Origin of the sequence: Allobosea sp. UNC402CLCol (assembly GCF_000745475.1) — a bacterium.
Lineage (GTDB): Bacteria > Pseudomonadota > Alphaproteobacteria > Rhizobiales > Beijerinckiaceae > Allobosea > Allobosea spartocytisi.
In genome coordinates this window covers 224,528-450,838 of sequence record NZ_JQJJ01000010.1, presented here as the reverse complement: position 1 = coordinate 450,838, position 226,311 = coordinate 224,528, and the positions used below count along the sequence as shown (strand labels likewise).

Here is a 226,311-nt window from a genome sequence, read left to right as displayed (position 1 = left end):
CGCCGTATCCCGGTAGAGGCCATAGGTGATCCCCTCGCCGCCCTTGACCATGCGCCGCAGCGTCGGATTGGTGGCGCCCGACAGGCCGCCATCGAGTCCGATCTGATAGGCGGTTCCGTTCGTGCAGGTCGGCGCCAGGCTGGTGAAGGCATCATGGGGCGCGGTCAGGACGCCGACCGGCCCGAAATTCAGGTCGCTGGTCGTGACCCTGCAGGTCGGCGGCACGTTCGCCGTGACGTTGAAGCTCCCAGACTGGGTGACCGTCAGCAGATTGCATCCGAGCAGGAAGGAGAGGAGCCCATAGCGGATCTGCGCATCGGCGCCGGAAAAACTGCTGCTGTAAGGCACCGGCGCAGCCGTGGCCTGGCCGCTATAGACGCGGCCATAGATCGTGACGCTGCGGCTGCCGGTGCCGCCGGGCATGGACAGATTGAAGCCGACGGGCGATGCGCCTCCTGCCGCCCACGCCCCCGATCCCCAGGGGACACTCGCCGCCGCATCGGAGAACAGGCCGTAACGGAGCTGGTTGGCGCCGTTGACGAGGGTGCGATTCGCCGCATTCGTGCCGCCGCCGCTGCCGGGCCCCAGCTCTATGCAGACTCCCACCGGCAAGATTGTACCCGAGCAGGAGACCGTGGCCGTGGCGGTTCCGTTCACCTGTGCATTGGCCGTGACGTCGACATCGCCGAAGGCCAGGGGCGTGATGCTCAAGGAGCAGGATTGGGCGCTCGCCGGCCGGGCCGCCGGCAGCATCCCTGCCGCCGCGAGCATGGTCCAGAGGCACAGCCACAGCAGACCGCGCGCTATTGGCATCGGACCGGTCCGATCGAGACTTGCGCCTTGTCCCGGGGCGCGAAGGGAAACCGCGCATGGCAGGATCCCGCCTCGAGCCGCACGACCACCTCGTTATCCGCCGACAGGTTCTCGATGAAGGCCCGGCCGTCATAGCCGACCGTGAATTCCGGCGCGGCGGCACTCGTCCCCCTGAGACCGGGTTGAAGCGCGCCCGTCGCCCCAACGCGCAAGGGGCGCCCCGCCGCGTCCTGAAGGATGACGATCGCCGCGTTGCTCATCGACCTGACGCCGAAATCGACGATCACGCCGGCCCGATCCGACGGGGCGCGCAATTCGACCGTGGTCTCCGAGGACGCATCGACCGGCAGGTCGCGGGGGTCGATCGAAATCCTGTTGGCCTGATAGGATCGCAGCGTCGGGATGAGCGCGCTGCCGGATGCGTCGGTGCGGGCGACCACCCGGTTCTCGAACAGCACGTCCACGCCCGGGACGCCGACCTTCGCCACGGCGAACGCATCGTCGATCCGGTTGCCGGCGAAGACGCTGCCCCCCGCGATCGCCACCGAGCCGTCGAGCTGCATCGTCCCGGTGAAGCCTCCGTCGCCCTGCGCCACGCCGGCCTCGATCTGGCCGGCGGCGCCGCGATAGGCGACGGACGCCGCCCGCCGCGTCTGTCCGGAGGGCCCTTCGACATCGCGGATGCGCCAGCCGACGCTTCCGATCTCCTGGCCGATGGGCTTGTTGACGTCGGCCGCGAGCGACCAGGTCGAGCCCGTGCGGCTGGCGCCCGCCGAGGAGGTGATGTCGCTCCCGAACGGAAACGACAGCCCGGCGAAAACGCCAGCGGAACTGCGATCCGCCAGATCGGTGTAGAAGGTGGCGTAGAATGAGCCGCCACCCCAGAGCGGCCGCGTATAGCTCGCATTCACGATGCGGTTGGCGCGCCCCAGCGCCGGCTTCACATGGGCGAAGCCGAGGCTGACCGCTCCGCCCAGCAGCGGCACCGGCACGCCGATCGAGACCCTGTCGAGCGCGCGCGGCGGCAGAAGCATCCGCTCCCATCTGTCGCCGCTCAGCGTCGGCGAGCCCGCCGTCGCGACATAATCGGTGACGCCGCCGCCCAACCCCGGGAACGGAACGCCGCTGACCGCGGCCAGATCCCTGTAGGCTCCGAAGGTCCTCTGGGACGCGGCCATGAAGGACACCCCCCAAAGCTGCGTCTCGAACGAAACATAGGACTGGCCGCCGATGCGGCCATCGTTCCAACTGCCGGCGCCCGCCGCGGTCAGCACGCCGTAGCGACCGAGGCCGAAGACGCCGCCGACGCTGCCCGTGCCGAGCCCGCGCGTCCCCTCGCCATGCGCGACCACCGTGACGGTGTCGGTGATGCCATAGCGCGCGCTTGCCGATCCCGCGACATCGTCGCCATAGAGGCTGGACCGCAGGCCGTATTGCAGCCGTGGCCGGCCGAGCTCGGCGGAAAAATCGAACAGGCCCGGCCGGAGCAGATTGCTGGACACGACGAAGGGCAGGCTCGACTCACTCTGCCGGCCCGAGGCGTCGCGCACGACCACGCTGGCATTGCCGTTGCCGGTGAGGATGGGGATGTTGGTGATGCGGAACGGGCCGCTGCCGACATCCTGTGAAATGGCCTTCGCGCCGTTGACGAACACGTCGACCGTCGACGGCACCGCCGCGGAACCCGTGACGCTGGGCAGCGGCAGCGTGATCAGGTCGGGGCGCAGCCCGAAATTCCGCTGGAACTGTAGGCCGCCCAGGCGGACGGGGCGGGTCCATGCCAAGCCGCTCGAGATCAGGTCGCCGGCACGATAGGTCAGCAGGGTCTCCGGGTCGGAATAGGTCCAGCTCGTCTCCAGCCGGAGCGCTTCGGTCGATCCCCCCGCAAGCGACCGGTCGCTCAGGATCCCGGTCTGCGAGACCACGCCGATGGGGCTGAACAGCCGCGCGTCGAGCGTCGCGGACAGGGTGGGGTAGCGCCAGAAGCTGCTCAATTGCTTGTCCTCGGATGTTCCGAAGAGCGTGTAGTTGAGGACGGCACCGGTGCTGCCGCGCTCGGGCTTCGGCGCGGGCGTGGCGCTGGACGGTTGCGCGTCGTAGGTCTTGGGCAGGCGCCCCTCCGGCGGCAGCCTGATGTCGATCCGCTGTGCCGCCTCGTCATAGCGGAAGGTCAGGCCGGGAATGGCGAGCAGGGCGACCTCGTCCGCCGCCTTGAAGGCACCGGGGACCTTGACGCCGAGCTCCTCCAGCTCCTTGCGAAGCGCCAGGATGTCACCGCGAGGATTTTGACGAAAGGCGCCGATCAGGCCGATCGCCTGGCCGTCGAGAAGAACATCGAGATGCAGCTCGCGGCCGGCTCCGTCCTCGCCTCGAGCGGGGTTCGCAGCCCAGCACGCCGATCCAAGCACCAGCATCGCCATGGCTGCGAACCTAGCGGCTGGCGGACACCGGCAGCGGCGCATTGAACGAGCCAATGTCGGTCATGCCGGAAATCGTGAACCGCGCGCCCGACCTCGCTGACGGCGACGAGGGAAGGACCCATTGCATCGACGAACCGCCGAGCGAATAGCCGAGAAGCCCCTTCGTCTCGGACACCACCTTTCCGGAAGCGTCGCGGATCGTGATCGCGGCGAAGCGTGCGCGCCTTTCTCCGCTGTTCACCGCGCTCAGGGTCAAGCCCTTGTCATGGCGGCTGACCGACCAGGCGACCGAGGCGGGCGAAGCGGATTTCCGGCTGAAGAAGACGGGCACCACATGGCGCATGACCAGAGCCACGGTTCCGGGCGTGCGGTTCGGCTTGGGCAATTCGTCGATGACCAGCCGATACGCCTCCTCTCGCGCGACGGGCTGCCCCGTCACCCGGACGATCCGGACCGTGTAATCCTGACGGGAGCGCAGCTGGACGACCGGCGGGCTGGCCACGACGTCGTCCACGGGCTCAAGCCGTTCGGCTCCGTCGCGCTGGATCCAGCGAAAGACGCGGATCTGGGCGGTGATCGGTTCGACATCCGTGTTGCGCAAGGTGATCGTCGCCGTGTTTCCGGGCGCCGCGAGGTCCAGCAGCACGGGGGCGACCTGCAGGGAAGCCGCATCCGCCGCTCCGGCGAGGAGGCTTGCAAAACCAATTCCGATGACCGCGCTCTTCATGCGGGTTTCCTTCTGTTCCGGCACAGCGGCAGGGATCGGCGCTGCGCATGCAGCTCCGTCGCGCCTCCTTCGGTTAGGCCTGGTCGATCGTCGGCGGCAGGCGAGCGCAATTGCGCCGGTCAGTACGTCACCGTCACCGTGATGGTGTCGGTGTAGAGCGCCGGCGCGGGGGTGGTTTGGGGCGGAACCCGGCCGTAGACGGTATAGTTCTGCGCCGCGCCGCTCCCGATCCCGGCAACGGTATCCGTCGCGATGGTCGATCCCCAGTTCTGGGTTCGGCCGGCGTCACGGAAAAGCGCGTAATTGATCAGGCCGCCGGCCCCCGCCATTTGGCGCGTCGTGACGGAGCCACCATTCACGCCCTGGTTGAGCCCGATGGAATAAGGCGTCGTGGCTGTGCACTGGACGCTGATAGTACTCGTCGAATCGACATTCGCCGAAAGGACGCCGGCGTTGCCGAAGTTAAGATCCGAGGCACTGACAACAATGCAGGTAGCCTGGATATTGATCTGAACCTGGAAATTGCCCGTAGCCGTGGCCGCATTCGAGGCACTTGACACAAGGGAAGCTATCAGTACTGCGGAAACGAAATGTATTCTTGCCATAATAAAAACATCCATTGTCAGGAATTTAGGCAAGTCGATACAATAGGAGTATTGGGCCAGCTTGGTTAATGGATGCTTAACACCGCAACCTGAGCGTGCTAGCGCCGGCATCCGTTCACGCACCTCACATGGCCTGCAATCCTCGGCACGAGGCCGGCAGCGCTGCAGCGCCTCTTGCCGGCGCAAGCCGCTCCCGACCACCTCGACGCCCTGCTTTTCTGAAGCGAAACCGGTCCGCCGCCGGCTCCCGCGATCAGCTCCCGATGGACAGGCCATCCATGCCGGCGAGCGCATCGAGCTCTTTCGCGATCCCAGCCTGGAGCCAGAGAGCGATCTCGACGACGACGGGGCTCAGGGGCTTGGACCGGGGCGCGACCAGGCTATGGTGCTGGCCGGTGCGGATGACGAGATCCGAGGCAGGCACCAGCATGCCCTTCAGCAGCATGCTCGCGATGACGCTGACCCAGCCGAGCGCGATGCCCTCGCCGTTGAGAGCGGCCTGGAGAATGACGGAGTAATCCGTGAATTCGTGCCAGACGCCGCGGGACGTGCCGCGATGGGCGACGTTGCCCCATTCCTTGGCCCATTTGGGGGTCGCATGGTCCGTCAGCCACAGGAACACATGTCCGGCCCCATCGCCCTTATGGTCGAGCGGGCCGCGGGCGCTGAGATAGGCCGGGCTGCACACCGGGAAAATGATCTCGGGCGCGAAAGACCAGCGATGAAAGCTTTCATCGTCGGCGGCGACGATGCGCGTGGCGAGATCGACATTGTCCGGGATGCCGCGCAGGACGCCCGGAACCAGATCGAAGCGGATATCGACCTGCGGGAATGCCGCATTGAACTCACCGAGACGCGGCAGCAGCCAATGGGCCACGAAAGAGCTCGACATCGAAAGCGTGACGACAGGTTTCGTCGAACTCTTGCGACGCTGGATCGCCTCGATGGTCTCGGCAATACGGGTGACGGCCTCACCGAGGACGTCATGGAGCGCGCGCCCATCGATGGTCAGCTCGATTCCACGCGCGCGGCGTTCGAAGAGCTTGACCCCGATGGCCGCCTCCAGCTCGGCGACGCTGCGGCTGATCGAGGGCTGGGTGACATTGAACTCGACCGCCGTCGCCGTGAAGCTGCCGGTGCGTGCCGCGGCCTCGAAGATCAGCAGCCCGCGCGCCGACGGAACCAGGCGAGGAAGAAGAGCCATACTCTCAGCGTATCCCTCGCCAAGCTTTTTTCAATCTACTCCGCTTCCGGCATCTGCCGCAGGATCGCAGGGGGATCAGCCATATGACAGCGCCTGCGCAGCTTCGCAGCTGCCATCACGCATGCGTATAGGCTTTGGCTTTGGCGAGGACAATTCGGTGAGTGCAGCACAGCTAACCGCCGCTCCCGCGCCCGATGCAAGCCTCGACCCGCTTCTCGAGGCGTTCGCGATCAAGAAACTGCGTTTCCGAAATCGCATCGTCAGCACCAGCCACGCCTCCATGCTCGACGATGGCGGGCTGCCGCTGGAGCGCTATCAGCGCTACCATGAGGAGAAGGCCCGCGGCGGGCTCGCCATGACGATGATCGGCGGCTCGGCGATGACCTCCCCCGACTCCAGCTGGGGCGGCGGCCAGCTCGATCTCTCCAGCGACCGCATCATTCCGCATCTGTCGCAATTATCGGCGCGCATCCACCGCCATGGCGCGGCGGTGATGTGCCAGGTCTCGCATCTCGGTCGCCGCGCCACCTCCTATGGCTGGAACTGGCTGCCGGTGCTGGCGCCGTCGCGCGTGCGGGAGACGCGCAACCGCAACTTTCCCAAGGAAATGGATGAGGCGGATATCGCGCGGATCATCCGGGATTACGCCGATGCGGCGCTGCGTTGCATGGAGGGCGGGCTCGACGGCGTCGAGACCGTGACGGGAGGCCATCTCATCGGCCAGTTCCTGTCGCCGCTCACCAACAAGCGCAGGGATCGCTTCGGCGGCTCGCCCGAGAACCGCGCCCGCTTCGGCCTGATGGTCCATGAGGCCATTCGCAAGCGCGTCGGTGACGACGCCGTGGTCGGCATCCGCTTCGTGATCGACGAAGGCGTCGCCGATGGATCGGGGTTCGAGGATTGCCTGCAGCTCGCCCGCATCTTCGAGCGCGAGGGGCACATCGATTACTTCAACTGCATCTACGGCCGCATGGACACCGATCTGGCGCTGGCGGAAGACAACATGCCCGGCCTGTTCCAGCGCAGCGCGCCCTATCTCGACAAGGTCACGCAATTCCGCCGCGAGACGAAGCTGCCGCTGATCCATGCCGGCGGCATCCGCGATATCGCAACGGCCCGCCATACGATCCGCGAGGGCATCGTCGACCTGATCGGCATGACGCGCGCCCACATTGCCGACCCGCATATCGTCAACAAGCTCATCCGGGGCGATGAGGAGCGGATCAGGCCCTGCGTGGGCGCCTCCTACTGCCTCTACAAGAAGGTCAACTGCATCCATAACCCGGCCAGCGGACGCGAGACCGTGCTCGGTCACGAGGTGAAGCCGGCCTCGCGGCGGCTGAAGGCCGTCGTCGTCGGCGGCGGCCCCGCAGGCCTCGAAGCCGCCCGCGTCTGCGCCGAGCGCGGCCATTCCGTCATCCTGTTCGAGGCGGCGCCCAGGCTCGGCGGCCAGCTGCTCGTGGCAACGGCCGCGGCCGAACGGCGCGATCTGATCGGCATCGTCGACTGGCGGATCGGCGAATTGGAACGTCTCGGCGTCGATATCCGCACGAACTGCTATGTCGAGGCCGACGCGGTGCGCGCCGAGGAGCCCGACCTCGTCATCATCGCCACGGGCGGCGTTCCCGACACCGACTGGCTGGAGGGCGCCGAGCTCTGCGACACAGTCTGGGACGTGCTGACCGGAACGGTGCCGGGCAAGGACGATGTGCTCGTCTATGATGGAACCGGGCGGCAGGCGGCGGCGTCCTGCGCCCTGCATCTCGCCCAGCAGGGCAAGACGGTCTCGATCGCCACGCCGGACGACGCGCTTGCCGTCGAGATGTCCTATATCGACAGATCCGGCTTCAGGAAACGCTTTGCGGAGCTTGGCATCCGCTCCTTCACCGAGGTCAGGCTGGAGAAGGTCGAACGCCGGGGCAACACCCTTCAGGCCAGCTTCCGCCACGAGCTGACCGGTGCGCAAAACCGGATCGAAGCGAGCCAGATCATCGTCGAGCACGGCACATTGCCCGCCGCCGAGATCTATCACGCGCTGAGAGCGCTCTCGGCCAATGACGGTGTCACCGATACCGCTTTCATGGTCGGCGATGCGGAGGCTGAAGCGCCTCCGGCCGGCAGCTTCCTACTGCATCGCATCGGCGACGCGGTGTCGAGCCGGGACATCTATTCATCGATCTACGAGGCCTACCGGCTCTGCTCGAAGCTTTGAGCGGGGCGCGCCCGGACGATGGGCATGGCATCGTCGCGTGGACCTTGCGAAGCTTCGCAGGGGAAGCACTGTTCACGCCGTCGGAAAGTAAATCGTCGCCGTAATTTAGAATATTTATAATGTTTTGGCCTCAGCTAGCCCTTTTCTCGCAGGGCCGTTAAGAGGTCGCCCCACAGACAACTTTCCTTGGACATGACGCGTGGGCAGCTTCAAATCGCTTTTGATCGCGGCCGGGCTTTGCGTCGCCGGCGGCATCGCGACCCCGGTTGCCGCAGCTCCGAACAGCTACCCGCTGACGCTCGACAATTGCGGCGTGAAGGTCACCTTCCAGAAGGCTCCGCAGCGGGCCATCGGCCTCGGCCAGAACAGCGCCGAGATCATGCTGCTGCTCGGGCTCCAGGACAGGATGGTGGGCACCGCCTTCTGGCCAAGCAAGGTCCTGCCGCAGCTTGCCGAAGCCAATGCCAGGGTGAAGCTCCTGACCGTGGAGTTCCCGACCTTCGAGAGCATGCTCGCCGAGAGGCCGGATTTCGTCGCAGCCGCCCTTCCCACGCTGCTCGGTCCGAGCAGCAAGGTCGCGAAGCGCGAGGATTTCGAGCGTGTCGGCATTCCCAGCTATCTGTCCCCCAGCACCTGTCTCGATACGAAGGGCAGCAAGGACGCCTATGGCAGCCGCGCCCAGCTCTGGAGCACGGATGCGCTCTATCAGGAGATCGACGAGCTCTCGCGGATCTTCGACGTCGCCGATCGCGGCCAGGCCCTGATCGCTGATTTCAAGGCGCGTGAGGCGGCGCTGCGCGCCAGCGTGACGCCGGGCGACCAGAAACTCTCCTACGTCTTCTGGTTCTCCAGCCCGTCTCCCTCCGCCGACGCCTATCTCGGCGGCAAGAACGGCGCGTCCGGCTTCATCGCCGACCTGCTCGGCGGTCGCAACGCCATCCAGACCGAGGCCGAATGGCCGACCCTTGGGTGGGAAGGCATCATCGCAGCCAAGCCCGACGTCATCGTCGTCGCCAACCTCGACCGCAACCGCTGGGAGCTCGACAAGCCGGAGGCCAAGATCAAGTTCCTGACCACGGACCCGGCGGTCAGCCAGCTTGCGGCCGTCAGGAACAAGGCCATCGTGGTCATGGATGGCCAAGCGATGAACCCGACCGTCCGGACGATCTACGGCGCCGAACAAGTGGCGCAGCAGTTGAAAGCGCTCGGCCTGCTGAAGTGAACGGGGAATACGGCGCCCTCCAGGGCAAGGCGGCCCTGGCCGGCCTGCTGCTGGGATCGCTGGCGGCGATCGGGCTCGCCATCGGTCTCAGCGTCGGCATCGGCGACCTGCCGATCCCGCTCGGCACGACGCTCGCCGCCGTCACCAACCGGCTGGGCTGGACGACGGTCGAGATCGATCGCGTCTACGAGACGGTGATCTGGGATTACCGCTTGAGCCGCGCTCTGGTCGCAGCCTTCTGTGGCGCCGGCCTCGCGCTCTCCGGCGCGATCATGCAGTCGCTGCTGCGCAACCCGCTCGCGGAACCCTATGTGCTCGGCATCTCGGCGGGCGCATCGACCGGCGCGGTCGCGATCATCATCCTGGGCCTGGGCGGCGGCGTTCTCTCGCTGTCCGGCGGCGCGTTCCTCGGCGCCTTCGCCGCCTTCTGCTTCGTCGCCCTGCTCTCGAACGGCACGCGCGGCGGCGCCGACCGCACCATCCTGGCGGGCGTAGCGGCTTCGCAGCTCTTCAATGCCGCGACCTCCTATATCGTCACCACCTCCGGCAACGCCCAGCAGGCCCGCGACGTCATGTTCTGGCTTCTCGGCAGCTTCGGCGGCGTGCGCTGGCCGGAGTTCATGCTGGTTTCGGTGGTCGTCAGCCTCGGGCTCGTCGCCTGCCTCTGCTATGCGCGGACGCTCGACACCTTCGCCTTCGGCGACGAGACCGCCGCCTCCCTCGGCGTCAATGTCGGCCGGGCCCGGATCGTCCTCTTCGCCCTCACTGCCATGATGACCGCGACCATCGTCAGCATGGTCGGCTCCATCGGCTTTGTCGGCTTGATCGTGCCCCATACCGCCCGGGCCCTGATCGGCCCCCTCCATGTCCGGCTCCTGCCGGCCTGCGTGCTGATCGGCGCGGTTTTCATGGTCTTGGCGGATGTCGCTTCGCGTGCCCTGATCCCGCAACAGGTGCTCCCGATCGGCGTCGTCACCGCTCTCGTCGGCGTGCCGTTCTTCTCGATCATCCTCTACCGGCTGCAGCGTGCCTCATGAGCATCACGGCAGAGAATCTGGTCTGGCGGATCGGAAGCAGGACGATCGTCGACGGCGTCTCCTTTGCCGCCGAGCCCGGCCGGATGCTGGGATTGCTCGGCCCCAACGGCTCCGGCAAGACCTCGCTCCTGCGCCTTTTGACCGGTCTGAAGCGGCCGCAATCGGGCCGCGTGCTGCTGGATGGAAGCGATCTCGCATCGCTGGGTGCCCGAACGGTGGCGCGTCGCGTCGCCTTCGTCGAGCAGCATGCGACCACCAGCGCCAATCTCCGTGTCGTCGATGTCGTCCGGCTCGGACGATTTCCGCATCGCTCCTGGATGTCCCGCTGGACCCATGCGGACGACCGTGCCGTGGACGAGGCGCTCCAGCGCGCCGGCATGCAGGACCGGCGCAACGAGCGCTGGCAGAGCCTGTCGGGCGGCGAGAAGCAGCGCACGCATATCGCCAGAGCCCTCGCTCAGACGCCGACCGAACTCGTTCTCGACGAGCCGACCAACCATCTCGACATCCAGCACCAGATCGGCGTGCTGAAGCTCGTCGCGAGCCTGCCGATCACCAGCGTCGTCGCCCTGCACGACCTCAACCACGCCGCCATGTTCTGCGACCGGGTGATCGTCATGCAGCAAGGCCGGATCGTGGCGTCCGGACCGCCGGACGCGGTGATCAGCGAAACGCTCCTGCGGGAGGTCTTTTCAGTCGAGGCGCGCGTCGAGGCATCTCCTCACCATCACAGGCCGCATATCCACTATCTGCGGTGACCGCAGCGCGCCCTGCTGCGGGGTGAGGCTGCCGCGAGCAACTCGGCGTTTTTTTTTGCCGCCGCCATTTCCTTCAGAACCGCGCCAGTCGGCGATCGATCGCGTCCTGCAGATGGTACCAGCCGCTGACGATGGGCAGGAACCAGGGGCGGCCATCGTAGAGCGGCACCGGAATTTCGGGGAAGGCAGGGTCGTCGAAGGCGCTCCTGCGGTTCTGCTTCCCGAGCAGCTTCAGCGCCGATTGGTGGCCGAGATAGGTCATCAGCGCGACACCGTTGCCATTGCAGCCGACGGCGAAGTCGATGCCGCCGAGCTTGCCCATATGCGCGATCTTGTCGGCGGTCATGCCGACCTTGCCGCTCCAGCAATGCGTGACCTTATAGCCCGCAAGCTGCGGCCAGACCTTCAGCATCATGGCGTGAAGGCGCGGCGCCGCCTCGCGTTCCGGCACGTTGAGCATGCCGGGCCTGCTGCCGAACAGGATGCGCGTGCCGTCCGGAGACGGGCGGGTATAGATCAGCTCGCGCTTGGAATCGGTGATCATGCGCCGGCCGGGATTGATCTCGGCCATCAGCTCCGGCGGCAGCGGCTCGGTCGCGATCTGGTAGCTGCGCACGCCGACGATCCGCTTGTGCAGGAAGCCGCTCGCCTTGTCACTGTAGCCGTTGGTGCCGAAGAAGACATGGCGCGCGCGAACCATGCCGCGACCGGTCTCGACCGCGTGGAAGCCGTTCGCCAGCGGGCCGACCTTGAGGACCGGGGCATGCGAGCGCAGCTTTGCGCCATTGGCCTGCGCGAGGCGGCGCAAGGCCCGGTGATACTTCGCCGGATGGAGGCCGCCATAATCGTCGATGACGATGCCGCCATGGTAGAAATCCGTCTTCGTGATCTCGTGCTGCCGCGATTTCGGAATCTCGTGGACGGTGACGCCGGTGTGCTTCGCCAGCAATTCGCCATGGCGGCGCAGCCGGTCGTAATGACCAGGCACATGGGCGCCGAAATAGCGGCCGAAGACGCCGAGATCGGCATCGAGCTCCTTCTCGCGGATCAGGCTCTTGAGGTGCTCGTAGGATGACAGCGAATCCTCCAGAAGCCGTTCCATGCGCGCGGCATCGACGCCCTTGATCGCGCCGCCGATGACGAGCTTCTGGCCGCTCGAGACCATGCCGCCGGAGCGCGTCGAGGCGCCGGCGCCGAGTTCCTCCGCGTCGACGACCGTGACGTCGACACCATTGCGAGCCAGTTCGGCCGCAGCCGAGAGGCCGCAATAGCCTGAGCCGACGACAAGGATATCGGTCTCCTCCGGCAGCGGGTCACGTGCGGTCTCGGGCGGGGCCGCGTCCCACCAGTACGGATCGGTTGTGAAGTTCGGCGCCAGAACGCCGGTCGGCTCAGCCATGGGCGGCCTCTCCGAAGGATCTGATGTTGGACAGGAAAGTGCGGGTGCGCTCGTGCCGTGGCGCGCCGAAGAAGGCATCCGGCGGCCCCTCCTCGACGATCTGCCCCTCCGCCATGAACACCACGCGATCGGCGACCTCGCGGGCAAAGCCCATCTCGTGCGTGACGACGACCATGGTCGTGCCCTCCCGGGCAAGATCCTTCATCACGTCGAGGACGCTGCCGATCGTCTCGGGATCGAGCGCCGATGTCGGCTCGTCGAAGAGGATGGCCTTCGGCCGCATGGCGAGCGCGCGGACGATGGCGACGCGCTGCTGTTGCCCGCCGGACAGGGCGGACGGATAATCCAGCGCCTTGTGGGCAAGCCCGACGCGCGCCAGCAGCGCCCGCGCCTCCTCCTCGGCCTTGGCGCGCGGCACGCCCCGGCGGCGCTCCGGCGTGATCGTCATGTTGCGCAGTACGCTCAGATGCGGGAACAGCGCGTAGTCCTGGAAGACCATGCCGACCTCGGTCCGCATCTGCTGCCAGGCGCTCTCGTGGTGGATATCGACCGGTTTTCCGGCGATGTGGAGCGTGCCTTCGTCGGGCCGGACGAGGCCGTTGATGCAGCGGATCAGCGTGCTTTTGCCGGAGCCGCTCGGCCCGATCAGGACCACGACGCTACCCGCCTCGACATCGAGATCGATGCCGCTGAGCGCCCGATGCGCACCGAAGCGCTTGCCGATGCCGCGCAAGCTGATCAGCGGCCGGGCGCTCATGCGGCGAGCTCCCGCATGGCCCGTTTCAGCTCCTCGCGCGCGCCCTGCAGATCCCCGCGCTTGCGTGCCAGAACGCCACGGCGATTTTCGAGCCGCGCCTGCGCCGCCTCCACCGCCTGCGCGACCGCATCCGGGGCCGGCCCGCCGGGAACGAGGCGCGCAGCGACGCTGGCCGCCGGGTCGAGGCTCTCGCGGACGCGATCCGCCGGCAGGCCGAGCGACCGGCCAAGCTGATCCTGGGCTGCCGCATCGACCATCCCGATGGTGATGCCGTCGGCGGCGAGGCCGGCATCCATCGCCGCGCGGACGACCCCGCCAACGACGTGATGCGCCTCGCGGAACGAGAGATCGGCCTCCCGCACCATCAGGTCGGCAAGATCGGTCGCGGAGGCGAAATCCTCGGTGACGCGGCGCTTCATCAAGGCCGCGTTCGGCCGGGCCGTGGCGATGATCAGATCGAAGAGCGAGAGGCAGCGCAGCGTCTCCTCGCCCGCCTCCCAGACGCCGCGCATCCCCTCGCGATTGCCGTCGATGGTGTTGGTGAAATGCGTACCCTTCACCGCCGTCGCGGAGGCGACGTAGAGGCCGAGCAGATGGCCGGCCTTGCCCTTGAGATGTTCGAGCACCACCGGGTTCTTCTTCTGCGGCATGATGCTCGACGTGCCGGTCACCCGATCCGGGAACTCGATCGTCTGGAATTCGTGCGAGACCATCACGTGATAGTCCTGCGCCACGCGGCTCCACCCCAACGCGATCTGGGTCAGCGCCGACAGGATCTCGAGCCCGAAATCCCGTGTCGCGACGGCATCGAGGGCATTTTCCACCAGCCCCTGGAAGCCGAGTGAGCGTGCGACCGCCTCCCGGTCGATCGCGAAGGTCGTGCCGGCAAGCGCGCCTGCTCCGAGCGGACTGATATTGGTGCGCGCCCAGGCATCCGTCAGGCGGCCGTGGTCACGTTCGAGCGACTGCGCGACGCCGGCGAGATAGAAGCCGTAGGTGATGGGCTGCGCCGGCTGGAGATGAGTGTAGCCCGGCATCACCACCTCCCGGAAGCGGAAGGCTCCGTCGAGCGCGTGCTCCTCGACCGAGAGCAGGGCCTGGCTCGCGTCGAGCAGCAGGTCGCGGGCGCGTAGCCGGTCGATTCCCGAGGTCAGGTCATTGCGGCTGCGGGCGATATGCATCCGTCCGCCGGCCTCGGTCCCGATCAGCTTGATCAGATGCGCTTCGAAATTGAAGTAGGAATCCTCGCGTTGCGGGTCGAGTTCGACGACCTCGGGCCCGTCCGTCTCCATGCGCAGGAGCCCGGCGGCAAGCGCTTTCGCAGCCTGCGGTGAGATCAGCCCGCAGCGCGCGAGCATCAGCACATGGGCCTGGTTGAGGTCGCTCATATAGCCGAAGACGGTGCGGAAATCCCGCGCGAGCCGCGGCGCGTAGATGTGTTCGCAGACCTCCTCGGCGACCTTCTCGGTCAGGCGGCGGCTGACTTTCGATTCCATGACGGCTTCCCCAGTATCCAGGTGAGTTTGCGAAGATCAGGGCAGTTGCGCTGCCGGCGCGGCCGAGGCGATGGCCTCCGGACGGGCTTGCGGGCGGTCGCGCTTCAGCCGGCGCTCCAGCCAGCGGCCGAACCAGGTCAGCGTCGAGCAGATGACGAAATAGGTGAGCAGGACCGCGGCATAGACGGTGAAGGCCGGATTCCAGCCCTCCATCATCGTCGTGCGCTCGACGATGATCTGCCCGACCTTGAAGAACTCGTTGACCCCGACGAGCGCGCCGAGCGACGTCGCCTGCACGAGCAGCGTCAAGAGCCCGACGAAGGGCGGCAGGATCGCGCGCAGGGCCTGCGGGCCGGTGATGAAGAGATAGATTTCCCAGGTCTTCAGCCCGAGCGCGGCGGCGCTCTGCCATTGATGCCTCGGCACCGCATTGAAGCCGCCGCGGACGATCTCGATGCCGTTGGCGCTGCCCCAGACCGAAAGCCCCACCGTCACGGCCGCGAAGGGCGACAGCTCCAGCCCGAAGAGCGGCGCGACGAAGAACACGAAGAAGATGTTCACGATCAGCGGGATGTCGCGGAAGAGCTCGACATAGATCTTCACCAGCACGCGCAGCCAGCCGAAGCGCAGCGTCGCCAGCGTGCCGAGCACGAAGGAGATGATCGTCGCGAAGAACAGCGTCGCCAGCGCGAGGCCCAGCGTCATGGCGAGGCCTTGCAGGATGAAGGGAAAATTGCGGATCAGCAGCTCCATCAGCGCCCCCTCAATGCCTGAACGGCGCGTTGAGCCGGTATTCCAGCCGGCTCGCGAGGAATGAGAGGGCGAGGACCAGCAGGAGGTAGATCACGCAGATCGCGGAGAACATCTCGATGGTGCGGAAATCCATCGAGATCCGGTCGATCGCGACATAGGTCAGCTCGGCCAGGCCGATCGCCTGCAGATAGGAGGAGTTCTTCAGGAGCGAGATCGAGGTGTTCAGCATCGACGGCAGGCTGACGCGAATCGCCATCGGCGCAGCTACCAGGCGGAAATAGCGCCAGGGCGACAGGCCCAGCGAGAAGGCGGCCTCCCGCAGGCCCTTGCCTACCGTCTCGAGCCCGCCGCGGATATTCTCGATCTGGTAGGCGCCGGCCCAGATGGTGAGGCACAGCACGCCCGACCAGAACAGCGAGAGTCTGAGGCCCAGGCCCGGCAGGCCGTAGAAGATGAAGAAGAGCTGGGCCAGCAGCGGCGTGTTGCGGATGAACTCGACATAGCCGATGACGAGCTTGTCGAGCACCGGCACCTGCAGCACGCGCGCCGCCGCGCCGAACACGCCGACCAGGATCGAGAGCACGATCGAAAGAGCGCTGACCTGCACCGTCAGCCACAGGCCACGCATCAGCGCCGGCCATTGCGCAGTGAGATAGGCGAAGTCGAACTCCATGGCACGCGCTCCTCTCGCTGCCAGGCTGCCGGGGTGCCGGGAGCGCGAACCGCTCCCGGCGCTTGCCTGCGCTCAGCGCGCGTTGGGCTTCGGCTTGGTGAAGGCGTCGACGTAGAAGGGCCGGATATCGGCCGGGATCCACTTGTCGACCCATTTGCCGTAGAGGCCCTCGGCCTTCATGCGGTCGAGCGCGGCATCGACATAGGCGAGCCATTCCGGCTCGTTCTTGCGCACCCCGACGGCGGCGTCCGAGACGGCGAAGGGCTCGCCGACGAGCCGCAGGCTCGGATCCTTGGCCGCGATGACCACGAGCGTGGCGGCATCATGCGTATAGGCGTCGCCGCGGCCCTGTTTCAGCGCCTGCAGCGCATCGGATGCCGTGTTCAGCCTCAGGCCCTCGAGCTTGGGCATGTTGTCTTCGAACCATTTCGCCTGCGTCGAGCCCTTGAGCATGATCACGGTCTTGCCGGCGACATCGTCGAGCTTCTTGATCGGGCTGTCCTTGGCGACGAGCATGTCCGAACCGCCCCAGCGATAGGGCTTGGAGAAGTCGATCACGCGGGCGCGCTCGGGCGTGACGCCGAGCGTGGCGATCAGGATGTCGACCTTCTTGCCGGCCAGCTGCGGGATGCGGTTCTCGGCCGTCACGCAGGTCAGCTCGATCTTGTCCGGCGAGCCAAAGGCCCAGGCGGCGATCTGGATCGCCATCTCGGTCTCGACGCCGGCGAACTTGCCGGTTTCGTCCTTGTAGCCATAGGGCGGCTGGTCGCAGCGCACCCCGGCCTTGAGGAAGCCTGCGGATTTGATCGCTTCCGGTAGTGGAGGCAGACTCTGGGCCTGGGCCCCGAGCGAGAGCGTGAAGGCGGTGGCGGCGAAAGCCGAGAGCGCCGATAGGCGCGAGACGAGCGTGGTCATCCGTTTTCCCTCTGTTGGACCGATGGATCGGTTCTCTGTGGTGAAACGCCGGTCGTTGCCGGCTGCGCGAGCGCCCCTTCCGGGGCAGCTTCATCCTGGGGCCTCGCGGCCATGTCGCTGTCGCCGGGATCGCGCGATCCCGAACCGGTGAGCACGATCACGGCGTGGCGGCCCGCGAGCCCACCGCCTGCGGCGAGTATGGCCAGCGCAGCCAATGCGGAGGCAGCGGACAGCTCGGCATGGAGCCCGCAGGCCGCGAGGCGGCTTTGCGCCGCCCGCGCTGCCCCATCATCGACCGGAACAGCGCGGCCGGTGCTGGCACGCAGCGCCTCGACCGCCTGCCATGTCACCGTGCTGCCGGCGATCGAAGCCTGGGCGGTGTCGCCGGCAAACGGCTCGCGGTAATCGGCGCCGGCGAGCACCCGCTCCAGCCGCGCGAAGGGCTCGGCCGCGACCAGCATCGGCACACCCGCGCCGATCTCCTCGAAGCCGAGGCGGATGCCGGACAGAAGATCCCCGCGCGAACAGGGCATAACGACGAGATCGGGCATCGTCCCCGCTGCCAGCTCGGCCGCGATCGTCTTGTAGCCTTCGATACCGAAGGGGTTGGTGCCGATGGCCGGCACCTTGTAGTTCGTCGCCGCGAAGGCTCCCTCGCCGACGCGCTTCGCGAGATGCTTCCAGCGGGCCATGCTGTCGGCAAAGCCCACCAGCGTCGCACCATATGCGGTGATCGCCCGGCGATAGACCCGCGGCAGCGCTTCGGTGGTCGCGATCTCCGCGGAGAGCCCGGCACGGGCGGCGTAGGCCGCCACCGAGAGGCCGCCATTGCCACTCGACGCCGCCACGACGCGTGCGGCGCCGCGATCGAGAGCCCGCGCGATCAGCTGCGCGCTCATCCGGTCCTTGTGCGAGCCCGTCGGGTTGCACCATTCGAGCTTGGCGGACAGCTTGCCGAGCTTCAGCTCGCTCGCCAGCTCAGGCAGCTCGACCAGTGGCGTGCCGCCTTCACCCAGGGAGAGGGCCTCGGGATAGGGCAGCGAGGCGCCGCGCCCGCCGGGCGAATAGGTCAGCCGCAGATTGGACGCATGTCCCTCGGCGGCGCAGCGCGGGCAACCCGCCTCATACTCCGCGACCGGCCAGGGCTCGGCGCAGCGCAGGCAGGCCATGCCGGTGAGGCGGGACGTCACGGCGATGCTCGGACGCGTTGACATGGCCAAAAGTATTGTCTTGGCCATCTATCTGGTCAAATCTCAGTTTTTGGCTCTTCTATTCACCAGTGATATGAGCTTGCCGATGAATCTCCGACAGGTGGACGCGTTCCGGACCATCATCTTGCGCGGCTCGATGACGGCGGCGGCGCAGGAGCTGCGAACCTCCCAGCCCAGCATCAGCCGGCTGATCGCCGAGCTGGAGGCCGAGATCGACCTCAAGCTGTTCGAGCGGAAAGCGGGGCGGATTCGGCCGACGCAGGAGGGGCTGGCCTTCTATCGCGAGGTCGAACGCAGCTATATCGGGCTGGAGACCCTCTCCTACGCCGCGCGCGACATCCGCATCTTCGGGACGGGGCGCCTGCGCATCGCGGCGATGCCGGTGATGGCGCTGGGCTTCATTCCCCGCTGCATCCGGCGCTTCAAGGAGCGCTTTCCGCAAGTCAGCATCTCACTGCAGATGGGCCATGACGGCACGGTCACGCGCTGGATGTCGTCATCCTATTGCGACATCGGCTTCATCGCGAACGTGATCGACATTCCGCGCGTCGAACATCGCCCGCTCTACATGATCCCCGGCGTCTGCGCCCTTCCGCCGGGACACCGCCTTGCGAAACGTGACCGCATCACGCCCAAGGATCTCGAAGGCGAGGCCTTCATCTCGCTTTCGCTCGAGGATGGCGCGCGAGCCCGTGTCGACCGCATCTTCCAGGATGCGGGCGTGCGCCGCCATCTCGCGCTGGAAACGCCGTTCAGCGCAGCCATCTGCGCGCTCGTCGAACAAGGGCTCGGCATCGGCATCGTCAATCCGATCGCCGCCGACGACTACCGGCGCAGCGGCATCGTCTTCCGGCCTTTCAAGCCGGAGGTGATGTTCCACGGCCACGCCATGTTCCCGAGCCACCACCGCGCCGACCCCCTCGTCGATGGTTTTCTGGCCGTCGTGCGCGAAGAGCTCGCCGGATACGAAACAACATCGGTGCGCCACGGGGGACCGGCTCCGCAAGGGCCGGTATGATGCCGCCCGCGCCGCGTCTACCGCGTGCTCAATGGATGGATAAACGACGACAAGGACCGACTGCACTTAAGCCGTCGATTTGATTGGCGCTCCCTAGGGGACTCGAACCCCTGTTTTCGCCGTGAGAGGGCGACGTCCTAGACCGCTAGACGAAGGGAGCAGCGCCGGTCGAGGGCGCTATGTAGTCGGAGCGTTGCGCCGCCGCAACTCCTTTTTCACGGGAGACGGCAAAAGTTTTGCCGCCTCCCGCCGGGGCTTCCGAAGCGGACGCGCTCCCGCCGATGAAGAGCGGGATCGCGTCGCGCATGTGGCGAGAGGCCTAAAGAGGCCGGCCGAGGCGCTTAGGCCGCCTTCTCCGTCAGCGCCGGATAGTCGGTGTAACCACGCGCGTCGCCGCCATAGAAGGTCTCGGCTTGCGGCGTGTTGAGCGGTGCATCGCGCTCCAGTCTTTCGACAAGGTCGGGATTGGCGATGAAGGCCTTGCCGAAGGCGATCGCATCGGCCCGCCCGCTCTCCACCGCCGCGATCGCCGTCTCGCGGTCGAAGCCGTTGTTGGCGATGTAAGCGCCCTTGAAGGCCTTGCGCAGCGCATCGTAATCGAAGGGCGCGATGTCCCGCGGGCCGCCCGTGGCGCCCTCGACCACATGCAGGAAAGCCAGCCCCCGCGCGCCGAGCTCGGCGACAAAATGGCCGAACACCGCCTGCGGGTCGCTGTCGGAAATCCCGTTGGCCGGGCTCACCGGCGAGATGCGGATGCCGACGCGCCCCTTGCCGATCGCCTTCGTCACCGCATCGACGACCTCGAGCGGGAAGCGGACGCGGTTCTCCACGGATCCGCCATAGGCGTCCGTGCGCTGGTTGGTGCCGTCCTTCAGGAACTGGTCGATCAGATAGCCATTGGCGCCGTGGATCTCGATGCCGTCGAAACCGGCCTTGCGCGCATTCTCCGCCGCGCGGGCATAGTCCGCGACGATGCCGGGCAATTCCTCGGCAGGCAGAGCGCGCGGCTGCGAGACCTCGGCGAAGCCGCTTTCGATATAGGTCTTGGTCCGGGCGGCAACCGCCGAGGGCGCGACCGGCGCCTTGTTGCCGGGCTGCAGCGAGACATGGCTGACGCGGCCGACATGCCAGATCTGGGCGACGATCTTGCCGCCCTCGGCATGGACGGCTTCCGTCACCGCCTTCCAGCCCTCGACCTGCGCCTCGCTATAGATGCCCGGCGTCCAGATATAGCCCTGGCCCTGCTGCGAGATCTGCGTGCCTTCGCTGATGATCAGCCCGGCGCTGGCGCGCTGGCGGTAATATTCGACGTTCAGCGCATTCGGCGCGTCGCTGCCATGCGTGGCGCGGTTGCGCGTCAGCGGCGCCATCACGACGCGGTTGCTCAGCGCGATGTCGCCGATGGTCAGAGGCGTGAACAGCTTCGGCAGGGTTTCTACGGATGAGCTCATGGGATTGTCCTTCGGAACGCGAGGCTCGATGGTAGGCCGGCACGCAACGACGCCGAGCGGTCGTCCGCCATCATGCAGTGCGAAGAAGATAGAGGTTGCAGCGCGGGATGACAGGGCAGCGGCAGGCCGATCTCGTCGACGAAGAGGGATTTCCCGAAGGCGCGCCGGCCATTCAGGAGGATTCCTCTGCCGCCTCCCCGGCGAGAAAAATAATATTCTCCCTCCCGGCATTGAAGCCGGCCCGCCTTGCGCTGGATGCAGGGCTGAAGCGGGCCTTGGCCCTGATCTATCCGCCGGTCTGCGTTGCCTGCCGGGCCGCAACCGGGGATGCGCAGGCGCTCTGCGCCCATTGCTGGGGCGAGATCGGCTTCATCGAGCGCCCTTATTGCGAGCGTCTCGGCACGCCCTTTGCCGTCGATCTCGGCCGGGGGCTCCTGTCGCCGGCGGCGATCGCCGATCCGCCGGTCTTCGCCCGCGCCCGCGCCGTCTGCCGCTTCGACGGCGTCGGGCGCGAACTGGTGCACCGGCTGAAATACGGCGACCGGGCGGAACTCGCCGTAACGCTCGGCCGGATGATGGTGCAAGCTGGGCATGAGTTGATCGCCGAGGCCGATCTGATCCTCCCCGTGCCGCTGCACCGGACGCGGCTCTGGAGCCGCCGTTTCAACCAGGCGGCCCTGCTGGCGCAGGTCGTTGCGCGGCTGACCGGCCTGCCCCATGCGCCGGCCGCGCTCGCCCGCCGCAAGCGCACGCGCCAGCAGGTCGGGCTCACCCGCGCCCAGCGCGCCGATAATCTGCAGGGCGCCTTTCGGGTGCCGGACGGCGCGCGCCCGGACATCGAGGGCCGGCGCATCCTGCTGATCGACGACGTGCTGACCACGGGCGCGACCGTCAATGCCGCGGCGCGCGCCTTGCTCAGGGCCGGTGCGCGTCAGGTCGAGGTGCTGACCTTCGCGCGGGTCGTGACGGATGGATGACGACGCACTACATGAGGAAAGACGCAACGCTAACCAAGGCCGCCTTCATGCCGCCGATCACGATCTACACCACCTCCTGGTGCCCCTATTGCGCGGCCGCCAAGTCCCTGCTGACCCGGAAGGGTGCGGCCTTCGAGGAGATCGACGTCGAGAGCGGGCCCGGCTTGCGCCAGCAGATGACGGCGCGCGCCGGCGGGCGGACCTCCGTGCCACAGATCTTCATCGGCGAGAGGCATGTCGGCGGCTCGGACGACCTCCACGCCCTCGACGCGCGCGGCGAGCTCGACCCACTGCTGGCGGCCTGACCGCCCCAGCACATGACCGCGGGAGGCGAGCGGCCGGCCGCCACGCGCCCGCCGCCTTGCCGACAGGCTCCCGAACACCCATCTGCCCGACAGGCGCAATTGGTCGCCTTGCTGAAACGCCATGATCCGTTACGCCCTGATCTGCGACAACGCCCACGCCTTCGAAAGCTGGTTCTCGACCTCCGCAGGCTTCGAGGACCAGGCGAAGCGCGGGCTCGTCACCTGCCCGGTCTGCAACAGCGCCAAGGTCGAGCGCGCCATCATGGCGCCGAACGTCGCCCGCACCGATCTCGGCCCTAAGGCGCCCGCGCCCGCGGCCGCGCCTTCCGCACCTGCGCCAGCCCCCGCTCCTGTCGCGCTGATGAGCGAGAAGGAGAAGGCCTTTCGCGAGATGGTCACGGCGCTGCACCGCCATGTCCGCGAGAGCGCCGAGCATGTCGGCGAGCGCTTCGCCGAGGAAGCGCTGAAGATCCATCACGGCGAGACGGAAGAGCGCGCCATCTATGGCGAGGCGACGCCGGACGATGCCCGGATGCTGCATGAGGAAGGCGTCGAATTCCTGCCGCTGCCGCGCCTGCCGGGCTCGGGGAACTGAAGCGTCCTCGCGCCGATCGGGTTGCGAAAACCGTCGCCCGGGAGTTCCGGGTTCGAACAGAAGCATCCCGTGGCCGCTGAGGTTCAGAGGAACCGCGCCGTCGTCGCGGGCTTGATCCGGGGCGCCATGCCGGTGCGCGAGTCGGCAAAGTTACGAGCTGAATCCCGGCTCTCCGCTTCCTTCCTGCCGGCACGGCACCGCTTCCTTAAGGCGTCTGCAGGCCCTCCGCAGATAAAAATTCACGGTTCGGAGCGTCCGGGTTTTCCGTTGCGAAAGAGGGCGTTAGCTGAGGCTGCCTCGGCGCCTTCCAGTCACCTCAGCCGCCCTCGCACGCACCACCCCTTCCTTCCCGGATTAACTTTCTGTTAAGGAATTCAGGTTTCCTTGCCGGAGATCCCGGTCGCCTTCCCGGCAACCCACGGTCCCGAATTCAGGAGGTTGCCGCATGAAGCGGACCGCGATCGCTGCACTTGGTCTTCGTTCCGGCGGCGTACGCCGACATGGCCGCAAAGCGATCCCGCTTCTGATTTCGCTGGCTGCTCCGGTCCTCGGCGCCTGTAGCCTGTCGCCTGTCGAGACGGCCTCGACCGCCGCGCCGGCGGCGAAGGAACCGAGCCAGGCGCGCAAGCGCGCCGTCGCCCTCGCCAAGGCCGATCCCCGCGAAAAGGAATGCCTCGTCCGGGCGATGTATTTCGAGTCGAACCGCTCGAGCGAGGCGGGCCTGCTCGGCGTCGGCACGGTGGTGATGAACCGGGTCGAATCGGCGCGCTATCCCGAGACGATCTGCGGCGTGGTCGGCGCACCCCGCCAGTTCGCCTCCGGCGTCCTGACGCGCCCGATGACGGAAAAGACGCTGCCGAAGATCGAGGCCATCGCGGACGATATCCTCGACGGGCGCCGTAACGCGGCGGTCGGATCGGCCAAGCATTTCCACACGGCCGGGCTGCGCTTCTCCTACACCAACATGCACTATGTCACGGTGGCCGGCGGCAATGCATTCTACCTGAAGGGCGAACGGCCCGAGCGTCGCCGCATCTACGAGGAGCCGAACTACCAGCTCGCGGCGGTATCCGAGCCGGCAGCCGCGCCGCTCGCGACGGCCTCCTCCGCCGCTTCGACCTCCTCTGCATCCTTCGCATCCGCGCCGCTCGCCTTCGCGCCGCAGCCTTCCGCGCCGACGAACCCCGCCTTCGATTCCGCCGCGGTCAGGCTCGTCCGGAACGCGCCGATGCCGCCGGACCGGCCGCTCGATCTCGACCTGCCGAAGAAGACCGCCCACGCCTTCATCGCCCCTCCCAAGACCGATCGCCGCCTGGCAGCGCTTCTGCCGCCGCCTTCCCCGATGCGGGGCACGATCGTTTCGGAATAACCGATCCGGATCGGGCAAATCTCGGCATCCCGCATCTTGAGGACGGCTTCGCGGAAGCGCGTCCCGAGGGATGAACATGGACTGCCCCAGGCATTGATCCCGTCCACCTAACGTCGAAGGGGACATCGGCGCGGCTCTGGCGTTATCTTCGCCGCAGTGCAACATTGAGATTGCTCTGCAAGACCGGGGAAACGTCATGACCGCGATCGACCGAGGCGGCCTGCAGGCGGCGCAGCGCGACAAGCCCTGGATCTTCCGCACCTATGCGGGCCATTCCGACGCGGCTGAATCCAACAAGCTCTATCGCAACAACCTCGCCAAGGGCCAGACGGGCCTCTCCGTCGCCTTCGACCTGCCGACACAGACCGGCTACGACCCCGACCATGTGCTGGCGCGCGGTGAGGTCGGCAAGGTCGGCGTGCCCGTGAGCCATCTTGGCGACATGCGGACCCTGTTCGACCAGATTCCGCTGGCGCAGATGAACACCTCGATGACGATCAACGCGACGGCGGCCTGGCTGCTCTCGCTCTACATCGCCGTCGCCGACGAGCAAGGCGCCGACCGCAGGCTCCTGCAGGGCACCACGCAGAACGACCTCGTCAAGGAATACCTGTCGCGCGGCACCTATGTCTTCCCGCCGCGCCCCTCGATGCAGCTCACCACCGACATCGTCGTCTTCACGGCAAGCGAATTGCCGAAATGGAACCCGACCAATGTCTGCTCCTACCATCTGCAGGAGGCCGGCGCCTCGCCGGTGCAGGAACTCTCCTTCGCGCTGGCGACGGCCATCGCCCTGCTTGATTCGATCCGCGCCCGGCCGGAGGTGAGCGCGGCCGACTTCCCCGGCGTCGTCGGGCGCATCTCCTTCTTCGTGAATGCCGGCATGCGCTTCGTCACCGAGCTGTGCAAGATGCGGGCTTTCGCCGAGCTCTGGGACGAGATCACATTAGGCAGGTATGGCGTTGCTGAAGAGCAGAGCAGGCGCTTTCGCTACGGCGTGCAGGTTAACTCACTCGGGCTCACCGAGCAGCAGGCCGAGAACAACGTTTACCGCATCCTGATCGAGATGCTGGCGGTCACGCTCTCGAAGAAGGCCCGCGCGCGGGCTGTGCAACTCCCCGCCTGGAACGAGGCGCTCGGCCTTCCCCGCCCCTTCGACCAGCAATGGTCGCTCAGGATGCAGCAGGTCCTGGCCTATGAGACCGACCTGCTCGAATTCGGCGACATCTTCGACGGCTCGACCGTGGTCGACGCCAAGGTCCACGAGCTCAAGGCGGCCGCGCTGGAGGAGCTCGCCCGGATCGACGACATGGGCGGCGCGCTCGCCGCCGTCGAAAGCGGCTACATGAAGCAGGCGCTGGTCGAGAACGGCGCGCGCCGCATCGAGGCGATCGAGCGCGGCGAGCAGGTCGTCGTCGGCGTCAACAAATTCACCAATAGCGAGCCCTCCCCGCTCTCGGCCGGCGACGGCTCTGTCGTCACCGTGCCGGATTCGGTCGAGATCGAGGCCATCGCACGGCTCAAGGCCTGGCGCTCCGCCCGCGACGCGAAAGCGGCCGAGGCAGCGCTGGCCGAGCTTGCCGCGAGCGCGCGGGAGGGCCGCAACGTCATGCCGGCCTCGATCGCCTGCGCCAAGGCCGGCGTCACCACCGGCGAATGGGCGCAGACCCTGCGCGAGATCTTCGGCGAATACCGCGCCCCCACCGGCGTCGACACGACGAAGCTTGGCGACGCGACGGGGCTCGCCACCGCCCGGGCCGCCGTCGAGAAGGCGACCGAGCGGCTCGGCCGTCCGCCACGCTTCCTCGTCGGCAAGCCCGGCCTCGACGGGCACTCCAACGGCGCCGAGCAGATCGCGGTGCGCGCCCGCGATGCCGGCATGAATGTCAGCTATGGCGGCATCCGCCAGACGCCGGAGGAGATCGTCACCCAGGCGCGGGAGACGGAGGCCGACATCATCGGCCTCTCCATCCTCTCCGGCTCGCATCTGCCGCTGGTGCGCGACGTCACCGCCCGCCTGCGCGTCGCCGGCATGGACGTCCCGGTCGTGGTCGGCGGCATCATCCCGCCCGACGACGAGAACGCGCTGCGCAACATGGGCGTGGTGCGGGTCTACACCCCGAAGGATTTCGCGCTCGACGGCATCATCGCCGATGTCGCGGGGCTGACGGCGAAGGGAAAGGGTTAGGGGGGCCTACTCCCCGTGCCCCCGCCCATACGGATTCCGCTCCGGCGGCGTCCACCCCTTCAGCAATTCCGGCTCCGTCGCGAAAATCTCGACCTTGAGCGGATGACAGGCCGCCGCATCGCTCGAATGCGTCGCGCCGCAATCGCCGCCGGGGCAGGCGGACAGCGCCCCGAGCAGATCGATCTCGGCGAAGAACTCGATGAAATCGCCGGGCCGCACCGGGCTCGCCTTCATGAAATACTGATGCGTATCGCGGGTGAAGCCCGTGCACATGAAGACGTTGAGCACGTCATGGACATGGCCCTCGACCTCGCGCGCCGGCTTGCCGGTCGCCGCGCCCAGCGCCCGCGACAGGTTGGAGTGGCAGCAATGATGGTAGTCGTCCCCGCCGAGCAGGCGATGCGTATAGGGGTCGCAGCGCGTGCCGATGACGTCGTGGATGCCAGCGCCGTCCTGGTCCCAGCCATACCAGCCGAGCGTGTCGTGGCTGATCGTCGCCATCGGGCGCAGATAGGGCAGCGAACTCCACAGCCGGTCTCCGGTCGACAGATGCGTCGCATGCAGCGCCCGCGTCTTGCCGCTGAAGAAGCGCTCCGACAGGTCGTCCGCGTTCCAGAGATTGAGGTCGCCGACCTGCGGCCCCTCGATGCTGACGATCCGGAAAAAATGTCCCTTCGGCACGCGGAAGCTGCCGCCCTCGCGCGGCGGCACGATGATCTCGTCGATCTTGCTGAGCCGCGCGCGCGCCGCAGCCAGCATCGCCATATCGGGCGGCGGCAGGGTGCCGTTCGGATAGACCACGACCGGCGGCTTCGCCCGCCGCTGCGCCGCATCGGGCGGCGCCTGCACCATATCCGTCGTCATCTCGCCTCCGGCCCTTCGCTTCGCCCGCCGGGCGAAGCCGGCCCGGCCACTCAGACCATACCGACGCTCTTGAGCTGCTGATAGGCCTTGAGGATGTCCTGGAGCGTGCCTTCGCGCGAGCGGTCGCCGCCATTGGCGTCCGGATGGAAGCGCTTCACCAGCTCCTTGTAGCGCGCCTTGATCGCGGCGGAATCGGCGCTGTCGTCGAGACCGAGCGTCTCCAGCGCCTTCATCGCCACCACGCCGACGCGCGGCTCCTGCCGCGCCGCATGCTGCGCCCGGCGGGCGCCGAACAGGTTGAAGGCGTCGCTCGTATCGGGCCCCGCCTGGCCATTCGCGACGCGCCCCTTCTGGGCCATGCGCGCGGCCTTGGAGTTCACGCCGAGCTTCCAGGTCGGCCGGTGGCCGATCTCCTCCTGCTTCTGGTAGGCGGCGAGCGCGGCGTCGTCCATGCCGGAGAAGTAGTTGTAGGAGGCGTTGTATTCCTTCACATGCTCCATGCAGAAGCGGAAGAACTGGCCCTCGCGCCCGCGCCCCTTGGGCGCGCGGAACTCGCCGGTCCGCGCGCAGCCGGGATGGTCGCAGCGCGGCACATCGCCATCGACGACCGCTTCCGCCTCGGAAGGGCCGATCCTGATACGATCGAAAAGGCGCGAGTTGATGTTCATCGTCGAATGGTTATGAAACGCGGAAGGCGGGCCGGCAAGTGCGACGCAACATGCACGCGCCGAACCCTCAGGAGATCATCGCAACGGTGGCGCGATCATGACCACGATAGCTGAAAGGATCACTCACAAGCTCGATGCGGCCTTCGCGCCACAGAGCCTGCAGGTGATCGATGAATCGCACCAGCATCACGGCCATGGCGGCTGGCGCGAGGGCGGGGAAACTCATTTCCGGGTGAATATCGTGTCGGAAGCCTTCATCGGCAAGAGCCGGCTCGAGCGTCATCGCCTCGTCAACGCGGCGCTGTCGGAGGAGCTGGCGGACCGTGTCCACGCGCTCGCCATCGCGGCGAAGGCGCCCGGCGAGGGCTGAGCGCCAAAAGCCGATTCAAGGGTGCTCCGTTTTAAGGACCGGGATATTGAGCTGGGTTACGTCCCCGCGGGGGCGGCCGCCTTCGATTCGGCTGGCGATGCCATGTAGAGGGCAAGCGCCACGGCGAGGGCGACACCCATGAAGACGAAAAGCCAGCCGAAGGTCGCCTGCGGTTCATAGCCCTGCCTGTCGAGCGCGTTCACCAGGCGCCCCGACACCCATTGCATCACGCCGGCTCCGCCCATGAAGACGAAATTCATGAAGGTCACGCCGCGGCCGATCTCCTGAGGCGACATGAAGGCGCGCGCATGCGCCATCACCACGGCATAGGTGACGCCGAACAGCCCGATGACGAGAAGCAGGCCGACGGCAAGGCGGGATGATGCCTCGCCCCACAGCGCCAGCGCGAAGCAGGCCAGGGCGACGGTCACCGCGCAGGCGATGACCGTAGGCTTGGCCCCGATCCGGCGATAGAGCGGCAGCACCAGCAGCGCGCCCGCCGCGATGACGCCTCCCATGGCCATCGCCGCATAGCTCGTGGCAGCGAGATCGAAGCCGTGCACCCTCTGGAGATAGGGCGCGATCCACAGGCCACGGATGGAGATCGTGACACCGTAGCTCACGAAGGTGAAGGGGAGGATCAGCCAGAGCGGCCGCTTCACCACGATCTGCCTGATCCCGTCCAGCAGCGAGACATGCCGTTGCGGCGTGCCGGGAAGCGGCGGGGGATCCTTCAGCAGCAACATCACCAGCAGGGCCGTCAGCGCCACGATGCCGGAGAGGCCGAAGACGGTCGCGCGCCAGCCATAGGCCGCCAGGAAATAGGCGAGCGGCGCCCCGCTCAACGGATCGCCGATGCAGCCGAAACCGATCAGGAAGGACGACATCGTCGCGAAATGCCGGGGCGAATAGAGGCGCGCAGCCAGGTAGAAGCCGGACATCAGGATGGGGGCGCAACCGATGCCGATCAGCGCGAGCGCCGCCAGGGCGGAGAGATAGCCGCGCGACAAGCCGAAGATCACCGTCCCGGCGAAGGCGACCAGGAGAAATCCCGCCAGCGTCCGCCGCGGGCCGATCCGGTCGAGCGCATAGCCGACCGGGAACTGCGTGAGCGCGAACGCGATCAGCCAGGCCGCCTGTAGGCTCCCGAGCTGGCCCTGGTCGAGACCCAGATCCCGCGTCAGGTCGCCCGAGATCACCGCGAGGAACGCGCGGAAGAACTGGCTCAGGATATAGGCCAGCAGCAGGACGACGAAGCTCGTCACGAAGGGTCGCTTTCGCTTGGCGGCCCGCGCTCCGGCAAAGGCCCTGTCTGCAAGTCCGCGCCCCGGGAGGTCTCACCCGCCCGAGGCGCCCCTGTCACCTGATGCGTTCGAGCACGGAGACGTAGTTCGCCACCGCCGCCCCGCCCATGTTGAAGATGCCGCCGAGGCGCGGCTCGGCGAGCTGCATGCCCTCCGGTGCCTCGCCGGTGAGCTGCATGGCGGAGAGGACATGCATCGAGACGCCGGTGGCGCCGATCGGATGGCCCTTAGCCTTCAGGCCGCCGGAGACGTTGACCGGCAGCTTGCCGTCCTTCTGCGTCCAGCCCTCCTTGATCGCACGGGCGCCCTCGCCTTCCTTGGTCAGCCCCATCGCCTCGTATTCGATCAATTCGGCGATGGTGAAGCAGTCATGCGTCTCGACGAAGGAGAGGTCGTCCAGCGTTACGCCCGCATCCGCCAGCGCCTTCTTCCAGGCGAGCGCGCCGCCCTCGAATTTCAGGATGTCGCGCTTCGACATCGGCAGGAAATCCTGGACATGCGCCATGCCGCGGAAGCCGACGGCGCGGCGCATCTGCAAGGCGGTCTCCTCGTCGGCCAGCACGATCGCGGCGGCGCCGTCCGAGACCAGCGAGCAGTCGGTGCGCTTCAGCGGCCCGGCGACATAAGGATTCTTCTCGCTCTCCTCGCGGCAGAAAGCGTAGCCGAGATCCTTGCGCATCTGCGCGAAGGGGTTCTCGACGCCGTTCTTGTGGTTCTTCGCCGCGATCATGGCGAGCGCGTCGGACTGGTCGCCATGGCGCTGGAAATAGCCGGCGGCGATCTTTCCGAAGACGCCGGCGAAACCGCCCTGCGTGCCGGCATCCTCCGGCAGGTAGGAGGCCTTCAGCAGGTTCTGGCCGATCTCGGCCGAGGGCGTCTTGGTCATCTGCTCGACGCCGACGACGAGCACGATCTTGGCATCCTTGGCCCTGATCGCCCGCACGCCCTGATGGACCGCGGCCGAGCCGGTGGCGCAGGCATTCTCGACGCGGGTCGTCGGCTTGAAGCGCAGCGCCGGATCGGCCTGCAGCACCAGCGAGGCGGTGAAGTCCTGGGCCGAGAAGCCGGCGTTGTAATGGCCGAGCACGATCTCGTCGACCTGGTCAGCGGTGATGCCGGCATCGATCAGCGCGTCGGTCGCGACGCGCACGATCAGGCTTTCGACGGTTTCGGCATCCTGCTTGCCGAACGGCGTATGGGCCCAGCCGACGATCGCAGCGCTCATGGCGAATCTCCCTTAATGTGCAGCTACACGTTATCTTGGCAGCGCTTGTCGATCCCGCAAGCCGGTATCCGCGCATGCTCGGCGTGCGCGGATCGGCTGACGGCCCTTCGCTTCAGCACTAGCCGGCCCCCGGCCTCACTGCAACGAGATCAAAAGCAGCAATCCGACGCCGCCGACGATCATCGCCATGCCGAGGATCTCGCGCCGGCTCGTTCCCTCCGCGAACAGGCGGCGCGAGGCGATCTGCGCCAGCGGCACCTCGATCAGGCCGAGCGTGCGGACATTGGCGGCGCTGGTCAGGGAGAAGCCGATGAACCAGAATTGCGAGGCGGCGGCGCCGAGGAAACCGGCCGAGAGCGAGCGGCGCCAGTTGCGCAGGCTGAGCCACAGCGCCGGGCGGTTCGCGACCAGCATGTACAAGGTCAAGAGCGCGGTCTGCATGACCAGCCCCAGCACCAGGATGGTCGAGGCGCGGATCAGGAAATTGCCCTCCGGCAGGGCCTGGATGCCGCCGCGGAAGCCGATCGCCGAGAGCGCGAAGCAGGCGCCAGAGACGATGCCGAGCACGGCCGGCCGCAGGCCGGCGCGGGTCAGCTTCTCCCCCGGCTTCCAGGAGACGACGATGACGCCGGCGGTTGCGATCGCGATGGCGAGGAATTTGAGCGGGCTGAGCGCATCGCCGAGCAGCAGCGCGCCGAAGATCGCGACCTGCACCGGCTCGGTCTTGGTGTAGGCGGTGGTCACGGCGAAGGAGCGCTCGCGCATCGCCGCCAGCATCAGCGCGGTCGCCGCGATCTGCATCAGTGCGCCCCAGGCGGTGTAGCCGAGCGAGGCTGGTCCGATCGAGGGTGGCAGCGTCCGCAGCCCGAGGCAGGCGGCGGCGAGGAAGACCATCGCGAAGGGCAGGCCGAACAGGAAGCGCACCTGCGTCGCCCCGACCACGCCGATGACGTCGGTCAGCGAGCGCTGCGCCAGGTTGCGCGCCGTCTGCAGCAGCGAGGCGAGGATCGTCGCCGGAATCCAGAGAAAGCCGAAAGCCACGCCGATGAGCCCCGCGAAAGCATGATGCGCTATTGCTTCTGGACCGGCCGTGGCGGCTAGGCAAATCGCTGCGCTGGGGGTAGGTATGCATGCAGCTATGAGTTCCTGGGCGGAGATTTGCGCCCGTCGTCTCGAAAATGCCGCATGCGTCGCGTTGAACCCAGCGCCGTCGCGCTGCCAAGCTTCGTTCACGACAAGACAGGTTCAAGACCCGCCGATGATCGCATCCCGCCTCACCGTCACCCTTGCCCTTGGTCTCGCCTTCACGGCACCGGCTCTGGCCGGAGCGAGCCTCGTCGTCGACGCCTCGAGCGGCGAGGTCCTGTCCGCCGAGAACGCGACCCAGGCCTGGCGCCCGGCCTCGACCGCCAAGATCATGACGATCTATCTGGCGCTGAAGGCTGTCCGCGACGGCCGCATCGGCCTCGAGACCGCGATCCCGGCCTCGAAGCTCGCCGCCAGCCAGCCCCGCGTGAAGGTCTATATCCGCGCCGGCCAGGAGATCACGCTCGACAACGCGCTCAGGATCATGATGGTCAAATCGGCCAACGACATCGCCTATGTCGTGGCCGAGGGCGTCGGCGGCAACGTGCCGGACTTCGTGGGCATGATGAATGCCGAGGCCCAGCGCCTCGGCATGCGCGACACCCGCTTCATGAATCCGAATGGCTGGGACAATCCCGACCAGCAGACCAGCGCGCATGACCTCGCCGTGCTCGCCATGGCGCTGATGCGCGACTTCCCGGAATACTCCGCCTATTGGAGCACCTCCGCCGTCCAGCTCGGCAAGCAGGTCATGCACAACACCAACGGCCTGGTCGGGCGCTATGCCGGCATCGGCGGCATGAAGACCGGCTTCACCTGCGCCTCGGGCTTCAACGTCGTCGCGACCGCGAGCCGCGGCGGACGCACCCTCATCGCCGTCGTGCTCGGCTCGGCGTCCGGCACGGAGCGCACGGTCAAGGCCGCGCAGCTCCTCGACGAAGGCTTCAGCCGCTGGGGCGGCACCGGCACCAACCTTGCCTCGATGCCGCCGAGCGGCACGCGCGCCCCGAATGTCTGCGACGAGATCCGCCGTCGCGGCGGCGGCGTGGCGCTGGCTGATGATGCCGATTCCAGCGGGCCGATCGGCGGCTTCGCGCCGACCGGCGGCAATGATTCCGATGGCGGTCGCTTCGCCACCTTCGCGACCCAATCGGCCGGCCCCGTCGCGACGCGCTCCCCGCGCGGCCGCGTCGTCCTCGGTCCGCGCTCCGAGACGATGCCGGTTCAGGTCTCCTTCGGCCGCACCGCGGGCTCGGCCTCGGCCCCGCTCGCCGCCAATGTGACCTCGCAGCCCGATTCGCGCGTCGCCCGCGGCGCGACGCCGACCATCGAGCCCGGCGCGCCCGTCGCCGCCGGCCTCGTCGGCGGCGCCGTGCCGCGCACGGCCTCCGCCAATGGCGCGATCCCGCGCGGCACCAACGCCTTCGCCCCGGCCGGCGCGCCTCTCCAGCCCTCCAGCGACGCCTTCGAATCCGGGCCGCTGCGCCTGCAGGGAGCGGTCCAGGCCGGCAACAAGGCGACGGCGGCGAGCCTGCGCCCCGGTTCCGCCGCCGGGATCAAGCCGGCCGCGCGGGCCGCCAATTCCCAGGCGGCCAAGCCACAGCCCGCCAAGGCGCAGCCGACGAAGGCCATCAAGGTTCCGCCGGTGAAGCCGAAGCCCGCCGAGGCTGCCGTCAAGCCCAAGCCCGCGGCGAAAGCCAAGGCCAGGAACGGCGACGACGCCTGAAACGGTCGGGGGCCTGATTGAGCGGGGCGCGCACCAGCGAAGGCCAGGGGCTGCTGCTCGCCTTCGCGTCGGCCGCCGCCTTCGGCACCAATATCGTCAGCGCCCAGATCGCGGGGGCTGCCGGCCTCGGCGGCCCGCTGCTGGTCTTCTACCGCGTCCTGATCATGCTCGTGCTGGTCGGCGCGGCAGCCTTGCTCGCCCGCGCCTCGCTCAGCCTGCTTCGCGGCCAGCGCCTGCCCGTGCTGCGCTTCGGCATCGCGACCGCCCTCGTCGGCACCGCCTATCTCTCGTCGGTGTCCTTCGTCCCGGTCTCGGTCGCGGCGGTGATCTTCTACACCTATCCGGTGCTCATCGTTCTGCTCGAGCCGCTCCTGACCCGGGCGCCGTTCCGGGCCGACAGGCTCGTCGTGGCGATCGTCGCCTTCATCGGGATCGCGCTGGTGGTGGGGCCGGACCTGCATGGCCTCGACCCGCGCGGGCTGGCGCTGGCCGGGCTCGCCAGCCTCGCGGCGGCCGCCCAATTCTTCGCCGCTGCGAGCTGCGCATCGATCGCCACCATGCCGAAGCTGTTCTGGTCGCATGTCGTCATCCTGCCGGTAACGCTGCTGATCCTCGCGCTGACCGGCGGCTTCCTGCCGCCGCAGGCCTTCCTGCTCGCGCCGATCGCGCTTGCCGTGACCTATGGCGGCTATCTGGTCGGCTTCGTCCTGCAGATCCTGGCGCTGGCCCGGATCGCGCCGGGCCCCGCCGGCCTCGCCTACTGCGCCGAGCCGATCATCGCCGTCGCGATCGCGGCCGTCGTCCTCGGCGAGCGGCTGGGGTCTCTGCAATATGCCGGCGGCGCCCTTGTCATCGCGGCGCTGGTCACTAATGTAATACTAGAACAATCGAGGCGGCGCCCCGTGCCGGCCTGAGGCTTTCAGAGTGTGATGACCGGCGATCCAGCCCGCCCCGCCCCCGTTCCGCTGACCCTGCTCACGGGCTTCCTCGGCGCCGGCAAGACGACCCTGCTCAACCGCCTGCTGAAGGATCCGGCACTGGCCGACACCGTCGTGCTCGTCAACGAGTTCGGCGAGGTCGGGCTCGACCATCTGATGGTCGAGGGCGTCGCCGAGAACATGATCCTGCTGGAATCCGGCTGCCTCTGCTGCACCATCCGCGACGACCTCATCGTCACGCTGGAAGATCTGCTGCGCCGCCGCGACAACGGCCGTATCGGAGCCTTCTCCCGCCTCGTCATCGAGACGACCGGCCTCGCCGACCCCGCGCCGATCCTCAACGTGCTGATCAACCACCCCTATCTCGCTCTGCGCTTCCGGCTCGACGGCGTCGTCACGCTGGTCGATGCGGTCAACGGCATGGCGACGCTCGACGCCCATGAGGAGGCGCGCCGGCAGGTCGTCGCGGCCGACCGGCTCGTCCTGACCAAAACCGACCTCGCCGCGCCCGAGGATGTCGCGGCGCTGCGCGCGCGCCTCGCCGCGCTCAATCCCGGGATCGCGATCCTGCCGCCCGATGCTCCGGCCTCGGCGCTTCTCGGCGCCGGCCTTTACGATCTCGCCGAGCGACCGGAGGCTCTGCGGCACTGGCTGGCGGCGGACGCGCTACCGGGGCACCACGACCACGGCCATCATCACCATGATCATGGCCATGGGCACGACCACCACCATGGCCATGAGCACCACGATCAGCACCCGCACGACGTCAACCGCCACGACGCCTCGATCCGGGCCTTCGCGCTGACGGCCGAGCAGCCGGTGGCACAGCAGACCTTCGAGCTGTTCTGGACGCTGCTACGCTCGATCCACGGGCCGCGCCTGCTCCGGCTGAAGGGTCTCGTCCGGCTTGCCGACCAGCCGGAGCGCCCCTTGCTGGTCCATGCCGTCCAGCAGATCCTGCATCCGCCGATCCGGCTCGATGCCTGGCCGGACGGCGACCACCGCTCCCGCCTCGTCCTGATCGTCAAGGACATCGAGGAAGAGACGGTGCAGCGGCTCTGGGCGGCGTTCCTCGGCCAGCAGGCCCGCGAGAGCACCGCTCAACCGGCTTGAAAGCGCTTCTCAGAGTGTTTTGACAGTTCGAGCCGTCATCCTGAGCAGCGCCGCAGGCGCGTCTCGAAGGATAAGGACCGCTTCCTGCCTACCCCTCCGCCCGCAGCAGCCTGCGGATGATCTTGCCGGTCGTCGTCAGCGGCAGTTCCTCGCGGAAGGCGATCTCGCGCGGATATTCATGCGCCGAGAGCCGCGCCCTGACGAAATCCTGCAACTCGGACACCAGCGCCGGCGAGCCGGTACGGCCCGGCTTCAGCACGACGAACGCCTTGACGATCTCCGTGCGCAGCGGATCGGGCTTGCCCACGGCCGCCGCCAGCGCCACCGCCGGATGCCGCAGCAGGCAATCCTCGATCTCGCCCGGCCCGATGCGATAGCCCGAGGAGGTGATGACGTCGTCGTCGCGGCCGATGAAGCGGACATAGCCGTCCTCGTCCTCAACGCCCTCGTCGCCGGTCGTCATCCAGTCGCCGATGAACTTCGCCGCCGTGGCGGTGGGATTGTTCCAGTAGCCGAGGAACATCACCGGATCGGGGCGCCTGACTGCGATCTGGCCCTCCTCTCCGGCTGCGCAGACCGAGCCGTCCGGCCGGATGATCGCGACCTCGTGCCCCGGCACCGCCTTGCCGATCGCGCCCGGCCGGCTGACGCCGATCGCGGCGCTCGACGCGAGCACGAGATTGCATTCGGTCTGGCCATAGGCCTCGTTGATGGTGAGGCCGAGCGCCTCGCGCCCCCATTCCAGCGTCTCGGCGCCCAGCGCCTCGCCGGCGGCTGCGACACTTCTGAGGTTCAGCGTGAAGCGGCCGCGCGGGCTGCCGGCGCCGCGCAGCATCCTCAGCGCCGTCGGCGGCACGAAGGCGTTGCGGATCCGCAAATCCTGCATCAGCCGGTAGGCTTCGTCCGGCTCGAAGCGCGTCACCGGCCGCGCCACCACCGCGACGCCGAAATGCAGCGCCGGCAGCAGCATGTTGAGCAGGCCGCCGGCCCAGGCCCAGTCGGCCGGCGTCCAGGCGAGATCGCCCGGCCGGGGCATGAACTCATGCGGCATCTGCACGCCCGGCAAATGGCCCGGCAGCACGCGGTGGCCGTGCAGCGCGCCCTTCGGATTGCCGGTGGTGCCGGAGGTGTAGATCATCAGCGCCGGATCGTCGGGCGTGGTGTCGACCGGCGTGAAATCCGGGCTCGCCCCGGCCAGCAGCGCCTCCCAATCCTCGGCCTCGCCGTCGCGGCCATCGGTCGAGATGACCAGCGCGAGCCCGGGCAAGGGCTCCTCGATCTGGCGCAGCTTCGCCAGCCCCGGCGCGTTCGTGACGACGATCTTCGCGCCGGAATCGGCCAGGCGGTAGGTCAGCGCATCGACGCCGAACAGCGCCGCCAGCGGCACCGCGATGGCGCCGAGCTTGTAGGCCGCGAGATGGGCGGCGAGCACCGCCCGCCCCTGTGGCAGCAGGATCGCGATGCGGTCGCCGCGCGCGACACCACGCACCCGCAAGGCATTGGCGAGCCGGTTGGAATATTCCCGGAACCAGCCGAAGCTGACCGGCTCGACCTGCCAGTCGCCCGACACCTCGATGATCGCCGGCCGCTCCGGCTCGGCCATGGCCCAGCGGTCGCAGACATCGGCGGCGATGTTGTAGCGCTCGGGGATGCGCCAGCGGAAAGCCGAACGGAGCTGGGCGTAATCAGGCAGGTCGGGCAGGTGCAAAGAACCGGGATCCGGTGGAAAAAGGCGCGGCACGATAGGCAGCCCGCCCCGCCCTGTCACCCTCTCATGGGACAGGCCGCCTTGCACCAGGCGCGGCGCTCAGAACAGGCGCTCGTCCTTCGCCGGCAGGAAGGCGTCGGTGAAGGCATCGCCCGCGCGGGCCTTGTCGCGGAAGGGCTGGGCCTGCGCGCTCTGCTCCAGCGCCGCCGCCCAGCGCACCCGGTCGATGCCGCCGAGCCCGTGTTCCCTCACAGAGGGCGTCAGCACGTTCTGCGCGAGCGCCAGCGTCAGTCGCTCGCGCTCGACCTCGGCCTGCGCGTTCTCATTGCGACGCATGATCGCCTGCACGCCGAGGTCGGGATTGGCGGCGACATCCCGGACACCGCGAACCAGCGCCCGCAGGAGCCCGCGCACGGCCTCCGGCTTGTCGGTCGCGAGCTTGGGCGAAACCATGATCGCATTGCCGTAGAGCAGGACCCCGTGATCGGCCATCGTCATCACGACGATGTCGTCGGCCGGCACCCCGCGCGCCTTCAGGCCGGCAAAGGAATAGGGACCGAAGCCGAAGGCGGCGTCGACCTCCCCGGAAGCCAGCATCGGCTCCCTGACGGGGAAGCCGATATTTTCCAGCCGGATCCGGCTGTCGTCGATCCTGGTGAGGCCCTTGAAGAGCGGCCATTGCGCGAAGGCTGCATCCGCCGCCGGTGCGCCGAGCTTCTTGTCTTCGAGGCTCGCGGGCTCGGCCGAGATGCCGCGGCTGCGGCGGCCGATGACGGCGAAAGGCGGCCGGTCATGGATCATCATTACCGCCTTGAGATCCTGGCCGGCATTCGCGTCCCGGAAGCGCATCAACGCATTGACGTCGCCGCAGGCGGCATCGAACTCGCCGGCCGCCACGCGCGCCGGGGTTTGCCGCGCCCCACTTCCCGCCTCGAAGCTGACATCGAGCCCCTCCGCACGGAAATAACCCTTCTCCTGCGCGGCGAGGAACAGCCCCGCGAGCCCTTCGAGGCGCCAGCTCAGCAGCATCCGGATCGGCGTCACCGTCTCGGCCGAAGCCGGTCTCGCCCCGAAGCCGCAGGCGGCCGCTCCCGCCACGAAAGCGCGGCGCGAGAGCAAAACGGAAGCACGGGGCGGCAGGGGCGCCATGGGAACCTCGGAAGTATTCTGGCCGGAACATCCGGCACGGCCGGCCGTCGATCGCCTACCGGAGCAGTTTGAGATCACAACACGTTGAAATCACGTCAACATCGTCACGCGATTGCGTCGGGCGGTCACAATGGCAGCGCGCCATCGGTCTTGACCTCTTCCATCACGGCATAGGTGCGCGTCTCGCGCACCGCCGGCAGGGCGAGCAGCACCTCTCCGAGGAAACGGCGATAGGCATTCATATCGGCCACGCGCGTCTTCACGAGATAATCGAAACCGCCCGCCACCATGTGGCATTCCAGCACTTCCGGCGCCCGCTTCACGGCCGCGGCGAAGCGCTCGAAGGCATCGGGCGTCGTCTTGTCGAGATAGACCTCGACGAAGACGAGCAGGTTCAGGCCGAGCCGCGTCGGATCGAGCGTCGCGCGATAGCCGGTGATGAAACCGTCCCGCGTCAGGCGTTTCAGCCGCTCGCCCGTCGCCGTGGGGGAAAGCCCGACCTTTTCGGCGAGCTCGACCCCGGCGATCCGGCCATCGCCCTGCAGAAGCGAGAGGATGCGGCGGTCCGTCCGGTCCAGCATGATAAATCTCTGTAAAATTCATCTTCTATGGAGTTTTATAAGGCAAACTTGCCTGAAATGCCAATTGATATGCGGCCGATCTCTCATCATCCTTCAGATATTCCAGCCCGCCTTCGGAGCCCCTTATGGCCATCTCGACCGTCCCGCCTTTCCGCGCGCCTTATGCCGAGGATGACGGCGCCATGGCCGGCCGGCTGCTCGCAGGCGCCCGCCGCGACCCGGCGGCCAAGGCCCGGATCGACGCCCGCGCCACCGGGCTGATCGAGGCGATCCGCAGCCGCAAGGTAGGCCTGGGCGGCATCGAGGAATTGCTGCGCGAATATTCGCTCTCGACCAAAGAGGGCCTCGCGCTGATGGTGCTGGCCGAGGCGCTGCTGCGCGTGCCCGACGCCGCCACGGCGGACCGGCTGATCGAGGACAAGCTCGGCCAGGGCGATTTCGCCCATCACGAAGCGAAATCGGACGCCTTCCTGGTCTCGGCCTCGGCCTGGGCGCTCGGCATCACCGCGCGCGTCATCCAGCCGGGCGAAACGCCGACGGGCATCGTCAGCAGCCTCGCCAAGCGCCTGGGCGTGCCGACGGTTCGCACCGCGACGCGTCAGGCGATGCGCGTCATGGGCAATCATTTCGTCCTCGGCCAGACCATCGAGGAGGCGCTGAAGCGCGCCCGCTCCGGCACCGGCAAGCTTTATCGCTATTCCTTCGACATGCTGGGCGAAGGCGCACGCACGCAAGCCGACGCCGACCGCTATTTCGCCTCCTACACCGCCGCGATCGACGCCATCGGCCGCTCCGCCGGCAACGACAGGCTGCCGAACCGCCCCGGCATCTCGGTCAAGCTCTCGGCGCTGCATCCGCGCTATGACGCGACGAACCATGAGCGCGTGCTGTCGGAGCTCGTGCCGAAGGTCGTCGCGCTCGCCCGTCAGGCCAAGGGCTACGACCTCAACTTCACCGTCGATGCCGAGGAGGCCGACCGGCTGGAGCTCTCGCTCGACGTGATCGACGCCGTCTTCGCCGATGCCTCGCTCGACGGCTGGGACGGCTTCGGCCTCGCCATCCAGGCCTATCAGAAGCGCGCCTCGGCGGTGATCGACCATATCGGCCGCCTCGCCGAAACCCATAGCCGGCGCATGATGGTGCGGCTGGTCAAGGGCGCCTATTGGGACACCGAGCTCAAGCGCGCCCAGGAGCGCGGCCTGCCCGACTACCCCGTCTTCACCCGCAAGGCGATGACGGACCTGAATTACGAAGCCTGCGCGGCCCAGCTCCTGAAGCTTAGGCCGCGCATCATCCCGCAATTCGCCACCCATAACGCGCTCACCGTCGCGACCGTGGCCGAGATGGCGGGGAATGCCGAGGGTTTCGAGTTCCAGCGCCTGCACGGCATGGGCGAGGCGCTCTACGAGAAGCTGCTGCGCGAGAACGAAGGCTATGCCTGCCGGACCTATGCGCCGGTCGGCGGCCATCAGGACCTGCTCGCCTATCTCGTCCGCCGCCTGCTCGAGAACGGCGCCAACTCCTCCTTCGTCAGCGCCTCCGGCGACCCCGAGGTTCCGGTCTCGCAGCTCCTGCTGGCGCCGGCCGAGATCATCGGCTCGGCCAGCGCCGCCCGCCACCGCCGCATCCCGCTCCCGGCCGATCTCTACGGCCCCTCGCGCAAGAACTCGGCCGGCACCGAGCTCGGCCATGAGGAAAGCCTCGACGGTCTGCTGAAGGAGATCGCGGCGGCCGGCCAATTCCCCGATGCCGCGCCGATCATCGACGGCAAGCCGCAGCCCGGCACGGCCCGCGAGGTGCGCTCGCCCATCGACGGCAAGCCGATCGGCAAGGTGATCGAGGCCGATGCCGCGACCGCCGAGCGCGCCATGGCCGCGGCAGTGAAGGGCTTCCGTGCCTGGAACGAGACGCCCGCTCGCATTCGCGCCGCGGCGCTGCGCAAGGCCGCCGACATCATGGAGGCCCGACGCGGGCTCCTGATCGCGCTTCTGCAAGGCGAAGCCGGCAAAACCATCGACGACGCCATTTCCGAGGTGCGCGAGGCCGTCGATTTCTGCCGCTACTATGCAGCACAGGCCGAGGAGCATTTCGCCACGCCGACCGCGCTTCCCGGCCCGACCGGCGAGGAGAACCGACTCGTCCTGCGCGGGCGCGGCGCCTTCGTCTGCATCGCGCCCTGGAACTTCCCGCTGGCGATCTTCGCCGGGCAGGTTGTAGCCGCACTCGTCGCCGGCAACAGCGTCGTCGCCAAGCCGGCCCCGCAGACGCCCTTGATCGCAGCCGTGGCGATCGGGATGCTGCACGAGGCCGGCGTGCCCGTCAGCGCGCTGCATCTCGTGCCGGGCGGGACCGAGGCCGGCGCGGCCCTGGTCGCGCACAAGGACGTGGCCGGGGTCGCCTTCACCGGCTCGACCGCAACCGCGCGCGGCATCAACCGGGCACTCGCCGCCAAGGACGGCCCGATCGTACCGCTGATCGCCGAGACCGGCGGCCTCAATGCCATGATCGTCGATGCCACCGCCCTGCCCGAGCAGGTCAGCGACGACGTGGTGATGTCAGCCTTCCGTTCGGCCGGGCAGCGCTGCTCGGCGCTGCGCCTGCTGGTGGTGCAGGACGACGTCGCCGACAAGATGATCGAGATGATCGAAGGTGCGACCAAAGAGCTGAAGCTCGGCGATCCCCGCAAGCTCGACATCCATATCGGCCCGGTCATCGACGCCGCCGCCAGGCAGCGCCTCGACGCCCATCTCGCGGCGATGCGCCAGCAGGGTCGCGTCGCCTGGGCCGGGCAGGTGCCCGAGCTCGGCGGCACCTATGTCGCGCCGCATATCGTCAGGCTCGACCGGGTCAGCGACCTCACCGCCGAGCATTTCGGCCCGATCCTGCATGTCGTGCGCTGGAAGGCGGGCGAGCTCGACAAGGTCATCGCCGAGATCGACGCGACCGGCTACGGCCTGACGCTGGGCGTCCACTCGCGCATCGAGACGACGGTCGAGCGCGTCGTCGAGCGGCTCTCTGCCGGCAATATCTACGTCAACCGCAACATCATCGGCGCGGTCGTCGGCGTGCAGCCCTTCGGCGGCCATGGCCTGTCCGGCACCGGCCCCAAGGCCGGCGGCCCGCACTATCTGATGCGCTTCGCCACCGAGCAGACCGTGACGATCAACACGGCCGCCGCTGGCGGCAATGCCAGCCTGATCGCGATGGGGGAGTGAGCGGACGCCTCCCGCGCCGTCATGGTCGGACTTGACCCGGGCATCTCATGCCGAGAACACTGGTTTCCGAGATGGCCGGGTCAAGCCCGACCATGACGAGCCAAGGCGAATGACGGACGCAGCCCTCCCCTACCGCCCCAATGTCGGCATCGCCCTGTTCAACGCCGAAGGGCTGGTCTTCACCGGGAAGGCCCACAGCGCCGGCCCCGAGATCGTCCTGCCCGGCCGGGACTGGCAGATGCCGCAAGGCGGCATCGATCCCGACGAGGAGATCGTCGCGGCCGCCCGGCGCGAGCTGGCGGAGGAAACCGGCATCGCCGGCGCGGAACTCTTGGCGGCGACGGAGGAGTGGTGGAGCTACGACTTCCCGCCCTATGACGGGCCGCCGCACAAGCTGGCGGCCTTTCGCGGCCAGCGCCAGCGCTGGGTCGCCTTCCGCTTCACGGGCGACGAGCGCGAGATCGACATCGGCAAGCCCAACGGCGACGAACCGCCGGAGTTCGGCGCCTGGCGCTGGCGCCCGCTCGCGGAAATGCCGGAGGTCGTCGTGCCGTTCAAGCGAGCGGTCTATGAACGTGTGGCCGCCGCTTTCGCCGCCTTCGCCGTGCCCATGGTTTCCCGGGGAGAAGCGAGATGAGCCTCGTCGAACTCGACCACTGCGTCATCCACGTCTCCGACTGGGAGCGCTCGAATGCCTTCTATCGCGACGTGATCGGCGCCGAGATCGTGCCGAACGGCGACGGCTTCGTCTATCGCATCGGCCGCACCCAGCTCAATTGCCACGGCCCCGGGCTGAAGCCCACGCCCGTCGCGAGGCTGCCCGTCCCGCCCGGCGGCAGCGATCTCTGCTTCGCCTGGCCGGGACCGATCGCGGAAGCGATCGCCCATCTCGAACGGCACGAGGTCGCGATCGAGCTGGGGCCTGTCCAGCGCTTCGGCAGGGGTGGCCACGGTACCAGCGTCTATTTCCGCGACCCGGATGGTTCGCTGCTCGAATTCATTAGCTACGCATGAAAAAAGGCCGCTCGCGCGGCCTTTTCTGTTCCGGATATGGGAGCTGGGCTCACGCCGCCTTGCGCTGCTCGAAGACGTGCTTGAACTCGCGCAGCTGCACCAGCGTGTCGTGCAGGCGCTTCTTCTCGTCGTCGTTGTGCGAGCCGGAGAGGCGGGTCTCGGCAGTCAGGATCTCGGCGTCGAGAACGGCTGTGTCGACGTCCTCGATGAAGCGGCCCTGCTCGGCCAGGATCGTCGTCGTCTCCTGGTTGACCTCGACGAGGCCGCCATTGATGAAGAATTCCTTGCCGTTGCTCTCCGTCGTCTGGACGAAGACGATGCCGGCCTTGATCACGGCAACCAGCGGCGCATGGCCGGCCAGCACGGTCATTTCGCCCTCGACCGAAGGAACGATGACGCTGACGACATCGCCCGAGAACAGGATCCGCTCCGGCGAGACGAGTTCGAACTTGAAGGTGGCCATCGTTTCATTCTCCCCGGTTCGTCATGACCCGGGCTTGACCCGGTCATCTCGGAAACCAGCGTGTTCTGGTCATGAGATCCCCGGGGCAAGCCCGGGGATGACGCGTGCGGAATGCCTTACGCCGCCTCGGCGGCCAGGCGCTGCGCCTTCTCGACGGCTTCCTCGATCGAGCCGACCATGTAGAAGGCCGCCTCCGGCAGGTGATCGTACTTGCCCTCGACCAGGCCCTTGAAGCCCTTGATCGTATCCTCGAGCGAGACGAGCTTGCCCGGCGAACCGGTGAAGACTTCCGCGACGTGGAAGGGCTGCGACAGGAAGCGCTCGATCTTGCGGGCGCGCGCCACGGTCATCTTGTCGTCTTCCGACAGCTCGTCCATGCCCAGGATCGCGATGATGTCCTGCAGCGCCTTGTAGCGCTGGAGCACCTGCTGCACCTGGCGGGCGACGCCATAGTGCTCCTCACCGACGATGTCGGCCGAGAGCATGCGCGAGGTCGAGTCGAGCGGGTCGACCGCCGGATAGATGCCCTTTTCCGCGATCGAGCGCGAGAGCACGGTCGTGGCATCGAGGTGGGCGAAGGAGGTGGCCGGCGCTGGGTCGGTCAGGTCGTCCGCCGGCACGTAGATCGCCTGCACCGAGGTGATCGAGCCCTTGGTCGTGGTGGTGATGCGCTCCTGCAGGTTGCCCATGTCGGTAGCGAGCGTCGGCTGATAGCCCACCGCCGAAGGGATGCGGCCGAGCAGCGCCGACACTTCCGAACCCGCCTGCGTGAAGCGGAAGATGTTGTCGACGAAGAAGAGCACGTCCTGGCCCTTGTCGCGGAAGTCCTCGGCGACGGTCAGGCCGGCGAGAGCGACGCGCATGCGGGCGCCCGGGGGCTCGTTCATCTGGCCGTAAACGAGGGCGCATTTGGAGCCAGCGGTCGAGCCACCGTTCTCCTTCGGGTCCTTGTTGACGTTGGACTCGATCATCTCGTGATAGAGGTCGTTACCCTCGCGGGTGCGCTCGCCGACGCCGGCGAACACCGAGTAGCCGCCATGGGCCTTCGCGACGTTGTTGATCAGCTCCATGATCAGCACGGTCTTGCCGACGCCGGCGCCGCCGAACAGGCCGATCTTGCCGCCCTTGGCGTAGGGAGCCAGCAGGTCGACGACCTTGATGCCGGTGACGAGGATCTGCGCCTCGGTCGACTGTTCGGAATAGGCCGGGGCCGGCTGGTGGATGCCGCGGGTGGCAGTGGTCAGGATCGGGCCGGCTTCGTCGACCGGCTCGCCGATGACGTTCATGATGCGGCCGAGGCACTCCTCGCCGACCGGCACGGCGATCGGGGCGCCGGTGTCGGTGACCGACTGGCCGCGAACCAGACCTTCGGTCGAGTCCATCGCGATGGTGCGAACCGTGTTCTCGCCGAGATGCTGGGCGACCTCGAGGACGAGGCGGTTGCCGAGGTTGTCGGTCTCGAGCGCGTTCAGGATCTCCGGCAGGGCGCCGTCGAACTGCACGTCGACGACGGCGCCGATGACCTGGGCAACGCGGCCGGTGCCGGTGTTGGCGGGCTTGTCGTCAGCGGACTTCGTCTTGGTGGTCTTGGTAGCGGCTTTGGCCATGGTGGAACCTCGGGACTAGCGCATTCGGATGTTTCGGCTGCCGGCGGAAAGCGCCGCCGGCGGAAGGCTGGGCGGTTAGAGCGCTTCCGCGCCGGAGATGATCTCGATCAGTTCCTTCGTGATCATCGCCTGGCGCGAGCGGTTGTAGAGCTGCGTCTGCTTCTTGATCATCTCGCCGGCGTTGCGCGTGGCGGAATCCATCGCGGACATGCGCGCGCCCTGCTCGGAGGCGGCGTTCTCGAGCAGCCCGCGCAGGATCTGAACGGTCAGATTGCGCGGCAGCAGCGCCTCGAGAATCTCGCCTTCGTCCGGCTCGTAGTCGTAGACGGCGTCGGTCTGCTTCGTCCCTTCCGGAATCTCGGCCGGGATGATGCGCTGCGCTGTCGGGATCTGGGCGATCACCGACTTGAACTTCGAGAAGAACAGCGTCGCGACGTCGAACTCGCCGGCGGCGAAGCGGGCGAGCAGGTTCTGGGCGATCGCCTCGGCATTGACGTAGCCGACCTGCTTGAACTCGCGCAGGTCGATGAACTCGATGATCTCGTCGGCGAACTGGCGCCGCAGGATGTCGTAGCCCTTCTTGCCGACGCAGATGATCTTGACCGTCTTGCCTTCGGCCTTGAGCGCATTCGCCTTGTCACGCGCCAGTCGCGCGATCGAGGAGTTGAAGGCGCCGCACAGGCCGCGCTCGGCGGTCAGCACCAGCAGCAGATGCACCTTGTCCGAGCCCGTGCCGGCGATCAGGCGCGGCGCGCTCGAACCGGACACGCCGGAAGCGAGGTTCGACAGCACCGTCTCCATGCGCTCGGCATAGGGGCGCGCGGCCTCGGCAGCCATCTGCGCCCGGCGCAGCTTCGCAGCCGCGACCATCTGCATGGCCTTGGTGATTTTCTGCGTCGCCTTCACCGAGGCGATGCGGTTGCGTAGGTCCTTGAGGGACGGCATCCGATCTTGATCCCCTACCCGTCAGCCACGGAAAGCGCGGCAACGAAGCATTTCAGAGAAGCGGTGCGGCGAAGCTCCTGGCTCCGCCGCACCGAAGGTGATGATCAGGCGAAGGACTTCGCGAAGCCCGCGACGATGTCCTTGAGCTTGGCGGCGTTGGCGTCCGACAGATCCTTACTCGTGCCGATCTCGGCGAGGAGGTCGGCATGCTTGCCGCGGACCAGCGCCAGCAGCCCGTCCTCGAAGGAGCGGACCTTGTTGACCGGCATCGCGTCGAGATAGCCGTTCACGCCGGCATAGATCACGACGACCTGCTCTTCCATCTTCAGCGGCGAGAACTGCGGCTGCTTCAGCAGCTCGGTCAGGCGGGCGCCGCGGTTGAGCAGGCGCTGCGTCACCGCGTCGAGGTCCGAGCCGAACTGGGCGAAGGCGGCCATCTCGCGATACTGGGCGAGCTCGCCCTTGATCTTGCCGGCGACCTTCTTGGTGGCCTTGGTCTGCGCCGAGGAGCCGACGCGCGACACCGAGAGGCCGACGTTCACGGCCGGGCGGATGCCCTGGTAGAACAGGTCCGTCTCCAGGAAGATCTGACCGTCGGTGATCGAGATCACGTTGGTCGGGATGTAGGCGGAGACGTCGTTCGCCTGGGTCTCGATGACCGGCAGCGCCGTCAGCGAGCCGAGGCCGGCGGCCTCGCCCATCTTCGCCGCGCGCTCGAGCAGGCGGGAGTGGAGATAGAACACGTCGCCCGGATAGGCTTCGCGGCCCGGCGGGCGGCGCAGCAGCAGCGACATCTGGCGGTAGGCGACGGCCTGCTTGGAGAGGTCGTCATAGATGATGACGGCGTGCATGCCGTTGTCGCGGAAGAACTCGCCCATCGAGCAGCCGGCGAAGGGCGCCAGGAACTGCATCGGGGCCGGGTCCGAGGCGGTGGCGGCCACGACGATGGAGTACTCCATCGCGCCGCGCTCCTCGAGCACCTTCACGAGCTGGGCGACGGTCGAGCGCTTCTGGCCGACGGCGACGTAGACGCAGTAGAGCTTCTGGCTCTCGGGGGCGCCTTCGACGTTCAGCGGACGCTGGTTCAGGATCGTGTCGAGCGCGATCGCGGTCTTGCCGGTCTGGCGGTCGCCGATGATCAGCTCGCGCTGGCCGCGGCCGATCGGGATCAGGGCATCGACCGCCTTGAGGCCGGTCGCCATCGGCTCATGCACCGACTTGCGCGGGATGATGCCGGGCGCCTTGACGTCGACACGGCGACGCTCCTTGGCCTTGATCGGGCCCTTGCCGTCGATCGGGTTGCCGAGCGCGTCGACGACGCGGCCGAGCAGCTCCTTGCCGACGGGAACGTCGACGATGGCGCCGGTGCGCTTGACGGTCTGGCCTTCCTTGATCTCGCGGTCGGAACCGAAGATCACGACGCCGACATTGTCGCTCTCGAGGTTGAGCGCCATGCCGCGCACGCCGGACTCGAACTCGACCATCTCGCCGGCCTGGACCTTGTCGAGGCCATAGACGCGGGCGATGCCGTCACCGACGGAGAGAACCTGGCCGACTTCGGTCACCGAAGCTTCCGAGCCGAAATTCGAGATCTGAGCCTTCAGGATGGCGGAGATTTCAGCGGGGCGGATGTCCATCAGCCGACCTCTTTCATGGCAAGACGAATTGAATTGAGCTTGGTTTTCAGCGAGGCGTCGACCATGCGGGAGCCCATCTTGACGACGAGCCCGCCGATCAGCGCCGGATCGACCTTGATCGAGACGTCGACATCCTTGCCGGCGACGCCCTTCAGCGCCGCGCGGATCTCGTCGACGCGCTTGGCGGTGGGCTGCTCGGCGACCGTCACCTCGGCGGAGACGATGCCCTTGGCCTCGGCGACCAGGCGCTTGTAGCCGGCGATCATGCCCGGCAGCGCGAAGAGGCGGCGCTTGCTGGCGACCAGCCCGATGAAATTGGCGGCGATGCCGGTGATGCCGGCCTTCTCGAGCACGGCCTTGATCGCCGCGACCTGCTCCTCGGCGGTGAAGGCCGGGCTCTCGATCAGGCGGGTGAGATCGGCGCTCTCGGAGAGCAGGCCGTTGAAGGCGTCCAGAGCGGCGGCGACGGTGTCGATCGCGCCCGTCTCCTCAGCCAGCTCGAACAAAGCGGTGGCATAGCGCTGCGCTACGCCCGACACCAGTGTCCCCTGCGATCCGCCTTCTGCCACGCTTCCCGTCTCTCGTTTCAAGGGCTTGCACCGGCGACCTTCCGGGGAAGGTGGAGTGCATCGTCCCGACGCTGCGAGTATCACAGGCGCAAAGCCAGCGACACGGCTTCGCGACCAAAATGTGGCGGTGCACTAGCATGTGGTTCCGGGGCACGCAATCGCTAGTTCGACCATGGAAGTGGCGATTGGGCCACGGCTTTCAGCAATTTTACAGGAAGCTCTGCGGATCGACATCGACCGCGACCCGGACCGACCCCTTGGGTTTGGGCCCGCGCTTCAGCCAGGCGCGCAGATAGTCCTGCAGGTTGACCTCGCGGGTCGTCCTGACGATCAGACGCATGCGATGGCGCCCGCGCAGCACCGCCAGAGGCGCTTCCGCCGGCCCCAGCACCGCGATTCCGTCGCCGGCCTCGGCGCAGCGCGCCAGCGCGCGGGCATGGCTTTCGGCCTCGGCCTGACCATTCGCGGAGACGATCAGCGCCGCCAGCCGGCCGAAGGGCGGCAGCCCCGCAGCCTCCCGCGACGCCTCCTCTGCGGCATAAAACCGCTCCGGGTCGCCCGAGACCAGCGCCTTGAGCACGGGATGCTCCGGGTCATGCGTCTGAAGCAAGGCGCGACCCGGTTTCTCGCCCCGTCCTGCGCGGCCCGTGACCTGCCGCAACGCCTGGAAGGTCCGTTCGGCCGCGCGCGGATCGCCCGAGGTCAGGCCGAGATCGGCATCGACGACGCCGACCAGCGTCATGCCGGGGAAATTATGGCCCTTGGCGACGAGCTGCGTGCCGATGACGATGTCGAACTCACCCTCGGCCACCGCCATCAGCTCCGTCTTCAGGCGTTCCGTCCCTCCGGGAAAATCGCTGGAGAGCACGATCGAGCGTGCCTGTGGAAAAAGCGTCGCGACCTCCTCGGCCAGCCGCTCGACGCCCGGCCCGCAGGCCATCAGGCTCTCGGGCTTGTGGCAGGCCGGGCATTCCTGCGGCCGGCGCTCGACATGGCCGCAATGATGGCAGACCAGCGCCCGCCGGAACCGATGATCGACCAGCCAGGCCGTGCAGTTCGGGCACTGGAAGCGGTGACCGCAATCGCGACAGAGCGTCAGCGGCGCATAGCCGCGCCGGTTCAGGAAGAGCAGCGACTGCTCCTTGGCCTCGATATTGGTCTCGATCGCCTTGACCAGCGCGCCGGAGAGCCAGCGCCCGCGCTCCGGCTTGTCCCGTCGCAGATCGACGAGGCCGAGCGTCGGCAATTCGCGCCCGCCGAAGCGCTCAGGCAGCTTGAGATGCGTGTAGCGGCCGCGCTCGGCATTGACGCGCGTCTCCAGCGAGGGCGTCGCGGAAGCCAGCACGACCGGCGCGTTCTCGATGCGCCCGCGCACCACCGCCATGTCGCGGGCATGGTAGGAGACGCCGTCCTCCTGCTTGTAGGCGGATTCATGCTCCTCATCGACGACGACGAGGCCGAGATCCTTGTAGGGCAGGAACAGCGCCGAGCGGGCGCCCGCCACCACCTTCGCCTCGCCGCTCGCGATCGCCGCCTGCAGCCGCTCGCGTTTTCGGCCGGTCACGGCCGAATGCCAGAGCCCCGGCCGGACCCCGAAGCGGGCCTCGAAGCGGTCGATGAACTGCGCGGTCAGCGCGATCTCCGGCATCAGGATCAGGCTCTGCCGGCCGAGCCGGATCGCCTCCGCCACCGCCTCGAAATAGACCTCGGTCTTGCCCGAGCCGGTGACGCCTTCGAGCAGCGCGACGCTGAACGCCCTCGCCTGCACGGCAGCCACCAGCGCCTGTGCCGCCTCGCCCTGCCCCTCCGACAATTCCGGGACGGCATGGTCGGGATCGGGCAGCGCCGCGATGGCTTCGCGCGGCATCGGCTCGACGATGAAGGTGCCGGCATCGACGAGGGAATCGATCACGGCAGCGCTGACCGAGGCCGCCTCGGCCAGCGCCGATTTCGCGATCAGCAGGCCACCCTCGGCCGCGGCGATGGCACGAGCGCGGGCCGGCGTCATCCGGCCGGGCGGCGGCCCGGCGAGCCTGACGCCGAGCTTCGGTCGCTCGGGCGTATCGTCCGGCTGCCGGCGCAGCGCCAATGCGAGCACCGAGCCTTTCGGCGCGAGCGTGTACCAGGCGACCCAGTCGACGAGCTTCCTGAGCGCCGGATCGAGCGGCGGCATGTCGTATTTGCCGGTGACCTTCTTGAGGTTGCCGCCGCGCCCGGCCCCGACGGCCCAGACCACGCCGACGGTCTCGCGCGGCCCCAGCGGCACCTGCACGACATCGCCGGGGGCGAGCGCGAGCCCCGGCGGCACGGCATAGCTATAGGCCTGGTCGAGCCCGAGCGGGATCAGCACGTCGACCGTGCCGCCTTCGATCATGTCCGCCGTCTCGTCCATCGTGCCAGTGTCTAGCACCGATTCGGCTGCTGTTAAGGCAGGAGCGTCATGCTTCCGCGATGACCGATTTCGACTCCTTCCGGCAGGACTGGCTGACCCATCTTTCGGCCGAGCGGCGCCTCTCGCCGAAGACACTGGAAGCCTATGGCCGCGATCTCGGCCAGTTCACCGCTTTCCTCACCGGGCATCTCGGCGGAGCGCCCTCGCTCGCCGATATCGCCGCGCTGAAGCCCGTCGACCTGCGCGCCTTCCTCGGCCAGCGCCGCCGCGACGGGGTCGGCAACCGCACGCTGATGCGCCAGCTCGCGGCTTTGCGCTCCTTCGCCCGCTTCGGCGAGCGCAGCGGCAAGCTCACCGCCGCCGCCTTCGCCGCGACGCGCGGGCCCCGCCTCGGCAAATCGCTGCCGCGCCCGCTCGAACCCGCCTCCGCGCGCGCCGTCACCCAGGCCGACACCCGCGCCGGCGAGGAACGCGAGCAATGGATCCTGGCCCGCGACGCCGCCGTGCTCGGCCTGCTCTATGGCAGCGGCCTGCGTATCTCGGAGGCGCTCTCGCTCGCCCGTGCCCAGGCGCCGCAAAGCGCCGGCGAGACGCTGACCGTGATCGGCAAGGGCTCGAAGACGCGGATGGTGCCGGTGCTGCCGGTGGTGGTGGCCGCCATCGCGGAATATCTCAAGCTCTGCCCCTGGCGCCTGCCGCCGGAAGGTCCGCTCTTCGTCGGCGCCAAGGGCGGGCCGCTATCGCCCCGCATCATCCAGCTCGCGGTCGAGGGGCTGCGCGGCGCGCTCGGCCTGCCCTCATCCGCCACGCCGCACTCCCTGCGCCATTCCTTCGCGACGCATCTGCTCGGGCGCGGCGGCGATCTGCGCGCCATCCAGGAACTGCTCGGCCACGCCTCGCTCTCGACCACGCAGATCTACACCCGCGTCGATTCCGCCCGGCTGATGGCGGCCTATGACGCCGCCCATCCGCGGGCGGGGCGCTGACATCGGACCGAAAAGTGGAAACCCCTTTTCGGACGAATCCGATGCAAGAGGAAAACGGAACGCCATCTTGCCCGCCAGGGCGCATGGCGATCCGACATCTTGCTGCCGCAACGGAAAGCCTTAAACAGCGGCCATAGTGGCCCTGCGAGGTGATTCGATGTCGGAACCTGTCGAGATCCCGGAAGGCGGCAACAAGCGCATCGCGCTGCTGATCGCCTGTCTGGCCCTGCTGCTGGCGCTGGCCGAGATCGGCGGCAAGCAGGCCGAGAACGACGCGATCGCGCGCAACATCGACGCCTCCAATCTCTGGGCCTTCTTCCAGGCCAAGACGATCCGCGGCACCGTGGTGACGACGGCGGCGGAAACGCTCGAGCTCGATCTTGCCGCGACCGCCGATGCGGCGACCCGCGACCGGCTGCAGAAGCGCATCGACGGCTGGAAGGCGACGGCCGCCCGCTACAACAGCGAGCCCGAGACCAATGAAGGCCGCAAGGAGCTGATGGCGCGGGCCAAGGCGGCCGAGCAGCAGCGCGACGACTACAAGGCCCGCAACGAGAATTTCGAGATCGCCTCGGGCCTGCTCCAGATCGGCATCGTCGTCGCTTCGGCCTCGATCATCACCGGCGTGGCGCTGCTCGCCGGCGTTGGCGGCGGGCTCGGCGCCGTCGCGATCGCCTTCATGGGGCTCGCGCTGTTCGCCCCGCATCTGCTGTTCTGAGGGCGCTGCTGCCTCGGTAAGGGGCTGCCTCAGTAGTGAATGGCGCCCCGCATGCCGCCGCCGCAGGCGATGGCATCGCCATTGATCGCGACGCTGCGCGGCGAGGCGAGGAAGGCGACGATATCCGCGACCTCCGCCGCATCGACCAGCCGGCCGATGGTGACGTTCGCGGTCATGCCGGCCTCGACCTCCGCCTCGCTCTTGCCGCTGACCTGCGCCCGCGCCCCGACCAGCCAGGCCGTGCGCTCGGTCCGCGTCACGCCGGGATGGACGACGGTGACGTTGATGCCTTGCGGGCCGAGCTCGTCGGCGAGGTTCTTGGTCATCGCCGCGACCGCGACATTGCGCATCGAGCCGATGGTGGAGCCGGTCGAGCGCGCCGCGAGACCGCTGATATTGATGATCCGGCCCCAGCCATTCGCCGCCATATGCGGCGCGGCCTCGCGCGCCATGCGCAGATAGCCCATCACCTTGACGTTGACGTCGTCCCAGAACAGCGCGTCGGTGATCTCGGCGAGCTTCGGCGGCGGCGCCTGCCCGCCCGGCTTGCCCGCCGCGTTCACGAGGATATCGAGCCCGCCGAGCACCTCGACGGCATGGGTGACGAGCGCCTTCACCGAGTCGTCGTGCTGGGTATCGACGGTATGGCCAACCACCTTGCGCCCGCTCTCGGCCGCGAGCGCCGAGGCGGCCTCGGCCAGCTCGTCCCGGTTGCGCGCGGCGATGACGACATCGGCGCCCTCGAGCGCGAGCTGCCGCGCGATGGCGCGCCCGATGCCCTTGCTGCCACCGGTCACCAGCGCGCGCTTGCCCTTGAGTTGCAGATCCATGGCTTCTCTCCTGTTCGATGAAAGCGTCAGGCCGAGGGTGCGCGCGGCCAGATGATCGGGCCGCGCATCTCTTCCCAGGCCCGCGCCATCCTGAGCACGCCGAGATCGTCGAAGCGCCTGCCGGTGATCTGCAGGCCGATCGGCAGCCCGGCCTTCGTCGTCCCGGCATGAACCGAGACCGCCGGCTGGTCCGACATGTTCGCCGCCACCGTGAAGCAGATATGCTCGAAGGGCTTGGCGGGGTCGTTAATGGGCGAGGCCCATTCCGCCGGATAGCTCGGCACCGGCGACACCGGCGAGAGGATGAAATCGTAAGGCAAGATCGCCTTCAGCGCGGCGTCGCGCATCGCCATCATCTGGCTCATGCCGCGATAGACCCGCTCGCCCGGCAGGTTCTGCCCGCCCTTCGCCCACTGGAAGATGTAGGGCAGGACCTTGGCCTGCTTCTCCGCCGGCAGGGCGCCGATATCGGCCCAGGCGCGCTGGCGCCAGAAATCGTCGAGCCCGTCGAGCATCGCGCGGGTGATGTGAGGCCCGACCGGCTCGACGATGGCCCCGGCATCGGCAAAGGCTTTCGCCGCCGCCTCGATCGCAGCCTTCGTCTCGGGCTCGACGGGGAGCCCGATGCCGGCATCGCGCTGGAGGCCGATGCGCAGCCCCTTCAGATCGATGTCCAGCGCCAGCCAGTCGATGTCCTGCGGCGGCAGGCTCATGCCGTCGCGCGCATCGGGCTTCGAGAGTTCCCGCATCGTCAGCGCGGCATCCTCAACCGTGCGCGTCATCGGCCCGGCGACGCGGCCGTAATAGGTCGGGTCGATCGGCACGCGCCCGAAGCTCGGCTTGAACCCCACCAGCCCGCACCAGCCCGCCGGCAGGCGGATCGAGCCGCCGATATCGGTGCCGACATGCAAGGGGCCGTAGCCCGCGGCCCCGGCCGCACCGGCCCCGGCGGAGGAGCCGCCGGGATTCTTCGTCACGTCCCATGGATTGCGTGCGAGCCTGTGGAAGCTCGACAGCCCGGAGGAGAGCATGCCGTAATCCGGCATCGTCGTCTTGCCGAGGATGACGCAGCCGGCCTCGCGCAGCCTTGCCGCCGGGGGCGCATCGTCGGCGGAAGGAGCGAGATCGTTCGCGGCCGTGCCCAGCGGCACGGCCACGCCCTTGGTGCGGATATTCTCCTTGATCGTGCCGGGCACACCGTCGAGCGCCAGCGCCTCGCCCTTCAGCCAGCGCGCCTCCGAGGCTTTTGCCTGCGCCCGCGCCGCGTCGGAATCATAGGCCCAGAGCGCGTCGAGCTTCGGCTCCCAGGCGGCGATGCGGGCGATGACGGCCTCCGTCACCTCGACCGGCGAGAGCGAGCGGCCGCGATAGGCGGACAGCAGCTCGGCCGCGCTCAGATCGGCAAGGTCGGTCATCGAAGCATCCTCATTCCCTTCAACCCTCACCGGCTGCGGCGCAGGCGCGGATCGATCGCGTCGCGCAGACCGTCGCCGAGCAGATTGAATCCCAGCACGGTCAGCGCGATCGCGGCACCCGGAAAGATCGCAAGCCAGGGCTGCGCCGCCATGAAGGTCTGGGCTTCGTTGAGCATCCGCCCCCAGGAGGGGTTGGGCGGCTGCGTGCCCAGGCCAAGATAGGACAGACCCGCCTCCGCCAGCACGGCCAACGCGAACTGGATCGTCGCCTGCACCACCAGAATGCCGGCGATGTTCGGCAGGATATGATGCAGCGTGATCTGGCGGTTGTTCAGCCCGTTGGCCCGCGCCGCCTGGATGAAATCCTGCGCCCAGACCTGCAGCGCCGCGCCTCGTGCCAGCCTTGCGAAATAGGGCAGGTTCAGCACGCCGATCGCGACGACGGCATTGAGCATGCCGGGCCCGGCGATGGCGGTCATCATGATCGCGGTGAGTACGGCCGGGAAGGCGTGGGTGAAATCAGCGGTCCTCATGATGACGTTGTCGAGGACGCCGTCGCGCCTCACCGCCGCGACCAGCCCCAGCACCGTCCCCAGCACCATGCCGATGCCGACCGCGCCCAGCCCCACCGCCAGCGAGTTGCGCGCGCCGACCATGATCATCGAGAAGACGTCACGGCCGAACGGGTCGGTGCCGAACCAGTTCGCCGCCGAGGGTCCTTGCAGCCGCTTCAGGATCGCCATCTGCGTCGGCGGATGCGGCGTCCAGACATAGGAAACCAGCGCCAGCGCCACCACGGCAAGGCTCAATGCCGCCCCGATCACGAAGGAAGGCCCGAGCCACCAGCGCCTTTTGCCATCGGGCGCCTTGACGACCGTCGCGCTCATGCCTGCCTCAGCCGCGGATCGATCAGCCCGTAGAGCAGTTCCACGGCGAAATTGATGATGATGGCGAGGCCGGCGAAGAGCATGACGAGGTCCTTGACCACGATCAAATCGTGCTGGGCGATGGCCTGGAAGACCAGCCGCCCCAGCCCCGGCAAGGCGAAGACGTTCTCGATGATGATGGCGCCGGCGATCAGCACGGAGAATTGCAGGCCGAGGATCGTCACCACCGGGATCAGCGCGTTACGCAGCGCGTGCCGGCGCATCGTCGTGCCCTCGCTCAGCCCCTTGGCGCGGGCGGTGCGGACGAAATCCTCCTGCAGCGTGTCGAGCATGGCCGAGCGCGTCACCCGCGCGATGATCGCCGCCTGCGGCAGGGCGAGCGCCAGCGCCGGCATGGCCAGCGACTTCAGCGAGGTGGCCAGCCCCGCCTGCCAGCCCGGAAAGCCGCCCGCCGGCAGCCAGCCGAGCCCGACCGCGAAGACGAGCACCAACAAGAGCCCAAACCAGAAATTCGGAATCGCGAGCCCCGCCTGCGCGAAGGCCATGACGCCGGCATCGGCCAGCCTGCCATGGCGCGAGGCGGCGAGCACGCCGAGCGGCATGCCGATCAGGACGGCAAGCGCGATCGCGAGCACGGCGAGCGGCAGCGTCACCGCCATCCGCTCCATGATGAGCTGCGCCACCGGCACACGATAGGTATAGCTCAGGCCGAGATCGCCGGTGGCGAGCCCGCCGAGCCAGAGGAGGAAGCGCAGCGGCGCCGGCTTGTCGAGGCCCAGCTCGGCGTGGAGCGCCGCCAGCGCCTCGGGCGAGGCGTTGAGGCCGAGCGTCACCGCCGCCGGATCGCCCGGCAGCACCTCCAGCACGAGGAAGATCACCAGCGCCGCCGCCATCAGCGTCAGCACCAGCACGACAAGGCGGCGCAGGATGTAGCCGATCACGAGAAGATCCCGGGCGGAGCCGCGTTCAACGCCAGCGCAGCTCCGCCAGCGGCGTCACCGGCAATGGCCAGTCGGTCCACATGCCCTCCAGTTCGGCCTTGGCGACGGTGATCTTCGGCAGGATGAACAGGAAGCCGTTGACCGCGTCCTCGGCCAGCATGCGCTGCGCCTGCTTGTAGAGCTCGTTGCGCTCGCCCTCGTCCAGCGTCCCCGCGATCCTGGCGATCAGCGCCTTGAAGGCGGGGTTCCGGTACTGGAAGTAGTAGTCGTCGCGCGCATAGATATCGATGTCGAGCGGCTCGGTATGGGCGATGATGCTGAGGTCGTAATCCTTGTTGCGGAAGACGCGCTCCAGCCATTGCGGGAATTCGAGCGGCTCGATGGAAGCGTTGATCCCGACCTGCCCCAGCAGCGCCGCGACGATCTCGCCGGCCCGGCGCGCATAGGAAGGGGGCGGCAGCTTCAGCGTGCAGGAGAAGCCGTTGGGGAAACCCGCCTCCTTGAGCAGCGCCTTCGCCTTCTCGGGGTCGTAAGGGTAGGTGCCGGTCAGGTCGATATAGGCCGGGTGCAGCGGCGAGAAATGGCTGCCGATCGGGGTGACGTCGAAGCCGTAGACGCCGAGCGCGATGGTCTTGCGGTCGAGCGCATGGGCGATGGCCTGCCGCACCCTAAGATTGTCGAAGGGCGGCTTGGCGTTGTTGGTGGCGAGCACCGTCTCGCCCTCGGTCTTGCCGATGGTGACCTTGAGCCTGGGATCGGCCTGGAGCTGCGGCACCGCCTCGGGCGCCGAGAGATTGGTGTTGGCGTCGACATCGCCGGCCCGCAGCGCCGCGACCTGCGCCTGTGGATCGGACATGAAGCGGAAGGTCGCCTTCGCCAATGACGGCTTCTGCCCCCAATAGCCGTCGAAGCGGGTGAGTTCGAGCCGGTCGCCCCGGTTCCAGCGCCCGAACTTGAACGGGCCGGTCCCGATCGGGGCGGTCTTGTTGTTCGCCGCCGTCGCCGGCGCGACGATCACGGCATCGCCCCAGCTCAGCCCGTAGAGGAAGCTCGCCGTCGGCTGCTTGAGCTTGATGACGACGGTCGCGGGGTCGGGCGTCGCGATCTCCGCGATCGGCGTGAAGAGCTGGCGCTGCGCATTGGTCGAATCCGGCGCCACGGCCCGCTCGAAGGAGAATTTCACCTCCGCGGAGGTGAAGGGCGTGCCGTCATGGAAGGTCGCGCCGCTCCTGAGCGTGAAACGATAGGTGACGTTGTCGGGCGCGATCTCCCAGCTCTCGGCGAGGCAGGGCTGGATCTTGCCGGTCCGGTCCATCCTGACCAGCCCCTCGAAGATGTTCTGCAGCGTCACCTCGCGGATCGCCTGCGCGGCGCCGGAGGTCGGGTCGAGCGTCGGCGGCTCCAGCGTCATGCCGATGGTGACGGCATCCTTCGCCTGGGCGAAAGCGATTGCCGGCATCTGGGTCGCGACAGCCGCCAGACCGGCCCCTGCCAGAAGTTCACGCCGCGTCGTCATCGTCATCGCTCCGGTTGCGGCGGGCAAGATGGCGTGGGTCCGGCAGCGCTTGCAAGCCCAACCCCGCCACTTCGGATGCTTACAAACAAGCGTCTCTGGCGCACTAGTATACCACGCGATTGACCCCTGCTGCGCGCAGTTCTAGAGATCGGCCAAACACTAGGGAGATACCCCATGTTGCTGCACGATGATCGCCTCTTTCCCGCCGATCCGGTGACGCGCGGCATCGCGCGACGGCTCTTCGCAGCGATCCGCGACCTGCCGATCATCTCCCCGCACGGCCATACCGATCCGCGCTGGTACGCCGAGAACAACCCCTTTCCCGATCCGGCGACGCTCTTCGTCAAGCCCGACCACTACATCTTCCGCATGCTCTATTCCCAGGGCGTGCAGCTCGAACAGCTCGGCATTCCGCGCAAGGACGGCGCTCCGGTCGAGACCGACCCGCGCAAGATCTGGCAGATCTTCGCAGACCATTGGCATCTCTTCCGGGGCACACCGACCAGACTCTGGTTCGAGCACGCGGCCTCGACCATCTTCGGCGTCAACGAGCGCCTGACGTCGGAAAATGCCGACCGGATCTACGACAAGATCGCCGCCAAGCTGGAAGAGCCGGAACTGCGTCCGCGCGCTTTGTTCGAGCGCTTCAACATCGAGGCGATCAGCACGACCGAAGGCGCGCTCGACGACCTGAAATGGCATGACATGGTCCGCGACTCCGGCTGGGGCGGCAAGGTCGTCACCGCCTATCGGCCCGACAGCGTCGTCGATCCGGAATTCGAGGGCTTTGCCGAGAACCTCGAAAAGCTCGGCGAACTGACGGGCGAGGATATCGGCTCCTGGACCGGCTATCTCGCCGCCCATCGCCAGCGGCGCGCCTATTTCAAAGAGCGCGGCGCCACCTCCTCCGATCACGGCCACGCCACGGCGCGCACCGCCAATCTCTCCGATGCCGAGGCCGAGAAGCTCTACGCCAAGATCCTGAAGGGCAAGGTCTCGGCCAAGGACGCCGACCTGTTCCGCGGCCAGATGCTGACCGAGATGGCCAAGATGAGCCTGGACGACGGGCTCGTCCTGCAGATCCATCCCGGCTCCTGGCGCAACCACAACGCTGCGCTGTTCGAGCATTTCGGCCGTGACATGGGCTGCGATATCCCGACCGCGACCAACTATGTCGAGGCGCTGAAGCCGCTGCTCGACGCCGTCGGCAACGAGCGCAACCTCACCGTGATCGCCTTCACCCTCGACGAAACCAGCTATTCGCGCGAGCTTGCCCCGCTCGCCGGGCATTACCCGGCGCTGAAGCTCGGACCGGGCTGGTGGTTCCTCGATGCGCCGGAGGCGATGCTGCGCTTCCGCGAGCTGACGACCGAGACGGCCGGCTTCTACAACACCGTCGGCTTCAACGACGACACCCGCGCCTATCTCTCGATCCCCGCCCGCCACGACCTCGCGCGGCGGGTCGATTGCGCCTATCTCGCGAAACTCGTCGCCGAGCACCGGCTGGAGGAGGACGAGGCGGCCGAAGTGGCGCATGACCTCGCCTATCGCCTCGCCAAGGAGGCCTACAAGCTGTGACCCGCCTTTCCAACGCCACTCTCGGCCAGCTCGCGGCGGGCGTCCGCCGCCCGGCCTATGACCGCGCCGCCCTCAGGCCCGGCATCGTCCATCTCGGCCTCGGCGCCTTCGCCCGCGGCCATCTCGCTGAGTACACCGAGGACGCGCTGGAGAGCCGCTTCGGAGCCTGGGGCATCACCGGCGCCAGCCTCCAGCGCCCCGACCAGCGCGACCGGCTGAAGCCGCAGGACGGGCTCTACACCCTGCTAAAGCTTGCCCCCACGGGGCCGGAGCTGCGCGTCATCGGCTCGGTGCTGGATGTGCTCGTCGCGCCGGAAAGCCCGGCCGCCCTCGTCGCGAAGCTCGCCTCGCCCGAGACCCGCATCGTCTCGCTGACCGTCACCGAAAAGGGTTATTGCCACGATCCGGCGACCGGCAAGCTCAGAGCCGACCATCCCGATATCGTCCACGATCTCGAAAACCCGGACGCGCCGCGCTCCGCCATCGGCATCCTGGTTGCCGGCCTGCGCGTGCGCCGGGCGGAAGGCCTTGGCCCCTTCACCGCGCTCTGCTGCGACAACCTCCCCTCGAACGGCCATGTCCTGCGCGGCCTCGTCCGCGACTTCGCCGCGCTCACCGACGACAGGCTCGCTGCCTGGATCGAGGCCAACGGCGCCTTCCCGGCGACGATGGTCGACCGCATCGTGCCGGCGACGACCGAGGCCGACATCGCCGAGGTCGCCAAGCAGACCGGCCTGGACGATGCCGCGCCCGTCATCGGCGAACCCTTCCGGCAATGGGCGATCGAGGACGTTTTCGCCGCCGGCCGCCCAGACTGGCATGAAGTCGGCGCCCAGATGGTGACGGAAGTCGCGCCCTTCGAGTTCATGAAGCTCAGGATGCTGAACGGCGCGCATTCCTCGCTCGCCTATCTCGGCTATCTCGCCGGCCATGAGACGGTGGCCGAGGCCAGCGGCGATCCCGTCCTCGCCCGCTTCCTGCAGGGGCTCTGGAGCGAGATCATCCCGACCGTGCCGGCACCGCAGGGCGTCGTACTGGCGGATTACGCGAAGGCCCTGCTTACCCGCTTCCAGAACCCGGCGATCCGCCATCGCACCTGGCAGATCGCCATGGACGGCTCGCAGAAGCTGCCGCAGCGCCTGCTCGGCACCATCCGCGAGCGGCTGAAGGCGGGCGCCGGAATCGACCACCTCGCTTTGGGCGTCGCCGCCTGGATGCGTTACGTCACCGGCATGGACGAGAAGGGCGGCGCCATCGACGTCCGCGACCCGCTGGCGGCGGAGTTCAAGCGCCGGGCCGATGTCGCGGGCCGCAACGCCGAGGCGTTGAGCGCGAGCCTGCTCGGCATCGAGGCGATCTTCGGCAGCGACCTGCCGGGCGAGCAACGGTTTAGGAAACCGGTGACCGCGCATCTCGCTGCGCTCTTCGACAAGGGCGCGAAGGCGACGGCGGCGAGCCTGGGTTGAGCCTCACCGTCATTCTCGGGCGAGGCCATTCTCGGGCGAGGCGCAGCTTCGACCCGAGAATCTCGTAACGAGAAGACTCCCGCACCAACATCCGGCAAGAGATGCTCGGGTCAGGCCCGAGCATGACGGCGGGCCCTTGATCCCCGCCGCCATCCGGCGCCAGATGCGCGGCAATGCTTCGCGCGCTCGCCGCCTTTGCCTTCGCACTCCTCGCCACCGCGACTGCCGCGGCGCAGGACCAGCCGCGCATCGCCATCCCCAATTTCTGGGATCCGCGCATCAGGCTCGACCGGCCCGAGCCCGGCCCGCCGCGCGTCGTGCGCTTCCTGACCGATGACGACTATCCGCCCTTCCATTTCGCCGGGCCGGACGGGGCGCTGACCGGCTTCTCGGTCGAGCTCGCCCGCGCCGTCTGCGACAAGCTCGGCTGGACCTGCACCATCCAGCCGCGCCGCTTCGACACCTTGCTGGATTCGCTGGGCGAGGGCCGTGGCGACGTGCTGGCGGCGGCGATGAACCTGACACCCGCAATCCGCGAGCGCTTCGCCGCGAGCCATCTCTATTTCCGCGCGCCCGCCCGCTTCGTCACGACGCGCGGTAATGTCCGGGCCGAGCTCGACGGCGAAAGCCTGCAGGGACGGCGCGTCGCCGTCGTTTCCGGCACGGCCCATCAGGCCTTCCTCGAAAGGCTGATGCCCTTCGTGCAGCGCCGCGAGACCAGCGGCCTGAACGCCGCCGTCGCGGCGCTGCGCAGCGGCGACGCCGAATATGTCTTCGGTGACGGCCCGGCGCTGGCGCTGCTGATTTCCGCCAGCGGCGGCGAGCTTGCCTTCTCGGGCGGGCCCTATCTCGAGAGCCGCTATTTCGGCGAGGGCGTGGCCTTCCTGCTGCGCAAGGACGACCCGGCCCTGCAACGCGCCATCGACTACGCACTCCAGAGCCTCTGGGACGACGGGACCTACAGCCGCCTCTATTTGCGCTTCTTCCCGGTCAGCCCCTTCTGACCGCCCTTGCCCTTGGCGGAGACCTTGTCGGCATCGGCGGCGTCTTTCGCCTTGGCCTTGCCCCTGCCGGACCGCTTGCCGCCGCCGCCCTTCTCGTAGAGCGCGTGGAACTCCTCGGCCATGCCGCGCAAGGACCGCCCGATATTGGCGTATTCGAACTCGTTGAGATTGGCGAGCGAGGCGCGACCGGCCGGCTGCTGGGTGCCGAAGCCGCGGCCGGGCAGCAGCACGATGCCGGTCTCGTCGGCGATGCGGAACAGCAGCTCGTCGGGATTGACGTTGTCTTTCACCCAGGCCGCGAAATCGTTGCCGTAGAGGTCGCGCGCGATCGCCTCGAGATCGAGCAGCGTGTAGTAGTCGACCGCGTTGGGATCGCTCTCCTGCGCGACGCCGAGCTCGCGATAGAGCGCCGCCTCGCGCCGGCGGATCAACTTCTTCAGCTCCGCCTTGTAGCCATCGGCCTCGTCCATCAGGGCGAAGAGCGAGAACAGCACCATCTGCACCTGCTGCGGCGTCGAGAGGCCGGCGGTGTGGTTCAGCGCGACGGTACGGCTGTCGGCGACGAGCCGGTCGATGAAGCTGAGCGAGCGCACATCCGGCAGGAGCGAGCCATAGCGTCGGTCGAGCGCGGCCTTGGCCGCCTCCGGCAGGGCTGCCAAAGCCTTGTCGAAGATCGAGTTCCGATGCGTCGCGACCACGCCGAGACGCCAGCCCGTCGCGCCGAAATATTTCGAGAAGGAATAGACCAGCATCGTGTTCTGCGGGCAGAGCGCGAAGAGCGAGCGGAAATCGTCGGCGAAGGTGCCGTAGACGTCGTCGGTCAGGATGAACAGGTCCGGCCTGTGCTCGCGCACGATCGCGGCGACCTTCTCCAGGCTGCGATCATCCATCTTCACCGAGGGCGGGTTGCTCGGATTGATGCAGAAGAAGATCTTGATCGCCGGGTCCTTGAGCTTCTCCAGCTCGGAATCCGGATATTGCCACTCCTTCTTCGGATCGGCGTTGATCGCGACCTCGACCAGCCCGTATTCGTCGAGCTCGGGGATCTCGATATAGGGCGTAAAGACCGGCATGCCGATCGCGACCTTGTCGCCCTTCTTGACGAGGCCGTTCTGCTTCAGCGTGTTGAAGATATAGGTCATGGCGGCGGTGCCGCCCTCGACCGCGAAGAGATCGACATTGCCAGGCGGGATGAAGCCGCCGACCATCTCCTTGACGATGTAGTGCTTGACGATCTCCTCGCTGACCCGGAGCATCCGTGGCGGCACCGGATAATTGCAGCCCAGGATGCCTTCGACCATCTCGTGCAGGAAGGCCGCGGCCGAGAGACCGAGCTGGTCGCGCACATAGCTCAGCGCCCGGCCGAGGAAGACGACGCCGGGCTGGTCGCGGTTATCGGCGATGAAGCGCTCGAAGCGCCCCTCGATCCCGGCGATCTGCGGCAGGCCGCCGACATTGTTCGGCATGTAGGAGAAGGACAGCTCGGATTCGTTGGCGGCGAACAGGCCGAGCCGGAAGAAGGCCCGGCGCGGCAAGGTCGCGAGGAAATTGGGGTTGCCGCGGCCGGCATTGAGCATCAGCCGGTTCTCCCGGCCCGAAGCCAGCTTGATCAATTCGTCCTTGAGCTCGAACGGGCTGAGCTTGGCATACTGGCTGTAATCGGCGGCCATCTTGCGTCTCCTCGTTTCGTTCAGGCGAAGGCCACGACAAGCGGGCCGAGCAGGGTCAGGAAGACATTCGCGAGCGCATAGGTAATCGCGAAGGGCGTGGTCGGGATGGAATTGCCGGCCTTGTCGAGCACCTCGCCGAAGGCGGGATTGGCGCTGCGCGAGCCCGAGAGCGCGCCGGCGAAGATCGCTGTATTGTCGTAGCGCAGGATGTAGCGGCCCACGAGCATGGTGATGATCATCGGCAGGATGGTCACGACCACACCGATCAGGAAGATCGACAGCCCCTGCTGGATGATGGTGCTGACCGCCTGCTGGCCGGATTGCAGGCCGACCACTGCGACGAAGCCGGCGAGGCCGAGATCGCGCAGCAGGGTCGATGCCGCCGTCGGCATGTTGCCGATGGCGAGGTTGCGGCTGCGATACCAGCCGAACAGCAGGCCGGAGAGCAGCGCGCCGCCGCCGCTGCCAAGCGTCAGCGGAATCGAGCCGATGCGCACGACGATGAGGCCGATGAGCAGGCCGACCACCAGCCCGAGCCCATGGAAGACGAAATCGGTTTTGTCGCTGGCGACGATCACCGTGCCGACGACCTTGGCGACGCGCTGCACGTCTTCCGCCGTGCCGTAGAGTTGCACGACATCGCCCGGCTCGATCACCGTGTCGGGCTCCAGCGGCAACGGTTTGCCGGCGCGCTGCAACCCGGTGACATAGATGCCGTGGCGCAGGTTGGCCGCGGTGGCATCCCTGATCTGTTGGACGCTCTTGCCGATGAAGTCGCGATTGGCGATGGCGACGTCCCGGACCTGCACGACCAGATCCATGCCTTCCGAGGATTGCAGCTCCGGGCCGATCTGCGCGGCGACGCCGACGACGCCCGCACGCCGCCCGACGACGAGGATGATGTCGCCGGCAGCCAGCTTCAGCGAGGGCTCGACGCCGACCACGGCCCCGCCGCGCTTGATCCGCTCGATGCTGATCGCATCGCCCTGCGCCAGCGCCTCGACCTCCGCGACGGTTCGCCCGGCGACCTTCTCGACCTTGTAGAGCCGCCCGACCAGATCGGGCGCCGCCGGCTGCTCGCCCGGCCCGTAGACGCGGATGCCGGCAAGCAGCGCGGCTTCCGCCTTGATCGCATCGTCGCGGATGCTGCGCCCCATCAGCCAGGGCAGGATGTTGACGCAGACGATGATCGCGCCGAAGGAGCCGAAGATATAGGTCACGGCATAGCCGACGGCGACATTGCCCTGCAGGCGCTGCACCTCGTCGGCCGCGAGCCCGAGCTTGCCGATCGCGGCGCTCGCCGTGCCGATGATCGCCGACTGCGTCAGCCCGCCGGCCGCGATGCCGGCCGCCAGGCCCTTGTCGAGCCCGAACATCCGCGCCAGCACCACCACGGTCGCAAGCCCGCTGACCGCCAGCACCGCCGCCATCACGATCTCGCGGATCGACTGGCGCCCGAGCGAACGGAAGAATTGCGGCCCGCTCTCGAAACCCACCGCGTAAATGAACAGCGCGAACAGCACCGATTTGATGCCGTTGTCGATGGTGACGCCGACCTGGCTGACCAGCACCGCGGCGAGCAGCGAGCCGGCGACGCCGCCGAGCTGGAACTTCCCGAACTGGAACTTGCCGACCCAGTAGCCGACAGCCAGCGAAAGAAAGAGTGCGATTTCAGGAGACTGGTGAAAGATCGAAGACAGCCAGGACATCTTTCCCCCCGCCCAAACAATCGTATCGAGATCAACGATTGTACAAAAACGGAAAAGACTCAAGCTGTGGTTGTATATTTTGAATTCGATCGGATTCTAGCGATCATTATAATAAAGACATCGGCATGAAGAGAGAAAAGACCTGCTTATGCCGGGAACTCGCAGAGCGAAACCCAGCTTGCCGATTCTGTCCCTGACAGCCTGCTTCGGTTCCTCCGGTTCGGAAGGCGAGGCGCCGGCGCCTCGCCTTCGAAGACGTTGCCTGCCTTGGCGAAGCTCAGGGCGCGTTGCTGGCCAGCGCCTGCTTCGCCACAGCCGCGAGCCAGCCGGACGCTGCCGGCAGGATCGCGTCGTTGAAGTCGTAGCGGTCATTGTGCAGGTCGCCGCCATTCACGGCCGGGCCATTGCCCATCCAGATGTAGCAGCCGGGGCGGCGTTCCAGGAAATAGGCGAAATCCTCACCGGTGGTGCTGGCCTTCAGGTCGCGCCGGACGGCGAGCCCCGCGGCCTCGCCGGCGGCGACGGCCATCTCCTCCTCGGGAGCCGTGTTGATCGTGGCGCTGCCATGCGTCGTCTCGACCGCGGCCGTCATCTCGAAGGTCGCGGCGATGTTCTCAGCGATGCCCTTGAGCCGCGCCAGCAGGCGGTTCCTGACCGCCGGCACGAAGGTGCGGAAAGTGCCCTCGATGAACACGCTGGTCGGGATCTGGTTGGAGGCGAGCCCGCCATGCACCTGCCCGATCGAAACCACGGCGGACTCCATCGGATCGACATTGCGCGACACGATCGTCTGCAGCGCGACAATGAGATGGCCCATCGCGACGATCGGGTCATGCGTCTGCTCGGGGAGCGCCGCATGACCCGCCTTGCCGGTCAGCGTGATCTTGAAGCGTCCGGGCTCCGACATCACCGGCCCGCGATGCACCGCGACGGTGCCGGCTTCCAGCCCCGGCCAGTTATGCAGCGCGAAGACGCGCTCCATCGGGAAGCGCTCCAGCACGCCGTCGGCGAGCATCGCCTGGGCGCCGCCCGCCCCCTCCTCCGCCGGCTGGAAGACGAACTGCACCGTGCCGCTCCAGCCCTCGTCGCCCTTGAGCAGCGCCGCGGCGCCGAGCAGCGCGGTGGTGTGGCCGTCATGGCCGCAGGCATGCATCACGTTGGGCGTGCCGGATTTGTAGGGCAGGTCGCTGGCCTCCTGGATCGGCAGCGCGTCCATGTCGGCGCGCAGGCCGACGCTGCGCTCGGAGGCGCCGCGCTTCAGCGTCGCCACCACGCCATGGCCGCCGATGCCGGCGGTAAAGGGCACGCCGAGCTCGGTCAGCTTCTCCTGCACGAAGGCGCTCGTCGCCTTCTCGTGACGGCCGAGCTCCGGATGGGCGTGGAGATGGCGTCGCCAGGCGGTCAGCTTGTCGAGCAGGTCGCGGTCCAAGGCGGGGTTCCTTTCAAAATCGATAGCCTCGCAAATGCGTTCCGCAGCCCTCATCCTGAGGAGTGCTCCAAAGGAGCGCGTCTCGAAGGATGTTCCAGAGCACCCTGGAACATCCTTCGAGACGGCCGCATTCGCGACCTCCTCAGGATGAGGGCTGCGGCTTCAGCCACAGCGAGGTCGTCAAGCTATACTGGCAGGGGAGCACGGCAAAGGATCATCCGAATGCCGCCGCTGTGCGTTTCGCGCATTGACGCACCCCTTTTCGATCTGCCAAAGCCCGTGGTCCGCCGATAAGCGATATCGCTTTCTGGACAGACACGGAGAGGACACCAGCCCCCATGCCCGCCTTCGACGCAGCCCTTGTTGACGCCGCCCAGCGTTCGGCCGCCTGGCCGTTCGAGGAGGCGCGCAAACTGGTGGCCCGCATCGAGAAATCGGGCAAGAAAACGGTGATCTTCGAGACCGGCTACGGCCCCTCGGGCCTGCCGCATATCGGCACCTTCGGCGAGGTCGCACGCACCTCGATGGTCCGCCACGCCTTCCGCGTGCTCACCGGCAACACGATTCCGACCCGCCTCATCGCCTTCTCGGACGATCTGGACGGGCTGCGCAAGGTGCCGGACAACGTGCCGAACAAGGAGCTGCTCGCCAACAATCTCGGCAAGCCGCTGACCGAGGTGCCGGACCCCTTCGGCACGCATGAGAGTTTCGGCCGCCACAACAATGCGCGCCTGCGCGCCTTCCTCGACAGTTTCGGCTTCGACTACGAGTTCAAGTCCTCGACCGACTCCTACCGCGCCGGCGAGTTCGATGCGACGCTGCTCAAGATGCTCGCCCGCTACGATGCGGTGATGAAGATCATGCTGCCGACTTTGCGCGAGGAGCGGGCCGCCACCTATTCGCCCTTCCTGCCGATCCACCCGAAGACGCGCGTCGTCATGCAGGTGCCGATCGACGAGGTCGATGTCGAGGCCGGCACCATCGCCTGGACCGACCCGCAGACCCAAGAGCGCTTCGTCACCCCGGTCACTGGTGGCAACGTCAAGCTGCAATGGAAGCCGGATTGGGCGATGCGCTGGGTCGCGCTCGGCGTCGACTACGAGATGGCCGGGAAGGATTTGATCGACTCGGTCAAGGTCTCCTCGCAGATCGCCCGCGCGCTCGACGGCACGCCGCCGGAAGGCTTCAACTACGAGCTCTTCCTCGACGATCTCGGCCAGAAGATCTCGAAGTCGAAGGGCAACGGCCTGACCATCGAGGACTGGCTGACCTATGGCCCGCCGGAAAGCCTGGCGCTCTATATGTTCCAGCGCCCGCGCGAGGCCAAGAAGCTGCATTTCGACGTCATCCCGCGCGCCATCGACGAGTATCTGCAGTTCCTCAACGGCTATGAGCGGCAAGACTGGAAGAACCGGCTCGGCAACCCGGTCTGGCACATCCATGCCGGCAACCCGCCGGCGCCGGAGGTCATCGCCTCGGGCGAAGGCGACAACGCGGTCCGGACGCAGGTCACCTTCGGCCTGCTGATGAACCTCGTCGCCGTCGCAAATTCCGAGGACAAGGGCGTGCTCTGGGGCTTCCTCCAGCGCTATGCGCCGGGCATGTCGCCGCAGACCCATCCGCGCCTCGACGCGCTGGTCGGCTACGCGATCGCCTATTTCCGTGATTTCGTGAAGCCGGCGAAGAGCTACCGCCCGGCCGACGAGGTCGAGCGCGACGCCTTCACCAAGCTCGACGCGGCGCTGGCCGCCCTGCCGGCCGATCCGACGCCCGAGATGGTGCAGGACACCGCGCTGGACGTCGCCCGCGCCATCCCGCGCTACCAGAACCTCGCCGCCAAGAACGCGACGCCGGAACGACCGGGCGTGTCCGGCGACTGGTGGAAGGCGATCTACCAGGTGATGTTCGGCGAGGATCAGGGCCCGCGCTTCGGCTCCTTCGCGGCGATCTACGGCCTGCCCAACACCCGGGCGCTGATCGCCAAGGCGCTCAGCGGCGATCTCCTGAAAGAGCACGCCGCCTTCCTGGAGACGCGCAAGGGCGGCTGACCCTCAGGGCGGGCAGTTCCGGGACTGCCCGTCCAGCCCCTGCCGGCGCTGCTCGAAGCTTGCGCGCGCCGTCTCGCCATCGCGCGCGATGCGGACGACATAGATGCCGTCGAAATCGCTGCCATGCCAGCGCGGCACCGCATCGGCATCCCCGCCATGCTCGGTCATGAGCCGCCGCGCGAGATCGACGAGGCGCTTGTGCTCCCAGGCGACGACCACGGTCGCGCCGCGATAGTCGGGCGCATCGAGCGCCTGCGCCAGCCGCCCGGTCTGCTTGTAGCCATAGGGCGTCTGGATGGGCAGGCCGAGCTGCCGCGACAGCGGCTCGAGCGTCTGGAGCGGACGCCGATAGGGATATTTGACGCCGTCATCCTTCTTGAGATGGCCGGGATCGGGCGCGAACAGCGCATCGGGCTTGCCGAAAGCGCCCAGGATCACGCCAGGCAAGGCCTGCGCCCGGTTGAGGCCCTGGCAATCGAGCCGGCCGAAGCCGCCGGACGGCTTCTCGCCATGCCGGACGAGCACGATCGTCTCGACCGGGCCGGCGACGGCGGGTGAACCCATGGCCGCCGCCGCCAGCAACGCGACCACCAACCTTGCTGCGGCCATCATGCTCGTTCCTCCCTGCGGGCCGGCCGATGCCGCCCGCCTCATCCGCCTATAGGATAACCACGCAGACCCGCGCCGCGACCGATTCGAGACTGCGCCGCAAGCTGCCGAACACACAGGACCGCAGGAGATCGACCTTTCCATGACGCCCGCCGAAGCTGTCGAACGTGCGATCCGCGCGCGCCGCGCCGTCCGGGCCTTCCGGCCCGACCCCGTCGATCCCGCCTTGCTGCGCCGGCTGATCGATCTGGCGGCGCAGGCGCCCTCCGGCACCAATATGCAGCCCTGGAAGCTCCGCGTGATCGGCCCGCAGGCGCGGACGCGGCTCGAAACCGCCTTGCTCGCCGCGCTCGAGGCCGGCGAGCGCCCCGGCACCGAGGAATACCGCTATTATCCCGAGCGCTTCCGCGAGCCCTATCTCTCGCGCCGCCGCAAGGTCGGCTGGGATCTCTACGGCCTGCTCGGCGTCGCGAAGGGCGACATCGAGGGCATGAAGCGCCAGACGGCGGCGAATCTGCGCTTCTTCGACGCGCCAGTCGCGCTGATGGTCACGATCGACCGCGATCTGGAGATCGGCTCCTGGCTCGATCTCGGCATGTTCGTGCAGAATCTGCTGATCGCCGCGCAGGGGCACGGCCTCGATTCCTGCCCGCAGGCGATCTTCGCCCAGTTCCACCCGGTCGTGCGGCGCGAGCTCGCTATCCCTGAGGACGAGGTCGTGGTCTGCGGCATTGCCATCGGCAAGGCCGACCCCGACGCCCCGGCCAACCGCCTGGTGCCCGAGCGTGAGCCGGTCGAGAGCTTCACCACCTGGCTGGATTGAACGGGGAAAGCCTAGCCGCCGAGTGACGCCTTGCGCTCGTCCTTGCGGAACAGCTTGAAGATCGGGCTCACCACCCAATGCATCGCGACGATGGCGATGCCGCCGACGACGAGGCCGAAGGCCGCCGCGAGCACCGCGCCCACCAGCCATTCGCCCGCTCCGCTCAACCCGGCCGGAAGGGCTTTCCCGGTCGCGACCGAGAGATCGTGGATGGAGTGGCCGAGCGCGCCGAGCCCGTAGCCTTCCAGCCCGTGGATGATGATGCCGCCGCCGACCCAGAGCATCGCCGCCGTGCCGACCGCGCCGAGCAGGCCGAGGAAATGGGGCATGCCGACGACGAGGCCGCGGCCGAGCGGCCGCGTCAGCCAACGCAAAGCGCGATCGGGCCAGTTGGCCTCGCCGGGTTCCAGCCGCCTCAGCCCCAGCAAGCTGGCGGCGGGGCGCGCATTGGCGGCGAGCGCCACGCCGACATCGTCTGCCTTCACGATCAGGGCGACGACGCCATAGACGGCGGCGGTGATGCCGATGCCGACGATGGCGAGCACGGCCGCCTTCATCCAGAAGGACTGGTCCGACACACCCGCGAGCGTGATCGCCATGATCTCGGCCGAGAGGATGAAATCGGTCTTGATCGCGCCCGCGATCTTCTGCCGTTCGAGGGCCGTGGGATCGCCGGCCGCCGCCTCCCCCGCCTTCGCGCTATCCTGCGATCCATGCGGCAGCACCAGCTCCAGCAGCTTCTCCGCCCCCTCGAAGCAGAGATAGGCGCCGCCGGCCATCAGCAGCGGCGTGATCGCCCAGGGCGCGACCACGGCCAGGATGAGCGCGCCGGGCAACAGGAAGAGAAGCTTGTTGCGTAGCGAGCCCAGCGCGATGCGCCAGATGATCGGCAATTCGCGCGAGGCCGCGAAACCGACGGCATAGCGCGGCGTCACCGCCGCATCGTCGATGACGACGCCCGCCGCCTTGGCCCCCGCCTTGCCCGCCTGCGCCACGATGTCGTCGACGGACGACGCCGCGACCTTGGCGATGCCGGCGACATCGTCGAGCAATGCAAACAGACCGGATGCCAAGCGTCTCTCCCCTATCGGCGTGTCCGGCAGGATAGGAGCTTGTACGCCGCGCGCAATCGCGCAGGCTCCGCTTCCCGCTTGACGACGGCACCGGTGCGAAGGGCGGGCGATCCGTGACGAAAGGCGAAGCCCGCCTCGCTTGACCGGCCGGGAAAGCGCATGCCATCCCGGCAGGACATTCCCCGGAAGGCGGACCGAGATGAGCGAAAGCGTGTTGAGCGAGATCGTCGCGGCGGGCGTCGTGCAGGTCACCATGAACCGGCCCGACCGGAAGAACGCGCTCGACCGCGCCAGCTATGCCGGGCTGATCGCGGCCATCGCCACGGCCGAGGCGGATGACGCGGTCCGCGCCATCCTGCTGACCGGCGCCGGCGGCTGCTTCACCAGCGGCAACGACATCAAGGATTTCGCCGCGGCGGCCGCAGCCGGCGAAGGCCCGCGCGTCGCCATCGACTTCCTCGACGCGATCTCGACGGCGAAGAAGCCCATCGTCGCCGCCGTCGAGGGTTTTGCTGTCGGCATCGGCACGACGATGCTGCTGCATTGCGATCTCGCCTTCGCAGGCAGCGGTGCGAGCTTCCGCCTGCCCTTCGTCGCGCTCGGCCTCTCGCCCGAGGGCGGGTCGAGCTATCTCCTGCCGCTGGTCGCGGGCTCGAAGAAGGCGGCGGAACTGCTGATGCTGGGCGAGGCCTTCGACGCGGGGACCGCCGCCGGGGCTGGGCTCGTCAATGCCGTGGTACCGGAGGGCACGGCGCTGGAGCATGGGCTCGCCAAGGCGAAGGCGCTGGCGGCACTGCCGCCGCAATCGGTCGCCCTGACCAAGATGCTGCTGAAGCGCGGCTCTGCTGCTGCGGTGGCCGAAACCATCGCGACGGAGGCGCATCATTTCGGCGAGCGCCTGCGCTCGGCCGAGGCCATGGCGGCATTTGCGGCGTTCCTGAAGAAGTCGTGACGGCCCGTCAGGCCGCCACGGCTCTCCGCCCCCTCAGCCAGTCGCGCGTCCAGGAGAAGACCGGCCAGAGCAGCGCCGCAACCGTCATCGCCGCGAGCACGGACGAGACCGGCCGCTCGAAGAAGGGCAGGATCGAACCGTCCGACTTGATCAGCGAGGTGACGAAGCTCTGCTCCACCATCGTCCCCATGACGATGCCGAGCACCATCGCCGCGACCGGATAGCCGTTCTTCTCCATCACGAAGCCGATGATGCCGAAGAGGGCGACGCACCAGACCGCGAACAGGTTGTTGCCGGCCGTGGCGAAGGCGCCGACCGCGCAGAAGATCATGATCACCGGCATCACCGCCGAGCGCGGCGCGCCGACGACCTTGCTCGCCAGCCGGATCATGACGATGCCGAACGGGATCATGATGATGTTGCCGAGGATGAAGATGATGTAGAGCGCGTACATGCTCTCGGCCTGCTGGGTGAACAGCGTCGGCCCGGGGTTCAGCCCCTTCATGTAGAGCACGCCGATGGCGATGGCGGTGATGGTATCGCCGGGAATGCCGAAGAGCAGCGCCGGCACCCAGCCCGAGGCAAGCGAGGCGTTGTTGGAGGCGCCGGCCTCGATCAGCCCTTCGGGATGGCCGGTGCCGAACTTCTCGGGCGTCTTCGAGAAGCGCTTGGCCATCGCATAGCTGACCCAGGCCGCCATGTCGGCGCCGGCGCCCGGCAGCACGCCGATGATGATGCCGACGATATTCCCGCGCGTCTGCTGCTTGGGGTATTCCTTGGTGAGCTTCCACTGCCCCTTGAGAATGGAGCCCAGGCGCCGGTTTTCGATCTTGGGCGGTTCGCGCTCGGTCAGCGCGCGCATCACCTCGGCCAGCGCGAAGACGCCGACCAGCGCCGGGATCGGCTCGATGCCGCCGAGCAGGTCGGTCGAGCCGAAGGTGAAGCGCGGCACGCCGCCGGGATTGTCGATGCCGATGCAGGTGATCAGCAGGCCGAGCAGCATCGCCGCGATCGCCTTGATCGGCGAGGACCGCGCCACCAGCGTCGAACACATCAGGCCGAGCATGGCGAGCCAGAAATTCTCATAGGTCGAGAAGGAGAGCGCGACATCGGCCAGCAGCGGCGCGATCAGCATCAGCGAGAGCGTGCCGGCGATGCCGCCCAGTGCCGAGAACCACAGGCAGATGCCGAGCGCCGTCTCCGCCTGGCCCTTGCGCGTCATCGCATAGGCCTCGTCGGTATAGGCGGCCGAGGCCGGCGTGCCGGGGATGCGCAGGAGGCAGCCCGGAATGTCGCCGGAGAAGATCGCCATCGCCGATGCCGTGATGATCGTCGCGATCGCGGCGATCGGCGAGAGATAGAAGGTGACCGGCACCAGCAGCGCCGTCGCCATCGTCGCGGACAGGCCGGGCAGCGCGCCGACCGTCAGCCCGTAGAAGGCGGAGGCAACGATCGCGATCATCACGTCGAATTGGAAGACCAGCCCGAAGGCCTTGATGACGGTGTCCATCGTCAGGCCTCGCTCACCAGGGGAAGGGCAGGATGCCGCCGGGCAGCGGCACGCGCAGCAGCTTCAGGAAGATCAGGTTGATGACGAAGGGCGCGATGATCGCGAGGGGCACGGCGAGCTTCGGCCTGGCTCCGAAGGCGAGGCTCGCCACCAGGACCATGATCGCCGACGTCGGCAGGAAGCCCAGCGTCTCCGAGACCAGCGCATAGAAGGCCAGCAGCGCCGGCGGCAGCAAGGCCAGCCAGTTGCGCCAGGCCGGCAGCGGCGCGAGCTGCTCCGGCGCCGTATGACTGGCGAGATCGGCCTCGGCGACCTCCTCGAAGCGATGGCCGATCCCGAGCATGATCAGCCCGCCGCAGAGGACGAGGCCAGCACCGATCACCATCGGGAAGGCGGAAGGGCCGATCTGCTGGCCGGGCACCGGCGGCAGTTGCGAGCCATAGGCGAAGGCGAGGCCGCCCAGAACGGCGACGACACCTCCGGTGACCTTGTCTGAGAGGAGCATGGGCAAAAACGGCTTTCGTGACGGGAAGAGGCCGGTCGCGGCGTATGCGGCCGCGCCCGGCTGCGTGAGGTCCGAGCGTCAGCCCTTGGCGAGCCCGCCCGCCTTCATGAAGGCGCCCATCGCCTTGTCGCTCTCGGCCATGAAGGAGCCGAAATTCTCCGCGTCCGCATATTTCATCGAGAGGCCGCGCGAATTCATGAAGTCCTTGTACTCCTGCGAGTCGTAGATCTTCTTCAGCTCGGCGGAGAGCAGCTTGGCGACGTCCGGCGGCAGGTTCTTCGGCCCCCCGATGCCGCGCCAGGAGCCGAGCGGAACCTCGATGTTCAGCGCCTCCTTCAGTGTCGGCACGTCCTTGAATTGCGGGTTGCGCTCCGCCGCCATGATGGCGAGTGCCTTGGCGCGGCCGGCATCGATCATCGCGCGCGCCTCGGGCACGGAGCAGGTCACGAGGTCGAGCCCGCCCGCGGCGAGGTCCTGCATCGCGGGCGCGGCGCCGTTCGAGGGAACCCAGGCGACATGGTCGGGCTTCAGCCCCATCGCCTGCATCCAGCCGACGAGGGCGAGATGCCAGATGCCGCCCTGCCCGGTGCCGGACGCCTTGAACTTGCCGGCGGGCGCGGCCTTGATCGCATCCGCGAGCTTCTTCACGTCCTTGTAGGGCGAATCCGACTTCACCTGCACGCCCGGCGGGTCGTCGTTCATCAGCGCCAGCGGCGTGTAGCTGGCATAGGTCAGTTGCGTCAGCCCCTGGTGATGCATCATCGCGATCTCGGAGGTGATGATGCCGAGCGTGTAGCCGTCCGGCGGCGCCGTCGCGATCGCGGAATGGCCGACCACACCGGAACCACCGGTGCGGTTCACGACGCTGAAGGGCTGGCCGAGGCTCTTTTCCAGCAGCGAGGCGATGATGCGGACGACGGCATCGGTGCCGCCGCCGGCTCCCCAGGGGCATACCAGGGTGACGGGACGGGATGGGAACTTGGCCTGTGCGATGGCAGGCGCGGCGATCAGGCCGGCAGCCCCCGCCGCCGCTCCCTTGAGCACACTGCGTCTGTCGAGGGTGGTCATCTGTCATTCCTCCGCTAAATCGTTTTAGGGACTGAGCGCTCCTCACCACCGGCGGGGCGCTCTTGAGATAACCGGGTCATCTGAACCGATCGCGGAAGCGGTGGCAACTGCGCATTTCGGCGAAGAAAGAGCCTTTTCCAGCGGGTTTCGTCACGGCGAGCATGGGCGCTCCCCGCAGCGAGGGCTTCGGGGAACCGGCGCTGAAAAGCGCTACAAGCCGCAGACCAGCGGCACGACCGCGCCCGAGACCTTGTCGACAACCGCGCCGGTGCTGAGGCTGGCGGCAGCGCCTGAATCGGTCGTCAGCGACAGGCCGGCATTGCCGAGAACGCCCTGGATCGCGGCGGAATCCGCCAGCGCATAGGAACGCTGCGGCGCGATGCCGGCGACGAGTTGCTTGTCGGATGGGTTGGCGGTCACCAGCCCGACGAGCCGGCCCTGACGGTCGAAGGCCGGGCTTCCGGCCTGTCCGGGTTGCAGCGGCGCCAGCACCGCCGCCCCGGTGGTGGCGCGCAGGGCCTGCCCCGGCAGCGCGACCGCGGCGCGCTTGCCGGCATCGTCGCTGAAGGCCACCAACACCAACGCCGCGCCCGCATCCGGCACCTGCCCCGCCAATGCGGGCGGCCTGGCCGCGCCGGTTCCGTCGAGATCGAGCAGCACGAGGCCGCTGGCATCCTTGGCGCGCGGCTTGGCGGTGCGCCCGCCGGCCCGCAGGCTGCGGCAGCCCTCGGCCGCCGACGCCGCGCCGAGCGCGACCTTGTCGGAGAGCAGCACCGCGACGCCATAGCGCTCGTTGCTGCGTGCCGCCGGCTGCGTCAGCGGCGGCGCCGATGCCGGCGCAGCAGCACTGGCGACAGCAGTCCCGCTTGCAGGCGCCGGCCCGGTCGGGAAGGGCTCGAAGCTCGCGGCGATCGCGATGACGAGCTTGTCGACGGTCGGTGCCAGCGCCTTGTCGTAGCCGATCGAGAAGCCGCGCAGGCCCTGCGGCCCGGCCGCGAGCCGGCGATAGAACCGCCCTGTCGGCGTCTCCCCGGTGACGACGAAGAAATCCGGCCGGAGCAGCTTGTAGGTGATCTTGCGCGGACTGTTCGGGCTGACAGCGGTGGCCTTCTCGAACAGCGCCGCGAGATCGTCGCCCGGCGGCGAGGCGGTGGTGTCGAGCGTCACCTTGTCGTCGGCGCTCTGCCAGCGGCTGCCGCCAGCGGGCGTCGCGTCGCGCTTGGGCAGGAGCTTACCGGGAATGCCGATGCGCACCCCGGTCTTGTCGTCATTGATCAGCCGGAAGCCGGCGGCATCGCGTGCCGCCTGCGCCGCCTTGGCCAGTGCCGCGCGATCGGCCGGAGCGAGGATGCCGTCCGCCGGCCCGCGCCCGCCCTTGAGCGCATTGATCGCGCGGAAGGTCAGCGGGCCGAAGGAGCCGCTGACCGCGCCGTTGAACTGGCCCGCCCAGATCAGATCGGTCTGGATCGCCTTGCGCTCGGCCTCGGGCAGCGCCTCGAAGCTCGCCTGCGCCGCCGCCATCTGCGGATTGGGCGCGGCCGGGGTGGGAGCCTGCGCCTGTGTGCCCGACGCGGCCACCAGCAGCGCCAGACCGAGCAGGGCCGCACCGGCTTGCTTGATTCGCGCTCGGTTTCGATCGTCAGGCAACATGGTCTCGTCCTCGGCAAGCGGCGAAGCGGCTGCATTGAGCGTCAGAACGCCTGGCGCTGCAACCGGAGAAAGGCATCCCAGCGCGTGTCATCCCGGGCGACCGCAGGGAGACCCGGGATCCGTGCCGGAGCCCATCCGATAAAGGCTCCGGCATGGATCCCGGATCTCCGCTTCGCTCCGTCCGGGATGACACGCGTATTTCCCGATCGAACCGCCTAGCCCGCGCGCAGCGCCGCCGCATCCTTCACGCGCATGACTTGCACGGGCGCGGCGCGGTGATAGCCTGCCGGCCCGTTCAGCACCGTCATCGGTCCGAAGCCTTCGCCAGCCACGCTGAAGCCCTCGGCCGCCGAAGAGGATCGACGATGAACCTGTTGTCCCGCCTCCTGGTCGCGCTCTGCCTGAGCTTCGCGGCCGCCCCGGCCTTCGCCCAGAAGGCCTATGTCCGCACCGATCTCGCGGCCGACGGGCAGAGGCTGGAGGAGCGGCTGAAGCGCGAGGTCGCGGCCGGCAACCGCCCGGCGGCCGATCTCGTCCGCGCCGGCGACATCGTGCTCGGGCGCGGCGATGCGCGCGGCGCCCTGCCGCTCGCCAATGCCGCCGTGGTCGCCGATTCCGGCAATGCCGCCGCCTGGCGCCTGATGGCCCGCGCCGCCAGCGGCATCGAGCCGCGCGACTATCGCGAGCGCTGGGAGATGCGCGAGCGCGCCATCACCGCCGCCTATCTCGCCTATAGCCGCGCCAGCAACCGCACCGACGAGGCCTCCTCGCTCGGCGTGCTCGCCCAGACCTTCGAGAAATACGAGCTCTGGCGCCCGGCGCTGACGACCTATCGCCTCAGCCTCGACCTCGCCGCCAATGCCTCGCTGCAGAAGAGCTATGAGGATCTGCGCGAAAAACGCGGCTTCCGCCTGCTCTCGAACCAGGTCGATTCCGACGCCGCCTCCCCGCGCGCCTGCTTCGAATTCTCCGAACCGCTCGCCCGCGGCAATGTCGATTTCGCGCCCTATGTCGCGATCTCCGGCGGCTCCGGCGATTTCGCCGTCAGCGGCGAGGAACGCCAGATCTGCGTCGACGGGCTGCGCCATGGCGAGCGCTACGCCATCGTCATCCGCCAGGGCGTGCCCTCCGCCATCCCCGACGAGACGCTGCTGAAATCGGCCAATTACGAGATCTATGTCCGCGACCGCACGCCCTCCGTCCGCTTCACCGGCAAGAACTACGTCCTGCCCCGCACCGGCCAGCAGGGCATCCCGGTCGTTTCGGTCAATTCCGGCAAGCTCGACCTCGAGGTGATGCGGATCGGCGACCGCAACCTGATCAACTCGGTCCATTCCGACGACTTCCTGAGCCAGCTCGGCTCGTGGCAATCCCGCCAGATCGCCTCCGACAAGGGCCAGAGCGTCTGGACCGGCACGATGGACGTGAAGTCCGAGCTCAACAAGGACGTCGTCACCGCCTTCCCGGTGGTCGAGGCGGTCGGCAGCCTGAAACCCGGCGTCTATGTCATGTTCGCCAAGCCTTCGGGCGGCCCGGCCGCGCTCGCGACCGGCGACGACGGCGATTCCTACGATGACGGCTCGACCCGCGCGACGCAGTGGTTCGTCGTCTCCGATCTCGGCCTGACCTCCTTCTCCGGGCCGGACGGCGTGCATGTGCTCGCCCGCTCGCTGGCCGACGCCAAGCCGATCGCCAATGCCGAGCTGCGCCTGATCGCCCGCAACAACGAGGTGCTCGGCACGGCGAAGACCGATTCCAACGGCTATGCCCGCTTCGATGCAGGGCTCGCCAAGGGCGAAGGCGGCAATGCGCCCGGTCTCGTCACCGCCGGGCTCGGTGAGGATTACGGCTTCCTCGACCTGAAGCAGACCGCCTTCGATCTGTCGGATCGCGGCGTGAAGGGTCGCGTCGCGCCGGCCGGGCTCGATGCCTTCCTCTATACCGAGCGCGGCGTCTACCGCTCGGGCGAGACGGTCTATCTCACCTCGCTGCTGCGCGACGCCAAGGGCGCCGCCGTCACCGGCCTGCCGCTCACCATCGTGGTCAAGCGCCCCGACGGCGTCGAGTACCGCCGCCGTCAGGTCGAGGATCAGGGTGCCGGCGGCCGCGCCCATTCGATCCCGCTGATCTCCGGCGCCGCCACCGGCACCTGGCGCGTCCTCGCCTATGCCGATCCGAAGGGACAGGCGATCGGCGAGACCTCCTTCCTCGTCGAGGATTACGTTCCCGAGCGGCTGGAGCTGACGCTCACCCCGAAGGCTCCGGTGCTCCAGGCCGGCGAGCCGGCCGAGGTCAACGTCGCCGCCCGCTATCTCTATGGCGCGCCGGGCTCCGCCCTCGACGTCACCGGCTCGATGACGCTGCGCGCCGCGAGCGCCAGCGCCATCCCCGGCTTCGGGGATTATCAGGTCGGCCTGACCGACGAATCCTTCGATCCCGTCCAGACCGAATTCGAGGAGAGCGCCACCACCGACGCCGCCGGCAAGGCGACGATCTCCTACCCCGTCCAGCAGGCCGAGACCAACCGCCCGCTCGAGGTCGAGATGACCGTGCGCGTCGGCGAGCCCGGCGGGCGCGCCATCGCCCGCTCCGTCACCGTGCCGATCGTGCCCAAGGGCGCGGCCATCGGCGTCCGGCAGACCTTCAAGGACGGCGAGCTCGGCAACAACCAGACCGCGACCTTCGACGTCATCATGGCGACCGGCGACGGCAAGCGGCTCAGCCGGCCGAACGTGAAATGGGTGCTCTCGAAGGTCCGCCGCAACTATCAGTGGTTCTTCAAGGACGGACGCTGGAACTATGAGGGCGTCACCACCACGCGGCGCGTCTCGGACGGGCAGGTCACGGTCTCCGCGACCGAGCCGGCGAAGATCGCCGCGCCCGTCGAATGGGGCAATTACCGGCTCGACGTGACCTCCGACGGCGCCGAGGAGGCCGCGACCGCCGTCTCCTTCAGCGTCGGCTATGAAAGCGACAAGACCGCCGATACGCCGGATGTGCTCGACGTCGCCCTGGACAAGGCCTCCTACGCCAATGGCGAGACCGTGCAGGTCCGGCTCTCGCCGCGCTTCGCCGGCAAGGCGACGCTCGCCGTCATCAGCGACAAGCTCGCGGACATCCGCACCATCGACATCACCGAGGGCGGCACCACCGCCAATATCCCGGTGAAGTCGGAATGGGGCGCGAGCGCCTATCTCGTCGTGCTCGCCCATCGCCCGATGGACACCGCCGCCAAGCGCCTGCCCGGCCGCGCCATCGGTCTGGCATGGTTCCAGATCGGCAAGGACGAGCGCACGCTGGCGGTCGATCTCGGCGCGCCCAAGCTGGTGCGCCCGCTCTCGACGCTCTCGCTGCCGGTCAAGCTCTCCGGGCTGAAAGCCGGCGAGGACGCCTTCGTCACGGTCGCTGCCGTCGATGTCGGCATCCTCAACCTCACCCGCTATGAGAGCCCCGATCCGAGCCGGTATTTCTTCGGCCAGCGCCAGCTCGGCCATGATCTGCGCGACCTCTACGGCTATCTGATCGACGGCATGCAGGGCGTGCGCGGCACCATCCGCACCGGCGGCGACGCCGCGCCCAAGATGGACGGCGAGAAGCCGACGCAGGAGCCGCTCGCCCGCTATTCCGGCGTGGTCAAGGTCGGAGCCGACGGCACGGCGAAGATCGATTTCGACCTGCCGGCCTTCAACGGCACGGTGCGCGTCATGGGCGTCGCCTGGTCGGCCGGGCGCACCGGCCAGGCCAGCGCCGACGTGATCGTGCGCGACCAGGTCGTGGCGCAGGCGACGCTGCCGCGCTTCCTCGCCATCGGCGACCAGTCCCGCTTCCATCTCCAGATCGACAATGTCGAGGGTCCCGCCGGCGCCTACACCGTCGATCTCGACGTGAAGGGCCCGGTCCTCGTCGCCGCCGATGCGACCCATCGCACGGTCCAGCTCGCGGCCGGCGCCAAGACGCAGATGACGATCCCCGTCACCGCCGCCGGCCTCGGCCGCGCCGAATTCGACGTGCGTGTCTCCGGACCGAACGGCATCGGCACGGTGCAGAACCTCGCGGTCAAGGTACAGCCCTCGGCGGCGACGCTGGCGCGCCGCATCGTCCGGCCGATCCCCGGCAATGGCGGCGCCGTCACCGTCTCTTCCGACCTGCTGGCTGATCTCGTGCCGGGCTCGGGGCAGGTCTCGGTCTCGGTCTCGCCCTTCGGCTCGCTCGACGTGCCCGCCTTGCTCAAGGCGCTCGACCGCTACCCCTATGGCTGCACCGAGCAGACCGTTTCGCGGGCGCTGCCGCTGCTGGCGGTCAACCAGCTCGCCTCGATGGAGAACCTCGCCCTCGACGACAATGCCGATGAGCGCGTGCAGAAGGCGATCGAGCGCGTGCTCGCCCGGCAGGGCGGCAACGGCTCCTTCGGCCTGTGGGGCGTCGGCGGCGAGGATTTGTGGCTCGACGCCTTCGTCGCGGACTTCCTGACGCGGGCCCGCGAGCGCAAGTTCGACGTGCCGCAGGTGGCCTTCAACATGGCGCTGGACCGCCTGCGCAACCAGGTCGTCAACACCGGCGACATCAACAAGGAGGAGGCCGCCGGCATCGCCTATGCGCTCTATGTGCTCGCCCGTAACGGCCGGCCGGTGATGGGCGATCTGCGCTATCTCGCCGACAACAAGCTCGGCGATTTCGCAACCCCGCTCGCCCGCGCCCAGATCGGCGCGGCGCTCTCGGCGCTGGGCGATCGCAGCCGCGGCCGCACCGCCTTCGGCAGCGCGCTCGGCCTGCTCCAGCAGGCAAGTGATGACGGGTTCTCGCGCCCCGATTACGGCTCGCGCCTGCGCGACAGTGCCGGCGTGCTCGCGCTGATCGCGGAATCGAATGGCGAGCGCGCCGATATCGGTCGCGCCGTCTCCCTCCTCGACGCCACCCGCAACAGCGCCCGCTACAGCTACACCTCGACGCAGGAGCAGATGTGGATGGTGCTGGCGGCGCAGGCCATGTCCAAGGAGGCCGAGGGCATGACGCTGACCGTCGACGGCGCGGCCCGCAAGGGCGCCTTCTACCGCACCGTCTCGGCCGAGGCGCTGGACGCCAAGCCGCTGACCATCGCCAATCCGGGCAGCGCCAATGCCCAGGCGGTGATCACCGTCGCGGGCATCCCGACCACGCCGGAGCCGGCGCTGAACCAGGGTTTCGGCCTCGAGCGCGTCATCTACACGATGAAGGGCGAGCGGGCCGACCCCGCCCGCCTGCGCCAGAACGAGCGCTATGTCGTGGCGCTCAACGTGACCGAGGGCGCGCCGCGCTTCGGCCGCTTGCTGCTGGTCGATCCGGTGCCGGCCGGGCTGGAGATCGAGAACGCCAACCTGACCGAGGGCGCCTCGACCGCCGGGCTCGACTGGCTGAAGCAGGAGGTCTCGCCGGTGCATACCGAAGCACGCGACGACCGCTTCGTCGCGGCCTTCGAGCGCTCCGGCGGAAAGAGCGACAAGCTCGCCTACACTGTCGCCTATATCGCCCGGGCGGTCTCGCCCGGCCGCTACGTCGCGCCGGCCGCCGTGATCGAGGACATGTACCGGCCGGATCGCTTCGGCCGCACGGGCTTCGGCGCGGTGGAGATCAGTTCGGCGCGGTGATGGCCGTGAATGACCCGACCAGTCCGTCATTCTCGGGCGAAGCGAAGCGCAGACCCGAGAATCTCGATCAGGAGATGCTCGGGTCAAGCCCGAGCATGACGCCGCGTCCTGGCCGCTTCGGCAAGCTTAAGATCGGGGTGGCGGCCTGCGCCCTTGCGGTCGTTGCCGCCACCACCGCCCTCACCCTCTACATCCACTCCCTGCCCCCGCTCGACCTCGCCGCCGCCGCCGACCGCTCGACCGTCGTGCTCGACCGCGAGGGCCGGCTGCTGCGGCCCTTCCTCACCACGGATGGCCGCTGGAAGCTTCCCCTCACCAGCGACGATGTCGACCCGCGCTACCTCGCCATGCTCAAGGCCTATGAGGACAGGCGCTTCGATAGCCATCCCGGCATCGATCCGCTCGGCCTGGCGCGCGCCGCCGGCCAGATGCTGCGGCATGGCCGCGTCGTCTCCGGCGGCTCGACCCTGACCATGCAGGTCGCCCGCCTGCTCGAGCCGCGCGACGAGCGCAACCTTGCCGCAAAACTCCGGCAGGCGGTGCGTGCCGTCGAATTGGAACGGCACCTCAGCAAGACCGAGATTCTCGACCTCTATCTCAACCTCGCCCCCTTCGGCGGCAATCTCGAAGGCGTGCGCGCCGCGAGCTTCGCCTATTTCGGCAAGGAGCCGAAGCGGCTTTCCACCGCCGAGGCGGCGCTGCTCGTCGCCCTGCCGCAATCGCCCGAGACGCGCCGGCCCGACCGCTTCGCGGAAGCCGCCCGAAAAGCCCGCGCCCGTGTGCTCGCCCGCGTCGAACGCGCCGGCATCGCCACAAAGGGCGAGGTCACCGCCGCGCGCGACGAGGAGATCCCGACCGGGCGCCGCCCCTTCCCCACCTTGAGCCCCCATGTCGCCGAGCAGGTCGTGGCGGAGGCGCCGGCGCAGCGCGTCCACCGTCTCAGCCTCGATGCCCGCTTGCAGAAGAGCCTGGAAGGCCTCGCCCGCGAGCGCAGCCTCGGCCTGGCGCCCCAGGTTTCGATCGCCATCCTCGCCGTCGACAACGAGACCGGCGCGGTCCGCGCCTCCGTCGGCGGCGTCGATTATTTCGCGGCCGAACGGGCAGGCGCGCTCGACCTGACGCGCGCGTTGCGCTCGCCCGGCTCGGCGCTGAAGCCCTTCATCTACGCGCTCGCCTTCGACAACGGCATCGCCCATCCCGAGACGATGCTGGAGGACCGGCCGGCACGCTATGGCAGCTATGTGCCCGAGAATTTCGACATGACCTTCCAGGGCATGGTCAGCGCCCGCAAGGCGCTGCAGCTCTCCCTGAACGTCCCGACGGTAGAGCTGCTCTCGGCGCTCGGGCCGCAGCGTTTCCTGTCGCGGCTGCGCGATGCCGGCATCACCGTCGCCATGCCCAAGGAGGGCGGCGCGCCCGGCCTCGCGGTCGGCCTCGGCGGGCTCGGCATCACCTTGCAGGATCTGACCCGCGCCTATGTCGGGCTGGCGCGCGGCGGCGAGATGGCGCCGCTGCGGTTCAGGGAGGAGCCGTCTTCCGGCGGAACGCCGCCCCTGCATCTCGTCGAGCCGGTCGCGGCCTGGTATGTCGCCGACACCCTGCTCGGCGCCCCGCCGCCGCTCAACGCCGTGCCCGGCCGCATCGCCTACAAGACCGGCACCTCCTATGGCTATCGCGATGCCTGGGCCGTCGGCTTCGACCGCAAGCACACCATCGGCGTCTGGGTCGGCCGGGCCGATAACGGCGCCGTGCCCGGCCTCGTCGGGCGCGTGGTGGCGGCGCCGATCCTGTTCGACGCCTTCGCCCGGCTCGGCATCGATCCGCGACCCTTCCCGCAACCCGCCGACGCCATCGTGGCCAGCACGAACCACCTGCCGCCACCGCTGCGCCATCTGCGCCAGGACGTGCCGAAGACGGTGGCCGCCATCGCGACGCCCGCCCTCAAGCTCGCCTTCCCGCCGGACGGCGCGCGCATCGACCTCTCGGCCGACAGCCTCGACGGCCAGGGCCAGCTCAATCTGAAGGCCGCGGGCGGTGCACCGCCCTTCACCTGGCTGGTCGACGGCACGCCTGTCACCGCGCCGCTGCGTCGACGCGAGGCCGCCTGGCAGCCGCCCGGCAAGGGCTTCATGCGAATTTCCGTGGTGGATGGGACGGGGGCGAGCGAGAGCGTCTCGGTCAGGTTGCAATAGCAAGCTTGCGCGCACCGAAAACCCCGTCCAGGCCTCGCCTGCGGGGTTTTCGGGCTTCAACATCCGAGGGATGCGCGGAGCCTGGCGGCGTTCGCAGTCGACGGCTGCGTGCCGATGTCGAGTCGATGTCGATGATGTCGAACAGCGACGACCTCGCGCCGTTCGGCTCCGCGCACGGGTATCTGGGGGTCCGCTTCGTGTTTGAAGCCCGGCAAAGGGCAGGGCCTGCCTGTTCGGCCCGGACGAAGTCGGCACCTCCGCGCGACCAAAGAGAGGATCACCGTGATCGCGTCCTGTCCGACGCGCGGCGATCCAGCGGACCCGCAACGGTCCGGGAGCGCGAAACCCGCAATCCCAACCGGCCCACGATGCCTCGCGAAGCCCCTCGGTCGGCTGGGACGAGGCGAGAATAGGCATGGGCTGGAAGGGCGGGGATAAGTTTGGTCGAGGAACCGGGGTTTCTTCCTTCTCCCCTCGGGAAGAAGGTCGCTCGGCGAAGCCGAGACGGATGAGGGCGGAACCTCAGCCGAAAACAAGAAAGGGCCGCTTGCGCGACCCTTCCCTCATCTGCTTCGCAGACCCCTTCTCCTACAAGGGGAGAAGGGAGCCCTTTGTCTGTTCGCGCGCTACTCCGCCGGCTGCGGATGCGCGCCATGCGCCTCTTCATGCGCGCCATGGCGCGAGCCATGGACCTTGCGCGCCAGATAGCTGTAGGCCACCGGCACCACATAGAGCGTCAGCAAGGTGCCGAAGCTCATGCCGCCGACGATGACCCAGCCGATCTGCGAGCGGCTCTCGGCACCCGCGCCATGGGCGATGGCGAGCGGCACGGCGCCGAGCACCATGGCGCCGGTCGTCATCAGGATCGGCCGCAGGCGCAGTTCCGCCGCCTCGACGAGGGCGTCGATCATCTCCTTGCCCTCTTCGCGCAGCTGGTTGGTGAACTCCAGGATCAGGATGCCGTGCTTGGTGATGAGGCCGACCAGCGTGATCAGGCCGATCTGGCTGTACACGTTCATCGTGCCGCCCGAATAGTACAGCGCGGCAAGCGCGCCCGTCAGCGAGAGCGGCACCGAGACCATGATGACGATGGGGTCGACGAAGCTCTCGAACTGCGCCGCCAGCACCAGATAGATGAAGCCGAGCGCGAGCAGGAAGACGATGAAGATGCTGGCGCCCGACTGCTTGAACTCGCGGCTCTGGCCGGAATAGTCGATCTGCACCGAACTGGGCAGCACGCGCCCCGCGCCCTCCTCCAGCACCTTGAGCGCATCGCCCAGCGAATAGCCCGGCGCGGGGATCGCGGTGATCGTCGCCGAGCGGAGCTGGTTGAAGCGGACCAGTTCCTTCGGCGCGACGTTCTCCTCGACCTTGACCAGACTGGAGAGCTGCACCACCGCGCCGCCGCGGCCCATCAAATAGATCGACTGCAGCGCCTGCGGCGTGTTGCGCTCCGTGCCCTCGACCTGCAGCACGACGTCATACTGCTTGCTGTTCATGTTGAAGCGCGTCACCTGCCGGCCGCCGAGCAGCGTCTCCATGGTGCGGCCGATGATGTCGACATTGACGCCGAGATCGGCGGCGCGCTGCCGGTCGATCGAGACCTTGATCTGCGGCTTGTCGAGAATGAGGTTGCTCTCGACATTGGTCAGAACGGGCGAGTTCGCGACCTCCGCCATCAGCTGGTCGACATAGGACTTGATCTGGGCATAGGGCTCGGAGGAGCGCAGCACGAACTCGACCGGCTTGCTGTTCGCCTGGCCCTGGCCGAGCGAGGCCGGATTGGTGGCGAACAGGCGGATGCCCGGGATTTGCGACAGCCCCCGGTTGATCTCGGCGACCAGATCCTGCTGCTTGCGCTCGCGCTCCTCCCAGGGCTTGAGGCGGGCGAAGGCGATGGCGCGGGTCACATCGGGGAAGCCGACGATGACGAGGTAGGTCTCGACCTCCTGGATGTTCTTGAAATAGGTCTCGACCCGCCGGGCATAGTCGGCGGTGAAGGACAGTGTCGCGCCCTCGGGCGCGACGCCGATCACGTTGATCGTGCCGCGATCCTCGACCGGCGACAATTCCGAGCGCAGATGGGTGAAGAAGTAGTAGCCGCCGCCGGCGACGCCGACCGCCAGCAGGATGATAAGCGGACGCACCGACAGCGCCGCGCGCAGCGACGCCCTGTAGCCCCGCGACAGCGCGTTGAAGCCACGCTCCAGCACGTTGAACAGCCAGCTATGGGAATCGTGATGGCGCAGCAGCTTGGCGCACATCATCGGGGTCAGCGTCAGCGCGACGAAGCCCGAGACCAGCACGGCGCCGGCCAGCGTCAGCGCGAATTCGATGAAGAGCTTGCCGGTGCGGCCGGTCGAGAACGCCATCGGCGCATAGACCGCGACCAGCGTCAGCGTCATCGCCACGACCGCGAAGGCGATCTCGTTGATGCCGCGGATCGCCGCCTTGGTCGGCGCGATGCCATCCTCGATATGGCGGTGCACGTTCTCCAGCACGACGATGGCGTCGTCGACGACGAGGCCGATGGCGAGCACCATCGAGAGCAGCGTCAGCGTGTTCACGGTGAAGCCGAGCGCATACATCAGCGCGAAGGAGCCGATCAGCGAGACCGGAATCGTCACCAGCGGGATCAGCGTCGCCCGCAGCGAGCGCAGGAAGATGAAGATGATCAGGACGACGAGGACGGTCGCCTCGATGATCGTCTGGTAGACCGCCTTGATCGAGCGGTCGATGAAGACCGAGGTATCGTAGGACTTGGCGATCGACATGCCCTGAGGCAGATCCTCGATGATGCCCGGCAGCGCCTCCTCGATGCCGGCCGAGACGTCGAGCGGGTTGGCCGTCGCCTGCTTGACGATGCCGATCGTCACCGATGGCGCGCCGCCGAACCAGGCGGCGTTGCGCTCCTCGCGCGCGCCGAGCTCGACCTTGGCAACGTCCTTGAGCTTCACGGAGAAGCCGTTGGCGTCCTTGATGACGATTTCGCGGAACTCCTCCGGCGTCGTCATGCTGGTCTGAGAGAGCACGGTGAACTCGCGGTCGTTGCTCTCGATGCGGCCCGACGGGATCTCGATGTTCTGGGCCCGGACCGCCGCCTCGATCTGCTGGACGCTGACGTCATAGGCCGACATCCGGGCGCGATCGAGCCAGATGCGCATGGCGTATTGCCGCTGGCCGAGAATGCGGACCTCCGCCACGCCGGTGACGTTCTGCACGCGGTCGGAGATGAAGCGGTCGGCGAAGTCGGTGAGCTCGAGCGGCCCGTGCCGCGAGCTGGTCAGCGAGAGATACAGGATCGGCTGCGAGTCGGCCTCGACCTTGGCGATGACGGGCTCGTCGATCTCGTCGGGCATGCGGCTGCGCACGCGGCTGACGCGGTCGCGCACATCCGAGGCCGCGACGTCGGGGTCGACATCCGGGCGGAAGCGCACCTGAATGAAGCTGCGCTCCTGGCGGCTGGTCGAGGACAGGATCTCGATGCCCTCGATGCCGGCGATCGAGTTCTCCAGGATCTGGGTGACCTGCGTCTCGATGATCTCGGCCGAGGCGCCGCGATAATCGGTGCGCACCGAGACCACGGGCTCGTCGATATTGGGATATTCGCGCACGGTCAGGCGGCCATAGCTGACGAAGCCGATCAGCATCACCAGCAGACTCATGACCGTCGAGAGGACGGGCCTACGGACGAAGAGTTCGAACAGGCTCATCAGAGCTGGCTCGTCTGAACGATCTTGTCCTTGATCGCGATGGCGGCCCCGTCGCGCAGCCGCATCTGCCCGGCGGTGATGATCTGCATGCCGGGCGTCAGCCCGCTGACGATCTCGACCTTGCCCGGCAGGCGCTTGCCGAGCTCGACGCTGAGGCGCTTCGCTTTGCCGTTCTCGACGACATAGACCATCTTGCCGACGGCATCCGGCACCACCGCCATCTCCGGCACCACGATCGCGTTCGGGCGCTGGTCGATGGTGATGGCGAGGCGGGCGAAGAGGCCGGGCTTGAGCGCGAGATCCGCGTTCGGGATCGTCGCGCGCAGGCGGATGGCGCGGCCGTTCACGTCCACGACCGGGTCGATCGCGAAGATCTTGCCGGTGAATTTCCGGTCGACGACTGCATCGACCCGCATCTGCACGGGCTGCCCGACCTTGAGGCGGCTGAGGAAGATCTCCGGAACGCGGAAATCGATCTTGATCGGGTCGACGCTGGTCAGGGTGATCAGCGGCTTGCCGACCGGGACATAGTCGCCGACGCCGACCGCGCGCAGGCCGACCACGCCGTTGAACGGCGCGAGGATGGTCGATTGCGCGAGCTTGGCCTTGGCGAGCTGGACGCGGGCCTCGGTCGAGGCGAGCTTCGCCGCGGATTCGTCGAGCGCGACCTGCGTTCCCGAACCGCGCGAGACCAGCCCCCTCAGACGCTCGTTGGTGTCGCGGGCGAGGCCGAGATCGGCCATCGCCTGCTTGAGCTCGGCATCGAGGATCGCGGTGTCGAGCTTGACCAGCTCCTGCCCGGCCTTGACCGGCTCGCCTTCCCTGAAGCCGAGCGAGACGACGCGGCCGGCGATCTCGGGGGCGATGACGACGGATTCGTCGGCGGCCAAAGTGCCGAGCGCCTCGACCTCCTCGCTGACCGTCATGATCTCGACGGAGGCGACTTCCACCGGCACCGCCGCACGCGCAGTCGGCGCCACGCTGGCCTGGGCCGGCTGGCTGCCGGCCAGACGCATCCGGTAGCCGTAATACCCGCCGCCTGCCAGGCCGGCAACGAGGAGAAGGAGAACGAACCGCTTCATCAGGCTGGGGGCTCCGTTGCCGCCGGTTGGTCTTAAATGGAACGAAAGGCCTTGCTAAGATGCCGGCACGCCACAGCGGCACAAAAACGCATGTTTTTGCGCCACCGCCGCATCGATCCGGCGCCTTTAGGCACCTATGCAAGATACCTGCCGGGGCGCGACGCGCCGATACGGCGCCTCTGCCGCACGCAGGCATCCATCCTCATCCTGCCGATAAGTCACCCATCGTCCAAGCGCATTTTACCGACCTCACGAAAATGTTGGCCCGCCCGGCCCCGTGAAAGGCCGTTCGGAGCCGCACAGCGGCCGCCCGCCGTCACGCCGCTGTCATCTCCGGCCGATAGCGCTTCTTCCCATGCATGAACCTTGGCTCCGACGGCTCCGGCCGGCCCGGTGTCGCCATCGTGCGAAATGTCATGTTCGAGAACCTTTCATGTTGCGCATCGAAGGCCTGGTGAAGCGCTTCGGCGACAAGAACGCCGTCGACAATGTCTCGCTGTCGATCCCCAACGGCGAGATGGTCGGCGTCATCGGCCGGTCCGGAGCCGGCAAATCGACGCTGCTGCGCATGCTCAACCGGCTCGCCGAGCCGAGCGCCGGGCGCATCATCTGCGAGGAGCGCGACATCACGGCGCTGAAGGGCACCGCGCTCAGGCGCTGGCGCCGCGACACCGCGATGATCTTCCAGCAGTTCAACCTCGTCGGCCGCCTCGACGTGCTCACCAACGTGCTGCTCGGCCGGCTCAACCACCGCTCGCCCGCGCTGACGCTGGTGAAGAGCTTCTCCACCGACGACAAGATCCGCGCCATCGCCGCGCTCGAGCGGCTCGACATGGCCCATCTCCTCGCCCAGCGCGCCGAGACCCTGTCGGGCGGCCAGCAGCAGCGCGTCGCCATCGCCCGCGCTCTGGTCCAGGAACCCCGCATCATCCTGGCCGACGAGCCGATCGCCTCGCTCGACCCGCGCAACACCCAGGTCGTGATGGACGCGCTGTTCCGCATCAACCGCGAGCACGGCATCACCGTGATGTGCAACCTGCACGACCTCGATATCGCGGCGAAATACTGCGACCGGCTGATCGGCATGGCCGCCGGCAAGGTCGTCTTCGACGACGTGCCGCAGGCGCTGACCCGCGAGGTCGCAGCCGAGCTCTACGGCATCGAAGCGAAGGATGCCGGCGCCGAGGCCCTGGATGCGCTCGACGCCATCGCCGCCTCCGAGGCGGCCAAGCGCGCCAAGCAGAAGATCGCCTGAGCGGCATCCCGCCGCCAGCCGCGAGAAGACGAGCCTAACCCGAAGACCCGCACCCAAAGGAGCAGACCGCATGCTGACCCGTCGCCATACCCTGAAGCTCGCCGCCGCCGGCCTCGCCGTCGCCGCCACCCCGGCTTTCGCCCAGGACTGGAAGGCGAAGTATCCGGAGCTCGTCTTCGCCATCATCCCGGCCGAGAACGCCTCGGGCGTCGTCGACCGCTACACCCCCTTCGTGAACTATCTCTCGAAGGAGCTCGGCACCAAGGTGACGCTGCGCGTCGCCAATGACTACGCCGCGATCATCGAGGGCCAGCGCGCCGGCAACATCCAGATCGGCATGTACGGCCCGGCCTCCTTCGCCCGCGCCCGTGTCACCGGCGTCAAGGTCGACGCCTTCGCGATCGAGACCAATCTCGACGGCACCAAGGGCTATCACTCCGTCTTCTACGTGAAGAAGGATTCGCCCTACCAGAAGATCGAGGACCTCAAGGGCAAGAACCTCGGCCTCGTCGACCCGAACTCCACCTCGGGCAATAACGTGCCGCGCTTCGTCCTCGACAAGATGAAGATCGACCCGGAGACCTTCTTCTCCAAGGTCGTCTATACCGGCAGCCACGAGAACGCGATCATCGCGCTCAGCCAGGGCACCGTCGACGTCGCCGCGAACTGGTGGAACGACGAGAACGAGTCGAACCTGCTGCGCATGGCCCGCAAGAACATGGCCAAGGCCGAGGACTTCCGGATCATCTACAAGTCCGAGCAGATCGTGAACTCGCCGATGGCCTATCTCTCGGACCTGCCTGAGGACCTCAAGGCCAAGATCCGCGACGCCGTCCTCAACCTCGCCACCAAGGACAAGGCCGCCTTCGACAAGATCTATGAAGGCAAGCAGGGCCCGCTCGTCGCCGTCGACAACAAGGCCTACGACCCGGTCATCGAGCTCATCACCTTCGTCGACTCGCTGCGCAAGAAGAAGTCGTCGTAATTCAGCCCGTCATGCTCGGGCTTGCCCCGAGCATCTCTTCAAAGAGCTTCTCGGGTCCGCGCGCCGCGGGCCCGAGAATGACGCCCTTCTCCACGGGCAGCCTCCATGACCCTCGCGATCGACCGTCACGACCCGGCCATCACGGCCCATGCCGAAAGCTACCGGCAGGCCGCCGCGAGCAAGCGCCGCCAGATGCTGGTCGGCATCGCCGTCTTCGCGATCTGCGTCTGGCTCTCCGCTGTCGGAGCCGAGGTCAGGCTCGGCACGCTCATCGAGAATATCCACCGCTTCCCGAACTATATCTGGCAGACGCTGCCGACGCTGCGCCTCGCCAGCCTCGGCTCCGACCTCGCCGAATGGTATTGGGGCCTGGCGCGCTGGCTGAGGCTGCTCTGGCAGACCGTGCTGATCGCCTATGTCGGCACCATCCTGGGCGCGGCCGGCGCCTTCCTCTTCTGCTTCGCCGCCGCCGCCAATCTCGGCCGCGCGCCCTGGCTGCGCTTCGCGGTGCGCCGTTATCTCGAATTCTGCCGCACCGTCCCCGAGATCGTCTTCGCGCTGATCTTCGTCATCGCCTTCGGGCTGGGGCCGCTGCCCGGCGTGCTCGCCATCGCCATCCACACCATGGGCGCGCTCGGCAAGCTCTTCTCCGAGGTCGTCGAGAACATCGACCTGAAGCCCGTCGACGGCATCACCGCGACTGGCGGAAGCTGGTGGCAGGTGGTGCGCTTCGCCGTGATGCCGCAGGTGCTCTCCAACTTCGCGAGCTACGCCCTGCTGCGCTTCGAGATCAATGTGCGCGGCGCCTCGATCATGGGCTTCGTCGGCGCCGGCGGCATCGGCCAGGACCTGATCGAAGCCATCCGCAAATTCTACTACACCGATGTCAGCGCCATCATGCTCCTGATCATCCTGGCGGTGATGCTGATCGACCTCGGCACGGAGCGGCTGCGCCACGCCCTCCTCAGCCTGGAGAGCCGCTCGTGAGCATCGCCATCTCCGCGACCGAGCGCCGCGACATCCTGCAGCGCCACGCCGCCGCCATCCGCGGATCGACCCGGACGCGGTTCTTCACCATCGCGACCGTCGTCTTCATCCTCGGCCTCTTCCTCTACGGGCTGACGACGCTGGAGACGACGCTCTGGCGGGTGCTGGCCGGCTTCGGCAATCTCGGCTCCTTCGTCGTGCTGATGCTGCCGCCCGATCCCGGCTCCTGGGCGAAGGCCCTGATCTTCGTTCAGGCGCTGTTCGAGACCATCGCCATCGCCTTCCTCGGCACGGTGCTGGCGGCCATCCTTGCCCTGCCGCTCGGCTTCATCGCCGCGCGCAATGTCGTCGCCAACCGCATCGTCCATTTCCTCGCGCGCCGCTCGCTCGACACGATCCGCGGCGTCGACGCGCTGATCTGGGCGCTGATCTGGATCAATGTCGTGGGTCTCGGCCCCTTCGCCGGCATGCTCGCCATCATGACCGCCGATTTCGGCGCCTTCGGCAAGCTCTACTCGGAGGCGATCGAGGCGGCCGACCGCAAGGCGGTCGAGGGCGTCGCCTCGGTCGGCGGCGGCAAGAGCCATGAGATCCGCTTCGGCCTGCTGCCGCAGGTGCTGCCGGTGATCGCGAGCCAGGTGCTCTACTTCATCGAGTCGAACACGCGCTCCTCGACGATCATCGGCATCGTCGGCGCCGGCGGCATCGGCCTCTATCTCGCGGAGACCATCCGCACGCTGGAATGGCAGCAGACCTCCTTCCTCATCCTGCTGATCCTCGTCGCGGTCTCCGCCATCGACTTCCTGTCGAGCAAGCTGCGCTTCGCCATCATCGGCAAGCGGGCGGTGTGAACGAGGCGTCGCCTCACTCGGCTCCGGCTGGCCGGCGCGGCACAGTCGGCAGCCATGCGGCCAGATCCTTGGCCCAGAACTTCGCCATCCCCGTCGTGCCATGGCCGCGCGTCTCGGCGCTCGCCGGGATCAACAGCAGCTTTGCATTCGGAAGACGCTTGAGTTCTCGCTCCATGACGCCGGTTTCGGGTGGGTTGCGCTCGTCATCGGCGGAATTGATCGCCAGCACCGCTGCCTTGATCGAGCCCAGCCTGGGCGCGGGGTTGTAGTCCCGCGAGGCATCCCACTGATACAAGAAGTCGTTGGCATCGGCATCGAACGGCGCCTTAAGCCGCCCGTCGAGGAGCTTGTCGGCTGCCTCGCGGGTCGGCGCCATCTGCTGGTAGGCGAGCGTGCCACCGCTGGTGGCGATGCCGAAGAAGACGTTGGCGACGCGGAAGGCCGTGGGCTGCGCGCTATAGTCGCCGCCTTTCCACTCCGGGTCGTTGCGAACGGCATCGATGATCATCCGCCGCATCATCCAGTTGCGGCTGGACATCTCGGTAGGCTGCGAGGCCATCGGCACGATCGCGTCCATGAAGCCGGGATATTTGACGCCCCAGAGCCAGCCATGCATGCCGCCCATCGAATTGCCGAGCACGAGCCGCAGATGGCGCAGGCCGAGCCCTTCCGTGACGAGCCGATACTGCGCCTCGACCAGATCCTCGTAGTTATAGCGCGGGAACTTGGCCCTGAGGCCGTCCGATGGTTTCGACGATTGCCCCACGCCGAGCGAATCCGGCAGGATGATGAAATATTTGCTCGCGTCGAGCGCCTGGCCGGGGCCGAACAGCTCGCCCGCAAACGCCGGGCTCAGCATGCTGGCGGCAGAACCATAGGTGCCATGCAGGATCAGCACGGGCTCGCCGGACGGGTCGCCCACCGTGACATAGCCGAGCTTGATCTCCGGCAAACTCTCGCCCGTGCTGAAGCGGAAATCCTTCGCGACGAAAACCCCCCGTTTCGGCGCCGGGTAGTCAGCAGCGGCCGTGGCGATGGGCAGGCAGACGGCAAGAAGCAAGAAGGCCGCGCGCAGCGACCGGCTGACCATGTCCATGATGGCATTTCCTCAGATGCGACCGGCATGGTCTCGAGGCCGTGCCGTGATCGGTACGACCGAGGATCGCGCGCCATCGGCCGGGATGCAAGCCGCTCCAGGCGGCCGCTCACTCGCGAAACGGCTCGATCACCATCTCCATGCGCTCGCCGGCGAAGACACTCGCGACGAGATGGATCGGGGTCAGGTCCGGCAGCGCGTCGATGGCGGTCGAGATCATCACCGCCGCTTCCGGCGCGATCTGGAGCAGCTCAGCCTCCGCCTCATCCGCCAGCCTTGCGGTGAGCCGCGTCGACAGGCGCACATAATCCTCGATGCCATAGGCCTTGAAGGCAGCCGTGATCGAGCCGGCGGCCTCGCGATAGACCCGGTCGAAATCCGGAAAGCGCGCGACCGAGAGCCAGTGCGTGCCGGTCCCCATCGGCACGCCGTCACCGAGGCTCACGCCCCGGACCCGCCAGAGCCGCGTCCCGGCCGCAAGCCCCAGCGCCGCACAGGGCTCCGCCTCCCCCTCCACCATCTCGGCCGAGAGCATGCGGCTCGTGCCGACGATGCCGAGCTTGCCGAAATTGGTCCGCATGCTGACGCGCCGGCCGATCGGATAGGGCACGCGCCGCGCGCTGACCTGCGTGCCGCGCCCGCGCGACACCGTCACCAGCCCGAGATCCGCAAGGTGGCGGAACGCCTGCCGCACGGTGTGGCGATGCACGCCATAGCGCTCCGCCAGCGCGACCGAAGCCGGCAGCGTGTCGCCCGGCCGGTACTCCTCGCGCTCGATCGCGGCCGCCAGCTCGTCGGCGATGCGCCGCCAGACCGTGCCGCCCTCGCCCTCCGGCAGCGCACCTTGCGCCGTCTCTTGCACCACGTCCTGCGTCATCAAAAATTCATCCAAAAAGTATAGACATTCACCATCGTCAGAGGCATTATAGTCTAGACCTTTGAAGCTGACCAGCGAGCCGGCGGATGAATGCAAGAACCCCTCGACAACATTGGATGGCGACCCTGTCGCGAGCTTCCCGCGACGAGATCGCGGGCCTGCTCGGCGCCTTGCCGGAGCATGAGGTGCTGAAGGCGCCGGAAACCGGGACCGTGATGGTGGAGGGCCGGGCCGGCGGCGCCGGACGGCGCTTCAACCTCGGCGAGGCCACCGTGACCCGCTGCGTCGTGCGCCTCGCCAATGGCCGGATGGGCTTTTCCTATGCGCTGGGCCGCGACCACCGGAAGGCGCGGCTCGCAGCCCTGCTCGATGCCCGCCTTCAGGACGAGACCCAAGACGGTCGGTATGAAGGCGGCCTGCATGATGGCATCGCCGCGCTGGCTGCGCAGCAGGACGCGGCCCGCGAGCTCGCCTCTCGCAAGGCGGCGGCGACCAAGGTCGATTTCTTCACGCTGGTCAGGGGCGAGTGATGGCGATCCAGGACATCATCTCGCCGGGCTTCTCCGATCCGGTCTTCCAGTCGCAGGCCGCCTTCCGCGCCCTGCTCACCGCGCTCTCCGAGCCCGGCACGCTGCAAAGCGTCGCGGCCGACATCATTCCGCCGGAAGGCCTCGCCACCGCGACGGCGACCGCCTTGCTGGCGCTGGCCGACTACGAGACGCCGGTCTGGCTGCCCGAGACACTGCGTGACGGCCCGGCCGCCACCTGGCTTCGCTTCCACTGCGGCGTGGCGCTGGTCGACGATCCCGCCAGGGCCGCCTTCGCCGTGATCGACGGCGCTGCGAGCGAACCCAAGCTTGCCGCCTTCAACCCCGGCAACGACCAGTTCCCGGATCGCTCGACCACCGTGATCGTGCAGGTCTCAGGCCTGGATGGCGGGGCGGGCTTCTCCCTCTCCGGCCCCGGCATTCCCGGTACGCGCAGGGTCGCGCCGCAGGGCCTGCGCCCCGGCTTCACCGACGAGCTGCGCCAGAACGGCGCGCTCTACCCGCTCGGCGTGGATGTCGTGCTCGCCTCGGGCGAAGGCATGATCGGCCTGCCGCGCTCGACGCAGATCGAGGAGGCTCGCTGATGCCCCACCGGGAGTCTTACTAATGTATGTCGCCGTGAAAGGCGGCGAGGCCGCCATCCTCGCCACGCATGACCTCGTGGCCGAGGCCCGCCGCGGCGACCCGGCCGTGCCGGAGATCACCGTCGCCCAGATCCGCGAGCAGCAGGCGCTGGCCTGCGCCCGCGTGATGAACGAGGGCTCGCTCTACGACAAGGATCTCGCGGCGCTCGCGCTGAAGCAGTCGCAGGGCGACGTGATCGAGGCCGCTTTCCTGATGCGCGCCTATCGCACGACGCTGCCGCGCTTCGGCTCCTCCGAGCCCCTCGACACCGCCGCCATGGCGATCCGCCGCCGGGTGTCGGCGACCTACAAGGATCTGCCCGGCGGGCAGGTGCTCGGCCCGACCTACGACTACACCCACCGGCTGTTCGATTTCGCGCTAATGGAAGAAGGTAGGGAGGCCGAGCCTCGCAAGGCCTCGGCCCCGCTCGACGCGACCATGCCGCGCGTGCCCGACATCCTCGGCGCCGAAGGGCTGATGGAGGCGGAGGAACCGCCGGCGGGCGATCCGCGCCCCTTCGACCTGACGCGCGATCCGGTTTCCTTCCCGGCCGATCGGGACGTGCGCCTGCAATCGATGGCGCGCGGCGACGAGGGCTTCCTGCTCGGCCTCGGCTATTCCGTGCAGCGCGGCTTCGGCGGCTCGCATCCCTTCGTCGGCGAGGTCCGCGTCGGCGAGGTCGCGGTCGAATTCGTGCCGGAGGAGCTCGGCTTCGCCGTCGATCTCGGCGAGGTCACCCTGACCGAATGCCAGATGGTCAACCAGTTCCAGGGCTCGAAGGACGTGCCGCCGCAATTCACCCGCGGCTATGGCCTCGTCTTCGGCCATAGCGAGCGCAAGGCGATGTCGATGTCGCTGGTCGACCGTGCCCTGAAATCCCGCGATTTCGGCGAGGCCACGAACTACCCGGCGCAGCAGGACGAGTTCGTCCTCTATCACGCCGATAATGTCGAGGCGGCCGGCTTCGTCGAGCACCTCAAGCTGCCGCATTATGTCGATTTCCAGGGCGAGCTCGAACTGATCCGCCGCATCCGCCGGGAGCGCGAGGAGCGGCTGGCCCAAGAACGGGGCGCCAAAGAGCAGGACACCATGCCGGAGGCTGCGGAATGACGGTTCATCAGATGCCGGCGGACAATACCAAGCCGGCTTACAACTACGCCTATCTCGACGAGCAGACCAAGCGGATGATCCGTCGCGCCCTGCTCAAGGCCGTCGCGGTTCCCGGCTATCAGGTGCCCTTCGGATCGCGCGAGATGCCCTTGGCCCGCGGCTGGGGCACCGGCGGCATCCAGATCACCGCCGCGCTCATCGGCCCGGCCGACACGCTCAAGGTGATCGACCAGGGCGCCGACGACACCACCAACGCGGTCTCGATCCGCAAGTTCTTCGAGCGCACGGCCGATGCCCGCACCAGCGAGGCGACGGAGGAGGCGACGATCATCCAGACCCGCCACCGCATCCCGGAGGCGCCGCTGAAGAGCGGGCAGGTCATGGTCTATCAGGTGCCGATGCCGGAGCCGCTGCGCAAGCTCGAGCCGCGCGAGGCCGAGACCCGCAAGATGCACGCCTGGGCCGAATACGGGCTGATGCAGGTCAAGCTCTACGAGAGCATTGCCCGCTTCGGCGAGGTGACGACGACCTATGACTATCCGGTCATGGTCAACGGACGCTATGTGATGTCCCCCTCGCCCATCCCGAAATTCGACAACCCGAAGATGCACATGTCGCCCGCGCTCCAGTTGTTCGGCGCCGGCCGCGAGAAGCGCATCTACGCGCTGCCGCCCTATACCAGCGTGAAGAGCCTCGATTTCGAGGACCATCCCTTCCGCATCCAGAGCTGGTCGCAGCCCTGCGGCCTCTGCGGCGCCGCCGACAGCTATCTCGACGAGGTTGTCATCGACGATCGCGGCGGGCGCATGTTCGTCTGCTCCGACAGCCATTATTGCGAGACGCGCCGGGCCGAAGGGCATCGCGGCGCCATGCTGGGCGACGCCGCCGCGAGCGGCCTGGTCGAGGAGACCAACCCATGACTCTCCACGTCGCACCGGCCGCGCTCGACCTCGAACCCGCCCCCCTGCTCTCGGTCGCCAATGTCAGCCGCTTCTATGGCGAGCGCATCGGCTGCGCCGATGTTTCCTTCGATCTCTGGCCGGGCGAGGTGCTCGGCATCGTCGGCGAATCCGGCTCGGGCAAGTCGACCCTGCTGCGCTGCCTCGCCGGCATCGACAAGCCCGATGCGGGCGAGGTGTTGTTCCGGGGTGGCAGCGAGCCGCTCGATATCTACTCGGTCTCCGAGCAGGAGCGCCGCCGCCTGATGCGCACGGCCTGGGGCATCGTCCACCAGAACCCGCGCGACGGCCTGCGCATGGACGTTACCGCCGGCGGCAATGTCGGCGAACGCCTGATGGATCGCGGCGACCGGCATTACGGCGAGATCCGCGAGCGAGCGCTGGACTGGCTCCAGCGCGTCGAGATCGCGGGCTCGCGCATCGACGATCGGCCGCGCCAGTTCTCCGGCGGCATGCAGCAGCGCCTGCAGATCGCCCGCGTCCTGGTCTCGGAACCGCGCCTCGTCTTCATGGACGAGCCGACCGGCGGCCTCGACGTCTCCGTGCAGGCCCGCCTGCTCGACCTGCTGCGCGTCCTGGTCCGCGATCTCGGGCTGGCCGCGATCATCGTCACCCACGACCTCGCCGTCGCCCGCCTCCTCACCGACCGATTGATGGTGATGAAGGACGGGAAGGTCGTCGAGCAGGGCCTCACCGACCAGGTCCTCGACGATCCCCATCACGCCTACACGCAACTCCTGACCTCGGCGGTGCTGAGTGTGTGAGGGACGGAACGTCATGCTCGGGCTTGCCCCGAGCATCTCAGGAGGGAAGAGCGCCTCTTCCGGCGAGAGATTCTCGGGTCTGCGCTTCGCTCCGACCGAGAATGACGTTCTGCGCCCGTCACATCCTCGTCACCGCGAATCGGCAAGGCACTGACACCATGACCACGATGATTCAGGTCGAGAACGTCGCCAAGACCTTCACCCTGCACAACCAGGGCGGAGCGCGTCTGCCCGTCTTCGACAACGTCAATTTCCATGTCGAGGCCGGCGAGGCGCTGGTGCTGGCGGGCGCGTCCGGCGCCGGCAAATCGAGCCTGCTGCGCATCCTCTACGGCAACTACAGGCCGACCTCCGGGACGATCCACGTCACCCATGCCGGCCGGCCCGTCGACATCGTCGCAGCCGTGCCGCGCACCGTGCTCGACATCCGCCGCCGCACGCTCGGCTTTGTCTCACAGTTCCTGCGCGTCATCCCGCGCGTCTCGACGCTCGACATCGTGCGCGACCCGCTGCTGGCGCGCGGCGCCACGCCGGAAACCGCGACCGAGCGCGCCAAGGCCATGCTCGCCCGGCTGAACCTGCCGGAGCGGCTCTGGAACCTCGCGCCCGCCACCTTCTCCGGCGGCGAGCAGCAGCGCGTCAACATCGCCCGCTCCTTCGTCGACCCCTCGGCGATCATGCTGATCGACGAGCCGACCGCCTCGCTCGATGCGGCCAATCGCGACGTCGTCGTCGAGCTCATCGCCGAGGCTCGCGCCGCCGGCTCCGCTATCGTCGGCATTTTCCACGACGAGGCGGTTCGCGAAAAGGTCGCGACGCGCTATCTCGACATCACCGCTTTCCGGAAGGCCTGACGATGCAAACCGTTCTCACCAATGCCAAGCTCATCCTCGAGAACGAGGTCGTCACCGGCACCATCGCCTTCGACGCCAGCGGAATCACGGCGGTCGATCAGGGCAAGTCGTCCCTGCCCGGCGCCATCGATGTCGGCGGCGACTATGTCGCGCCCGGCCTCGTCGAGATGCACACCGACAACATGGAAAAGCATTTCATGCCGCGCCCGAAGGTCTTCTGGCCGAACGGGCTGGCAGCCGCGCTGGTCCATGACGCGCAGATGGCCGCGGCCGGCGTCACCACCGTCTATGACGCGGTCTGCGCCGGCACGCCTTTCTCGGCCAAGGACTACCGCAAGGACATCTTCGCCGACGTGATGAAGTCGCTGGCCTATGGCAAGAGCGAGAACGTCTTCCGCATCGATCACCGCATCCACATGCGCTGCGAGCTGACGAGCCCGCAGCTGCTCGAGGACATCGCGCCCTATCAGGACGACGAACTAGTCCAGCTCGTCTCGCTGATGGACCACACCCCCGGCCAGCGCCAGTGGCGCGATCTCCAGCACCTCAAGACCTATGCCGTCGGCAACGGCAAGACGGTCGCTGAGTTCGAGGAGGACGTCGAGGTCCGGCAGCGCGAAGGCGCAGCCAATGTCGCCAAGAACTGGCAGGCCGTGGTCGATATCTTCCGCGCGCGCGGCATCCCGCTCGCGACCCATGACGACACGATCCCGGAGCATGTCGAGGAAGGCGTCGCCTCCGGCGCGGTGATCTCGGAATTCCCGACCACGGTCGAGGCCGCCGCCGCCGCCAAGCAGGCCGGCCTTGCCACGGTTGCCGGTGCCCCGAACGTCGTGCGCGGCGGCTCGCATTCCGGCGGTGTCTCGGTCTCCGAGCTCGCCGAGAAAGGCCTGCTCGACGGCCTGTCCTCGGATTATGTGCCCGCGAGCCTGCTGCAGGCGGTGGTCAAGCTCAATGCCGACCATGGCATCGCGCTGCCCGAGGCGATGGGCATGGTCACCTGGAAGGTCGCCGACATCCTCGGCCTCCGGGACCGCGGCCATCTCAAGACCGGCCTGCGCGCCGATCTCGTGCGCTTCAAGGTGCTCGGCGACACGCCGGTCCTCGCCGCCGTCTGGTCGCAGGGCGAGCGCGCATTTTGAGCAAGCCTCGCTACGCCGTCTACTACGCTCCGGCCGCCGACAGCGCCCTCTGGCGCTTCGGCTCGTCGGTGCTGGGCTATGACGCGCTGACGGGCGAGGATATCCCTTTCGCCGTTCCCTCGGGTTGCGACCCCGTGGAATGGCCGGCCTTGACCGAGGAGCCGCGCCGCTACGGCTTCCACGCCACGCTGAAGGCGCCCTTCGAACTGGCCGGCGGCCGGACCGAGGAACATCTGCGCGCCTTCGCCCGCAACTATGCCGCGGGCCTCGACGGCGTGCCGCTCGCGGGCTTGAACGTCAATGCGCTCGGCTCCTTCATCGCGCTGACGCCCGAGCCGAACGAGGCCTTGCAGCGTTTCGCCTTCGCGCTGGTGCAGGCTTTCGAGCCCTTTCGCGCGCCGCTGAGCGAGGCCGACCGTGCCCGGCGCCTCAAGAGCCCGATGACGCCGGCCCAGAGCGCCTATCTCGAAGCCTATGGCTATCCTTATGTCGGCGACGCCTTCCGCTTCCACATGACGCTGACCGGCTCGCTGCCGCCGGAGAAGACGGCGCCGGTGAAATCGGCGCTGAAGGACGCCTATGCCGCGGTTGTCGCCGGCCCGGTCGCGCTCGACCGCTTCGCCCTGTTCAGGCAGGACCATCGCGACGCCCGCTTCCGCCTGCTCGATTCCTACCGGCTGGGGTAGAGGTCCTTGCGTCGAAACCGCCTCGTCATTCTCGGGCGAAGCGAAGCGCAGACCCGAGAATCTCCCGCCAGAGATGCTCGGGTCGAGCCTGAGCATGGCGGCGGCGGGAGACGCGGTATGTCGAACTCAGCCCCGCCGCGGCCCGAGCGCGCGCAGGACCGCCAGCAGTTCGGCGCTCGCCTCGGCGATGCTGCGGTCGTTCATGATGGTGACGGTCTGGGCACGCTGCGTCTTGAGCGGCGCCTCGCGTGCGAGCCGCGCCGCGATATCCGCCTCGCTCTCGCGCCCGCGCGCCGCCAGGCGCTTCGCCAGCACCGCGACCGGCGCGGTGATGTTGATCGCCAGCACCCGCTCGGCCAGCCTCTCCGCCGCGGGAATGGCCCCGCGCGAGATGTTGGCGATGACGACGTCGCCCTTTGCGAGCCCCGCAAGCTCGGCTGCCGGAATACCGTAGCTCAAGCCATGGGCGCGCCAGCTCAAGGCGAGATCGCCCTTCGCCTCGGCCGCCGCGAAGGCGGCCTCGTCGCAGGAATCATGGTCCTCGGCACCGGCCATGGCGGGGCGGGTGATCAATCGCCGCGCGAAATGGAAGGCCTCGTCCCCGGCGAGCTCGGCCCGCGCCGCATCCATCAACGTGTCCTTGCCGGCCCCCGAAGGCCCGACGACCAGAACCAGTGCTCCGGCAAGCGGAGCGGAAACAGCGACATCAGGAAAGGATAAGGACATGGCCGGAAAGAAGCTCGGACTGGAACCTGTGATCGACCCGACCGCCCAGGTCAGGCAGGCGACGCTGGGACGCTACACCGAAATCGGCGCCCGCACCGTCTTCGCCGAGTCGACATTGGGTGATTACTCCTATGTCGTGAACGACGCGAATGTCATTTACACGACGATCGGAAAATTCTGCTCGATCGCCGCAATGACGCGGATCAATCCCGGCAACCATCCGATGCACCGGGCGAGCCAGTCGCACTTCACCTATCGCGCCTCCGCCTATTTCGAGGATGCGCAGGACGATGCCGCCTTCTTCGACTGGCGCCGGGCGCATGCCGTCACCATCGGCCACGATGTCTGGATCGGCCATGGCGCGATCGTGCTCGCCGGCCGCAGCATCGGCACCGGCGCGGTCGTTGCCGGCGGCGCCGTCGTCACCAAGGATGTGCCGGCCTACACCATCGTCGCCGGCAATCCGGCCCGCCCGATCCGGCGGCGCTTTTCCGAGGATGTCGCGCGGAGGCTGCAGGAGTTGGCCTGGTGGGACTGGGAGCATGCCCGCCTGCGCGTGGCGCTGGACGATTTCCGCCATCTGCCCGTCGAGGCGTTCCTGGAGAAGCATGGCGGCTGATCCCGGCCGTCATTGCGAGCGCAGCGAAGCCATGCAGGGGACGGTAGCGCACGACGATACCGGATCGCTTCGCAGCGTGGCTCCGAGGGCCTGCCTTCGGCAAGACCCGTTCAGCTCTTCAACCGCCAGACCGAGCTGCGCTTGATCTCGGCATCTTCCAGCGCGCGCGTCACCGGCACCTCGTAACTGGCGATGGACTCGAGCCGGTCCTTCGGCAGATAGGAGCGGCCGGGATCGCCGATCAGCACCGTCGCCCCCCGCAGCACCAGCGCGCCGAGCCAGCCGATCACGGCTTCCGCCATGGCGCGCTCATAGCAGACGTCGCCGGCGCAGATCACCTCCCAGCCCTCGTCATGGCCGATCAGATCTTCGAGCCGCGCCGTCACCGCGACGCCGTTCGCCTGCGCATTGAGACCGATCGCAGTCGCCGCGAAGGCGTCGATGTCGCAGGCTTCGACGCTGGCCGCGCCCGCCTTCATCGCCGCGATGGCGACGAGCCCCGAGCCCGAGGCGAAATCGAGCATGCGCCGGCCGGCGACGATCTCCCGATGGTCGAGCAGATAGCGCGCCAGTGCCTGCCCGCCGGCCCAGGCGAAGGCCCAGAACGGCGGCGGCAGGCCGATCACGGCGAGCTCATCCTCGGTCTTCTGCCAAAGTTCCGTCGCTTCCTCGGCGACATGGAGCGCGATCTCCGGCGCATAGGGCACCGGCAGGAGCCGCGTATGGGCACGGATGAAGGCGGTGCGATCCGGCTCGCTCGCCAGCGCGTTCATGCCGCCACATCCGTCGTGGGCTGCGCCAGCAGGCCGCGATAGAGCGCCTTCACCGCATTCATCACGTCGCGCTCGGTATGGCCGTCGAGCAGGCGCGCGCGCGCATTGGCGCCCATCCGCTCCGCCACCCCCGGCGCCCGGGCGAAGACGAGAAGCGCCTTGGCCAGCGCTGCGGCATCGTCCGGCGGCACGACCATGCCGTCCCGCCCCTCGCGCACGAAGCTGCGGCAGCCCGGCACGTCGGTCGTCAGGATCGGGCGGCCGCAGGCGGCGGCCTCCAGGATGGTGCGCGGCAGGCCCTCGCCGCCGCGCGACGGCATGATGCAGAGATGATGCGCCTTCCAGACGCCTTCGATGTCGCGCGTCGGCCCGGCCCAGACGATGCCCGGCCGCGCCGTCCATTCCTTCAGGGTCGCCTCGGGGATCGCCTTCGGGTTCGAGGGGTCGGGCGCGCCATGGATGGTGAGCGTGACCTTCACCCCCTCCGCCCGCGCCAGCCTGATCGCCTCGACCGCGAGATCGACGCCCTTCGACCACAGCATCCGGGCCACGATCGCGACCTTGAAGGGCGGCGTCGCCAGCATCGGCGACGGCATCAGGATCAGCGGATCGACGCCGGCCCCGCCGACGATCGCGACCTTGGCGGCATCCTGCGGATCAAGCCCGAGCGTGACGGGGTCGTCCGGATTCTCGAACAGGAAGCGCACCTGCCTGCCGTCGATCGCGCCGCGCAGCCAGCTCACCGCGGCAAACCGCGCCAGCGCCGCGAGCAGGCCCTGCTTCGCGCCGAGGAAGCCGAGCCCGGTCAGCGCATAGACGCGTCGCTCGATGCCGGCGAGCTTGCCGGCAAGGCCGGCCAGCGCGATCGGCTTCAATGCAATGCAGTGCAGGATGTCCGGCTTCTCGGCCGCGATGATCCGCTTCAGCGCCGTGACCTGCCTGAACAGCGCGCGCGGATCGAGGCTGCGCCGCTCCGCCTCCAGCGCGATCAATCGCGCCCCTGCCGCCTCGATCACGCGCCGGTGGTTGCGCTCGCGGGCGACGACCGCGACGTCGAGGCCCATCTCGCGCGCCGCCCGCGCCATCGGCAGGAAATGCGAGGCGAAGAACCAGTCCTCGGTGGCAACGAAAAGAAGTTTCGGGCGCGGCATCGCGCCATCAGGCCGATGCGGCGGCCAAGGTCAAGAGCGCGGGCCGCTCACGGCCTCGCGGTCGCGACCGGCAGAACCCGCGCCACGGCCGCCTCGGCATCGACACGGCCGGCGCCGAAGAGGGGGTCGCGCCCCTTCGCGCCGAGGTCGACGGCGCTGTCGGCAAGGATCTTGCGGGCGCTGGCGAGGTCTAGATCGGGCTGCTTCTCGACCAGCAGAGCGACGAGCCCGGAGACATGCGCCGTCGCGATCGAGGTGCCCGAGGAGAAGACGTAGCGCCCGCCGGGCTCCGCCGTCAGCACGTCGACGCCGGGCGCGGCCACGGCGATGTAGCCTCCGCGATTGGCATCGGGAAACAGCTTGTCGTCGGCATCGGTCGCCGTCACCGCGATGACGTTCGGGTCGGCGCCGGGATAGAGCGGGCCGGATTTCGGGCCGCCATTGCCGGCCGCGGCCACCACGATCAGCCCGCGCTCCTTCGCGCCGACCAGCGCCTGGGACAGCAGACGGTCCTGCGGGCCGGCGAAGGAGAGATTGATGATCTTGGCCCGCTGCTGCGCCACCCAGTCGAGCGCGGTCAGGATCTGGAACGACTTGCCATTGGCCGAATTCGTCTGCGGGCCGCCGAAGGCCCGCCCGACGAGCAGCCGCGCCGCTGGCGCCATGCCTTCCAGCTCGCCATGCGCGACCATGGCCGTCGCCATCGAGGTGCCATGGGCATGCGGCGTGGCCAGCCCGTCGACCGCGTCGAGATAGCCGGCGACCGAGCCGCGCAGCTCCGGATGGTCCATGTCGACGCCGGAATCGATCAGCGCGACGCGCACGCCACGGCCCTGCGCCAGCTTGTGCGCCTCGGAGAGATGCAGCTTGCCGATGACATATTGCGGCGGCAGCACCCGGCGCATCGTCCCCGGCGCACGGGCCGCGGGCGTGGGATCGGAAAGCCGCAGCGTCGGCAGGGTCGACTGGCTGCGCGCATCGCTGGAGGCGGTGCTCGCCCCGGTCGGAAGGCCGGAGAGCGGCTTGGGCGCATCCTCCTGCAGCTCGAACAGGAAGTTCGGCTGCGCTCCGGCGATGGCGTCGTCGTCGCCCATCTGCGTCAGCACGGCGCGCAGGTCGCGCCCCGCTTCGAGCCTGGCGCGGATGATCGTCACGCCCGCGAGCTCGAAGCGCTGCCGGGCGATCACCGTCGCGCCGTAGCGATGCAGCACCGTATCGGCATCGGCATTGGGCGCGAGCTCGAACAGCACCTCGTCGGGCACGAAGCGGTTCTCGTCCTGCGCCGGAACCAGGCTGCGCGCCTGGCGCGGCTGAGCCCACAGGCCGGGCGGCACCTGCATCGAGCGGCTGGGCGAGGTCGCGGACGAAGGCGGCTGGCCGCCCGGCGCCACGGCGCGCCGTGTCGTCTCGCCCTGCGGCCGGGACGGGCCGGACGACGGCGACTGGGCCAGGGCAAGCGCCGGCAAGAGGGCGAACGCGAAAAGCCCCGCGCCCGCGAGGCGTCGCAGGCGCCGGAAACGTCGCGTGGGAAGGGTCGGGAGCATGGCCTGATCCTCCTGCCTCACCCGAGGGAACCGCGGCATGCCGCCGCCGCGCCGGAAGCCTTCGTCACGGCGTCGCCGCCACGAAGCTGACGATACCACTCTCCGCCTTCATCCGCGCGGCAATCGCATCGACCTGGGCGGGCGAAAGCGAGGCGTCGCCGACCCGCACCTTGAAGAAGCCGTTGGCGCGCGGCCCATCGACCACCGAGGCATCGAAGCGCTTGAAGAAGGAGGCGATGTCGCCGGCTTTCGCATCGGGCGCGAAACTCAGCAGCACATAGCGCTCCGAAGCCCGCGTGCCGGGGGCGGAGGCGGTCTGGAACCCGGCGCCGGCGTCGCGCAGCGCCAGCCCGCCGATGGCGACGGCCTGGATCGCGATCAGCGCGACGGCCGCGGCGCCGGCATAGGCCAGCCGGCGCGGCGGCTGGGACGCCAGCAGGCCGCCGAGCCAGCCGAGGAAGCCGCCCTTGGCACGGGTCAGCAGCGGCATCTGCCGGGGCTCGGCCTCGATGCCGGCCATCAGCGTCTCCAGGACCCGCGGCGACGGCGCGCCGAGATGCTCGTTGAGCAGCACGGTCTCGGCCATGTCGTCGCGGATGATATCGAGCCGGGCGGTGAGCTCGGCGTCGGTCGCGAGCGCCGCCTCGATGCGGGCCTTGTCCGCCGCGGCAATGCGGCCATTGGCGTAGAAGGGCAGCAGCTCTTCGAGCTCGCGGCGCTTCGGATCGCTTGCGATGCTGTCGGTCATGACGCCACTCCTGCAGCGGCCTTGCCGCACTTCACCAATCGCTTCGTGTCACGGCCAGCCACGGTCGATGCCGGCGGCCTTGAGCATGTCGCCCAGCTTCTTGCGGGCATGGAACAGCCGGGTCTTGACCGTGTTCTCGGGGATCCCGACGATCCGCGCGACCTCCTCGACGGAAGTCTCGTGATAATAGACGAGGTCGACGACCTCGCGATGCTCGGCCGAGAGCCGCTCGAGACAGGCGCGGATGGCGAGACCCTTGTCCTGCTTCTGCAGGACGACCTCGGGACCGTCGGATTCGTCCTCGATCGTGTTGGCGTAATCCTCGTCGAGCTCGGCGTCGCGGCGCTTGCGCAGGAGCGACCAGGCCTTGTTGCGGGCAATGGCGAGCAGCCAGGTCGCGACCGAGGCGCGAGCCTCGAAGCGATCCGCCTGTCGCCAGAGATCCATGAACACGTCACTGATCACATCCTCGGCAAGCGTCTCGTCGCGGACGAGCCGCAGCACGAAACGGTAGACCCGCACCTGATGCCGCGAAAACAGCACCTTCATTGCGAGCCGGTCGCCGGAAGCGATCCGCTTGACGAGATCCTCGTCCGATTCCGTATGCATTGCCCCTCGAAGGCCAGGCATCCCGGCTCGCATCCATTCGTCGCGGCGAGCGGGAGGAAGGTTCAAAACGCCAGCAGATTAATCCGCACGGCCGGTTTTGCCGATAGCACGCCGAACGGCTTCGGTCACCTTTTGGCCATGATCGCAGAGGGAATGCGGGGCGGCCTTCGGACGAGGTGACGCAGACATGAAAAGGGGCGCCCACGGCGCCCCAGATCCTCTCGCTCGCTCCATGTCCCGTCGGGACATGTGCGGCGACCTGCTCGATGTCTCAGCGGCGCTTGCCGGCCGAGCGCATCTGCATGTACTGCACGGCTTCGAGCAGCACCTTGCGGGGACGCTCTGCATCGCGCTTGGCCTGCTCCGCCTTGCGGGCGGCCTCGCGGGCGAGTTCCTGCTGGCGCTTCTCTTCCGCGATGCGCTCGCGCTCGATCGCCTCCAGCCGTTCCTTCTCGGCGCGAAGCCTGGCCTTCTCCGCCTCGCGCTCGGCGCGGGCCTGCGCGATGGCTTCCCGCTCTTCGCGTCGCTGCATCATGACCGGGTCATCGGCCTTTGGCCGCGCCTTGAAACGCTCGAGGAGCGCCTGCTTGGCTTTGGCGGAGTTGGCCTGACGGTCAGTGAAGCTGCGGTCGTTCGGGTTCTTCAAGGGTGGTCTTCTCTCGGGTTGTCACGGGCTATCTGCAGCCTGCGCGGGCGCAATAATCCAGATTGCGGCGAATTGGTATCGAAATCAGCGCGGAGCGGGTGCGCTTCCAGCGCGGACCGGACGCGGTTTGGGCTTCGGCGCGGCGATCAGACCCTCGCGCTGGGCCTGCTTGCGGGCGAGCTTGCGGGCGCGGCGGATGGCGTCGGCCTTCTCGCGCACGCGCCGCTCGGAGGGCTTCTCGTAAGCGGAACGGCGCTTCATCTCGCGGAAAACGCCCTCGCGCTGCATCTTTTTCTTCAGTACGCGCAGGGCCTGGTCGACATTGTTGTCCCGGACGAGAACTTGCATTGCGGCCTCCTGTTGGGAATGGACGCGATGTGCCGTCGCGAAAGGCGGCGGCCAGAAGCAGTCCGGAGTGACGGAAAAGTCGCAGAGGCGCTGAAAACGCGGCGAGTGCAACCGAAGCGAGCCCCGATATGGGTGCGCTGGCCCTCATTGTCAACTTCGGCGGCCGCCGATGCGTCCCCCGCCTGCCCGTCCTCACGGCGCCAACGCTTTACATCCGCGCGGTTTTCCCCAAACAGGCATGAACGTCGCCGCAATCGGTTCCGCACCCGTGAACACGCCCACCCTCGCCCAGTTTCGCCGCATCGTCGTGAAGGTCGGCTCCAGCCTGCTGGTCGACCGGAGCCGCGGCCGCCTGCGCCATGCCTGGCTGGCCGCGCTCGCAGAAGACCTCGCCGATCTCCACCAGCGCGGCGCCGACATCCTCGTCGTCTCCTCTGGCGCGATCGCGCTCGGGCGCACCGTGCTCGGCCTGCCCTCCGGCCCCTTGCGGCTGGAGGAGAGCCAGGCGGCGGCGGCGGTCGGGCAGATCGCGCTCGCCCGCAACTGGGCCGAGGCGCTCGGCGCCCATGGCCTGACCGCCGGCCAGATCCTGCTGACGCTGGCCGACACCGAGCAGCGCCGCCGCTATCTCAACGCGCGCGCGACGCTCGGGCGCCTGCTCGACCTGCGCGCCATCCCCGTCATCAACGAGAACGACACCGTCGCCACCACCGAGATCCGCTACGGCGACAACGACCGGCTCGCCGCGCGGGTCGCGACCATGGCCGGCGCCGACCTGCTCGTGCTGTTCTCCGACATCGACGGGCTCTACACCGCCCCGCCCGCCAAGGACCCCGAGGCGCGGCACATCCCGGTGGTCGAGCGCATCACGCCCGAGATCGACGCCATGGCCGGCGGCGCGGCATCCGAGCTCTCGCGCGGCGGCATGCGCACCAAGATCGAGGCCGGCAAGATCGCAGCCGCCGGCGGCACGCATATGCTGATCGCCGACGGGCGGGCCAAGAATCCGCTCGCCGCCATCGCCGCCGGGGGGCGCTGCACCTGGTTCCTCACCGCCTCCACACCCGCGACCGCGCGCAAGACCTGGATCGCCGGCTCGCTCGAGCCGCGCGGCACGCTGCATGTCGATGCCGGCGCAGCCCGGGCGCTGCGCGGCGGGGCAAGCCTGCTGCCGGTCGGCGTCAGCCGCATCGAGGGCGAATTCTCGCGCGGCGACGCCGTGCTGATCCGCGACCCCGCCGGGCAGGTGCTCGGCCGCGGCCTCGTCGCCTATGATGCGTCGGAAGCCGCGCTCGTGCTCGGCAAGGCCTCGCGCGACATCGAGACGGTGCTGGGCTATCCCGGCCGGGCCGAGATGATCCACCGGGACGACATGGCGCTCGGTCTGAGCTAAATACAAAGCCGGATGCATATTTTGGGCGGGACAGGATGACGAGCGACAGCGCGCTGCGCATCATCGCGACGAGCGAGGCCGACAGGCAAGTCGGCCAAGTCGTGCAGCAAGTCATGCAGGAGGTCGGCCGGCGCGCCCGCGCCGCCGCGCGCAAGGTCGCGCTCAGCTCCGCCGACCGGCGCAATGCCGCCCTCCTCGCCATGGCCGAGGCGCTGCGCGCCCGCAGCGCCCGCATCCTGGCCGCCAATGCGCAGGACCTGGCCGACGGCAAGGCGGCCGGCCTGAGCGCCAGCTTCATGGATCGCCTTGCCCTCGACGAGAAGCGGCTCGCAGCCATCGCCGACGCCGTCGCCGAGGTCGCCGGGCTGGCCGATCCGCTCGGCCGCGTGCTGGCGGAATGGACGCAGCCGAACGGCCTACGCTTCGAGCGCGTCGCGACCCCGCTCGGCGTCATCGCCGTGATCTTCGAGAGCCGCCCCAATGTCACGGCCGATGCGGGCGCGCTCTGCCTGAAGAGCGGCAATGCCGCGATCCTGCGCGCCGGCTCCGATTCCTTCCGCTCCTCCACCGAGATCGCCGCCGCCATGCGCGAAGGTCTGGAGGCGGCCGGCCTGCCCGGCGACGCCATCCAGCTCGTGCCGACGCGCGACCGCGCCGCCGTCGGCGAAATCCTCTCGGGGCTCAGCGGCACTGTCGATGTCGTCGTCCCGCGCGGGGGGAAAAGCCTCGTCGCCCGCGTGCAGAGCGAGGCGCGCGTGCCGGTCTTCGCCCATCTCGACGGCAACTGCCATGTCTATGTCCATGGCGCCGCCGACCTCGCCATGACGCGCGACATCCTGCTCAACGCCAAATTGCGCCGCACCGGCGTCTGCGGCGCGGCCGAGACCTTGCTGGTCGATGAAGCCTGCGCCGCGACCCATCTCGCGCCGCTTGTCGCCGCCCTGCTCGATGCCGGCTGCGCGGTGCGCGGCGACGCGGCGACGCAAGGCCTCGATGCCCGCGTCACCGCCGCGACGGAGGAGGATTGGGCGACCGAGTATCTCGACCGCATCATCGCGGTGAAACGTGTCCCCGGCCTCGACGCGGCGATCGACCATATCGAGCGCTACGGCTCGCACCACACCGACGCCATCGTCACGGCCGATGCGGAGGCGGCCGCCCGCTTCCTCGCCGAGGTCGATTCCGCCATCGTGATCCACAACGCCTCGACCCAGTTCGCCGATGGCGGCGAATTCGGCTTCGGCGCCGAGATCGGCATCGCAACGGGACGGATGCATGCGCGCGGACCGGTCGGCGTCGAGCAGCTCTGCTCCTTCAAATACCGCGTCCATGGCTGCGGCCAGACCCGGCCTTGACGCAAGCGCTCTCGTGACATCCCAGCCGATCGCCACAATGGAACATCTGCGGCTGCCGCCCTTCGCGCCGGGCCTGCGCATCGGCCTGTTCGGCGGCACCTTCAACCCCGCCCATGACGGCCATCGCATGGCCAGCGTGACAGCGCTGCAGCGGCTCCAGCTCGACCGGATCTGGTGGCTCGTCACCCCCGGCAACCCGCTGAAGAACAACAGCAACCTCCCCTCGCTGGCCGAGCGCATCCGCTTCGGCCGCAAGCTCGCCGACCATGCCCGCATCCATGTCACCGGCATCGAGGCACGGCTGCGCACCCGCTACACCGCCGACACGCTGCGCGCCCTGAAGCGGCGCTGCCCCGGCGTCCGCTTCGTCTGGATCATGGGCTCCGACAATCTCGCCAGCTTCCACCGCTGGAACGAGTGGCGCGCCATCGCCCGGATGATGCCGATCGCCGTGGTCGACCGGCCGGGCTCGACCCACAGCGCCATCGCCTCGCCGGCCGCCAACTGGATGTCGCGCTGGCGCATTCCCGAAAGCGAGGGCGCGGCGCTGGCACGGATACACCCGCCCGCCTGGGTGTTCCTGCATGGCCGCCGTTCGGACCTGTCCTCGACCAAGCTGCGCCGACAGGCCGGACGCGATTGAACTCCGGACCTATCCGGCTTATTTTACCTGCGTCGCGCCGAGAGCGCGTCGAGATCGAGAGGATACGTCACTGAACCGTCAAACCCTTGGTGAAGCCGAGCCGAAGCCGCTTCCCCAGGCTGCTGTTGCGGACAACCCCTCCGCCGATAGCATCGCCCTTGCGCAACGTGTCCTCGAAGACATGAAGGCCGAGGACATCACGGTGATCGACCTCGTTGGTAAGACGTCGCTGGCCGACGCGATGATTATCGCCTCGGGCAACGTCAATCGCCATGTCGCCGCCATCAGCGAGGCCCTGATCGAAGCCCTCAAGGGCTCCGGACTGCCCACGCCGAAGGTCGAGGGCATGCCGGCTTGCGACTGGGTGCTGATCGATACCGGCGATATCATCGTCCATGTCTTCCGGCCGGAAGTGCGCCAGTTCTACAATCTCGAGAAGATGTGGGGCACCGATCGCCCGAACGAACGTCTCGTGAGCTGATCGCAGCATAGGGTCGAAACCCTCATGCGGCTCGCCGTTATTGCGGTCGGCCGGCTCAAGGACGGGCCGGAACGCGAGCTCTGCGAGCGCTACCGCGAGCGCGCGGTGGCGCTCGGCCGGACCATCGGCTTCAGCGGTCCCGAGATCGTCGAATTGCCGGAAAGCCGGGGCCGCCGGCCCGAGGAGCGCAAGCGCGACGAGGGCGAGGCGATCCTCGCCAGGCTCCCGTCGCCCGGGCTGATCGTCGCGCTCGACGAGCGCGGGAAGAATCTCGGCAGCGAAGCCTTCGCCAGCCGCCTCGCTGCCGCGCGCGATGGCGGCATCGCCCATGCCAGCTTCGTCATCGGCGGCGCCGACGGCTTGAACGAGGCGATCCGCGACCGCGCCGACATCACGCTCGCCTTCGGAGCGCTCACCCTGCCGCACCAGATCGTGCGCGCGCTCGTGCTGGAGCAGGTCTACCGGGCGATGACGATCCTCGCCGGGCACCCCTATCATCGCGTATGACTCGCGCTTAGCCGATGATTCGCACCGCGCTCCCCCGTCTGGGCCTAGCTGCCGCCCTGCTCCTCGGCACGGCATCGCCGTTGCGCGCCCAGAGCGCCCCGCCCGATCCGGACGCCTTCCAGCGCGAGGCGATGCAGAAGCTCGTCGAGAAGCAGGCGCGCGAGGCCGAGCTGAAGGCCATCGAGCAGCGCCTCGACGGCAATATCGAAGTCCGCCGCAAGCTCGAAGGCGAGATCGCCGCGATCCGCGCCGACCGCGCCGCGCTCAACAAGGCCCTGCTCGACACGACGGCCCGCACCCAGGCCGGCGAAGAGAAGCTCGGCGACCTCGAGAAGCGGCTCGCTCTGTCGCAATCCAGCGAGGCGGCGATCCGCCGCTCGCTCGAGAGCCGGCGCGGGTTGATCGCCGAGGTATTGGCGGCGCTCCAGCGCATCGGCCGGCGCCCGCCGCCGGCCGTGCTGGTCAGGCCCGAGGATATCCTCGAGGCGGTCAGGGCCTCGATGCTGCTCGGCGCCGTGGTGCCGGACCTGCGGCAGGAGGTCGAGATTCTCGGCACCGACCTCGCCGAGCTGGTGCGGCTGCGCGACAACATCGCCGCGGAGAAGACCCGGATCGGCGCGGAGATGGAGCAGCTCGCGGCCGAGCGCCAGCGCCTGGCATCGCTGATCGAGGCAAGGCGCGAGCGCGAGGCCAGCGCGGCCAAGGATGTCGATGCGCAGAAGGCGCTGGGCGACCAGCTCGCCGGCCAGGCGCGCTCCATGCGTGACTTCGTCGAGAAGATCGAGAAGGAGATCTCCGTCGCGAGCAAGGCGGCGGAGGCGGCCCGCCAGGCGATCGAGCAGGAAACCCGCGAGCAGCGCGAACGCATGACCGCGCTCGCCTTCAAGGACCCGGCCCGGCTCGCCCCCAAGATCGCCTTCGCCGACGCCCGCGGCCTGCTCTCGCTGCCCGCCGCGGGTTCACGATTGCGTGGTTTTGGCGATGCGGACGGCGCCGGCGGCACCACGCGCGGGATTTCACTGGAAACCCGTTCCGGCGCCCTAGTTTCGGCGCCTTCTGACGCTTGGGTGGTTTATGCGGGTCCGTTCCGTTCCTTCGGGCAGCTCTTGATCCTGAATGCCGGCGGCGGATACTACATATTGCTGGCAGGAATGCAGCGCATCGATGTCGCCCTCAACCAGTTCGTGCTCGCCGGCGAGCCGGTTGCGGTGATGGGCGAAACATCGGAAGCTGCGGCGACGACAGTAGGAGTGGGAACCGGCCAACCGGTCCTGTATATAGAATTCAGAAAAGACGGTGTTTCGGTCGATCCGACGCCGTGGTGGACGAAATCGCAAGGCGAAAAGGTTCGCGGATGATGCGCAAGGTTTCTCTCGTTCTCGCCGGCGCCATCATGGGCGCGGGCCTGACCGGACTGGCTACCCAGACGCGGTTGTTGAGTTCGACCAGCGCCGTCGCCGCCTCGGCCGAGGTCTATCGCAGCCTCAACCTGTTCGGTGACATCTTCGAGAAGATCCGCACCGACTATGTCGACAAGCCCGACGAGCAGAAGCTGATCGAGGCCGCCATCAACGGCATGGTCTCCTCGCTCGACCCGCATTCCTCCTATCTCGACGCCAAGTCCTTCCGCGAGATGGACACCGACATGCGCGGCCAGTTCGGCGGCCTCGGCATCGAGGTGACCATGGAGGACGGCGTCCTCAAGGTCGCCAAGCCGATCAAGGACACGCCCGCCTCCAAGGCCGGCATCCTCGCCAACGACATCATCCGCCAGATCGACGGCACCGAGGTGAAGGGGCTCTCCCTCACCCAGGCGGTCGACAAGATGCGCGGCCTGATCAACACCCAGGTGACGCTGAAGGTCGAGCGCCCCGGCAAGACGGAGCCGCTGGACTTCACCCTGACCCGCCAGACCATCGTCGTTCCGGCGGTTGAGGAGCGCGTCGAGGGCGACATCGCCTATATCCGCATCGGCACCTTCTCCGAGCAGACCTATGACGGCCTGCGCAAGGCGATCGACAAGACCACCAGCGAGATCGGCGCCGACAAGCTCAAGGGCTACATCATCGACCTGCGCAACAACCGCGGCGGGCGCCTCGACCAGTCCGTGCTGGTCTCCGACGCCTTCCTCGAGCGCGGCCGCATCGTCTCGACCCGCGGCCGCAACGCCGAGGAGACGCAGGTCTTCAACGCCAAGTCGGGCGACCTCACCAAGGGCAAGCCGGTCGTCGTGCTGATCAACGGCTCGTCCGCCTCGGCGGCCGAGATCGTCGCCGGCGCCTTGCAGGACCACAAGCGCGCCACGCTGATCGGCACGCGTTCCTTCGGCAAGGGCTCGGTGCAGACCGTGATCCCGCTCGGCTCGAATGGCGGCCTGCGCCTGACCACAGCGCGCTACTACACCCCGTCGGGCAACTCGATCCAGGCCAAGGGCATCACCCCGGACATCGAGGTGCTGCAGGACATCCCGGCCGAGCTCAAGGACAAGCTCGTCGACAACAAGGGCGAAGCCGCGCTCAAGGGCCATCTCAAGGCCGGCGAGGGCGAGGAGCAGTCCGGCTCGAGCTCCTATGTCCCGAACGATCCCAAGAAGGACACGCAGCTCATCGCGGCGATCGACCTGCTTCACGGCGTGAAGAAGGATGCCGCCGCGCTCGCCCAGAAGCCGGCCGAGCCCCCGGCCGCAACGCCCGCTCCCGCTCCGGCCGCCCCCGCGGCGCCGGCCACGCCGGAAGCGCCCAAGCCCTGACGAGCGGCCCCGAGCGCGCCTCGGGGCTCGACTGCGGGCGGCTAAGACGACAAGACTAGCGCGCGGACCACTGATTCGGGTCCGCGTCGCAATCTGTTAGGACGGCTGACCTTTGGCCGGAATGCCGCTCACGGACCTCAACCGGCCGCTCGGCCAGGACAAGCCTGCGCGCGCGAACAGGCCGTGGGGGCGCTGGCTTGCGACCGCCGCGGCCGGCTTCGTCGGCACCGTGCTTCTCGGCCTCCTCCTCGTCGTCGCCCTGCGCCGCGATCCCGATGGCGGCGAACCCATGGCCGTCGCGACCATCGAGAAGCGCGCCGCACCGCCCGTCGCCGTCGCGACCGGCCCGGACGCCGCGACCAATCCCGGCCCGCGCGGACCCGCCAGCGCCGCGCAGCTCGAGAGCAATGCGGGCGTCACCGTCTACCGCCCGGATTCGGACGCACCCGGCGCCATCGTCATCACCGTTCCCGACGACGCCGGCCAGATCAAGCTCGCCCCGGCCCCCGACAACCGCCTCGTCGAGCGCACGCGCTACGGCCTGCTGCCGAAGGCCGGACCGGACGGCGCCACCCCGGCGCAGATCTATGCCCGCCCGCTCGGCCCGGCCCCCGCGACCAAGCCGGCCGGACGGGTGGCGCTCGTCGTCGGCGGCCTCGGCATCAGCCAGAGCGGCACGTCGGATGCGATCACCCGGCTGCCGCCACAGGTTTCGCTCGCCTTCGCCCCCTATGGCACCGAGCTCGAACGCACCGTCCAGCGCGCGCGGGGCGAAGGACACGAGGTCTTCCTACAGCTTCCGATGGAGCCCTTCGACTACCCCGACAACGATCCCGGCCCGCACACGCTGCTGACGGGTCCGAAAGCCCCCGACAATCTCGACAAGCTGCACTGGTCGCTCGGCCGCTTCACTGGCTATGTCGGCATCATCAACTTCCTCGGCGGCCGGCTGACGGCGGATGAAGGCGCCCTCTCGCCGATCCTGCGCGATCTCGCCGGGCGCGGGCTCCTGGTCGTCGATGATGGCTCCTCGGCGCGCAGCCAGCTCGCGCCGGCGGCCAGCCGCGCCCAGATCCCGGCGCTCAGGATCGACCGGACCATCGACACGGTGGCGCGCGCCGACGCCATCGACAAGGAACTCGCCAATCTGGAAGCGATGGCGCGCGACCAGGGCATCGTCGTCGCGGCGGCGAGCGCCCTGCCCGTCTCGATCGAGCGGATCGCGCAATGGGCGCAATCCCTTGAAGCGAAGAAGATCGCGATCGTGCCGGTGAGCGCCGCGCGGGGTTTCCGCAACCCCAAGAGCACAGGCTCGCTCGGCCCAGGCTCGCGCCCCGCAGGCTCTCTCCCGACCGGATCTCCGCGATGACCGACGCCGCCCCCGAAGGCTACCGCCCCTGCGTGGGTCTCGCCCTGTTCAATGCCGAAGGCCTCGTCTTCATCGGCCGGCGCGCCGACAAGACCAAGCGCGAGCATGTCGCCCCCGGCCATGCCTGGCAGATGCCGCAAGGCGGCATCGACAAGGGCGAGACGCCGCTGGAAGCCGCCCGGCGCGAATTGCAGGAGGAGACCAACATCACCTCCGTCGAGCTCCTGGCCGAGGCGCCGGGCTGGCTGAGCTACGATCTGCCGGTCGATATCGGCCAGGAGGCCTGGAAAGGCCGCTGGCGCGGCCAGGCGCAGCGCTGGTTCGCCTTCCGCTTCACCGGCTCCGAAAGCGAAATCGACATCCTCACGCCCGCCGGCGGCCACAAGGCCGAGTTCGACGCCTGGCGCTGGGCCCCGCTTGCCGAGACGCCGGAGCTGATCATCCCCTTCAAGCAGGGCGTCTACCGTCAGGTCGTCCGCCATTTCGCCCCCTTCGCGAAGGCCGGAACCGCAACCGCCTGATCGCCCACGGCGGCTACCCTCGCATCTTCGAACTGTTCCAATTTTCCATATGGAACAAAGAGTTGAGCGGAATTCCCGGCGCGCCTAGATTGCCCGGATCCGGCGCTGCCGTGATGCGTGCCCTTCCGGAGACGACATGATGACCGAACGTTTCAGCGAGACCTTGCGGCAGGCGAGCGAGCCGCTCTGGTCGCAGGCGACGGAGCATCGCTTCGTGCGCGAGCTGCTCTCCGGAACGATCTCCGACGCCGTGATGGCGCGCTACCTGATCCAGGACCACCGCTTTCTCGACGCCTTCCTCACCTTGCTCGGCGCGGCCGTCGCCACCACCGACAGCTTCGAGGCGCGGCTGCGCTTCGGCCGTTTCATCGGCATGGTCTCAGGCGAGGAGAACACCTATTTCCTGCGCGCCTTCCAAGCGCTCGGCGTGACCGCCGCCGAGCGCGAGCAGCCCCCGGACACGCAGGCCACGGCCGGCTTCAAGACGATCATGCGGGACGCCGCCGCGACCCGCTCCTACGCCGCCGCCCTGGCCGTCCTGAACGTGGCGGAGTGGCTCTATCTCGACTGGGCGACGAAGGCGACGGCGCCGCTGCCGCGGAACTTCGTCCATGCCGAATGGATCAGCCTGCACGACAATCCCGACTTCCGCGATTTCGTCGCCTTCCTGCGCGCCGAACTCGACCGCGTCGGCCCGGCCGAGGCGGCGTTGAGCCGCGATTTCTTCCTGCGCGCGGTCGCGCTTGAGCTGGCCTTTTTCGACTCCGCCTATGAGCACTGAGATGGATCTCTTCGCGCGATTGAAGGCCGCAGCCAGCAGCGACTGGCAATCTTACGTCGATCACGACTTCGTCCGCCGGATGGGCGCAGGCACCCTGCCGCAGGAGGCCTTCCGCTACTACCTCGTCCAGGATTATCTCTTCCTGATCCAGTTCGCGCGCGCCTATGCACTGGCGATCTACAAGGGCCGCAGCCTCGCCGATATGCGCGCCGCCAAGGCGGGCCTCGACGCCATCCTCGATGTCGAGATGGATCTGCATGTCCGGCTCTGCGGCCGCTGGGGCCTCTCGCCCGAGGCGATCGAAGCCGCGCCGGAGCATCAGGCCACCATCGCCTATACCCGCTTCGTGCTCGATTGCGGCATGGCGGGCGACCTGCTCGACCTGCATGTCGCGCTCGCGCCTTGCGTCATCGGCTATGCCGAGATCGGCCGCACCCTTACGCCGGTGGGCATCGAAGCGCTTGCCAACCATCCCTATCGCGACTGGATCGGCGAATATGCCGGGGAGACCTATCAGCAGGTCGCCGCAGAAGCCCGCCGCCATCTCGACGATCTCGCCGCGCGCGCGATGACCGAGCGCCGCTTCGCCGAGCTCACCGCCCTCTTCGCCAAGGCCTCGCGGCTGGAGGCCGATTTCTGGCAGATGGCGCTGACCGAGACCAGAACCTGAACCCTATCCGTGCATGGCGGAGAGGAGGCGGATGATCCAGTAGAACTGATAGACGAGGTGGGTGATGGCGATCGCGATCTGCAGGCGGCGATCCGCCCAGATGCTGCCGACGACGCAGAAGGCCAAGCCGATCGGCACCTGCAGCAGATAATCGCTGCTGAGCTGGCTCCAATGGTCGAGCCCCTTGATCAGCGTGTCGACGACGTCGAGCAGGAAGGCGACGGCGAGCAGCCCGAAGAACCAGCGCCGCCGCTTGATGAAGAAATCCTCGTAGCCGGCATATTCCGCAATCGAATCCGGGAAGAGCAGCGCCGCGAGCAGATAGAGCACGACGGCATAGCCGATCAGGAACAGGAAGACGCCGAAGCTCCAGCTCGGGATCCGCGACAGCGCGAACTCCCACCACCAGAACAGCGCCAGCTCGAGCAGGATCGAGCCGACCCAGAGCATGTGCAGCAGCGAGACGCGATTGCGGCCGGGATGCTGGATGAAGCCGGCAATGCCCAGGAGCATGCGGGTGATGCCGAGGCCGATCACCATGCCCATGACGATGCGGACATGGGAGAACAGCTCTTGCGGCGCGACGGTATCCATGCCCCCTGCATAGCTTGCCGGAAACCTGACGCCTAGATCGCCGCGCGCCCTGCCGGGCGCGATAACGGCGATCGATCTGCCTGGTGTTGCATCGGATGGTTCGGGAAAAGCGGATTCCGCCGTCCGGCCCGATGCCATGGCCGAGCCGATTCTCAGATGGGAACGGGAGGGTAAAATGGCGTCCCGGAAGGACGCCGAACTATGGTCCATAGCAGTGCGCCTTGGACCAAAATTCCGCGAATTCTACCGATATAATCATCGCTTTTTGCTAGTTCCGTCCAGATCAATCCAGTACGATACCTCGTTCCTATTAGGGTAAATGTTAGGGTGGAATCGAGGCGATATGGGACAGAAGCTTCACAAGCTAACGGCCCTTCAAGTGAAGACATTGAAGGCGCCGGGGCTTCATAGCGACGGCGGCGGCCTCTATCTCGTCGTCGATACCAGCGGGGCGCGCAGATGGCTTTTTGTTTTTAGGTGGCAGAGCAAACGCAAGGAGATGGGTCTAGGCGGCCTCAGGGGAACGACCCTCGCTGGCGCAAGAGATAAAGCCGCAGCTGCCAGAGCCTCGGTATCCGCAGGGATCAATCCTATAGACGCCCGGAAGGCGAATGCCGCTCGCAAGGCCCCGAAAACATTTGGTGAGTCTGCCGACGAGTTGCTCCGCTCAATCGTTCCCGGCTTCAAGAACGTTCGCCACCGAGCCCAATGGAAAAGGGCGCTGGAGCACTATGCGTTGCCGATCCGAGGAAAGGCCCTGCAGGACGTGGAGACCGCTGACATTCTGAGAATTCTCCAGCCTCTTTGGCAAACTAAACAGGAGACAGCCTCAAGGGTGCGCGGACGCATTGAGCGCGTTCTTGATGCAGCCAAGGCTAAAGGCGAGATCGCCTCGCCTTGGGAGAACCCTGCTCGTTGGCGTGGCCATCTGCAAACATTGCTGTCCCAGCGAACCAAGCTTGCGCGCGGACACCACGCCGCAATGCCGTATGCAGACGTTCCCACATTCGTTGCCAAGCTGCGCCTCCGAGATGCAACAGCTGCCGCCGCCCTAGATTTTGCAATCTTAAATGCAAGCCGCGCCAATGAGGCTCTCGGCGCCCGGTGGGAGGAGTTCAATCTCGATTCGAGAGTTTGGACCATCCCTCGCGAGAGAATGAAGAACGGGAAGCCCCATCGCGTGCCATTGAGCACAAGCGCAGTGAGCATCGTCGAGAGGCAGAAGCGCACGAAGATCAGCGATTTCGTCTTCCCCGGCCAGAAGACCGACAAGCCGCTGTCGGGAATGGCGATGGAAATGCTGTTACGACGTATGGGCGCGTCGGAATTCACACAGCATGGCTTTCGTTCGTCGTTTCGAGATTGGTGCGGCGAGCGAACTAACTTTCCCAGAGAGCTTGCGGAAGCCGCGCTGTCTCATTCAGTTGGCGACGAGACGCAGCGGGCCTATCGGCGAGGAGATGCTTTGGAAAGACGACGGAAGCTGATGGAGGCATGGTGCCAGTTTTTGTCCAAACCGTCAGCTCCACTCACGTCGCAGCCCGTCTCTCCTGCAGCGAGCACCCTGCCGAGCGAGAGTGCTACGCGCTTCGGGAGAGCTGGAAAGTAGTCCAAGCCTACAATACAGCCCCCGATTTCAGCAAAACCCTCACGGTACGCACAGAATCTCGCGCTACTATCGAATATAATTTTGACATTCTATATTCACTTCAACTTCGAATTCACCAATCTATATAACGTCAACTTCGAGTAACGTAATATAATAAGCCATATACTTTAATTTAGAGTGCAAAATATTGTAGTTATTGATCAAATACTACTTAATTAGGAGAATTTGTTACTTTTAAAATCTTTCGATCCCCAAGAAAAAAGGTTGACCTCCGAGGAAATATGTGAAATAACCCAAGTCATAGATTGGGCAATTAAGAGACAACGTCAGATTCGAACTTGATTTATCAATCTTGAAAGGAAATCCATTTGAAAAGGTGATTTACACATGACGAAGAAGACCAAACCTATTTTCCCTCTCGCTTACGACATTAAGGGGCTAATTCAAGCTTCAGGACGTGGGCGCTCTACAATTTTCGAAGACATCGCCGCTGGCCGCCTCATAGCTAGAAAGGCCGGGGGAAAGACCATCATTCTGTATGACGACGCAGTGGCTTGGCTTCATGCACTGCCCGTTCGCGAGCCGTCTCGACTGACGTCGCGCCACATCGCAATCGCGCAGTAGGGTGATCAGCTGAAGCCCAAGGACACATGGAGCCTCCCCTCCGGCCTCACTTCAGCAAACAAACGTGCAGCGTACTCGAATCAAGAGCCCGCCCTGCTGCTTTCTGGACTTAAGTTCGGCTCCCAAATAGGGCCGGCTGCAGATCCTCATGCGCAATAATATCACATGGCGAAATATTTCTCTCGATTGGCCATCTCAATCGAGCGGTACCGATAAATAAAATCAAATAGAGATTTTTACTAGTCCGATTTTGTCGGCTCGTCAAACACTAACAATCTCTCGACCAAGATCGAAAGGCATGCCGTGATGGTTTGCCTATCACAAACCTTTGTCTAGGAGAAATCCCTAGACGAGTTTCCGAATCATGCAAAATTTCAATCCAAAGAATAATGCATGGTATCACATATACAAATACAATACAAAACGTAGTCGCGGCGCGACTTCAAATCGAAACGATTTGAATATCATGAAAGAGAGTTTGAACAATGGGATTAGACCAAAGATATACTAAATCTAAACATAAGTCTCAACATACGGACGAAATCCTATCGTTGATCAAGTCATACAACGATAGATTGGCTAACGGTGAATCTCTCACCAAAACGCGCAAGAACGGTCAGACTCTGACCCAGAAGATCGCGTTTGCAGAGGATAAAGTTGAACTGGCAACCCTCCTAAGGGTTCAAAATCGATTGAATGATAAGCAATCTAGGGTTGCTCATAGAAAGCTATCGTCAATCGAGGTGATTGAAGAGAGTCCGAACTATTTCATTACATTGTCTATGGATGCTTGTCACGATAATCGATGGTATCGCTATGATAGGGATGGTAAAACGCAAAAGCTATATCATACAACTATCGATCTCTTGAGGGATATACTCCTTCGAGTTGATCCATATTTGAAAGAAAAGCCAGTGGAAAAATGGCCGTTCTTCCTCGTAGTGATGGAGCATTTCGACGATGAGGGCAATCTCGTTGCTCCTCATGTCCATATCCTGCTGAGGCTCGATATTGATATCCAGACATTGAGGGCTCTCATTGCTGAGCTATGGGGGCAGGCAGTCCCTGAAGCGGGAAAGAACGGGATCGACGTTCAATATGTCGATCCTCAAAGCCTTCCTAAGAGGGCGAGATATCTGTTCAAGCATTGCTATCAGGACCACGAGTTCAAGCTCGACAACGGCGTGATGCCTGAACTGGTCTGCAATCAATACGGATGGAGCAAGGAAGCCGTATCTCACGATATGTGGATGATCCGTCGTGAGAATTTCCATGCCGCCTTGGCGAGCAAGTCCGAGACCCTCCACTAGGTCACATCCGGACGCTGGGTGATCTGCCTGACTGCCACCTTGCTGGATCGAGGAGCCGCGCCCCCTCGATAAATACAAGGACCGGGTTCAACCGGGAGAGCGGGAGGCATCATGCAAAATCATCATTCGCGAGTAAGAGTCGAGATCCTTTGCGACCAGGAGCTGGTGGATCGCCTGAACACGATCACGGCGGACACCGGTGCTTCACGCAACTTCTTAATTCGCAAAGCGATCAGACTATATTTGGACAATCGAGACAGGGCGGCGGTCCGCCTTGCGATCACTAATAACACATGAAAATTATTGAAAGGAATAATTTTATGAAATGGAATACGATTGATTTTGGAAAATACCGATATGATGGCTGCTTAATTGCCCATATCGCGTTCAAAGACCCTGAATATTTCAATTGGTGCCTGAGCGCAGGCGTATTCAAGGGGAGTAGCCTATCGCAGGCCCACATCGCGAATCATAACCTGAGGAACCTGAGACTGCCTGCGAACCTGCGTGACACCCATTGCGTTCAGATGCTTTATGACTGGGTCGGCAAGCTGACCGATGTCAGAGTCGTAGAGGTCGCCCTCCTTCCGGCAACGCCTGCCCATAACGAGGTCCGCAGCGATACGCTCAACATGGTCTTCAAGACAGATGGCGTCGGTCGGAAGCTCATCAGGAAGGCGCTCAAGGACCACTGGCTTGGTGGGAAGGCGCTGACAAAGGCACGTCTAGAGACACTGTTGGCCGAGCCAGTAGCTCCGACCAGTCTGCATTGAGGTCACGGGAGGGAGGGTGGGAAAGGCCATGGTGGGCTCTGCAGGACTGCTTCCGCTGCTGAGCTTGAGCGGGCAGTCACGGCGCTAATTGCCGCCAAGCCAGCAGGTGGATTCAAGCGATTCATGGCCGAACAGGCCGAGCAGCAAACGGGAAAGCCAAAGTGAGTGCTAAGGATCGTCGAATGCGGTCATCATCGAGCACTTGCTATTCGAGCTTGGTTGGCGCCCTGTACAACGAGCAACCAGAACGGCGCCTTCGACATGGCATTCTCCCGCCCCGCTGCATAATTGTGTAGCTTCCGAAGGACGGCTATGGGTCGGTAGCAGACTTTCGGCTGGCCTATCCGCTCAACGACCAGTCAGCCTTTCAAAACCCGGCAGTGCGGCGGATTGTGGGTCGATGATGGTCTTGGTGACAACTAAAACTAAAGCAGCTGTAATTATTAAAAGCATCATCCAGTAAGTTTTACGTAATGAATTGGCAGATGCCGGGCGAGAACTCTCGAAATTATCTTGTGCATTTTCCATCGTATACTCAGCCATGCAGGCGATATATCGATCTATGCGATGCCTAAACACATAAACCAGCCCATATACGGGAAACAATGTCACGAATTGCAGGACGTCTACATTGAGCTTCAAGTGAATTACCTGCCATAGCGTCAATCGGCAAAACGATAGTCTGCTACTCTAAACTTCACAAGTCTCTTCGCCAAAATCTAGAGGCTGCTATGGGTCGTAAACGGACGCAGAAAATGTATGCTCGCGTGATGCACGGCCCTAAACGCATCAACCGATATCCAGCGCCATGGCGACTAGTTCTCGCCTTCATTGTCGCTCCTCTCGTTGGAGCCGCGGTACTAACAATTTTTCAGTTCGGTTGGCCAACCTCCCTGGCCAAGCTGCTTGGATCCGTCACGCTTCTCAGCATGGGGGCTCTTCCAGCAACGGCCTTGTTTGGCCTGCCAGCCTACTTAATTCTACGAAACTGGGCGGCACCAAGCTTGCTGAACTGCGTGGTTGTTGGAGCCGCGGTCGCGATTATGCCTAGCCTCCTCCTCGAACTGCTTCCAACGTCAACGACCTTTCAATTCAACATTGGCGGGCGTGCGACGGTAGTCGATGGTCATAGGACAGCTTGGGGGTGGGAACTGTGGCGCGCTAACCTGATTAGAACTGCCGTAGCGGGTCTGGCGGGAGGAGCCGTGTTCTGGGCATTGGCTCTCTTGCGCATCACCATGCCCAAGTCCGCTTAGGGTCGGAAGCAGACTTGCGATCCGAGGCCGAAAGCGCTCTGTTTGCGTTACCTGCGGCGGAGGAAATGATGGGCTTGGTCCGAATTTTAATCGCGGCTGCAGCAACCGCCATTGCGCCGAGCTTAGGCGGCTCGCAAATCCCGGATACCCCTGCTCAAGTCCATGGCCTTAGATCGGAGCATGCGTCCTACTTTGAAACGAGTTTCGTAGGTTCGATCACTTGCCACGTTCCGCAACACTACTCATTCCGAAAGTTCTATGACCTCAACCTCCGGCCGAAGGACGGCGGGGCGAAGCCATTTCCACAAAAACTGATCGATTATCGCAATTCGGATGACATCTATTCCGTCTTTGTGATCCACGAAGGCCGTGGCCTCTATTTCCGTTATTTCGGCTATCGATTTGTGAGTAACGAGGTCGCCTGCTTCTGATCTGCGACAGTGCAGTTGAGAGGCGTCAACTATTGGTCGGAAATGGACGTTCGCTCATGGCGCACTTTAACGGCACCCTTCCGGCCAAGTAGCAGATCGAGGGCGGCGACAGGCGATGCAACAAAAAACATTGCCATGCGAAAATCATCATCTACCAGATATATAAGAAGATAGGATAATATATATGTAATCAATACAATAAAAGCAGCCTTATAATACCTAGTTCTATGATTGCTCTCACGCGAAAGCGTAATTGCGCCTGACAAGCACATTACAATAATCAGAGAAATTGGATTCTCAGCTATCGAAAACACAAAATCGAGCATGGGGTGTAGCCGGCCGGGTCGCCAAACGACAAGCACCTAACCATGCATCCTGCTACTTCGCAACGTCGGCAAGGGGTCGGAAGCGGACCTTGTCGATCTCTGTGGACCAACTACGCTACCTGCCGCTGTTATGGAGGCGTGACATGGTCTGGATCGTTCTCGCGCCCGCCACCATAGGCACCGCGTTCGCCGCCGCGTTGATAGCAACGCTACGAGGCTGGTCTGTCCACTACATCGTCCTGTTCGGCCTTGCCGTCACATCGGCATTGTTCGTTTCTCTTTCAGCCGTTAATTTCGTTGAAGGCGGTTGGCCTAATATCGGTCGGTCGTTGCTATGGTTGATCCCGGCCGAGTTTATTTGGATTGCGGCCTTTTCAATGCTCTTCAAAAGGCTGGCGAGATGGCGACGCCATTGACCGCTATGCCATAGGGGCCGCAACGGGTCCAAACGGAAGCAACGGGTCAGCACGGATTACGCCGCTAAGTTCCTCGTGGTGCCTTAGCGATGGCGGCATCCTATTGAGGGTCAGCTTTTAGTGACGCTAAATCTGCCGTTGGGTGTGCTCGGTCGCTGGATTTGAAGTTTCTCACCGGGGCCAATAATGCCCACCTCATGTTCTCCATCCGGCAGCACAACCGTTGCCTTGTTGTTCAGAAAGACGACTACCCTTCTCCCTGTCTGATCGCCTGCAACCGACCACTTCTTAAGCTGGCTGTAATACGGTTCCAGTCGCCAAGCGCGCGGCGAACCCGGATCAACCTGAACCATCAAGAAATTGGTGTTAGGGTCAATTGCCATGACGAGCTTTGAGCGCTCTGGCTTCCACTCCGGCCCAAGAATGTCGGTTATCATCCAAAGGCAATTGAAAGCGCGGCACGTGTTTGGACGATTATCATAGTTGCCGCAGCCTTTGCCGGGGGCGCAAAATCTACACCACGACCCAGCCGGTTTATCGAGTTCAGGAACGTAGTAAACTTTGCAACACAACGTGCAAGTGCCGCAACTCTTTGTATGTTGAAGGTTCATATCCGCCAGTCGCATGCTGATTGCGCCGTGACCTCCCGCAAATCGCGGGCCTTGTCCGTCGTCGGCAAATCTCCAGAATCGCCCGGCAACAGCGATTGAGCATGTCGTTCCGTGCGAGCCACTTATTCGCCTCGGGTGACTGCGCATTTGACGGGCTGCACAATGGAATGGGGCTCAACGAATTCGTTGAGCCCCACGCTCGTCGCTTATTCAGGGAATTTCCGCGTTGCGGTTCCGACCGCGATAGCGGTGCCATTGCTATCGAGGGCTGTCACCGTCCACTCGTAGTCGTGCACCTGCGGAGGAGGCGGGGTCGGTCCGTTGTAAGACCCTCCGCTCAGGCTGCCGCAGGGAATGGTCTGTGACCCCTTGCCCGTGAACGCGACGCTGCCGCCCCCGTGCATGTAGGATGGCACCTGCTTGTCCACCATGCGGAAGCTGAGAGTCTTGGCCCCGGGTGGGACGTTACCGACCGTGAACGATGGCGAAGGATCGCACCATTTGAACGAGACGGCCAGATTCGGCAGTTTAGCCAAATCTGCCGTTGTTGATGTGCCTGTGGAATTGCAGCCGGCAAGAGCCAATCCGCTAACAAGTAAAATCAAGGCAAGGCGCATTTGTTGTCTTTTCCCAATTTCCAGCCAAGAGAACCAGATAAGGACGTATCAGGATGCATCTGAAATCAATCGGATGTCACCTAATCCAACTCATTATTTAGGTAGAGTTGGGATACAGAGCGCGAGGCGAGGCCTCTGTTCTTGTTGAGGTTCTATCCCGCCCTTTTCGCTCAATACCAACTATAGTTGGTAATGGCGGGCATGAGAAATTGCAAGCTCTCGGCGCATGGATATGCGCACGCTCGTGGGAGCTAATTTTGCCCGGCTCAGGAAAGAGCGAGGACTCACTCAGGAACAGATTGAGGAGCGCTCTGGCTTTAGCCAGTGGTACATTTCCAGCTTGGAGCGAGGCCGTAGGAACCCGACGGTCATAACGCTTTACGAGCTAGCAAATGCCCTTGGTGTGCGGGTTGTCGATCTGCTCGCAGAGACGGGGGGCGGAATGGATGTTGGCCCTCAGGCAGCCGATGAGAGCATCGGCAGCGCGAAGAGTGCTCCGAAGGGCAGGTGAAGCGCGGTGGGCAGCAGGCAGCGAACGGGCCGCTCCAAGAATTAGGCATCTAGGCGGCAGTTACCGAACGAGGTCAGCTTTGCGATCTTGGCCACGGTAGCCCGGCTGCACCCTGTTGCTGCCTGCACGCTGGACCACGACAAACCGGCCCTGAGCATCGACGCGATGCCCTCATTGCGCTTGGTATCAGCAGGGCGGCCCTTATACCGACCTTCAGCCTTCGCCTTGGCTTGGCCTTGCGCCTGCCGGCGCCGTCGATCTTCGTAATCCTTCCGGGCGACGGCAGCGAGCATGTCGAGCATCATCGAATTGATGGCGTCGAACATGCGCACTGTAAACTCGTCAGCCTTGGCGTCCGCCATAGCCCAACTCGTCGGCAAGTCCAACGCCACGACGCGAATGTGACGGGTGGCCATTTCTGATTTCAGCTTGGACCAATCCTCAGCGTTCAAACGGGACAAGCGGTCTACCTGCTCAATGAGAAGGAGGTCACCCGGTCGACTGTCAGCCAACAATCGGAAAAGTGCTGGCCTCTTCAGCGAGGCGCCGCTTTCGCTCTCGATGTAAGTGGCGGCAATGGTCAGTCCACGCTCTGCGGCGAAGGCTTCGATCTGTTCACGGGCTCGGTTGGCGTCCTGTTCGATAGTGGATGCTCTGAGATAAGCCCGAACGAACATCCGATACCCTCAATGGTTCACTTAAGATGGTATCCTTATCATTGGTTCATTTTGGATTGTCAAACTGATTTTATGAACCGCCTCAGTGTTGGTTTACGAGAAGCACACCCAAATTGAACTAGCCGGGCATGGCGCTGATCAGTCCGGTAGGATCTTGACCGTTGAATCGCGCGCCAGTTCGTAACGGTCACTCCATACGGCAACCGACCGGCGCCGGCACGCGCATCCGCTAAGCCATACCCCAGCGGTCGCGCTTGCCTCGGTCTCGTCGCAATGCGAAAGCTGACAACCACGAAAGAACGCTACAAATTCCCACGGAAGTGCGTCGCAAAAATTCCTAACTCAATGGCTTGTGGGCATCGCCGCCGCCTCGCTTGCGCCCCACATGTCAAGCTGGCACCAGTAAGCCATGGCTATAATCCGCCCCCTACTCGGACGATTGACACAGGGATGCATCTTTTCGTGCGCCGTAGCCGAAAACTACCCCGGCTGCGCTGTTCATGGGTTTGTAATAACGGCGAGATGCGACGTAGAGCAAGATAAGTTTCCCGTATTGAACTATCTTCCGGTAGTTCGCTTGGATGATTGGTTCGAGCGCGACGGTTTCGATATAATTAAATCGAGACTACTTTCCGATGCTGAAGCGTCTATTTTGGGCGTTATGAAAGAATGCGCTCTCCCCGAGAGCCTATTGAATTCTCAGACGTACAGATCGATATTTGAATCGTTTTTTGCTAATACTTTAGACAAGAAATTCAAAACAAAATCGGATCGATTTTTATCGCTACTTGAGCGGCTTGAGCTAATATCACTTATTAGCGAGGATAAATCTAGATGCAGTGAGCTTTATTCGATTAATGAAAAACTGTCGTCTAATCTACTAAAAGAATTGATTCACCAAAAATTGTCTGGTCTTTATTTTCTGTCAAGTATCGAATTCGACGGAGATTCGACTGGGTATGTGATATTGCTTCGGGAGGTTCAGTCTATTCCTCGGACCCTTGCGCAACTTATTGCGTCCGGTCTGGATCGAGACGAAGCATCTTCGATGCCGTATCATCGAATGATCTCATTTGATCACGCGCCATTTGCGATGCCGATTGGTGAGCTCAAGTCGCCTGCCGTGGAGCATGTGCTGCAAACGTTCTCGACATTGTTTGGGCGAATTGGCCTCGATGATCCGCCCAAATCATATGTTGAAGAGATGTGTACAAGACGTCCAAGGGCCCGAGGGTGAGCGCCATGAAGTACATCTCAGTCGAGCTTGGCGCTATCGATGAGATAGTTGGCAATCGTTTTTTGCAATCAATTGAATTCTCCGAAGGTAGCACTTTAGCTAAAATTATAAAAGGCAAAACGGAACTGGAATTCAAAGTTCAGAAGATCGAGCTTACAGTTCTTTCGGAGGGTATTTTTTTAACAGCTCAGAAAGTATCCAGCGATAGCCGCTATCTTGTAATTGACACCCAGCAATCCGCTATTTTTGATGAATTCTCGGAAGGCGATGCGTTATTTGTATTTCAAAAAATGCTCAGGTTCGCCAAAAAAATATGGCAGGGCCTAGCGCTGAATTTCTCAGAGCGCATTTTGTCAAATAGTTCAAAGGCCCTTGTGTTCCCCTTCCGAGGATTTCGGCAGGCGCCGTATCGAGTGACGCTGGAGCGCGACCCTAACGGCGAACGTTTAGCGAAACGAGGTGATCGGGGCCATTTTCTTCTGGCATATAAGGCCGGACACGAAGGGGCGGATGCAAATCGCGAAGTCGCTGAACTTACGAATTTTCGCAAGGCTTATGAGAGCGTCAGCGATGTGCGCTCTTCATTGCCCAGCCGCTTGGCAAGCAGCGTTTCGCAGGAGGTACCGAGTCAACTCAAAGTCATAGAACTGCCAGACGCAGCCTCATTTAGCGCCGGCTCTATGTACCGTCGGTTCGATGATTGGATGCCAATGCTGACCACGCAGCAGCGCAATTTTGTAGAGGCGCCGATCGTAGGCCCATATCGGATAGAGGGGGCAGCTGGCACAGGAAAGACGCTATCCCTCATCTTAAAAGCCGTATCAGCACTTCGAACGGCTCGCGCCTCCGAAAGCGACCTGAAGGCTGTATTTGTTACACATAGCGACGCAACAAAACGGTCAATCGCCGAGGTTTTTACAGTTGTCGACTTTCACGGCTTTTCACTTGAAGAAAACAGTCTAGCGCCTCAATCAATAAAAATCTGCACGCTTAGCGAGCTGTGTGCCGAGCAACTGCGTCAGGCGATCAGCGAGTCCGAATTTATTGACCGTGATGCGATGGAGTCAAAGGGGCTTCAGCTTCTTTATATAAACGAGGCTTTTGACGAAGCTATGCTGGCGGATTTCTCCGCTCATGAACGATTTCTAACTCCAGAGTTCGCTGAGTTCTTAAAAAATGAGCATTCTTGGAAAATTATCGAGATGCTGCAGCATGAAATCAGCGTAATCATCAAAGGTAGAGCATCTGAAAATCTTGATGCCTATAAAAAAGTGCCGTCTCTCAAATATGGTCTTCCGGCGACTAGCGATGCCGATAAGGGATTTGTCTATGCTATATTTCGTTTGTATCAAAATAGACTCGGTCAAGTCGGCCAATTCGACACAGATGATGTTGTTCTGACTACGATTGGGCAGTTGGACACACCGATTTGGCGCAGAAGGCGCTCTCGCGAAGGGTACGACGCTATATTTATAGACGAGACTCATCTCTTTAATATAAACGAACTTCATTTATTTCATCATTTTTCGAAGTCTCAAGGTCCGTACCCGATTATCTACTCTGTAGATCGCTCTCAAGCTGTTGGAGATCGCGGGTGGACAACGTCGGATATCGCGAATTCGCTTTCTGACAGCGAAAATGCTGATAGCGAAACGAAGGTAAGAACGATATTCCGCTCTTCAGCTGACATTATCAATCTTGCTTTTTCAATTGTTTCTTCCGGCGCAATGCTGTTTACGAATTTTGACAAGCCGATTGATAATATTTCTTCAGCGTTTACTGACATTGATGAAAAGCTTACATCTCCTCCAAAGTATCTCACGGTTCCAAATGAGGACGCGTTAATTGATAATGCTTTCGTTCGTGCCGAGCAAATGCAGCGCGATATGGACTGTAAGCGTAGCGACATCCTGATTGTGGCAACAGACGAGAATATTTTGGATCGTTTGGAGAAATGGGCTATTGAAAGGAATAAACCGCATCTCTTTCTTAAGAAGAGGGGCGATGCTTTGGCGGTCGAGGGCGCGCGTATGTCGTCTCAGTTTATCCTTGGGCACGCCGATTACGTTGGCGGTCTGGAATTTTTTGGCGTGATACTTGTTGGCGTTGACGGAGGCCGCGTTCCGCCTACAGACGACGGGACTGACAGCAGCAGAAATTATCTTTCCTACGCCGCTCATAATCGCCTTTATGTGGCGGTTACACGAGCTCGCTACCGCATTGAAATGTTGGGTGAAAAGGCTCGCGGACCGAGCAAAATAATCGAGCCTGCAATTGCAGCAGGCGTGATGTTGACCGACGATTTGAGATAATTCGGCAGTTCGCGAGCCTATGGGCGGCTACGGCTGCCTTTGGCACATCGGCCTAGTCGGTCCGGAGGCCATCCAGCAATCCGGCCCAATGCGCATGATCTTTCAATGCTTGGGGGCATGGGCCATCAATGGTGTTCTTCGGAAGGCGCAACTGTTGGCCCCGAAGCCCATCGTATGATGATCCTGCAAGCTTTGGGCTGAGCATGACCGTGAAGTCTAGAGGGTGCACGGCTAGTAGGCCGAGATCGAAAAGCGTGTGAAGGTCCGCCCTCAGCAGCAGCCCATTGGCCATCTTGTTGTTGGTGGATTCGCCGTACGGCGCAATATGCGCCGCTTCTAGGGCGTCGACCGCATTACAGCCGGTAATCGCGCAACAGCCGCCATATGCCCGTATGAGAGATATTCTGAACCGAGTTTGTCCGCGGCGCTTGAGCACCTGTCGAATTTGCCATTCGCGAGCACCCGAAATCGCCGGCGGGGCTGGCGCTGTTTCGATTTCAGCCGAAATCCAGTCCCGTGCCGCGTCTCGTTTCGTATGTCCCGCTGCGCTCCCGAATTGCTCGACGATGAAATAGCCGTCTTGCCAGTCGACTACCAACCCAAGCCCCATGACCAGATACTCAACGCCGGGTTTTGGTTTCGTCTGGATCATGACGCCAATTGGCACGCCATCCCGTAGGCACATCATGAGCCCACGATTCGTCGCCTCTTGGTCGCGCGCATTCGGGTTCGAGTTTTCTTGAAAGTACGGATACAGCCAAGAGCCATCCGCCCGGGAGACAACCTCTTTGTCTGCGTAAGGGCTGCTGAGGGTTTGCCGAATGCTAAGCGCGTAGGCGGTATAGGCCGGCTTGTAGATGCCTTTGGCCAACGTGGCGAGCCGATTGCCGAATTCCGCTTGCAACTCGATCTGTTGCCATGACCGGATTTGGCCCGCCTGCGCCAAGAACCATTGCAGCGAAGTGCGATGCCGATCGTCGATGCTCAAGTGTTCTAGCGTCATGTGCTTGCCAGCATCCAACGGTTTGAGCAGACCCAAAGGCCCTTTGATTCTGCCCGGCTTAACCGTAAAATCGGCCCCGGCATGCAAAATGCGCCAGCCTACAGTGGGTTACAATTCTGCCTCCACTCGAAATGCGCCAGTGTTGTCATCAAGCTCGACCAGCCGGACTTTCATCTTCGACGGGTGGCATTCAGCGATTGATCGTGGGAGCGACGTGCGATCCTTCGCAATCGCCACGATGGCCTTCAGTTCGCCGTCACAATTATCTCGTGCCCAGATGAGGTTGCGGGTCAACTCATTGTGGCCGGGGCTGCTGGCAAGAGCGATGGCAGCCTCGCGCGGTCGTTCGTAAATCAGCCGGTCACTCTCGCGTCGAAACTCGTCCTGAAAGAACGTGACAACCACAGTCTTCGTTGCTTCATTCCGCGCGGACCAACTCCACTGTACATTGTGCGGCTTTGTTCCAAAATGCGCGAACGCTGCAGTGTGAGTCCCCTTACCAGCCATCGTCTTCCCCCAGTCTATCGAATAGCTACTATAAATTGATCATGAAGACAGCAATCACCCTCTGATAGTTATCTCGATTGCCGAGGGTGGCACCCCCAAAGCCAGACTCAAACCGGCTTTTGCCTCTGCGATAGTTAGACCGCGCCGCGTGTCTGGTTGGCGCTCCTGCAAAATCGCCGGCATTGGTTGGAAGCTCAGGGTCTCAAAATCGAGATCGGCGAATTCTGCCGCCGTCCTAAACCTGATGGGATTTCGCCCTTCCCATTGACCCTCGACGGCGCAATGAGCATATTCGCTGAAGAGCACAAGCCAGCGCCCCTCGGTGTCGGTCGATGGAACGACATCGCTGATACGGCCGACCAAAAACGCCGATCCGTGAGCCTCTGGACCTTCCACTCGCGCCGACCGCGCATTTCGGCAAAGAACGGCATACTTGCACGCCCTCGCCCTCGCCCTATCCAATGCCCAAGATTGTGTGCCGCCGACCTCTAGAATGTGTTCTATGGACTTGAAAGTGAGCACCATCAGGACATTGTCCGACATTGTAGGCCCCTCCGGCTCCGAACTGCCAGCTGATACCTTGATCGCGCATTCGCCGAACTTAATCAAGAAGTATCTGGAAAGTATCAAAAACCCGCGACGGCGTCTGCTCTAAGCCAACTTCCGACCTTGGTTAGAATGCGCGGCGCTTGCTATCCAAGGCGACACCCGCTCGCGGAGGGGCGAAATCCAGCTGATTCCGTTTGTGTAATTGGCTGCTAGTGGCGCGTCGGTCTGTCCGCAGTAGGCAATTCAGTCCAAATCAGTCCGACACAAACCACTGCCCGATTTAGGGTAAATGTTAGGGCGGCAATCGATCTGGAATAAAATAATTCATATAAATCAATGAGATCAGTGATTTATATGGCGTCCCGGAAGGGATTCGAACCCCTGACCTACGGTTTAGGAAACCGTTGCTCTATCCTGCTGAGCTACCGGGACGCACGAAACTCCCTGTAGCATAACCACGATGACGGTGAAGCCCCTTCTTCTCGGCCTGTGGCTCCTCGGCGCCCTGCCGCTTGCCGCCCGCTCGGCCACGCCCTGCGGCGTCGAGGCGGTCGAGACGGTGCCGGCACGCCTCTCGGGCTTCGACGCCGCCGGCGATCCGCTCCTGGCCGATGGCCGCGCCTTGCGGCTGGTCGGGCTGGCGCCCCGCCAGGATGCGGCGGAGGATGCCCGTTTCCGATCCGGGCTCGCGCCCTTTTTCGGCCGCGACATCCTGCTTGCGATCACCGGCGAGAAGGATCGCTGGGGTCGCTGGCCGGCCCGCCTCTTCGTCGAGGCCGCGCCCGGTGCCGAGCGCGAGGAGATCGCGCAACTGCTGCAGAAGAGCGGCGCCGCCCTGCCCTTGGCAGAAGCGCAGGTAGCGCGTTGCGCGCCCGGCCCCACCGCGATTCAGACAAAGGTAACCTCTGCCTCGCAAGTTTTGCCGCCGGCGGCCCAAGGTTTGACGCCGCTGGCGATCGACGGTCATGATCTCGCCGCCGTCAAGGGGCAGGAGGGGCGCTACGTCATGCTGGAAGGCCGGATCGCGTCCGTGGGCGAGCGCTCGCAGCGGACCTATCTGAACTTTTCGCGCCGGCCCGGGGAGGCGGCCTCGATCGTTCTGTCACGCAAGCTCTGGCGCGAACTGAAGGAGGCGGGCTGGACCCCGGCTGCACTCGGCGGTAAACGCCTGCGAGCCTATGGCGTGCTCGCGGGCCGCGGTGGCCTTCTGCTCGAAGTCACCTCGCGCGCCGCGCTGGAACTGATCGACTGAGGGATGCGGAAAGTCTGGCCAACACGGTTCGCAGGACGGGGCAAGCGGCTCGGCGCCCTTGCCCTGGCGCTGCTGCTCGCCGGGTGCTTCGGCGACCAGACCTCCGTGCTGCCGGCCAGCATGTCGGGCGACGGCGAGATCGCGCCGCGCATCAGCCCCGTCCAGCGCGCCTCCGACCAGGAGCATCAGCGCCTGCTCGCGGCCTTCGGCGGGGAATATCGCGCGCCGCGCACCAAGGCCGCGCTCGACGACATCGTCCAGCGCCTCGCCAAGACCAGCGACGGCCAGATCGGCGCCTATGAGATCACCATCCTGAACTCGCCGGCGGTCAACGCCTTCGCTCTGCCCAACGGCCGGCTCTACGTCACGCGCGGCCTGCTGGCGCTCGCCAACGACACCTCGGAGATTGCCTCGGTCCTCGCCCATGAGATCGGGCACGTTACCGCCCAGCATGCGGTCCAGCGCGCCGAGAAGGAGGCGGAATCGGCCCTGGTCAACCAGGTCGTCTCGCAGGTGCTGAAGGATCCGAACCAGAGCGCCGCGGTCCAGGCGGGCTCGAAGCTCTCCCTCGCCCGCTTCTCGCGCCAACAGGAATTCGAGGCCGACAAGATCAGCGTGACCAGCCTCGCCCGCGCCGGATACGACCCTTACGGCGCGAGCCGCTTCCTCAACACGCTCGGCCGCAACACCGCCTTCCGCAACAGCGGACAGCAGCAGCAGAGCGCGGAAGACAAGCGCCTCGACATGCTCGCCACCCATCCGCAGACGCCGGAGCGCATCGCCGCCGTCACCGCCGCCGCGCGCCAGATCGCCGCGCCGGGCCTGGGCGAGCACGATGCCGGCCGCTGGCTGACCGCCATCGACGGCCTCGCCTATGGCGACGATCCGCGCGACGGCGTGGTGCGCGGCCGGCGCTATGTGAACAGCTCGCTGCGCATCTCCTTCTCGGCGCCGGACGGCTTCAGCCTCGAAGCGGCGCAGGACATGGTCATCGGCGTCAGCGCCAATGGCGCGCAGGCCCTGCGCTTCGACTCCGTGACGCTCAAGCCCGACCAGACGCTCGAATCCTATGTCGCGGCCGGTTGGATCGAGGGTGTCGAGACGACCGGAATCGAGAAGATCGAGATGGGCGGGCAGCCCGCCGTCATCGCCCATGGCAAGGGCACGGATTGGACGTTCCGCCTGGCGGCCGTGCATTTCGGAGACCGCGTCTACCGCTTCATCCTGGCAGCGCGCGGCGCCGGCGATCCGGAACGCCCGATGCGCAGCATCGTCGAGAGCTTCCGGACCCTGACGTCGGCCGAGGCGCAGACCGCCCGGCCGCTGCGCATCCGCATCGTCAACGCGGCGCCGGGCGACACGGTGGCGAGCATGGCGGAGCGCATGCCGGAGCAGGATCGGCCGGCCGAGCTCTTCCAGCTCCTGAACGGGTTCGACCGCGCCGCCGCGCTCACGCCCGGCCAGCGCTACAAGGTCATCGGCGAGTAGCGGGCGCCTTCACCCGTCATTGCGAGTGCGACGAAGCAAGGCTCGGCAAACAAAAACCCGGCGGTCGCCCGCCGGGTTCGCATTCTGGGATCCGATAGGAACGGCTCAGGCCGCTTCTTCCTGTAGATCGTCGTTGTCGCCTTCGAGCTCAGCATCCGCCTCGACGGCCTCGCCCTTGCCGACCCGGCGCGGCGACTTGGCGAGCTGGCCCTCGATCTTCTTGAGCGCCTCGATCTCGGTGACGTCGTCGACGACCGCGATCTCGCGAACCATGCGGTCGAGGGCGGCTTCATAGAGCTGGCGCTCGGAATAGGACTGCTCGGGCTGGGCCTCGGAGCGATAGAGATCGCGCACCACCTCGGCGATGGCGACGAGATCGCCCGAATTGATCTTCGCCTCGTATTCCTGCGCGCGGCGCGACCACATGGTGCGCTTGACGCGGGCGCGGCCGGTGAGCGTGGTCAGCGCCTTGGCGACGGCTTCGGCATCGGCGAGCTTGCGCAGCCCGACGCTGATGGCTTTGGCGGTGGGAACGCGCAGGGTCATCTTGTCCTTGGCAAAGCTGACCACGAACAGCTCGAGCTTGAAGCCGGCGACTTCCTGCTCTTCGATCGCCGTGATCTGTCCGACGCCATGGGACGGATAGACGACGTATTCGCCCGTCTTGAAACCCTGGCGCACAGCAGCTTTCTTCACCGTAGACATGCCGTTACGACTCCTGACCGGCCCGCCGTGGCGGGCGCGCGATGATCCGTCCCCGTCCGGATGGCCGGGGACATTCCGCCTGACGCGACGCGGTGATGCGGCGCTTCACGCTCCCTCAGTCGATTGGTTCATCTCGCCCACAGAAGCGAACAACGGATTGTTCCGGCGAAAAGCCGCCGGCCCTTCATGTTGCACGCGATCTTTGGGAACGCCCCGTTTGTGAAAACCTCGCAGGGGGCATGCGGAACGAATTCGACTGAGTTTGTGTGTAGCACAAAAAACACGCCGAATCAAAGGTAAACGCGGGCAGCCATCCGCCGCCATGCGCGCGGCACGGTCATGGTTAACGCAGAACGGACCGTCCGAAGCGGCGAAAATCAGTCGCCTTCGCCCGGTTCGGGCGAGAACATCTCGAGCTTGCCGGCGACCCCGTCGAACGCCTTCGCGTCGGCCGGGGCGTCCTTCTTCTGCGTGATGTTCGGCCAGCTCGCAGCGTATTTGGTGTTGAGCTGCAGCCAGCTTTCGAGGCCGGGCTCGGTGTCGGGCTTGATCGCCTCGGCCGGGCATTCCGGTTCGCAGACGCCGCAATCGATGCATTCGTCGGGATGGATGACGAGCATGTTCTCGCCTTCATAGAAGCAGTCGACCGGGCAAACCTCGACGCAATCCATGTACTTGCACTTGATGCAGTTCTCGGTGACCACATAGGTCATGGGCCGGCCCTTCCAACACTTCTAAACGACCTCATAAACCCCCGACAGGCGCAGGTTTCAAGATTGTTTTCGCCGGGCTCGGCAGAAGACTTTGCCCTTCCGGCATCCACTGGGAGAAATTCGTTCGCCGCATGGCCGCATATCGATCTTGCGGGCGATAGCGGCCGGATTTAGTCGCCTCCCTCGCCCTCCGCAAGAGAGGGATCGTCGCCGCCTTCGTCGAGGCGCTCATAGAGGAGCCTCGCCGTCTCGAACGGGCCCCGCCGCTCGGCGAAGGCCAGGATCCGCACGACGACGGTGGCGTGCGGCAGGGCGAGCGTCAGCACGTCCCCCAGCTTGAGCCCCTGTGCGGGGTTCTCGGCTCGCCGCCCCGCAATGCGGACATGGCCGTCTTCCACCAGACGCACGGCCGCCGGCCGCGTTCGCGCGAAGCGCGCGAAGCAGAGCCATTTGTCGAGGCGTTGACGATGCTCCCGCAACGGCTACGCCTCCCCGGGTCCTAGGTCTTGCTGCCTTCGAGCTGCGCCTTGAGCGCGGCCAGCTTGGCGAAGGGCGAATCGGGATCGGGCTCGCGATTGGCCGGGCGCGGGCGCTGCGGCTGCTGGAAGCGCTCTCCCCCACGCTCCTCGCGGCGCGGGCCGCCGGGGCGACCGTCGCGCTTGAAGTCGGGGCGCGGGCCGCGACCGCCCTCGGGGCGACCCTGCCGCGGCTGATCCTCGCGACGCGGACGCTCATCGGAGCGCGGACGCTCGTCACGGCGGGGGCGCTGATCCTGGTTCGGACGTTCCTGGCGCTGAGCGGCACCCTCGTCCGCTGCCGCGGCAGCCGGACGATTCTCGGGCCGCCCGTCGCGACGCGGGCCGCCGGGGCGCCCCTCGCGCTGCGGACGGTCACCGCCACGGCGCTCGCCCTCGCGGCGCGGGCCGTCCTGCCGGCCGCGCTGAGCATGCTCGGGCCGGCGCCCACCCTGGTGGCGATGCGGCCGCCAGATCTCGATGAGCTCGGGCTCGGCCGGCGCAGCTTCGGCAGCGATTTCGGCCTCCGCGGCTGCATCCGCAACCTCAGCCGACGGCGCAGCCGGCAAGGCCGAGAGCGCATCGGCCGGCACAGGCTCGCGCACCGCGTCGAGCTCGGTTTCGGTGAGGATCGGCGTATCCGCCGTCTCGACGGCAGGCGCTTCGGTGACAGGCGTCTCGCCTTCCGCCAGCGCGCCCTCGTTCAGGGCCTCGGCCGGCTCGACGACGGCAGCGGCTTCCTCGGAAGCGTCCGCCGACACCGCGCCATCGGCCGGCACGGCCTCGTCGGCAGCGGCCGCGACCGGCGTCTCGCCGGCAGCGTCATCGGCCGTCTCGTCGCTCGCCTTCGCCTCGACCGGCTTGGCCGGCTCGGTGGCGGCCGGCGGCGGCGCCAGCGGCACGGTGATCGCCGGGCCCGGACGCTTCACCGAGACATAGCCGAGCGAGCGCAGGATCGAGGCGAAATCCTCGCCGGCGCAGCCGACGAGCGAGGTCATCGCGCCGGTGACGACGAAGCCGTCCTGATCGGCGCTGCCGGCCGGCGGCGTGCCCTGCGTGGCGCCGGGACGATAGGCGATCGCCGGGCGGATCAAATCGGCGAGCCGCTCCAGAATGTCGACGCGCACCGCCCGCTCGCCGCAGACGCGATAGCCAGCCGCCCGGTAGAGCCCCTTCGGCACGACCTTGTCGACCGGGAAGGAGGTGCGGCCGGACGCCGCGAGATGGGCGATGTCGTCGAGCCCCGCCGTCTCCGGTCCGCCATGCTTCAGCGCCCAGAGCTGGGCGGCGAGCGCGCGCGGCGCCGGCTTCAGCAGGGCGGGCATGTAGATGTGGAAGGCCCCGAAGCGGATGCCGAGCTGGCGCAGCGCCGCCCGGCCCTCCTGATCGAGCGCCTTCATCTCCTCGCCGACCTTCGAACGCTCGAGCACGCCGAGCGCCTCGGCCGTCTGGTAGGCGATGCCGCGAGCGATGCCGGCGACGTTCTCGGCCGCCTCCAGGATCTGGATCGCGCCGAGCAGGCGGGTGACGTGATTCTTCAGCCAGAGCGTGAGGCGCGCCTCGACCTGCTCGCGCGCCGCACCGTTGAGATGCTCCTCGACCAGCAGGCGAAGCCGCGGCTCCAGCACCTTCTCGCCGGCGACGAGGCGCGCCACAGGCTCGCCCGTCCAGCGCACGAGCCCGTCATGCGAGAGCAGGAAGGCGTCATCGCCCGCCAGCACGACGCGCGCGGCCCGGGCCTCGATCTCGGAACCGAGCGCCTTCATGGCCGCGAGGTTCAGAGCCTTGACCTCCGACCCGCCCGCCTTCGGGTCCGCCGTGAAGCGGAAGCCCTGCAGCATTCCCACATGCTGGCCCTCGACGAGCACGTCGCCCGTCGCAGTGACCTCAGCCTCCAACATCGCATTCTCCCGCAAGCGGCGCATCAGGACACTGGTGCGCCGATCGACAAATCGGTGGGCCAGACGCTCATGCAGAGCATCCGACAGCTTGTCCTCTACAAGACGCGCCATGCCCTGCCAATGCTCAGGATCAGGTAACCAGTCGGGCCGGTTGGCGACATAGGTCCAGGTCCGGACCTGCGCGATGCGGGCGGAGAGTGTGTCGATCTCGCCATCGGTGCGGTCGAGCGAGGCGAGTTGCGCCGCATACCAGTCGGCATCGAGCCGGCCATGGCGCATCAGCCTGAGATAAAGCGTCGTCGCCAGATCGGCATGCTGCATCGGCGAGATCTTGCGGTAATCGGGCAGGCCGCAGACCTCCCAGAGCCGCTCCACCGCAGCCCGGCCATGCGCCAGCGGCGCGATGTCGGGGTCCCTGGCCAGGATTTCCAGCGTCGTCATGTCCTCGGCGATCAGCGCCCGCGTCAGCCCCTGCTCGGAAGGCTGGATGTTCAGCGTGTCCAGGAGGCCGCCGACCGAGCGCAGGTCGAGATCGGAATTGCGCCACTGCATCTGGCGGATCGGCTCGAAGCGGTGATTCTCGATCGCATCCACCAGCTCAGCGTCGAAGGGCGGGCAGCGCCCGCTGGTGCCGAAGGTGCCGTCGCGCAGATGCCGCCCGGCCCGGCCGGCGATCTGGCCGAACTCGGCCGGGTTGAGCTTGCGGAAATGATGGCCGTCGAATTTCTTGTCCGCCGCGAAGGCGATGTGGTTGACGTCGAGATTGAGCCCCATGCCGATCGCGTCGGTGGCGACGAGATAGTCGACATCGCCGGACTGGTAGATCTCGACCTGGGCATTGCGGGTGCGGGGCGAGAGCGCCCCCAGCACGACCGCCGCCCCGCCCTTCTGGCGGCGGATCAATTCGGCGATGGCGTAGACCTCCTCCACCGAGAAGGCGACGATGGCCGAGCGCGGCGGCAGACGGGTGATCTTGCGGTCGCCGGCGAAGGTGAGCTGCGACAGGCGTGGGCGCGTGACGACATTGACACCCGGCATGAGCTGCTCGATCAGCGGGCGCATCGTGCCGGCACCGATCAGCATCGTCTCGGCCCGGCCGCGCCGGTTCAAGAGCCTGTCGGTGAAGACATGGCCGCGGTCGAGATCGGCGGCGAGCTGGATCTCGTCGATCGCGACGAAATCGACGGCGAGGTCGCGCGGCATCGCCTCGACGGTGCAGACCCAGAAGCGCGGCCGCTCCGGCTTGATCTTCTCCTCGCCGGTGACGAGGGCGACGGCCTCCGGCCCGACCTTGTCGACGACCCGTTGATAGACCTCGCGCGCCAGCAGGCGCAGCGGCAGGCCGATCATCCCGGTGGGATGGGCGACCATGCGCTCGATGGCGAGATGGGTCTTGCCGGTATTGGTGGGGCCGAGCACCGCGGTGACGCTGTTGGCGCGGGCGGCGGGAGGCAACGAACGAAAGAGCTGCAAGGCGAAGGGCCGATCATCTCGTCCATCCGGGCGACACCGGCTCGACGCGAGCCTCAGCCGTCCGGGCGGGTGCGTGAACTGAAATCAGGAACGGGTCTTGTCGGAGCGACTCCGGCAGGAAGAACTCCGGCAAGAACGACTCCGGAACGAAGCGAGCCCGAATCGCTGACTCCCGGAGAATCGGGGTTTGTTCCCCTCGCCGGGCCGGAAGCCCGCCGACAAACGCAATACCGGCATCGCCCGCCCTCTTGCCAACCCGAAAACTGGACGGCAAGGCCGTCCGGCGCAGTTCCTATTTAAGACTTTCCGGCGCGGAAACGAGAGGCAATCGACATCGAGCCCCGCCCGATGAAAAAGCGGCCGGCCGCAGCTTCAAATCGCCAGACCGCCTCAATGGCGGGCGTGATCGCATTGGCCGTGATCGGCCAGCGCCTCGATGATGGCGCAATCGCAGGCGGCGACACCGCCCGAGCAGGTGGTGGCGATGCGCTCCAGCTCCTTTTCCAGCGAGCGCAGCCTGGCGATCTTGTCGCGCACCTCTTCGAGATGACCGGCGGAGATCGCATGCGCCTCGTCGCAGGCCATGCCGGGCGTGTCGGAAAGCCTGAGCAGCGTGCGGATATTGTCCACCGCGAAGCCGAGATCGCGCGCATGCTTGATGAAGGCGAGCCGCTCGGCATGACGCCGGCCATAACGGCGCTGGTTGCCCTCGGAACGCTCCGGCGGCGGCAAAAGCCCGACCTGCTCGTAATAGCGGATGGTCTCGACCTTGACGCCGGTGCGCTCCGCCAGCGCGCCGATGGGCATCACGCGTTCGAGTCGTGCCGTCGCAGCCATCGCAACCTCCAAAGCTATAGTTTCTGGAGCTTTAGATAGATGGCCGCGCGCCGCTGGCAAGGGCATCCCGGCCCCGGAACGACGTCGCGGCTCAGGCGACGCCCATCGCCAGCAGGTCGTGGACATGGACGAGCCCGACCGGACGCTGCTCCGAATCCGCCACGATCAGCGCAGTGATCCTGAGACGATTGACCAGTTCCAGCGCCTCGACGGCGAGCGTCTCCGGCCCGACGCGGCGCGGGTTGACCGTCATGAGATCGCGAGCCCTGAGCGCGGCACCGCCTGCCATCGTCGCCTTGCGGCGCAGGTCGCCATCGGTGACGACCCCGGCGAGCCTGCCGTCGAGATCCATCACGACCGCGCAGCCGAAACTCTTCTCCGAGATCATGGCGATCACATCGGGCAGCGCCGTATCCAGCCCGATCAGCGGCAGTTCCGCGCCGCGATGCATGATGCTCTCGACCGTCTTGAGCTGCGCGCCGAGCTTGCCGCCGGGGTGGTAGACGAAGAAATCCTGCCGCGAGAAGCCGCGCGCCTCCAGCAGCGCCACCGCCAGCGCATCGCCGAGTGCGATCTGCATGGTGGTCGAGGTGGTCGGCGCGAGCCCGTTGGGGCAGGCCTCGGTCGCCTTGGGCAGGATGAGCGCGACATCCGCCTCCTTGCCGAGCGTGCTCTCGGGATTCGCGGTGAAGGCGATCAGCCCGACGCGGAAGCGGCGGGTATAGCCGACGAGCGCGGCAAGCTCCGCCGTCTCGCCCGACCAGGACAGCGCGATCACCACATCCTCCGGCCTGACCATGCCGAGATCGCCATGGCTCGCCTCGGCCGGGTGGACGAAATGGGCGGGCGTGCCCGTCGAGGCCAGGGTCGCGGCGAGCTTGCGCCCGACATGGCCGGACTTGCCCATGCCGGAGACGATCACGCGGCCGCTCGCGGCCAGGATCATCGCGACGGCCTCGGTGAAGGGCTGCCCGAGCCCGTCGGCGAGGGCGGCATGGAGCGTGTCGAGCCCGGCCCGTTCCGTGGCGATGGTGCGGAGCGCCGAGGCGCGGATGTTTTCGGTCATGGCGCGCGCTCTAGCACGGGGCGATGCGGGATTTCCACCGCCGCGGGGATCGCGGCCGGCGCGTTGACGGCTCCTTAACCCTGTTCGTTCTAACTGCGTTAACCATGCGCCCTCTGCCGGGCGCGCCAGCCATTGCTGTCACCTGTTGCTGCCCTGGAGCCCCGCGAAGCCCGTGTCAGGCCGCGCCAAGATCCTGCTTCTGTCCGGCTCCGCGCTGGCGGCCCTGGCGCTCGGCTGCCTGCCGGCGGGCGCGCAGCAGGCGCCGCGCGCCGGGCTCAGGACGGGAACGCCGAGCTATGTCGCGCAGCCTCCCGCGCCGCCGGAACAGCCGCTCACGCCCGCCACCCCCGATCCGCAGGCGATCCGCGATCCGGCCTCCCTCGTCCAGGGCCAGCCTTCCGCCATCTCCGGGCGCCAGCCGCCGCGTGCCAGCCGACCGCTGCAGCCGCCGGCCCTGCGCGGCACCACGCAGCGCCAGTTCCGCCCGCCGCAACCGCCTGTCGCGGTCTTGCCCGCGCCGGAAGCGGCCTTGCCGCCTCCCCCGCGCCGGCGCCGCGCGAGCGCCGAGGACGATCCCTGGGCGCCGCTCGGCCTGCGGCTGGGCGCGGTCACGCTGAAGCCGGCGATCACCGGCTCGACCGGCTACGACACCAATCCGCAGCGCAGCGCCACGCCCGGCACCAAGGGCTCGGTCTTCCAGCGCTACGACGCGGAAGTGGAGGTCCAGTCCGACTGGAACGTGCATGAGCTCAAGGGCAAGCTGCGCGCCGGCTACATGGACTACTTCAGTGATCGGAACGCCTCGCGCCCCGATGCCGAGGGCAATCTCGACCTCAGGCTCGACGCCACGCGCGACACCCACATCCTGCTCGAATCGCGCCTCAAGCTCGACACCCAGCGCCCCGGCTCGCCGGACCTGAACGCCAATGTCCAGGGCCGCCCGCAGGTCTGGCAATATGGCGGCTCGGCCGGCGTGACGCAGGACTTCAACCGCCTGCAGCTCACCTTGCGCGGCTCGGCCGACCGCAGCGACTTCGAGGATGCCAGGCTGACGAGCGGTGCGATCCTCTCCCAGAAGGACCGCAACATGACCGATTACGGGCTGCGCCTGCGCGCGGCCTATGAGGTCACGCCCGGCTTCAAGCCCTATGTCCAGGCCGAGATCGACCGGCGCGATTTCGACGAGAAGACCGATTCGAGCGGCTATATGCGCTCCTCCGACGGCATCACCGGCAGCATCGGCTCGACCTTCGAGTTCAGCCAGCAGCTCAAGGGCGAGGTTTCGGGCGGCTACCAGAATCGGCGCTACGAGGATAACAGGCTGAAGGATCTGCGCGGCTTCGTCGGCGACGCCTCGATCCTCTGGTCGCCGACCCCGCTGACCACGGTGACGCTGCGCGGCACCGCCCAGCTCGGCGACACCACCATCGCCGGCTCGTCGGGTACGACGATGCGGCGCGCGACGCTGGAAATCGCCCACGCGCTGCGCCGCAACCTCACGCTCACCGGCTTCACCAATTTCAGCCGCACGGAATATGAGGGCCAGGGCCTGCGCGAGGACTACCTGAATGTCGGCGCGCGGATCGAATACAAGCTGACCCGCACCTTCGCGATCCGCGCGAGCTTCACCCATGAGCGGCTGAACTCGACGGCGGTGGGATCGGACTACACCGCGAATGTCTCGCAGGTGGGCTTGAGGGTGCAGTTCTAGTCGCCGCGGCGTCACTCCCGGGCGAAGCGTAGCGGAGACCCGAGAATCTCAGGACGAGAAGGCGCTGGTTTCCGAGATGGTCGGGGCAAGCCCGACCATGACGGCAAGCCTCACTCCATCCCCTCCAACTCGATGATCATCCCCTCGATCATCTTGAGCCCGATCTGCCAGAAGCCCGGATCCTTCGCATCGAGCCCGAAAGGCTTGAGCAATTCGCCATAGGGCTTGCTGCCGCCGGCCGCGAGCAGGGCGAAATAGCCGTCCTGGAAGCCCTCTGCCGCGCTCTGGTAGACGCCGTAGAGCGAGTTCACCAGGCAATCGCCGAAGGCATAGGCGTAGACGTAGAAGGGCGAATGGATGAAGTGCGGGACGTAGCACCAGAACGGCTCGTAGCCGCTCGATAGCCGGATCGCCGGCCCAAGGCTTTCCGCCTGCACGCCCATCCAGAGATCGCACAGCGCCTCGGCCGTGAGCTCGCCCTGCCGACGCGCCTCATGGACCCGCCGCTCGAAGGTGTAGAAGGCGATCTGGCGCACGACCGTGTTGATCATGTCCTCGACCTTCGCCGCCAGCATCGCCTTGCGCTGCTTCGGGTCGCTGGTCGTGTCGAGCAGGCGCCGGAAGGTCAGCATCTCGCCGAAGACGCTCGCGGTCTCCGCCAGCGTCAGCGGCGTCGGCGCCATCAGGGCGCCGTTGGGTGCCGCCAGCACCTGATGCACGCCATGGCCCAACTCATGCGCCAGCGTCATCACGTCGCGCGGCTTGCCCTGGTAGTTCAGCAGCACATAGGGGTGCGCGGACGGCACGGTGGGATGCGCGAAGGCGCCGGGCGCCTTGCCGGGACGCGGCGGTGCGTCGATCCAGCGCTCGTCGAAGAAGCGCTTGGCGATATCCGCCATCTTCGGCGAGAAGGCGCCATAGGCCGAAAGAACGGTGTCGCGCGCCTCGGTCCAGGGGATGCTGCGCTGCTCGATTTCCGGAAGCGGCGCGTTGCGGTCCCAGAAATCGAGCGCGTCGCGGCCGAACCATTTGGCCTTCAGGCGATAATAGCGGTGGGACAGCCGCGGATAGGCCTCGCGCACCGCTGAAACGAGAGCGTCGACCACCTCGCGCTCGACCCTGTTCGCCAGATGGCGGGAATCCGCGACATCCTCGAATTTGCGCCAGCGGTCGGAAATCTCCTTGTCCTTGGCCAGCGTGTTGGTGATCAGCGCGAAGGTGCGCAGCTCCTTGCGGAAGACCTTGCTCAGCGCCTCCGCCGCCTTGCGGCGCGCCTCACCATCGGCGTCCTGCAATTTGTTGAGCGTGAGCTCCAGCGTCAGCTCCTCGCCGTCGACGTCGAAGCGCAGCGAGGCGATGGTCTCGTCGAAGAGGCGGTTCCAGGCGGCCGCGCCCGTCATCGACTTCTCGTGGAACAACGCCTCGAGCCGGTCGTCGAGCTGATGCGGCTTGTCCTTGGAGAGATCGTCGAGCCAGGGCTTCCAATGCGAGAGCGGCGCCTCGCCGGCTACCTTGGCCAGCAAGTCCGGCTCGATCCGGTTGAGCTCGAGCTCGAAGAACAGCAATTCGGTGATGGCGGCGTTCAGCCTGTCCTGCGTGTCGCCATAGAATTTGGCGCGCTGCGGATCGGTGGTGTCGCCGGAATAGACCAGGCCCGCATAGGCGCCGATCCGCCCGAGCAGGTCGCTCAGGCTTTCATAGGCCTTGACCGCCTCGGCCAGCAGGGCGCTGCCGTCGGGCGTCCCCGCCAGCTCGGCGAGCTTGCCGCGATAGCCCGCCGCCAGCGCCTGCGCCTGCGTGAAGGCGCGGTCGAGATCGGCTCGGAAGGCGGCGGAATCGATCCCGGGATAGAGATCGTCCAGGTTCCATTCCGGCAGGTCGCCGAGCGCTTTGTCGGGGGCGGCGACGCCGCCGCCATGCGCCGCCGCCTGGCCGTGAACCGTCTCGCCTCGCATCGTCTGGAAGAACATGCTCTCTCCGTCTCGCGGCATCGGGTGTGCCCCCACTTAGGCCAGCATGGGGCCGGGGATCAATCTCGGGCGTTCTGCCGCAGCGCTGATGACGGGCCCGGCCGGCGCGCTTAAACTCCGCTTAACTCTTCTGGCCGACGATGCCCCAGAACGGAACAGGCGATTCCTTTCGAAGCCGAGCCTTTCCGTCCTGTTGCGCCGTCTTTCGAGGTGTCATGACCGCCACCGTTCTCGTCGTCGACGACGATCCCGTCCAGCGCCGCCTGCTCGACGCGATGCTCAAGCGTTTCGGCTACGGCGTCCTGGTTGCGGAGAATGGCGAGGCGGCCGTCGCGCTGATCGCCGGCCCGGATGGCGACGCCATCGACGCGATCGTGCTCGACCTCAACATGCCCGGCCTCGACGGCATGGGCGTGCTCGCCACGCTGCGCGAACGCGAGATCGACAAGCCCGTCATCGTGCAGACGGCGAACGGCTCGATCGAGACCGTGGTCACGGCCATGCGCGCCGGCGCCGTCGATTTCGTGGTCAAGCCCGTCGGCGCCGAGCGCCTCCAGGTCTCGCTCAAGAACGCGCTGAAGCTCGGCGCCCTCGAACATGAATTGCGCCATATCAAGCGCCGCGCCTCCAACACGCTGGGCTTCCGCGACCTCGCGACCAAGAGCCCCGACATGGCCCGCGTCGTGCGCCTGGCCGAGCGGGCGGCGAAATCGAACATCCCGATCCTGATCGAGGGCGAATCCGGCGTCGGCAAGGAGGTGCTGGCCCGCGCCATCCAGGGCTCCAGCGACCGCAAGGGCAAGCCCTTCGTCACGGTCAATTGCGGGGCGATCCCGCACAATCTCGTCGAATCCATCCTCTTCGGCCATGAGAAGGGCGCCTTCACCGGTGCCACCGAGCGCCATCTCGGCAAATTCGTCGAGGCCAATGGCGGCACGCTGTTCCTCGACGAGGTCGGCGAATTGCCGCTCGACGCCCAGGTCAAGCTGCTGCGCGCCATCCAGGAGAGCGAGGTCGACCCCGTCGGCGGCAAGAAGTCGGTCAGGGTCGACATCCGCGTCATCTCCGCCACCAACAAGAGCCTGCTCGATCAGGTGAAGCGCGGCGAGTTCCGCGAGGATCTCTACTACCGCCTCAACGTCTTCCCGATCACGCTGCCGCCGCTGCGCCAGCGCCGCGAGGACATTCCCGACCTTGCCCGCGGCTTCCTCGCCCGCTTCGCCGCCGAGGAGGGCAAGAAGCTCAGCGGCATCTCCAGCGAGGCGATGACCTTGATCGCGAGCTATGATTGGGCGGGCAATGTCCGCCAGCTCGAGAACGCCATGTTCCGCGCCGTCGTCCTGGCCGATGGCGGCGAGCTCGGCGTCGCCGAGTTCCCGCAGATCGCGGCGCAGATGGATGGCTACGACGTCCGCATCCCGCCGGCGCCGGCCCAGCTCGGCCCGGCCGATGCGCAGGCCGAAGCCGCTCCCCGCATCATCCACATGCCGGTGCGCGACCCGAACTCGCTCGAGCTCGTCTCCGGCTCCGACATGCGCAAGCTCGACGATCTCGAGCGCGACATCATCACTTTCGCGCTGGCGCATTACCGCGGGCACATGTCCGAGGTCTCGCGCAAGCTCGGCATCGGCCGCTCGACGCTCTACCGAAAGCTCAAGGATTACGGGCTGATCGAGAGCGACGGCCATCCTGAGGAAACCGACGCGGCCTGAGCCGCGACGAATCAAAGTGGCGGCCTGTTGCGCCGCCGCATCTTGTGGAAGCAAACCGAGTCACGCAGGAATGGGCGTGATCCGGCATTCATCGGGATAGCGACTATGCCTCGTCGCCACTGGGCGAATCTGACCTCGGCATCCGCCCTGGCCATCATGCTGAGCTGCGCTCCGGTGCTTGCCCAAACGCCTCCGGCCCAAGCCCCCCTCGCCACCGATCCGGCGACCGGCGTGCCCCTGCCCGAGACGCCCCAGCTCAAGCTGCTTGACACCGAGAAGCCGGCCCCTGCCGGCCAGACGGCGACGGACCGCCCCTCCGACAGCGACATCGTCACCGGAACCGTGAAGAGCGGCGCAACCTTGCGCGGTGCCGCCTCGGTCGATGCCACGGCCCCCGTCGAGACGGAAACCGAGCCGGTCACGCTCGACATTCCGCAAGTCGAGGTGCCGGCGCTGGACCCGGCGCTCGTGCCGGCCTCGAAATCCTCCGAGCCGGCGCCCGCCCCTGCTCCCGCCGAGACCGCGCCCGTCCAGGCCGCCCCGGCCCTGCCGGCTCCGGACAAGCCCGTGACGGCCTCGGTGACGGTGGCGCCGCCCGCAGCCGCCCCGGCCGCCGGGCCGCTCGAAGCCATCCCGTCACTGGTTCCGCCGCCCGAGATGCCGAAGGTGGTGGTCGACGTGCCGCCGGGCCTCGCCTTCGCCGCCGATATCGCGGCGCGCGCCAATGACGGCGTCGCGGTCCGCCGCCTCGGCGAGCGCGAGCGCAACGAGATCCTCGCCGCCTATCAGGCGAACGAGAACAAGCCGTTCTGGATCGACGCCAAGGGCTGGACCGCCGCCGGCAAGCGCATCGTCGCCCAGCTCGAGCACGCCGCCGATGACGGCCTGCGCCCGACCGACTACGCCCTTCCGGTCTTCGAGCTGAGCGACAAGGCCAAGCTCGCCGAGGCCGATGTGCGGCTCTCGGCGCTCGCCGTGCTCTATGCCCGCGACGCGCGCGGCGGCCGCCTCGATCCGCGCCGCCTCTCCAAGCTGATCACGCCGACGCTCTACCTGCCCTCGGCGACGGAGGTGCTCTCCGAGCTCGCCGGCGCTCCCGATGCCGGCGCGGTGCTCGCCGCCTACAACCCGCCGCACGAGCAATATCGCCGCCTCAAGGCCAAGCTCGCCGAACTGCGCGAGCATCTCGACGACACGCCGCTAGTGCGCATCCCGGCCGGGCCGCCGCTCAAGCTCGGCATGCGCGACGAGCGCGTGCCGCTGGTGCGCGCCCGCCTCGGCCTCGGCTCCAGCGACGATTCGGTCTTCGACCGCTCGACCTCGCTGGCCCTGGCCGACTTCCAGAAGAAAGCCGGCCTGCCCGCCAACGGCATCCTCAGCGAGCGCACCCTCGCCGCACTCGGCAAGCCCGCGACGGCAAGGGGCGAGGAGGACATTGTCGCCCAGATGGAGCGCTGGCGCTGGCTGCCGCCGGATCTCGGCGCCAAGCACATCATGGTCAACGTGCCGGAGATGCGCGTGCGCGTCATCCGCGACGGACAGGTGATCCACGAGGCCCGCGCGATCATCGGCAAGCCGGATTCGGCGACGCCGATCTTCTCGCACAAGATGGACCACGTCATCGTCAACCCGTCCTGGTACGTGCCGCCCTCGATCCTGAAGAAGGAGTTCCTGCCGGGGCTGGCGGCCGATCCGGACTATGCGGCCAAGCGCGGCTATGTCGTCACCCGCACCAAGGGCGGCGGCATCTCGGTGCGCCAGCCGCCCGGCGAGCGCAACGCGCTCGGCTGGATCAAATTCATGTTCCCGAACGAGCATGCGGTCTATCTGCACGACACGCCGAACCGCCGGCTCTTCGCCGGCGAGCGGCGGGCCCTCAGCCATGGCTGCGTGCGCGTCGACGACCCCTTCGCGCTGGCCGACCAGGTGCTCGGGCCGGAATGGACGAGCGAGCGCCTGAAGAAGCTGATCGGCAAGGGCGAGCGCCGCATCAACCTGCCGCAGCCGCTGCCGATCCACCTCGTCTACAACACCATCGTCATCGGCGCGGACGGCCATATCACCCGCTTCGACGACGTCTACGGCTTCCACCGCCTCGTGCGGCAGGCGCTGGAGCAGCAGGGCTGACGGCTCGCCGGATCTCTCGGCCTCGTCCCGAGCAGCCGCGCCGCGGCCGCTCGGGACGAGGGCGCAGATCATCGAACCGACTCCCGTTTGTGGAGAATCCGGCCGAATTGGGGCCCGGCCGCCGGTTGGGCACCTTTTCGCCACGATCCGTCTTTAGCCAAACGTTCCCAGAAATTCCTGGCGCGGCGCTGGGCGGCTTGCTAACGGGTCGTTAACGCTTCTCCGCAACTGTTCGTTCACGTTCACCATACCGCTTCGGCGGGGGCACCGAGACGGGTCAGACAGATTGGGCAGGACAGACGCCACGATTCCAGGTTGGTTGCGCTTCGGCTCGAAGCCAGCGCGCCGCCGCGTCGCGATGGTCTGCCTCGCAGTCGCCGCATCCCTGCTCGGCATTCGCGGCACGCAGAACGCCGTCGCCAACGGTGACACGCGCACCATCACCATCCTGCACATGCATACCAAGGAGGAGACGACCGTCACCTTCAAGCAGGATGGTCGCTACGTTTCCTCCGCGCTCGAGAAGCTGAACTGGGCCCTGCGCGACTGGCGCAGCGACGAGCCGATCCGGATGGACCCGCGCCTGTTCGACGTCGTCTGGGAGGTTCAGCGCCAGCTCGGTTCCGAGCAGCCCTTCCACGTCGTCTCCGCCTATCGCTCGCCCAACACCAACGCCATGCTGCGCCGCCGCTCGCGCGCCGTCGCCAAGCACAGCCAGCACATGCTCGGCAAGGCGATGGACTTCTATCTGCCCGACGTGCCGACGGCCCGCATCCGCGAGATCGGCATGCGGCTGCAGCGCGGCGGCGTCGGCTTCTACCCGAACGCCCACACCCCCTTCGTCCATCTCGATGTCGGCTCGGTGCGCTCCTGGCCGCGCATGACGCGCGACCAGCTCGTGCGGCTCTTCCCGGACCAGAAGACCGTGCATATCCCGGCCGACGGCCAGCCCCTCGCCGGCTACGAGCTTGCCAGGGCCGAGATCCTGTCGGGCGGCGGCTCGGTCGGCGGCTATGCGGTGGCCGATGCCGATGAGGGCGCCGTCCAGTCCTCCGGCGGCAAGAGCCTGTGGGCCTCGCTCTTCGGTGGTGACGACGAGGAGGCCGATGCCCGGCCGGCGGCGCGTGGCCGCCGCGGCACCCGCCAGCAGCCGGCCGTCATGGCCTATGCCAATACCGGCTATGTCGACAGCAATGCCGCCGATGGCGGCCGCTTCGCCGTCGCCGCCGCGCCCAATCCGGCCGCGCAGGCGCTCACGCGCGAACGCTCGCAGCGCATCGCGCCGCAGCAGGCCCCGGTGCAGGCGGCCCAGGCACAGCCTGAGCCTGCTCCTGCGGCGATCGCCGCCGCGGCCCCGCCGCCGCAGCCCGCCCCCCAGAATCGTCCGCAACTGATCGACGCGCCCTTGCCGCTCGCCCGACCGCGCGGGTTGAGCGCGCCGCCTGACGAGCCGGCGGTGCAGGTCGCATCGCTTCCCGGCGCCGCCGGCCCGCTCGCCTTCGCCCAGACCGGCCCGGGCGCCGAGCAGAAGCTCGTCCTCGCCTCGCTGCCGCCGCGCCGCCCGGACGCGATGACCGCCCCGGAGAGCCTCGTCGTCGCCGGGACGCCGGCCAATGCGCCTTTGCCGCCGATCCGGCCGACCGGCCTCGCCGATGCGGCGCTCGCCGCCCTGCGCCCGGCCGATGGCGGAAACACTGCCTCTCCCGCCATCGAGGGCAGGCTCGTCACCGCGAGCCTGCCGCCGGTCCGCCCGCGCGAAGGCGGCGTCAGCTACGTGACTGCGACGGAGCGCTCGGTACCGGTCGCCGCCGATCCCGAAGAGCCGGTCGGCATGGACCGCTCGGGTCTCGATTCGCTGTTCGCCACGGTCGTCCGGCCGGCCCGCAACACCGGCAAGCCGGTCGCGGTGGCGACGGCGCGTGCACGCGCGGCGGCGCCCTCCGCCGCCCCGATCGCCGGTCCAAGCCCCGCTGCGGCGCTCGGCTTCAGCCATGGCGACCCGATCGACGCCAAGCCCGGCGCCTTCACCGGCCCGGCCGTGCGCCCGCTGCCGACGAATTTCGTACAGAACTGAGCGCCGTTTCGCCGTCATGCTCGGGCTTGACCCGAGCATCTCCGGACGCGCTTGTCCCGGAGCCTCCTTCGGTCCGAGACTCTCGGGTCGCCCTGCGGTCGCCCGAGAGTGACGCCGCGCCCTCACTCCCTGTCGATCGGCCAGGCCTTGAAGACGTCCAGCGCCTCGCAGGCGGCGGCCTGCTTCGCGAGATGGGGCCAGCGCTCCTCCGGCGCGAAGTCCGGGATCACGAAGCAGCAGAAGCCCCAGGCGATGGCGGCGGTGATGTCGCTGGGCAGAAGCTCCGGTCCCGCCGTCAGGGCGCCGTCGCGCGCGGCCGCGTCGAGCAGGTCGAGCGCGGTGTGGAGCTGCGTGACGATGCGCTCCTGCCAGGGCGCGTAGCGCTGCGCCTCCGGCCGCTTGCGCTCATATTCGATCGCGACGGCCTTGTCGGCCGCGACGATGCCGATCCCGGTCAGCGACAGGTCGCGCTCGCGCGAGACGGGCTCGACCGGCCTGAGCGAGCGGCCGGCGACATCCTCGAAATGCTGGATGATCAGCAGCGATTCGCTGATGACCACGCCGCCCTCGGTGACCAGGCTCGGCGCCTTGATCAGCGGGTTGATCGCGCGGAACGCATCCATGTGCCGGAACACCGACACCGAGCGATGCTCGAAGGCGACGTCGAGCAGCGTGCCGATAATGGCGGCGCGGCGCACATAAGGACTGTCGAGCATACCGACCAGCAGCATCAGGCGATCTCCCATGGAACGAGGCGAGCCTGCCGGAAGCCGCACCGAAAGCCACGCGAAATCGCGTGATGCCGCGGATCACGCCGGCTGATGCTCCGGCGCGGCGACAACCCTGGCGACCGCTTCGCCGCTTTCCCACGGGGCCTCCCGGGAGACGCCTCGCTCCTGCATCGCCATCTGGCAGGGGTCCCAATAGGGCGTGCCGCCGAAGCGCTCGACGAGCAGGTCGATCAGCACGCGCACCTTCCCCGGCACGAAGGCGCCGGGCGGGCGCACGACATAGAGGCCGCGCGTCGGCATCGGATAATCCAGCAGCGCGTGCTTGAGCGCGCCCGAGTGGATCGCGTCCGACGCGATGAAGTTCGGCAGCACGACGAGGCCGAGCCCGGCCACGGCCCATTCCAGCAAGGTCTCGCCGCTATCCGAGCGCAACCGGCCCGGCGGCCGGACGGAAACCCAGCGCTTGCCCATCCGGAACGTCCATTCCTGCTCGGCGGTCCCTGTGTAGAGCAGGCAATCATGCTCGGCGAGATCGTGCGGCGTCGCGGGACGGCCCTTGCGGGCGAAATAGGAGGGGCTGCCGAGAACAGAAGTGTGAACCGGCGCGATGCGCCGGGCGATCAGGCTCGAATCCTTCAGCGTCCCGACCCGGATCGCCGCATCGAACCGCTCGCCGATCAGGTCGACATATTGATCGCTGGCATGCACGTCGATCTCGAGCCGGGGATATTTCAGCGCAAGCTCCCGCAGCAATGGCGCGACATGGCGGTTGCCGAAGGTCAGCGGCATGGCGAGCCGCAACCGGCCGGCGACGCCGCCCGCCTGCTGCGCCACCGCCTCGCGCGCCTCCTCCAGCTCCGCCAGGATGCGCTCGCTGCGGGCCTTGAACTCGTTGCCGGCCTCGGTCGGGCTCACTCCCCGCGTCGTGCGGCTGAGCAGGCGCGTGCCGAGCTCCTCCTCCAGCTTGCTGACGCGGCGGCTGACGATGGATTTCGACAGGCCGAGAATCTGGGCCGCGCGCCCGAAGCCGCCCGTCTCGGCGACGGCGATGAAGCTGCGGATATCGTCGAGCTCCGCCATGGGGCGTTCCTCCGGATGCAACAGTCTGGTGCCTATTATGGGTGTTCCGGTGCAGCAAGTGAACCGCTACCTCTCCACCACCGAACATCAGGTCCCGCTTTCGCAGAAGGGCGCCCCAGGGTGCGTTCCGAGAAAAGCCATTCCGGCTCATCGGCCTGCCAGCGTGATCCGCGTTCACCTACGAGGAAGCCATGCTCGACAAGCTTAAGAAGCGCCGTACGCAATATGCCCTCGGCAAGAACCTGCCGATCTCCGAAACGCAGGTCGATGCCCTGATCAGGGACGCGATCCGCCTGTCCCCCTCCAGCTTCAACTCGCAGAGCTCGCGCGCCGTCGTCCTTTTCGGCAAGGAAAGCGACAAGTTCTGGAACATCGCCAGCGAGGCGCTTCGTGCGGTCGTGCCGGCGGCTGATTTCCAGGCGACGAGCAAGAAGCTTGACAGCTTCGCCAGCGGCGCCGGGACGGTGCTGTTCTACGAGGATCAGGAGCCGGTCAAGGCTCTCCAGGCCAATTTCCCGCTCTACGCGCACAACTTCCCGATCTGGTCCGAACATTCGACCGGCATGGCGCAGTTGGCGGTGTGGACGGCGCTTGCCGACGCCGGTATCGGCGCGAGCCTTCAGCACTATCATCCGCTCGTCGATGCCGACGTGGCCAAGACATGGAACATCCCGGCCTCCTGGGAGCTCAAGGCCCAGATGCCCTTCGGCTCCAATGAGGCCGGCTTTGCGGAGAAGACCTTCATCGACGACGAGCTGCGGTTCCGCACCCACCGTTGAACGAGGCTCGCGACCGGGCAGCGCCGGACGGACCGGGCTGCGTTTCGTCGCCTGAACGAACCGCTTGAAAAGCAAACGCCGCTCGGGATCTCTCGAGCGGCGTTTCAGTATTCTCTGTCGAGGCTCAGACCGTCTCGCCGACCGCCTGGAGATAAAGGTCGAGGATCGCCTCCTCCTCCTTGCGCTCCTCGAGGTCGCGCTTGCGCAGCGCGACGACCTTGCGCAGCACCTTGACGTCGTAGCCGTTGCCCTTGGCCTCGGCATAGACCTCCTTGATGTCGTCGGCGATCGTCTTCTTCTCTTCCTCGAGCCGCTCGATGCGCTCGACGATGCTCTTGAGCTGATCGCCCTGAACCGGATCGTCCATGTCATATCCTTCCGGGATCGTAAAATTCGGCCGGCAGCGTTCGCCCGGAACGGGTCCGGGCGTCAAGCCGCAACGCTTCGCAGCGGCGCGTCCTTCAACAGATCCGATGCCGCGGCCGCTTCAAAAGTATGATTACATCATCAAAAGGCAGATGACGCGCGCGCGCCCCCGGCCTAAGACTCGGCCATAAACAACCGCCCTCGACGGGCGGCGCGGGGGCGAGGCGCGGCGTGCGGCCATCATCGATCGACATCAGTGTACTGCGCCTGACCGCGCGGACGATCTACGATGCCGCCGTGGCGCGCGCGCATCCTTCGGGCTGCCTGCCGCAGCATCTGCCGCCCGCCCCGGAACGGGGCCGCCTGATCCTGCTCGCCGCCGGCAAGGCCGCCGGCAGCATGACGGCGCTGGCGGAGGCGCATTACCTCGAGGGCGGCCTGCCGCCCGAGCGTCTCACCGGCCACGCCGTCGCCCGCCACGGCTATACCGCGCCGACCCGGCTGATCCCGATGGTGGCCGCCGGCCATCCGGTGCCGGACGAAGGCAGCGTCGCCAGCGCCGGCCGCGCGCTCGAACTCGCAGCCTCCGCGACAGCCGACGACCTTGTGCTCGTCCTGCTTTCCGGCGGCGGCTCGGCCAATTGGGTCGCGCCCGCCGGCCAGCTGACGCTCGCCGAGAAGCGGGCCGTGACCAAGGCGCTGCTGCGCTCCGGCGCGCCGATCGGCGAGATGAACATCGTCCGCAAGCGGCTCTCGCGCATCAAGGGCGGCCGGCTCGCGCTCGCTGCCGCGCCGGCCCGGCTCCTGACCCTCGCCATCTCCGACGTCCCCGGCGACGATCCCGCCGCCATCGCCTCGGGCCCGACCGTGCCCGATCCGAGCACGATGGCGGACGCCCGCGCCATCGTCGCCCGCTACGGGCTCGATCTGCCGCCGGCCGCCCGCGCCCTCATCGACGACGACGCCAATGAGACGCCGAAGCCCGGCCACCCCGCCTTCGCCAACAGCGCGTTCCGCATCATCGCCCGCCCAGCCGATGCGCTCGCCGCTGCCCGCGCCGCCGCCGAGGCGGCCGGCTATGAGGTGATCGATCTCGGCGCGGATCTGGAGGGCGAGGCCCGCGAGGTCGCCGCCGCCCATGCCGACATGGCCAGGCGCCTGAAGGCCGAGGGCCGGCGCGCCGCGATCCTCTCCGGCGGCGAATTGACCGTGACCCTGCGTGGCTCCGGCCGCGGCGGCCCGAGCCAGGAATATGCGCTGGCGCTCGCCATCGCGCTTGGCGGAGAGGCGGGCATCGTCGCGCTCGCCGGCGATACGGATGGCACCGATGGCGGCGGCGGCGAGGCGACCGACCCGGCCGGCGCCGTCATCGATCCCCAGACATTGACGCGCGCGGCCGCGATCGGCCTTGATCCTGCCCGATCCCTCGCCGACAACGATTCGACCGGCTTCTTCGAAGCGCTCGGCGATTTGCTGCAGCCGGGACCGACCCTGACGAACGTCAATGACTGCCGCGTGATCCTGATCGAACCGTGAGAATGCCCGGACATCCTCGAACGGCCGCCTTTGCATGGGCCGTCGGCGCCGCCTTCCTGCTCCTGGGCGCGCTGCCGGCCAAGGCCGATCTGCGCATGTGCAACACCACCACGAGCCGCATCGGCGTCGCCATCGGCTATCGCGACGCGCAGGGCTGGACGACCGAGGGCTGGTGGAACATCAGCCCGCGCGGCTGCGAGACGCTACTGCGTGGCACGCTGGCCGCGCGTTATTACTATGTGCACGCCGTCGATTACGACAAGGGCGGCGAATGGACGGGCAAATCCGTCATGTGCGTGCGCAACAAGGAATTCACGATTCGCGGCATCGAGGACTGCCTGGCGCGCGGCTATGATCGCGCCGGTTTCTTCGAGGTCGATACGGGCGAGCAGAAGAGCTGGACCATCCAGCTCACCGACACCACCGGCGGGGCCCCGCCCCGGCCCTGAGGCCGGGCCGAACGGGACCAGGCCGCACGAAACGACAGAGATGGCGGCGGGCTTGGAGCCGGCCGCGGGGGAAGACGATGAAGCGCGAACGCCGGATCAAGATCATTGCCACGCTGGGCCCCGCCTCCGCGACCGAGGAGATGTGCGCCAAGCTGTTCGAGGCCGGCGTCGACGTCTTCCGCATCAATATGAGCCACACCCAGCGCGAGACGCTCCATGACAAGGTCGCGATGCTGCGCGGGCTGGAGGCGAAGTTCCGCCGGCCGGTCGGCATTCTCGCCGATCTGCAGGGGCCGAAGCTGCGCGTCGGCTCCTTCGGCGGCGATGGCGGCGCCATGCTCGAGAAGGGCGCGCGCTTCATCCTCGATTCCGACCCCGCTCCGGGCGACGTGAACCGCGTCTACCTGCCCCATCCGGAAATCCTGAGCGCGCTCGAGCCGGGGCACCATCTCATTCTCGACGACGGCAAGCTGCGCCTCATCGTCGAGCAGGCGACGCCCGAGCAGGCCGTGACGAAGGTGCTGATCGGCGGCCGGCTCTCCTCGCGCAAGGGCGTCAGCCTGCCCGACACGGTCATTCCGGTTTCGGCGCTGACGGAGAAGGACCGCTCCGATGCCGAGGTCGCCGCTGAGGTCGGTGTCGACTGGATCGCGCTCTCCTTCGTGCAGCGGCCGGAGGACATGGCGGAGCTGCGCAAGATCGTGCGCGGCCGGGCACTGGCGCTCGCCAAGATCGAGAAGCCGCAGGCCGTCGCGCGGATGGAGGAGATCATCGACGCCTCCGACGCGATCATGGTCGCGCGTGGCGATCTCGGCGTCGAGATGCCGCTGGAGAAGGTGCCGGGCACGCAGAAGCGGCTGACCCGCATGGCCCGGCTCAAGGGCAAGCCGGTCGTGGTCGCGACCCAGATGCTCGAAAGCATGATCACGAGCCCGGTGCCGACCCGCGCCGAGGTCTCCGACGTCGCGACCGCGGTCTTCGAGGGCGCCGACGCGGTGATGCTCTCGGCCGAGAGCGCTGCCGGCCAGTATCCCGTCGAGGCGGTGACGATGATGAACCGCATCGCCGAGGAGGTCGAAAACGACGCGGTCTACCGCTCGATCCTCGATTCGCAGCGCAACGAGCCGGAGGCCACCGGCGCCGACGCCATCGCCAAGGCTTCCCACGAGATCGCCGAGACGCTGAACCTCAAGGCGATCTGCGCCTGGACCTCGTCCGGCTCCACCGCCTTCCGCATTGCGCGCGAACGCCCCAATTCGACCGTGATCGCCCTGACGCCGAACCGCGCCACGGCGCGACGCCTCACCTTGGTCTGGGGCGTCCACGCCATCGTCACCAAGGACGCCAGCGACGCGGACGACATGGCCTTCCGCGCCTGCAAATTCGCAGTGCGCGAGCATTACGCCAAGATCGGCGACCGGGTGATCGTCGTCGCCGGCGTTCCCTTCGGCACGCCGGGCGCGACCAACATGGTCCGCATCGCCTTCGTCGCGCAGGAGCATGTCGCGAAGGCGTGAGCCGACCATCGCTCAGCGTCATTCTCGGGCGAAGCGAAGCGCAGACCCGAGAATCTCGGGACGACAAAGCGCTGAAATCCGCTTCGGCGAGAGATGCTCGGGTCAAGCCCGAGCATGACGGGAGGTTTCCGGGCGCTCAGGTATCGCGCCCGTCGACCTCGAATTTCAGCGACTCGACGGCCTTCTTCACCGTCTCGAATTCCGGATAGACATCCAGCGCCCGGCGGAAGGCGACCATGGCCGCCTTGTCGTCGCCCTGCTGGCGCAGGATGAGGCCGAGCCCCATCATCGCGCCGTAATGGCGCGGCTCGCGCTTCAGCGTCTCGCCGATGTCGAACAGCGAGCGGATCGGGTCGCCGGCGATGTAGAGCGCGTTGGCGCGCTGGTTCCAGGCCTCGGCCCAGTCCGGCTGCAGGCTGATGACCCGGTCGAGCAATTCGATCGCCAGATCCGTCTGCTTGGCCTTGAGCGCCTCCTGCGCCCGCGTCATCAGCAGGTCCGCCGTGTCGGAGCCCGAGCGCGCCCAGCGCCGTTGGATCAGGTTGGCGACGCCCTGCGCCTCTTCCGGCGTTTTCGCGTCATGCAGGCGCTGGAACAGCCGGTCGAGCGTCGCCGCCGGCGTGCGCGGCGCGGGAGCCTCCGGCGCGGCCGGGTTTTCCATCTTGTCGGAGGGCGGGACCGAGCCCGGCCGCTGCGGCGGAACGGCCTGCGCCATGGCGCCTGCCGATGTCAGGGCCAGCGCCAGAAGGGCGGTGCCGATGCGAGATGCGCTCATGAGGGAGAATTTAGTCGCCCTGTCCGGGACGTCAAATCACGCACCGGCGAGGCGGGACGGCGCCTGCGCGAGGCAACGCAAAAAAGCGGCACGCCATCGGCGTCCCGCTTCGCAAAGTCCTGGCTCCGCCGCGCGGCCTTGCAGGCCGCGTGGAAGCTCAGCCCTGACGCGCCTTGAAGCGCTTCTGGACCTTGTTGATGATGTAGACGCGGCCCTTGCGGCGCACCAGCTGGTTGTCGCGATGGCGCGCACGCAGCGACTTCAGCGAATTGCGGATCTTCATTGTACCAACTCCATCGGCCCGCCCTCGCGAGCGCGCCGGTCAAAAAACTCACAGTCTGCGAAGCGAGCCTCGCGGCCCTCATCGCCCATGACAACGGTGCGACTGTTGCGATGTCGGCTGTATACGGATTTTTCCGTGGATCGCAAGTGCGATCGCCACCGCTCCGCCAGGAAATCCGCTTTCCATCCTCGGGAACCTTGGCGACAAGACAGCGTTCCCATCCTCGCCTTCACCGGAGACCCGGCCCATGCGCCTGCCCCTTCTCGCTTCCGCCCTCACCGCCGCCCTCATGCTCGCCGCCTGCGGCAACACCGTGGAGCAGCGCATCGGCGGCGCCGCTGTCGGCGCCGGCACGGGCGCCGTCGTGGCCGGGCCGGTCGGCGCTGTCGTCGGCGGTGCAGCCGGAGCCGTCACCGGGCCGTCCGTCGCGCGCGCCACGCGCCGTGCAACCCGCTGAGCGAAGGACCGAGCCTGCGACGCAAGGCTCGGTCACCCGCGATCCTAGGCTGCGGCGGCCTGCCGGCCCCGCAGCGGCAGGCTGCCGCCCTTGAGGCAGACCGCCATGCCGGCGGCGATCAGGCACAGCGCCCCGGCGATGAAGAAGGCCGGCAGGTAGCTGTCATAGGCCGTGCGGCTGAAGCCCGCCCCATAGGCCGCGAAGGCGGCGCCGAGCTGGTGGCCAGCGAAGATCCAGCCGAAGACCAGATTGGCCCGCTCGCCGAAGCGGTCGGCGGTGATCTTCACCGTCGGCGGCACGGTCGCGACCCAGTCGAGCCCGTAGAACACGGCAAAGAGCGACAAGCCGTAGAACGAGAAATCGGTGAAGGGCAGGTAGAGCAGCGACAGCCCGCGCAGGCCATAATACCAGAACAGCAGCCAGCGGCTGTCATAGCGGTCGGACAGCCAGCCCGAGCCGACCGTGCCGATGAAGTCGAAGACGCCGATCATCGCCAGCACGCTCGCCGCCGTCACCGCCGCCATGCCGAAATCGCCGCAAAGCGAGACGAAATGCGTCTGGACGAGGCCGTTGGTACTCGCCCCGCAGACGAAGAAGGTGCCGAAGAGCAGCCAGAAGGCGCCCGTCCCGGCCGCCTCGCGCAGCGCCAGCAGCGGCGACATCAGCATCGCCCCGAAACCGGCGGGCTGCGCCGGCGCCGGCACGATCCGGTCGCCACCATAAGGCGCGAGGCCGAGATCGGACGGCCGGTCCCGCATCAGCAGCAGCACCATCAAGGCCGCGAACAGCAGCATCCCGAGCACGAAGACGAGCGCGCCGCGCCAGCCGACACTGTCCGCCAGCCCGGCCAGCAGCGGCAGGAAGACGAGCTGCCCGGTCGCGGTGCTCGCCGTCAGCAGGCCGATCACCAGCCCCCGCCTGTGCTGGAACCAGCGCGTCGCCACGGTCGCGCCCAGCACCATCGCGGTCAGCCCCGTGCCCAGCCCGACGACGACGCCCCAGAGCAGCACGAGATGCCAGATCTTGGTCATCGCGAAGGAGCCGAGAATGCCGCTGGCGATCAGCACGAGCGCGGTGCTCGCGACCCGCCGGACCCCGAACCGGTTCATGAAGGCCGCCGCGAAGGGGCCCATCAGGCCAAACAGCACAAGCCGCACCGCCAGAGCCGAGGAGATATCCGCCGTCGCCCAGCCGAATTCCCGCTCCAGCGGACCGATCAGAACGCCCGGCGCGCCGACCGCGCCGGCCGTGACCAGCATGGTCAGGAAGGTCACGGCGGCGACCACCCAGCCATAGTGAATGCCTCGGCGCCCCAGCGCCCCGGCGAGGCCGGACGGCGGATGAACGATCTGATCCATCGTGATCTCCATTAAGGGCATATGCCCGCATTATGTCCGAAACAAAGGCTTCGTCAGTTCGCCGCGACGGCTTCCAGCAGCGCCAAGGTGGTGGGGCCGAGCTCCTGCTCCATCTGGCTCTGAATGCCGTCCCAGAGCGGCCCGGCCTCGTTCAGGAGCGCTTGGCCGCGTTCGCTCAGCTCGACCATGGCCTCGCGCTGGTCATCGCCACGGCCGAGCTCCACCAGCCCCATGCGCTGCAGCACGCGGACATTGCGCCCGATGGTCGAACGGTCGAGCTCGGTCAGGCGGGCGAGCTGCGTCAATGTCAGCGGGGCGTTCCGCTCGATGTTCCGCATCAGGCTGTACTGGGCGATATTGATGCCGAGCGGCGCGAGCGCGCGATCATAGACCCCGGCCACCCGGCGGGTCACGGTTCTCAGGACGGTGCAATAGCAGCGGGAAGACATTTCAGGGGTATATACCCGCAATACCTTCGCCACAAGCCCTCCCCTGCCACTGTCATCAAACTCACATTTGGCCGCTTGAGGGTCGGATGATGAGTGATTCGGTCCAGAGACTTCACGCTGCCATCGGGCGGACCCGCGGAGGCGACCCCAGCCGCTCGCGCACGGCCAAGCTCTTCGCCGGCGGCATGGCCAAGATGGCGAAGAAGGTGGCGGAGGAGGCGGTCGAGACCGGCATCGCCGCGCTTCAGGGCCAGCGTCGCGAGACGATCCTGGAAAGCGCCGACCTGATCTACAATCTCGTCGCCCTCTGGGCGGCCATGGGCATCGAGCCGAACGAGATCTGGGGCGAACTCGAGCGCCGCGAGCGGCTGTACGGGATCGCGGAGAAGCTCCCGAAGGGCCGCCCCCCTGCCCGGCCCAAGCGCGAACCGCGCCCGAAACTCGCCATCGGCTCGCCTGTCGGCTGACTGTTCGGCGGCATCGAACCCGATCCGGCGATCTGCTTTCCGGTCACCGGGCTCGGCTCGCCGCGGCATTGTAGGACGCCGCCTCGGCGTCTTCGGCCCGCTTGTCCAGCCGGGTGACGCCCAGCGCTGTCCACAGCCGAGCCCCTTTGCAAGGCACCGTCATTTTCTGGGTTGCCAAGACGAAAGCGAGCGGCTACATCCGCCGCATCAGGCCAGACGCGCAAGCGTCTTGACGCACTGATACGCGCCCGTAGCTCAGCTGGATAGAGCATCAGACTACGAATCTGAGGGTCAGAGGTTCGAATCCTTTCGGGCGCGCCATTACTTAGCTCTCTTTCGAGAGCCCCGTTTGCAGCCCGGTTACAGGGCCGCTTACAAACACAAACTCCCCCTTGGTTCTGGGATCGGCGCTTCGCGCGCAGGTCGATGACGTTGTCGATCTTCGCTCGTCCATTGCCTGTGAGGCTGCGGCGCTCTGCCTGCCGGCGATAGATTTTGGCCTCCTTGTCGGTGGCGTGCTCGATCTGGGCCATGACCTCGGCATCGCGCGCGCCGGCCATCGCCAGCTCCACGCCGCGCGCGTGACGAAGGCCGGGTGGGGTGAGGCCGGAGCGCATGACACCCGCGACAACGCTCCTCAGGTCTCTAGACCTGCAAATGAGCCTTCCGCGTTGCCAGAACGGCTCGTGCGGCAGCAAGGCCGGTTTGAAAGGCGCCATGCGCGGTCGAGAAATCCTGCGTCGAGCAGGCCTCGCCGGCAAAGAAGAGCCTGCCGTCGACCTCCCCGGCGAGAATGGCCCGGGCTTCAGCATGACCTGGCAAGGCATGGCTGTAGGAGCCTCGCGCAAAAGGCTGGCGGCCCCAGCGCGATTGCGCGATCGGCTTCAGCCGGCTCCGGATCCCCGAGCCGAAAAGCCCGGCCAGCTCATCGAGCGCGAAAGCGGCGAAAGCGCCGCCATCGGCTTCGAGCTCGCGGGCAGCCGCGCCGCCGACGAAGCCTTCGATCAGCGGCCGGCCGAACGGCCTCAGGTGGTAACTTGCCGTCCGCGCCACATACGGATTGCCCAGGACCTGCGTGTCCGGTTCGAAGCCGTCGCAATCGGACAATTTGAAGATGATCTTGTCGGCCAGGCCGAGAGGCAGCGCACTGGCGGCATCGATGTGATCCGAAGCCCGCGGCGGCAGACGTATCCCGCCGGAGGCGAGCACGTCGGTCGGGACGGTGACGATGACGCGCGCCGCCTCGATCTCGCCTCTGGCGGTGGTCAGCCTCAACGCGCGTCCCGATGCGTCGATGCCCGAGACCGGCGTGCCCAACGCGACCGGAACGTCCTTCGCCGCGGCGGCAATGAGGCTGCCATAGCCCTCGCTCACGCGCCAGTTCACGCCGCTGTCGGCATCGGCATAGGCGAGATAGTCGCGGATCGAAAGCTGCTCCAGCTCCGTGCCGTTGATGTAGGTGCTCAGCGCCTCGAGATAGGGCGTCCAGCGGTCGTGGGCATCGAGACGATCCGAGGCGCGATCGCTGCCGGGCGGCGCCTCACGCAGGCGCTGCTCGAAACGGGCGAAGGCCGCGCGCGCGGCGTGCTGGTCGGCCGCGGGAAAGCCGAGATCGCGAAACTGGACGCCCCATGGCGGCGTGGTTCGGTCGAGCTGGAAGCCGAGCTCCGGTGCCAGCGCGGCCCAGGGGTTTCGATCCGCCGAATGAAGCCAGCCGCAGCCGAGGTCGAAATGCAGGCCGTCGCCGAAAGCGGTATGCGCCCGCCCGCCGATCCTGTCGGTCGCCTCGATCAGAAGCACGGCAAGCCCGGACGCGGCGAGATGCCGGCCTGCGGCCACGCCGGCCGCTCCGGCCCCGACGATCGCGACATCGAGCGGCTTCATGCAGTGCCCTCCCGCGGGGAAGCGCCGAGCTCCAGCCAGTCGAGTTCCTCCTCGAGTCGGTGGAAGGCGTCGTCGCCGATGGTGCCGCGCTGCCGCAGATCGAATGCCGTCTTGCGCGCAACCGCGAGCGCCGTCCGCCGCAGGGCGTTATGGTCGGTGTCGAGCTGCGCGGTCCGCCCGGTCTGCTCCAGCATGTCGCGATACTCCTGCCGGATCGGCGCCGCAGCCGCCGGAAGCGCGCCTTCGAGCGATCCGATCGCCGCCTCAAGCGCCGCCTTCCGCGCCAGGGCGAACTCACGGTCGACCGGGTGATCGTCGCTGATGGCGAGATAGCGCAGCAGCGGCGCAAGCGTCAGCCCCTGGATCAGCAGCGTGCCGACCACGACGGTGAAGGCGCAGAGCAGGATCATGTCCCGATGGGGGAAACCGACGGGAAGGGCGTAGGCGGCGGCGAGCGTGACGATGCCGCGCATGCCGCTCCAGGCGACGACGGCGCTGCCTTTGATGTTCCGGAGCGAGGCCGCCTTGTCGCTCACGCCGGAGGTTCGGCCCGGACGCAGGAGGGCGAGCGTCCTGTAGGTCGCCACCCATGTCAGCCTGACCACGATGACGGTTGCGAGAACCGCGAACGCGATCCAGGCATTTTCGACGCGCTGCGCGGCGTCGAAACCCTCGAGGATCGGCCGCAACTGCAAGCCGACCAGCACGAAGGCAAGGACCTGGAGCACGAAGACCGTGGTCTCCCACACGGCATAGGAGGGGATGCGCAGCCGCGCGCTCGTCCGGGCCGGTGCTGTCCGCGCGAGAACGATGCCATAGACGACGATGGTGATGATCCCGGACAGATGCAGCCGCTCCGCCAGGATCCAGACGCCGAAGGTCGAGATGAACTGCAGGATGATGGCGCTTGGCGGGTCGCCGAACAGCGCGAGCAACCGCACCGAAACCCAGCCGAGCAGCGCGCCGAGAATGATGCTGCCCACCGTGACGAGGGCGAAGGCCGGCAAGGCGCTCGTCACGCTGAAGCTGCCGGCCGCGACGGCTCCCAGCGCCAGGCGGTAGATCAGCAGCGCGGTCGCATCGTTCAGCAGGCTCTCGCCCTCAAGGATCACGACGATGCGATGGGGCGGCCGCACCCTGCGCAGGATCGCCGTCGCCGCGACGGCGTCCGGCGGCGCGACGATCGCTCCCAGCGCGATCGCAGCCCCCCAGGGCAGTTCGGGCACGAACCACCGCGCCACCAGGGCGACGGCAGCGGTCGTGACGCCGACGGCGATGAACACCAGGCTGGTCACCGGCAGCCAGTTCCGGCGCAGATCGCGCGGCGAGCTGTCGAAGGCCGCATCGAGCAGGATCGGCGCGACGAACAGGGCGAGCACGAGCTCCGGATCCAGCGTGATGCGCGGCGCATTGGGAATGAAGGCGAGCGCCGTCCCGCCGATGGCGAGCACGACGGGGTAAGGGATACCGGCCCGCCGCGACCCCGCTGCGAGAAGGACAGCCCCGAACATGATGGCGAGGATCGACTCGAACAGGACCATGCCTTGCGATCTTATCGCCGTTTCAGGAGGTGTCGATCACGATCGATCGGAGCGTCGTCGCTGTCGCATCTCAAGCTCCTCAGGCGCGGGGCGCGCGAACATGTGCCTGAGCCGCCGCCGCCTCCAAGCTTTGTCGCTTGCGGCAGTTTCTGGAGCTGCCTCGACGGCACCACCATCATCCGCGAATGGACAGACCTTTGATCTGAAAGGCGAATTGCGCGCGCCACGCCGCGGCACCGGCCTTGCTCTCTCCGGATAAGGGCGACCGACCCTCGCTTATCCGTCCTCGAACGGTTGGAGCAATGGTGCTATGGGTGGGAACTGCCCGGAGCCATTCTGGATCGTGCCCCGAATGGCCGCCGCGATCTTGCCGCTCCCGCTTCCTCCCCGGCTCACCAAGCGCGAACAAGGAAGATGAGATGTCGATCGACCGCTGCCGGGTGCTGATGATCTATCCGCGGTTCAACCCGGGATCCTTCTGGAACTACAAGGCGACCTGCGAACTGGCCGGAGCGCGCCACCCCGCCGCGCCACTCGGATTGATCACCGTTGCGGCGCTGCTTCCCGCGACATGGGAGATCCGGCTCCTCGACCTGAATGCGGAGGAGCTCGACGAACGGGACTTCGCCTGGGCGGATCTCGTCATGACCGGGGGCATGCTGCCGCAGCAGGACGGAACGCTGGCCGTCATCGCGCAGTGCCGCTCCCGGGGAAAGCCGGTCGTGGTCGGCGGTCCCGATGCGACATCGACGCCCGAGATCTACGAGGCCGCCGATTTTCGGGTGCTGGGCGAGGCCGAGGAGATCATGGCCGGCTTCGTCGATGCCTGGAACGCGGGGGCGAGAAGCGGGGACTTCCGCTCCGAGATGGGCAAGACCGACGTCACCAGGAGCCCAACACCGCGCTTCGACCTCCTGAAATTCGCGCATTACCTGCATGTCGGCGTGCAGTTCTCACGCGGCTGCCCGTTCAATTGCGAGTTCTGCGACATCATCGAGCTCTATGGCCGCGTGCCGCGCACGAAGACGAACGCGCAGATCCTGACCGAGCTGGATACCCTCCACGCGCTCGGATATCGCGGCCATGTCGATTTCGTCGACGACAACCTGATCGGCAACAAGAAGGCGTTGAAGCAATTCCTGCCCGCCCTGACGCAATGGATCAGGGACAGGAACTTTCCTTTCGAGTTCTCGACCGAGGCGTCGATCAATCTCGCCGACGACGCCGCTCTGATGCAGTCCATGAGCGAGGCCAACTTCTTCACGATCTTTGTCGGCATCGAAAGCCCGGATACCGACACGCTGGTCTCGATGCAGAAGAAGCAGAACACCCGCCGCAGCCTCCAGGAGAGCGTCCATCGCATCTACAAGGCCGGGCTTTTCGTGAATGCCGGCTTCATCCTCGGCTTCGACAGCGAGAAGGGCAGCGTCGCGCGCGGCATGATCGACTGCATCGAGGATACCGCGATCCCTGTCTGCATGGTCGGCCTGCTCTATGCGCTGCCCAACACCCAATTGACGCGGCGTCTCGATCGCGAAGGCCGCCTGTCCATTCCCGACGACGCCGACCATACGCAAGGGCTGGGCGATCAGTGCACCGCCGGGCTCAACTTCGTCACCAGCCGCCCGCGCCGCGCCATCCTCGACGACTACAGGGCGGTGCTCGAGGCGGTCTATGCACCCGGCGCCTTCTTCGGGCGCGTCCGGCGGGTCGGCCGCATGCTCGACTGCACCAATCGCCAGCTGGAGCTGCCGAAGTCGATGGAGTGGGAGGAGATGAGATCGTCATGGCGCCTGATCTGGCGCATGACGACGGCGAAAGGCGGCGTGCGGCGCGAGTTCTGGAAAACCGTGATCGATTGCCTCACGCATAATCGCCAGGCGCTGCCCTATGTGATGATGATGGTCGCGCTCTATCTCCATCTCGGGCCGTTCTCCCGGCAGGTGATGGCCCAGGTCCAGCAGCAGATCGACCGGCTGGCCGACGCTCAATCGCCGGCAGACATCCCGGTTGCCGCGATGTCGGCCGCCGTGGCGTGAGGGTGAACGGCATGCGATCTCGGACGGCCAAAGCCGGATCGCATCCGTAAGGCTGCCGAGGCGTCCTGCTGGGCAGGCACGCAATCCTGTCCAGCGAAGATGCGGATGCCGCGGCACCGCCCGCCTCGCTCAGCGCCCGGCGGACATCCGCATCAGCTTGCCGCCCATGATCAGGGCCGTCAGGCTGAAGGCCGCCGCCAGCATGACGTACCAGGCCGGTGCGAGCGCGCTCCCGGTCTGCACGATCAGCCAGGTGGTGATGAAGGGCGCGAAGCCGCCGAAAAGCGTGACCGCGAAATTATAGGCGATGGACAGGCCGGTGGAGCGCATGGCGGGCGGGTAGAGCTCGGCCATCGCCGCCGGCGCGGGGCCGCTGAAGCCCGCGATCAGCACGGCGAAGACGATCTGCGCGAGCATGAGGTTGAACGCGCTGGGCTGGCCCGTCAGCCAAAGCAGCATCGGCCAGCTCAGCAGGAAGAGCCCCACCACCGAAGCCAGCATGATCGGGCGCCGGCCCACCTTGTCGGACCAGGCGCCGAACACGGGCGCCAGCACGACGATCAGCGCGAGCCCGACGCTGTTGGCGAGAAGGCTCGCGCTCTGCGGCACGCCGAGCTGGCGCACCGCATAGGTCGGCATGGTGACCAGGAAGAAATAGGTGCAGACCGTCCAGGCGATGGTGATGCCGAAGCCGGTGATCACGGCGGCCCGATGCTGGCCAAGCGTGTCGCGCAAAGGCGAGAAATCGGTCTCAGGCCGCGCGGTGCGCTCGCGCAGGATAGCCTTGAAGGCCTCGGTCTCGTCGACGCGCGAGCGGATGTAGAGACCGACCGGCGCGATCAGGAGCCCGATCAGGAACGGCACGCGCCAGCCCCAGGCCTCGAGCTCGGCCTGCGGGAGCAGGCCGGTGAGCAGCGCCCCCGTCAGGGAGCCCAGCAGCAGGGCGCCGGCCTGGCTCGCCTGCTGCCAGCTCGCATAGAGCCCGCGGCGCTCGGGCGGGGCATGCTCGACCAGGAAGGCGGTGGCGCCGCCGATCTCGCCGCCGGCGGAGAAGCCCTGGATCAGCCGCGCGAGCACGATGATCGCCGGCGCCCAGGCGCCGGCTGTTGCGTAGGTCGGCGCGAAAGCGATCATCGCGGTCCCGAGCGCCATCAGCAGGATCGTCAGCGAAAGCGCCACCTTGCGGCCGCGCCGGTCGGCGAGCGTGCCGAGCACGAGCGCCCCGACCGGGCGCATCACGAAGCCGACGCCGAAGGTGGCGACGGTGAGCAGAAGCGAGACCGTAGCGTCGCCCGCGGGAAAGAAGAGCTTGGCGAGCGTCAGCGCGAAGAAGCCGTAGACGGCGAAGTCGTACCATTCCAGCGTGTTGCCGGCGACGGCGGCGATCACCGCCCGTCGGCTCGAAAACCTGCCGGCCGTCTTCCCGGCTCCGGATTCGGACATGGCATGCGTGGCGGCGAGTTCTGTCATGGTGATCCCCTCTTTGAAAAACGGGCCCTTGGCGTCGAGGCTGCGGGCGTTCAGGCGTGCCGGCGTCGGGCCCAGCCGGTAAGGCGGGCGAGAAAGGCGTCGGCGGCATCGAGCTCGGCGCGCGCGATCCATTCGTCGGGCTGGTGAGCCTGCGCGATCGAGCCCGGCCCGCAGACCACGGCGGAGATGCCCGCCGCCTGGAAGAAACCGGCCTCCGTGCCGAAGGCCATCGGGAAGGGCGGCACGATGCCGCCGAGCGCGGCCGCGACAGCGAGCGCCCCCGCCTCGCCTCCCGCGCAGAGCGGCGGGACATGGATCTCCCGCAGCAGCGACGGGCGGATGTCGTCCGGCACCGCGCGGGCGAGATAGGCGCGAGCGAGTGCCTCGATCTCGGCGGCATCGCCGGCCGTGACCGGCCTGAACTCCCAGAGCACCTCGCAGAGGGACGGCACGATATTGATCGCGGTTCCGCCCTCGATCCGGCCGATATTGACCGTGGTCGCGCCGGCGCCCACGCCGGTGCGGTGCCCGATGCTCTTCAGGAAGCCGATGAAATCGGCGGCCGGATAGATCGCGCTCGCGCCGGCGCCGGGGTCGCTCGAATGCGCGGCCCTGCCCTCGAAGCGGGCGCGGAAGCCGAGGAAGCCGCGATGGCTGTCGCCGATCCGCATGCCGGTCGGCTCGCCGATGATCGCGAGCTCCGGCTTCTCCTCATGGGCGAGCAGGTCGTCGATGAGGCGAGGAATCCCGAGGCAGCCGACCTCCTCGTCATAGGACAGCGCGAGATGGACCGGCCGGGCGAGACCGGTGCCGGCAAAGCCCTCGGCCGCCGAAAGACAGGCCGCGACGAAGCCCTTCATGTCGACGGCGCCGCGGCCATGCAGCTTGCCGTCGCGCTCGGCCAGGCGAAACGGATCGGAGGTCCAGTCCTGGTCGGCGACCGGGACGACGTCGGTATGCCCCGACAGGACGACGCCGCCCGGCCCGCGCGGCCCGAAGCTGGCGAGCAGATTCGCCTTGGCCCGGTCGTCGTCATAGCTCAGCCGGATGCGGGCACCGAGGCTGTCGAGCCGGTCGGCGACGCGGGCGACGAGAGCCAGGTTCGAGCGGCTCGACGTGGTGTCGAAGCCGACGAGTTCCTCGAGCAGGGAGACCGTCGCGCTCATCGCTCAGGCCGCCAGAGCTTGCCGCCCGGCGCGGGCGCGCCCGAGCCGGGCCTGGGCGAGGCGCAGCACGGCCGTCTGGGTCGGCACCCCATCCGCCTCCGCGCTCTCGAAGATCGCCCGCAGCGTATCGCTGATGCCCGCGACGCCGCGAAGGCGTGGGAAAACACGGTCATGGCTTGAGCGCTCCGGCGGCTCGGGATGGAGAGGGGCGGCCGCTGCTCGCCGCGAGGCCGAAGCCGCACAGGATCAGCGCGGCGCCGACGAGGTGGAACGGGCGCACCGGCTCGCCCAGCAGCAGGAAGGCGAGCACGGCGGTGAACACGGCGACGAGATGGAAGGAGGCCCCGGTGACGCTCGGCCCCAGTGTCGCGACGCAGCGGTTCCAGATGACGAAGGCGAGCAGCGAGGCGAAGACGCCGATATAGAGCACGGCCGCGAGCGGGCCGGGCGCGGTCGGGATCGTCGCGCCGCGCGCCAGTTCCCAGATCCAGAACGGCAGCAGCACGAAGAGCCCCGCCACCATCGTCGCCGCCAGGAAGAGGAGCGGATCGAGATCGGCGGGCCGGCGGCGCAGCAGCACCGAATAAACTGCGTAATTGGCGACCGCGAGCAGGACCAGCGGCTCGCCACCGCCGATGCCCAGCCGCGACAGGCTCGCGGGCTCGCCGCGCGCGACGATCCAGGCCACGCCCACGAAAGAGATGGCGATGCCGGCAAGCGTGCGGGCCGAGACGCGCTCGACCCCGAGCGCGAAAGCCGCCAGCGGCACCATCAGCGGCAGGGTCGAGTTGAGGAAGGCGACGCTGGCGGCAGGCGCGCTCTGCAAGGCGAGATAGCCGAGCGCATTATAGCCGGCGATGCCGAAGGCGCCGCAGGCCAGGACGATCCAGCGGGCGCGAAACAGCGCCTGCCGCTGCGCACTGAGCGCGCCGAGCACGAAGGGCGCGAGGCAGGCGAGCGCGACGAGCCAGCGCCCGACCGCGAGCGAGACCGGCGGAAACGTATCGGCAAGCGCCCGTCCGAGCACGAGGTTGCCGGCCCAGAACAGGGGCGGCAGCGGCAGCAGCAGCAACGGCTGGTCCCAGAGGCGCCGTAGGATCGACATTGCCGGCCTCACAGCGCGCCCGCGAGGCCGATCCGCAGGCGGCGGTTGTGCCGGCCCTTGTTATCGATCTTCAGGATGCGGATCGGCGGCGAGCCGCCGGTCGAGGCGAGATGGGTGCCGCCGCAGGCCTGACGGTCGAGGCCGACGATCTCGACGACGCGCACCTGCCCGTCCGCGGTCGGCGGTGGGGCGACCGAGCGCGAGCGGATCAGCCCCGGCTCCGCGAAGGCCACCGCCTCGGGGAGATAGTCCTGCCGGACGGCGAGGTCTTGCCGGATGAGCGCGTTGACCGGTTCCTCGATCGCGCGCAGGCGGTCATTATCGGCGTCCGGCAGGTCGAAATCGATGCGTGCGGTGCCGTCCTCGTTCATCTGCACGCCGGTGACGAGCGCGCCGTCGAAGCCCTGGAAGACGACGGCGTTGACGATGTGCAGATCGGTGTGGAGCGCGCGCATCAGCCCGCGAAACGCCGGGTCGACCCTGGCTTCCACGGTGACGGCCGGGAGTTCGATGGGGTCGGCGAGCAGATGCCGGAGCCGGCCCCCCTCGTTCTCGAAACCGGCGACCGCGACCTCGCCGCCGGCCCATTCCAGGGAGCCGCGATCGGGCAATTGTCCGCCGCCGCCCGGGTAGAACGGGCTTTCCGCGAGAACGACCCAGCCCGGCCCCGCCTCGACGACCTCAGTCGCGAGCGTCGGGACCTCCGGATTGTCGAGGCAGAAATAGCGGGACATGAATCTCATCCTTTCCGCAGTGCCGACAGGGCATCCGCATGGAGACGAGATTGGCGCGCCTTGCCGCGCCGCTATTGGCGGAAATTGAGAAAACCGCTCAGCTGGCGGTCGCCTGCACCCATTGCAGCGGGGTGATGCCGTAGCTGCGCTTGAAATGCCGCGTCAGCGCGCTCTGGTCGTAGAAGCCCGCGTCCAAGGCAGCGGCGGCAATGCTCGTGCCGCGACCGAGCGCGGCGATCGCGGCCTTCAGGCGCAATTGCGTGAGATAGGCATGCGGGGTGAGCCCCGTGCTGCGCTTGAACAGGGCGATCAACTGGAACGGCGTGAGCCCGACGGCGGCGCCGAGCTCCTCCAGCGTCAGCTCCTCCGCATGGCGTTCGCGCATGATCTCGCGGACGCGGGCCGCCCGCTGCGCGTCGCGCGCCGGCGGCGACGGCCTGGGCTCACCCGCGGCATGGCGCCGGATCAGGGCGCCGAAGCTGCGCAGCAGCAGTTCGCGCTCCTCGAACGGGTCGTTGCCGTCGTCGAGAATGCGATGCAGCCCGAGGAAGGCCTCGATCAGATCGGCATCGTGAAAGCTGTTCCGGCAGAAATAGGCCGTCGCATCCAGCCCGAGCGCGGCATTGAGCGTCTCGATCGCCGGGCGGGTCAGATAGAGCCCGCGATAGCGCCAGCGCGGGCTCCAGCCCATGCGCCCGGAATGCGGCTCGTCGGGATTGAACACGAGCAGGGTCGAGGTTCCCGCCTCGTCGGTTCGTCCTCGGCTCTTGAACTCGGCGCCGCCGGCCTCCGTCACCGCCACGACGAAGGCCTCGTGGCTGTGAGGGGCGTAATCGTGGCTGGTGAAATCGGCGACGAGGCAGCTCAGGCCCGGAACCCGAGGGTCGTGCCAGTAGCGGGACGAGTTGCGCAGGTCGATACGGGCCAAGATGCGATCCGGTCGTCGGACAAGCCGGGATCGTGCAACGATCGTGCCGAGACCGCAACCGCGCCCTGCTCCGAGGCGGAATCGGGCGCTGTCGCGGCGGCGGCGCTGTCAGAGGTCGACGAGCACCCAGAGCACGACCGCATCGGTCGGCCCCTTCGAGGTCCAGGTGTGCTCGGTGGTGGCGTCGTAATAGACGGAATCGCCCTTGTTGAGCTCGAGCGGCTCGTAGAGGCGGCTATGCACGATGAGCGTGCCGTCCATCACCATCACGAAGATCTCCGCCTCGGATTTGGCCCAGGCCGCGTATTCGTCCGGCGAGCGTGCCGTCACCGTGGTCAGGATCGGCGTGGCGCGCTTGTTCTTGAGATCGGCACAGAGCAGGACGTTGTTGCAGGTCCCGGTGGTGTGCTTGCTGCCGCCGCCCGCCCGGCTGATGCTGCGGCGCCCGGCGAAGCTCACCGCGCCTCCCTGCTCGCCGCTCGACAACAGCGTCACCAGCTCGACCTCGAGCCCATGGGCGATGCGCTGCATCGTCGAGATCGTCGGCGAAAGCTCGTTGCGCTCGATCTTGGAGAAGGCCGAGGCCGATACGCCCGTCATCGCGCTGACGTCCTGCAGGGTCAGGCCGCGACTCTTGCGCAGCTTGAGCAGCCGCGCGCCGATATCGATCCCGCCGCGCGCCTCGTCGCCGGACTGCCAGGCCTCAGGCGGCTCGGGCGATTCCCCCCGTTCCGCCAGCGAGATTTCCGGCATGCCCATTCTCCTCGTTCCAGCCCAATGGCACCTCCTGTCATAATCGCCGGCCGCAGGGAAGAAAAGGGAACGTCACCGCTCATGGGCGAATAAATTTCGTATCCGACATTTTTATATTTTTGTGTTGACAGTTGGTCCCGGCTGCAACAATTTTCCGCAAATGGTGCGCCGGCAACCGGTCCGGAGGCGTTCGGCGAGGGGCCGGCGCGGCCAGGCGACATCGCGGCAGGGACGTTTCGCATGACACTCACGCACGACACACTTGGCGGCCTCTACACCGCGATCGTCACGCCGCTCGCCGCCGACGGCGCGGTCGACATCAAGGGCCTCCAGGCTTTGGTGCGTTTCCAGCTCGCGGCCGGCGCGGCCGGCATCGTGCCGATCGGCGGCACGGGCGAATATCCGGCGTTCTCCCGCGACGAGCGTCGCGCCATCGTCGCCGCCTGCGTCGAGGCCGCCGACGGCAAGCCGGTCATTCCCGGCGTGCTCGCCACCGGTTTCGAGGATGCGCTCGAAGCGGGCCGCGACTTCGCCGCTGCCGGCGCCGCAGCGGTCATGACCGTCACGCCCTATTACGCCCCCGGCACGCAGGACGGCATGCGCGCCTATTTCCGGCGCTACCGCGACGCACTCGACCTGCCGGTCATGCTCTACCAGATTCCGCGCCGCACGACGGTCTCCGCCTTCGCCGACACGGTGCAGGCCATGGCCGAGGACGGTTCGATCATCGGCATGAAGTACTCGTCCTACGACATGCCCGATTTCATCCGCACGGTGAAATATGCCGGCGACAAGATCGCGATCCTGTCGGGCGAGGAGCCGCTCTTCGCCACCCATGTCGCGCTCGGCGCGCGGGGCGGCGTGCTGGCGTCGGCGACCATCTATCCGAAGATCTGGCTCGAGATCTTCGCGCTTGCCCGCCAGGGCAAGCTCAAGGAGGCGCTGAAGCTGCAGGACAAGATCGATCCGGTGGTCGACGCCATCTATGTCGAGACGAATCCGGGACCGCTGAAGGAGTATATGGCACTTGCCGGCATGCCGGTCGGCGGCGTGCGCCTGCCGCTGCTCGGACCGAGCGACCAGACGCTGGCCGGGCTCAAGGTCGCCGCGGCGCAGGCCAAAGCCATTAGCCTCGCCTGAGCGGAGAGCGGATCGTGATCGAGCGGCTTCGCGGCATCGTCGGCGACAAGGGCCTGATCACCGATCCGGCCGAGATGGAGCCCTGGCTCGTCGACTGGCGCCAGCGCCGGCGCGGCCGGGCGCTCGCCATCGTCCAACCGGTTTCCACGGCGGAGGTGTCCGCCGTGGTCGCGCTCTGCGCGGCCGAAGGCCAGCCGGTCTTCCCGGTCGGCGGCAATACCGGCCTGTGCTTCGGCGCCGTGCCGGACAGCGGCCGGAGCGACAAGCCCGGCATCGTGCTGTCGCTGCGCCGCATGAACCGCATCCGCTCGGTCGACCGGGCCACCGGCGTCGCGACCGTCGATGCCGGCGTCGTGCTCGGCGATCTGCACAACGCCGCCATCGAGGCCGGGCGGCAGTTCCCGCTCCATCTCGGCAGCGAGGGCAGCGCCCAGATCGGCGGGCTGATCTCGACCAATGCCGGCGGCACCGGCGTCGTCCGCTACGGGCCCATGCGCGATCTCGTCGCCGGCCTGGAAGTCGTGCTGCCGGACGGGCGCGTGCTCTCGGACCTCGCGGCGCTGCGCAAGGACAATACCGGCTACATGCTGCGCCATCTCTTCATCGGCGCGGAAGGGACGCTCGGCATCGTCACGGGCGCGGCGCTGCGGCTGCATCCGCAGACGCCGAACACCGCCCATGCCTGGGTCGCCGTCGCCGAACCCGCCGCCGCAGTCGCGCTGCTGGCCGCGCTGCAGGACCGCGCCGGCTCCTATATCCAGGCCTTCGAGATGGTCTCCGCCTCGCAATTCGAGCTGGTGCGCAAGCATGCCGAGCGGGCCCGCTTCCCCTTCCCCGAGATTCCGGCCTGGTCCGTCCTGATCGAGCTCGGCAGCGAGGACGCGACCACCGCCCTCCCCGCGATCCTCGAGGAGGTCGTCGGCGCCGCGCTCGAAGCCGGCGAGGTGCTCGATGCCGTCATCGCGACCTCCGAGCAGCAAGCGGCCGAGTTCTGGCACCTGCGCCATTCGGTCTCCGAGGCCAACAGGAAGGAAGGCATGAGCATCACGCATGATGTCGCCGTGCGCTCCTCCCACGTCGCCCCCTTCATCGCGGCGGCCGACAAGGTCGCGGCCGAGCGCTACCCGCAAGCGATCACGGAAGTGGTCTGCCATCTCGGCGACGGCAATGTGCACTACATCCTGATGTTCACGCACGAATTCTGGGCGGCCCTGCCCGATGCGGAAGCCTTCGCGCTCGAAGTCGAGCGGGCCATCCACGACGTCGCCGCCCGTTTCGGCGGAACCTTCAGCGCCGAGCACGGCGTGGGGCGCAAGCTGACCGAAGAGCTCGCGCGCCTCGCCGACCCGCTGCGCTACGAGCTGATGAACAAGGTCAAGACGCTGTTCGATCCGCAGAACCTGATGAATCCGGGCGTTCTGCTGGCACCGAAAACGGCCTGAGAACGACGCCAAAATCCGCTGCGGCCTTCGGTGAGGGGGCGCAGGTCACGGAAGCCCGCAGGGGAAGCGGGAGCCTGCCTCACCAGCCATGACGGGGTTCGCCTCATAACGCCGGGAGAATGAACATGACGACACGCAGGGATCTGGCAGGCCTCATCGGCGCCGGAGCGGTGGCAGCCGGCGCGCTCACGCTGGCCTCCAACGGAGCGAGCGCGCAGAGCGCGGCGAAGAACACCTTCGACCGCATCATCGCCAGCAAGAAGCTCAGGCTCGGCGCCGTGACCTCGAGCGCGCCCTGGTTCGTCAAGGACCCGGCCAGCGGCAAGTGGAGCGGCCATTTCTACACGATCGGCGCCGCGCTCGCGAAGGATATGGAGGTCGAGCTCGAGCTGGTCGAGACGACCTGGGGCAATGCGGTGCTCGATCTCCAGGCCGACAAGATCGACATCATGTTCGGGCTCAACCCGACGCCGAAGCGCGCGATGGCGGTCGATTTCTCGGTCGGCGCCTATGACAGCGCGCTGGTCGTCATCGCCAAGCCGGGCTTCGAGCCCAAGAGCTGGGCCGATATGAACAAGCCCGAGGTCAAGATCTCGGTCGATGTCGGCTCGGCCCATGACCAGATCGCCACGCTTTTGTGCCCGAAGGCCCAGATCACGCGCTTCAAGACCATCAACGAGGCGATGCTGGCGCTGCGCACCGGCCGCGTCGATGCGCAGTGCATCTTCTGGATGGGCGGCGTGCGCGCCGTGAAGGCCGACCCCAGCCTCGGCAAGGTCGTCGTGCCCCAGCCCTTCTTCGGCTCGACCTCGAACGCGGCCTTCCGCCGCGAATCGGACAAGACCTGGCGCGATTTCGTCAACACCTGGATCGTCTATGCGCGCGGCCTCGGCCTCGTCCGCAGCGCCGTTGTCGAAAGCCTGGAGCAGGTCGGCGTCACCTCCGAGGACATTCCGGCGGGCATCACCCTCTGAGGGTTCTCCGGCTTCCCGCGCCCGTCGCGGGAAGCCGCTTCGTTTCCTGCACGCTCTTTCGTGCAGATCGCTTTTTGCGGGCCGCCTCCGGCAACACGCTCTCATGCGCGAGGGCCGCGCCGCACGCGGGCAGGGTTGGGCATGTCCTACACTTGGAATTTCGACATCGTCTGGAGCTATCGCTGGATCTTCCTGACCGGAACCGGCGTGACGATCGGCATCACCATCGCCGTCGTTCTGCTCGGCCTGGTCGTCGGCCTCATCGCCGGCATCGCCCAGCTCTCGCGCTCGCCGGCCCTGCGCTGGCTGTCCTGGGCCTATATCGAGATGTTCCGGCTGACGCCGCTGCTCGTGCTGCTGCTGTGGTTCTATTACGCGCTGCCGATCCTGACCGGCATCAAGCTCGACGCGATCACCGCCTCGGTCGTGACGCTGACGCTCTATGGCGGCTCGTTCTATGCGGAGGTGATCCGCGGCGGCATCATCTCGATCGAGCCGGGGCAAAGCGAGGCCGGGCTGGCGCTGGGCATGACCCCGGCGCGGGTGATGCGCCGGATCGTGCTGCCGCAGGCGATCAAGCGGATGATCCCGCCGCTGATGAACCAGTCGATCATCCAGTTCAAGAACACCTCGCTCGTCTCCGTCCTCGCCGTGCCCGACCTGCTCTATCAGGGCCAGGTTGCCGCCATGGACACCTACCGCGCGCTCGAGGTCTACACGGTGGTCGCCGCGATCTACGTGGTCGTGCTGCTGCCGCTGACCGCGATCGTCAAGCTGGCCGAAAAGCGGCTGGCGCACAGCAATTGAGGGCCGGGCGATGAGCTATAGGATCGAGGTCTCCGGCCTTCGCAAGAGCTTCGGCTCGCTGGTCGTGCTCAAGGACATCAATCTCAAGGTCGAGACCGGCCAGGTCGTCGCGCTGATCGGCCCGTCCGGCTCCGGCAAGTCGACCCTGCTGCGCTGCCTCAACCTGCTCGTCATGCCCGAGGGCGGCCGCGTCCGCATCGGCGAGGACAGCTTCTCCTTCGGCGACGGCTCGAAGCTGCCGGCCACCCGCGAGCAGGCGCGCTTCCGCTCGAACACCGGCATGGTCTTCCAGCACTTCAACCTGTTCCCGCACATGACGGTGGTCCAGAACGTCATGGAGGGCCCGGTCTCGGTGAAGGCGATGCCGAAGCCGCAGGCGGAGGCGCTCGCCCGCAAGCTCCTCGCCAAGGTCGGCCTCAGCGACAAGGTCGACGTCTTCCCCAACAAGCTCTCGGGCGGGCAGAAGCAGCGAGTCGCCATCGCACGCGCGCTGGCGATGGAGCCGGAGGTGATGCTCTTTGACGAGGCGACTTCCGCGCTCGACCCCGAACTCGTCGGGGAGGTGCTCGGCGTCATGCGCGACCTCGCCGCCGAGGGCATGACGATGATCATCGTCACCCATGAGATCGGCTTCGCCCGCGAGGTCGCCGACCGCGTCGTCTTCATGCGCGACGGCGTCATCGTCGAGGAGGGACCGGCGCGCGAGGTGATCGGCGAACCCAAGCAGGAAGCGACCCGGGCTTTCCTCAGCCACTTCCACAATCGCGGCTGAGGCCGGGCGATGCCGGGGGACGCGCCATTGACCGTCGCCGTGATCGGCGCCGGAATCGTCGGCCTGTGCGCAGCCCTCGAGGTCCAGCGCGCCGGCCACCATGTCCTGCTGGTCGAGCCGGGCGAGCCCGGCGGCCGTCAGGCCGCCTCCTACGGCAATGCGACCTGGATCAACCCCGGCGCGATCATGCCGATCTCCCTGCCGGGTCTCTGGCGCAAGGTGCCGGGCTTCCTGCTCGACCGGACCGGGCCGTTCACGTTGCGCTGGCGCGACCTGCCCCGCCATGCCGGCTGGCTCGCCCGCTTCATCGCCGCCGGCCGCGACTGGGAGCGCATCGGGATCTGCGCACGCCAGCGCTACCCGCTCTGCAAGCACACAGTGACCGATCACCGCGCCTATGCCGACGAGGCCGGTGTCGGCCACCTGATCCGGCAGGAAGGGCTGGTCTATGTCTATCCGGACCGCACCGCCTTCGCCGCCGAAAGCCGCATCTGGGCGATGCGCCGCGAGCTCGGAATCCGCTTCAGCGAGATCGAGGAGCCCGACTTGCGCCGCCTGCAGCCGGAGCTGTCGCCGGCCTACCGCTTCGGCGCCCGGCTTGACGATGCCGGCCAGATCGCAGATCCCGGCGCCTATTGCGCGGCGCTTGCCCGGCTGCTGGAGGCGCGCGGCGCGCAACGCATCGGGGCGCGCGCCACGGGGTTCGTCATCGACGGCGGCAGGCTCCGCGCCGTCGTGACCGACCGGGGCCCCCTCGCCTGCGACCGCGCCGTCATCGCGGCGGGCATCGGCTCGGCTGGGCTGGCCAGGCTCGCCGGAGACCGCGTGCCCCTGATCTCCGAGCGCGGCTACCATGTCGTCATCCCCGAGCCGGGCGTGGCGCTCGGTGCCGGGCTGATGCCCTCGGACGGCCAGATGGGCGTCGTCTCGACGCCGCAAGGGCTGAGGCTCGCCGGGCAGGTCGAGCTCGCCGATCCCGACGCAGATCCTGACTGGCGCCGCGCCGACATCCTGCTCGGCTATGCCCGCAGGATGTTTCCCGGGCAGGCGAAGCGCTTCGAGACCGCCCGGATCGACCGCTGGATGGGCAACCGCCCCTCGACGCCGGATGGCCTGTCCTGCATCGGCATCGCTTCCGGCTCGGCCGATATCGTGCATGCTTTCGGCCATGCCCATACCGGGCTGACCCAGGCGCCGGCGACGGGCAGGCTCGTCGCCGCGCTGATCGACGGGCGCGAGCCGCCCTTCGATCCCACCCCCTATTCCGCCCGGAGGTTCGCCCGATGAGCGAGCGCCTGCTCTATCTCTCGCGCAGCGACGTCAAGGCCCTCGCCATCCCGCCCGGCAAGGCGCGCGAGGCCGTGCTCCAGGCCTTCCGAGACCATGCCGCCGGCCTCAACCGCAGCCTGCCGAAAAGCGCGCTCGGGCTCGGTCCCGGCCATGGCTTCCAGGCCATGACGGCAGCCTCGCAGGCGCAGGGGATCGCGACACTGAAATGGGTCTCGATGGCGCCCGTCGGCCCCGACAGCCCGGTGCCCGGGATCAACGCCCTGATCTGCGTCAGCGACTATGCCAGCGGCGCGCCGCTGGCCGTGCTCGACGGTGACGAGATCACGCTGATCCGCACCGCCGCGCTCTCGGCCGCCGCCGCCGCGCGGATGGCGCCGCCGGCGCCCCAGACCATCGGTTTCGTCGGCTGCGGCCTCCAGGCCCATGCCCATCTCGACGCCTTCCTCGCCCTCTATCCCGGCCTGGCCACGGCGCTGGCCTTGAGCCGCAGCCGCTCCTCGGCGGAGCGTCTCGCGCAGGCCGCTTCGAAGCACGGACTTGCGACCGAGATCGTCGCCGATGCCGACGCCCTGCTGGCGCGCAGCGACATCGTCATCTCGATGGTGCCGGGCGCGCCGGGGCTGAAGCCGTTCCTCGATGCGCGGCTGATGAAGCCGAACGCCTTCGCTGCCGCCGTCGATATCGGCCGAAGCTGGATCCCCGAGAGCTTGCCGGCCTTCGACGTGCTGGCGACCGACAGCCTCGAACAGTCGCAGGCGCCCTACGACATCGACGGCAACCCGGTGACGACGGTCCGCTTCGGCCATGATCTCGTCGAGATGGCGAACGACGCCCACCCGACCGCGCCGGGCGCCCGCTCCTTCTTCTGCTTCCGGGGCTTTGCCCTCGCAGATCTCGCGCTGGCGCATCTCGTCATCGGCCGCGCCCGCGAACGCGGCATCGGCATCGACCTGCCACGATGACGCTGCCGCGATGACCGCCTTCTCCCATATCCTAAACGTCGCCGATGCGCGCCGCGCCGCTTCGCGCCGTCTGCCGCACGGCCTGTTCGAATATGTCGATCGCGGCAGCGAGGACGAAGTCTCCATCGCCACCAACCGCAGTGAGCTCGACGCGATCCGGCTTTCGCCGGCTGTGCTGGTCGATGTCTCCCGGCGTTCGACCGAGGCCGAGATCCTCGGCCAGCGCCAGCCGCTCCCGCTGGTGATCGCGCCCACCGCCGTCGCCGGCCTCGTCTGGCACGATGGCGAGATCGCCATCGCCAAAGCGGCGGCGGCCGCCGGCATTCCCTTCTGCGTCTCGACGCAGTCGATCACCGCCATCGAGCGCATCGCGGCGGAATCCGGCGCGCGGCTCTGGTTCCAGCTCTATGTCTGGAAGAACCGCCAGCGCATGCTCGCGCTGCTCGACCGCGCCTGGGCGGCCGGGGCCGAAACCCTCGTCCTGACCGTCGACACCGCCGTCGGCCCCAACCGCGAATACAATCTCCGCAACGGCTTCGGCATTCCGCTGAAGGCCTCGTGGCGGGCGGGGCTCGATGTGGCGCTGCATCCCCGCTGGACGGCCTCCGTCATGCTGCGGGCGCTGGCGACGGGTGGCGTGCCGACCTATGCGCACTACCCCGACGGGTTCCGCACCAAGCTCGGCCGCGCCGCGCTCTCCGACGAGCTCAGCCTGGCGGCGGACGTGACCTGGGAGGATGTGAAGCTGCTGCGCCGGCACTGGCGCGGCAAGCTCGTGCTCAAGGGCGTCCTGCGGGTGGAGGATGCGCAGGCGGCTTTATCGCACGGCGTCGACGCCATCGTCGTGTCGAACCATGGCGCGCGCAACCTCGACTGCGCGCCGGGACCGACCCAGGTGCTGCCGGCGATCGCCGACGCCGTCGCCGGCCGTCTCGAGATCCTGGCCGATAGCGGCGTGCGCCGCGGCGCCGACATCGCCCGCTTTCTCGCTTTGGGCGCGAACGGCGTCCTGATCGGCCGCGCACCGCTCTATGGTGTGGCGATCGGCGGCGCGGAAGGCGCTGGCCGGATCCTCGACATCCTCGCCAACGAACTCAGGATCACGATGGGCATGCTGGGCGCTCCCGTGCTCCGCGATCTCCGGCTCGCCCCCTCAGGCGCCTGACCGCAAGCGATCGGCAGCCCCTGCCGCCGCGCGGAGCGCGGCGGGTCCGGTTCTCAGGCGCCGTGATGGCGGCGCAGGCTCATTCGGCGTAGGATTGCGTCGCCCAGGCGGCCCGCAGCTTCGGCCCGACATGGGCGCCGAGCGGCCCGAACCACTTCATGTACAAGGCCTCGGCTTCGCCCGATTTGAACATCTTGCCCATCGTGTGATTGACGATCCAGAGGATGGTCGGGTTGAGCTTGGGCACCATGAAGCCTTGCGGCGCATAGCCGTATTCGTCGCCGACGATCTCCAGCGCGTCGGGCTTCTTCGACTGCTTGATCAGCCCGTAGAAGGCGCCGTTGTCGCTGAAATAGGCATCGGCGCGCCGGGTCTCGACCGCGATCAGGGCGGCGGCGTGGTCGTCGACATTGATGACGCGCAGATTGAGCTTGCGCTCGGCCACGAGCTTCTTGAGGTCGGGCTCGCTGGTGCCGCCCGTCGCCACCGCCACGATCTTGCCGTTGAGGTCGTCGTAATTCTTGATGCCGGTGCTCTTGAGGACCAGGAGCTGGCTCGCCGAGACGTGGCTGACCGACGAGAAATCGACCTGCTTGTTGCGACCGAAGGTGTTGACCGTCCCCTCGCATTCGAGGTCGATCGTCCCGTTGGCGACGAGCGCCTGCCGGTTCTGGATCGTCATCGGCACGTATTTGATCTTGATCTCGGGCAGGTTCAGCTCGGTCTTGATGTCCTCGATGATGCGCTTGCAGAACTCGACCGCATAGCCCGTCGGATTCTTGTTGTCGTCGAGATAGCTGAACGGAAACAGCGCCTCGCGGACGCCCATGGTGATGGTCTGCGTCTCTTTCAGCTTCTTGACGATGCCGTCGACCTCCTGGGCTCCGGCGGCCGAGCTCGCCAGGTTCAGCGCCAGAATGGCGCCTGCGGCTGCAGCAAGATGGAATCTCATGGCTCTCTCCCGGTTATCGCGATCGCTCGCATGGCCGCCCTCGCCGGAGGACGGTGTCTAAAATCCATCCCGCGCCCGCGCCTCCAGCTCGTCGCGCGCCATCGCCGCGAAGCCGAGCGCCGGCAGCAACTCGTTCTCGCCCGCGAAATCCCGCCCATAGGCGGCCGACAGCATCGTCAGCCCCGCCTCGTGCAAGGTCGCCGGTTTCCCGGCGAGCCGGCCGAGCAGCACGGTGGGCCATAATCCGTAAGGTGCATCTTCGAGAACGTAGCGGCTCTCCAGCGTCGTCGGGCCGAAACCGCCCTTGCCGCGGCCATGCAGCTCGGCGTTCATCTCCGCGATGCTGGCGACCGGAAGCTGGTAGGAATAGGCATAATGCTCGCGGATCGTCCGGACCGAGACGCCGAAGGCCTCGGCGATGGCGAGCCGCTCCGCATCGAGCGCCTCCATCACGCGCCCGACGGCGGTCGTGACGTTCTCGGCCTGGCCCCAGCTTTCGCCCCGCTCCATCCGCGTCAGGTTGAACAGGGCGATGGCGAGATGGTTCTGCGGGTTGAGATTGCTCAGGGCGATCGCCAGCAGTCCCTCGCGGACGACGAAGCGCTCGCCGAACAGGGCGTTGCACAGCGCCAGCGCTTCGGCCGCAGCTTCCCGCGGCAAGGACGCGATGTCGATCTTGGAGCGCAGCGAATTCACTGCGACCTCGGTCGGCGATGCCTTGCGGCCGGTCGTCAGGGTCGTCCCCCATACGACGATGGGCACAGACAGCTTCCGCGCCGCCAGCAGCTGCGAAAGGTAGAGCGCACCGAAGGAGGCATGCGAGCTGACGATGACAGACTGCCCCTCCTTCAGGTGGGGCGCGACCGCATCGAACGCCATCTTGTGGGCATAACCCGGCATCGCCAGCATCACGACGTCGGCGCTGGCGGCGGCTTCCGCGGCGCTTCCCGCGATACGCGGGTGGAAGCTGGCTTCGATCGCTCCCGTCGCGCGCAGCGGCGCTCCCGCAGCAAGCTGCTCCGTGCTCCGGCCGGAGGGCGACCACAGCATCGGGTCATGCCCCATGGCCGACAATTGAGCCGCGGCGCCGCAGGCCGCCGCTCCCGCACCGAGAATGCTAACGCGCATCGTGGAATCGCCTCTCCCGACGAGACCGCCGGCTTGTTGTCGCTCGCGTGACCATGGCTGGCCGCTGGAAACGCCCATGACCGCTCAATGCGTCAGGACCTGCTTCAGGAATTGCCGCGCCCTCTCCGAGGCAGGGGCTGTGAAGAACTGCTCCTTGGGCGTGTCCTCGACGATCTCGCCACGATCCATGAACAGGACGCGATCCGCAACGCGTTGGGCGAAGCCCATCTCATGGGTGACGACGATCATGGTCATGCCTTCGAGGGCGAGCTCCTGCATCACCTCCAGCACCTCGTTGATCATCTCGGGGTCGAGCGCCGAGGTCGGCTCGTCGAACAGCATCGCCTGCGGGTTCATCGCCAGGGCGCGCGCGATCGACACGCGCTGCTGCTGCCCGCCGGAGAGTTGCGACGGACGCTGGCCGAGCTTGTCGCCCAGGCCGACCCGCGTCAGGATCTTCGCCGAGCGCTCGTCGGCCTCCTTCTGCGAGCGCCTGAGCACATGGATCTGCGCCAGGCTGACATTCTGCAGCGCGGTCATGTGCGGGTAGAGCTCGAAACTCTGGAAGACCATGCCGATGCGCGAGCGCAGGGCCGGCAGGTCGGTCTTTGGCGACGAGACCGAGACGCCGTCGACCGTGATCGTGCCCCGCTCGAACGGCACCAGCCCGTTGATGCATTTGATCAGCGTGCTCTTGCCGGAGCCCGACGGCCCGCAGACCACCACGACCTCGCCGAGACGGATCTCGGCCGAGCAGCCGCGCAGGATGTGCTGGGGGCCGTAGGATTTGTGCACGTCGTCCAGAACGATCATGACGGGCGCCCCTTCCTGTAGAATTCGGCAAGCTTCGTGACGGAGAGGCAGATCACCAGATAGACGACGGCGACCAGCGTATACATTTCGGTGGAACGCCCGTCGCGGGCAGCGACCACGCTCGCAGCGGTGAGGAAGTCGTGCAGCGACACGACATAGACCAGCGAGGTGTCCTGGAACACGATGACGATCTGGTTGAGGATCAGCGGCCCCATCGCCCGCATCGCCTGCGGCATCACGATCAGCCGCAGCACCTGCCAGCGGCGCAGGCCCGTCGCCAGCCCGGCATCGCTCTGCCCGGAGCGGACGCTGCCGATGCCGGCGCGGATGATCTCGCAGTAGAACGCCGCCTCGAACAGGACGAAGGCGATCAGGGCCGAGGTCAGCGAGCCGACCGGCCGCCCGATGGCGAGCGGCATCAGGAAATAGAACCAGAACAGCACCAGCACCAGCGGCAGCGAGCGCATCACCGTGACGTAAGCCGCCGCCGGAACCGAGATCAGCCGGTGCGTGGACAGCCGCATCAACGCTAGCCCGAAGCCGACGACGAGGCCGCCCAGCGTCGCGACCAGAACCAGCAGCGCGCTGAGCGCCATCCCTTCGGCGAGGAATCCATACGAGCGGGCGATCACGCCCCAGTCGAAATCGCTCACGTCGTGGCCTTTCGCAGCGAGGCTCCGCCGATCCGGCCATCGATGAGGCGCATCAGCCCCGTCGCGCACAGGCCGATCACCAGATAGCCCACCGTCGCGAAGGTGAAGGCCTCGAAGCCCTGGAAGGTGTAGTTCTCGACATGCCGGCTTTGCGCGGTCAGTTCGAGCACGCCGATCGTCAGGCTGAGCGAGGACAGTTTGATCGTGATCAGGAATTCCGAGGTCAGCGGCCCGACGATGGCGCGCAGGCCCAGCGGCAGGGCGATCAGCCGGAAGGCCTGCAGCGGGCGCAGGCCCGTGGCGAGTGCCGCCGGCAGCAACGGCGCGCCGACGGCCTCGATGCCGGCGCGAACCTGCTCGGCGACGCGCGCCCCGGCGAACAGGCCGATGGCGACCACCGCGGTGACGATTTCCGGATAAGGCAGGTCCCGCTTCAGCCAGAGGCCGACCCCGTCGGGAACGATCTCGGGCAGGACGAAATACCACAGGAACAGCTGGACAAGCGGCGGCACGCTGCGGAACACGTCGATATAGATGCCGGCCAGCAGGCGCGCCACGCGAGACGGGGCGCTGCGGGCGACGCCGACGACGATGCCGATCGTCAGCGCGACGGCCCAGCTCAGGATGCTGATCGCCAGCGTCAGGAGCAGGCCGCTCCACAGCCAGTCGATATAGGGCTCCCTGATCAGGACCGACCAGTCCCAGCGGTAATTCATCCGTCCCTACCTGTCCCGAGGCCGCCCCGACGCATTGGTTATCCAGCTAAAGCAAAATGAAGAGCACCATCTAAATTGTCAGCCCGAAGCCGCCGAGTGCGGCGCGACCGTCCACTCGTCACCCAGCAGCTCCGGCGTGTCATAGGCGACGAGCGCGGCGTAATGCGTCTCGCGATCCTCGCTGAACAGCCCGGCGGTGATGCTGCGCGCAAGGCGATCCGCGCCGTCGCTGACGGCCGGGATGTCGCCCGAGAGCTTCCCGTGGGAGAGCATCGCCGGATAGTTGAAGCAGTGGATCCGCGACAGCGCCGGGCAGGAGCCGGGCTCGCGTTCCTGGAACTCGAAGCCGGGCCCGAGATCCGGGGCATTGGCGAGCTCCGCATTGTCGAGGCCGGTCGGCGGCGTATAGCGGTGCTTCCAGAAGCGGATGAAGGGCGCGAAGGCCGCGAGCTCCGGCCGCAGGCCGAGATCGACCTGGAAACCTGTCGCCAGGATCAGGAAATCGAGCGGATAGGCACCGCTCGGCGTGGTCAGGACGAGATGGCCGTCCCGCTCCTCCAGGCTCAGGATCGGGCTGCCGAGATGGAAGCGCGCCTGCGGATGGCGCGAAACCCGCAGCGTCGAATCGCGCGGCGGCGGCGTCTGCGCCTTCATCGCATGGTCGAGGAAGCGCCATTTCCACTCGTCCGGCAGGGCAGCGAAACCATGGACCACGCCCTGGCTGCCGATGCCCGTGAACTTGTTGACGCGCGGCAGGTCCTTGCGGCGAACGAAGAGATCGAGGCTGCCAGCGCCCCGTTCGAGAGCCTCGGCCGCATTGTCCATGGCAGAGGCCCCGGCGCCGACGACCCCGATCCGCTTGCCTCTGAGAGCCTCGAAATCGACCTCCTCCGAGCTATGGGCCCAGAGCTTGCGGTCGATACCGGAGACAATTTCCGGCACGAAGGGGCCGCCGAGCCCGTCGCGGCCGGTCGCCAGCACGAGATGGCGGGCGCGGATGACGCGCTCGGCGCCGGCTTCGCGCAGGCGCAGCGTCAGCAGCTCCTCGGGGCCGGGCTCCACGGCGAGAAGCTCGACCTCGTTGCGGACCGGCAGGTCGAGCACGCGGCGATACCAGGCGAGGTATTCCATCCATTGCCGCCGCGGGATCTTGCCCAGCGCGTTCCAGGCGTCCTGGCCGAACTGTGCCTCGTACCAGGCGCGGAAGGTCAGGGCCGGCAGGCCGAGCGCCGGGCCCGTGAGCTGCTTGGGCGAGCGCAGCGTTTCCATGCGCGCGAAGGTCACCCAGGGCCCTTCGCGGCCGGCCGGCGCCTTGTCGAGCACCAGCAGATTCGCGATGCCGAGCCCCTTCAGCGCCGCCGCCGCGGCGAGCCCGCACATCCCGGCCCCGACGATCACGACGTCGGTGACGGGCTCTCCGGCGAAGGTACGCGGCGGCACCCAGCTCTTGGCGGGCCATTCCAGCCAGGAGAGGTCCTGTCGCAACCGCAATTCGAGCTGGCGCAGGCCGATGGCCGGCGGCGTGTTGGCGTTCATGGCGCAAGGTCTTTCGGATGGGGAGAAGAGCCCAGGGCGTCGGCCATCAGCCGGTCGCGGGCCGTCGCGGCGTGCCGGACGAAGCCCGGCAGCGTCTCGCGTGAAATCGTCTCGAGCGCCTCGACAAGGCCCGAAGCCAGGCCGCTCAACGGCCGGCCATAAGGCGAGAAGACCGCCCAGAAGAAAGGTATCGACAGGTCGAGCGTGCGGATCGCCACCCCTTCCACCGGCACGCCATGGGCCATGACCGGCTCGACGACCGCAATGCCGAGGCCCGCCCGCGCCGACATGATGGCGGTCTGCGCGGTGTTGCTGTCGAGGATCGCGGCCGGCACGATGCCACGCTCCGCCAGCGCCATATCGAGACGGCGGCGCCAGCGGAACGGATTCGCCATGGTGATCAGCCGGCGACCCGCCAGGCTCGCGAGCGGAATGCGGTCGCTGCCGGCGAGCGGATCGTCCGCCGCGACGACAGCCACGCAGGGCGCCTCGCCGATCCAGTGAATGTCGATCGCCGGGTGCTCGACCGGCAGGCTGGCGATGCCGATTTCGCAGCCCTGCGTGGCAACCGCCTCCACGACCTGCTCGGCGATGGCGGTCCGGACATGGATCCGGTCGGGGAGGCTGTCTCCATCCAGGCGGGCGAGCGCAGCCGGCAGCATGCCGGAGAAGGCGGCGATGGCGGCGACGGACAGCGAAGGCGGCCGCTCCTGCGCGATGGCGTCGGCCCGCTCGCGCAGCAGCCGCAGCCAGGCGATCACCGGCTCGACCTCCTGGTAGAAGCGCAGGCCCTGCCCGGTCGGGGTGACGCGCGGCCCGGCGCGATGCAGCAGGCCGAAGCCGAGGGAGGCTTCAAGATCCTGGATCAGGCGGGTCAGAGCCGGTTGCGAGCGCCCGAGCAGCCGCGCCGCGCCGGTGATGCTCCCGGCGGACATGACGGCGGCGAAGGCTTCGAGCTGGCGCAGATCCATGGCATCCATAATTCCAAATTCGAATGATATGGACATCATGATACGCGTCAAGCATTATTCGACCGGGCGACGAGACGCCCGCCTTGCGCGGAGGATGGAATGACTTTGATCGAGACCCTGGCCGGCGTCGGGGCAGGCTCGCCCCTCGCCGAGGCGCTGGCACAGCGGGCGCAAATCATGGAATTGAGCCAGGCCAGCCACGATGCGGTGCTGCTGCCCCGCGAGCCGGGCGGCCTCAGCCATGCCGAGCGCGCCGCGCTGGCGACGCGCATGGCCTCCGTCAATCGCGACGACGCCCTGGCGGCGCATTACCGGGCCTTGCTGGCGGATGCCGGCGAAACGCCGGTCCTCGCCGCGATCGCTGCCGGCGAGGACGCGAGCCAGGCCGGCGCCGATGCCCGGCTCGCCGCTTTGGTCCGCCACATCGACATCCTCACCGCCCGGACGCGGGAGGCGACGAAGGGGGATGTCGCTGCGCTCGTCGCGGCCGGCATCACTGAACCCGATGTCGTCCGGCTCGCGGAACTGGCCGCCTTCGTCAACTATCAGGCCCGCGTCATCGCCGGGCTGCGCCTGCTGGGAGCCTCCCGATGAGCAAGGTCGTCCACGAATTCACCGCGACGGTTCCGCGCTGGCAGCCCTATGTCACGCCCGTCGAGATCGACAAGGCGACGCCCGAGCAGCTCGAGGCGATGCAGGTGACGCCGTCGAACAAGAAGATCTCGGCCTATGTGCTGACGCTGGCGCATGATCCGGAATCGCTGAAGGTGCGCTCGCCGCTCTTCAACGCGATCATGTACGGCAAGGGCGGCCTGTCCTCGGCGGAGCGCGAGCTCGGCGCCGTGGCGGCCTCGGTCGTCAATGCCTGCGTCTACTGCGCCGCGGTGCATGCCTCGCGCTTCAACCAGCTCACCAAGCGCCCGGAGGTGATGGAGACGATCTTCGCGGCGGGCACGCAGGCCGAGCTCGAGGAGCAGCATCAGGCGATCTTCGACTTCGCCGTGAAGCTCTCGCAATCACCGCCCGCCGCCGGCCCGGCGGAGCTTGCGGCATTGCGCGAGGTCGGCCTGTCCGAGGTCGAGATCCTCGACCTCATCCTCTCCGCCTCGATCTTCGGCTGGGCCAACCGGCTGATGCACACGCTCGGAGAGCCGGTGGCGGACTAGAGCGGGATCAGTCCCCGCGCAGCTCCCGCTGGAGCTGCGCGGCGGAGAACCGGCCAAGGTCGAGCGCCGGCAGCAGATCGTTCTCGGCGCGGAAGTTCCGGGCGCAGATCGCGTCGAACAGGGCGATACCGGCCTGATGCAGCGGCAGCGCCACGCCGGTGACCTGCCCCAAGGCCTCGAGCGGCACCAGGCCAAAGGGCACGTCCTCGGTGATGAAGCGGGTGTCCAGCGTCTTGGGGCCGAGCAGCTCCGGGCGGTTCCTGTAGACGGCCGCCGCCATCTCGCCGACCGGGCCCGGCGCCACGCCGAAGGAATGCACATAGTGGTCCTGCACGCTGCGGACCGACAGGCCGAAGGCCCCGGCCAGCGCCAGGCGCTCGACATCCATGGCATCGACGATGCGGCCGACGCCCTGGGTGATCGAGCCGTAATTGGGCCAGTCCTCGCCGCGCTCGGCACGGGTCAGGTTGCCCAGCATGTTGGCGACATGGGCCGGCGGGTTGAGGTTGCTGAGCATGATCGCGAGCACATCCTCGCGCGGCTCGAAGCGATCGCCGAACAGGGCGCGGCAGGCATCGAGGCCCGCCTGCGCATGGCGAACCGGCAAGGTGGCGACGTCGAGCTTCGCCCGGATGCCCGAGACATGGACGCTGCGCGGCCCGCTCTTGCGCGCAGTCAGCGCCGTCGTCGCCCAGGCCGCGATCGGGACGTCGACGCCCCGCTCCTGCAGCAGGCGGTGCAGATGGAGCGCCGCGAAGGAGCAATGGGCGCTGATGATGACGGTCTGCCCGGCGACAAGATGCGGTGCGAGCGCATCGAGCACCGTCTTGAAGCCATTCGCCTGCACCGCGACGATGACCACCTCGGTCCCCGCGACGGCCTCGGCGCAATCGCGGGCGATGCGCAACGGCACGGCGGTTTCGAGCTTGCCGGTGACGGTCAGCGATGCGTCCTCGGCGAAATCGGCCAGGGCCGCTCCGCTCGGCGACCAGATCACAGGCTCATGCCCTTGGGCGGTCAGGTAGGCGGCATAGCCGCGCCCGATTCCGCCGAAGCCGATGATGGCGACGCGCATGGCTCAATTCCCTCGGGTGATGTCAGACGACTTCGAGACCGCCCATCACATGCTTGTGGACGACGGCCTCCAGCCCGGGCTTGTCGCGCTCGCGCAGGCGTTCGACGATCTCGTAGTGCTCGCTCACCGTATTGGCGAGCAGGGCGGCGGTGTTCTTCTCGCGCGTCAACGTGACGGGCACCCGGCTACGCAAATCGAAGATCATCGAGACGAGGTCGCGGTTCGGGCAGAATTCCAGCATCACGGCATGGAAGGCGTAGTTCGCCTCCTCCTGCGCGACCACGGTCCCGGCATTGACGGCTTCGGCGAAGGCGTCAGCGCGCAGCAGCAAGCGTTGCAGCCCCGCCTCATCGATATGCTTCAGCACCTCCGCGGCGGCCGCGACCTCCAGGATCGCGCGGATCGTCACCACATTGCGGAAGCGCTCCTTGTCGAAACTCTCGACGCGGTAGCCGCGATTGGCCTCCAGCTTGACGAAGCCCTTCTCCTCGAGCCGGTCCAGCGCCTGGCGGATGTCGAGCCGTGAGGCGCTGTACTGCGCTTCGAGATCGACCTGCTTCAGCCAGGAGCCGGCGCTGAGCCGGCCCGTGCTGATGTCCTTCTCGATCAGCTTTGCGAGTTCGCGCGCCCGCGAGGCGCTGCCGCCGGCGGCGCGCTTGCCGCCCGCCTCGCCAGCCGTCCTGCCGCCCTGCTCAGTCACCAAAACCATCGCGCCGTGTTCCAAAAGACGAATCCGAGCATGTTCCCCCGGCCATCATCACCCGCTTTGCCGCCCGACCGCAATTCGCCTGCAGGCATCCGGAGGTGAAGCTCACTGCCCGTGCCCGCCGATTGAGCAAAAACATCCATAGACCGAGATTGACAGATGCCAATCGTGAATTCAAGATTGGCGCCAAAGTCAAGCACAGGGGATCGTCATGCGCAACCGGGCCCACAGCCTCGCCGCCGCTCTCGCCTTCGCGATGAGCTCAACCGCCCTTCTCTCCCCCGCCTTGGCGCGCGACCTGACGATCGCGCTGTCGAGCAACGTCAACACGCTCGATCCCGACAAGTCGACGACGGTCGGTACCGACCTCAGCGTCGCCGCCCATATCTACACCCCGCTGGTCGATCGCGGCCCCGACCTGAAGCTGCGGCCGGGCCTCGCCACCAAATGGCAGGCGATCGGCGACACCGCCTGGCAATTCACCCTGCGCGAGGGCGTGACCTTCTCGAACGGCGAGAAGCTCGATGCGGAGGCCGTGAAATGGAATGTCGAGCGTGTGCTCGACCCCAAGACCGGCGCGCGCAACAAGCCCTGGTTCGCCGCGATCAACGAGGTCCGGGTCATCTCCCCGACCACCGTCGAGTTCGTCACCAAGGGCGCCTATCCCGACCTGCCCGACCAGATGTCGATGTTCCTGCTGATGCCGCCGAAATGGACGCAGCAGAACAACCCCTCCGTGGCGGCGCTCGGCAGCGGCCCCTATGAGCTCGTCCGTTTCGCCAGCGGCGACCGCATCGTGCTGAAGGCGCGCCAGGACTACTGGGGCGAGAAGCCGGCCTTCGACAACGTCACCTTCCGCATCATCCCCGAGGATTCCTCGCGCATCGCCGCGCTCCAGGCCGGCGATGTCGATCTCATCACCGGCTTCCCGACCTCCGAGATCGCGCGCATCAAGGCGGGCGGCAAGGCCGAGGCCTCCTCGGTCGCCGGCACGCGCGGCATGTTCATCAAGCTCAACGGGCTGAAGGCGCCGTTCAAGGACAACCCGAAGCTCTGGCGCGCGCTCAATCTCGGCATCGACCGCAAGGCGATCAATGACGGGCTGCTCGACGGCCTGGCCCAGATCAGCGCCTGCCAGCCGCTGTCCCCGGTCTATTTCGGCTACAACCCCGATCTGAAGCCCGTCCCCTACGATCCCGCCGAGGCCAAGAAGCTCTTGGCCGAGGCCGGCTTCGCCAACGGCCTGACCATGGATCTGGAAGTGCCGACCGGGCGCTACATCCAGGCTTCCGACATCGCCCAGGTCGTCGCCTCCCAGCTCGGCGAGATCGGCGTCACCGTGAAGCTGCGCGAGATGGAATTCGGCGCCTTCATGAACAAGTACATCGTCGGCAAGAATCTCGGCGACTCCGCCTATTTCGGCCTGGGGTGGCCGACGCTCGACGCAGGCGGGCTCCTGAACTTCTGGGAGAAGGAGAACCCACAATCCTACTGGGAGAACGACAGCTTCAACGAGGATGCGAAGGCGGCCCGTTCGACCAATAATCCGATCAGGCGTCTGGGGCTCTATCGCAAGCTGACCAAGCAGCTCTGCGAGGATTCGCCCTCGATCTTCATGTTCTTCACGCCGATCACCTACGCCCAGTCCAAGACCATCGCCTGGCAGGCGCGCGGCGACGACTGGGTCCGCGCGATCGACATCAAGACGCGCTGAACGTCCCTCGAACGACCTGAGCGGCGGGCCTCATCGGCTCGCCGGCGGCGGAGCCTTGCCTGAATTTCCGATCAACCGGATCGCGACAAAGTCATGACCGTTCAAGACAAAACCACCCTGAAGCTGCGCGTCGGCGTCGATTCCGGCGGCACCTTCACCGATGTCTGCATGTTCGACGAGACGCATGGCGAGATCCATGTCTGGAAGGTGTCGAGCACGCCGCAGGACCCTTCGCTGGGCATCGCCGGCGGCATCGAGCAGGGCGTCGCAGAGGTCGCCAAGGCGACGGGGCGGAAGGTCGACGTCGTCTATTTCGGCCATGGCACGACGGTCGCGACCAATGCGCTGATCGTCGGGCGCGGCGCCGAGACGGGCCTCATCACCACCAAGGGCTTTCGCGACGTGCTGGAACTGCGCCGGCAGAAGCGCGATTCCCTCTACGACATCCAGACGCAGAAGCCGCGCATCCTGGTATCGCGCGACAAGCGCCTCGAGGTCAGCGAGCGCGTGCGCTTCGACGGCAGCATCCATACCCCGCTCGACGAGGAGGAGGTGCGCGCCGCCGCCCGCAAGCTCAAGGCGGACGGCATCACCACGGTCGCCGTCTGCTTCCTGTTCTCCTTCGTCGAGCCGGCGCATGAGAAGCGTGTCAAGGAGATCCTGGCCGAGGAGATGCCGGGCGCCTTCGTCTCGATCTCGCATGAGGTCGCGCCCGAATTCCGCGAATATGAGCGGCTCTCGACCACGGTCGTGAACGCCTATCTCGGCCCGATCATGAAGTCCTATCTCTCGAAGCTGCAGCCGCGGCTGGCTGAGATCGGCATCGACGCCCATCCGCATCTGACCCAGTCGAATGGCGGCGTGATCTCGTCGGAGGTCGCGCAGAACTTCCCGGCGCGCACCGTGCTCTCGGGGCCGGCGGCCGGCGTCATCGGCGCGTTGTCCGTTGGCGGCCTTTCCGGCTTCGACAACATCATCACCTTCGACATGGGCGGCACCTCGACCGACGTCTCGCTGATCGACCGCGGCCGGCCGCAAATGTCGAACGATGCCGTCGTCCACGGCTATCCGCTCAAGCTGCCGATGCTCGACATCCACACGGTCGGCGCCGGCGGCGGCTCGATCGCCCATATCGATGCCGGCGGCCTGCTCAAGGTCGGTCCGCGTTCGGCCGCCGCCGATCCCGGCCCGGTCTGCTACGGGCGCGGCAACGAGGAGCCGACCGTCACCGACGCCAATGTCGTGCTGCAGGTGCTGAACCCGACGCATCTCCTGAACGGCCGCATGAAGATCGACCAGGCCCGCGCCAAGGCGGCGATCGGGCGCCTCGCCGACCAACTCGGCCTCGGCGTCATGGAGACGGCCCAGGGCATCATCAGCGTCGTCATCGCCAATATGGCCAAGGCCATCCGCGTGATCTCGGTCGAGCGCGGCTATGATCCGCGCGACTATGTCATGCTCGGCTTCGGTGGCGCCGGCCCGATCCATGCCGCCCGGCTCGCCCGCGAGCTGGAGATCCCGCGCCTCGTCGTCCCGAAATATCCGGGCATCATGTGCGCGCTCGGCCTGCTGCTCACCGATCTGCGCACCAATCTCTCGCTGACGCGGCTCCTGCCCCTGAGCGAGGCCGGCGCGCCGGGCATGGAGAGCGGCTTCGCCGGCCTCGAGGAGCGCGGGCAGGACTGGTTCGCGCAGGAGGCGATCCCCGAGGAGCGCCGCTCGCTGATCCGCTCCGTCGACATGCGCTATGGCGGCCAGGGCTACGAGCTCACCGTGCCCTGCCCCGCCGGCCCGATCGACGCGGCCGCCCTCGTGACGCTGCGCGCGGAGTTCGAGCGCATCCACAAGCAGGTCTATGGCTATGTCGCCGCCGAGGAGCCGGTGCAGGTCACGACCTTGCGCATCGAGGCGGTCGGCCTCGTGCCCAAGGCCGACCTCAAGGCCTATCCCCCGGCCTCCGGCACGAGCAATGTCGCGATCACCGGCTGGCGCGAGGTCTGGCTGCCGGAAACCGGCGGCTTCACCAACTGCCCGATCTATGACCGCGCCTTGCTCGGCCCGAGCCATGAGGTGACCGGCCCCGCCATCATCGACCAGATGGATTCGACCACGCTCGTCCTGCCGGGACAGGTCGCGACGGTCGATGCCCATCTCAACCTCATCATCGAGGGCTGACCATGCTGGACAAAGCCAAGACGCAGCTCGACCCGATCACCGTCGAGGTCATCGGCAGCGCGCTCACCACCATCGTCGAGGAGATGGGCAAGGCGATCATCCGCGCGGCCTATTCGACCAACATCAAGGAGCGGCAGGACTGCTCGACCGCGCTGTTCGACGCCGCCGGGCGCACCATCGCCCAGGCCGAGCATATCCCGGTGCATCTCGGCTCGCTGCTCGGCATCGCCGAGCACGTCTTCAAGAACCACGATCTCTCGACCGTGCGTCCGGGAGACGTCTTCGTCGGCAACGACGCCTATACCGGCGGCGGCACGCATCTCAACGACATCGTCTTCCTCGAGCCGATCTTCCATGGCGACAAGCTCGTCGCCTGGGTGACGAACCTCGCCCACCATTCCGACTTCGTCGATCGCGGCCACGCCCATATCTTCCAGGAGGGCCTGCGCATCCCGCCGGTCAGGCTCTATCGCGAGGGCGTGCTGCAGGAAGACCTGATGCAGCTCATCCTGCTGAACTGCCAGGTTCCGCGCGAGCGCATCAACGACTTCCGCGCCCAGATGGCGGCCAATCGCCTCGGCGTGCAGCGCTACCAGGCGCTCTGCGACAAATACGGCGCCGAGACGGTGCGCGCCGCCGGCGCGCAGGTGCTGGACTATACCGAGCGGCGCACCCGCGCCGGCATCGCCCAGATTCCGGACGGCACCTACAGCTTCCGCCACGACTTCGACAGCAACCTGATCGATGGCGTGATGGACCTGAAGGTGGTGATCGAGGTCAAGGGCGACGAGATCTTCATCGACTTCCCCGATGCGCCCGAACAGGTCCGCGCCCCCATCAACATGGTCTATACGGCGCTGCTGGCGACGGTGTATTTCGCCGTGAAGGCGATCGTCGATCCCGATCTGCCGGCCAATTCGGGCTTCCACCGGCCGATCCATGTCTCTGCGCCGCTGGGCTCCGTGCTGAATTCGACGCCGCCGGCGGCCGTCTACAGCCGCACCGATATCGGCCAGCGCCTCGTCGACATGATCTTCGCCGCGCTCGCCGATGTCGTGCCAGAGCGCATCGCCGCCGCCTCGACCGGCGGCACGCTCCTGACCACCAGCGGAATCCATCCGCGCACCGGCCGCTTCTACGTCTATAACGAGATGCATGGCGGCGGCATGGGCGCGCGCGCCGACAAGGACGGGCTCGACGGCGTGCAGGTGAACACGACCAACACCGCCAATCTGCCGATCGAGGCGCTCGAGATCGAGCACCCCGTCATGGTGAAGTGCTACGAGCTGGTGCAGGATTCCGGCGGCGCGGGCCAGTATCGCGGCGGCATGACGCTCAGGCGGCGCGTCGAGATGCTCGACCACACCGCCCGCATCTCGGCCGGCGGCACCAACAGCATCGTGCCGCCCTTCGGCCTCAAGGGTGGCCAGGACGGCCTGACCGCGCGCGTCGAGCTCTCGCCCGGCGCCAAGCCGCTCGACCGCCGCGCCGGCATCCTGCAGCCGGGCGAATGGGTCGGCATGGTCGCGGCCGGCGGCGGCGGCTTCGGCGATCCGAAAAAGCGCGACCGCGCGCTGGTCGAGCGCGATCTGCGCGAGGAGCGGATCTCGCGCGAGGCGGCCGTGGAAATCTACGGGCTGAAGCTCTGAGGATCGTCTGACGATGGAGGCCGCCGGATGCCGCGCCACCTGACCTCCCGCCTCGGCGAAGGCCTGATCGCGATCTGGGGCGTGGTCACGATCGTCTTCGTCGTCTCGCGGCTGCTCGGCGACCCCGCCGTGCTGCTGCTGCCGATCGGCGCGACGGAAGCGCAAATGCACGAGCTGCGCACGCAGCTCGGGCTCGACCAGCCGCTGCTGCAGCAATATCTGACCTTCCTCCTCCATGCGCTGAAGGGCGATTTCGGCCAGTCCTTCCAGTTCGCGCGCCCGGCGCTCGACGTCGTGCTCGAAAGGCTGCCGGCCACGGCCCTGCTCGCCGGCTGCGCGCTGGCGATCGGCGTGCTGATCGGCGGCATGGCCGGCGCGCTCGCCGCGATCTATCGGGGATCCGCGATCGAGGGGCTGGTCCTGCTCGTGGCGCTGCTCGGCCAGGCGACGCCCTCCTTCTGGCTCGGCATCATGCTGATCCTGCTCTTCGCGGTGCAGCTCGGCTGGTTCCCGACAGGCGGCTACGGCGAATGGCAGAACCTTGTCCTGCCCTCGGTGACATTGGCCTGCTTCACCACGGCCAGCATCGCGCGCCTGCTGCGCTCCTCCATGCTCGACGTGATGCGCGACGACTATGTCCGCACGGCCTATGCGAAGGGCCTTAGCCCCCGCCGCGTCTATATCTGGCATGTCGGCCGCAACTCGCTGATCCCGGTCATCACCATGACCGGGATCCTCGCAGGCGAGCTTCTCGGCGGCGCCGCCGTGACCGAGACCGTCTTCGCCTGGCCGGGCGTCGGGCGATTGATCGTGCAGGCGATCGAGACCAAGGATTTCCCGGTCGTGCAGGCCGGCGTCGCCGTGGTCGCGACCATCTTCGTCCTGGTCAATCTCCTGGTCGACCTGCTCTACACCCTGATCGACCCGCGCATCCGGCAGGAATCATGAGGCTGCTCTCGTTCCTGCATCGCCAGCGCGCGAACTGGCTGGGCCTGCTCGGCGCCGCCTTGCTGGTGCTCCTGCTTGTGCTGGCGCTCGCCGGGCCCTGGCTCGGCCTGCCCGACCCGACGCGCGGCGATCTGAAGGCCCGGATGATGGCGCCGACGCTCTCCTGGGCCGGGCTGGGCGCCCACCCCTTCGGCACCGACCAGCTCGGCCGCGACATCCTGAGCCGCATCATCGCCGGCAGCCGCGTCACCCTGACCATCGCGGGCTCGGCCGTGATCCTCGGCGGCATCGTCGGCGTGTTTCTGGGCCTCGTCGCCGGCTATTTCGGCGGCTGGTACGACCGCATCCTGATGCGGCTGGTCGACATCCAGCTCGCCTTCCCGCTGATGTTGCTGGCGCTTCTGGTCGTCGCCGCGCTCGGCCCCAGCCTGCACAACCTGATCGCCGTGCTCGCCCTGACCAGCTGGGTCCGCTATGCCCGCATCGTCAGGGCGCAAGTCCTGACCGTCCGGGAACGCGAATTCGTCCAGGCGGCGCTCGCCATGGGCGCAGGCCATGCCCGCCTGCTGCTGCGCCACATCCTGCCCAACGTCCTGACGCCGGTCTTCGTCGTCGCGACGCTGGAACTCGCGCGCACCATCGTGCTCGAAGCCGGCCTGAGCTTCCTCGGCCTCGGCATCCAGCCGCCCTCGCCGAGCTGGGGCCGGATGCTCGCCGACGGGCGCACCTATATCGCCAGCGCCTGGTGGATCATCACCCTGCCTGGCCTCGCCCTGATGCTCACCGTGCTCAGCGTCAATCTCTTGGGCGACTGGCTGCGCGACTGGCTCGATCCGCGCGCCGACCGGCACTGACCGCATGCGGCGCGCGCCGCCGCGGCAACCGAAGGCCGGCGTCAGGCCCAGCTCTTCGCCAGATCGTCGATGAAGCTCGTCGCCGTCGCCTTGGCTTCGTTGGCGAAGTCCGCGATCAGCGGGACGTTGCGGGCGTCGCGCGCGAAGCAGACCAGGAAATCCAGCGGGATGGTCGGCTCGAACGGACGCACCACGACCTGCTTCTCCACGCCCGCGATGAAGAGCGGATGCACCAGCGAGACCCCGAGCCCCGCCGCGACGAAATGGCAGAGCGTCGAATTGGAGTCGGCGGTCAGGACGACATGGGTCCGGACATTGTAGCTCTCGAACATGCTCGCGACCTTCTGCCCGGTATAGGTCTCGGTGTTGAAGGCGACGAAGGGAACGTCGTGCAGGTTCTCCGGCCGGATGACCTTCAGCGCCGCGAGCGGATGGTCCATCGGCATGATGCAGAGCAGCGGATGCTCGAAGAGCGGTTCGGTGACGATGTAGGGGTTCGCGGCACGGGCCGTGACGATCCCGATGTCCAGGACGCGCGTCAGCACGTATTCGGGAATCCATTGCGAGCTCGGCGACTTGACCATGCAATAGACATTGGGATTGCGCTTGAGGAAGCTCATCGTCGTGCGCTGCATATAGGCGCCGCTCAAAGCGGGGATGGCCCCGATCACCAGCCGCCCCTGATCCTCGCGCTTGATCAGACCGATCGCGCTTTCGACCTGGCGCATCCCGACGAAGATTCGCGCGACCTCCTCATGCAGGCGCAAGCCCTGCGCCGTCGGAAACAGCCGCCCCTTGTAGCGGTCAAAGAGCTTGAGGCCGTTGTCTTTTTCGAGCTGCATCAGGAGCTTGCTCGCAGCCGGCTGCGAGATATAGAGCGCCTCGGCGGCCCGGCTGACCGTGCCGTGCTCGATCAGCGCCTTGAAGATCTCGATCTGACGAAGATTGATCGCGCGCGGCATACTATAACCTTGGGAATAGAGTGCTGCCGAATTTCTATTGGACATAATACCATACCCGTCCCTAGCGTCGTCAACATGGCGGAACAGATGGCTGGGACGTTGCAGGGCCAATTCCGGAAAGACCGGCCCCTTGGCGGCCGCCTCTCGCTCGCCGCCGCAATCGCCGATCTCGGCGCGAAAGCGCTCCGGCCCGCGACACCGTCGGGCCGACCGGATGACCATGAGGGGTAATGGCGGCATGTATCGCATCGGCGTGGATGTGGGCGGAACCTTCACCGACTTCGTGATGGTCGATACCGAAGGCGGCCCGACCGCCTTCCACAAGGTGCCTTCGACGCCGGACGATCCTTCGCGCGCCATCGCCTCGGGCATCGTCGAGATGTTGGAGCTCAACGCGGTCTCGCCGGAGGATGTCGGCTATGTCGGCCATGGCACGACCGTCGCCACGAACATGGTGATCGAGCGCCGCGGCGTGCCGACCGGGCTCCTGACCACCCGGGGTTTCCGCGACGTCCTGGCCATCGGGCGCCAGACCCGGCCCTCGCTCTTCGACTGGTCGGTGCGCAAGCCCGAGGAGCTGGTCGAGCGGCATCGCCGGGTCGAGGTCGAGGAGCGCCTCGACAAGACGGGAACGCCACTGACCGCGCCCGATCTCGAGGCGGTGGAGACACTCGTCGTCCAGCTGCGGGACAGCGGCGTGAAGGCCATCGCCGTCGGCTTTCTGCATTCCTACCGCAACCCCGCGCATGAGCGCGCGGTCCGCGACCTGATCGCACGCGTCGCACCCGATCTCTATGTCAGCATCTCCTCCGAGGTCGTCGCCGAATTTCGCGAATATGAGCGCTTCTCGACCACGGTCCTGAACGCCTATGTCGGCCCGCGCACCCAGAAATACCTGCATCGCCTGCGCGAGAAGATCGCGGCCTGCGGCATCCGCGTCGAGCCGCTGACCTTCCATTCCAATGGCGGGCTCCTGCCGGTGCAGACCGTCGAGGAATTGCCGGTGCTCACCTGCCTGTCGGGGCCGGCGGCAGGCGTGATCGGCTCGGCCCGGATCGGCGCCGAGATCGGCGAGAGCGAGATCATCACCTTCGATGTCGGCGGCACCAGCACCGACGTCTCGCTGATCACCGGCGGCCGGGCGCAGTTCACCTCGAGCCGGCTGGTCGCCGGCCACCCGGTGCGGATGCCGATGGTCGACATCCATGTCATCGGCGCCGGCGGCGGCAGCATCGCGCGGCTGGACGATGCCGGGGCGCTGAAGGTCGGGCCGATGAGCGCGGGCGCCATGCCGGGGCCGATCTCCTATCTGCGCGGCGGTACCGAGGTCACGCTGACCGACGCCAATATCGTGCTCGGCCGGCTGAACCCGGTGGCCCTGCTGGAAGGGCGGATGAAGGTCGATCGCGGTCTCGCCTATGCGGCGATCCGCAGCCAGATCGCCGACCCGCTCGGCCTCTCGGTCGAGGAAGCCGCCTACGGCATCGTCAGCATCGCCACCGCCAATATGAGCCGGGCGATCCGCTCCGTCTCGATCGAGCACGGGCATGATCTCGGCGCCTTCACGCTCTTCGCCTTCGGCGGCGCCGGCCCCTTGCATGCCGCCGACGTCGCGGAGGAATGCGGCCTCGACAAGATCGTCGTTCCGCAGGAGCCCGGCACGCTTTGCGCGCGCGGCGTCCTGCTCTCCGATCTCAGCCGCGACTATGTGCGCACGGCGCTGATCCGCGTGAGTTCGGAAAGCTGGGCCGACCTCGTCGCGCTCGGCGCCGAACTGTCCGAGGCCGGCCGCGCCTGGCTGGCGACGGAGGCGATCCCGCATTCCGGCCAGGAGCTGCTCTTCACGCTCGATGCGCGCTATCGCGGCCAGAGCCACTACATCCCCGTGCCGCTCGACGATCTGCGGGGCGACCTGCTCGACGATTTCGTCGGCCGGTTCCACCGCGCCCATGCCGACCAGTTCGGCTACAGCCTGGACGGGCGCGACATCGAGGTGGTCAATGTCCGGCTCAAGGCGGTCTGCCATGTCAGAAAGGGCGAAAGCACGGCGCCCGCGACCGGCACCTCGCTCGACGCCGCGCGGATCGAGACGCGCCAGGTCTATTTCGGTCCCGATCACGGCTGGGTCGAGACGCCGATCTACCGGCGCGCGCTCCTGCCCGCCGGCACGCCGTTCGCGGGACCGGCGATCGTCGAGGAGATGAGCGGCACGACGGTCATCCTCCCCAGCCAGAGAGCCGAGGTCGACGGCCTCGGCAATATCCATATCGCGCTCGAGCGTTGAGGATCCGACCATGCCGATGCCCGTCAAAGCCGCCCCGTCGATCGCGGGTTTCGATGCGATCGCGATGGAGGTCTTCGCCAATCGCCTGCTCTCGATCACCGAGACCATGGCGATCAACATGATGCGCTCGTCCTTCTCGGCGCAGATCAAGGAACGCCGCGACTTCTCCGTCGGGCTGTTCGACGGGCAGGGCCGGCTGGTCGCACAGGGGACGCATATCCCGGTCCATCTCGGCTCGCTGATGGGCGTCGTCGAAGCCTTGCTGGCACGCTATCCGCGCGCCGAAATCCGCCCGGGCGACGCCTTCATCTCGAACGACCCCTACGCGGCCGGCGGCACGCATCTCCCCGACATCGCCATCGCGACGCCGGTGTTCCACGGCGAGGAGCTGATCGCCTTCGTGGTCAATATCGGCCACCATACCGATGTCGGCGGCGCCGTGCCCGGCTCGGTCTCGCCGACGGCGCGCTCGATCTTCGAGGAGGGCCTGCGCATCCCGGCGATGCGGGTCAGCCGCCAGGGCGAGGTCGACGAGGACCTCCTCAATCTGATCGCGCTGAATTCGCGCCTGCCGGAGGAGCGCCTGCTCGATCTGCGCGTCCAGGTCGCCACCAATGAGCGCGGCTGCGACGCCGCGCTGGAACTGGTGCGCCGCATGGGCGTCGACGGTTTCAAGGCGCGCATCCGCGACCTGCTCGCCTATACCAAGCGGCGGCTGGACCTGCGCATCGCCGGCCTCGCGGAAGGCCCGCCCAGCCGCTTCACCGCCTGGCTCGACGATGACGGCCTGCCCGATGGCGAGATGGTGCCGCTTTGCGCCGCCGTCAGCGTCGAGAGCGGCAAGCTGGTGATCGACTTCGCCGGCAGCGGGCCGGAGGCGCGCGGAGCGATCAACATCGCCCCGAACGCCCTGCGGGCCACGGCCTATTACTGCGTCAAGGCGCTGCTCGATCCCGAGCTGATGGCGAATTCCGGCATGATGGATTCGATCGTCCTGCGCGCGCCGGAAGGCAGCATCGTCAATCCGCGCTCGCCTGCCCCGGTGGGCTCGCGCACCATCGCCTGCCAGCGCCTGGCCGGCGCGATCTTCGGTGCCTTCCAGCCGCTGGTGGATCCCGCCACGCGCATCGCCTCGGCCTATGACGTGCTGCCCTCCTTCAGCGTCTCCGGCCACCGCCCCGAGAACGGCAGCTTCTACATCTGCGGCGAGACGGTCGGCGGCGGCGGCGGCGCGCGCTGCGACGGCGACGGCATGGACGGAATCCATGTCCATGTGACCAATTCGCTCAATCTCCCCACCGAGGCTCTGGAGAACGAATTCCCGCTCCATGTCGAGGAATACGCCTTCGTCCAGGACTCGGCCGGCTGCGGCCGGTGGCGTGGCGGCATGGGCATCGCCCGCACCGTGCGCGCTCTGCACGACAGGACGAATCTCGAAGCCCGCTCCGACCGGCACAAGGCCGGAGCGCCCGGCGCGGAAGGCGGCCTGACCGGTGGAAAGGGCCGCGTCACCCGCAACCCCGGAACCGGGCGCGAGCAGGCGCTGCCCTCGAAGATCGCCCAGCTTCTCGTCGATGCCGGCGAGACCATTCGCATCGCGACGCCCGGCGGCGGCGGCTTCGGCAATCCGGCGCAGCGGCCGGTCGCCCTGATCGCGACCGATCTGCTCAACGAGATCATGACCGAGGACCACGCCCGCGCCGGATATGGCGACGCGCTGGTCGATGCCGCGCTGGCGCTGCTCAGGGACGGGCGGAGGCGCTCGGCGGCCTAGATCGCGACAAGGATCGAAGCCAGCGCACCCCTGCGACAATCGACGGGGGGTTGAATCGATCCGCCGCAGGCGGCCTAATCGCCGGCCCTAACGGCAAGGAGGAATCCAATGCGACTGGCGCTCGCCATCATCACCTTGGCTCTGACCGGCTGCAACAGCACGCCCCAGTCCGATCACCCCGCCCGCGACCTCACCGTGGGAACCGCCCAGTGCTCGAAGTTCAAATGGGGCACCTCCGAGATGGCGCAGTGCCTCGACAACGCCGCCAGAAGCCAGTCCGCCACCAGCCGCACCGGCCGGACCGACAACAGCGGCTGAAGGCGTTTGCCGCGCTCCGGGAAGCCCTGCCTTCGCCCATATACGCGGCGCCGAGCGCCCTGGCGTCGCATCATGGCAGATGAACGAAGGCGAACGATTTCGTTCAGCCTGCGTTCCAATACCAAGGGCTTTAATGCCCGACAGCAGAAAGGGAGATTCCCATGCGTCGGTATTCAGTTTTGGCAGCGGCCATCCTTGGCGCCGCTTCGGTCATGGCGGTCGCGCCGATGGCCCGGGCAGGCGAAGCGCTGCCGCAGGTCCTGGCCCAGCAGCTCGACCAGCAACCGCTTCACTTCGCGATGACCGAGGCGAAGCGCGAGCGGTTGATGATCATGCAGGAGACCATGGCGCGCCAGCGCTATTATGGCCGTGGCGACGGCTATGGCTATGGCCGCGGCTATGGCTATGGTCGACGCTATGGCGGCCCGCCGCCTTGGGCGCCCGCCTATGGCTATCGCCGTCATTATTACGACGATCGCTGGTGAGATGCCCGCAGAGGCCCTTCGTCACGGCCTCTGTCGCACCGGGCCGGAAAGCGGTGTCCGCTCTCCGGCAGAATCCGATGCGATGACAAGGAGATCGATCGCCACGTCACGCCCGTCAGGACGCGCGGCGATCTAGTCGGGCAGGCGATGGCCTGCCAGGAAGGCGGCGACGCTCAGCTTGTGACCGGGCTGGGCGGCGCAGTGCCGCTCGACGGCGTCGATGATGACCTCGTCCGAGAGATGAGGCAGCCGCCTGGGCGATTGCTGGCGCAAGGCATCGACCAGCCAGCGGCCGATGGCGGCATGCATCTCCGCATCCGTCGCCTCCCGCTTCATCCAGAGCTCGCAGGTGATGTAGTCCTGCAGGAACTCGCCCTTGCCCGGCTCGGCCGGCCATGCGGGCGATGGCGCGCTCGCTGCCAGGATCGCGGCCAGCACCAGCCCGCGCATCGTCGTCCCTCTCATCGCCATCTCCGGAGCCCCGCCAACCGATCCCGAAGCATCGTCGCGGCGAAGCGGACACCGTTCGCGTCAAGACAATGCGATGGAACAAGGAGGCGGAGCATGTCGCCATGCCCGTCATCGATCAAGACGGGCGCGGGTTCCGCGGAACGCGTTGAGCGATCCGCGGCATCCGCGCATCGCGTCAGCGCGCCAGCCAGCCGCCATCGACGGGCAGGACGACGCCATGGACATAGGCCGCGGCGTCCGAGGCGAGGAACACCGCCGCTCCGCCGAGTTCCTGCGGCTGGCCCCAGTGTCCGGCCGGGATACGCGCGAGGATCGCCTCGTTGCGCGCCGGATCGGCCCGCAGCGCTTCCGTGTTGTTCGTCACGAAATAGCCCGGCGCGATCGCGTTGACGTTGATGCCCTTGCCCGCCCATTCGCAGGCGAGCAGCCGCGTCAGCCCGGCCAGCCCGCTCTTCGACGCCGTATAGGAGGGGATGCGGATGCCACCCTGGAAGGAGAGCAGCGAGGCGATGTTGATCACCTTGCCGCCCTTGCCGTCGGCGAGCATGCGCTTCGCCACGCCTTGAGTCAGGAAGAAGCTCGACTTCAGATTGACGTCCATCACCGCATCCCAATCGGCCTCGGTGAAGTCGAGGGCGTCGGCACGGCGGATGATGCCGGCATTGTTGACGAGGATGTCGAGGCGCGAGCCGTCGGCCTTCGCCGCCGCCTCGGCCTCTTCCACGATCCGCGCAATCGGCTCCAGCGTTGCGAGGTCGGCGGCGATCTCGTGGAAGGGCTGACCGGTCGCCCCGACCAGCACCTTCGTCTCCACCATGCTCGAGCGACCGACCGCGACGATACCGGCGCCGGCCTGCGCAAGCGCAACCGCGATCGCCTGACCGAGGCCCGTATTGGCCCCGGTGACGATCGCGGTCCGGCCGCCCAAATCAAACGGCGAGCGCATCAGCGCAGATCCCCGGTCGCGACCATGTCCATGTCGGTATAGTCGACATTGTCGCCGCCCATGCCCCAGATGAAGGAATAGGCCTTCGTCCCGACGCCGGAATGGATCGACCAGCCGGGCGACAGGATCGCCTGCTCGTTGGCGACGACGAGGTGGCGCGTTTCCTGCGGCTCGCCCATCAGATGGAAGACGCGGGCATCCGTGGGAACGTCGAAATAGAGATAGATCTCGCAGCGCCGGTCATGGACATGCGCCGGCATGGTGTTCCAGATGCTGCCCTCGTCGAGGGTGGTCACGCCCATGACGAGCTGGCAGGTCTCGCAGACGCCGGGGATGATGTACTGGCGGATGACGCGCTTGTTGGCCGTGGCCTGCTCGCCGAGCGCGATGGTCTTGGCATCGGCCTCCCGGATCACCTTGGTCGGGTGCACGGCATGGGCCGGGGTCGAGAGCAGGTAGAACTTGGCGGGGTTGCCGACATCGTCGCTGGCGAAGGCGACCTCGCCCGCTTCCTTGCCGACATAGAGCGCATCGCGTTTGGCGAGCGGGTAGTCCTTCCCGCCGACGGAGACCTTGCCGGGGCCGCCGACATTGACGATGCCGAGCTCGCGCCGTTTCAGGAAGGCATCGGTGCCGACCGCCTTGGGCGTCGGCAGCACGACGGGCTTGTTCGTCGGCATGGCGCCGCCCACGATGACGCGGTCGAGATGGCTGTAGGTCAGCTTGACCTCGCCGGGAACGAACAGCGTCTCGATCAGGAAGTGGCGCCGCAGCTCCGCCGTGTCGAAGCCCTTGACGGCCTCGGGGTGGGAAACCTGGCGGATGTCGATGGTCATGGTCGGTCCTTCAGTGGAACAGGCGCGGCAGCCAGAGCGACAGGCCGGGCACATAGGTGACGAGCAGGAGCACGGCGATGCTGGCGCCGTAGAACGGCCAGATCGTGCGCATGGACTCGCCGATGGAAATGCGGCCGATGGCGCAGGCGACGAACTGCACCGAGCCGACCGGCGGGGTATTGAGGCCGATGCCGGCGTTGAGGATCAGGATCACCCCGAAATGCACGGGATCGACGCCGAAGGCCTTCACCACCGGCAGGAAGATCGGCGTGCAGATGATGATCATCGGCGCCATGTCCATGAAGGTGCCGAGCACCAGCAGGATCAGGTTGACCATCAGCAGGATGGTGATCGGATTGTCCGAGACTGCCTTCATCGCCGCGATCGTCGCTTGCGGCACCTCGAGGAAGGCCATCAGCCAGCCGAAGGCACCCGCCGTGCCGATCACCAGCAGCACCATCGCCGTGGTCCGCACCGCGCCCAAGGTCGCCTCGACGAAGGCGGTCCAGGTGAGCTGGCGATAGACGAAGATGGTGACGAGGATGGCGTAGACGACGGCGACGCAGGAGGATTCCGTCGCCGTGAAGACGCCGGAGCGGACGCCGCCGAAGATGATGCCGATCAGCAGGATGCCGGGTAGCGCCAGCACGACATAGCGCCCGACGGTCGCAAAGCCCGGAAAGGGCTCGCGCGGATAGCCGCGCTTCACCGCGACCGCCCAGGCCGCGACCATCAGCGCGGCGCAGAGCAAGAGGCCCGGCACGACACCGGCCGTGAACAGGTCCGCGATCGAGAGATTGCCGCCCGCCGAGAGCGAATAGATGATCATGTTGTGCGAGGGCGGGATCAGCAGGGCAATGATCGCCGCGTTGGCCGTGACGTTGACGGCATAGTCGGCGTCGTAGCCGCGCTTCTTCATCTGCGGGATCATCAGCCCGCCGACGGCGGAGGCATCGGCCACGGCCGAGCCGGAGATGCCGCCGAACAGCGTGCAGGTCACCACGTTCACCTGGCCCAGACCGCCGCGCAGATGGCCGACGAGGCTCGCCGCCATCTGGATCAGCCGCTCGGCGATGCCGCCGCGGATCATCAGGTCGCCGGCATAGATGAAGAACGGGATCGCCATCATGGCGAAGGCGTTCATGCCGGAATTCATCTGCTGGAAGACGACGACCGGCGGCAGGCCCATATAGGCGACGGTCGCGACGGAGGCGATGCCGAGGCAGAAGGCCACGGGCACGCCGATCAGCAACAGGAGCGCGAAGACGCCGAAGAGAATCCAGAGTTCCATCGCTCAGGCCTCCTGGCTTTCGCCGAAATGGACGAAGCCGAGCGGGGCCTGTTCCTCGCCGGTGGTGAAGAGGAGGAGCTTCTCCAGCGCGAACAGGGCGATCAGCGCGCCGCCTGCCGCGATCGGCACATAGTCCCAGCCGCGGGATATGCCGATGATCGGCATACGATCGGCCCAGGTGCCGGCGGCGAGCTGCCAGCCATAGCCGAGCATGGCGAGCCCGAAGGCGCAGACCAGGCCCTCGCCCAGCACGATCAGCGCGGCCCGCAAGGGCGGCGGCGACATCACCAGCCCGACCTCGAAGCCGAGATGGTCGCTCTCGCGCACGCCGACCGCGGCGCCGAGCAGGATGAACCAGGACATCAGGAACAGCGATCCGGCCTCGACCCAGATCGGCGTGTCGTTGAGCACATAGCGGCCGAACACGCCCCAGGCGACCATCACGGTCATCAGGACGAGCCCGGCCCCGGCCGCGATCAGCGCGAACAGGCTGAGCTTGGCGTCGAGTCGTGTCAGGAAAGCGGTGAAAGCGCGCATGAAATCTGCCCGGGCTGCTGGCAAGGGGCCGAAGACGGAGCGGCCCGAAAGCCGCCCCGTCTGAACGAGGCTCAGTTCACCGCCTGGATCGCGGCCACCATCTCCTTCAGCTTCGGATCGGTGACGAACTTGTCGTAGACCGGCTTCATCGCGTCGATGAAGGGCTTCTTCTCGACCTGATTGATCTGGGCGCCGCCGGCCTTGACCTTGGCCTCAGACGCCTTCTCCCGCGCATCCCAGAGCTCGCGCATCTTGAGCACCGATTCCTTGGCGGCGGCCTTGATGATCGCCTGATCGGCCGCGTTGAACTTGTCGAAGCTCTTCTTCGACATCACCAGCGCTTCCGGCGAGAGCGAGTGCTCGGTCACGGAATAGAACTTCGAGACCTCGAAATGGCGGGTCGATTCATAGGACGGCCAGTTGTTCTCGGCGCCGTCGATGACGCCGGTCTGGAGCGCGGAATAGACTTCGCCGAAGGGCATCGGCGTCGCGTTGGCGCCGAGCGCCGAGACCAGCGCGACGAACATGTCGGATTGCTGGACGCGGATCTTCATGCCCTTCATGTCAGCCGGCGTGTTGATCGGGCGCTTGGAATTATAGAACGAGCGGGAGCCGGAATCGTAGAGCGCGAGCCCGATCAAGTCGTGCTTCTCGAACTCCTTCAGCAGGTTGTCGCCGATCGGTCCGTCCATCGCCTTCCGCATATGGTCGACCGAACGGAAGATGAAGGGCAGGGAGGGAATGTTGGTCGCCGGGATCAGGTTGTTGAACGGCGCCATGTTGATGCGGTTGATGTCGATGACGCCGAAGCGGGTCTGGTCGATCGTGTCCTTCTCCTGGCCGAGCTGGGCCGAGTGGAAGACGTTGATCTTGATGCGCCCCTGGGTGCGCTCCTCGAGCAGCTTGCCCATGTAGCGGACCGCCTCGACGGTCGGGTAGTCGGTCGGATGGATGTCGGCGGAACGAAGCGTCACGCCCTGGGCGAGCGCCGCCGTGGCGGTTGCGACCGAAACCGCCAGCGCGGCGGCGCCGGCAAGTAAGATGCGACGTGCAATCATGATGTTCTCTCCCTGGCAAGGCCCGTTTTCGGGCCGGTTCTTCTTTGGTTGAGGCGGACTGCCGCTAGCTGGCCGGTTGCCTTTCGATCAGCCTGACGGACAGGGGTGGAGCCCCGGCACAGATCGCTTCCGCGACCTGGCCGATGGCGATGGGATGGACGCCCGTCGTCGCCCCGGCGGAGACGACATCGCCCTTGGCGAGGCCGCGTCCACGGCTCGCCAGATGGTTGACGAGGAAGAGCAGGGCATCGAGCGGCCCACCATTCGGGCCGTGGCTGCGGCCGCGGCCGATGACCTCGCCATCGATCCGCATCTGCGTCTCGAAATCGGAAAGACCCTGCTCGATCCCCAGCGAGGCGCCGACGGCGATGCCGGTATTGTTGCCGAAATCGGAGATGATGGCCTGCGGCCCGATCTCGTTGATGCTCGGCAGCGGCGAGCCGGCGATCTCCATCGCGACATGCACCCCGCCGATGAAGGGCATCAGCTCTTCCGCTGTCCAGGTTTGCGGGCGCGGCGCGATATCCGCCCCGAGGACGATGCCGATCTCGGTCTCGACCGCGATGAAGCCGCCGCGGATCACGCCGACCTCGGCCGTCTCCCCCGGCGCGACGCGGCGGACGCCAGCGCCAAAAGCCGGCCCCGCCATCCGTGCGGCACCGAAGCGGGCGCGCAAATCGGGATGGATCGCCGCGACCTTCCAGCCGCGCACGGGCTCGGGCCACAGCGCGATCGCCACCTCCTGCACGGCATAGGCTTCCGCGAGATTGCCGGGCAATTCGCCGGGAAAAGCCGCGAGAGGCCGTGCCTCGCGGCGCGCTTCGTGGAATGATCGTGCGATCGTCGCGGTAAAATTCATACTTTGGGATACCGTTACCGACACTGGTATGGTAGATTATCCCATGCCGCTTCGATTGCAAGCGATTTGGAGGCTGCTTTCGTGAGTTTCGCCGAGGGTCAGACAGGGTCGAGCGCCAACCGGCTCGAGAAGGAGCTTCTGCGCGCCATCGTCGCGCTCGAGCTGAAGCCGGGCTCGCGCCTCTCGGAGCAGGAGATCGCCACCCGCTACGGCGTCTCCCGCCAGCCGGTCCGCGAGGCGCTGATCGCGCTCAGCCGGCAGAAATTCGTCGAGGTCCTGCCGCAGCGCGGCACGGTCGTCGTCAAGATCTCGGTCCAGAAGATGATGGAGGCCCGCTTCCTGCGCGAGGCGATCGAGACCGCCGTCGTCCGGCGCGCCTGCGACAGCTTCAACCCGACGAGCCGGCAGATCGTCGACAATTGCCTGGAGGCGCAGCAGCGGGCGGTCGCCAATGGCGAGCACACCGCCTTTCAGCGCTTCGACGAGCGTTTCCACGTGGCGCTCGCCGAAGGCGCGGGCTGCCCGATGGCCTGGACGCTGGTCTCCAACCTCAAGGCCCATATGGACCGCGCCTGCCATCTCAGCCTGCAGAGCCCCAACGCGATGCAGGAGCTGATCGCGCAGCATCAGGCCATCGTCGCCGCGATTGACAACCGCGACGCTGCGGCGGGCGAGGCCGCGATGCGGCATCATCTCAACGAATTGCTGCGGGCGCTGCCCGAGATCGAACAGCTCAATCCCGATCTCTTCGAATAGCTGTCTTCCAATGCGAGCAGGTGGATGCGGACGCCGGCAGATGCCGGCGCTTGAGCGAACGGCCGCTCCCTGCCAAGAAGGCCGCCGCGGGTCGCGATGGCCGCGCGAAAGGGAAAAGCCTCGCATGAGTCATTTGCTGCGCACCCGGCCCGCGACCACCGACGCGATGCTCGCCGTCTTCGAGGATGCCGCGACGCTGCGGCACGCGCTCGCCTTCGAGGCCGAGCTTGCCCGCGCCGAGGCGGCCGAGGGGCTGATCGGCAAGGCCGAGGCGGAAGCCATCGCGACGCTGTGCGGCGGCATTGCCATCGACCCCGCCGCACTCGCCAACGAGGCCGCCCTCGCCGGCACGCTCGCCATCCCGCTCGTGGCGCGCCTGCGCAAGGAATTGCCCGAAGCCGCGGCAAAAGCCCTCCACAAGGGCGCGACCAGCCAGGACGTCGCCGATATCGTCCTGGTTCGCCAGATCCGCGACGGCCATGCCCTGCTGCAAGCCGATCTCGCGCGAACAGCGAGCGCCCTCGCCGCCCTGGCGCGCCGCCACGCCGGAACCCCCGCCATCGGCCGCACCCTGTTGCAGGATGCCTTGCCGATCGGCTTCGGCCTGCGCATCGCGCAATGGCAGGCCGGCATCGTCGCGGCGGCGGCGCGGCTGCAAGACGAGGTCGAGCAAGGCGCCGTCCTTCAGTTCGGTGGCGCCGCCGGCACGCGCGCCGGTCTCGCCGGCAAGGGCGCGGCGGTCTCGGCACGTCTCGCCGCGGCGCTTGGCCTGCCCGATGCGCCCCCCTGGCAGGCGCGCCGCGGCGGCATCGCCGGGATCGCGGCGGCCCTGGCGATCGTGATCGGCGCGCTCGGCAAGATGGCGCGCGACGTCTCCCTGCTGGCGCAGAACGGCGTCGGCGAAGCGCGCGAGCCGGCCGTTCCCGGCCGCGGCGGCTCCTCCGCCATGGCTCACAAGCGCAACCCGACCGGCTGCCAGATCGTGCTCTCCGCTTGCCTGCGTGCGCCCGGCCTCGTCGCCGGCATCCTCGCGGGGCTGCCGGCCGAAGAGGAACGCGGGCTGGGCGGCTGGCAGGCCGAGGGGCCGGCCCTGGCCGAACTCTTCCTGCTGGCGGCCGGCGCCACGGAAGCCATGGCCACGGTCGCGGAAGGGCTGGAGATCGACGAGGCCGCCATCGCCCGCAATCTCGAGGCCGCCGCGCTCGGCGGCGATATCGGCGAGAGCGAGAACTTGGTCGCGGCGCTGCTGCACCACGGTGGGTAAGCCCAGGGCTAAGCGTTGGCCCGATAATCCGACGGCGAAATCCCCGCCCGCTTGGCGAAGAAGCGCGAGAAATAGGCCGGGTCGGAGAACCCCAGCCGGAACGAGATCTGGGCGACCGTCAGCGAGGTGTAGACAAGGTCGCGCCGCGCCTCGATCATCAATCGGTCCTGGATGACGCGGGCCGCCGAATGGCCGAGCACCTCGCGGCAGCTGCGCGACAGATGCGGCACGGAGACGCCGAGCGCGCGGGCGTGCTCGGTCAGCGGCTCATGGCTCTGGAAGCGGATTTCGACCCGCTCGATGAAACGCCGCACCAGCCCGGCGCGCAGATCCTTCGCCGGCTCTCCGCCGGCCCGCAGGCCGCGCGCCGCGCGCGAGAACCAGGAGGCGAGCAGATCGGCATAGGCCGCCAGCGCGAACTCCCGGTTCGGCCGGTTGGCGCCGAACTCGCTCATCGCCAGCCGCATCAGCGTCTCCAGCGACTGCGCCTCCACGCTCTCCGGCTCGGCCTGCAGCAACGCCGGCGTGGCGAGGAGGGAGCGCGCCTCGGGCTCGGCGTCGAAGAGCCGCTTCAGCGATGTCTCGGCGACACTGGCGACGAAACCCTCCGTGTCGACGACGAAATGGAACTCGTGGATCGTCGCCGGCGGGAGCAGCAGCGCCGAGCCCGGCTTGAGCTCGCGGTCGCGCCCGTCGATCCGGGTCCGCCCGCCCCCGCCGACGACGAGGAAGAACTGGAAGAGCTGGTGGTGGAAATGCGGCTGGATCGTCCAGCCATGCAGCGCGCTGCGGGCGACGATCGGCTCGATATGAAGCGCATCGGGAAAGCGATCCGTCAGGCGTTCGGCGTAGAGCCAGTAGGCGGGGACCGTGGCCGGCATGCGTCCTCGTGATCGATTTGTCCAAGACACTGCGCGAATCCTCCATTCCGTCAAGTGTCGTCATGGCGCATAGCTTGGGGCGCGGAATGTCGGCTCAAGACCGTCATCGCCTTGGGAGGACGCGGAAATGCGCACGCAGGTCGCCATCATCGGCGCCGGCCCGGCCGGGCTTCTCCTCGGCCAGCTCCTGTCGCGCGCCGGGATCGATAATGTCATCCTGGAACGCCGCAGCCTCGACTATGTGCTCTCCCGCATCCGCGCCGGCGTCCTCGAACAGGGCATGGTCGACATGCTGCGCGAGGCTGGCGTCTCCGGCCGCCTCGACCGCGAGGGGCAGGTGCATGACGGCGTCAATTTCGCCTTCGACGGCACGCTCCACCGCATCGACCTGAAGCATCTGAGCGGCGGCAAGACCGTGACGGTCTATGGCCAGACCGAGGTCACGCATGATCTCGCCGAGGCGCGCCAGGCCCTCGGCCGCACGACGATCTACGAGGCCGAGGATGTCGCGCTGCACGATATCGACACGGCCGCGCCCCGCGTGACTTTCCGGGTGAATGGCGAGGCGCGGGAGCTGCGCTGCGACTTCATCGCCGGCTGCGACGGCTATCACGGCGTCTCCCGTCGCTCGATTCCAGAGGGCGCACTGACCAGCTTCGAGCGCGTCTATCCCTTCGGCTGGCTCGGCCTGCTCGTCGACCGCCCGCCGGCGGCGCATGAATTGGTCTATGCCCGCCACGAGCGCGGCTTCGCGCTCTGCTCGATGCGCTCGGCGCAGCGCAGCCGCTATTATGTCCAGGTGCCGCTGGAGGAGCGTGTCGAGAACTGGTCGGACGAGGCCTTCTTCGACGAATTGCGCCGCAGGCTTCCCGCCGAGGTCGCGGGGGCCGTGCAGACCGGCCCCTCGTTGGAAAAGAGCATCGCGCCGCTGCGCAGCTTCGTCGCCGAGCCCATGCGCTTCGGCCGCCTGTTCCTCGCGGGCGATGCCGCCCATATCGTCCCGCCGACCGGCGCCAAGGGCCTCAACCTCGCGGCCAGCGACGTGCGCTATCTCTTCGATGCCCTGCGCGAGCATTACAATGACGGTTCGGACGCCGGGATCGAAGCCTATTCCGCCCGCGCTCTCGCCCGCATCTGGAAGGCCGAGCGCTTCTCCTGGTGGATGACGGGGCTGCTGCATCGCTTTCCGGAGCGCAGCGCCTTCGAGGAGCGCATGCAGCAGGCGGAGCTCGACTATCTCGTGAGTTCGCCCGCTGCCGCAACCGCGATGGCGGAGAATTATGTCGGCTTGCCTTACTAGGCCGAAGCGGGCATGGCCTAGCCCACAGGGCCACCGCCCATAAGGCCGCCAAGACGAAAGACACCGGAGCCAACCGGGGCGATCGAGACAGTCAAGTCCAGGGGACGGATACGGGAGGGATGACGATGAAGATCAGCAGACGGAATTTCACCGGGCTGGCGGGCGCGCTGGCACTGGCCGGCACGTTCGGCCTTGGCGGCGCGGCCGCTGCCGAAACGATCAAGATCGGGATCATCGGGCCGTTCTCCGGCCCCTTCGCCCTGCAGGGCAAGAACTTCCAGGCCGGCGTCGAGGCCTGGCTCGCCCAGAACGGCAAGTCGGTCGCCGGCAACGAGATCGAAATCATCTATCGCGACCTGCCCACCGCCAATCCGCAGCAGGCCCGCGCCCTGGCGCAGGAGCTGATCGTCAAGGACAAGGTGCAATATCTCGGCGGCGTCTATTTCACGCCGGATGCGCTGGCGATCACGCCGTTGCTGAAGCAGGGCAATGTGCCGCTGGTGATCTTCAACGCCGCGACCTCTGCGATCATGACCTCCTCGCCGCTGGTCGTGCGGACCTCCTTCACCACCGGGCAGACCACGACGCCGCTGGGCAAGGCCGCCGTCGATCGCGGCATCAAGAAATTCGTCTCCGCCGTCACCGATTACGGCCCCGGCGTCGATGCCGAGGGTACGTTCAAGAAGGCGGTCGAGGCGGCTGGCGGGCAGGTCGTCGAGACCATCCGCATGCCGCTCAACACCACCGAGTTCAGCCCGATCATGCAGCGCATCCGCGATGCCGGCGCGCAGGGCGTCTTCGCCTTCCTGCCCTCGGGCCCGCCGACGCTCGGCTTCGTTAAGTCCTTCAACGACACCGGGCTGAAGCAGGCCGGCGTCAAGCTCTTCGCCACCGGCGACCTGACGCAGGAATCCGATCTGCCGGCGCTGGGCGAAGCCGCCGCCGGGATGATCACCGGTTTCCACTACGCCACCTCGCACGATTCCGAGGCCAACCGGAAGTTCGTGGAGGCCGGCGAAAAGGCGATCGGCGGCCCCGGGCAGCTCACCTTCCCGGCGGTCGGCGCCTATGACGGCATGTATGTCATCGCGAAGATGATCGCCGCCACCGCCGGCAAGCAGGATGCCGAGAAGGCGGTCGAGGCGGTCAAGGGCCTCGCCTGGGAAAGCCCGCGCGGGCCGGTCAAGATCGACCCCGAGACCCGCCACATCACCCAGACGATCTATCTGCGCGAGGTCGCCAAGGACGCCAAGGGCAACTGGATCAACAAGGAGATCCAGAGCTTCCCCGAGCAGAAGGACCCCGGGCTGGCGAAGTAAAGCCAGCGTCTCCTCGTCTGCTGCGCCGTCATTCCGGGCGCAGCGAAGCGGAGACCCGGAATCCATCGGAGGGCGCTGAGCGCTATGATGGATTCCGGATCGGCGCCGCTTTGCGGCTTGTCCGGAATGACGGCGCGTTTCCGACTGAACTCCGACGAGGCCCGCAACCCGCATGCAGACCGCGCTGAGCATCGCCCTGGACGCCTTCGCCTATGGCATGGCGCTGTTCATCATCTGCATCGGCCTGTCGCTGACGATGGGGCTGATGCGGCTGGTCAATCTCGCCCATGGCGCCTTCGCCATGATCGGCGGCTACATCGCCTCCTATGCCGTGCGCAATCTCGGCTTGGGCTACGGCTTCGGCATCGTGCTGGCGGTCGTCGGCACGGTGCTGATCGCGGTGCCGCTCGAACGGCTGCTCTTCCGCCGCATCTATGACCGCAGCGAGCTCTCGCAGGTGCTGATGACCATCGGCATCACCTTCTGCGTCATCGGCATCACCAATTACTTCTTCGGCCCGACGCTGAAGACGATTCCCCTGCCAACGGAACTGGCGCAACCGATCGATCTCGGCTTCCGCAGCATCGCCGGCCACCGGCTCTTCGTCATCGCGAGCGGGCTTGTCGTCGCGGGCGGGCTCTGGTTCCTGATCGAGCGCACCGGCTTCGGCATCCACCTGCGCGCCGCCGTCGAGAACGCGCCGATGTCGCGCGCGCTCGGCGTGCGCACCGAATTGATCTATGCGGCGAGTTTCGCGCTCGCCATCGGGCTTGCCGCCTTCGGCGGGGTGGTCGGCGCCGAATTCCTGCCGATCGAGCCCTATTACGCCCTGCGCTACATGGTGACCTTCCTGGTCGTGGTCTCCGTCGGCGGCGCCGGCTCGATTCCCGGCGCGCTCGTCGCCTGCCTGCTGCTCGGCGCCATCGACGTCACCGGCCGCTATCTCATGCCGGATTTCGGCAATTTCTTCTTCTATCTCGCGGTGATCCTCGTGGTCTGTGCCTTCCCGCGCGGCCTGATGGGACGGGCCCAGTGATGGTACAGGCTCCCGCCCCATCCGCTGCCGCAACGCCTGCCCGCAGCCTCGGCCGCGATCTCGCCGGCTTCGCCCTGATCGCGCTTGCCGGGCTCGCAGGCTACTGGCTCTTCCCCGACAATCTCGCCTTCCTGACCCGCGTCATCTCGGTCGCCCTGCTCGTGCTCTCGCTCGACCTGATCGTCGGCTATTGCGGCATCGCCTCGCTCGGCCAGGCCGCGCTCTACGGCGCCGGCGCCTATGCCGCCGGCATCGCCTGCCTCAACGGCGTGACCGAGCCTTTCCTGCTGATCCTGATCGGGGCTGCGGCCGGCGCCGTCACCGGCCTGCTGATGGGCACGGTGATGCTGCGGGCGCACGGCCTGCCGCAGCTCGTCCTCTCCATCGCCATCGTCCAGCTCCTGCACGAGGCGGCGAACAAGCTCGCTTGGCTGACCGGCGGCAGCGACGGCCTCGCCGGCATGGTCCCCGCTCCGCTGTTCGGCCTGTTCGAGTTCGATCTCTGGGGCCGCGCCGCCTATCTCTTCGGGCTCGGCCTGCTGCTGGTCGTCTTCGTCGCGCTGAAGCTCATCGTCCGCTCGCCTTTCGGCATGGTCTGCCGCGGCCTCAAGGAAGATCCGCTGCGGATCAGCGCGCTCGGCATCTCCGCCTTCCCGGTTCTGCTCAGGATGTTCGTGATCTCCGGCGCCGTCGCCGGCGCGGGCGGGGCGCTCGGCGCCATCGCGACCCAGGTGGTGGGGCTGGACAGCCTGAGCTTCGAATTATCCGCCAATGCGCTGGTCATGCTGGTGCTCGGCGGGCTCGGCAATCTCTATGGCGCGCTGATCGGCACCGTCGTCTTCATGGCGGTCGAGCACATCGTCGCGGCGATCAATCCGTTCCACTGGATGACGCTGGTCGGCGCACTGCTGATCGCCATCGTGCTCTTCGCCCCCCGCGGCCTCTCCGGCACGCTCGACGAGGCCGCCCGCATCCTGACGCGTGGCCAGCGGAGGGCCGGGCCATGAGCACGGTCTTCGCGGTCGACCATCTGTCGAAATCCTTTGGCGGGCTCAAGGTCAATCACGACCTCTCCATCGCCATGACCGAGGGCGAGCGGCTCGCCTTGATCGGCCCGAACGGCGCCGGCAAGACCACCTTCGTCAACCTCGTCACCGGGCGCATCCCCCCGAGTGCCGGCACGGTCCATCTGATGGGCGAGGACATCACGCGTCTCGGCGCCGTCGCGCGGGTCAGGCGCGGGCTGGTGCGCACCTTCCAGGTGACGCGTCTCTTCCCCGACATGACACCGGAAGAGCATGTCGTCATGGCGATCCTGCAAAGGCAGGGACATGCGACCCGCATCCTCGCGCGCTTCCACGGCAACGGCGCGGCCATGGACGAAGCCGCCGACATCCTCGCCACGCTCGGCCTGACCGATGTCGCGCGCCGCAAGGTTGTCGAGATCGCCTATGGCCAGCAGCGCCTGCTCGAGATCGCCATTGCCATGGCGCAGCGCCCGAAGGTGCTGCTGCTCGACGAGCCGGCTGCCGGCGTGCCCTCCTCCGACACGCCATTGATCGAGCGGGCGCTGGAGCGGCTGCCGGCCTCGCTTGCCGTATTGATGATCGAGCACGACATGGATCTGGTCTTCCGCTTCGCCCGGCGCGTGGTGGTGCTGGCGGCCGGCGAATTGATCTTCCAGGGCCTGCCGGCCGATGTCGCCAGGGACGAGAAAGTCCGCGAAGCCTATCTGGGGAGCTACGCCCATGCCGGCCGCTGAGCTCGAGGTCCGGAATCTCAACGCCGGCTACGGCCAGACCCATGTGCTGGAGGATGTGTCCTTCTCCGTGCCGGCCGGCGGGCGCCTCTCGATCCTCGGGCGCAACGGCATGGGCAAGACCACGCTGCTGGCGACGCTGATGGGGCTGACCCGCCACTACGCCGGCAGCATCAGCCTGGCGGGCCAGGACGTGACGGCCCTGCGCACCACCGGGCGCGCGCTCGGCGGCATCGGGCTGGTGCCGCAGACCCGCGAGATCTTCAAGGGCCTCACCGTCGAGGAGAACCTCTTCGTCGGCCTCAAGGGCCGCCCGCGACAGGCGATCGAGGAAGCCTATGCGCTGTTCCCGCGCCTGCAGGAGCGCCGCCGCAATCTCGGCTCGCAACTCTCCGGCGGCGAGCAGCAGATGCTGGCGACGGCCCGCACCATCCTCGGCCAGCCCTCGATCCTGCTGCTCGACGAGCCGCTTGAGGGCCTCGCCCCGGTGATCTGCGACATGCTGATGGCGGCCTTCACGCAGCTCGCGGCCAGCGGCGCGATGACGATCCTCTTCGTCGAGCAGCGGCTGGAAAGCGCGCTCGACTTCGCCGAGGACGTCATCATCCTCGAACGCGGGCGGATCGTCTGGTCGGGAACTTCAGCGGCTTTGCGGGCCGATGGCGATGTCCTCGAACGCTATGTCGGCGTCGGCGGGCTGCACTGACCGTGTAGATGTCGCACGGAACTGCGCGGTCATCCCAGGCTTGACCCGGGATCCATGCCGGAGCGTATCCGATCAAGGTTCAGGCATGGATCTCGGCTCTCCGCGGAGTTTATCCTTGGACCGATCAAGGATCGGACCCGAGGGCTGCGGCCGGGACGATCTGCTCCCAAGCAGAAATTCTAGATGCTGAAACGCGCTCCCGCGCGCGCCAGCCCGCCCGAGATCGCGACCGGCGTGCCGTCGGCCCGCCAGCAGGCGGCGCCGGTCAGCGTGCCGTCCGCATTGAAGGCGATGGCGTTCATGCCGCCGGCGACGCGCGGCGAACGCACGACCTTGTGGCCGCGCGCGGTCAGCGCCTGCGCCACCGCTTCGGGGATCGCTTCTTCCAGTTCGAGCACGCCGCCTTCGGTCCAGACGCGCGGCGCCTCGACCGCCTCCTGCAGGCTCATGCGATGGTCGATCAGGTTGACGATCGCCTGCAGGGCCGAGGGGAAGATGCGCAGCGCGCCGGGCAAGCCGAGCGCATAGGCGATCCGGCCCTCCCGCAGCACCATCATCGGCGCCATCGAGGTGAAGACGCGCTTGCCCGGCGCGATCGAGAGCGCCCGGCCGGGATGGGGATCGAAATTGTACATGTAGTTGTTGGCGATCATCCCCGTGCCGGGGATCTGGACGCAGGCGCCGAACAAACCGTTGATCGTCTGCGTCGCGCTGACGACATTGCCCTGCGCATCCGCCACGGTGACATGGGTGGTGTCGGCGGATTCCCCGCCCGCAAGCCCGGCCGTCCAGCTTTTCGCCCGGCCCATCTCGATCAGCGCGCGCCGCTCGGCCGCATAGCCCTTGTCGATCAGTCTCTCGACGGGAACCTTGACGAAGGCGGGATCGGCCGTCGCCACGGCGCGGTCGGCGAAAGCGATCTTCAGCGCCTCCGCCAGCAGATGCACCGCATCGGTCGAGCCGAAGCCGAGCGCGCCGATGTCGTAGCCCTCGAGGATGTTGAGCATCTCGGCGATATGCACGCCCGACGAGGAAGGCGGCGGCGGGCCGATGATCTCGTAGCCGCGATAGGAGCCCCGGATCGGCTCGCGCGTCTGCGTCCTGTAGCCGGCGAGGTCGTCCGCATCGATCAGGCCGCCCTGCTCAGCCATGTAGCCGGTCAGCGCCTCTCCCAGCGCGCCACCATAGAGCGCCACCGGCCCTTCCTTGGCGACGAGCCGCAGGCTTTCCGCATAATCGCCCTGGACCAGCTTCGCGCCGGGCTGGAGCGGGGTTCCGCCCGGCAGCAGCATCGCGGCGAGACCGGGATCGCGGGCGAGGTCGCCGGCATTGTCCGTGATGCAGTTCGAGAGATAGGGCGTGACGGTGAAGCCGCGCGCGGCGAGCGCGATCGCCGGCTGCAATACATCTGCCAGCGGCAGGCTGCCGAAGCGCTCCAACGCCTCGCACCAGCCCTTGAGCGCGCCGGGAACCGCGACCGCCTTCGCACCGACGACGTTCTCGCGGTCGCGCGTATCGCGCTGCTTGCCGATCTCGTCGGAGAGGCAGTCATACATGTCGGGCGTGGCGCGGCCCGGCGCGGTCGAGAGGTTGTCGATGACGCGATGGCTGCCATCGGCGAGCCGGATATGGCTCAAGCCCCCGCCGAGGATGCCGACCATCATCGGCTCGGCCACCGTCAGCGCGAAGAGCGCCGCGACCGCCGCATCGACGGCATTGCCACCCGCCAGCAGCATCTGGGAGCCCGCCGCCGAGGCCAGCGGATGGTTGGTGACGACCATGCCGCGCGAGCCGTTGGCGGGCCTTTTCTCGCAGGTGAAATCGGCGATGCGGGGAACGGAGACGGGAGCATTCATGGCCGCAGTTGAGCCTGAGTCCGGCCGAACGTCCACCCGGCTTTCCAGAAAAGGATCCTGCACCGGCCGCATGGCGAAACCCGCGCCCGTCTCGGCGCTGCCGGCGCCGGGCTTTGCCCCTGCCGCCGCTCAGGCCTCGGCCGTGATGGATGGCCGTCTCGCTGCCCGTGCCGATCGAGGGCTTTTCGGGCAGGAAGAAAATTCTCCGGAAAGCTCTGCGCGCGCCAGATTGTTCCGATCAGGGGCCGCTGGCTAGAAAGAAAGAGAAGATTTTGATTTCGCTCGCGTTTTCTGCTTATCCGCTGCTGGCGGCCGGCGCTCAAACCCGCTAAACAGCCCGCCGCCGGACTTTCAAGGACGATGCGATGAGCCATTTCTACGAGGAACAGGTCCTGAGCGTGCATCACTGGACGGATACGCTGTTCAGCTTCACGACGACGCGGGATACGACGTTCCGGTTCAAGAACGGGCAGTTCACGATGATCGGGCTGAAGGTCGGCGAGCGTCCGCTGCTGCGGGCCTACAGCGTCGCCAGCACGAATTACGACGAGACGCTGGAGTTTTTCTCGATCAAGGTGGCGGACGGCCCGCTGACCTCGCGTTTGCAGAACCTCAAGGTCGGCGATCCCATCATCGTCGGCAAGAAGGCGACGGGCACGCTGGTGCTCGACAACCTCAAGGACGGCAAGCGGCTCTTCCTGCTCGGCACCGGCACCGGGCTGGCGCCGTTCCTGTCGCTGATCCGCGACCCCGAGACCTATGAGCGCTATGAGAAGGTCGTGCTGGTCCATGGCTGCCGCCAGGTGGCGGAGCTGGCCTATGGCGAGCGCATCACCCAGCACCTGCCGCAGGACGAGTTCCTCGGCGAGATGATCCGCGAGCAGCTGATCTATTACCCGACGGTGACGCGCGAGCCCTTCCGCAACCGCGGCCGCATCACCGACCTGATGACCTCGGGCCAGCTCTACAGCGATATCGGCCAGCCCGGCTTCGACCCCGAGGGCGACCGCTTCATGCTCTGCGGCTCGCCGCAGATGCTGGCCGACCTCAAGACGATCTTCGCCGAGCGCGGCCTTGAGGAAGGCAACCACGGCGAGGCCGGCGACTACGTCATCGAAAAGGCCTTCGTCGAGAAATAAGCCCCAGCCGGGCAGCTCGAAGCACGGCGCCACGATCCGCGAGC

General features: G+C 67.2%; 203 protein-coding genes, 3 tRNA genes and 1 pseudogene (1 of these 207 running past the window's edge). 103 read left to right on the top strand and 104 right to left on the bottom strand.

Going from position 1 to position 226,311, the window contains the following annotated elements:
- The 5 genes from GY40_RS14065 to GY40_RS14045 form a co-directional block, all read right to left on the bottom strand.
- Nucleotides 1-813 carry the 5' portion of a Csu type fimbrial protein gene (locus tag GY40_RS14065; RefSeq protein WP_081925387.1) on the bottom strand. 159 nt of this gene lie to the left of the window's left edge, so 813 of the gene's 972 nt are visible here — the first part of the coding sequence; the start codon lies at nt 811-813; its stop codon lies off the left edge, out of view.
- Nucleotides 804-3,233 (bottom strand): fimbria/pilus outer membrane usher protein, encoded by a 2,430-nt coding sequence (locus tag GY40_RS14060; protein WP_051988007.1) that lies wholly within the window; start codon nt 3,231-3,233, stop codon nt 804-806. Before GY40_RS14060 ends, GY40_RS14065 begins: the two co-directional genes overlap by 10 nt.
- A gap of 10 nt (nt 3,234-3,243) precedes the next feature.
- Nucleotides 3,244-3,960: a fimbrial biogenesis chaperone gene (locus GY40_RS14055; protein WP_051988004.1), complete on the bottom strand. Its 717-nt coding sequence runs from the start codon at nt 3,958-3,960 to the stop codon at nt 3,244-3,246.
- Nucleotides 3,961-4,079: 119 nt separating this feature from the next.
- The gene (locus GY40_RS14050) at nt 4,080-4,676 is read right to left on the bottom strand and encodes a Csu type fimbrial protein (RefSeq protein ID WP_349236405.1); all 597 of its coding nucleotides are present in this window, start codon (nt 4,674-4,676) and stop codon (nt 4,080-4,082) included.
- Between the two features lie 142 nt (nt 4,677-4,818).
- Nucleotides 4,819-5,769, bottom strand: coding sequence for a LysR substrate-binding domain-containing protein (locus tag GY40_RS14045; RefSeq protein ID WP_038363217.1), 951 nt, complete (start codon nt 5,767-5,769; stop codon nt 4,819-4,821).
- A 157-nt stretch (nt 5,770-5,926) separates the two neighbouring features.
- Here GY40_RS14045 and GY40_RS14040 point away from each other — a divergent pair, with 157 nt between their 5' ends.
- From GY40_RS14040 to GY40_RS14025, 4 genes are all read left to right on the top strand, one after another.
- Nucleotides 5,927-7,981 (top strand): oxidoreductase, encoded by a 2,055-nt coding sequence (locus GY40_RS14040; protein ID WP_038364182.1) that lies wholly within the window; start codon nt 5,927-5,929, stop codon nt 7,979-7,981.
- 199 nt (nt 7,982-8,180) lie between these two features.
- Complete coding sequence (locus GY40_RS14035) at nt 8,181-9,203, top strand: ABC transporter substrate-binding protein (RefSeq protein ID WP_038363213.1); 1,023 nt, start codon at nt 8,181-8,183, stop codon at nt 9,201-9,203.
- A gap of 35 nt (nt 9,204-9,238) precedes the next feature.
- Nucleotides 9,239-10,240: a FecCD family ABC transporter permease gene (locus GY40_RS14030; protein ID WP_248311191.1), complete on the top strand. Its 1,002-nt coding sequence runs from the start codon at nt 9,239-9,241 to the stop codon at nt 10,238-10,240.
- Nucleotides 10,237-10,998 (top strand): ABC transporter ATP-binding protein, encoded by a 762-nt coding sequence (locus tag GY40_RS14025; protein WP_038363209.1) that lies wholly within the window; start codon nt 10,237-10,239, stop codon nt 10,996-10,998. The genes GY40_RS14030 and GY40_RS14025 overlap by 4 nt, the downstream gene beginning before the upstream one ends.
- A gap of 73 nt (nt 10,999-11,071) precedes the next feature.
- Here GY40_RS14025 and GY40_RS14020 read toward each other — a convergent pair whose 3' ends face one another.
- The 7 genes from GY40_RS14020 to GY40_RS13990 all read right to left on the bottom strand — a co-directional run bounded on the left by GY40_RS14020 (nt 11,072) and on the right by GY40_RS13990 (nt 18,181).
- Entirely contained in the window at nt 11,072-12,397 is a 1,326-nt protein-coding gene (locus GY40_RS14020) for an NAD(P)/FAD-dependent oxidoreductase (protein WP_038363205.1), read from the bottom strand.
- Nucleotides 12,390-13,154, bottom strand: coding sequence for an amino acid ABC transporter ATP-binding protein (locus tag GY40_RS14015; protein WP_038363203.1), 765 nt, complete (start codon nt 13,152-13,154; stop codon nt 12,390-12,392). Before GY40_RS14015 ends, GY40_RS14020 begins: the two co-directional genes overlap by 8 nt.
- Nucleotides 13,151-14,650 (bottom strand): argininosuccinate lyase, encoded by a 1,500-nt coding sequence (gene argH, locus GY40_RS14010; protein WP_038363201.1) that lies wholly within the window; start codon nt 14,648-14,650, stop codon nt 13,151-13,153. The genes GY40_RS14015 and argH overlap by 4 nt, the downstream gene beginning before the upstream one ends.
- 36 nt (nt 14,651-14,686) lie before the next feature.
- A complete protein-coding gene (locus tag GY40_RS14005; RefSeq protein ID WP_038363198.1) occupies nt 14,687-15,403 on the bottom strand; it encodes an amino acid ABC transporter permease in 717 nt (238 codons plus the stop codon).
- Between the two features lie 10 nt (nt 15,404-15,413).
- Nucleotides 15,414-16,076, bottom strand: coding sequence for an amino acid ABC transporter permease (locus GY40_RS14000; protein ID WP_038363196.1), 663 nt, complete (start codon nt 16,074-16,076; stop codon nt 15,414-15,416).
- A 72-nt stretch (nt 16,077-16,148) separates the two neighbouring features.
- Entirely contained in the window at nt 16,149-16,991 is an 843-nt protein-coding gene (locus tag GY40_RS13995) for a transporter substrate-binding domain-containing protein (protein ID WP_038363194.1), read from the bottom strand.
- Nucleotides 16,988-18,181, bottom strand: coding sequence for a pyridoxal-phosphate dependent enzyme (locus tag GY40_RS13990; RefSeq protein ID WP_197062751.1), 1,194 nt, complete (start codon nt 18,179-18,181; stop codon nt 16,988-16,990). The genes GY40_RS13995 and GY40_RS13990 overlap by 4 nt, the downstream gene beginning before the upstream one ends.
- Nucleotides 18,182-18,287: 106 nt before the next feature.
- On the opposite strand from GY40_RS13990, the gene GY40_RS13985 reads away from it, so the two are divergent.
- Nucleotides 18,288-19,220: a LysR substrate-binding domain-containing protein gene (locus GY40_RS13985; protein ID WP_038363193.1), complete on the top strand. Its 933-nt coding sequence runs from the start codon at nt 18,288-18,290 to the stop codon at nt 19,218-19,220.
- Between the two features lie 84 nt (nt 19,221-19,304).
- Here the strand turns inward: GY40_RS13985 and GY40_RS13980 are convergent.
- Both GY40_RS13980 and GY40_RS13975 read right to left on the bottom strand, forming a co-directional pair.
- Nucleotides 19,305-19,380, bottom strand: a tRNA-Glu gene (locus tag GY40_RS13980).
- 181 nt (nt 19,381-19,561) lie between these two features.
- Complete coding sequence (locus GY40_RS13975; RefSeq protein WP_038363190.1) at nt 19,562-20,671, bottom strand: alkene reductase; 1,110 nt, start codon at nt 20,669-20,671, stop codon at nt 19,562-19,564.
- Nucleotides 20,672-20,778: 107 nt separating this feature from the next.
- Between GY40_RS13975 and GY40_RS13970 the strand changes: the two genes are divergently transcribed.
- The 5 genes from GY40_RS13970 to GY40_RS13950 all read left to right on the top strand — a co-directional run bounded on the left by GY40_RS13970 (nt 20,779) and on the right by GY40_RS13950 (nt 26,105).
- Nucleotides 20,779-21,648: a ComF family protein gene (locus GY40_RS13970; protein ID WP_081925384.1), complete on the top strand. Its 870-nt coding sequence runs from the start codon at nt 20,779-20,781 to the stop codon at nt 21,646-21,648.
- A gap of 47 nt (nt 21,649-21,695) precedes the next feature.
- Nucleotides 21,696-21,953 (top strand): glutaredoxin 3, encoded by a 258-nt coding sequence (grxC, locus tag GY40_RS13965; protein ID WP_038363187.1) that lies wholly within the window; start codon nt 21,696-21,698, stop codon nt 21,951-21,953.
- Between the two features lie 121 nt (nt 21,954-22,074).
- Nucleotides 22,075-22,548 carry a DUF1178 family protein gene (locus GY40_RS13960; RefSeq protein ID WP_038363185.1) on the top strand — a complete coding sequence of 158 codons (474 nt, stop codon included), beginning with the start codon at nt 22,075-22,077 and terminating at the stop codon, nt 22,546-22,548.
- Nucleotides 22,549-22,993: 445 nt separating this feature from the next.
- Nucleotides 22,994-23,917: a cell wall hydrolase gene (locus tag GY40_RS26585; protein ID WP_051988001.1), complete on the top strand. Its 924-nt coding sequence runs from the start codon at nt 22,994-22,996 to the stop codon at nt 23,915-23,917.
- Nucleotides 23,918-24,113: 196 nt separating this feature from the next.
- On the top strand, nt 24,114-26,105 hold the full coding sequence (locus tag GY40_RS13950) for a protein meaA (RefSeq protein WP_038363184.1): 1,992 nt from the start codon (nt 24,114-24,116) through the stop codon (nt 26,103-26,105).
- 6 nt (nt 26,106-26,111) lie between these two features.
- Here the strand turns inward: GY40_RS13950 and GY40_RS13945 are convergent, their stop codons facing one another.
- Together GY40_RS13945 and GY40_RS13940 are read right to left on the bottom strand one after the other, a co-directional pair.
- Complete coding sequence (locus GY40_RS13945; protein WP_038363183.1) at nt 26,112-26,969, bottom strand: urea carboxylase-associated family protein; 858 nt, start codon at nt 26,967-26,969, stop codon at nt 26,112-26,114.
- A 50-nt stretch (nt 26,970-27,019) separates the two neighbouring features.
- Nucleotides 27,020-27,637 carry a J domain-containing protein gene (locus GY40_RS13940; RefSeq protein WP_038363182.1) on the bottom strand — a complete coding sequence of 206 codons (618 nt, stop codon included), beginning with the start codon at nt 27,635-27,637 and terminating at the stop codon, nt 27,020-27,022.
- 97 nt (nt 27,638-27,734) lie between these two features.
- On the opposite strand from GY40_RS13940, the gene GY40_RS13935 reads away from it, so the two are divergent.
- A complete protein-coding gene (locus GY40_RS13935; protein ID WP_038363181.1) occupies nt 27,735-28,007 on the top strand; it encodes a BolA family protein in 273 nt (90 codons plus the stop codon).
- Nucleotides 28,008-28,063: 56 nt separating this feature from the next.
- Here GY40_RS13935 and GY40_RS13930 read toward each other — a convergent pair whose 3' ends face one another.
- From GY40_RS13930 to GY40_RS13920, 3 genes are all read right to left on the bottom strand, one after another.
- Entirely contained in the window at nt 28,064-29,272 is a 1,209-nt protein-coding gene (locus tag GY40_RS13930; protein ID WP_038363179.1) for an MFS transporter, read from the bottom strand.
- Between the two features lie 94 nt (nt 29,273-29,366).
- Complete coding sequence (locus tag GY40_RS13925) at nt 29,367-30,536, bottom strand: acetyl-CoA acetyltransferase (RefSeq protein ID WP_038363177.1); 1,170 nt, start codon at nt 30,534-30,536, stop codon at nt 29,367-29,369.
- A 135-nt stretch (nt 30,537-30,671) separates the two neighbouring features.
- The gene (locus tag GY40_RS13920; RefSeq protein ID WP_038363175.1) at nt 30,672-31,577 is read right to left on the bottom strand and encodes a DMT family transporter; all 906 of its coding nucleotides are present in this window, start codon (nt 31,575-31,577) and stop codon (nt 30,672-30,674) included.
- 217 nt (nt 31,578-31,794) lie between these two features.
- Here GY40_RS13920 and GY40_RS13915 point away from each other — a divergent pair, with 217 nt between their 5' ends.
- From GY40_RS13915 to GY40_RS13905, 3 genes are read left to right on the top strand one after another with little or no spacing between them, the layout of a single operon-like run.
- A complete protein-coding gene (locus tag GY40_RS13915) occupies nt 31,795-33,348 on the top strand; it encodes a serine hydrolase (protein WP_051987999.1) in 1,554 nt (517 codons plus the stop codon).
- A gap of 17 nt (nt 33,349-33,365) precedes the next feature.
- Entirely contained in the window at nt 33,366-34,262 is an 897-nt protein-coding gene (locus tag GY40_RS13910) for a DMT family transporter (RefSeq protein ID WP_038363173.1), read from the top strand.
- A gap of 15 nt (nt 34,263-34,277) precedes the next feature.
- Nucleotides 34,278-35,399 (top strand): CobW family GTP-binding protein, encoded by a 1,122-nt coding sequence (locus GY40_RS13905; RefSeq protein WP_038363171.1) that lies wholly within the window; start codon nt 34,278-34,280, stop codon nt 35,397-35,399.
- 88 nt (nt 35,400-35,487) lie between these two features.
- Here GY40_RS13905 and GY40_RS13900 read toward each other — a convergent pair whose 3' ends face one another.
- The 3 genes from GY40_RS13900 to GY40_RS13890 form a co-directional block, all read right to left on the bottom strand.
- Entirely contained in the window at nt 35,488-37,107 is a 1,620-nt protein-coding gene (locus tag GY40_RS13900) for an AMP-binding protein (protein ID WP_248311167.1), read from the bottom strand.
- A gap of 99 nt (nt 37,108-37,206) precedes the next feature.
- A complete protein-coding gene (locus GY40_RS13895; RefSeq protein ID WP_051987998.1) occupies nt 37,207-38,256 on the bottom strand; it encodes an ABC transporter substrate-binding protein in 1,050 nt (349 codons plus the stop codon).
- Nucleotides 38,257-38,381: 125 nt separating this feature from the next.
- Complete coding sequence (locus GY40_RS13890) at nt 38,382-38,840, bottom strand: Lrp/AsnC ligand binding domain-containing protein (RefSeq protein WP_038363168.1); 459 nt, start codon at nt 38,838-38,840, stop codon at nt 38,382-38,384.
- 122 nt (nt 38,841-38,962) lie between these two features.
- Here GY40_RS13890 and putA point away from each other — a divergent pair, with 122 nt between their 5' ends.
- The 3 genes from putA to GY40_RS13875 all read left to right on the top strand — a co-directional run bounded on the left by putA (nt 38,963) and on the right by GY40_RS13875 (nt 43,066).
- Nucleotides 38,963-42,052: a bifunctional proline dehydrogenase/L-glutamate gamma-semialdehyde dehydrogenase PutA gene (putA, locus tag GY40_RS13885; RefSeq protein WP_038363166.1), complete on the top strand. Its 3,090-nt coding sequence runs from the start codon at nt 38,963-38,965 to the stop codon at nt 42,050-42,052.
- 109 nt (nt 42,053-42,161) lie between these two features.
- Entirely contained in the window at nt 42,162-42,689 is a 528-nt protein-coding gene (locus GY40_RS13880) for an RNA pyrophosphohydrolase (RefSeq protein WP_038363164.1), read from the top strand.
- Nucleotides 42,686-43,066: a VOC family protein gene (locus GY40_RS13875; protein ID WP_038363162.1), complete on the top strand. Its 381-nt coding sequence runs from the start codon at nt 42,686-42,688 to the stop codon at nt 43,064-43,066. Before GY40_RS13880 ends, GY40_RS13875 begins: the two co-directional genes overlap by 4 nt.
- A 49-nt stretch (nt 43,067-43,115) precedes the next feature.
- Here the strand turns inward: GY40_RS13875 and GY40_RS13870 are convergent, their stop codons facing one another.
- From GY40_RS13870 to GY40_RS13845, 6 genes are all read right to left on the bottom strand, one after another.
- Nucleotides 43,116-43,529 carry a F0F1 ATP synthase subunit epsilon gene (locus GY40_RS13870; RefSeq protein WP_038363160.1) on the bottom strand — a complete coding sequence of 138 codons (414 nt, stop codon included), beginning with the start codon at nt 43,527-43,529 and terminating at the stop codon, nt 43,116-43,118.
- Between the two features lie 116 nt (nt 43,530-43,645).
- Nucleotides 43,646-45,136, bottom strand: a complete 1,491-nt coding sequence (gene atpD / locus GY40_RS13865; protein ID WP_038363157.1) for a F0F1 ATP synthase subunit beta — start codon at nt 45,134-45,136, stop codon at nt 43,646-43,648.
- A 75-nt stretch (nt 45,137-45,211) separates the two neighbouring features.
- Complete coding sequence (locus GY40_RS13860) at nt 45,212-46,081, bottom strand: F0F1 ATP synthase subunit gamma (RefSeq protein WP_038363156.1); 870 nt, start codon at nt 46,079-46,081, stop codon at nt 45,212-45,214.
- Nucleotides 46,082-46,185: 104 nt separating this feature from the next.
- Nucleotides 46,186-47,718, bottom strand: coding sequence for a F0F1 ATP synthase subunit alpha (atpA, locus tag GY40_RS13855; RefSeq protein WP_038363155.1), 1,533 nt, complete (start codon nt 47,716-47,718; stop codon nt 46,186-46,188).
- Nucleotides 47,718-48,287, bottom strand: coding sequence for a F0F1 ATP synthase subunit delta (locus GY40_RS13850; RefSeq protein ID WP_038363154.1), 570 nt, complete (start codon nt 48,285-48,287; stop codon nt 47,718-47,720). Before GY40_RS13850 ends, atpA begins: the two co-directional genes overlap by 1 nt.
- A gap of 208 nt (nt 48,288-48,495) precedes the next feature.
- Complete coding sequence (locus GY40_RS13845; protein WP_248311166.1) at nt 48,496-50,679, bottom strand: primosomal protein N'; 2,184 nt, start codon at nt 50,677-50,679, stop codon at nt 48,496-48,498.
- An 89-nt stretch (nt 50,680-50,768) separates the two neighbouring features.
- Between GY40_RS13845 and GY40_RS13840 the strand changes: the two are divergent.
- Both GY40_RS13840 and GY40_RS13835 read left to right on the top strand, forming a co-directional pair.
- A pseudogene (locus GY40_RS13840) lies at nt 50,769-51,665 on the top strand (tyrosine recombinase XerC); the annotation flags it as partial.
- Between the two features lie 157 nt (nt 51,666-51,822).
- Nucleotides 51,823-52,383: a DUF4337 domain-containing protein gene (locus GY40_RS13835; RefSeq protein WP_038363148.1), complete on the top strand. Its 561-nt coding sequence runs from the start codon at nt 51,823-51,825 to the stop codon at nt 52,381-52,383.
- A 29-nt stretch (nt 52,384-52,412) separates the two neighbouring features.
- On the opposite strand, the gene GY40_RS13830 is transcribed toward GY40_RS13835, so the two are convergent.
- From GY40_RS13830 to GY40_RS13810, 5 genes are read right to left on the bottom strand one after another with little or no spacing between them, the layout of a single operon-like run.
- Nucleotides 52,413-53,213: an SDR family NAD(P)-dependent oxidoreductase gene (locus GY40_RS13830; RefSeq protein ID WP_038363146.1), complete on the bottom strand. Its 801-nt coding sequence runs from the start codon at nt 53,211-53,213 to the stop codon at nt 52,413-52,415.
- A 26-nt stretch (nt 53,214-53,239) separates the two neighbouring features.
- The gene (locus GY40_RS13825; RefSeq protein WP_038363144.1) at nt 53,240-54,628 is read right to left on the bottom strand and encodes an amidase; all 1,389 of its coding nucleotides are present in this window, start codon (nt 54,626-54,628) and stop codon (nt 53,240-53,242) included.
- A gap of 26 nt (nt 54,629-54,654) precedes the next feature.
- The gene (locus GY40_RS13820) at nt 54,655-55,515 is read right to left on the bottom strand and encodes an ABC transporter permease (protein ID WP_038363142.1); all 861 of its coding nucleotides are present in this window, start codon (nt 55,513-55,515) and stop codon (nt 54,655-54,657) included.
- Nucleotides 55,512-56,456 carry an ABC transporter permease gene (locus GY40_RS13815; protein ID WP_038363139.1) on the bottom strand — a complete coding sequence of 315 codons (945 nt, stop codon included), beginning with the start codon at nt 56,454-56,456 and terminating at the stop codon, nt 55,512-55,514. Before GY40_RS13815 ends, GY40_RS13820 begins: the two co-directional genes overlap by 4 nt.
- A 25-nt stretch (nt 56,457-56,481) precedes the next feature.
- Complete coding sequence (locus GY40_RS13810) at nt 56,482-57,972, bottom strand: ABC transporter substrate-binding protein (protein ID WP_038364163.1); 1,491 nt, start codon at nt 57,970-57,972, stop codon at nt 56,482-56,484.
- Between the two features lie 174 nt (nt 57,973-58,146).
- Here GY40_RS13810 and uxaC point away from each other — a divergent pair, with 174 nt between their 5' ends.
- From uxaC to GY40_RS13795, 3 genes are all read left to right on the top strand, one after another.
- Nucleotides 58,147-59,550, top strand: coding sequence for a glucuronate isomerase (uxaC, locus tag GY40_RS13805; RefSeq protein WP_038363137.1), 1,404 nt, complete (start codon nt 58,147-58,149; stop codon nt 59,548-59,550).
- On the top strand, nt 59,547-61,016 hold the full coding sequence (locus GY40_RS13800) for a mannitol dehydrogenase family protein (protein WP_038363135.1): 1,470 nt from the start codon (nt 59,547-59,549) through the stop codon (nt 61,014-61,016). The genes uxaC and GY40_RS13800 overlap by 4 nt, the downstream gene beginning before the upstream one ends.
- Before the next feature lie 173 nt (nt 61,017-61,189).
- Nucleotides 61,190-62,020, top strand: a complete 831-nt coding sequence (locus GY40_RS13795) for a transporter substrate-binding domain-containing protein (RefSeq protein WP_038363131.1) — start codon at nt 61,190-61,192, stop codon at nt 62,018-62,020.
- Here GY40_RS13795 and GY40_RS13790 read toward each other — a convergent pair.
- The 3 genes from GY40_RS13790 to GY40_RS13780 all read right to left on the bottom strand — a co-directional run bounded on the left by GY40_RS13790 (nt 61,987) and on the right by GY40_RS13780 (nt 66,828).
- The gene (locus tag GY40_RS13790) at nt 61,987-63,690 is read right to left on the bottom strand and encodes a bifunctional aspartate transaminase/aspartate 4-decarboxylase (protein WP_081925382.1); all 1,704 of its coding nucleotides are present in this window, start codon (nt 63,688-63,690) and stop codon (nt 61,987-61,989) included. The genes GY40_RS13795 and GY40_RS13790 overlap by 34 nt on opposite strands.
- Nucleotides 63,691-63,710: 20 nt before the next feature.
- The gene (gene aspT, locus GY40_RS13785) at nt 63,711-65,399 is read right to left on the bottom strand and encodes an aspartate-alanine antiporter (protein ID WP_038363129.1); all 1,689 of its coding nucleotides are present in this window, start codon (nt 65,397-65,399) and stop codon (nt 63,711-63,713) included.
- A 277-nt stretch (nt 65,400-65,676) separates the two neighbouring features.
- Entirely contained in the window at nt 65,677-66,828 is a 1,152-nt protein-coding gene (locus tag GY40_RS13780; RefSeq protein WP_038363127.1) for an amidohydrolase, read from the bottom strand.
- 338 nt (nt 66,829-67,166) lie between these two features.
- Here GY40_RS13780 and GY40_RS13775 point away from each other — a divergent pair, with 338 nt between their 5' ends.
- Nucleotides 67,167-68,876: a lysine--tRNA ligase gene (locus GY40_RS13775; protein WP_038363125.1), complete on the top strand. Its 1,710-nt coding sequence runs from the start codon at nt 67,167-67,169 to the stop codon at nt 68,874-68,876.
- 3 nt (nt 68,877-68,879) lie between these two features.
- Here GY40_RS13775 and GY40_RS13770 read toward each other — a convergent pair whose 3' ends face one another.
- Complete coding sequence (locus tag GY40_RS13770; protein WP_038363123.1) at nt 68,880-69,488, bottom strand: histidine phosphatase family protein; 609 nt, start codon at nt 69,486-69,488, stop codon at nt 68,880-68,882.
- Nucleotides 69,489-69,627: 139 nt separating this feature from the next.
- Here GY40_RS13770 and GY40_RS13765 point away from each other — a divergent pair, with 139 nt between their 5' ends.
- The gene (locus tag GY40_RS13765) at nt 69,628-70,308 is read left to right on the top strand and encodes a nitroreductase (RefSeq protein ID WP_038363120.1); all 681 of its coding nucleotides are present in this window, start codon (nt 69,628-69,630) and stop codon (nt 70,306-70,308) included.
- Between the two features lie 11 nt (nt 70,309-70,319).
- Here the strand turns inward: GY40_RS13765 and GY40_RS13760 are convergent, their stop codons facing one another.
- Nucleotides 70,320-71,381 carry a DUF808 domain-containing protein gene (locus tag GY40_RS13760; protein ID WP_038363118.1) on the bottom strand — a complete coding sequence of 354 codons (1,062 nt, stop codon included), beginning with the start codon at nt 71,379-71,381 and terminating at the stop codon, nt 70,320-70,322.
- Between the two features lie 199 nt (nt 71,382-71,580).
- On the opposite strand from GY40_RS13760, the gene GY40_RS13755 reads away from it, so the two are divergent.
- The gene (locus tag GY40_RS13755; protein ID WP_156115955.1) at nt 71,581-72,333 is read left to right on the top strand and encodes an enoyl-CoA hydratase-related protein; all 753 of its coding nucleotides are present in this window, start codon (nt 71,581-71,583) and stop codon (nt 72,331-72,333) included.
- A 7-nt stretch (nt 72,334-72,340) separates the two neighbouring features.
- Here GY40_RS13755 and GY40_RS13750 read toward each other — a convergent pair whose 3' ends face one another.
- The 4 genes from GY40_RS13750 to GY40_RS13735 form a co-directional block, all read right to left on the bottom strand.
- Nucleotides 72,341-73,843 carry a tripartite tricarboxylate transporter permease gene (locus GY40_RS13750; protein WP_038363116.1) on the bottom strand — a complete coding sequence of 501 codons (1,503 nt, stop codon included), beginning with the start codon at nt 73,841-73,843 and terminating at the stop codon, nt 72,341-72,343.
- Nucleotides 73,844-73,856: 13 nt separating this feature from the next.
- A complete protein-coding gene (locus GY40_RS13745; protein ID WP_038363114.1) occupies nt 73,857-74,348 on the bottom strand; it encodes a tripartite tricarboxylate transporter TctB family protein in 492 nt (163 codons plus the stop codon).
- A gap of 78 nt (nt 74,349-74,426) precedes the next feature.
- Nucleotides 74,427-75,416, bottom strand: a complete 990-nt coding sequence (locus tag GY40_RS13740) for a tripartite tricarboxylate transporter substrate binding protein (RefSeq protein WP_038363113.1) — start codon at nt 75,414-75,416, stop codon at nt 74,427-74,429.
- Between the two features lie 210 nt (nt 75,417-75,626).
- Entirely contained in the window at nt 75,627-77,066 is a 1,440-nt protein-coding gene (locus tag GY40_RS13735) for a trypsin-like peptidase domain-containing protein (RefSeq protein ID WP_051987996.1), read from the bottom strand.
- A gap of 365 nt (nt 77,067-77,431) precedes the next feature.
- On the opposite strand from GY40_RS13735, the gene GY40_RS13730 reads away from it, so the two are divergent.
- Nucleotides 77,432-82,690: an alpha-2-macroglobulin family protein gene (locus GY40_RS13730; RefSeq protein ID WP_051987994.1), complete on the top strand. Its 5,259-nt coding sequence runs from the start codon at nt 77,432-77,434 to the stop codon at nt 82,688-82,690.
- A 95-nt stretch (nt 82,691-82,785) separates the two neighbouring features.
- On the top strand, nt 82,786-84,882 hold the full coding sequence (pbpC, locus tag GY40_RS13725; RefSeq protein WP_038364151.1) for a penicillin-binding protein 1C: 2,097 nt from the start codon (nt 82,786-82,788) through the stop codon (nt 84,880-84,882).
- Between the two features lie 626 nt (nt 84,883-85,508).
- On the opposite strand, the gene GY40_RS13720 is transcribed toward pbpC, so the two are convergent.
- Entirely contained in the window at nt 85,509-88,595 is a 3,087-nt protein-coding gene (locus GY40_RS13720; RefSeq protein ID WP_038363112.1) for an efflux RND transporter permease subunit, read from the bottom strand.
- Nucleotides 88,595-89,677, bottom strand: coding sequence for an efflux RND transporter periplasmic adaptor subunit (locus GY40_RS13715; protein WP_038363111.1), 1,083 nt, complete (start codon nt 89,675-89,677; stop codon nt 88,595-88,597). Before GY40_RS13715 ends, GY40_RS13720 begins: the two co-directional genes overlap by 1 nt.
- Before the next feature lie 433 nt (nt 89,678-90,110).
- On the opposite strand from GY40_RS13715, the gene phnC reads away from it, so the two are divergent.
- The 4 genes from phnC to phnE (GY40_RS13695) all read left to right on the top strand — a co-directional run bounded on the left by phnC (nt 90,111) and on the right by phnE (GY40_RS13695) (nt 93,755).
- Complete coding sequence (gene phnC, locus GY40_RS13710; protein ID WP_051987992.1) at nt 90,111-90,932, top strand: phosphonate ABC transporter ATP-binding protein; 822 nt, start codon at nt 90,111-90,113, stop codon at nt 90,930-90,932.
- Between the two features lie 70 nt (nt 90,933-91,002).
- Nucleotides 91,003-91,917, top strand: a complete 915-nt coding sequence (phnD, locus tag GY40_RS13705) for a phosphonate ABC transporter substrate-binding protein (protein WP_038363109.1) — start codon at nt 91,003-91,005, stop codon at nt 91,915-91,917.
- A gap of 105 nt (nt 91,918-92,022) precedes the next feature.
- Nucleotides 92,023-92,904 carry a phosphonate ABC transporter, permease protein PhnE gene (gene phnE / locus GY40_RS13700; RefSeq protein ID WP_038363106.1) on the top strand — a complete coding sequence of 294 codons (882 nt, stop codon included), beginning with the start codon at nt 92,023-92,025 and terminating at the stop codon, nt 92,902-92,904.
- 56 nt (nt 92,905-92,960) lie between these two features.
- Complete coding sequence (phnE, locus tag GY40_RS13695) at nt 92,961-93,755, top strand: phosphonate ABC transporter, permease protein PhnE (protein ID WP_248311190.1); 795 nt, start codon at nt 92,961-92,963, stop codon at nt 93,753-93,755.
- Between the two features lie 13 nt (nt 93,756-93,768).
- Here phnE (GY40_RS13695) and GY40_RS13690 read toward each other — a convergent pair whose 3' ends face one another.
- Together GY40_RS13690 and phnF are read right to left on the bottom strand one after the other, a co-directional pair.
- On the bottom strand, nt 93,769-94,851 hold the full coding sequence (locus GY40_RS13690; RefSeq protein WP_038363104.1) for an alpha/beta fold hydrolase: 1,083 nt from the start codon (nt 94,849-94,851) through the stop codon (nt 93,769-93,771).
- A 109-nt stretch (nt 94,852-94,960) separates the two neighbouring features.
- A complete protein-coding gene (gene phnF / locus GY40_RS13685) occupies nt 94,961-95,728 on the bottom strand; it encodes a phosphonate metabolism transcriptional regulator PhnF (RefSeq protein WP_051987991.1) in 768 nt (255 codons plus the stop codon).
- Nucleotides 95,729-95,814: 86 nt separating this feature from the next.
- Here phnF and phnG point away from each other — a divergent pair, with 86 nt between their 5' ends.
- The 8 genes from phnG (at nt 95,815) to GY40_RS13645 (ending at nt 102,415) form a co-directional block, all read left to right on the top strand.
- Nucleotides 95,815-96,258, top strand: a complete 444-nt coding sequence (phnG, locus tag GY40_RS13680; RefSeq protein ID WP_038363101.1) for a phosphonate C-P lyase system protein PhnG — start codon at nt 95,815-95,817, stop codon at nt 96,256-96,258.
- Nucleotides 96,258-96,860 (top strand): phosphonate C-P lyase system protein PhnH, encoded by a 603-nt coding sequence (gene phnH / locus GY40_RS13675; protein ID WP_051987987.1) that lies wholly within the window; start codon nt 96,258-96,260, stop codon nt 96,858-96,860. The genes phnG and phnH overlap by 1 nt, the downstream gene beginning before the upstream one ends.
- 22 nt (nt 96,861-96,882) lie before the next feature.
- Nucleotides 96,883-98,010: a carbon-phosphorus lyase complex subunit gene (locus GY40_RS13670; protein ID WP_038363099.1), complete on the top strand. Its 1,128-nt coding sequence runs from the start codon at nt 96,883-96,885 to the stop codon at nt 98,008-98,010.
- Nucleotides 98,007-98,930: an alpha-D-ribose 1-methylphosphonate 5-phosphate C-P-lyase PhnJ gene (locus tag GY40_RS13665; protein ID WP_282568284.1), complete on the top strand. Its 924-nt coding sequence runs from the start codon at nt 98,007-98,009 to the stop codon at nt 98,928-98,930. The genes GY40_RS13670 and GY40_RS13665 overlap by 4 nt, the downstream gene beginning before the upstream one ends.
- A complete protein-coding gene (gene phnK / locus GY40_RS13660; protein WP_051987985.1) occupies nt 98,927-99,733 on the top strand; it encodes a phosphonate C-P lyase system protein PhnK in 807 nt (268 codons plus the stop codon). Before GY40_RS13665 ends, phnK begins: the two co-directional genes overlap by 4 nt.
- A gap of 158 nt (nt 99,734-99,891) precedes the next feature.
- The gene (gene phnL, locus GY40_RS13655; protein WP_038364133.1) at nt 99,892-100,587 is read left to right on the top strand and encodes a phosphonate C-P lyase system protein PhnL; all 696 of its coding nucleotides are present in this window, start codon (nt 99,892-99,894) and stop codon (nt 100,585-100,587) included.
- 2 nt (nt 100,588-100,589) lie between these two features.
- On the top strand, nt 100,590-101,729 hold the full coding sequence (locus GY40_RS13650; RefSeq protein WP_038363097.1) for an alpha-D-ribose 1-methylphosphonate 5-triphosphate diphosphatase: 1,140 nt from the start codon (nt 100,590-100,592) through the stop codon (nt 101,727-101,729).
- Complete coding sequence (locus GY40_RS13645) at nt 101,726-102,415, top strand: DUF1045 domain-containing protein (protein WP_248311165.1); 690 nt, start codon at nt 101,726-101,728, stop codon at nt 102,413-102,415. Before GY40_RS13650 ends, GY40_RS13645 begins: the two co-directional genes overlap by 4 nt.
- Before the next feature lie 126 nt (nt 102,416-102,541).
- Here the strand turns inward: GY40_RS13645 and phnN are convergent, their stop codons facing one another.
- Nucleotides 102,542-103,141: a phosphonate metabolism protein/1,5-bisphosphokinase (PRPP-forming) PhnN gene (phnN, locus tag GY40_RS13640; RefSeq protein WP_051987983.1), complete on the bottom strand. Its 600-nt coding sequence runs from the start codon at nt 103,139-103,141 to the stop codon at nt 102,542-102,544.
- Between phnN and GY40_RS13635 the strand changes: the two genes are divergently transcribed.
- Entirely contained in the window at nt 103,140-103,760 is a 621-nt protein-coding gene (locus GY40_RS13635; RefSeq protein ID WP_038363091.1) for an LbetaH domain-containing protein, read from the top strand. The genes phnN and GY40_RS13635 overlap by 2 nt on opposite strands.
- Before the next feature lie 110 nt (nt 103,761-103,870).
- Here GY40_RS13635 and GY40_RS13630 read toward each other — a convergent pair whose 3' ends face one another.
- The 7 genes from GY40_RS13630 to rpsU form a co-directional block, all read right to left on the bottom strand.
- Nucleotides 103,871-104,533 carry a class I SAM-dependent methyltransferase gene (locus tag GY40_RS13630; RefSeq protein WP_051987981.1) on the bottom strand — a complete coding sequence of 221 codons (663 nt, stop codon included), beginning with the start codon at nt 104,531-104,533 and terminating at the stop codon, nt 103,871-103,873.
- Nucleotides 104,530-105,684, bottom strand: a complete 1,155-nt coding sequence (locus GY40_RS13625; RefSeq protein WP_038363088.1) for a glycosyltransferase family 4 protein — start codon at nt 105,682-105,684, stop codon at nt 104,530-104,532. Before GY40_RS13625 ends, GY40_RS13630 begins: the two co-directional genes overlap by 4 nt.
- A 47-nt stretch (nt 105,685-105,731) precedes the next feature.
- Nucleotides 105,732-107,228: a S8 family serine peptidase gene (locus GY40_RS13620; protein WP_051987978.1), complete on the bottom strand. Its 1,497-nt coding sequence runs from the start codon at nt 107,226-107,228 to the stop codon at nt 105,732-105,734.
- 64 nt (nt 107,229-107,292) lie between these two features.
- On the bottom strand, nt 107,293-107,976 hold the full coding sequence (locus GY40_RS13615; protein ID WP_038363086.1) for an anti-sigma factor family protein: 684 nt from the start codon (nt 107,974-107,976) through the stop codon (nt 107,293-107,295).
- Between the two features lie 48 nt (nt 107,977-108,024).
- The gene (locus GY40_RS13610; protein WP_038363084.1) at nt 108,025-108,585 is read right to left on the bottom strand and encodes a sigma-70 family RNA polymerase sigma factor; all 561 of its coding nucleotides are present in this window, start codon (nt 108,583-108,585) and stop codon (nt 108,025-108,027) included.
- Nucleotides 108,586-108,856: 271 nt separating this feature from the next.
- A complete protein-coding gene (locus GY40_RS13605) occupies nt 108,857-109,231 on the bottom strand; it encodes a DUF6481 family protein (protein ID WP_081925379.1) in 375 nt (124 codons plus the stop codon).
- A gap of 84 nt (nt 109,232-109,315) precedes the next feature.
- Nucleotides 109,316-109,579, bottom strand: a complete 264-nt coding sequence (gene rpsU / locus GY40_RS13600) for a 30S ribosomal protein S21 (RefSeq protein ID WP_038363081.1) — start codon at nt 109,577-109,579, stop codon at nt 109,316-109,318.
- Nucleotides 109,580-109,847: 268 nt separating this feature from the next.
- Between rpsU and proB the strand changes: the two genes are divergently transcribed.
- The 11 genes from proB (at nt 109,848) to tenA (ending at nt 120,048) form a co-directional block, all read left to right on the top strand.
- Nucleotides 109,848-110,972: a glutamate 5-kinase gene (proB, locus tag GY40_RS13595; protein ID WP_038364123.1), complete on the top strand. Its 1,125-nt coding sequence runs from the start codon at nt 109,848-109,850 to the stop codon at nt 110,970-110,972.
- Nucleotides 110,973-111,085: 113 nt separating this feature from the next.
- Nucleotides 111,086-112,327, top strand: a complete 1,242-nt coding sequence (locus GY40_RS13590; protein ID WP_051988158.1) for a glutamate-5-semialdehyde dehydrogenase — start codon at nt 111,086-111,088, stop codon at nt 112,325-112,327.
- A 37-nt stretch (nt 112,328-112,364) separates the two neighbouring features.
- The gene (locus tag GY40_RS13585) at nt 112,365-112,970 is read left to right on the top strand and encodes a nicotinate-nucleotide adenylyltransferase (protein ID WP_038363075.1); all 606 of its coding nucleotides are present in this window, start codon (nt 112,365-112,367) and stop codon (nt 112,968-112,970) included.
- Between the two features lie 151 nt (nt 112,971-113,121).
- Nucleotides 113,122-113,451: a ribosome silencing factor gene (rsfS, locus tag GY40_RS28260; protein ID WP_248311189.1), complete on the top strand. Its 330-nt coding sequence runs from the start codon at nt 113,122-113,124 to the stop codon at nt 113,449-113,451.
- Between the two features lie 24 nt (nt 113,452-113,475).
- Complete coding sequence (gene rlmH / locus GY40_RS13575) at nt 113,476-113,958, top strand: 23S rRNA (pseudouridine(1915)-N(3))-methyltransferase RlmH (RefSeq protein WP_038363070.1); 483 nt, start codon at nt 113,476-113,478, stop codon at nt 113,956-113,958.
- 14 nt (nt 113,959-113,972) lie between these two features.
- On the top strand, nt 113,973-115,316 hold the full coding sequence (locus GY40_RS13570) for a murein hydrolase activator EnvC family protein (RefSeq protein WP_038363068.1): 1,344 nt from the start codon (nt 113,973-113,975) through the stop codon (nt 115,314-115,316).
- Entirely contained in the window at nt 115,316-116,707 is a 1,392-nt protein-coding gene (locus tag GY40_RS13565) for a S41 family peptidase (protein WP_081925457.1), read from the top strand. Before GY40_RS13570 ends, GY40_RS13565 begins: the two co-directional genes overlap by 1 nt.
- Before the next feature lie 121 nt (nt 116,708-116,828).
- A complete protein-coding gene (locus GY40_RS13560) occupies nt 116,829-118,076 on the top strand; it encodes a divergent polysaccharide deacetylase family protein (RefSeq protein ID WP_081925376.1) in 1,248 nt (415 codons plus the stop codon).
- The gene (locus GY40_RS13555) at nt 118,073-118,597 is read left to right on the top strand and encodes an RNA pyrophosphohydrolase (RefSeq protein ID WP_038363066.1); all 525 of its coding nucleotides are present in this window, start codon (nt 118,073-118,075) and stop codon (nt 118,595-118,597) included. Before GY40_RS13560 ends, GY40_RS13555 begins: the two co-directional genes overlap by 4 nt.
- Before the next feature lie 139 nt (nt 118,598-118,736).
- Nucleotides 118,737-119,378, top strand: a complete 642-nt coding sequence (locus tag GY40_RS13550; protein ID WP_038364116.1) for a TenA family protein — start codon at nt 118,737-118,739, stop codon at nt 119,376-119,378.
- A gap of 1 nt (nt 119,379) precedes the next feature.
- Nucleotides 119,380-120,048: a thiaminase II gene (gene tenA, locus GY40_RS13545; RefSeq protein ID WP_038363063.1), complete on the top strand. Its 669-nt coding sequence runs from the start codon at nt 119,380-119,382 to the stop codon at nt 120,046-120,048.
- 3 nt (nt 120,049-120,051) lie between these two features.
- On the opposite strand, the gene GY40_RS13540 is transcribed toward tenA, so the two are convergent.
- Entirely contained in the window at nt 120,052-120,642 is a 591-nt protein-coding gene (locus GY40_RS13540) for a hypothetical protein (RefSeq protein ID WP_038363061.1), read from the bottom strand.
- 343 nt (nt 120,643-120,985) lie between these two features.
- Between GY40_RS13540 and GY40_RS27080 the strand changes: the two genes are divergently transcribed.
- The 4 genes from GY40_RS27080 to GY40_RS13530 all read left to right on the top strand — a co-directional run bounded on the left by GY40_RS27080 (nt 120,986) and on the right by GY40_RS13530 (nt 124,958).
- The gene (locus tag GY40_RS27080; RefSeq protein WP_081925375.1) at nt 120,986-122,251 is read left to right on the top strand and encodes a tyrosine-type recombinase/integrase; all 1,266 of its coding nucleotides are present in this window, start codon (nt 120,986-120,988) and stop codon (nt 122,249-122,251) included.
- 387 nt (nt 122,252-122,638) lie between these two features.
- Nucleotides 122,639-122,875, top strand: coding sequence for a DNA-binding protein (locus GY40_RS27590; RefSeq protein WP_156115952.1), 237 nt, complete (start codon nt 122,639-122,641; stop codon nt 122,873-122,875).
- A 551-nt stretch (nt 122,876-123,426) separates the two neighbouring features.
- The gene (locus GY40_RS27585; protein ID WP_156115951.1) at nt 123,427-124,185 is read left to right on the top strand and encodes a hypothetical protein; all 759 of its coding nucleotides are present in this window, start codon (nt 123,427-123,429) and stop codon (nt 124,183-124,185) included.
- Between the two features lie 293 nt (nt 124,186-124,478).
- Nucleotides 124,479-124,958: a hypothetical protein gene (locus tag GY40_RS13530; protein WP_156115950.1), complete on the top strand. Its 480-nt coding sequence runs from the start codon at nt 124,479-124,481 to the stop codon at nt 124,956-124,958.
- Between the two features lie 348 nt (nt 124,959-125,306).
- On the opposite strand, the gene GY40_RS27580 is transcribed toward GY40_RS13530, so the two are convergent.
- Entirely contained in the window at nt 125,307-125,501 is a 195-nt protein-coding gene (locus tag GY40_RS27580; protein ID WP_156115949.1) for a hypothetical protein, read from the bottom strand.
- 727 nt (nt 125,502-126,228) lie between these two features.
- Here GY40_RS27580 and GY40_RS27575 point away from each other — a divergent pair.
- Together GY40_RS27575 and GY40_RS13525 are read left to right on the top strand one after the other, a co-directional pair.
- A complete protein-coding gene (locus tag GY40_RS27575) occupies nt 126,229-126,645 on the top strand; it encodes a hypothetical protein (RefSeq protein ID WP_156115948.1) in 417 nt (138 codons plus the stop codon).
- 469 nt (nt 126,646-127,114) lie between these two features.
- Nucleotides 127,115-127,387 (top strand): hypothetical protein, encoded by a 273-nt coding sequence (locus GY40_RS13525; RefSeq protein WP_156115947.1) that lies wholly within the window; start codon nt 127,115-127,117, stop codon nt 127,385-127,387.
- 110 nt (nt 127,388-127,497) lie between these two features.
- Here GY40_RS13525 and GY40_RS28255 read toward each other — a convergent pair whose 3' ends face one another.
- Nucleotides 127,498-127,824, bottom strand: a complete 327-nt coding sequence (locus GY40_RS28255; RefSeq protein ID WP_248311164.1) for a hypothetical protein — start codon at nt 127,822-127,824, stop codon at nt 127,498-127,500.
- A 380-nt stretch (nt 127,825-128,204) separates the two neighbouring features.
- Entirely contained in the window at nt 128,205-128,615 is a 411-nt protein-coding gene (locus tag GY40_RS27065) for a YbhB/YbcL family Raf kinase inhibitor-like protein (protein WP_081925372.1), read from the bottom strand.
- Nucleotides 128,616-128,841: 226 nt separating this feature from the next.
- Here GY40_RS27065 and GY40_RS13520 point away from each other — a divergent pair, with 226 nt between their 5' ends.
- On the top strand, nt 128,842-129,126 hold the full coding sequence (locus tag GY40_RS13520; protein ID WP_081925371.1) for a helix-turn-helix domain-containing protein: 285 nt from the start codon (nt 128,842-128,844) through the stop codon (nt 129,124-129,126).
- Nucleotides 129,127-129,167: 41 nt separating this feature from the next.
- Here GY40_RS13520 and GY40_RS13515 read toward each other — a convergent pair whose 3' ends face one another.
- Entirely contained in the window at nt 129,168-129,803 is a 636-nt protein-coding gene (locus tag GY40_RS13515; protein ID WP_038363054.1) for a recombinase family protein, read from the bottom strand.
- Between the two features lie 553 nt (nt 129,804-130,356).
- On the opposite strand from GY40_RS13515, the gene GY40_RS27570 reads away from it, so the two are divergent.
- Both GY40_RS27570 and GY40_RS27060 read left to right on the top strand, forming a co-directional pair.
- Nucleotides 130,357-131,040, top strand: coding sequence for a hypothetical protein (locus GY40_RS27570; RefSeq protein ID WP_156115946.1), 684 nt, complete (start codon nt 130,357-130,359; stop codon nt 131,038-131,040).
- A gap of 5 nt (nt 131,041-131,045) precedes the next feature.
- The gene (locus GY40_RS27060) at nt 131,046-133,352 is read left to right on the top strand and encodes a UvrD-helicase domain-containing protein (RefSeq protein WP_156115945.1); all 2,307 of its coding nucleotides are present in this window, start codon (nt 131,046-131,048) and stop codon (nt 133,350-133,352) included.
- A 52-nt stretch (nt 133,353-133,404) separates the two neighbouring features.
- On the opposite strand, the gene GY40_RS27980 is transcribed toward GY40_RS27060, so the two are convergent.
- The 4 genes from GY40_RS27980 to GY40_RS13490 form a co-directional block, all read right to left on the bottom strand.
- Complete coding sequence (locus tag GY40_RS27980; protein WP_197062749.1) at nt 133,405-134,355, bottom strand: HNH endonuclease; 951 nt, start codon at nt 134,353-134,355, stop codon at nt 133,405-133,407.
- Between the two features lie 108 nt (nt 134,356-134,463).
- The gene (locus GY40_RS13495; RefSeq protein WP_156115944.1) at nt 134,464-134,862 is read right to left on the bottom strand and encodes a hypothetical protein; all 399 of its coding nucleotides are present in this window, start codon (nt 134,860-134,862) and stop codon (nt 134,464-134,466) included.
- 54 nt (nt 134,863-134,916) lie between these two features.
- Nucleotides 134,917-135,405: a hypothetical protein gene (locus GY40_RS27055; protein ID WP_081925369.1), complete on the bottom strand. Its 489-nt coding sequence runs from the start codon at nt 135,403-135,405 to the stop codon at nt 134,917-134,919.
- 361 nt (nt 135,406-135,766) lie between these two features.
- Nucleotides 135,767-135,843: transfer RNA gene (locus GY40_RS13490), tRNA-Arg, on the bottom strand.
- 28 nt (nt 135,844-135,871) lie between these two features.
- On the opposite strand from GY40_RS13490, the gene GY40_RS26580 reads away from it, so the two are divergent.
- Nucleotides 135,872-136,663, top strand: a complete 792-nt coding sequence (locus tag GY40_RS26580; protein ID WP_051987973.1) for a hypothetical protein — start codon at nt 135,872-135,874, stop codon at nt 136,661-136,663.
- A gap of 3 nt (nt 136,664-136,666) precedes the next feature.
- Nucleotides 136,667-138,151 (top strand): M48 family metalloprotease, encoded by a 1,485-nt coding sequence (locus tag GY40_RS13480; RefSeq protein ID WP_038363048.1) that lies wholly within the window; start codon nt 136,667-136,669, stop codon nt 138,149-138,151.
- 105 nt (nt 138,152-138,256) lie between these two features.
- Here GY40_RS13480 and GY40_RS13475 read toward each other — a convergent pair whose 3' ends face one another.
- The 6 genes from GY40_RS13475 to GY40_RS13450 all read right to left on the bottom strand — a co-directional run bounded on the left by GY40_RS13475 (nt 138,257) and on the right by GY40_RS13450 (nt 145,361).
- Nucleotides 138,257-138,856 (bottom strand): CarD family transcriptional regulator, encoded by a 600-nt coding sequence (locus GY40_RS13475; protein ID WP_038363047.1) that lies wholly within the window; start codon nt 138,854-138,856, stop codon nt 138,257-138,259.
- Nucleotides 138,857-139,233: 377 nt separating this feature from the next.
- A complete protein-coding gene (fdxA, locus tag GY40_RS13470) occupies nt 139,234-139,569 on the bottom strand; it encodes a ferredoxin FdxA (protein WP_038363045.1) in 336 nt (111 codons plus the stop codon).
- A gap of 170 nt (nt 139,570-139,739) precedes the next feature.
- Complete coding sequence (locus GY40_RS13465; protein WP_038363042.1) at nt 139,740-140,048, bottom strand: RNA-binding S4 domain-containing protein; 309 nt, start codon at nt 140,046-140,048, stop codon at nt 139,740-139,742.
- Nucleotides 140,049-140,068: 20 nt separating this feature from the next.
- Complete coding sequence (locus GY40_RS13460; protein WP_038363040.1) at nt 140,069-143,458, bottom strand: helicase-related protein; 3,390 nt, start codon at nt 143,456-143,458, stop codon at nt 140,069-140,071.
- A 390-nt stretch (nt 143,459-143,848) separates the two neighbouring features.
- Nucleotides 143,849-144,295: a MerR family transcriptional regulator gene (locus tag GY40_RS13455; protein ID WP_197062748.1), complete on the bottom strand. Its 447-nt coding sequence runs from the start codon at nt 144,293-144,295 to the stop codon at nt 143,849-143,851.
- Nucleotides 144,296-144,386: 91 nt separating this feature from the next.
- Nucleotides 144,387-145,361 (bottom strand): KpsF/GutQ family sugar-phosphate isomerase, encoded by a 975-nt coding sequence (locus GY40_RS13450; RefSeq protein WP_038363038.1) that lies wholly within the window; start codon nt 145,359-145,361, stop codon nt 144,387-144,389.
- A 172-nt stretch (nt 145,362-145,533) separates the two neighbouring features.
- Between GY40_RS13450 and GY40_RS13445 the strand changes: the two genes are divergently transcribed.
- Nucleotides 145,534-147,072, top strand: coding sequence for an outer membrane beta-barrel protein (locus GY40_RS13445; protein ID WP_038363035.1), 1,539 nt, complete (start codon nt 145,534-145,536; stop codon nt 147,070-147,072).
- A 110-nt stretch (nt 147,073-147,182) separates the two neighbouring features.
- Here GY40_RS13445 and GY40_RS13440 read toward each other — a convergent pair whose 3' ends face one another.
- On the bottom strand, nt 147,183-149,027 hold the full coding sequence (locus tag GY40_RS13440) for a M3 family oligoendopeptidase (protein WP_038364106.1): 1,845 nt from the start codon (nt 149,025-149,027) through the stop codon (nt 147,183-147,185).
- A 230-nt stretch (nt 149,028-149,257) separates the two neighbouring features.
- On the opposite strand from GY40_RS13440, the gene GY40_RS13435 reads away from it, so the two are divergent.
- The 3 genes from GY40_RS13435 (at nt 149,258) to GY40_RS13425 (ending at nt 154,955) form a co-directional block, all read left to right on the top strand.
- Nucleotides 149,258-150,754 (top strand): sigma-54-dependent transcriptional regulator, encoded by a 1,497-nt coding sequence (locus GY40_RS13435; protein WP_038363032.1) that lies wholly within the window; start codon nt 149,258-149,260, stop codon nt 150,752-150,754.
- 105 nt (nt 150,755-150,859) lie between these two features.
- Nucleotides 150,860-152,881 (top strand): L,D-transpeptidase family protein, encoded by a 2,022-nt coding sequence (locus tag GY40_RS13430; RefSeq protein ID WP_051987969.1) that lies wholly within the window; start codon nt 150,860-150,862, stop codon nt 152,879-152,881.
- Between the two features lie 319 nt (nt 152,882-153,200).
- Nucleotides 153,201-154,955, top strand: coding sequence for a peptidoglycan L,D-endopeptidase MepK (locus tag GY40_RS13425; RefSeq protein WP_051987968.1), 1,755 nt, complete (start codon nt 153,201-153,203; stop codon nt 154,953-154,955).
- Nucleotides 154,956-155,077: 122 nt separating this feature from the next.
- On the opposite strand, the gene GY40_RS13420 is transcribed toward GY40_RS13425, so the two are convergent.
- Nucleotides 155,078-155,686, bottom strand: a complete 609-nt coding sequence (locus GY40_RS13420; protein WP_038363029.1) for a glutathione S-transferase family protein — start codon at nt 155,684-155,686, stop codon at nt 155,078-155,080.
- Nucleotides 155,687-155,764: 78 nt separating this feature from the next.
- Nucleotides 155,765-156,766: a LysR family transcriptional regulator gene (locus GY40_RS13415; RefSeq protein ID WP_051987966.1), complete on the bottom strand. Its 1,002-nt coding sequence runs from the start codon at nt 156,764-156,766 to the stop codon at nt 155,765-155,767.
- 191 nt (nt 156,767-156,957) lie between these two features.
- On the opposite strand from GY40_RS13415, the gene GY40_RS13410 reads away from it, so the two are divergent.
- Nucleotides 156,958-157,545 (top strand): nitroreductase family protein, encoded by a 588-nt coding sequence (locus tag GY40_RS13410; RefSeq protein ID WP_038363026.1) that lies wholly within the window; start codon nt 156,958-156,960, stop codon nt 157,543-157,545.
- Between the two features lie 124 nt (nt 157,546-157,669).
- Here the strand turns inward: GY40_RS13410 and GY40_RS13405 are convergent, their stop codons facing one another.
- A complete protein-coding gene (locus GY40_RS13405) occupies nt 157,670-157,912 on the bottom strand; it encodes a DUF2312 domain-containing protein (RefSeq protein ID WP_038363023.1) in 243 nt (80 codons plus the stop codon).
- 230 nt (nt 157,913-158,142) lie between these two features.
- Here GY40_RS13405 and GY40_RS13400 point away from each other — a divergent pair, with 230 nt between their 5' ends.
- The 3 genes from GY40_RS13400 to pyk all read left to right on the top strand — a co-directional run bounded on the left by GY40_RS13400 (nt 158,143) and on the right by pyk (nt 161,413).
- Nucleotides 158,143-159,447, top strand: coding sequence for a glycerate kinase type-2 family protein (locus tag GY40_RS13400; protein WP_081925365.1), 1,305 nt, complete (start codon nt 158,143-158,145; stop codon nt 159,445-159,447).
- Between the two features lie 2 nt (nt 159,448-159,449).
- A complete protein-coding gene (locus GY40_RS13395) occupies nt 159,450-159,896 on the top strand; it encodes a DUF1036 domain-containing protein (protein WP_038363021.1) in 447 nt (148 codons plus the stop codon).
- Between the two features lie 77 nt (nt 159,897-159,973).
- A complete protein-coding gene (gene pyk, locus GY40_RS13390; protein ID WP_038363019.1) occupies nt 159,974-161,413 on the top strand; it encodes a pyruvate kinase in 1,440 nt (479 codons plus the stop codon).
- A 136-nt stretch (nt 161,414-161,549) separates the two neighbouring features.
- On the opposite strand, the gene GY40_RS28485 is transcribed toward pyk, so the two are convergent.
- Together GY40_RS28485 and ykgO are read right to left on the bottom strand one after the other, a co-directional pair.
- Nucleotides 161,550-162,188, bottom strand: coding sequence for a tetratricopeptide repeat protein (locus tag GY40_RS28485; RefSeq protein ID WP_038363016.1), 639 nt, complete (start codon nt 162,186-162,188; stop codon nt 161,550-161,552).
- A 157-nt stretch (nt 162,189-162,345) separates the two neighbouring features.
- Nucleotides 162,346-162,471, bottom strand: coding sequence for a type B 50S ribosomal protein L36 (ykgO, locus tag GY40_RS13380; RefSeq protein WP_038363015.1), 126 nt, complete (start codon nt 162,469-162,471; stop codon nt 162,346-162,348).
- A gap of 247 nt (nt 162,472-162,718) precedes the next feature.
- On the opposite strand from ykgO, the gene GY40_RS13375 reads away from it, so the two are divergent.
- Entirely contained in the window at nt 162,719-162,928 is a 210-nt protein-coding gene (locus tag GY40_RS13375; RefSeq protein WP_038363012.1) for a hypothetical protein, read from the top strand.
- 44 nt (nt 162,929-162,972) lie between these two features.
- Here the strand turns inward: GY40_RS13375 and GY40_RS13370 are convergent, their stop codons facing one another.
- A complete protein-coding gene (locus GY40_RS13370; RefSeq protein WP_038364094.1) occupies nt 162,973-164,286 on the bottom strand; it encodes an MFS transporter in 1,314 nt (437 codons plus the stop codon).
- 53 nt (nt 164,287-164,339) lie between these two features.
- Nucleotides 164,340-164,735: a MarR family winged helix-turn-helix transcriptional regulator gene (locus GY40_RS13365; protein WP_038363010.1), complete on the bottom strand. Its 396-nt coding sequence runs from the start codon at nt 164,733-164,735 to the stop codon at nt 164,340-164,342.
- Between the two features lie 89 nt (nt 164,736-164,824).
- On the opposite strand from GY40_RS13365, the gene hisE reads away from it, so the two are divergent.
- Together hisE and GY40_RS13355 are read left to right on the top strand one after the other, a co-directional pair.
- Nucleotides 164,825-165,202 carry a phosphoribosyl-ATP diphosphatase gene (hisE, locus tag GY40_RS13360; protein WP_038364092.1) on the top strand — a complete coding sequence of 126 codons (378 nt, stop codon included), beginning with the start codon at nt 164,825-164,827 and terminating at the stop codon, nt 165,200-165,202.
- 244 nt (nt 165,203-165,446) lie between these two features.
- Nucleotides 165,447-165,523: transfer RNA gene (locus GY40_RS13355), tRNA-Arg, on the top strand.
- 324 nt (nt 165,524-165,847) lie between these two features.
- On the opposite strand, the gene GY40_RS13350 is transcribed toward GY40_RS13355, so the two are convergent.
- Nucleotides 165,848-167,086 carry a flavin monoamine oxidase family protein gene (locus tag GY40_RS13350; RefSeq protein WP_038363008.1) on the bottom strand — a complete coding sequence of 413 codons (1,239 nt, stop codon included), beginning with the start codon at nt 167,084-167,086 and terminating at the stop codon, nt 165,848-165,850.
- Nucleotides 167,083-168,627, bottom strand: a complete 1,545-nt coding sequence (locus GY40_RS13345; protein WP_038363006.1) for a cation:proton antiporter — start codon at nt 168,625-168,627, stop codon at nt 167,083-167,085. Before GY40_RS13345 ends, GY40_RS13350 begins: the two co-directional genes overlap by 4 nt.
- A gap of 419 nt (nt 168,628-169,046) precedes the next feature.
- Between GY40_RS13345 and GY40_RS13340 the strand changes: the two genes are divergently transcribed.
- Entirely contained in the window at nt 169,047-170,666 is a 1,620-nt protein-coding gene (locus GY40_RS13340; protein ID WP_038363004.1) for a B12-binding domain-containing radical SAM protein, read from the top strand.
- A gap of 129 nt (nt 170,667-170,795) precedes the next feature.
- Here the strand turns inward: GY40_RS13340 and GY40_RS13335 are convergent, their stop codons facing one another.
- The 6 genes from GY40_RS13335 to GY40_RS13310 all read right to left on the bottom strand — a co-directional run bounded on the left by GY40_RS13335 (nt 170,796) and on the right by GY40_RS13310 (nt 176,822).
- Nucleotides 170,796-172,136 (bottom strand): MFS transporter, encoded by a 1,341-nt coding sequence (locus GY40_RS13335; protein WP_248311163.1) that lies wholly within the window; start codon nt 172,134-172,136, stop codon nt 170,796-170,798.
- 50 nt (nt 172,137-172,186) lie between these two features.
- Nucleotides 172,187-173,302 carry an acetylornithine deacetylase gene (gene argE / locus GY40_RS13330; RefSeq protein ID WP_038363002.1) on the bottom strand — a complete coding sequence of 372 codons (1,116 nt, stop codon included), beginning with the start codon at nt 173,300-173,302 and terminating at the stop codon, nt 172,187-172,189.
- A 169-nt stretch (nt 173,303-173,471) separates the two neighbouring features.
- Nucleotides 173,472-174,407, bottom strand: coding sequence for a DMT family transporter (locus GY40_RS13325; RefSeq protein ID WP_038363000.1), 936 nt, complete (start codon nt 174,405-174,407; stop codon nt 173,472-173,474).
- Nucleotides 174,408-174,415: 8 nt separating this feature from the next.
- Nucleotides 174,416-175,141: an alanyl-tRNA editing protein gene (locus GY40_RS13320; RefSeq protein ID WP_038362998.1), complete on the bottom strand. Its 726-nt coding sequence runs from the start codon at nt 175,139-175,141 to the stop codon at nt 174,416-174,418.
- 97 nt (nt 175,142-175,238) lie between these two features.
- The gene (locus tag GY40_RS13315; RefSeq protein WP_038362997.1) at nt 175,239-176,069 is read right to left on the bottom strand and encodes an AraC family transcriptional regulator; all 831 of its coding nucleotides are present in this window, start codon (nt 176,067-176,069) and stop codon (nt 175,239-175,241) included.
- A 108-nt stretch (nt 176,070-176,177) separates the two neighbouring features.
- Nucleotides 176,178-176,822: a helix-turn-helix domain-containing protein gene (locus tag GY40_RS13310; RefSeq protein WP_038364086.1), complete on the bottom strand. Its 645-nt coding sequence runs from the start codon at nt 176,820-176,822 to the stop codon at nt 176,178-176,180.
- Between the two features lie 240 nt (nt 176,823-177,062).
- Here GY40_RS13310 and dapA point away from each other — a divergent pair, with 240 nt between their 5' ends.
- The 8 genes from dapA to GY40_RS13270 all read left to right on the top strand — a co-directional run bounded on the left by dapA (nt 177,063) and on the right by GY40_RS13270 (nt 185,374).
- The gene (gene dapA / locus GY40_RS13305; protein WP_038362996.1) at nt 177,063-177,962 is read left to right on the top strand and encodes a 4-hydroxy-tetrahydrodipicolinate synthase; all 900 of its coding nucleotides are present in this window, start codon (nt 177,063-177,065) and stop codon (nt 177,960-177,962) included.
- A gap of 14 nt (nt 177,963-177,976) precedes the next feature.
- Complete coding sequence (locus GY40_RS13300) at nt 177,977-179,404, top strand: FAD-binding oxidoreductase (RefSeq protein ID WP_038362995.1); 1,428 nt, start codon at nt 177,977-177,979, stop codon at nt 179,402-179,404.
- Nucleotides 179,405-179,529: 125 nt separating this feature from the next.
- On the top strand, nt 179,530-180,378 hold the full coding sequence (locus GY40_RS13295) for a transporter substrate-binding domain-containing protein (protein ID WP_038362993.1): 849 nt from the start codon (nt 179,530-179,532) through the stop codon (nt 180,376-180,378).
- A gap of 141 nt (nt 180,379-180,519) precedes the next feature.
- Complete coding sequence (locus GY40_RS13290) at nt 180,520-181,185, top strand: amino acid ABC transporter permease (RefSeq protein WP_038362992.1); 666 nt, start codon at nt 180,520-180,522, stop codon at nt 181,183-181,185.
- Between the two features lie 10 nt (nt 181,186-181,195).
- Nucleotides 181,196-181,957 carry an amino acid ABC transporter ATP-binding protein gene (locus tag GY40_RS13285; protein WP_038362990.1) on the top strand — a complete coding sequence of 254 codons (762 nt, stop codon included), beginning with the start codon at nt 181,196-181,198 and terminating at the stop codon, nt 181,955-181,957.
- Between the two features lie 9 nt (nt 181,958-181,966).
- Nucleotides 181,967-183,244 carry an NAD(P)/FAD-dependent oxidoreductase gene (locus GY40_RS13280; protein ID WP_038362988.1) on the top strand — a complete coding sequence of 426 codons (1,278 nt, stop codon included), beginning with the start codon at nt 181,967-181,969 and terminating at the stop codon, nt 183,242-183,244.
- The gene (locus tag GY40_RS13275) at nt 183,241-184,209 is read left to right on the top strand and encodes a hypothetical protein (protein ID WP_038362986.1); all 969 of its coding nucleotides are present in this window, start codon (nt 183,241-183,243) and stop codon (nt 184,207-184,209) included. The genes GY40_RS13280 and GY40_RS13275 overlap by 4 nt, the downstream gene beginning before the upstream one ends.
- 10 nt (nt 184,210-184,219) lie before the next feature.
- Nucleotides 184,220-185,374 carry an alpha-hydroxy acid oxidase gene (locus GY40_RS13270; protein ID WP_038362984.1) on the top strand — a complete coding sequence of 385 codons (1,155 nt, stop codon included), beginning with the start codon at nt 184,220-184,222 and terminating at the stop codon, nt 185,372-185,374.
- Nucleotides 185,375-185,453: 79 nt separating this feature from the next.
- On the opposite strand, the gene GY40_RS13265 is transcribed toward GY40_RS13270, so the two are convergent.
- From GY40_RS13265 to GY40_RS13235, 7 genes are all read right to left on the bottom strand, one after another.
- Nucleotides 185,454-186,326 carry an amino acid ABC transporter substrate-binding protein gene (locus tag GY40_RS13265; RefSeq protein WP_038362981.1) on the bottom strand — a complete coding sequence of 291 codons (873 nt, stop codon included), beginning with the start codon at nt 186,324-186,326 and terminating at the stop codon, nt 185,454-185,456.
- A gap of 57 nt (nt 186,327-186,383) precedes the next feature.
- Complete coding sequence (locus GY40_RS13260) at nt 186,384-187,454, bottom strand: NAD/NADP octopine/nopaline dehydrogenase family protein (protein WP_038362979.1); 1,071 nt, start codon at nt 187,452-187,454, stop codon at nt 186,384-186,386.
- A gap of 84 nt (nt 187,455-187,538) precedes the next feature.
- Nucleotides 187,539-188,267, bottom strand: coding sequence for an amino acid ABC transporter ATP-binding protein (locus GY40_RS13255; protein WP_038362977.1), 729 nt, complete (start codon nt 188,265-188,267; stop codon nt 187,539-187,541).
- Nucleotides 188,264-188,920: an amino acid ABC transporter permease gene (locus GY40_RS13250; RefSeq protein ID WP_038362974.1), complete on the bottom strand. Its 657-nt coding sequence runs from the start codon at nt 188,918-188,920 to the stop codon at nt 188,264-188,266. The genes GY40_RS13255 and GY40_RS13250 overlap by 4 nt, the downstream gene beginning before the upstream one ends.
- Nucleotides 188,917-189,636 (bottom strand): amino acid ABC transporter permease, encoded by a 720-nt coding sequence (locus GY40_RS13245; RefSeq protein ID WP_038362972.1) that lies wholly within the window; start codon nt 189,634-189,636, stop codon nt 188,917-188,919. Before GY40_RS13245 ends, GY40_RS13250 begins: the two co-directional genes overlap by 4 nt.
- Before the next feature lie 78 nt (nt 189,637-189,714).
- Entirely contained in the window at nt 189,715-191,172 is a 1,458-nt protein-coding gene (locus GY40_RS13240) for an NAD(P)-binding domain-containing protein (protein WP_038362970.1), read from the bottom strand.
- The gene (locus GY40_RS13235; protein WP_051988154.1) at nt 191,169-192,143 is read right to left on the bottom strand and encodes a LysR family transcriptional regulator; all 975 of its coding nucleotides are present in this window, start codon (nt 192,141-192,143) and stop codon (nt 191,169-191,171) included. Before GY40_RS13235 ends, GY40_RS13240 begins: the two co-directional genes overlap by 4 nt.
- Nucleotides 192,144-192,242: 99 nt before the next feature.
- On the opposite strand from GY40_RS13235, the gene GY40_RS13230 reads away from it, so the two are divergent.
- A complete protein-coding gene (locus GY40_RS13230; protein WP_038362968.1) occupies nt 192,243-192,737 on the top strand; it encodes a CMD domain protein in 495 nt (164 codons plus the stop codon).
- Complete coding sequence (locus tag GY40_RS13225; RefSeq protein WP_038362966.1) at nt 192,734-193,309, top strand: peroxidase-related enzyme; 576 nt, start codon at nt 192,734-192,736, stop codon at nt 193,307-193,309. Before GY40_RS13230 ends, GY40_RS13225 begins: the two co-directional genes overlap by 4 nt.
- A gap of 7 nt (nt 193,310-193,316) precedes the next feature.
- On the opposite strand, the gene GY40_RS13220 is transcribed toward GY40_RS13225, so the two are convergent.
- Together GY40_RS13220 and GY40_RS13215 are read right to left on the bottom strand one after the other, a co-directional pair.
- Nucleotides 193,317-194,384 carry an NAD/NADP octopine/nopaline dehydrogenase family protein gene (locus tag GY40_RS13220; protein WP_038362964.1) on the bottom strand — a complete coding sequence of 356 codons (1,068 nt, stop codon included), beginning with the start codon at nt 194,382-194,384 and terminating at the stop codon, nt 193,317-193,319.
- Nucleotides 194,385-194,406: 22 nt separating this feature from the next.
- Entirely contained in the window at nt 194,407-195,093 is a 687-nt protein-coding gene (locus GY40_RS13215) for a GntR family transcriptional regulator (RefSeq protein ID WP_051987964.1), read from the bottom strand.
- 208 nt (nt 195,094-195,301) lie between these two features.
- Here GY40_RS13215 and GY40_RS13210 point away from each other — a divergent pair, with 208 nt between their 5' ends.
- The 5 genes from GY40_RS13210 (at nt 195,302) to GY40_RS13190 (ending at nt 202,430) form a co-directional block, all read left to right on the top strand.
- Nucleotides 195,302-196,804: an ABC transporter substrate-binding protein gene (locus tag GY40_RS13210; RefSeq protein ID WP_038362962.1), complete on the top strand. Its 1,503-nt coding sequence runs from the start codon at nt 195,302-195,304 to the stop codon at nt 196,802-196,804.
- Between the two features lie 93 nt (nt 196,805-196,897).
- On the top strand, nt 196,898-198,979 hold the full coding sequence (locus tag GY40_RS13205) for a hydantoinase/oxoprolinase family protein (RefSeq protein WP_038362959.1): 2,082 nt from the start codon (nt 196,898-196,900) through the stop codon (nt 198,977-198,979).
- A gap of 2 nt (nt 198,980-198,981) precedes the next feature.
- Nucleotides 198,982-200,628, top strand: a complete 1,647-nt coding sequence (locus GY40_RS13200) for a hydantoinase B/oxoprolinase family protein (protein ID WP_038362957.1) — start codon at nt 198,982-198,984, stop codon at nt 200,626-200,628.
- Nucleotides 200,629-200,655: 27 nt separating this feature from the next.
- On the top strand, nt 200,656-201,576 hold the full coding sequence (locus tag GY40_RS13195; protein WP_038362956.1) for an ABC transporter permease: 921 nt from the start codon (nt 200,656-200,658) through the stop codon (nt 201,574-201,576).
- Complete coding sequence (locus tag GY40_RS13190; protein WP_051987962.1) at nt 201,573-202,430, top strand: ABC transporter permease; 858 nt, start codon at nt 201,573-201,575, stop codon at nt 202,428-202,430. Before GY40_RS13195 ends, GY40_RS13190 begins: the two co-directional genes overlap by 4 nt.
- Before the next feature lie 41 nt (nt 202,431-202,471).
- Here the strand turns inward: GY40_RS13190 and GY40_RS13185 are convergent, their stop codons facing one another.
- Nucleotides 202,472-203,392: a LysR substrate-binding domain-containing protein gene (locus tag GY40_RS13185; RefSeq protein WP_038362954.1), complete on the bottom strand. Its 921-nt coding sequence runs from the start codon at nt 203,390-203,392 to the stop codon at nt 202,472-202,474.
- Nucleotides 203,393-203,606: 214 nt separating this feature from the next.
- Between GY40_RS13185 and GY40_RS13180 the strand changes: the two genes are divergently transcribed.
- From GY40_RS13180 to GY40_RS13165, 4 genes are all read left to right on the top strand, one after another.
- Entirely contained in the window at nt 203,607-205,676 is a 2,070-nt protein-coding gene (locus tag GY40_RS13180) for a hydantoinase/oxoprolinase family protein (protein WP_248311162.1), read from the top strand.
- Nucleotides 205,677-205,686: 10 nt separating this feature from the next.
- On the top strand, nt 205,687-207,450 hold the full coding sequence (locus GY40_RS13175; protein ID WP_051987960.1) for a hydantoinase B/oxoprolinase family protein: 1,764 nt from the start codon (nt 205,687-205,689) through the stop codon (nt 207,448-207,450).
- Nucleotides 207,451-207,558: 108 nt separating this feature from the next.
- Nucleotides 207,559-207,768: a hypothetical protein gene (locus GY40_RS13170; protein ID WP_038362950.1), complete on the top strand. Its 210-nt coding sequence runs from the start codon at nt 207,559-207,561 to the stop codon at nt 207,766-207,768.
- A 161-nt stretch (nt 207,769-207,929) separates the two neighbouring features.
- Nucleotides 207,930-208,253 carry a hypothetical protein gene (locus GY40_RS13165; protein WP_133565408.1) on the top strand — a complete coding sequence of 108 codons (324 nt, stop codon included), beginning with the start codon at nt 207,930-207,932 and terminating at the stop codon, nt 208,251-208,253.
- 132 nt (nt 208,254-208,385) lie between these two features.
- Here the strand turns inward: GY40_RS13165 and GY40_RS13160 are convergent, their stop codons facing one another.
- The 7 genes from GY40_RS13160 to GY40_RS13130 form a co-directional block, all read right to left on the bottom strand.
- Complete coding sequence (locus GY40_RS13160; protein WP_156115943.1) at nt 208,386-208,718, bottom strand: hypothetical protein; 333 nt, start codon at nt 208,716-208,718, stop codon at nt 208,386-208,388.
- Between the two features lie 181 nt (nt 208,719-208,899).
- Nucleotides 208,900-209,670, bottom strand: a complete 771-nt coding sequence (gene kduD, locus GY40_RS13155; RefSeq protein WP_038362943.1) for a 2-dehydro-3-deoxy-D-gluconate 5-dehydrogenase KduD — start codon at nt 209,668-209,670, stop codon at nt 208,900-208,902.
- A complete protein-coding gene (gene kduI, locus GY40_RS13150) occupies nt 209,670-210,506 on the bottom strand; it encodes a 5-dehydro-4-deoxy-D-glucuronate isomerase (protein ID WP_038362941.1) in 837 nt (278 codons plus the stop codon). The genes kduD and kduI overlap by 1 nt, the downstream gene beginning before the upstream one ends.
- Before the next feature lie 10 nt (nt 210,507-210,516).
- Nucleotides 210,517-211,797, bottom strand: coding sequence for a TRAP transporter large permease (locus GY40_RS13145; RefSeq protein WP_038362938.1), 1,281 nt, complete (start codon nt 211,795-211,797; stop codon nt 210,517-210,519).
- A gap of 3 nt (nt 211,798-211,800) precedes the next feature.
- Nucleotides 211,801-212,334, bottom strand: a complete 534-nt coding sequence (locus GY40_RS13140) for a TRAP transporter small permease (RefSeq protein WP_051987958.1) — start codon at nt 212,332-212,334, stop codon at nt 211,801-211,803.
- A 71-nt stretch (nt 212,335-212,405) separates the two neighbouring features.
- The gene (locus tag GY40_RS13135; protein ID WP_051987956.1) at nt 212,406-213,392 is read right to left on the bottom strand and encodes a TRAP transporter substrate-binding protein; all 987 of its coding nucleotides are present in this window, start codon (nt 213,390-213,392) and stop codon (nt 212,406-212,408) included.
- 64 nt (nt 213,393-213,456) lie between these two features.
- Nucleotides 213,457-214,251: a 2-keto-4-pentenoate hydratase gene (locus GY40_RS13130; protein ID WP_051987953.1), complete on the bottom strand. Its 795-nt coding sequence runs from the start codon at nt 214,249-214,251 to the stop codon at nt 213,457-213,459.
- A gap of 81 nt (nt 214,252-214,332) precedes the next feature.
- Here GY40_RS13130 and GY40_RS13125 point away from each other — a divergent pair, with 81 nt between their 5' ends.
- Together GY40_RS13125 and GY40_RS13120 are read left to right on the top strand one after the other, a co-directional pair.
- The gene (locus GY40_RS13125) at nt 214,333-215,007 is read left to right on the top strand and encodes a GntR family transcriptional regulator (protein ID WP_156115942.1); all 675 of its coding nucleotides are present in this window, start codon (nt 214,333-214,335) and stop codon (nt 215,005-215,007) included.
- A 124-nt stretch (nt 215,008-215,131) separates the two neighbouring features.
- Nucleotides 215,132-216,271 carry a lyase family protein gene (locus GY40_RS13120; protein ID WP_038362934.1) on the top strand — a complete coding sequence of 380 codons (1,140 nt, stop codon included), beginning with the start codon at nt 215,132-215,134 and terminating at the stop codon, nt 216,269-216,271.
- Nucleotides 216,272-216,279: 8 nt separating this feature from the next.
- Here the strand turns inward: GY40_RS13120 and GY40_RS26575 are convergent, their stop codons facing one another.
- Nucleotides 216,280-217,152, bottom strand: coding sequence for a helix-turn-helix domain-containing protein (locus GY40_RS26575; RefSeq protein WP_051987951.1), 873 nt, complete (start codon nt 217,150-217,152; stop codon nt 216,280-216,282).
- A gap of 127 nt (nt 217,153-217,279) precedes the next feature.
- Between GY40_RS26575 and pobA the strand changes: the two genes are divergently transcribed.
- The 6 genes from pobA (at nt 217,280) to GY40_RS13085 (ending at nt 223,272) form a co-directional block, all read left to right on the top strand.
- The gene (pobA, locus tag GY40_RS13110; protein WP_038362932.1) at nt 217,280-218,452 is read left to right on the top strand and encodes a 4-hydroxybenzoate 3-monooxygenase; all 1,173 of its coding nucleotides are present in this window, start codon (nt 217,280-217,282) and stop codon (nt 218,450-218,452) included.
- 125 nt (nt 218,453-218,577) lie between these two features.
- Nucleotides 218,578-219,771, top strand: coding sequence for an ABC transporter substrate-binding protein (locus GY40_RS13105; protein WP_081925451.1), 1,194 nt, complete (start codon nt 218,578-218,580; stop codon nt 219,769-219,771).
- Between the two features lie 172 nt (nt 219,772-219,943).
- Nucleotides 219,944-220,807 carry a branched-chain amino acid ABC transporter permease gene (locus tag GY40_RS13100; protein ID WP_038362931.1) on the top strand — a complete coding sequence of 288 codons (864 nt, stop codon included), beginning with the start codon at nt 219,944-219,946 and terminating at the stop codon, nt 220,805-220,807.
- Nucleotides 220,807-221,814 carry a branched-chain amino acid ABC transporter permease gene (locus GY40_RS13095; protein ID WP_038362929.1) on the top strand — a complete coding sequence of 336 codons (1,008 nt, stop codon included), beginning with the start codon at nt 220,807-220,809 and terminating at the stop codon, nt 221,812-221,814. The genes GY40_RS13100 and GY40_RS13095 overlap by 1 nt, the downstream gene beginning before the upstream one ends.
- On the top strand, nt 221,811-222,569 hold the full coding sequence (locus GY40_RS13090) for an ABC transporter ATP-binding protein (RefSeq protein WP_038362928.1): 759 nt from the start codon (nt 221,811-221,813) through the stop codon (nt 222,567-222,569). Before GY40_RS13095 ends, GY40_RS13090 begins: the two co-directional genes overlap by 4 nt.
- Entirely contained in the window at nt 222,556-223,272 is a 717-nt protein-coding gene (locus GY40_RS13085) for an ABC transporter ATP-binding protein (RefSeq protein WP_038362926.1), read from the top strand. Before GY40_RS13090 ends, GY40_RS13085 begins: the two co-directional genes overlap by 14 nt.
- Nucleotides 223,273-223,451: 179 nt before the next feature.
- Here the strand turns inward: GY40_RS13085 and ggt are convergent, their stop codons facing one another.
- Nucleotides 223,452-225,128: a gamma-glutamyltransferase gene (gene ggt, locus GY40_RS13080; RefSeq protein WP_038362923.1), complete on the bottom strand. Its 1,677-nt coding sequence runs from the start codon at nt 225,126-225,128 to the stop codon at nt 223,452-223,454.
- A 149-nt stretch (nt 225,129-225,277) separates the two neighbouring features.
- Here ggt and GY40_RS27565 point away from each other — a divergent pair, with 149 nt between their 5' ends.
- A complete protein-coding gene (locus tag GY40_RS27565) occupies nt 225,278-225,460 on the top strand; it encodes a hypothetical protein (RefSeq protein WP_156115941.1) in 183 nt (60 codons plus the stop codon).
- Nucleotides 225,461-225,493: 33 nt separating this feature from the next.
- Nucleotides 225,494-226,267 carry a ferredoxin--NADP reductase gene (locus tag GY40_RS13075; protein ID WP_038362921.1) on the top strand — a complete coding sequence of 258 codons (774 nt, stop codon included), beginning with the start codon at nt 225,494-225,496 and terminating at the stop codon, nt 226,265-226,267.
- Nucleotides 226,268-226,311 lie beyond the last annotated feature (44 nt).

Bases quoted from the DNA above. Each gene is read 5' to 3' on its own strand.
- GY40_RS14060 (WP_051988007.1), bottom strand. From the start codon at position 3,233: ATGGCGATGCTGGTGCTTGGATCGGCGTGCTGGGCTGCGAACCCCGCT.
- GY40_RS14055 (WP_051988004.1), bottom strand. From the start codon at position 3,960: ATGAAGAGCGCGGTCATCGGAATTGGTTTTGCAAGCCTCCTCGCCGGA.
- GY40_RS14050 (WP_349236405.1), bottom strand. From the start codon at position 4,676: ATGCCGGCGCTAGCACGCTCAGGTTGCGGTGTTAAGCATCCATTAACC.
- GY40_RS14045 (WP_038363217.1), bottom strand. From the start codon at position 5,769: ATGGCTCTTCTTCCTCGCCTGGTTCCGTCGGCGCGCGGGCTGCTGATC.
- GY40_RS14025 (WP_038363209.1), top strand. From the start codon at position 10,237: ATGAGCATCACGGCAGAGAATCTGGTCTGGCGGATCGGAAGCAGGACG.
- GY40_RS14020 (WP_038363205.1), bottom strand. From the start codon at position 12,397: ATGGCTGAGCCGACCGGCGTTCTGGCGCCGAACTTCACAACCGATCCG.
- GY40_RS14015 (WP_038363203.1), bottom strand. From the start codon at position 13,154: ATGAGCGCCCGGCCGCTGATCAGCTTGCGCGGCATCGGCAAGCGCTTC.
- argH (WP_038363201.1), bottom strand. From the start codon at position 14,650: ATGGAATCGAAAGTCAGCCGCCGCCTGACCGAGAAGGTCGCCGAGGAG.
- GY40_RS14005 (WP_038363198.1), bottom strand. From the start codon at position 15,403: ATGGAGCTGCTGATCCGCAATTTTCCCTTCATCCTGCAAGGCCTCGCC.
- GY40_RS14000 (WP_038363196.1), bottom strand. From the start codon at position 16,076: ATGGAGTTCGACTTCGCCTATCTCACTGCGCAATGGCCGGCGCTGATG.
- GY40_RS13995 (WP_038363194.1), bottom strand. From the start codon at position 16,991: ATGACCACGCTCGTCTCGCGCCTATCGGCGCTCTCGGCTTTCGCCGCC.
- GY40_RS13985 (WP_038363193.1), top strand. From the start codon at position 18,288: ATGAATCTCCGACAGGTGGACGCGTTCCGGACCATCATCTTGCGCGGC.
- GY40_RS13975 (WP_038363190.1), bottom strand. From the start codon at position 20,671: ATGAGCTCATCCGTAGAAACCCTGCCGAAGCTGTTCACGCCTCTGACC.
- GY40_RS13970 (WP_081925384.1), top strand. From the start codon at position 20,779: ATGACAGGGCAGCGGCAGGCCGATCTCGTCGACGAAGAGGGATTTCCC.
- grxC (WP_038363187.1), top strand. From the start codon at position 21,696: ATGCCGCCGATCACGATCTACACCACCTCCTGGTGCCCCTATTGCGCG.
- GY40_RS13960 (WP_038363185.1), top strand. From the start codon at position 22,075: ATGATCCGTTACGCCCTGATCTGCGACAACGCCCACGCCTTCGAAAGC.
- GY40_RS26585 (WP_051988001.1), top strand. From the start codon at position 22,994: ATGAAGCGGACCGCGATCGCTGCACTTGGTCTTCGTTCCGGCGGCGTA.
- GY40_RS13950 (WP_038363184.1), top strand. From the start codon at position 24,114: ATGACCGCGATCGACCGAGGCGGCCTGCAGGCGGCGCAGCGCGACAAG.
- GY40_RS13945 (WP_038363183.1), bottom strand. From the start codon at position 26,969: ATGACGACGGATATGGTGCAGGCGCCGCCCGATGCGGCGCAGCGGCGG.
- GY40_RS13940 (WP_038363182.1), bottom strand. From the start codon at position 27,637: ATGAACATCAACTCGCGCCTTTTCGATCGTATCAGGATCGGCCCTTCC.
- GY40_RS13935 (WP_038363181.1), top strand. From the start codon at position 27,735: ATGACCACGATAGCTGAAAGGATCACTCACAAGCTCGATGCGGCCTTC.
- GY40_RS13925 (WP_038363177.1), bottom strand. From the start codon at position 30,536: ATGAGCGCTGCGATCGTCGGCTGGGCCCATACGCCGTTCGGCAAGCAG.
- GY40_RS13915 (WP_051987999.1), top strand. From the start codon at position 31,795: ATGATCGCATCCCGCCTCACCGTCACCCTTGCCCTTGGTCTCGCCTTC.
- GY40_RS13905 (WP_038363171.1), top strand. From the start codon at position 34,278: ATGACCGGCGATCCAGCCCGCCCCGCCCCCGTTCCGCTGACCCTGCTC.
- GY40_RS13895 (WP_051987998.1), bottom strand. From the start codon at position 38,256: ATGGCGCCCCTGCCGCCCCGTGCTTCCGTTTTGCTCTCGCGCCGCGCT.
- putA (WP_038363166.1), top strand. From the start codon at position 38,963: ATGGCCATCTCGACCGTCCCGCCTTTCCGCGCGCCTTATGCCGAGGAT.
- GY40_RS13880 (WP_038363164.1), top strand. From the start codon at position 42,162: ATGACGGACGCAGCCCTCCCCTACCGCCCCAATGTCGGCATCGCCCTG.
- GY40_RS13875 (WP_038363162.1), top strand. From the start codon at position 42,686: ATGAGCCTCGTCGAACTCGACCACTGCGTCATCCACGTCTCCGACTGG.
- GY40_RS13870 (WP_038363160.1), bottom strand. From the start codon at position 43,529: ATGGCCACCTTCAAGTTCGAACTCGTCTCGCCGGAGCGGATCCTGTTC.
- atpD (WP_038363157.1), bottom strand. From the start codon at position 45,136: ATGGCCAAAGCCGCTACCAAGACCACCAAGACGAAGTCCGCTGACGAC.
- GY40_RS13860 (WP_038363156.1), bottom strand. From the start codon at position 46,081: ATGCCGTCCCTCAAGGACCTACGCAACCGCATCGCCTCGGTGAAGGCG.
- atpA (WP_038363155.1), bottom strand. From the start codon at position 47,718: ATGGACATCCGCCCCGCTGAAATCTCCGCCATCCTGAAGGCTCAGATC.
- GY40_RS13845 (WP_248311166.1), bottom strand. From the start codon at position 50,679: ATGGACGAGACGGCGGACATGATCGAAGGCGGCACGGTCGACGTGCTG.
- GY40_RS13835 (WP_038363148.1), top strand. From the start codon at position 51,823: ATGTCGGAACCTGTCGAGATCCCGGAAGGCGGCAACAAGCGCATCGCG.
- GY40_RS13830 (WP_038363146.1), bottom strand. From the start codon at position 53,213: ATGGATCTGCAACTCAAGGGCAAGCGCGCGCTGGTGACCGGTGGCAGC.
- GY40_RS13825 (WP_038363144.1), bottom strand. From the start codon at position 54,628: ATGACCGACCTTGCCGATCTGAGCGCGGCCGAGCTGCTGTCCGCCTAT.
- GY40_RS13820 (WP_038363142.1), bottom strand. From the start codon at position 55,515: ATGAGCGCGACGGTCGTCAAGGCGCCCGATGGCAAAAGGCGCTGGTGG.
- GY40_RS13810 (WP_038364163.1), bottom strand. From the start codon at position 57,972: ATGACGACGCGGCGTGAACTTCTGGCAGGGGCCGGTCTGGCGGCTGTC.
- uxaC (WP_038363137.1), top strand. From the start codon at position 58,147: ATGTTGCTGCACGATGATCGCCTCTTTCCCGCCGATCCGGTGACGCGC.
- GY40_RS13795 (WP_038363131.1), top strand. From the start codon at position 61,190: ATGCTTCGCGCGCTCGCCGCCTTTGCCTTCGCACTCCTCGCCACCGCG.
- GY40_RS13790 (WP_081925382.1), bottom strand. From the start codon at position 63,690: ATGGCCGCCGATTACAGCCAGTATGCCAAGCTCAGCCCGTTCGAGCTC.
- aspT (WP_038363129.1), bottom strand. From the start codon at position 65,399: ATGTCCTGGCTGTCTTCGATCTTTCACCAGTCTCCTGAAATCGCACTC.
- GY40_RS13775 (WP_038363125.1), top strand. From the start codon at position 67,167: ATGCCCGCCTTCGACGCAGCCCTTGTTGACGCCGCCCAGCGTTCGGCC.
- GY40_RS13770 (WP_038363123.1), bottom strand. From the start codon at position 69,488: ATGATGGCCGCAGCAAGGTTGGTGGTCGCGTTGCTGGCGGCGGCGGCC.
- GY40_RS13765 (WP_038363120.1), top strand. From the start codon at position 69,628: ATGACGCCCGCCGAAGCTGTCGAACGTGCGATCCGCGCGCGCCGCGCC.
- GY40_RS13755 (WP_156115955.1), top strand. From the start codon at position 71,581: ATGAGCGAAAGCGTGTTGAGCGAGATCGTCGCGGCGGGCGTCGTGCAG.
- GY40_RS13750 (WP_038363116.1), bottom strand. From the start codon at position 73,843: ATGGACACCGTCATCAAGGCCTTCGGGCTGGTCTTCCAATTCGACGTG.
- GY40_RS13745 (WP_038363114.1), bottom strand. From the start codon at position 74,348: ATGCTCCTCTCAGACAAGGTCACCGGAGGTGTCGTCGCCGTTCTGGGC.
- GY40_RS13740 (WP_038363113.1), bottom strand. From the start codon at position 75,416: ATGACCACCCTCGACAGACGCAGTGTGCTCAAGGGAGCGGCGGCGGGG.
- GY40_RS13735 (WP_051987996.1), bottom strand. From the start codon at position 77,066: ATGTTGCCTGACGATCGAAACCGAGCGCGAATCAAGCAAGCCGGTGCG.
- GY40_RS13730 (WP_051987994.1), top strand. From the start codon at position 77,432: ATGAACCTGTTGTCCCGCCTCCTGGTCGCGCTCTGCCTGAGCTTCGCG.
- pbpC (WP_038364151.1), top strand. From the start codon at position 82,786: ATGACGCCGCGTCCTGGCCGCTTCGGCAAGCTTAAGATCGGGGTGGCG.
- GY40_RS13720 (WP_038363112.1), bottom strand. From the start codon at position 88,595: ATGAGCCTGTTCGAACTCTTCGTCCGTAGGCCCGTCCTCTCGACGGTC.
- GY40_RS13715 (WP_038363111.1), bottom strand. From the start codon at position 89,677: ATGAAGCGGTTCGTTCTCCTTCTCCTCGTTGCCGGCCTGGCAGGCGGC.
- phnC (WP_051987992.1), top strand. From the start codon at position 90,111: ATGTTGCGCATCGAAGGCCTGGTGAAGCGCTTCGGCGACAAGAACGCC.
- phnD (WP_038363109.1), top strand. From the start codon at position 91,003: ATGCTGACCCGTCGCCATACCCTGAAGCTCGCCGCCGCCGGCCTCGCC.
- phnE (WP_038363106.1), top strand. From the start codon at position 92,023: ATGACCCTCGCGATCGACCGTCACGACCCGGCCATCACGGCCCATGCC.
- GY40_RS13690 (WP_038363104.1), bottom strand. From the start codon at position 94,851: ATGGACATGGTCAGCCGGTCGCTGCGCGCGGCCTTCTTGCTTCTTGCC.
- phnF (WP_051987991.1), bottom strand. From the start codon at position 95,728: ATGACGCAGGACGTGGTGCAAGAGACGGCGCAAGGTGCGCTGCCGGAG.
- phnG (WP_038363101.1), top strand. From the start codon at position 95,815: ATGAATGCAAGAACCCCTCGACAACATTGGATGGCGACCCTGTCGCGA.
- phnH (WP_051987987.1), top strand. From the start codon at position 96,258: ATGGCGATCCAGGACATCATCTCGCCGGGCTTCTCCGATCCGGTCTTC.
- GY40_RS13670 (WP_038363099.1), top strand. From the start codon at position 96,883: ATGTATGTCGCCGTGAAAGGCGGCGAGGCCGCCATCCTCGCCACGCAT.
- GY40_RS13665 (WP_282568284.1), top strand. From the start codon at position 98,007: ATGACGGTTCATCAGATGCCGGCGGACAATACCAAGCCGGCTTACAAC.
- phnK (WP_051987985.1), top strand. From the start codon at position 98,927: ATGACTCTCCACGTCGCACCGGCCGCGCTCGACCTCGAACCCGCCCCC.
- phnL (WP_038364133.1), top strand. From the start codon at position 99,892: ATGACCACGATGATTCAGGTCGAGAACGTCGCCAAGACCTTCACCCTG.
- GY40_RS13650 (WP_038363097.1), top strand. From the start codon at position 100,590: ATGCAAACCGTTCTCACCAATGCCAAGCTCATCCTCGAGAACGAGGTC.
- GY40_RS13635 (WP_038363091.1), top strand. From the start codon at position 103,140: ATGGCCGGAAAGAAGCTCGGACTGGAACCTGTGATCGACCCGACCGCC.
- phnN (WP_051987983.1), bottom strand. From the start codon at position 103,141: ATGTCCTTATCCTTTCCTGATGTCGCTGTTTCCGCTCCGCTTGCCGGA.
- GY40_RS13630 (WP_051987981.1), bottom strand. From the start codon at position 104,533: ATGAACGCGCTGGCGAGCGAGCCGGATCGCACCGCCTTCATCCGTGCC.
- GY40_RS13625 (WP_038363088.1), bottom strand. From the start codon at position 105,684: ATGCCGCGCCCGAAACTTCTTTTCGTTGCCACCGAGGACTGGTTCTTC.
- GY40_RS13620 (WP_051987978.1), bottom strand. From the start codon at position 107,228: ATGCTCCCGACCCTTCCCACGCGACGTTTCCGGCGCCTGCGACGCCTC.
- GY40_RS13615 (WP_038363086.1), bottom strand. From the start codon at position 107,976: ATGACCGACAGCATCGCAAGCGATCCGAAGCGCCGCGAGCTCGAAGAG.
- GY40_RS13610 (WP_038363084.1), bottom strand. From the start codon at position 108,585: ATGCATACGGAATCGGACGAGGATCTCGTCAAGCGGATCGCTTCCGGC.
- rpsU (WP_038363081.1), bottom strand. From the start codon at position 109,579: ATGCAAGTTCTCGTCCGGGACAACAATGTCGACCAGGCCCTGCGCGTA.
- GY40_RS13590 (WP_051988158.1), top strand. From the start codon at position 111,086: ATGCAGGAGGTCGGCCGGCGCGCCCGCGCCGCCGCGCGCAAGGTCGCG.
- GY40_RS13585 (WP_038363075.1), top strand. From the start codon at position 112,365: ATGGAACATCTGCGGCTGCCGCCCTTCGCGCCGGGCCTGCGCATCGGC.
- rlmH (WP_038363070.1), top strand. From the start codon at position 113,476: ATGCGGCTCGCCGTTATTGCGGTCGGCCGGCTCAAGGACGGGCCGGAA.
- GY40_RS13570 (WP_038363068.1), top strand. From the start codon at position 113,973: ATGATTCGCACCGCGCTCCCCCGTCTGGGCCTAGCTGCCGCCCTGCTC.
- GY40_RS13565 (WP_081925457.1), top strand. From the start codon at position 115,316: ATGCGCAAGGTTTCTCTCGTTCTCGCCGGCGCCATCATGGGCGCGGGC.
- GY40_RS13560 (WP_081925376.1), top strand. From the start codon at position 116,829: ATGCCGCTCACGGACCTCAACCGGCCGCTCGGCCAGGACAAGCCTGCG.
- GY40_RS13555 (WP_038363066.1), top strand. From the start codon at position 118,073: ATGACCGACGCCGCCCCCGAAGGCTACCGCCCCTGCGTGGGTCTCGCC.
- GY40_RS13550 (WP_038364116.1), top strand. From the start codon at position 118,737: ATGACCGAACGTTTCAGCGAGACCTTGCGGCAGGCGAGCGAGCCGCTC.
- tenA (WP_038363063.1), top strand. From the start codon at position 119,380: ATGGATCTCTTCGCGCGATTGAAGGCCGCAGCCAGCAGCGACTGGCAA.
- GY40_RS13540 (WP_038363061.1), bottom strand. From the start codon at position 120,642: ATGGATACCGTCGCGCCGCAAGAGCTGTTCTCCCATGTCCGCATCGTC.
- GY40_RS27080 (WP_081925375.1), top strand. From the start codon at position 120,986: ATGGGACAGAAGCTTCACAAGCTAACGGCCCTTCAAGTGAAGACATTG.
- GY40_RS27590 (WP_156115952.1), top strand. From the start codon at position 122,639: ATGACGAAGAAGACCAAACCTATTTTCCCTCTCGCTTACGACATTAAG.
- GY40_RS13530 (WP_156115950.1), top strand. From the start codon at position 124,479: ATGAAAATTATTGAAAGGAATAATTTTATGAAATGGAATACGATTGAT.
- GY40_RS27580 (WP_156115949.1), bottom strand. From the start codon at position 125,501: ATGGCTGAGTATACGATGGAAAATGCACAAGATAATTTCGAGAGTTCT.
- GY40_RS13525 (WP_156115947.1), top strand. From the start codon at position 127,115: ATGGTCTGGATCGTTCTCGCGCCCGCCACCATAGGCACCGCGTTCGCC.
- GY40_RS28255 (WP_248311164.1), bottom strand. From the start codon at position 127,824: ATGATAACCGACATTCTTGGGCCGGAGTGGAAGCCAGAGCGCTCAAAG.
- GY40_RS27065 (WP_081925372.1), bottom strand. From the start codon at position 128,615: ATGCGCCTTGCCTTGATTTTACTTGTTAGCGGATTGGCTCTTGCCGGC.
- GY40_RS13520 (WP_081925371.1), top strand. From the start codon at position 128,842: ATGGATATGCGCACGCTCGTGGGAGCTAATTTTGCCCGGCTCAGGAAA.
- GY40_RS13515 (WP_038363054.1), bottom strand. From the start codon at position 129,803: ATGTTCGTTCGGGCTTATCTCAGAGCATCCACTATCGAACAGGACGCC.
- GY40_RS27060 (WP_156115945.1), top strand. From the start codon at position 131,046: ATGAAGTACATCTCAGTCGAGCTTGGCGCTATCGATGAGATAGTTGGC.
- GY40_RS27980 (WP_197062749.1), bottom strand. From the start codon at position 134,355: ATGACGCTAGAACACTTGAGCATCGACGATCGGCATCGCACTTCGCTG.
- GY40_RS13495 (WP_156115944.1), bottom strand. From the start codon at position 134,862: ATGGCTGGTAAGGGGACTCACACTGCAGCGTTCGCGCATTTTGGAACA.
- GY40_RS27055 (WP_081925369.1), bottom strand. From the start codon at position 135,405: ATGTCGGACAATGTCCTGATGGTGCTCACTTTCAAGTCCATAGAACAC.
- GY40_RS26580 (WP_051987973.1), top strand. From the start codon at position 135,872: ATGACGGTGAAGCCCCTTCTTCTCGGCCTGTGGCTCCTCGGCGCCCTG.
- GY40_RS13480 (WP_038363048.1), top strand. From the start codon at position 136,667: ATGCGGAAAGTCTGGCCAACACGGTTCGCAGGACGGGGCAAGCGGCTC.
- GY40_RS13475 (WP_038363047.1), bottom strand. From the start codon at position 138,856: ATGTCTACGGTGAAGAAAGCTGCTGTGCGCCAGGGTTTCAAGACGGGC.
- fdxA (WP_038363045.1), bottom strand. From the start codon at position 139,569: ATGACCTATGTGGTCACCGAGAACTGCATCAAGTGCAAGTACATGGAT.
- GY40_RS13455 (WP_197062748.1), bottom strand. From the start codon at position 144,295: ATGGCTGCGACGGCACGACTCGAACGCGTGATGCCCATCGGCGCGCTG.
- GY40_RS13450 (WP_038363038.1), bottom strand. From the start codon at position 145,361: ATGACCGAAAACATCCGCGCCTCGGCGCTCCGCACCATCGCCACGGAA.
- GY40_RS13440 (WP_038364106.1), bottom strand. From the start codon at position 149,027: ATGCGAGGCGAGACGGTTCACGGCCAGGCGGCGGCGCATGGCGGCGGC.
- GY40_RS13435 (WP_038363032.1), top strand. From the start codon at position 149,258: ATGACCGCCACCGTTCTCGTCGTCGACGACGATCCCGTCCAGCGCCGC.
- GY40_RS13430 (WP_051987969.1), top strand. From the start codon at position 150,860: ATGCCTCGTCGCCACTGGGCGAATCTGACCTCGGCATCCGCCCTGGCC.
- GY40_RS13420 (WP_038363029.1), bottom strand. From the start codon at position 155,686: ATGCTGCTGGTCGGTATGCTCGACAGTCCTTATGTGCGCCGCGCCGCC.
- GY40_RS13415 (WP_051987966.1), bottom strand. From the start codon at position 156,766: ATGGCGGAGCTCGACGATATCCGCAGCTTCATCGCCGTCGCCGAGACG.
- GY40_RS13410 (WP_038363026.1), top strand. From the start codon at position 156,958: ATGCTCGACAAGCTTAAGAAGCGCCGTACGCAATATGCCCTCGGCAAG.
- GY40_RS13405 (WP_038363023.1), bottom strand. From the start codon at position 157,912: ATGGACGATCCGGTTCAGGGCGATCAGCTCAAGAGCATCGTCGAGCGC.
- GY40_RS13395 (WP_038363021.1), top strand. From the start codon at position 159,450: ATGCCCGGACATCCTCGAACGGCCGCCTTTGCATGGGCCGTCGGCGCC.
- pyk (WP_038363019.1), top strand. From the start codon at position 159,974: ATGAAGCGCGAACGCCGGATCAAGATCATTGCCACGCTGGGCCCCGCC.
- GY40_RS28485 (WP_038363016.1), bottom strand. From the start codon at position 162,188: ATGAGCGCATCTCGCATCGGCACCGCCCTTCTGGCGCTGGCCCTGACA.
- ykgO (WP_038363015.1), bottom strand. From the start codon at position 162,471: ATGAAGATCCGCAATTCGCTGAAGTCGCTGCGTGCGCGCCATCGCGAC.
- GY40_RS13375 (WP_038363012.1), top strand. From the start codon at position 162,719: ATGCGCCTGCCCCTTCTCGCTTCCGCCCTCACCGCCGCCCTCATGCTC.
- GY40_RS13370 (WP_038364094.1), bottom strand. From the start codon at position 164,286: ATGGATCAGATCGTTCATCCGCCGTCCGGCCTCGCCGGGGCGCTGGGG.
- GY40_RS13365 (WP_038363010.1), bottom strand. From the start codon at position 164,735: ATGTCTTCCCGCTGCTATTGCACCGTCCTGAGAACCGTGACCCGCCGG.
- hisE (WP_038364092.1), top strand. From the start codon at position 164,825: ATGAGTGATTCGGTCCAGAGACTTCACGCTGCCATCGGGCGGACCCGC.
- GY40_RS13350 (WP_038363008.1), bottom strand. From the start codon at position 167,086: ATGAAGCCGCTCGATGTCGCGATCGTCGGGGCCGGAGCGGCCGGCGTG.
- GY40_RS13345 (WP_038363006.1), bottom strand. From the start codon at position 168,627: ATGGTCCTGTTCGAGTCGATCCTCGCCATCATGTTCGGGGCTGTCCTT.
- GY40_RS13340 (WP_038363004.1), top strand. From the start codon at position 169,047: ATGTCGATCGACCGCTGCCGGGTGCTGATGATCTATCCGCGGTTCAAC.
- GY40_RS13335 (WP_248311163.1), bottom strand. From the start codon at position 172,136: ATGACAGAACTCGCCGCCACGCATGCCATGTCCGAATCCGGAGCCGGG.
- argE (WP_038363002.1), bottom strand. From the start codon at position 173,302: ATGAGCGCGACGGTCTCCCTGCTCGAGGAACTCGTCGGCTTCGACACC.
- GY40_RS13325 (WP_038363000.1), bottom strand. From the start codon at position 174,407: ATGTCGATCCTACGGCGCCTCTGGGACCAGCCGTTGCTGCTGCTGCCG.
- GY40_RS13320 (WP_038362998.1), bottom strand. From the start codon at position 175,141: ATGTCCCGCTATTTCTGCCTCGACAATCCGGAGGTCCCGACGCTCGCG.
- GY40_RS13310 (WP_038364086.1), bottom strand. From the start codon at position 176,822: ATGCCGGAAATCTCGCTGGCGGAACGGGGGGAATCGCCCGAGCCGCCT.
- dapA (WP_038362996.1), top strand. From the start codon at position 177,063: ATGACACTCACGCACGACACACTTGGCGGCCTCTACACCGCGATCGTC.
- GY40_RS13295 (WP_038362993.1), top strand. From the start codon at position 179,530: ATGACGACACGCAGGGATCTGGCAGGCCTCATCGGCGCCGGAGCGGTG.
- GY40_RS13290 (WP_038362992.1), top strand. From the start codon at position 180,520: ATGTCCTACACTTGGAATTTCGACATCGTCTGGAGCTATCGCTGGATC.
- GY40_RS13285 (WP_038362990.1), top strand. From the start codon at position 181,196: ATGAGCTATAGGATCGAGGTCTCCGGCCTTCGCAAGAGCTTCGGCTCG.
- GY40_RS13280 (WP_038362988.1), top strand. From the start codon at position 181,967: ATGCCGGGGGACGCGCCATTGACCGTCGCCGTGATCGGCGCCGGAATC.
- GY40_RS13275 (WP_038362986.1), top strand. From the start codon at position 183,241: ATGAGCGAGCGCCTGCTCTATCTCTCGCGCAGCGACGTCAAGGCCCTC.
- GY40_RS13270 (WP_038362984.1), top strand. From the start codon at position 184,220: ATGACCGCCTTCTCCCATATCCTAAACGTCGCCGATGCGCGCCGCGCC.
- GY40_RS13265 (WP_038362981.1), bottom strand. From the start codon at position 186,326: ATGAGATTCCATCTTGCTGCAGCCGCAGGCGCCATTCTGGCGCTGAAC.
- GY40_RS13260 (WP_038362979.1), bottom strand. From the start codon at position 187,454: ATGCGCGTTAGCATTCTCGGTGCGGGAGCGGCGGCCTGCGGCGCCGCG.
- GY40_RS13255 (WP_038362977.1), bottom strand. From the start codon at position 188,267: ATGATCGTTCTGGACGACGTGCACAAATCCTACGGCCCCCAGCACATC.
- GY40_RS13245 (WP_038362972.1), bottom strand. From the start codon at position 189,636: ATGAATTACCGCTGGGACTGGTCGGTCCTGATCAGGGAGCCCTATATC.
- GY40_RS13240 (WP_038362970.1), bottom strand. From the start codon at position 191,172: ATGAACGCCAACACGCCGCCGGCCATCGGCCTGCGCCAGCTCGAATTG.
- GY40_RS13235 (WP_051988154.1), bottom strand. From the start codon at position 192,143: ATGGATCTGCGCCAGCTCGAAGCCTTCGCCGCCGTCATGTCCGCCGGG.
- GY40_RS13230 (WP_038362968.1), top strand. From the start codon at position 192,243: ATGACTTTGATCGAGACCCTGGCCGGCGTCGGGGCAGGCTCGCCCCTC.
- GY40_RS13225 (WP_038362966.1), top strand. From the start codon at position 192,734: ATGAGCAAGGTCGTCCACGAATTCACCGCGACGGTTCCGCGCTGGCAG.
- GY40_RS13220 (WP_038362964.1), bottom strand. From the start codon at position 194,384: ATGCGCGTCGCCATCATCGGCTTCGGCGGAATCGGGCGCGGCTATGCC.
- GY40_RS13215 (WP_051987964.1), bottom strand. From the start codon at position 195,093: ATGGTTTTGGTGACTGAGCAGGGCGGCAGGACGGCTGGCGAGGCGGGC.
- GY40_RS13210 (WP_038362962.1), top strand. From the start codon at position 195,302: ATGCGCAACCGGGCCCACAGCCTCGCCGCCGCTCTCGCCTTCGCGATG.
- GY40_RS13205 (WP_038362959.1), top strand. From the start codon at position 196,898: ATGACCGTTCAAGACAAAACCACCCTGAAGCTGCGCGTCGGCGTCGAT.
- GY40_RS13200 (WP_038362957.1), top strand. From the start codon at position 198,982: ATGCTGGACAAAGCCAAGACGCAGCTCGACCCGATCACCGTCGAGGTC.
- GY40_RS13195 (WP_038362956.1), top strand. From the start codon at position 200,656: ATGCCGCGCCACCTGACCTCCCGCCTCGGCGAAGGCCTGATCGCGATC.
- GY40_RS13190 (WP_051987962.1), top strand. From the start codon at position 201,573: ATGAGGCTGCTCTCGTTCCTGCATCGCCAGCGCGCGAACTGGCTGGGC.
- GY40_RS13185 (WP_038362954.1), bottom strand. From the start codon at position 203,392: ATGCCGCGCGCGATCAATCTTCGTCAGATCGAGATCTTCAAGGCGCTG.
- GY40_RS13180 (WP_248311162.1), top strand. From the start codon at position 203,607: ATGACCATGAGGGGTAATGGCGGCATGTATCGCATCGGCGTGGATGTG.
- GY40_RS13175 (WP_051987960.1), top strand. From the start codon at position 205,687: ATGCCGATGCCCGTCAAAGCCGCCCCGTCGATCGCGGGTTTCGATGCG.
- GY40_RS13170 (WP_038362950.1), top strand. From the start codon at position 207,559: ATGCGACTGGCGCTCGCCATCATCACCTTGGCTCTGACCGGCTGCAAC.
- GY40_RS13165 (WP_133565408.1), top strand. From the start codon at position 207,930: ATGCGTCGGTATTCAGTTTTGGCAGCGGCCATCCTTGGCGCCGCTTCG.
- GY40_RS13160 (WP_156115943.1), bottom strand. From the start codon at position 208,718: ATGAGAGGGACGACGATGCGCGGGCTGGTGCTGGCCGCGATCCTGGCA.
- kduD (WP_038362943.1), bottom strand. From the start codon at position 209,670: ATGCGCTCGCCGTTTGATTTGGGCGGCCGGACCGCGATCGTCACCGGG.
- kduI (WP_038362941.1), bottom strand. From the start codon at position 210,506: ATGACCATCGACATCCGCCAGGTTTCCCACCCCGAGGCCGTCAAGGGC.
- GY40_RS13145 (WP_038362938.1), bottom strand. From the start codon at position 211,797: ATGGAACTCTGGATTCTCTTCGGCGTCTTCGCGCTCCTGTTGCTGATC.
- GY40_RS13140 (WP_051987958.1), bottom strand. From the start codon at position 212,334: ATGCGCGCTTTCACCGCTTTCCTGACACGACTCGACGCCAAGCTCAGC.
- GY40_RS13135 (WP_051987956.1), bottom strand. From the start codon at position 213,392: ATGATTGCACGTCGCATCTTACTTGCCGGCGCCGCCGCGCTGGCGGTT.
- GY40_RS13130 (WP_051987953.1), bottom strand. From the start codon at position 214,251: ATGAATTTTACCGCGACGATCGCACGATCATTCCACGAAGCGCGCCGC.
- GY40_RS13120 (WP_038362934.1), top strand. From the start codon at position 215,132: ATGAGTCATTTGCTGCGCACCCGGCCCGCGACCACCGACGCGATGCTC.
- GY40_RS26575 (WP_051987951.1), bottom strand. From the start codon at position 217,152: ATGCCGGCCACGGTCCCCGCCTACTGGCTCTACGCCGAACGCCTGACG.
- pobA (WP_038362932.1), top strand. From the start codon at position 217,280: ATGCGCACGCAGGTCGCCATCATCGGCGCCGGCCCGGCCGGGCTTCTC.
- GY40_RS13105 (WP_081925451.1), top strand. From the start codon at position 218,578: ATGAAGATCAGCAGACGGAATTTCACCGGGCTGGCGGGCGCGCTGGCA.
- GY40_RS13100 (WP_038362931.1), top strand. From the start codon at position 219,944: ATGCAGACCGCGCTGAGCATCGCCCTGGACGCCTTCGCCTATGGCATG.
- GY40_RS13095 (WP_038362929.1), top strand. From the start codon at position 220,807: ATGGTACAGGCTCCCGCCCCATCCGCTGCCGCAACGCCTGCCCGCAGC.
- GY40_RS13090 (WP_038362928.1), top strand. From the start codon at position 221,811: ATGAGCACGGTCTTCGCGGTCGACCATCTGTCGAAATCCTTTGGCGGG.
- GY40_RS13085 (WP_038362926.1), top strand. From the start codon at position 222,556: ATGCCGGCCGCTGAGCTCGAGGTCCGGAATCTCAACGCCGGCTACGGC.
- ggt (WP_038362923.1), bottom strand. From the start codon at position 225,128: ATGAATGCTCCCGTCTCCGTTCCCCGCATCGCCGATTTCACCTGCGAG.
- GY40_RS27565 (WP_156115941.1), top strand. From the start codon at position 225,278: ATGGCCGTCTCGCTGCCCGTGCCGATCGAGGGCTTTTCGGGCAGGAAG.
- GY40_RS13075 (WP_038362921.1), top strand. From the start codon at position 225,494: ATGAGCCATTTCTACGAGGAACAGGTCCTGAGCGTGCATCACTGGACG.